At 44.6% G+C, this 230686-nt stretch carries 218 protein-coding genes, 1 tRNA gene, 3 pseudogenes and 2 riboswitches (1 of these 224 cut by a window edge); of the genes and pseudogenes, 90 read left to right on the plus strand and 132 right to left on the minus strand.

The features are described from left to right. Positions 1-60 precede the first annotated feature (60 nt). Positions 61-507: an IS200/IS605 family transposase gene (gene tnpA / locus ACU01J_RS06450; RefSeq protein ID WP_481083863.1), complete on the minus strand. Its 447-nt coding sequence runs from the start codon at positions 505-507 to the stop codon at positions 61-63. Between the two features lie 169 nt (positions 508-676). After that, the gene (locus tag ACU01J_RS06455; protein WP_481084928.1) at positions 677-2278 is read right to left on the minus strand and encodes a Na+/H+ antiporter NhaC family protein; all 1602 of its coding nucleotides are present in this window, start codon (positions 2276-2278) and stop codon (positions 677-679) included. Positions 2279-2392: 114 nt separating this feature from the next. Then, a riboswitch (Lysine riboswitch) is annotated at positions 2393-2574 on the minus strand. A 567-nt stretch (positions 2575-3141) separates the two neighbouring features. On the opposite strand from ACU01J_RS06455, the gene ACU01J_RS06460 reads away from it, so the two are divergent. Then, positions 3142-3549, plus strand: a complete 408-nt coding sequence (locus ACU01J_RS06460) for an H-NS family histone-like protein (RefSeq protein WP_481084929.1) — start codon at positions 3142-3144, stop codon at positions 3547-3549. A gap of 113 nt (positions 3550-3662) precedes the next feature. Here the strand turns inward: ACU01J_RS06460 and ACU01J_RS06465 are convergent, their stop codons facing one another. Continuing rightward, positions 3663-4967: an inosine/guanosine kinase gene (locus tag ACU01J_RS06465; RefSeq protein WP_481084930.1), complete on the minus strand. Its 1305-nt coding sequence runs from the start codon at positions 4965-4967 to the stop codon at positions 3663-3665. A gap of 199 nt (positions 4968-5166) precedes the next feature. Beyond that, positions 5167-5436 carry a hypothetical protein gene (locus tag ACU01J_RS06470; protein WP_134834383.1) on the minus strand — a complete coding sequence of 90 codons (270 nt, stop codon included), beginning with the start codon at positions 5434-5436 and terminating at the stop codon, positions 5167-5169. A 173-nt stretch (positions 5437-5609) separates the two neighbouring features. On the opposite strand from ACU01J_RS06470, the gene mnmA reads away from it, so the two are divergent. The 3 genes from mnmA (at position 5610) to purB (ending at position 8937) form a co-directional block, all read left to right on the plus strand. Continuing rightward, a complete protein-coding gene (mnmA, locus tag ACU01J_RS06475) occupies positions 5610-6746 on the plus strand; it encodes a tRNA 2-thiouridine(34) synthase MnmA (RefSeq protein WP_481084931.1) in 1137 nt (378 codons plus the stop codon). A gap of 30 nt (positions 6747-6776) precedes the next feature. Beyond that, on the plus strand, positions 6777-7394 hold the full coding sequence (gene hflD, locus ACU01J_RS06480; RefSeq protein WP_481084932.1) for a high frequency lysogenization protein HflD: 618 nt from the start codon (positions 6777-6779) through the stop codon (positions 7392-7394). A gap of 172 nt (positions 7395-7566) precedes the next feature. Beyond that, on the plus strand, positions 7567-8937 hold the full coding sequence (gene purB / locus ACU01J_RS06485) for an adenylosuccinate lyase (protein ID WP_481084933.1): 1371 nt from the start codon (positions 7567-7569) through the stop codon (positions 8935-8937). A gap of 331 nt (positions 8938-9268) precedes the next feature. On the opposite strand, the gene ACU01J_RS06490 is transcribed toward purB, so the two are convergent. From ACU01J_RS06490 to htpX, 9 genes are all read right to left on the minus strand, one after another. Continuing rightward, positions 9269-9802, minus strand: coding sequence for a DUF3833 domain-containing protein (locus ACU01J_RS06490; RefSeq protein ID WP_481084934.1), 534 nt, complete (start codon positions 9800-9802; stop codon positions 9269-9271). Then, complete coding sequence (locus ACU01J_RS06495; RefSeq protein ID WP_481084935.1) at positions 9799-10338, minus strand: chalcone isomerase family protein; 540 nt, start codon at positions 10336-10338, stop codon at positions 9799-9801. The genes ACU01J_RS06490 and ACU01J_RS06495 overlap by 4 nt, the downstream gene beginning before the upstream one ends. After that, positions 10289-10813, minus strand: a complete 525-nt coding sequence (locus ACU01J_RS06500; protein ID WP_481084936.1) for a DUF2878 domain-containing protein — start codon at positions 10811-10813, stop codon at positions 10289-10291. The genes ACU01J_RS06495 and ACU01J_RS06500 overlap by 50 nt, the downstream gene beginning before the upstream one ends. Before the next feature lie 26 nt (positions 10814-10839). After that, positions 10840-12087: a class I SAM-dependent methyltransferase gene (locus ACU01J_RS06505; RefSeq protein ID WP_481084937.1), complete on the minus strand. Its 1248-nt coding sequence runs from the start codon at positions 12085-12087 to the stop codon at positions 10840-10842. A 1-nt stretch (position 12088) separates the two neighbouring features. Then, positions 12089-12856, minus strand: a complete 768-nt coding sequence (locus ACU01J_RS06510) for a DUF1365 domain-containing protein (RefSeq protein WP_481084938.1) — start codon at positions 12854-12856, stop codon at positions 12089-12091. Then, positions 12857-14131, minus strand: a complete 1275-nt coding sequence (locus ACU01J_RS06515) for an NAD(P)/FAD-dependent oxidoreductase (RefSeq protein ID WP_481084939.1) — start codon at positions 14129-14131, stop codon at positions 12857-12859. 10 nt (positions 14132-14141) lie between these two features. Continuing rightward, positions 14142-14870, minus strand: a complete 729-nt coding sequence (locus ACU01J_RS06520) for an SDR family NAD(P)-dependent oxidoreductase (protein WP_481084940.1) — start codon at positions 14868-14870, stop codon at positions 14142-14144. Beyond that, positions 14867-15286 carry a nuclear transport factor 2 family protein gene (locus tag ACU01J_RS06525; RefSeq protein WP_481084941.1) on the minus strand — a complete coding sequence of 140 codons (420 nt, stop codon included), beginning with the start codon at positions 15284-15286 and terminating at the stop codon, positions 14867-14869. The genes ACU01J_RS06520 and ACU01J_RS06525 overlap by 4 nt, the downstream gene beginning before the upstream one ends. Positions 15287-15438: 152 nt before the next feature. After that, positions 15439-16302: a protease HtpX gene (gene htpX / locus ACU01J_RS06530; protein WP_481084942.1), complete on the minus strand. Its 864-nt coding sequence runs from the start codon at positions 16300-16302 to the stop codon at positions 15439-15441. Positions 16303-16574: 272 nt separating this feature from the next. Between htpX and ACU01J_RS06535 the strand changes: the two genes are divergently transcribed. After that, positions 16575-16763 (plus strand): hypothetical protein, encoded by a 189-nt coding sequence (locus tag ACU01J_RS06535; protein ID WP_394128315.1) that lies wholly within the window; start codon positions 16575-16577, stop codon positions 16761-16763. A gap of 50 nt (positions 16764-16813) precedes the next feature. Here ACU01J_RS06535 and bioD read toward each other — a convergent pair whose 3' ends face one another. Genes bioD through bioB form a run of 4 tightly spaced genes read right to left on the minus strand, consistent with a single transcriptional unit; the run spans position 16814 to position 20485 of the window. After that, positions 16814-17503: a dethiobiotin synthase gene (bioD, locus tag ACU01J_RS06540; protein WP_481084943.1), complete on the minus strand. Its 690-nt coding sequence runs from the start codon at positions 17501-17503 to the stop codon at positions 16814-16816. Continuing rightward, entirely contained in the window at positions 17500-18303 is an 804-nt protein-coding gene (gene bioC, locus ACU01J_RS06545) for a malonyl-ACP O-methyltransferase BioC (RefSeq protein ID WP_481084944.1), read from the minus strand. The genes bioD and bioC overlap by 4 nt, the downstream gene beginning before the upstream one ends. Beyond that, complete coding sequence (bioF, locus tag ACU01J_RS06550) at positions 18304-19446, minus strand: 8-amino-7-oxononanoate synthase (protein ID WP_481085134.1); 1143 nt, start codon at positions 19444-19446, stop codon at positions 18304-18306. After that, positions 19433-20485 (minus strand): biotin synthase BioB, encoded by a 1053-nt coding sequence (gene bioB / locus ACU01J_RS06555; RefSeq protein ID WP_481084945.1) that lies wholly within the window; start codon positions 20483-20485, stop codon positions 19433-19435. The genes bioF and bioB overlap by 14 nt, the downstream gene beginning before the upstream one ends. 133 nt (positions 20486-20618) lie before the next feature. Between bioB and bioA the strand changes: the two genes are divergently transcribed. Continuing rightward, on the plus strand, positions 20619-21896 hold the full coding sequence (gene bioA / locus ACU01J_RS06560; protein WP_481084946.1) for an adenosylmethionine--8-amino-7-oxononanoate transaminase: 1278 nt from the start codon (positions 20619-20621) through the stop codon (positions 21894-21896). Positions 21897-21954: 58 nt separating this feature from the next. Here bioA and ACU01J_RS06565 read toward each other — a convergent pair whose 3' ends face one another. Both ACU01J_RS06565 and ACU01J_RS06570 read right to left on the minus strand, forming a co-directional pair. Further along, positions 21955-22554, minus strand: coding sequence for a YccT family protein (locus tag ACU01J_RS06565; protein ID WP_481084947.1), 600 nt, complete (start codon positions 22552-22554; stop codon positions 21955-21957). 89 nt (positions 22555-22643) lie between these two features. Next, positions 22644-23594, minus strand: a complete 951-nt coding sequence (locus ACU01J_RS06570) for a porin (RefSeq protein WP_481084948.1) — start codon at positions 23592-23594, stop codon at positions 22644-22646. 515 nt (positions 23595-24109) lie between these two features. Between ACU01J_RS06570 and dinG the strand changes: the two genes are divergently transcribed. Genes dinG through ACU01J_RS06595 form a run of 5 tightly spaced genes read left to right on the plus strand, consistent with a single transcriptional unit; the run spans position 24110 to position 28843 of the window. Continuing rightward, positions 24110-26182: an ATP-dependent DNA helicase DinG gene (gene dinG / locus ACU01J_RS06575; RefSeq protein WP_481084949.1), complete on the plus strand. Its 2073-nt coding sequence runs from the start codon at positions 24110-24112 to the stop codon at positions 26180-26182. 31 nt (positions 26183-26213) lie between these two features. Continuing rightward, positions 26214-26993, plus strand: a complete 780-nt coding sequence (locus tag ACU01J_RS06580; RefSeq protein WP_481084950.1) for a sulfite exporter TauE/SafE family protein — start codon at positions 26214-26216, stop codon at positions 26991-26993. 10 nt (positions 26994-27003) lie between these two features. After that, positions 27004-27552: a primosomal replication protein gene (locus tag ACU01J_RS06585; protein ID WP_481084951.1), complete on the plus strand. Its 549-nt coding sequence runs from the start codon at positions 27004-27006 to the stop codon at positions 27550-27552. Then, positions 27552-27722, plus strand: a complete 171-nt coding sequence (rsmS, locus tag ACU01J_RS06590) for a pleiotropic regulatory protein RsmS (RefSeq protein ID WP_134834404.1) — start codon at positions 27552-27554, stop codon at positions 27720-27722. The genes ACU01J_RS06585 and rsmS overlap by 1 nt, the downstream gene beginning before the upstream one ends. Then, a complete protein-coding gene (locus tag ACU01J_RS06595; protein WP_481084952.1) occupies positions 27710-28843 on the plus strand; it encodes a ribosomal protein uL16 3-hydroxylase in 1134 nt (377 codons plus the stop codon). Before rsmS ends, ACU01J_RS06595 begins: the two co-directional genes overlap by 13 nt. An 80-nt stretch (positions 28844-28923) precedes the next feature. Here the strand turns inward: ACU01J_RS06595 and ACU01J_RS06600 are convergent, their stop codons facing one another. Then, complete coding sequence (locus ACU01J_RS06600; RefSeq protein WP_481084953.1) at positions 28924-31041, minus strand: methyl-accepting chemotaxis protein; 2118 nt, start codon at positions 31039-31041, stop codon at positions 28924-28926. 205 nt (positions 31042-31246) lie between these two features. On the opposite strand from ACU01J_RS06600, the gene xthA reads away from it, so the two are divergent. Continuing rightward, on the plus strand, positions 31247-32053 hold the full coding sequence (xthA, locus tag ACU01J_RS06605; RefSeq protein WP_481084954.1) for an exodeoxyribonuclease III: 807 nt from the start codon (positions 31247-31249) through the stop codon (positions 32051-32053). A 256-nt stretch (positions 32054-32309) separates the two neighbouring features. Here the strand turns inward: xthA and fabV are convergent, their stop codons facing one another. From fabV to psrA, 3 genes are all read right to left on the minus strand, one after another. Continuing rightward, on the minus strand, positions 32310-33512 hold the full coding sequence (gene fabV, locus ACU01J_RS06610) for an enoyl-ACP reductase FabV (protein WP_481084955.1): 1203 nt from the start codon (positions 33510-33512) through the stop codon (positions 32310-32312). A 204-nt stretch (positions 33513-33716) separates the two neighbouring features. Next, complete coding sequence (locus tag ACU01J_RS06615; protein ID WP_481084956.1) at positions 33717-36008, minus strand: acyl-CoA dehydrogenase; 2292 nt, start codon at positions 36006-36008, stop codon at positions 33717-33719. Between the two features lie 67 nt (positions 36009-36075). Next, positions 36076-36702 carry a TetR family transcriptional repressor PsrA gene (gene psrA, locus ACU01J_RS06620; RefSeq protein ID WP_481084957.1) on the minus strand — a complete coding sequence of 209 codons (627 nt, stop codon included), beginning with the start codon at positions 36700-36702 and terminating at the stop codon, positions 36076-36078. Between the two features lie 563 nt (positions 36703-37265). Here psrA and ACU01J_RS06625 point away from each other — a divergent pair. Genes ACU01J_RS06625 through ACU01J_RS06635 form a run of 3 tightly spaced genes read left to right on the plus strand, consistent with a single transcriptional unit; the run spans position 37266 to position 38902 of the window. After that, positions 37266-38162 (plus strand): 1-aminocyclopropane-1-carboxylate deaminase/D-cysteine desulfhydrase, encoded by an 897-nt coding sequence (locus ACU01J_RS06625; protein ID WP_481084958.1) that lies wholly within the window; start codon positions 37266-37268, stop codon positions 38160-38162. A 10-nt stretch (positions 38163-38172) separates the two neighbouring features. Continuing rightward, a complete protein-coding gene (locus ACU01J_RS06630) occupies positions 38173-38487 on the plus strand; it encodes a DUF1496 domain-containing protein (RefSeq protein ID WP_481084959.1) in 315 nt (104 codons plus the stop codon). A 16-nt stretch (positions 38488-38503) separates the two neighbouring features. Next, the gene (locus ACU01J_RS06635; RefSeq protein WP_481084960.1) at positions 38504-38902 is read left to right on the plus strand and encodes a PPC domain-containing DNA-binding protein; all 399 of its coding nucleotides are present in this window, start codon (positions 38504-38506) and stop codon (positions 38900-38902) included. 143 nt (positions 38903-39045) lie between these two features. On the opposite strand, the gene ACU01J_RS06640 is transcribed toward ACU01J_RS06635, so the two are convergent. The 8 genes and pseudogenes from ACU01J_RS06640 to ACU01J_RS06675 form a co-directional block, all read right to left on the minus strand. Beyond that, entirely contained in the window at positions 39046-40926 is a 1881-nt protein-coding gene (locus tag ACU01J_RS06640) for a methyl-accepting chemotaxis protein (protein WP_481084961.1), read from the minus strand. 202 nt (positions 40927-41128) lie between these two features. Continuing rightward, complete coding sequence (locus tag ACU01J_RS06645) at positions 41129-41884, minus strand: Ig-like domain-containing protein (protein ID WP_481084962.1); 756 nt, start codon at positions 41882-41884, stop codon at positions 41129-41131. Positions 41885-42203: 319 nt separating this feature from the next. Beyond that, a pseudogene (locus ACU01J_RS06650) lies at positions 42204-42422 on the minus strand (hypothetical protein); the annotation flags it as partial. A gap of 28 nt (positions 42423-42450) precedes the next feature. After that, a complete protein-coding gene (locus ACU01J_RS06655; protein ID WP_481085135.1) occupies positions 42451-43047 on the minus strand; it encodes a response regulator in 597 nt (198 codons plus the stop codon). Then, positions 43040-44206 (minus strand): EAL domain-containing response regulator, encoded by a 1167-nt coding sequence (locus tag ACU01J_RS06660; protein ID WP_481084963.1) that lies wholly within the window; start codon positions 44204-44206, stop codon positions 43040-43042. The genes ACU01J_RS06655 and ACU01J_RS06660 overlap by 8 nt, the downstream gene beginning before the upstream one ends. Further along, positions 44196-47828 (minus strand): ATP-binding protein, encoded by a 3633-nt coding sequence (locus ACU01J_RS06665; protein ID WP_481084964.1) that lies wholly within the window; start codon positions 47826-47828, stop codon positions 44196-44198. Before ACU01J_RS06665 ends, ACU01J_RS06660 begins: the two co-directional genes overlap by 11 nt. 517 nt (positions 47829-48345) lie before the next feature. Next, positions 48346-50082 (minus strand): methyl-accepting chemotaxis protein, encoded by a 1737-nt coding sequence (locus ACU01J_RS06670; protein ID WP_481084965.1) that lies wholly within the window; start codon positions 50080-50082, stop codon positions 48346-48348. Positions 50083-50155: 73 nt separating this feature from the next. Then, positions 50156-54118 (minus strand): PAS domain-containing hybrid sensor histidine kinase/response regulator, encoded by a 3963-nt coding sequence (locus ACU01J_RS06675; protein WP_481084966.1) that lies wholly within the window; start codon positions 54116-54118, stop codon positions 50156-50158. Positions 54119-54223: 105 nt separating this feature from the next. Between ACU01J_RS06675 and ACU01J_RS06680 the strand changes: the two genes are divergently transcribed. Further along, positions 54224-55318 (plus strand): HD-GYP domain-containing protein, encoded by a 1095-nt coding sequence (locus ACU01J_RS06680; RefSeq protein WP_481084967.1) that lies wholly within the window; start codon positions 54224-54226, stop codon positions 55316-55318. A 94-nt stretch (positions 55319-55412) separates the two neighbouring features. Here ACU01J_RS06680 and ACU01J_RS06685 read toward each other — a convergent pair whose 3' ends face one another. Then, positions 55413-57278, minus strand: coding sequence for a fructose-specific PTS transporter subunit EIIC (locus tag ACU01J_RS06685; RefSeq protein WP_481084968.1), 1866 nt, complete (start codon positions 57276-57278; stop codon positions 55413-55415). A 202-nt stretch (positions 57279-57480) separates the two neighbouring features. On the opposite strand from ACU01J_RS06685, the gene ACU01J_RS06690 reads away from it, so the two are divergent. Both ACU01J_RS06690 and ACU01J_RS06695 read left to right on the plus strand, forming a co-directional pair. After that, positions 57481-57780 carry a PTS fructose transporter subunit IIB gene (locus ACU01J_RS06690; protein WP_053438548.1) on the plus strand — a complete coding sequence of 100 codons (300 nt, stop codon included), beginning with the start codon at positions 57481-57483 and terminating at the stop codon, positions 57778-57780. Between the two features lie 26 nt (positions 57781-57806). After that, positions 57807-58583, plus strand: coding sequence for a PTS sugar transporter subunit IIA (locus tag ACU01J_RS06695; protein WP_481084969.1), 777 nt, complete (start codon positions 57807-57809; stop codon positions 58581-58583). 38 nt (positions 58584-58621) lie between these two features. Here the strand turns inward: ACU01J_RS06695 and ACU01J_RS06700 are convergent, their stop codons facing one another. Continuing rightward, complete coding sequence (locus ACU01J_RS06700; RefSeq protein WP_481084970.1) at positions 58622-59461, minus strand: helix-turn-helix transcriptional regulator; 840 nt, start codon at positions 59459-59461, stop codon at positions 58622-58624. Positions 59462-59855: 394 nt separating this feature from the next. Between ACU01J_RS06700 and ACU01J_RS06705 the strand changes: the two genes are divergently transcribed. The 5 genes from ACU01J_RS06705 (at position 59856) to ACU01J_RS06725 (ending at position 65777) form a co-directional block, all read left to right on the plus strand. After that, a complete protein-coding gene (locus tag ACU01J_RS06705) occupies positions 59856-61760 on the plus strand; it encodes a PTS fructose transporter subunit IIABC (RefSeq protein ID WP_481084971.1) in 1905 nt (634 codons plus the stop codon). Between the two features lie 65 nt (positions 61761-61825). Next, on the plus strand, positions 61826-63043 hold the full coding sequence (gene manA, locus ACU01J_RS06710; protein WP_481084972.1) for a mannose-6-phosphate isomerase, class I: 1218 nt from the start codon (positions 61826-61828) through the stop codon (positions 63041-63043). A gap of 251 nt (positions 63044-63294) precedes the next feature. Beyond that, positions 63295-63735 carry a PTS sugar transporter subunit IIA gene (locus tag ACU01J_RS06715; protein WP_481084973.1) on the plus strand — a complete coding sequence of 147 codons (441 nt, stop codon included), beginning with the start codon at positions 63295-63297 and terminating at the stop codon, positions 63733-63735. A 12-nt stretch (positions 63736-63747) separates the two neighbouring features. Beyond that, positions 63748-65145 (plus strand): PTS fructose transporter subunit IIBC, encoded by a 1398-nt coding sequence (locus ACU01J_RS06720; protein WP_481084974.1) that lies wholly within the window; start codon positions 63748-63750, stop codon positions 65143-65145. A 218-nt stretch (positions 65146-65363) separates the two neighbouring features. Further along, positions 65364-65777, plus strand: a complete 414-nt coding sequence (locus ACU01J_RS06725) for a VF530 family protein (RefSeq protein WP_134834438.1) — start codon at positions 65364-65366, stop codon at positions 65775-65777. 75 nt (positions 65778-65852) lie between these two features. Here the strand turns inward: ACU01J_RS06725 and ACU01J_RS06730 are convergent, their stop codons facing one another. Both ACU01J_RS06730 and ACU01J_RS06735 read right to left on the minus strand, forming a co-directional pair. Then, positions 65853-66980 (minus strand): HNH endonuclease, encoded by a 1128-nt coding sequence (locus ACU01J_RS06730; RefSeq protein ID WP_481084975.1) that lies wholly within the window; start codon positions 66978-66980, stop codon positions 65853-65855. A gap of 3 nt (positions 66981-66983) precedes the next feature. Then, positions 66984-67601: a class I SAM-dependent methyltransferase gene (locus ACU01J_RS06735; RefSeq protein ID WP_481084976.1), complete on the minus strand. Its 618-nt coding sequence runs from the start codon at positions 67599-67601 to the stop codon at positions 66984-66986. Positions 67602-67878: 277 nt separating this feature from the next. On the opposite strand from ACU01J_RS06735, the gene ACU01J_RS06740 reads away from it, so the two are divergent. The 6 genes from ACU01J_RS06740 to ACU01J_RS06765 all read left to right on the plus strand — a co-directional run bounded on the left by ACU01J_RS06740 (position 67879) and on the right by ACU01J_RS06765 (position 73144). Beyond that, positions 67879-69726, plus strand: coding sequence for a 3'-5' exonuclease (locus tag ACU01J_RS06740; protein ID WP_481084977.1), 1848 nt, complete (start codon positions 67879-67881; stop codon positions 69724-69726). 390 nt (positions 69727-70116) lie between these two features. Continuing rightward, positions 70117-70896 carry a Rha family transcriptional regulator gene (locus ACU01J_RS06745; protein WP_481084978.1) on the plus strand — a complete coding sequence of 260 codons (780 nt, stop codon included), beginning with the start codon at positions 70117-70119 and terminating at the stop codon, positions 70894-70896. A gap of 29 nt (positions 70897-70925) precedes the next feature. Beyond that, positions 70926-71594 (plus strand): HNH endonuclease, encoded by a 669-nt coding sequence (locus ACU01J_RS06750; RefSeq protein WP_481084979.1) that lies wholly within the window; start codon positions 70926-70928, stop codon positions 71592-71594. Then, complete coding sequence (locus ACU01J_RS06755) at positions 71591-71890, plus strand: DUF4406 domain-containing protein (protein ID WP_481084980.1); 300 nt, start codon at positions 71591-71593, stop codon at positions 71888-71890. Before ACU01J_RS06750 ends, ACU01J_RS06755 begins: the two co-directional genes overlap by 4 nt. Further along, complete coding sequence (locus ACU01J_RS06760) at positions 71887-72171, plus strand: hypothetical protein (RefSeq protein WP_481084981.1); 285 nt, start codon at positions 71887-71889, stop codon at positions 72169-72171. The genes ACU01J_RS06755 and ACU01J_RS06760 overlap by 4 nt, the downstream gene beginning before the upstream one ends. Next, complete coding sequence (locus ACU01J_RS06765) at positions 72158-73144, plus strand: DUF968 domain-containing protein (RefSeq protein ID WP_481084982.1); 987 nt, start codon at positions 72158-72160, stop codon at positions 73142-73144. Before ACU01J_RS06760 ends, ACU01J_RS06765 begins: the two co-directional genes overlap by 14 nt. A 114-nt stretch (positions 73145-73258) precedes the next feature. On the opposite strand, the gene ACU01J_RS06770 is transcribed toward ACU01J_RS06765, so the two are convergent. The 3 genes from ACU01J_RS06770 to ACU01J_RS06780 all read right to left on the minus strand — a co-directional run bounded on the left by ACU01J_RS06770 (position 73259) and on the right by ACU01J_RS06780 (position 83235). Then, on the minus strand, positions 73259-73396 hold the full coding sequence (locus ACU01J_RS06770; protein WP_481084983.1) for a hypothetical protein: 138 nt from the start codon (positions 73394-73396) through the stop codon (positions 73259-73261). Between the two features lie 395 nt (positions 73397-73791). Further along, positions 73792-74049 carry a sigma factor-like helix-turn-helix DNA-binding protein gene (locus tag ACU01J_RS06775; RefSeq protein ID WP_481084984.1) on the minus strand — a complete coding sequence of 86 codons (258 nt, stop codon included), beginning with the start codon at positions 74047-74049 and terminating at the stop codon, positions 73792-73794. A gap of 138 nt (positions 74050-74187) precedes the next feature. Then, positions 74188-83235 carry a PLxRFG domain-containing protein gene (locus tag ACU01J_RS06780; RefSeq protein WP_481084985.1) on the minus strand — a complete coding sequence of 3016 codons (9048 nt, stop codon included), beginning with the start codon at positions 83233-83235 and terminating at the stop codon, positions 74188-74190. Between the two features lie 193 nt (positions 83236-83428). Here ACU01J_RS06780 and ACU01J_RS06785 point away from each other — a divergent pair, with 193 nt between their 5' ends. Together ACU01J_RS06785 and ACU01J_RS06790 are read left to right on the plus strand one after the other, a co-directional pair. Continuing rightward, a complete protein-coding gene (locus ACU01J_RS06785; RefSeq protein ID WP_481084986.1) occupies positions 83429-83683 on the plus strand; it encodes a hypothetical protein in 255 nt (84 codons plus the stop codon). Positions 83684-83693: 10 nt separating this feature from the next. After that, positions 83694-84581 carry a Rha family transcriptional regulator gene (locus ACU01J_RS06790; RefSeq protein WP_481084987.1) on the plus strand — a complete coding sequence of 296 codons (888 nt, stop codon included), beginning with the start codon at positions 83694-83696 and terminating at the stop codon, positions 84579-84581. A 40-nt stretch (positions 84582-84621) separates the two neighbouring features. Here ACU01J_RS06790 and ACU01J_RS06795 read toward each other — a convergent pair whose 3' ends face one another. The 36 genes from ACU01J_RS06795 to ACU01J_RS06970 all read right to left on the minus strand — a co-directional run bounded on the left by ACU01J_RS06795 (position 84622) and on the right by ACU01J_RS06970 (position 110973). Further along, complete coding sequence (locus ACU01J_RS06795) at positions 84622-85287, minus strand: hypothetical protein (protein ID WP_481084988.1); 666 nt, start codon at positions 85285-85287, stop codon at positions 84622-84624. A gap of 8 nt (positions 85288-85295) precedes the next feature. Beyond that, positions 85296-85502 carry a hypothetical protein gene (locus ACU01J_RS06800; RefSeq protein ID WP_481084989.1) on the minus strand — a complete coding sequence of 69 codons (207 nt, stop codon included), beginning with the start codon at positions 85500-85502 and terminating at the stop codon, positions 85296-85298. Between the two features lie 89 nt (positions 85503-85591). Beyond that, entirely contained in the window at positions 85592-86356 is a 765-nt protein-coding gene (locus ACU01J_RS06805; protein WP_481084990.1) for a hypothetical protein, read from the minus strand. Further along, positions 86356-86790 (minus strand): hypothetical protein, encoded by a 435-nt coding sequence (locus tag ACU01J_RS06810; protein ID WP_481084991.1) that lies wholly within the window; start codon positions 86788-86790, stop codon positions 86356-86358. Before ACU01J_RS06810 ends, ACU01J_RS06805 begins: the two co-directional genes overlap by 1 nt. Beyond that, positions 86790-87944, minus strand: a complete 1155-nt coding sequence (locus ACU01J_RS06815) for a hypothetical protein (protein WP_481084992.1) — start codon at positions 87942-87944, stop codon at positions 86790-86792. The genes ACU01J_RS06810 and ACU01J_RS06815 overlap by 1 nt, the downstream gene beginning before the upstream one ends. Before the next feature lie 2 nt (positions 87945-87946). Further along, complete coding sequence (locus tag ACU01J_RS06820; protein ID WP_481084993.1) at positions 87947-88282, minus strand: hypothetical protein; 336 nt, start codon at positions 88280-88282, stop codon at positions 87947-87949. A gap of 9 nt (positions 88283-88291) precedes the next feature. Beyond that, on the minus strand, positions 88292-88840 hold the full coding sequence (locus ACU01J_RS06825; RefSeq protein ID WP_481084994.1) for a hypothetical protein: 549 nt from the start codon (positions 88838-88840) through the stop codon (positions 88292-88294). Between the two features lie 33 nt (positions 88841-88873). Beyond that, on the minus strand, positions 88874-89296 hold the full coding sequence (locus ACU01J_RS06830; RefSeq protein ID WP_481084995.1) for a hypothetical protein: 423 nt from the start codon (positions 89294-89296) through the stop codon (positions 88874-88876). A 12-nt stretch (positions 89297-89308) separates the two neighbouring features. Beyond that, positions 89309-90118: a hypothetical protein gene (locus ACU01J_RS06835; protein WP_481084996.1), complete on the minus strand. Its 810-nt coding sequence runs from the start codon at positions 90116-90118 to the stop codon at positions 89309-89311. Between the two features lie 10 nt (positions 90119-90128). Beyond that, positions 90129-91829, minus strand: coding sequence for a hypothetical protein (locus ACU01J_RS06840; protein WP_481084997.1), 1701 nt, complete (start codon positions 91827-91829; stop codon positions 90129-90131). Continuing rightward, the gene (locus ACU01J_RS06845) at positions 91822-93840 is read right to left on the minus strand and encodes a hypothetical protein (RefSeq protein ID WP_481084998.1); all 2019 of its coding nucleotides are present in this window, start codon (positions 93838-93840) and stop codon (positions 91822-91824) included. The genes ACU01J_RS06840 and ACU01J_RS06845 overlap by 8 nt, the downstream gene beginning before the upstream one ends. Next, positions 93840-94289, minus strand: coding sequence for a hypothetical protein (locus ACU01J_RS06850; protein WP_481084999.1), 450 nt, complete (start codon positions 94287-94289; stop codon positions 93840-93842). The genes ACU01J_RS06845 and ACU01J_RS06850 overlap by 1 nt, the downstream gene beginning before the upstream one ends. Next, positions 94289-94768 carry a hypothetical protein gene (locus ACU01J_RS06855; protein WP_481085000.1) on the minus strand — a complete coding sequence of 160 codons (480 nt, stop codon included), beginning with the start codon at positions 94766-94768 and terminating at the stop codon, positions 94289-94291. The genes ACU01J_RS06850 and ACU01J_RS06855 overlap by 1 nt, the downstream gene beginning before the upstream one ends. A 57-nt stretch (positions 94769-94825) precedes the next feature. Further along, a complete protein-coding gene (locus tag ACU01J_RS06860; RefSeq protein ID WP_481085001.1) occupies positions 94826-95818 on the minus strand; it encodes a N4-gp56 family major capsid protein in 993 nt (330 codons plus the stop codon). A gap of 20 nt (positions 95819-95838) precedes the next feature. After that, positions 95839-96699 (minus strand): hypothetical protein, encoded by an 861-nt coding sequence (locus ACU01J_RS06865; RefSeq protein ID WP_481085002.1) that lies wholly within the window; start codon positions 96697-96699, stop codon positions 95839-95841. A 106-nt stretch (positions 96700-96805) separates the two neighbouring features. Then, a complete protein-coding gene (locus tag ACU01J_RS06870) occupies positions 96806-96994 on the minus strand; it encodes a hypothetical protein (RefSeq protein WP_481085003.1) in 189 nt (62 codons plus the stop codon). Then, positions 96985-97224 carry a hypothetical protein gene (locus tag ACU01J_RS06875; protein ID WP_481085004.1) on the minus strand — a complete coding sequence of 80 codons (240 nt, stop codon included), beginning with the start codon at positions 97222-97224 and terminating at the stop codon, positions 96985-96987. The genes ACU01J_RS06870 and ACU01J_RS06875 overlap by 10 nt, the downstream gene beginning before the upstream one ends. Continuing rightward, a complete protein-coding gene (locus ACU01J_RS06880) occupies positions 97205-97849 on the minus strand; it encodes a Gp49 family protein (protein ID WP_481085005.1) in 645 nt (214 codons plus the stop codon). The genes ACU01J_RS06875 and ACU01J_RS06880 overlap by 20 nt, the downstream gene beginning before the upstream one ends. 111 nt (positions 97850-97960) lie before the next feature. Continuing rightward, a complete protein-coding gene (locus ACU01J_RS06885) occupies positions 97961-100177 on the minus strand; it encodes a portal protein (RefSeq protein WP_481085006.1) in 2217 nt (738 codons plus the stop codon). Positions 100178-100179: 2 nt separating this feature from the next. Further along, positions 100180-101658: a TerL gene (locus ACU01J_RS06890; RefSeq protein WP_481085007.1), complete on the minus strand. Its 1479-nt coding sequence runs from the start codon at positions 101656-101658 to the stop codon at positions 100180-100182. Positions 101659-101868: 210 nt separating this feature from the next. Beyond that, positions 101869-102198 (minus strand): hypothetical protein, encoded by a 330-nt coding sequence (locus tag ACU01J_RS06895; protein ID WP_481085008.1) that lies wholly within the window; start codon positions 102196-102198, stop codon positions 101869-101871. A 5-nt stretch (positions 102199-102203) separates the two neighbouring features. Beyond that, on the minus strand, positions 102204-102956 hold the full coding sequence (locus ACU01J_RS06900; protein ID WP_481085009.1) for a hypothetical protein: 753 nt from the start codon (positions 102954-102956) through the stop codon (positions 102204-102206). Positions 102957-103183: 227 nt separating this feature from the next. Further along, positions 103184-103363, minus strand: coding sequence for a hypothetical protein (locus ACU01J_RS06905; protein WP_481085010.1), 180 nt, complete (start codon positions 103361-103363; stop codon positions 103184-103186). A gap of 88 nt (positions 103364-103451) precedes the next feature. Further along, positions 103452-103736, minus strand: coding sequence for a hypothetical protein (locus ACU01J_RS06910; protein ID WP_481085142.1), 285 nt, complete (start codon positions 103734-103736; stop codon positions 103452-103454). A 10-nt stretch (positions 103737-103746) separates the two neighbouring features. Further along, positions 103747-104259: a glycoside hydrolase family 108 protein gene (locus tag ACU01J_RS06915; RefSeq protein WP_481085011.1), complete on the minus strand. Its 513-nt coding sequence runs from the start codon at positions 104257-104259 to the stop codon at positions 103747-103749. A 40-nt stretch (positions 104260-104299) separates the two neighbouring features. Next, positions 104300-104557 (minus strand): hypothetical protein, encoded by a 258-nt coding sequence (locus ACU01J_RS06920; protein WP_481085012.1) that lies wholly within the window; start codon positions 104555-104557, stop codon positions 104300-104302. Between the two features lie 84 nt (positions 104558-104641). Next, positions 104642-105385, minus strand: coding sequence for a TIGR02642 family protein (locus tag ACU01J_RS06925; protein WP_481085013.1), 744 nt, complete (start codon positions 105383-105385; stop codon positions 104642-104644). After that, positions 105378-105800 (minus strand): VRR-NUC domain-containing protein, encoded by a 423-nt coding sequence (locus tag ACU01J_RS06930; protein ID WP_481085136.1) that lies wholly within the window; start codon positions 105798-105800, stop codon positions 105378-105380. Before ACU01J_RS06930 ends, ACU01J_RS06925 begins: the two co-directional genes overlap by 8 nt. Before the next feature lie 243 nt (positions 105801-106043). Further along, a complete protein-coding gene (locus ACU01J_RS06935) occupies positions 106044-106898 on the minus strand; it encodes a DHH family phosphoesterase (RefSeq protein WP_481085014.1) in 855 nt (284 codons plus the stop codon). Positions 106899-106925: 27 nt separating this feature from the next. Continuing rightward, complete coding sequence (locus tag ACU01J_RS06940; protein WP_481085015.1) at positions 106926-107252, minus strand: hypothetical protein; 327 nt, start codon at positions 107250-107252, stop codon at positions 106926-106928. After that, entirely contained in the window at positions 107243-107368 is a 126-nt protein-coding gene (locus tag ACU01J_RS06945; RefSeq protein WP_481085016.1) for a hypothetical protein, read from the minus strand. Before ACU01J_RS06945 ends, ACU01J_RS06940 begins: the two co-directional genes overlap by 10 nt. An 85-nt stretch (positions 107369-107453) precedes the next feature. Beyond that, positions 107454-107876: a Ref family recombination enhancement nuclease gene (locus ACU01J_RS06950; protein ID WP_481085017.1), complete on the minus strand. Its 423-nt coding sequence runs from the start codon at positions 107874-107876 to the stop codon at positions 107454-107456. A 458-nt stretch (positions 107877-108334) separates the two neighbouring features. Further along, positions 108335-108532 (minus strand): hypothetical protein, encoded by a 198-nt coding sequence (locus ACU01J_RS06955; protein ID WP_481085018.1) that lies wholly within the window; start codon positions 108530-108532, stop codon positions 108335-108337. 10 nt (positions 108533-108542) lie between these two features. Then, a complete protein-coding gene (locus ACU01J_RS06960) occupies positions 108543-108947 on the minus strand; it encodes a hypothetical protein (protein WP_481085019.1) in 405 nt (134 codons plus the stop codon). Positions 108948-109008: 61 nt separating this feature from the next. Next, on the minus strand, positions 109009-110016 hold the full coding sequence (gene yejK, locus ACU01J_RS06965; RefSeq protein WP_481085020.1) for a nucleoid-associated protein YejK: 1008 nt from the start codon (positions 110014-110016) through the stop codon (positions 109009-109011). Between the two features lie 51 nt (positions 110017-110067). Further along, positions 110068-110973, minus strand: a complete 906-nt coding sequence (locus tag ACU01J_RS06970; protein ID WP_481085021.1) for a hypothetical protein — start codon at positions 110971-110973, stop codon at positions 110068-110070. 717 nt (positions 110974-111690) lie between these two features. On the opposite strand from ACU01J_RS06970, the gene ACU01J_RS06975 reads away from it, so the two are divergent. The 15 genes from ACU01J_RS06975 (at position 111691) to ACU01J_RS07045 (ending at position 120464) form a co-directional block, all read left to right on the plus strand. Continuing rightward, positions 111691-112362 carry a helix-turn-helix domain-containing protein gene (locus tag ACU01J_RS06975; protein ID WP_481085022.1) on the plus strand — a complete coding sequence of 224 codons (672 nt, stop codon included), beginning with the start codon at positions 111691-111693 and terminating at the stop codon, positions 112360-112362. A 356-nt stretch (positions 112363-112718) separates the two neighbouring features. After that, complete coding sequence (locus tag ACU01J_RS06980) at positions 112719-113615, plus strand: recombination-associated protein RdgC (RefSeq protein WP_481085023.1); 897 nt, start codon at positions 112719-112721, stop codon at positions 113613-113615. 42 nt (positions 113616-113657) lie between these two features. Beyond that, positions 113658-114770, plus strand: a complete 1113-nt coding sequence (locus ACU01J_RS06985) for a hypothetical protein (protein WP_481085024.1) — start codon at positions 113658-113660, stop codon at positions 114768-114770. Continuing rightward, positions 114770-115147, plus strand: a complete 378-nt coding sequence (locus tag ACU01J_RS06990) for an Rrf2 family transcriptional regulator (protein WP_481085025.1) — start codon at positions 114770-114772, stop codon at positions 115145-115147. Before ACU01J_RS06985 ends, ACU01J_RS06990 begins: the two co-directional genes overlap by 1 nt. After that, positions 115144-115746 (plus strand): MT-A70 family methyltransferase, encoded by a 603-nt coding sequence (locus ACU01J_RS06995; protein WP_481085026.1) that lies wholly within the window; start codon positions 115144-115146, stop codon positions 115744-115746. The genes ACU01J_RS06990 and ACU01J_RS06995 overlap by 4 nt, the downstream gene beginning before the upstream one ends. 14 nt (positions 115747-115760) lie before the next feature. Continuing rightward, on the plus strand, positions 115761-115979 hold the full coding sequence (locus ACU01J_RS07000; protein ID WP_481085027.1) for a helix-turn-helix transcriptional regulator: 219 nt from the start codon (positions 115761-115763) through the stop codon (positions 115977-115979). Between the two features lie 30 nt (positions 115980-116009). Continuing rightward, on the plus strand, positions 116010-116711 hold the full coding sequence (locus ACU01J_RS07005) for a hypothetical protein (RefSeq protein WP_481085028.1): 702 nt from the start codon (positions 116010-116012) through the stop codon (positions 116709-116711). A 40-nt stretch (positions 116712-116751) separates the two neighbouring features. After that, positions 116752-117276 (plus strand): hypothetical protein, encoded by a 525-nt coding sequence (locus ACU01J_RS07010; RefSeq protein ID WP_481085029.1) that lies wholly within the window; start codon positions 116752-116754, stop codon positions 117274-117276. Next, positions 117269-117469, plus strand: coding sequence for a hypothetical protein (locus ACU01J_RS07015; RefSeq protein WP_481085030.1), 201 nt, complete (start codon positions 117269-117271; stop codon positions 117467-117469). Before ACU01J_RS07010 ends, ACU01J_RS07015 begins: the two co-directional genes overlap by 8 nt. Beyond that, positions 117466-118227: a hypothetical protein gene (locus ACU01J_RS07020; RefSeq protein WP_481085031.1), complete on the plus strand. Its 762-nt coding sequence runs from the start codon at positions 117466-117468 to the stop codon at positions 118225-118227. Before ACU01J_RS07015 ends, ACU01J_RS07020 begins: the two co-directional genes overlap by 4 nt. After that, the gene (locus ACU01J_RS07025) at positions 118224-118664 is read left to right on the plus strand and encodes a hypothetical protein (RefSeq protein WP_481085032.1); all 441 of its coding nucleotides are present in this window, start codon (positions 118224-118226) and stop codon (positions 118662-118664) included. Before ACU01J_RS07020 ends, ACU01J_RS07025 begins: the two co-directional genes overlap by 4 nt. Further along, positions 118655-119302 (plus strand): hypothetical protein, encoded by a 648-nt coding sequence (locus ACU01J_RS07030; protein ID WP_481085033.1) that lies wholly within the window; start codon positions 118655-118657, stop codon positions 119300-119302. The genes ACU01J_RS07025 and ACU01J_RS07030 overlap by 10 nt, the downstream gene beginning before the upstream one ends. Positions 119303-119478: 176 nt before the next feature. Continuing rightward, complete coding sequence (locus ACU01J_RS07035; RefSeq protein ID WP_481085034.1) at positions 119479-119853, plus strand: hypothetical protein; 375 nt, start codon at positions 119479-119481, stop codon at positions 119851-119853. After that, complete coding sequence (locus tag ACU01J_RS07040; RefSeq protein ID WP_481085035.1) at positions 119850-120131, plus strand: Lar family restriction alleviation protein; 282 nt, start codon at positions 119850-119852, stop codon at positions 120129-120131. Before ACU01J_RS07035 ends, ACU01J_RS07040 begins: the two co-directional genes overlap by 4 nt. Positions 120132-120140: 9 nt before the next feature. Then, positions 120141-120464, plus strand: a complete 324-nt coding sequence (locus tag ACU01J_RS07045) for a hypothetical protein (protein ID WP_481085036.1) — start codon at positions 120141-120143, stop codon at positions 120462-120464. A 79-nt stretch (positions 120465-120543) separates the two neighbouring features. On the opposite strand, the gene ACU01J_RS07050 is transcribed toward ACU01J_RS07045, so the two are convergent. From ACU01J_RS07050 to ACU01J_RS07060, 3 genes are all read right to left on the minus strand, one after another. Beyond that, positions 120544-121764 (minus strand): tyrosine-type recombinase/integrase, encoded by a 1221-nt coding sequence (locus ACU01J_RS07050; protein WP_481085037.1) that lies wholly within the window; start codon positions 121762-121764, stop codon positions 120544-120546. A gap of 310 nt (positions 121765-122074) precedes the next feature. Beyond that, positions 122075-122162 (minus strand) — tRNA-Ser (locus tag ACU01J_RS07055). A 173-nt stretch (positions 122163-122335) separates the two neighbouring features. Further along, the gene (locus tag ACU01J_RS07060) at positions 122336-123253 is read right to left on the minus strand and encodes a LysR family transcriptional regulator (protein ID WP_481085038.1); all 918 of its coding nucleotides are present in this window, start codon (positions 123251-123253) and stop codon (positions 122336-122338) included. Positions 123254-123375: 122 nt separating this feature from the next. Between ACU01J_RS07060 and ACU01J_RS07065 the strand changes: the two genes are divergently transcribed. From ACU01J_RS07065 to ACU01J_RS07075, 3 genes are all read left to right on the plus strand, one after another. Further along, on the plus strand, positions 123376-124044 hold the full coding sequence (locus ACU01J_RS07065; RefSeq protein WP_481085039.1) for an SDR family oxidoreductase: 669 nt from the start codon (positions 123376-123378) through the stop codon (positions 124042-124044). Between the two features lie 104 nt (positions 124045-124148). Beyond that, positions 124149-124778: a GrxB family glutaredoxin gene (locus ACU01J_RS07070; protein ID WP_481085040.1), complete on the plus strand. Its 630-nt coding sequence runs from the start codon at positions 124149-124151 to the stop codon at positions 124776-124778. A gap of 10 nt (positions 124779-124788) precedes the next feature. Continuing rightward, a complete protein-coding gene (locus tag ACU01J_RS07075) occupies positions 124789-125889 on the plus strand; it encodes an alkene reductase (RefSeq protein WP_481085041.1) in 1101 nt (366 codons plus the stop codon). A gap of 117 nt (positions 125890-126006) precedes the next feature. On the opposite strand, the gene ACU01J_RS07080 is transcribed toward ACU01J_RS07075, so the two are convergent. Together ACU01J_RS07080 and ACU01J_RS07085 are read right to left on the minus strand one after the other, a co-directional pair. Further along, positions 126007-126456: an L-alanine exporter AlaE gene (locus tag ACU01J_RS07080; protein ID WP_481085042.1), complete on the minus strand. Its 450-nt coding sequence runs from the start codon at positions 126454-126456 to the stop codon at positions 126007-126009. Positions 126457-126679: 223 nt separating this feature from the next. Next, positions 126680-129112 carry a hybrid sensor histidine kinase/response regulator gene (locus tag ACU01J_RS07085; protein WP_481085043.1) on the minus strand — a complete coding sequence of 811 codons (2433 nt, stop codon included), beginning with the start codon at positions 129110-129112 and terminating at the stop codon, positions 126680-126682. Between the two features lie 127 nt (positions 129113-129239). Here ACU01J_RS07085 and ACU01J_RS07090 point away from each other — a divergent pair, with 127 nt between their 5' ends. The 5 genes from ACU01J_RS07090 to ACU01J_RS07110 all read left to right on the plus strand — a co-directional run bounded on the left by ACU01J_RS07090 (position 129240) and on the right by ACU01J_RS07110 (position 134159). Next, positions 129240-129809, plus strand: a complete 570-nt coding sequence (locus ACU01J_RS07090) for a UPF0149 family protein (RefSeq protein WP_481085044.1) — start codon at positions 129240-129242, stop codon at positions 129807-129809. A gap of 427 nt (positions 129810-130236) precedes the next feature. Then, on the plus strand, positions 130237-130905 hold the full coding sequence (locus ACU01J_RS07095) for a helix-turn-helix transcriptional regulator (RefSeq protein ID WP_481085045.1): 669 nt from the start codon (positions 130237-130239) through the stop codon (positions 130903-130905). Between the two features lie 24 nt (positions 130906-130929). Continuing rightward, entirely contained in the window at positions 130930-131313 is a 384-nt protein-coding gene (locus ACU01J_RS07100; RefSeq protein WP_481085046.1) for a RidA family protein, read from the plus strand. A gap of 40 nt (positions 131314-131353) precedes the next feature. Further along, a complete protein-coding gene (locus ACU01J_RS07105; protein WP_481085047.1) occupies positions 131354-132760 on the plus strand; it encodes a cation:dicarboxylate symporter family transporter in 1407 nt (468 codons plus the stop codon). 76 nt (positions 132761-132836) lie between these two features. Continuing rightward, a complete protein-coding gene (locus ACU01J_RS07110) occupies positions 132837-134159 on the plus strand; it encodes a CoA-disulfide reductase (protein ID WP_481085048.1) in 1323 nt (440 codons plus the stop codon). Positions 134160-134206: 47 nt separating this feature from the next. Here the strand turns inward: ACU01J_RS07110 and ACU01J_RS07115 are convergent, their stop codons facing one another. The 17 genes from ACU01J_RS07115 to ACU01J_RS07195 form a co-directional block, all read right to left on the minus strand. Further along, positions 134207-135250, minus strand: a complete 1044-nt coding sequence (locus ACU01J_RS07115; protein WP_481085049.1) for a potassium channel family protein — start codon at positions 135248-135250, stop codon at positions 134207-134209. Positions 135251-135352: 102 nt separating this feature from the next. Beyond that, positions 135353-136414: a quinolinate synthase NadA gene (gene nadA, locus ACU01J_RS07120; RefSeq protein WP_053438524.1), complete on the minus strand. Its 1062-nt coding sequence runs from the start codon at positions 136412-136414 to the stop codon at positions 135353-135355. A gap of 139 nt (positions 136415-136553) precedes the next feature. Next, positions 136554-137324, minus strand: a complete 771-nt coding sequence (ybgF, locus tag ACU01J_RS07125; RefSeq protein WP_481085050.1) for a tol-pal system protein YbgF — start codon at positions 137322-137324, stop codon at positions 136554-136556. A 15-nt stretch (positions 137325-137339) separates the two neighbouring features. Then, positions 137340-137870: a peptidoglycan-associated lipoprotein Pal gene (gene pal, locus ACU01J_RS07130; protein WP_481085051.1), complete on the minus strand. Its 531-nt coding sequence runs from the start codon at positions 137868-137870 to the stop codon at positions 137340-137342. A 33-nt stretch (positions 137871-137903) separates the two neighbouring features. Continuing rightward, positions 137904-139217, minus strand: a complete 1314-nt coding sequence (gene tolB, locus ACU01J_RS07135) for a Tol-Pal system beta propeller repeat protein TolB (protein WP_481085137.1) — start codon at positions 139215-139217, stop codon at positions 137904-137906. 49 nt (positions 139218-139266) lie between these two features. Then, positions 139267-140337 (minus strand): cell envelope integrity protein TolA, encoded by a 1071-nt coding sequence (gene tolA / locus ACU01J_RS07140; RefSeq protein WP_481085052.1) that lies wholly within the window; start codon positions 140335-140337, stop codon positions 139267-139269. 12 nt (positions 140338-140349) lie between these two features. Continuing rightward, the gene (tolR, locus tag ACU01J_RS07145; protein ID WP_481085053.1) at positions 140350-140793 is read right to left on the minus strand and encodes a protein TolR; all 444 of its coding nucleotides are present in this window, start codon (positions 140791-140793) and stop codon (positions 140350-140352) included. A 5-nt stretch (positions 140794-140798) separates the two neighbouring features. Continuing rightward, the gene (gene tolQ, locus ACU01J_RS07150) at positions 140799-141497 is read right to left on the minus strand and encodes a protein TolQ (RefSeq protein ID WP_481085054.1); all 699 of its coding nucleotides are present in this window, start codon (positions 141495-141497) and stop codon (positions 140799-140801) included. Next, positions 141487-141906: a tol-pal system-associated acyl-CoA thioesterase gene (ybgC, locus tag ACU01J_RS07155; protein ID WP_481085055.1), complete on the minus strand. Its 420-nt coding sequence runs from the start codon at positions 141904-141906 to the stop codon at positions 141487-141489. Before ybgC ends, tolQ begins: the two co-directional genes overlap by 11 nt. Positions 141907-142069: 163 nt before the next feature. Continuing rightward, on the minus strand, positions 142070-142372 hold the full coding sequence (ybgE, locus tag ACU01J_RS07160) for a cyd operon protein YbgE (RefSeq protein WP_481085056.1): 303 nt from the start codon (positions 142370-142372) through the stop codon (positions 142070-142072). Then, positions 142365-142472, minus strand: a complete 108-nt coding sequence (cydX, locus tag ACU01J_RS07165; RefSeq protein ID WP_000270284.1) for a cytochrome bd-I oxidase subunit CydX — start codon at positions 142470-142472, stop codon at positions 142365-142367. Before cydX ends, ybgE begins: the two co-directional genes overlap by 8 nt. 12 nt (positions 142473-142484) lie before the next feature. Next, on the minus strand, positions 142485-143621 hold the full coding sequence (gene cydB / locus ACU01J_RS07170; RefSeq protein ID WP_481085057.1) for a cytochrome d ubiquinol oxidase subunit II: 1137 nt from the start codon (positions 143619-143621) through the stop codon (positions 142485-142487). A 13-nt stretch (positions 143622-143634) separates the two neighbouring features. Continuing rightward, positions 143635-145221: a cytochrome ubiquinol oxidase subunit I gene (gene cydA, locus ACU01J_RS07175; RefSeq protein WP_481085058.1), complete on the minus strand. Its 1587-nt coding sequence runs from the start codon at positions 145219-145221 to the stop codon at positions 143635-143637. Between the two features lie 460 nt (positions 145222-145681). After that, positions 145682-146686 carry a Holliday junction branch migration DNA helicase RuvB gene (gene ruvB / locus ACU01J_RS07180; RefSeq protein WP_481085059.1) on the minus strand — a complete coding sequence of 335 codons (1005 nt, stop codon included), beginning with the start codon at positions 146684-146686 and terminating at the stop codon, positions 145682-145684. A 13-nt stretch (positions 146687-146699) separates the two neighbouring features. Beyond that, positions 146700-147317, minus strand: coding sequence for a Holliday junction branch migration protein RuvA (ruvA, locus tag ACU01J_RS07185; protein ID WP_481085060.1), 618 nt, complete (start codon positions 147315-147317; stop codon positions 146700-146702). Between the two features lie 117 nt (positions 147318-147434). Continuing rightward, positions 147435-147956, minus strand: coding sequence for a crossover junction endodeoxyribonuclease RuvC (ruvC, locus tag ACU01J_RS07190; RefSeq protein WP_004413431.1), 522 nt, complete (start codon positions 147954-147956; stop codon positions 147435-147437). Between the two features lie 53 nt (positions 147957-148009). Further along, complete coding sequence (locus tag ACU01J_RS07195) at positions 148010-149749, minus strand: glycoside hydrolase family 36 protein (protein ID WP_481085138.1); 1740 nt, start codon at positions 149747-149749, stop codon at positions 148010-148012. Positions 149750-149971: 222 nt separating this feature from the next. On the opposite strand from ACU01J_RS07195, the gene ACU01J_RS07200 reads away from it, so the two are divergent. Next, positions 149972-150862, plus strand: a complete 891-nt coding sequence (locus ACU01J_RS07200) for a sulfotransferase (protein WP_481085061.1) — start codon at positions 149972-149974, stop codon at positions 150860-150862. Positions 150863-150982: 120 nt separating this feature from the next. Here the strand turns inward: ACU01J_RS07200 and ACU01J_RS07205 are convergent, their stop codons facing one another. Then, a complete protein-coding gene (locus ACU01J_RS07205; protein WP_481085062.1) occupies positions 150983-152008 on the minus strand; it encodes a porin in 1026 nt (341 codons plus the stop codon). Between the two features lie 402 nt (positions 152009-152410). Here ACU01J_RS07205 and ACU01J_RS07210 point away from each other — a divergent pair, with 402 nt between their 5' ends. Then, positions 152411-153124 carry a substrate-binding periplasmic protein gene (locus ACU01J_RS07210; protein ID WP_481085139.1) on the plus strand — a complete coding sequence of 238 codons (714 nt, stop codon included), beginning with the start codon at positions 152411-152413 and terminating at the stop codon, positions 153122-153124. 50 nt (positions 153125-153174) lie between these two features. On the opposite strand, the gene torA is transcribed toward ACU01J_RS07210, so the two are convergent. The 3 genes from torA to torE are packed head-to-tail and all read right to left on the minus strand — an operon-like array spanning position 153175 to position 157077. Continuing rightward, positions 153175-155637 (minus strand): trimethylamine-N-oxide reductase TorA, encoded by a 2463-nt coding sequence (gene torA, locus ACU01J_RS07215; protein ID WP_481085063.1) that lies wholly within the window; start codon positions 155635-155637, stop codon positions 153175-153177. 25 nt (positions 155638-155662) lie between these two features. Beyond that, positions 155663-156847 carry a pentaheme c-type cytochrome TorC gene (gene torC, locus ACU01J_RS07220; RefSeq protein ID WP_481085064.1) on the minus strand — a complete coding sequence of 395 codons (1185 nt, stop codon included), beginning with the start codon at positions 156845-156847 and terminating at the stop codon, positions 155663-155665. A 50-nt stretch (positions 156848-156897) separates the two neighbouring features. Next, the gene (torE, locus tag ACU01J_RS07225; RefSeq protein WP_481085065.1) at positions 156898-157077 is read right to left on the minus strand and encodes a trimethylamine N-oxide reductase system protein TorE; all 180 of its coding nucleotides are present in this window, start codon (positions 157075-157077) and stop codon (positions 156898-156900) included. Between the two features lie 438 nt (positions 157078-157515). On the opposite strand from torE, the gene ACU01J_RS07230 reads away from it, so the two are divergent. After that, positions 157516-158298 (plus strand): ABC transporter permease, encoded by a 783-nt coding sequence (locus tag ACU01J_RS07230; RefSeq protein WP_481085066.1) that lies wholly within the window; start codon positions 157516-157518, stop codon positions 158296-158298. A gap of 404 nt (positions 158299-158702) precedes the next feature. On the opposite strand, the gene focA is transcribed toward ACU01J_RS07230, so the two are convergent. Beyond that, positions 158703-159545, minus strand: coding sequence for a formate transporter FocA (gene focA, locus ACU01J_RS07235; RefSeq protein ID WP_481085140.1), 843 nt, complete (start codon positions 159543-159545; stop codon positions 158703-158705). A 496-nt stretch (positions 159546-160041) separates the two neighbouring features. Here focA and ACU01J_RS07240 point away from each other — a divergent pair, with 496 nt between their 5' ends. Further along, on the plus strand, positions 160042-160275 hold the full coding sequence (locus ACU01J_RS07240) for a TIGR02647 family protein (protein WP_481085067.1): 234 nt from the start codon (positions 160042-160044) through the stop codon (positions 160273-160275). An 83-nt stretch (positions 160276-160358) separates the two neighbouring features. Here the strand turns inward: ACU01J_RS07240 and ACU01J_RS07245 are convergent. Further along, positions 160359-160463, minus strand: a pseudogene (locus ACU01J_RS07245) (PACE efflux transporter); the annotation flags it as partial. 354 nt (positions 160464-160817) lie between these two features. On the opposite strand from ACU01J_RS07245, the gene ACU01J_RS07250 reads away from it, so the two are divergent. Further along, positions 160818-161639, plus strand: coding sequence for an NAD-dependent epimerase/dehydratase family protein (locus tag ACU01J_RS07250; protein ID WP_481085068.1), 822 nt, complete (start codon positions 160818-160820; stop codon positions 161637-161639). Between the two features lie 13 nt (positions 161640-161652). Next, complete coding sequence (locus ACU01J_RS07255) at positions 161653-162294, plus strand: YdcF family protein (protein WP_481085069.1); 642 nt, start codon at positions 161653-161655, stop codon at positions 162292-162294. 64 nt (positions 162295-162358) lie between these two features. On the opposite strand, the gene clpA is transcribed toward ACU01J_RS07255, so the two are convergent. Both clpA and clpS read right to left on the minus strand, forming a co-directional pair. Then, the gene (gene clpA, locus ACU01J_RS07260) at positions 162359-164629 is read right to left on the minus strand and encodes an ATP-dependent Clp protease ATP-binding subunit ClpA (RefSeq protein ID WP_481085070.1); all 2271 of its coding nucleotides are present in this window, start codon (positions 164627-164629) and stop codon (positions 162359-162361) included. Between the two features lie 41 nt (positions 164630-164670). Next, a complete protein-coding gene (gene clpS, locus ACU01J_RS07265; RefSeq protein WP_126574452.1) occupies positions 164671-164991 on the minus strand; it encodes an ATP-dependent Clp protease adapter ClpS in 321 nt (106 codons plus the stop codon). A gap of 462 nt (positions 164992-165453) precedes the next feature. Here clpS and cspD point away from each other — a divergent pair, with 462 nt between their 5' ends. Then, on the plus strand, positions 165454-165675 hold the full coding sequence (gene cspD / locus ACU01J_RS07270; RefSeq protein ID WP_134834476.1) for a cold shock domain-containing protein CspD: 222 nt from the start codon (positions 165454-165456) through the stop codon (positions 165673-165675). A gap of 163 nt (positions 165676-165838) precedes the next feature. Here cspD and ACU01J_RS07275 read toward each other — a convergent pair whose 3' ends face one another. After that, positions 165839-168064, minus strand: a complete 2226-nt coding sequence (locus tag ACU01J_RS07275) for an NADP-dependent isocitrate dehydrogenase (protein WP_481085071.1) — start codon at positions 168062-168064, stop codon at positions 165839-165841. A 289-nt stretch (positions 168065-168353) separates the two neighbouring features. Here ACU01J_RS07275 and ACU01J_RS07280 point away from each other — a divergent pair, with 289 nt between their 5' ends. Next, on the plus strand, positions 168354-169046 hold the full coding sequence (locus ACU01J_RS07280; RefSeq protein ID WP_481085072.1) for a pseudouridine synthase: 693 nt from the start codon (positions 168354-168356) through the stop codon (positions 169044-169046). 123 nt (positions 169047-169169) lie between these two features. Here ACU01J_RS07280 and aspS read toward each other — a convergent pair whose 3' ends face one another. Beyond that, positions 169170-170948 (minus strand): aspartate--tRNA ligase, encoded by a 1779-nt coding sequence (aspS, locus tag ACU01J_RS07285; protein WP_481085073.1) that lies wholly within the window; start codon positions 170946-170948, stop codon positions 169170-169172. Between the two features lie 274 nt (positions 170949-171222). On the opposite strand from aspS, the gene ACU01J_RS07290 reads away from it, so the two are divergent. The 7 genes from ACU01J_RS07290 (at position 171223) to ACU01J_RS07320 (ending at position 178242) form a co-directional block, all read left to right on the plus strand. After that, positions 171223-172104: a DUF72 domain-containing protein gene (locus ACU01J_RS07290; RefSeq protein ID WP_481085074.1), complete on the plus strand. Its 882-nt coding sequence runs from the start codon at positions 171223-171225 to the stop codon at positions 172102-172104. A 113-nt stretch (positions 172105-172217) separates the two neighbouring features. Continuing rightward, the gene (cmoA, locus tag ACU01J_RS07295; protein ID WP_394127263.1) at positions 172218-172955 is read left to right on the plus strand and encodes a carboxy-S-adenosyl-L-methionine synthase CmoA; all 738 of its coding nucleotides are present in this window, start codon (positions 172218-172220) and stop codon (positions 172953-172955) included. A gap of 83 nt (positions 172956-173038) precedes the next feature. Further along, a complete protein-coding gene (gene cmoB / locus ACU01J_RS07300; RefSeq protein WP_481085075.1) occupies positions 173039-174010 on the plus strand; it encodes a tRNA 5-methoxyuridine(34)/uridine 5-oxyacetic acid(34) synthase CmoB in 972 nt (323 codons plus the stop codon). A gap of 241 nt (positions 174011-174251) precedes the next feature. Beyond that, a complete protein-coding gene (locus tag ACU01J_RS07305; protein WP_481085076.1) occupies positions 174252-174995 on the plus strand; it encodes an ATP-dependent zinc protease family protein in 744 nt (247 codons plus the stop codon). 17 nt (positions 174996-175012) lie between these two features. After that, the gene (locus ACU01J_RS07310; protein ID WP_481085077.1) at positions 175013-176518 is read left to right on the plus strand and encodes an inactive transglutaminase family protein; all 1506 of its coding nucleotides are present in this window, start codon (positions 175013-175015) and stop codon (positions 176516-176518) included. Between the two features lie 2 nt (positions 176519-176520). Further along, complete coding sequence (locus ACU01J_RS07315) at positions 176521-177492, plus strand: alpha-L-glutamate ligase-like protein (RefSeq protein WP_481085078.1); 972 nt, start codon at positions 176521-176523, stop codon at positions 177490-177492. 237 nt (positions 177493-177729) lie between these two features. Next, positions 177730-178242, plus strand: a complete 513-nt coding sequence (locus tag ACU01J_RS07320) for an ester cyclase (protein WP_481085079.1) — start codon at positions 177730-177732, stop codon at positions 178240-178242. A gap of 153 nt (positions 178243-178395) precedes the next feature. Here ACU01J_RS07320 and mukB read toward each other — a convergent pair whose 3' ends face one another. Genes mukB through cmoM form a run of 4 tightly spaced genes read right to left on the minus strand, consistent with a single transcriptional unit; the run spans position 178396 to position 185687 of the window. Then, positions 178396-182853 (minus strand): chromosome partition protein MukB, encoded by a 4458-nt coding sequence (gene mukB / locus ACU01J_RS07325; protein ID WP_481085080.1) that lies wholly within the window; start codon positions 182851-182853, stop codon positions 178396-178398. Continuing rightward, on the minus strand, positions 182850-183575 hold the full coding sequence (gene mukE / locus ACU01J_RS07330; protein WP_481085081.1) for a chromosome partition protein MukE: 726 nt from the start codon (positions 183573-183575) through the stop codon (positions 182850-182852). Before mukE ends, mukB begins: the two co-directional genes overlap by 4 nt. Further along, entirely contained in the window at positions 183556-184893 is a 1338-nt protein-coding gene (gene mukF, locus ACU01J_RS07335) for a chromosome partition protein MukF (protein ID WP_481085082.1), read from the minus strand. Before mukF ends, mukE begins: the two co-directional genes overlap by 20 nt. 2 nt (positions 184894-184895) lie before the next feature. Next, positions 184896-185687: a tRNA uridine 5-oxyacetic acid(34) methyltransferase CmoM gene (gene cmoM, locus ACU01J_RS07340; protein ID WP_481085083.1), complete on the minus strand. Its 792-nt coding sequence runs from the start codon at positions 185685-185687 to the stop codon at positions 184896-184898. 114 nt (positions 185688-185801) lie between these two features. On the opposite strand from cmoM, the gene elyC reads away from it, so the two are divergent. Beyond that, a complete protein-coding gene (gene elyC / locus ACU01J_RS07345) occupies positions 185802-186605 on the plus strand; it encodes an envelope biogenesis factor ElyC (protein ID WP_481085084.1) in 804 nt (267 codons plus the stop codon). A 51-nt stretch (positions 186606-186656) separates the two neighbouring features. Here the strand turns inward: elyC and torR are convergent, their stop codons facing one another. Further along, positions 186657-187370, minus strand: coding sequence for a two-component system response regulator TorR (gene torR, locus ACU01J_RS07350; RefSeq protein WP_481085085.1), 714 nt, complete (start codon positions 187368-187370; stop codon positions 186657-186659). Between the two features lie 236 nt (positions 187371-187606). Between torR and torD the strand changes: the two genes are divergently transcribed. The 5 genes from torD to ACU01J_RS07375 all read left to right on the plus strand — a co-directional run bounded on the left by torD (position 187607) and on the right by ACU01J_RS07375 (position 191574). After that, positions 187607-188254: a molecular chaperone TorD gene (gene torD / locus ACU01J_RS07355; protein ID WP_481085086.1), complete on the plus strand. Its 648-nt coding sequence runs from the start codon at positions 187607-187609 to the stop codon at positions 188252-188254. A gap of 211 nt (positions 188255-188465) precedes the next feature. Beyond that, positions 188466-189473, plus strand: coding sequence for an HTH-type transcriptional repressor PurR (gene purR, locus ACU01J_RS07360; RefSeq protein ID WP_481085087.1), 1008 nt, complete (start codon positions 188466-188468; stop codon positions 189471-189473). 144 nt (positions 189474-189617) lie between these two features. Continuing rightward, positions 189618-189705, plus strand: a riboswitch (cyclic di-GMP riboswitch). 134 nt (positions 189706-189839) lie between these two features. Then, the gene (locus tag ACU01J_RS07365) at positions 189840-190433 is read left to right on the plus strand and encodes a TfoX/Sxy family DNA transformation protein (protein WP_481085088.1); all 594 of its coding nucleotides are present in this window, start codon (positions 189840-189842) and stop codon (positions 190431-190433) included. Between the two features lie 143 nt (positions 190434-190576). Continuing rightward, positions 190577-191269 carry a TVP38/TMEM64 family protein gene (locus tag ACU01J_RS07370; RefSeq protein WP_481085089.1) on the plus strand — a complete coding sequence of 231 codons (693 nt, stop codon included), beginning with the start codon at positions 190577-190579 and terminating at the stop codon, positions 191267-191269. Continuing rightward, positions 191269-191574: a putative signal transducing protein gene (locus ACU01J_RS07375; protein ID WP_481085090.1), complete on the plus strand. Its 306-nt coding sequence runs from the start codon at positions 191269-191271 to the stop codon at positions 191572-191574. The genes ACU01J_RS07370 and ACU01J_RS07375 overlap by 1 nt, the downstream gene beginning before the upstream one ends. A gap of 9 nt (positions 191575-191583) precedes the next feature. Here ACU01J_RS07375 and ACU01J_RS07380 read toward each other — a convergent pair whose 3' ends face one another. From ACU01J_RS07380 to topA, 5 genes are all read right to left on the minus strand, one after another. Next, positions 191584-192387 (minus strand): alpha/beta fold hydrolase, encoded by an 804-nt coding sequence (locus ACU01J_RS07380; protein ID WP_481085091.1) that lies wholly within the window; start codon positions 192385-192387, stop codon positions 191584-191586. 150 nt (positions 192388-192537) lie between these two features. Continuing rightward, positions 192538-193998 (minus strand): glycogen synthase GlgA, encoded by a 1461-nt coding sequence (gene glgA / locus ACU01J_RS07385; RefSeq protein ID WP_481085092.1) that lies wholly within the window; start codon positions 193996-193998, stop codon positions 192538-192540. Continuing rightward, positions 193988-195205: a glucose-1-phosphate adenylyltransferase gene (gene glgC / locus ACU01J_RS07390; RefSeq protein ID WP_481085093.1), complete on the minus strand. Its 1218-nt coding sequence runs from the start codon at positions 195203-195205 to the stop codon at positions 193988-193990. Before glgC ends, glgA begins: the two co-directional genes overlap by 11 nt. A gap of 348 nt (positions 195206-195553) precedes the next feature. Next, positions 195554-197248, minus strand: coding sequence for a diguanylate cyclase domain-containing protein (locus ACU01J_RS07395; RefSeq protein WP_481085094.1), 1695 nt, complete (start codon positions 197246-197248; stop codon positions 195554-195556). A gap of 195 nt (positions 197249-197443) precedes the next feature. Next, positions 197444-200080 (minus strand): type I DNA topoisomerase, encoded by a 2637-nt coding sequence (topA, locus tag ACU01J_RS07400; protein WP_481085095.1) that lies wholly within the window; start codon positions 200078-200080, stop codon positions 197444-197446. Positions 200081-200490: 410 nt separating this feature from the next. Between topA and ACU01J_RS07405 the strand changes: the two genes are divergently transcribed. Beyond that, a complete protein-coding gene (locus tag ACU01J_RS07405) occupies positions 200491-200739 on the plus strand; it encodes a YciN family protein (RefSeq protein ID WP_481085096.1) in 249 nt (82 codons plus the stop codon). Between the two features lie 90 nt (positions 200740-200829). Here the strand turns inward: ACU01J_RS07405 and aroA are convergent, their stop codons facing one another. Together aroA and ACU01J_RS07415 are read right to left on the minus strand one after the other, a co-directional pair. Continuing rightward, entirely contained in the window at positions 200830-202110 is a 1281-nt protein-coding gene (gene aroA / locus ACU01J_RS07410; protein ID WP_481085097.1) for a 3-phosphoshikimate 1-carboxyvinyltransferase, read from the minus strand. 146 nt (positions 202111-202256) lie between these two features. Next, on the minus strand, positions 202257-202712 hold the full coding sequence (locus ACU01J_RS07415; RefSeq protein ID WP_134836848.1) for an outer membrane lipoprotein: 456 nt from the start codon (positions 202710-202712) through the stop codon (positions 202257-202259). 20 nt (positions 202713-202732) lie between these two features. On the opposite strand from ACU01J_RS07415, the gene aat reads away from it, so the two are divergent. The 3 genes from aat to infA all read left to right on the plus strand — a co-directional run bounded on the left by aat (position 202733) and on the right by infA (position 204449). Then, entirely contained in the window at positions 202733-203461 is a 729-nt protein-coding gene (aat, locus tag ACU01J_RS07420; protein WP_481085098.1) for a leucyl/phenylalanyl-tRNA--protein transferase, read from the plus strand. After that, positions 203451-204149 (plus strand): arginyltransferase, encoded by a 699-nt coding sequence (locus ACU01J_RS07425; protein WP_481085099.1) that lies wholly within the window; start codon positions 203451-203453, stop codon positions 204147-204149. The genes aat and ACU01J_RS07425 overlap by 11 nt, the downstream gene beginning before the upstream one ends. An 81-nt stretch (positions 204150-204230) precedes the next feature. Further along, positions 204231-204449, plus strand: a complete 219-nt coding sequence (infA, locus tag ACU01J_RS07430) for a translation initiation factor IF-1 (RefSeq protein ID WP_001040192.1) — start codon at positions 204231-204233, stop codon at positions 204447-204449. Between the two features lie 87 nt (positions 204450-204536). On the opposite strand, the gene ACU01J_RS07435 is transcribed toward infA, so the two are convergent. The 3 genes from ACU01J_RS07435 to cysS form a co-directional block, all read right to left on the minus strand. Then, the gene (locus ACU01J_RS07435; protein WP_481085100.1) at positions 204537-204671 is read right to left on the minus strand and encodes a hypothetical protein; all 135 of its coding nucleotides are present in this window, start codon (positions 204669-204671) and stop codon (positions 204537-204539) included. Between the two features lie 127 nt (positions 204672-204798). After that, positions 204799-205377 (minus strand): thymidine kinase, encoded by a 579-nt coding sequence (locus ACU01J_RS07440; RefSeq protein ID WP_481085101.1) that lies wholly within the window; start codon positions 205375-205377, stop codon positions 204799-204801. 82 nt (positions 205378-205459) lie between these two features. Continuing rightward, a complete protein-coding gene (gene cysS / locus ACU01J_RS07445) occupies positions 205460-206842 on the minus strand; it encodes a cysteine--tRNA ligase (protein WP_481085102.1) in 1383 nt (460 codons plus the stop codon). A gap of 202 nt (positions 206843-207044) precedes the next feature. Here cysS and ACU01J_RS07450 point away from each other — a divergent pair, with 202 nt between their 5' ends. The 4 genes from ACU01J_RS07450 (at position 207045) to ACU01J_RS07465 (ending at position 210121) form a co-directional block, all read left to right on the plus strand. Next, entirely contained in the window at positions 207045-207539 is a 495-nt protein-coding gene (locus ACU01J_RS07450) for a peptidylprolyl isomerase (protein ID WP_481085103.1), read from the plus strand. A 48-nt stretch (positions 207540-207587) separates the two neighbouring features. After that, positions 207588-208316, plus strand: a complete 729-nt coding sequence (gene lpxH / locus ACU01J_RS07455) for a UDP-2,3-diacylglucosamine diphosphatase (protein WP_481085104.1) — start codon at positions 207588-207590, stop codon at positions 208314-208316. 79 nt (positions 208317-208395) lie between these two features. Continuing rightward, on the plus strand, positions 208396-209613 hold the full coding sequence (locus ACU01J_RS07460) for an EAL and HDOD domain-containing protein (protein ID WP_481085105.1): 1218 nt from the start codon (positions 208396-208398) through the stop codon (positions 209611-209613). Positions 209614-209623: 10 nt separating this feature from the next. Beyond that, on the plus strand, positions 209624-210121 hold the full coding sequence (locus ACU01J_RS07465; protein ID WP_481085106.1) for a YchJ family protein: 498 nt from the start codon (positions 209624-209626) through the stop codon (positions 210119-210121). A gap of 34 nt (positions 210122-210155) precedes the next feature. Here ACU01J_RS07465 and ACU01J_RS07470 read toward each other — a convergent pair whose 3' ends face one another. Beyond that, positions 210156-210440, minus strand: coding sequence for a YeaC family protein (locus tag ACU01J_RS07470; protein ID WP_394127233.1), 285 nt, complete (start codon positions 210438-210440; stop codon positions 210156-210158). A gap of 106 nt (positions 210441-210546) precedes the next feature. On the opposite strand from ACU01J_RS07470, the gene ACU01J_RS07475 reads away from it, so the two are divergent. After that, entirely contained in the window at positions 210547-211365 is an 819-nt protein-coding gene (locus ACU01J_RS07475; RefSeq protein WP_481085107.1) for a DUF2989 domain-containing protein, read from the plus strand. Positions 211366-211404: 39 nt separating this feature from the next. On the opposite strand, the gene msrB is transcribed toward ACU01J_RS07475, so the two are convergent. Continuing rightward, on the minus strand, positions 211405-211824 hold the full coding sequence (gene msrB, locus ACU01J_RS07480) for a peptide-methionine (R)-S-oxide reductase MsrB (RefSeq protein ID WP_481085108.1): 420 nt from the start codon (positions 211822-211824) through the stop codon (positions 211405-211407). Between the two features lie 336 nt (positions 211825-212160). Between msrB and gap the strand changes: the two genes are divergently transcribed. The 6 genes from gap to ACU01J_RS07510 all read left to right on the plus strand — a co-directional run bounded on the left by gap (position 212161) and on the right by ACU01J_RS07510 (position 218708). Then, positions 212161-213156 (plus strand): type I glyceraldehyde-3-phosphate dehydrogenase, encoded by a 996-nt coding sequence (gene gap, locus ACU01J_RS07485; RefSeq protein WP_481085109.1) that lies wholly within the window; start codon positions 212161-212163, stop codon positions 213154-213156. A gap of 161 nt (positions 213157-213317) precedes the next feature. After that, positions 213318-214202, plus strand: a complete 885-nt coding sequence (locus tag ACU01J_RS07490) for a D-hexose-6-phosphate mutarotase (RefSeq protein ID WP_481085110.1) — start codon at positions 213318-213320, stop codon at positions 214200-214202. Positions 214203-214317: 115 nt separating this feature from the next. Then, positions 214318-215139, plus strand: coding sequence for a 23S rRNA (guanine(745)-N(1))-methyltransferase (rlmA, locus tag ACU01J_RS07495; RefSeq protein ID WP_481085111.1), 822 nt, complete (start codon positions 214318-214320; stop codon positions 215137-215139). A 77-nt stretch (positions 215140-215216) separates the two neighbouring features. Next, positions 215217-216158 carry a ChaN family lipoprotein gene (locus ACU01J_RS07500; protein ID WP_481085112.1) on the plus strand — a complete coding sequence of 314 codons (942 nt, stop codon included), beginning with the start codon at positions 215217-215219 and terminating at the stop codon, positions 216156-216158. 196 nt (positions 216159-216354) lie between these two features. Continuing rightward, positions 216355-216711 (plus strand): hypothetical protein, encoded by a 357-nt coding sequence (locus tag ACU01J_RS07505; RefSeq protein WP_481085113.1) that lies wholly within the window; start codon positions 216355-216357, stop codon positions 216709-216711. 104 nt (positions 216712-216815) lie between these two features. Next, positions 216816-218708 carry a BCCT family transporter gene (locus ACU01J_RS07510; RefSeq protein ID WP_481085114.1) on the plus strand — a complete coding sequence of 631 codons (1893 nt, stop codon included), beginning with the start codon at positions 216816-216818 and terminating at the stop codon, positions 218706-218708. Positions 218709-218800: 92 nt separating this feature from the next. Here the strand turns inward: ACU01J_RS07510 and ACU01J_RS07515 are convergent, their stop codons facing one another. The 9 genes and pseudogenes from ACU01J_RS07515 to tssA form a co-directional block, all read right to left on the minus strand. Continuing rightward, entirely contained in the window at positions 218801-220480 is a 1680-nt protein-coding gene (locus ACU01J_RS07515; protein WP_481085115.1) for a mechanosensitive ion channel family protein, read from the minus strand. A gap of 709 nt (positions 220481-221189) precedes the next feature. Beyond that, the gene (locus ACU01J_RS07520; RefSeq protein WP_481085116.1) at positions 221190-221669 is read right to left on the minus strand and encodes an Hsp20 family protein; all 480 of its coding nucleotides are present in this window, start codon (positions 221667-221669) and stop codon (positions 221190-221192) included. A gap of 250 nt (positions 221670-221919) precedes the next feature. Further along, positions 221920-223506: a chaperonin GroEL gene (groL, locus tag ACU01J_RS07525; RefSeq protein WP_481085117.1), complete on the minus strand. Its 1587-nt coding sequence runs from the start codon at positions 223504-223506 to the stop codon at positions 221920-221922. A 32-nt stretch (positions 223507-223538) separates the two neighbouring features. Next, complete coding sequence (locus tag ACU01J_RS07530) at positions 223539-223829, minus strand: co-chaperone GroES (RefSeq protein ID WP_049537218.1); 291 nt, start codon at positions 223827-223829, stop codon at positions 223539-223541. A gap of 397 nt (positions 223830-224226) precedes the next feature. Next, positions 224227-224605 (minus strand): annotated as a pseudogene (locus tag ACU01J_RS07535) (site-specific integrase); the annotation flags it as partial. 54 nt (positions 224606-224659) lie between these two features. Continuing rightward, positions 224660-225109, minus strand: coding sequence for a YcgN family cysteine cluster protein (locus ACU01J_RS07540; RefSeq protein WP_481085118.1), 450 nt, complete (start codon positions 225107-225109; stop codon positions 224660-224662). A gap of 113 nt (positions 225110-225222) precedes the next feature. After that, positions 225223-226482: a type VI secretion system ImpA family N-terminal domain-containing protein gene (locus tag ACU01J_RS07545; RefSeq protein ID WP_481085119.1), complete on the minus strand. Its 1260-nt coding sequence runs from the start codon at positions 226480-226482 to the stop codon at positions 225223-225225. A gap of 55 nt (positions 226483-226537) precedes the next feature. Next, entirely contained in the window at positions 226538-230080 is a 3543-nt protein-coding gene (tssM, locus tag ACU01J_RS07550) for a type VI secretion system membrane subunit TssM (RefSeq protein WP_481085120.1), read from the minus strand. A gap of 15 nt (positions 230081-230095) precedes the next feature. Further along, a protein-coding gene (tssA, locus tag ACU01J_RS07555) for a type VI secretion system protein TssA (protein ID WP_481085121.1) crosses the window boundary here: on the minus strand, positions 230096-230686 show its end. The gene runs 816 nt beyond the window's last position; 591 of the gene's 1407 nt are visible here — the last part of the coding sequence; its start codon lies off the right edge, out of view — the gene reads right to left on this strand; its stop codon occupies positions 230096-230098.

The following is a 230686-nucleotide window of genomic DNA, read 5'->3' on the forward strand; positions in this document are numbered from 1 at the left end:
AGTAAAAATCCACCTGCATAGCAGGTGGCTTTGAAAGGCCCCCTAAAAGGGGGCTCACTGTTAGTTTTCTAACCCCAAACGCATCTGACGCTCTTCTTCTTCCTTTCCAACACGATCTTGGTGCCGGACATACCTACGTATAATTTCCTCATTCATCCCTACTGAATCAACGAAGTAGCCTCTTTGCCAAAATTTGTTACCCCATAATTTCTTCTTTCTTAAATACGGAAATTTGTTGAACAAGCGAATTGCGGTTCGTCCTTTTACAAAACCCATATATGTCGAAACACTCAAGCTAGGTGGCAATCTCACGACCAGATGCACGTGGTCTACTTGAACATTCAGCTCTACAACCTTACAGTTCTTCATATTACTGTAGATATAGATACTTCGGTAAAGCTCCTTACCCAAATTGCCTTTCAAGATTTTCAGGCGGTATTTTGGCGTCCAGACTATGTGGTACTGACACCTATAATATACGTGTGAGGCGGATTCATATTTGCTCATGTTCTTTATTTCCTTCATTTGCTGGTTACAACCGAGGACATCTTGAACATGAGCGTTCTTCGGGCATAGCCCAAAGGAACGATCACCACCTTCTAAAGAAGGTGGTTTAAGGTTAGAAAATAAAAAGGGAGCCGAAGCTCCCTTTATCATTACTATTTATACGATGTCGTTATGCGTTCTGACAACTAGCCATTTTTGACTTTGACAGTACCGAAAGCAGTACACAAACGGCAATAAATGCAGCCATTGACGCGGCGAATGAAATACCAATTGATGCTGTCATACCCAACGTAATGAAACCGATACAAGAAACAGCAGCAACGGCCAATGCATAAGGCAACTGAGTGGATACGTGATCAATATGGTTACAACGCGCCCCCGTCGAAGACAAGATCGTTGTGTCTGAAATTGGCGAACAGTGATCACCAAATACCGAACCCGCAAGTACCGCACTTAACATAGGCAGCATCAGTGCAAGGTCCGTAGCCCCAGCCATGTCTCCTGCGATTGGTAACATGATGCCGAAAGTCCCCCATGAAGTCCCAGTAGAGAACGCCATAATCCCAGATAGCAAGAACAAAATAACAGGAAGCCAATGTGGGTTGATGTTACCTTGTGCCAGTGTTGATAGGTATTTACCGGTGTTCATGTCACCGATAACAGAGCCAATAGTCCAAGCAAAGACTAAGATCAAAATAGCACCGAGCATTGATTTTGCACCGATCCACAGCGTTCGTGAAATCTCTTTCGCCGCGATTCCCTGTTTAAGCACAGTAAATAGAGCAAAAGCTAAACCCACTAGACCGCCATAAATCAATGATGTACCCACATCGGTATTCTCAAACGCACCCAACATGTTGAATTCGATACCGTCCGCAGCAAGTGCTTGGCCTCCGGTGTACATCATCGAAGCAATGGTCGCAATGATGAGGAAAACGATAGGCAAAATAAGATCAGATACCTTACCGCCTTCGCTTTCTTGAATATCCAGCTCTTCGTTTAGTTCATGTGCTTCTTCTGAATCTTCAGCTTGATCATTAGCAAAACCATGACCACGAGATGCGGCAATTTCATGCTCACGCATTTTGCCAATATCTAAGCCAAACCACGCAACAGCGAACACCATAAGTAGCGCGAAAATTGCGTAGAAGTTCATCGGGATAAGACGAACATAAGCCCCAAGAGCTGAATATTCCGTAATACCATGAGACACTAAGATGCCACCAATAATAGTCATGATGTATGCACCCCAGCTTGACGCAGGCATGATCACACACATAGGTGCAGCAGTAGAATCTAGAATATAAGCCAGCTTAGCACGTGAGACGTAAAAACGGTCAGTAACAGGGCGTGAGATCGCACCTACTGCAAGGCTATTAAAGTAATCGTCAACAAAGATGAACACGCCTAAGAAAGCAGCCAGAAGTTTAGAACCTCGCTTGCTCTTAACTCGTGTTTGAGCCCACTCAGCGAATGCTCGCGTACCACCTGACAATGTTAGCAGTGCGGTCATCATACCAAGTAGTAATAGGAAGCCAACGATACTCATATTCCAAGTGTTGATACCGCCATCTTCAACAAATACGCTAGATACCGTTGAAGCGACGTAGCCAAGCGCACTGCCGAATGAATAGTCATTCAGTAAAATAGCGCCAAGAACAATACCAACACCCAGTGAAACAAGTACACGGCGTGTAATGATAGCAAGACTCAAAGCCACAATAGGCGGCAATAGAGATAAAGGAGATGATGCAAAATCAATTAAATTCATGATCTTCAAAAACCAGTAATAAATGGTTAGAGATCTACTGCAGACTCATTGAAGGAACTCTTTTCCTAACAAATAAGCAAAAAGAAGCGACGGAAAAGCGATTGCTTATCCCAGCCCTACAGTAGCGCTCCATAGTTTTACAAATTATAGACTATGGCAGTGTTATCCCTTTCGAGTATAACCCCAGCGAACGTTTTTGATATGAACATTCACTTCGGCGAAATACCCTTTCCTGTTTACTCATTGGCATCACCCCAGTAAACATTACTTATTTATTCCGCGCCTCTACCGCGAGCGATGGAATTTTAAACCATTGAAAAATCATTTTAACAACAATTTAACCAACACTACGCATTAGGTTCCGCCCATTGTACTTATCTCGGTTACCATTTCAACATATCATTCCATTTTTATTGTTAAAGTTATTGCTAATAGCTAATGCTTAAGGTTGCACTGCCATTGAATAGTCATCCTTGCTTAGAACGAGTGTGTTTCGGTTTAAATTTAATCCATAGAATATCATTCCATATAACAAGTTTCGTACTCCATTGCTCAACTTCTTAGAAACAGATAACGTTCGATTCAACTGACTTTAACAACAATACCCACACAAAGCATATTGTCAGCCATATAAGTTAGAATCATTTGATAAATATTGATCACGATTTATATGAAACTAAAGTAACAATGTACATTGTTACTCCTTACAGTTAGCTCATTAATACAAATTAGATTTAAATTACGGCGTTAAACCAATTAAATAATACAGAAATAGCTATTTAAATCTATTTCTGTGATTGTATTATTTATTTCCACAGTTTATTATTCATATATCGGCAACTTATATATGAAGAGATGAATAAATGTCGGAACTAACAAAGACACTGTTAAACATTCGTAGTCTACGTGCATTTTCACGTGAACTAACTTTAGAGCAACTAGAAGAAGCTTTAGATAAACTGACTATCGTTGTAAGCGAGCGTAAAGAATCTGAAGAAGCTGAGCGCGCTGCTGCTGCAGAGCAAGAAGCGAAACTTGCTGCAATTGCAGAGCAGATCTCTAAAGATGGCATTGATGTTGAAGCTTTGATTTCAGCTTTATCTGGCGAATCAAAAACTAAGACAAAATCTAAGCGCGCTCCTCGCCCAGCTAAATACAAATATGTAGATACAACGGGTGAAGAGAAAACTTGGACAGGCCAAGGTCGTACACCTTCAGCAATCCAAGAGCAATTAGATGCGGGCAAATCTCTAGAAGATTTCCTAATCTAATAGTACTAATCCGTATTAATAAAAAAGCGCCTTTATGGCGCTTTTTTTTTATTACCTTAAAATTCAGAAAAGCCCCACAAAAGTGAGGCTCTATTTATTGATGCGTTATTGAATTAACGTTCCCAATATGCTTCTTCCAAGCTATCTTCACGCTCTGGCAATCCACGAGATAAGCGTGGAGAGTGTTGTACCAACACTTCATAACTTGCTCGATTAGAATATTTACATACCTGAGAGAAAGAAGAATAAGTCAGGTAAGAATGCGCATGTTTACTTGAATTAGGCACGTTCTCTCTATGATATTTATTCGCTGCCATATCGTGTAACAGCGCTGATAGCGCCGCATCACCTGCACCATTGGTGTTTTTAATCTTCTCTGGACCACCCATATAAGGTGCAATATGTGAATAGACTTTAATTGGGTTCTCACACAGCTCTTTCGACGCAGGGCGACTGAATTCGTAACGGTTAAACTCTGCAATGCTACCCGGTAATAGTGGCAGAGAGGTTTCACGTTTCGCAGACTCTTCAGTGTAACCTGCCATGAACAGACCTACAGGGCCGGCTGTACAAAGCACAAGGTCAACCCACTCTAGCGCCTTATCTGAAGCCGCCAATGGCTCTGACTCACCTGTCAGTGCTTCCGCTTCATCTTCATTCATCGCAACAACAGAAACGTGATCGCGCAAGAAATCCTGCCAGAATTTAGGATCGTCTTGAATCACGAATTTTGTACCTAAAGTCAGTACAACTGGTACATCATGTTTTTTTGCGTACTCAATCGCTTTCATTGTTGCTTCCGGCATTGGGTCGCCTTCTTTGCAACGAACCAAATACGCAGTTAGCACCAACGCTGATGCATTTTTGAAGATTTTCTCTGGAATACTTTCTGGCTTCAGTTGGTTCATCTGACCTTCACTGATTGCAAAAGTACGCTCGCCATCTTCAGTAATCAGCGCAAAACAACGACCAATCGCCCCTTCGACACCTTGAAGGTGGTTGAGATCCATACGGCTAGAAGTGTTACATAGGTAGCGGTAGCCATAGCTGCCAATTTTAATGTCTTGGCTCATTACACCGAGCAGTGTTGAGCGATCATCAGCTAGCACGGAGTAGTTATGAAGTGTATTACCAATAGTACCACCAGCGTATTCATTGGTGATCAACGCACTCTCTTTTAATTCGTTGTAAAGCGCTTCAGCTGTTGTGTCGTCAATGACTAGAGAGTGTCCCTTACTCAGATTGTATTTTTCGATCAGTTCACTGCTTACTTTCGCTTCAATATCAACCAGAGTTTGATCAATACCGATAATATGCGTACGTGACATTTTTTTGCTTTCTTGCGACTGGCTTACAAGCGGATCGCGGGCATGAACCGGAAAATAATGCTTAGATTTACGTTGACCAGGAAATTTCATAACTGTTTTTCTGCCGTAAAGGATTCTGAATAAGGGATGAAAAGAAGCCGGATTCTACCTTGCGGATGTGGGTGCGGCAATAAGCGCAAGTATAGCAAACGTTTGCAAAGCTAATAATTTTGCTAGCGATTTAAGGTGTAATAAATAAGAAGAGAAAATATTCGTGAGAGAGTCCAATTGCTCACCCACGAATTAAGGGTTACTCGCCTTCCATAAAGCTAAGGTCTGGTAACGAATCTAAATTTTCAGAATAACGTTTTAAATCAAACTCACTGTCATTTTTCATCACATCAAAGATTTCAATCGCAACTGCGCAAGCCATCATCGCTACTGCATCTTCACGTGGCGTGCCGGTCATCATCAGGCGCATTAGTGTTTCTTTGGTTTTCATTGGATTACCGTCAGCAAGTTGGTTTTCGATCACTTCAACTAACTGCTCTTCACCCATCATCTGATTTTCATCAGTCATATTATTTTCTCGTAGTGACTTGAATTCCGCTTACTATGCCATATATAGGCACTCTATACTTGTAAAACCGCAGATATAGTAAAAATTGCAAGTGTGATTTCCGTCTCGGATCTGTCCCACTGCTACGCTTTCTGATAAAATCTGCGTCCAGTTAATTTAAGTGGTGTTTAGTAATGTCTGACAACTGTACTGATAACAGTCAAAAGAAAGTCATCGTTGGCATGTCCGGCGGTGTTGATTCATCGGTTTCTGCTTACCTTCTCAAACAACAGGGCTACCAAGTAGAAGGCCTGTTCATGAAGAACTGGGAAGAAGATGACAATGAAGAGTACTGTACAGCAGCAGAAGATCTTGCCGATGCGCAAGCCGTGTGTGACAAGCTAGGCATTCATCTCCATACCATTAACTTCGCTGCAGAATACTGGGATAACGTATTTGAGTACTTCCTTGCGGAATACAAAGCAGGCCGTACACCTAACCCCGATATTCTGTGCAACAAAGAGATCAAATTCAAAGCATTCTTAGAGTTTGCCGACGAAGTTCTTGACGCTGACTATATCGCGATGGGCCACTATGTTCGTCGCACCTTCCCTACAGCAGAAGAGCAAGCAGCGGGTGAAAAGCCGAAGATGCTGCGCGGCCTTGATGGCAACAAAGACCAAAGTTACTTCCTGTACACACTAAGCAGTGAGCAGGTGGCACGCAGCCTATTCCCTGTCGGTGAACTGGAGAAGCCTGAAGTACGTCGTATCGCGGAAGAGCAAGATCTCATCACCGCGAAGAAAAAAGACTCTACCGGTATCTGCTTTATCGGTGAGCGCAAATTTACTGACTTCCTAGGTCGTTACCTACCGGCCCAACCTGGTAATATTGAAACGCCAGAAGGCAAAGTGATCGGCCAACACAATGGCCTGATGTACCACACTCTTGGTCAGCGTAAAGGCCTTCACATTGGTGGCCAAAAAGGGGGCGGTGGTAACGAAGACCCATGGTTCGTTGGTGACAAAGATCTTAAGCGCAATGTTTTGATTGCCGTACAAGGTAAAGACCACCCTATGCTTAAGTCTCAGGGGCTTATCGCCTCTCAGTTGCATTGGGTCGATCGTGAAGCGATTAAAGAACCGTTACAATGCACTGTAAAAACTCGCTACCGTCAAACAGATATCCCATGTACTATCATCCCTATTGATGATGAGAACATCAAAGTGATCTTTGACGAACCGCAAGTTGCTGTTACACCTGGACAATCTGCTGTTTTCTATAAAGATGAAGTCTGCCTAGGTGGCGGTATCATCGAAGAACGTATCTAATTTAATCGTAACCATCAGGAGTAGAATTACGTGGCTAACACACTTTACGACCGCACTATTGCATTTGCTGGAATTTGCCAAGCAGTGGCCTTGGTTCAACAAGTCGCTAAAAACGGTCACTGTGACTCTGACGCGTTTGAAACTTCTTTAAAAGCGATCCTAAACACCAACCCGAACAACACGGTGGGGGTTTATGGTCGTGAAATCGATTTAAAGTTAGGCCTAGAATGTTTGGTGAAAGGCATTGATAGCACACCGTCTGGCAGCGAGGTCACTCGTTATATTATCAGTTTGATGGCACTTGAGCGTAAATTGCAGACGCGCAATGACGCTATGTCACAACTTGGTGACCGTATTCAAATGCTGGAGCGTCAGCTTGAGCACTTTGAGCTACTTGACGAGCAAATGCTCAGTAACCTTGCAAGTGTCTACTTAGATGTTATCAGCCCAGTTGGCCCACGTATCCAAGTAACTGGCACACCAGCAGTGCTGCAACAAACATCAAATCAACATAAAGTTCGCGCTCTGCTACTGTCAGGTATCCGCAGCGCCGTATTGTGGCGTCAAGTTGGTGGTAAACGCCGACACCTGATTTTCGGCCGTAAAAAGATGGTCGAACAAGCGCAGATTCTTCTCGCTAGAATGTGATAATCTCTACAAGCTCGCACATGGATGCGAGCTTGTTGTTTATGCCAGTACAACACTTTCCTTACAACAGCATATCAACCACGCAAACGTTTGCGCAATGTTCGTGACAAATGGGTCGGATACTGGTATAAAGCTCTCAAAATTTCGAAACTCAATTTTTCAGGAGAACATCATGGAACTGTCAGCATTGACTGCTGTTTCACCAGTAGACGGTCGTTACGGAAGTAAAACTATTGCACTTCGCAGCATCTTTAGTGAATTTGGCCTACTAAAGTACCGCTCTATCGTTGAAATTCGTTGGTTACAGAAGCTTGCAGCTACAGATGCAATCAAAGAAGTTCCTGCATTCAGCGCAGAAGCAAACGCGTTCCTAGACGAGCTAACAGCAAACTTCTCTGAAGAAGACGCAGCACGCATCAAAGAAATCGAGCGTACCACTAACCACGACGTTAAGGCTGTTGAGTACTTCCTTAAAGAAAAAGTGGCTGGCGTACCAGAGCTAGATGCAGTGAACGAATTCATTCACTTCGCTTGTACTTCAGAAGACATCAACAACACCTCTCACGCTCTCATGCTTAAAGAAGCTCGTGATGAAGTGATTCTTCCTGAAATCAAAAACATCATCGACGCTATCAAAGCACTTGCTGTTGAATACCGCGACATTCCTCTTCTATCTCGTACACACGGTCAGCCTGCTTCTCCATCAACAATGGGTAAAGAGATGGCGAACGTTGCGTACCGTATGGAACGTCAATACAAGCAAATCGCTAACGTTGAGATTCTAGGTAAAATTAACGGCGCAGTAGGTAACTACAACGCTCACCTATCGGCTTACCCTGAGCTAGATTGGCACCAGTTCTCTGAAGAGTTCATCACTGAGTCTCTAGGCGTAACTTGGAACCCATATACAACTCAAATCGAACCACACGATTACATCGCAGAGCTTTTCGATGCAGTTGCACGTTTCAACACAATCCTAATAGACTTCGACCGCGACGTATGGGGCTACATCGCTCTAGGTCACTTTAAACAGAAGACTATTGCAGGTGAAATTGGTTCTTCAACGATGCCACACAAAGTTAACCCAATCGACTTTGAAAACTCTGAAGGTAACCTAGGTCTAGCAAACGCTGTATTTGGCCACCTAGCGCAGAAACTGCCTGTTTCTCGTTGGCAACGTGACCTAACTGACTCGACAGTTCTACGTAACCTAGGTGTTGGTGTTGGCTACGCTATCATCGCTTACACGTCAACGCTAAAAGGTATTAGCAAGCTTGAAGTAAACCGTGAAGCGCTACTAGCTGAACTAGACAAGAACTGGGAGGTACTCGCTGAACCAGTACAAACAGTAATGCGTCGCTACGGTATCGAGAAGCCTTACGAGAAGCTAAAAGAGCTAACTCGTGGCAAGCGTGTTGATGGTGAAGCAATGCGTAACTTCATCGATGGTCTTGAGCTTCCTGAGCACGAGAAAGCACGTCTGAAAGAGATGACGCCAGCAAACTACATCGGTCAAGCAATCGAGCTAACTGACAAGCTGTAAGAGCTACGAGCTACGAGCTACGAGCTACGAGCTACGAGCTACGAGCTACGAGCTACGAGAAACTAAAAGGGTTGATGTGTAAACATCAACCCTTTTTGTATTTCATACCTGATGGTAACTAGATAACTTTTTAAGATTCCCTACCCTTCATGCGTCAGTCTAGGAAATAACGCACCACATGACATCCGTCTTTGTGTCATCCCCGAGAACGAGGAACGAGAGAGTTGGGGATCTCCCAAGGCTCTTCGAATAATTAAAGAGATTACTTACTCGAAACTTCGTTGATCTAAGGAATGACCATAGCCTGTGGGCTGAATATCCCAGTAACGCTCTACTGCTTCTGGAAAAACAGCGTTATTTGCCCGACTTCCACGCCGAATTTCTTAATCTTTGTTAAGTTGAAAAGGTGTGTTTCATCCTGACGATACATCCAATCATCGAATGACACCACGACGCTAGAGTCTTCCATCACAAGCTCAAAATCATACTGCCATTGCAAAGCATTACCTACTTCTTTGCCTTGTGCTGTTCCTATGATGTCTTCCGCTTTACCTATGTATTCACCATTTGCCAATTTATCAATAACCCAAATACGCTGAGTCTCCTCACCGTCATCGAATATAAAGTCCTCTACTAGGGTGATCTGGTTGTCATTGATCGTTCCGACAATCACGACTTCAAATCGGCGAGTTTGCATGTCGGTATAATCTTGCACCATTCCCCATGCATGGGTTTCCCCTTCAAAATAGTCAAATAGGTCAAAACTAGGCCCACTGTTTTTGTAATCATCCAAATCGGCAGAGCAACCCACTAAAAAAACAGTGAGAGTAATAACAGAGAAGAGAGAAAAGAGTCTACGTGTCATTGGTTATTTCCTAGTAAGCCCTGACGTAGCTTCGGATATTCCGTATCAGGTGAAAGCCAAATAGATAAGAACGCATCGTTGAAGTTCTCGTCTTGAATAGAACCAATTAGCTCCGCTGAAAAACTTGAGCCCGAATGAAAAAAATCTCCTCGCGACCCATTCGTGACATAAGTGATGTTGTGACCTTCTTCGATATCAGGAAAAATTATCGCGAGCTTTTCAGACCACTCATTCATCTCATTGCTTGGGAAGCCCAATTTCTGCCATTGCTCAACTGTCGCATCTAACAACTGTTGCTGACTAATATCTCGTTGGTACGTGATCGAAAGCGCCAATGGATGAGGAGTAATGTCGTTGCCAACAATATATTGACCGTTGGGGGTTAGCAGCTTAGATTCGTAGATATCGAAAAATAACATTGATAATTGGGCCGCACCTACCGTATCCCAACTTCTCCATTCCAGGTTATCGCTGTTTGAGGCGTAACTACTGTTGATCGTCAGTGTTAATAGCCCTGCCATTAGAAGTGGTTTCATATCCATATACCTTCAAAATCAATGCAATCAAAATAGACCACTCGGCAAAAAGAATCAGACCACTTACGGAAAGTGACAAACTCAAAGAAACAGCGCCAAGTTTAGCCCCAGCGGCATAGCTCAATGCTCCTGCTGTGCCACCAATCATTGATACGAGAACAACTGGGTATTGGTTCAATATAGGGGAAAGAAAATAGGCGTACCACGCAAAGATAGCCCATAACAACACGAGCCAGATTGGGAAGGTCTGTGGTTCAAATTGAAACCAACCAACCGCCATATGGAAGTAATCTAGCATGACGCCAACAAGCATCACGACAGCCAACTTTAGCCAGGCTACATCTCCCAAAATAGCGGTAACTACATAGGTAGTAATGACTAACAAACCGGTAACGTGAACCCACTCACTATTGCCTATCACAGCCATTAGCCAAATTACCTGAAACCACGTTGAGATAAGCAATAATCTTTTCATCGCATTCATTCTCAGCTTTAGACTAGTTAAGCTCGCTGGAACGTCATGTGTACCGTGCTGATTGATTTTGCTTTGAATCCACCTTCACAGTAGCAGAAGTAGTAATTCCACATGCGTACAAAGCGTTCATCAAACCCCAGCTTGCTCACCTGTTCTAGCTGAGCGTTAAACCTTGTATACCAATGGTTTAGGGTTTGAGCATAGTCCTGACCAATATCAAACAAGTCTCTCAACACGAGATCGCTGTGCTTGGTCGTCACTTGTGTCAGTGCTGTTATCGAAGGGAGAAAGCCTCCAGGAAAGATATACTTCTGGATGAAGTCGACATTGTTGCTATAGTAGTCATAGCGCTGATCGGCAATGGTGATTGCTTGTATCGCCATGAGACCGCCCGATTTGAGCAACGACTGACACTTTTGGATATAAGAAGTTAAATACTGCTTGCCGACGGCTTCAATCATTTCAATAGAGACCAGTTTGTCGTATTCTCCTTCAAGCAATCGATAATCTTGTTTGAGCAAGGTTATTTTATCCGATAATCCTTTCTCTTCGATGCGATGCTTAGCATACTGGTGCTGTTGTTCAGATATTGTTGTCGTGGTGACTTGGCATCCATACTGCTCTGCCATGTAAATCGCCATCGCGCCCCACCCCGTACCAATTTCAATCACATGGTCATTCTCCGTGAGTTTCAGTTGCTGGCACAGTCTTTCCATTTTGTTAATTTGGGCTTGCTCTAAGGTGTCAGTCGGCGATTCAAACAGTGCCGATGAGTAAAGCATGCGATCATCGAGAAAGGTTTGATATAAGCTGTTACTGAGGTCATAGTGCGCTTCAATGTTTTTAGCCGAGTTCGTCACTGTGTTTCGGTTCATCCAGTGACTCACTTGATACGCTATTTTAGAAAGGAAGCTTGAACGGCTTTCAATCGAATCCAGAGCCGAGATGTTAAGAGCCATAAGCTCCATTAACGCCGTCAGATCTGGGCTATCCCACCAACCATCCATATACGCCTCTCCAGCTGCGATGCTGCCGCCCTTAAGCAAACGAGCATAAAATGCTGGATTTTTCACTTCAATCAGTGCACTCGGTTTGTCATCGTGAGGCTGACCAAAAAGCTCTCGAACTTGAGTTGAAGATTCTTCATGAAATGTCTCTACAACCGTTAACGAGCCTACGCTAAGTTTACAAAGGCAAGAAAAGGCGATGCTTCGAGCACTTTTTTGAACGTGTGTCAGTTGGGTCGGTAGCGGCAATGTCTGTGTATTCATCATCTCATCGAGTCCTTGTTATTTTTCTATGTCCGGATTTAGGATCATGGTCGCTATATTTGGGGTGGGGGTAGAAAGGCGCACCTTTAACCCACAATTTCAGCGCATGCCAATAAATACCTGTAGTGACTTTTACTGCCATTACTGGTGTAAAGATCAAATGCTTAACTAATACTTTAGAGCTAAATGGATATTTGTGCATTTTTAAGGTTGCGTCGAACTCTTTCGAGTCACGATGACACTCTAAATGAATGGAGAGTAACCTCTCTAGCGGTTTCAGTTTCCATTGATATTGCTGAGCTATAGGGTTGAAAGGAGAGACATGAAACCCTTTATTGTGCCGCCAAGTCGACTCATCGGTCGCGTCCAAAGCGTAGTAATGACGTTCATTCCACGGTGTATTACTCACCTCAGCTAAAAGATAACGCCATCGCCCCTCTTCATCGTAAACGTAAAAGAAATTCACCGGGCTAAAATAGATACCGAGATAACGCAGATGGACGACCGCTTCTACTCGACCCGATATTTTTTCACCCGTTAGCTCACAGACCTTATCAAACACCGCCTGTTTTAAGTCCCCTTCACCTAAATAGTCCTGACGTTTGAATCGTGCCCAATGCCACCACTTTGACCCAAACCCCCAAACACTTTTTTCGAGCTTGGGAATCTCATCTAAGTCAATGCATGGCATAAATAAGGGGTAGCTCAAACTGTGTTTTACAGGCGTAAAACGTCGGTGCCTAACTACGCCAACCAATAACGCGCTATTCATTTATGCGACACCCTTTGAGCTGTGTTCCAAACTGTCGATCCCTCGAACAACATCCAAAGCACTGCGAACGCCATCTTCGTGAAAGCCGTTGTACCAATAAGCGCCACAAAACCACGTTTTGCTTACTCCATTGATCTCACCACGCCTAGTCTGAGCATTGATTGTTTCCTGATTAAATACGGGGTGATGATAAACAAATCGCTTAAGAACTTGGCCAGGGTCTATCTGAGCACTACTATTGAGCGAAACACAAAATGTACAAGGTGCCTCTATATGCTGAAGGATGTTCATATTATAAGTCAGCGTTGGTGCTCGCGATTGCTCTGAAGAAGAACCATCTAGCCAATAGTTCCAAGAAGCCCAAGCCGCTTTTCGTTTCGGTAGCAATTGCTCATCAGTGTGGAGGATAACCTCATTAGCCTGATAGGCGAGTCCTTTTAAAATGTTACTTTCTGCTGTGCTCGCATCATGCAAAAGCTTTTTCGCTTGGTCACTATGACAAGCAAAAATGACTTGGTCAAAACGCTCAACCTCTCCATTAGCGCGTACGATGACGCCTGCAGAATCGCGATGAACAGACTCAACCGGAGTGCTAAGCCTGATTCGGTCTGAAAAGCCTTTCGTGAGTGCTGGAATATACTCTCTTGATCCGCCTTTAATCACATACCATTGAGGTCTGTTGGTAATGTCCAACAAGCCATGATTAAGGAAGAACCGAGCAAAAAACTGGAGCGGGAAAGCACGCATATCCGCCAGTGTGGAAGACCAAATCGCCGCTCCCATCGGCAAGATGTAGTTATCACAAAAATAGTCGCTGAACTTATGTCGGACTAAGAAATCCCCAAGTGTTGACTTCCCTTGTTTGTCTTCACTCGCTATCTCTTTGACCATTCGGTTAAAACGTAAGATCTCGAGGATAAAAGCGTAAAATTTCGGATTAAACCAATTTCTGCGTTGAGCGAAAAGCGTCGAGATTGTATGACCATTGTATTCGAGTCCGTTACTGTCGTTTCTAACGCTAAAACTCATTTGACTCGGTTGACCTTCTACACCAATTTCATCCATCAATGTGATGAAATTTGGGTAAGTCCTGTCGTTATATACGATAAAGCCAGTATCAACCGCGTAGTTTTTGCCCTCGACTTCAACGTCAACCGTCGCCGTGTGGCCGCCAATATAATCATTGGCTTCGTATAAAGTAATATCGTGTTGACGGTGTAAGTAGTAACCACACGTCAATCCAGAAATCCCGGTACCAATTATTGCTATTTTCATGAAAACTCCTCTAACCCTGAACTAAGAACTTGGATGTGATGGCATTTTGCCAACGATAAGGCAGTAAACCGATGACTCTTAGTAGGGAGGTGAATTTTTTCGGGAAGTAAATATGAGCCTGCTTCTTTGCAAGACCCTGACGAATTTCACGAGACGCGCGCTCTACGGATATCAGCATCGGCATCTCAAAGGTGTTTTTATCTGTAAGTGGCGTTTTGACGAAACCCGGATAAATAACAGACACATCAATATTCTTGGGTTTTAAATCGACCTGTAATGTACGCGCAAGATAACTGACTGCGGCTTTGGAAGCGCCATAAGCCTCCGCTCTAGGCAAAGCTACCTCACTGGCGATAGAACCAACAATGCCAATTTGGTGACCGGCTTGATAATACTCTTGACTCGCTTGAATCACATTGGACAGGCCAATAACATTAATGTCGAATACCCGTTTCATCAAACTGGCATCTACCATACCGTCTTCCATGTACTCACAATCACCGGCGTTGAAAATCCATAATTGTGGGATGAACGGAAGAGAATTAAGCGCATTGTTCGTCTGCTCTAGGTCAGTCAGATCAAAGATAATCGAAGTTAGATTAGGGTAATCCGAAGAAAGTTGTTGAAGAACCGATTGGTTACGACCACACGCTATCACCGCGACACCCGATGACGCATAATCCTTAGCTAATTGGAGACCTATCCCTGATGTGGCACCGGTGATCAAAACGCCATTCATTGGCCTAGCCTCTGCTTGATTGTTTTTATAACCGAGCCAAGCAGCGGTAAGTTCTCATACAACATCTCACCTAAGTCGAAATAATCACGATGGTAAATGACCCTACCTTGGCTGAACTTTAAGTGACTGACCCCATTTACGTAGATGACATTACCCTTAGAAAGTTTCGGGTGTTCTAGGCACATTACCCAAGTCAAAAATCCCGTATCACCCGATTGCTGGTGATCCTGAATTTCAAAGTCGCACCGCTTAACGTTGGCATACAAGGTTTCAAAATAATTTTCTAGTGCAGGCCAACCTTCCAATCTATGCGCCGCATCTTCAAATATTACCTCTTGGTGGTAAACATCTGAAAGAATGTGCAAGTTGGTTTTATTCAGCTGTTGGTATAACTGCCCTACTGTTTGAACATCCATCTATTCTCCCTCAGCGTTAACTTAGCAATAAGCAAGCTCATGCCCATTTCTGTAACTTCCAATTTTTAGATTTTGTACGAAGCTAATAAAAGAATAGATCAAAAAAGGCTTGGTTATAAACCAAGCCTTTTCAATAAAATAGTGAAAATTTGTTACGAATTACGTAGTGCGGTAATACGCTTATCTAACGGTGGGTGGCTCATTAATAGCTCAGTCAGTGACTGCTTGCCATTAATACCAAACGCCATCATTGAACCCTCTAGCTGGGATTCCTGACTCATTTTTAAACGCTCTAACGCGGCAATCATCTTATGCTTACCTACTAGCTGTGCCGCACCAGCATCAGCATGAAACTCGCGATGGCGGCTGTACCACATGGTGATAAAGCTTGCTAGGAAGCCGAACACCAACTCAAGTACCATACTGACACCAAAGTAAACCATCATGTTGCTACCACCTTCTTCCTCGTCACTGTTTGACGAAACGATGTTGGCGATAGAACGCGATAGGAAGATAACAAACGTGTTCACCACACCTTGCATTAATGTCATGGTTACCATGTCACCATTGGCGATATGACTCACTTCATGCGCTAGAACCGCCTCTGCTTCATCACGTGTCATATTGTGTAGTAGACCCGTCGATACAGCGACAAGAGAGTCATTACGCTTAGCACCGGTCGCAAACGCGTTGATATCCGCTGAGTCATAAATAGCAACGGTTGGCATACCAATACCAACTTGCTCTGATTGACGGCGAACCGTCTCTAGTAGCCAATGCTCAGTTTCATTGCGTGGGCTTTCAATAACCATACCGCCCACAGAACGCAGTGCCATCCCCTTTGACATCATCAAAGAGATAAATGAACCACCAAAACCAAACACAGCAGCCATGACTAACAAACCTGACAAGCTACCTGGTTGCATGCCTGTCGTTGCGTAAACAATATTCAGCACAACGCTTAGTACCAGAACAACAGCTAAGTTGGTTGCAAGAAATAACATTACTCGCTTCATTACTTTTCTCCAAAAAACGGAAGCATTTTATTATTGCTAGAGATTTGCTCTCTAGCTTGTTCTTAACCCTATAGATATAGTTTATTCCTTTTAATTACAAGGTTAAGCAGCAAATTGAAACATTTGATTTCTATATTCATTATTTTTATCAAACTAATCAATTCCATTCGCGCAAACTTATTCCAGCCTAACACTCAAAGAGACGGAGTTAGACTTTGGTAGTATTGCCGAACAATTCAGACATGCTAGATTTAGGGTAGATAAGAGAATCCATGGAACAAAGGAAGCGAATCATGGTTGAAACTAACGACTATCAAATGGCTATTGATCTGTTGTGCTGTCACTTAGGGCTTTCTGAAGAAGAAGCGAAAAAGCAGTTAGGTATTTCTTCGGAAGATAAAACGCAAAAGCGAATCATTGAAACGCAATCTGCGCTGATGGGTCTTAACCACGACAAGTAATTTGCACAATTTATTAAAAACGGCTGCCCATTTGGCAGCCGTTTTACTTTTTACTTGTCTCTATTTAGGAGCGGAGAAACGTCTATGTATTTCGCGAGCCCCTGACGCTTCACCGAAGGTACGTAAGGAATCTCGCCAACCTTCGGCGCATCAATTTTCTGCTCAAGCATTTCGATAATCTCTGCGTAATGCTCAGTTCCCGGATTGACTCGGTTTGCGACCCATCCAATCACCTCAAGTCCATCGGCTTTAATTGCATCCAACGTCAACATAGCATGGCTCAGACAGCCCAATTTGATACCAACAACAAGCACCACTGGTAGCTTTTCTTGTTGAACCCAACTTGATAGGCAGTCTGTACTTGAAACAGGTACTCGCCAACCGCCAGCACCTTCCACTAACACAATGTCAGAGTTTTGCTTATGCTGCGCCAGTTTGTCACTCAGGATTGAGTACTCAATTTCGACATTCTCGCGCACTGCGGCAATATGCGGTGACGCTGGCAGCTCTAATGCATATGGATTGACATCGTCATACGCAACGTCGACTGTAGCCGCTTTCTGTAAATAGAGCGCGTCTGAATTTCTAAAACCTTCGACAGTCTTATCACTGCCAGCGGCAACTGGCTTGTAGCCAATTGTCTTTAAACCTTGCTCTGCTAACGCGTTTAATATCGCTTTCGAAGCAACTGTTTTTCCAACATCGGTATCCGTACCCGCAATAAAAAATGCATCAATCATAGATGAATAACCCCTAAACAGACCTGATATGTTGCAGGTAGAAGACCCTGATGATTTCGATAGGCTTGATACTCTTGCTCTACTCGTATTAAAGCTCTTCGACTGGTAAGGCCGTTTGCCCTACCATCGACATGCGTTGCACCAATGCCCTTTAAATCGCGCATCAGAGCAAAAGCAGTGTCGTACCACACCGTAATGGCCGCCAAGTCTAGTTGATGCTCATGGCAATCAGATTGCGCTAACGCAATTTTTACCTGATTGATTGAGATAAACTCATTGACGTGTTGATATGAATCAATTTTGGCCCACGATTGTTTAAGCTCATCGAGTGACCCGTCTAGCAAAGTGGAAAGATAAGCTCGGCCTTGCGATTTAAGCACGCGCTTTATCTCACGCAGTGGCACTGACAAATCCAAACACCACTGAAGTGCCAAACTTGAAAATACATAGTCAACGCTATTGTTCTCAAACGGGAGTTGCTCTGCATCACCCTGTCGATAGGTCACACCATCACTTCCGCAACGCATATGGGCCGCTTCAAGCATCTGCTCAGACAAATCCAAACAGATAACATGCGCGCCGCGTTTTAGTAGTTCTAAAGAAAAATAACCGGTGCCACAGCCCACATCCAGTACAGTTTTACCTGTTAGATTCAGCGGCATTTTGGCTAGTAGGCGCTCACCGACATCACGTTGAAAGGCAGCATGTTTATCGTAACTTGTTGCCGCACGACCAAACGCTTCCGCAATGGCCTCTTTATTAACCTCAGCAGGTGGGTCCATCAATATCGCTTGTTCCATTTACTCACCCTTTACCGCTTGCTTTAGCTGTTCAGCTAACTTATCTATATGGTGAAATTGGTGCTCCGCAGTAAGCGTAATCCTTAGCCTAGCACTACCGTTTGGTACAGTAGGAGGACGAATTGCTGTCAACCAAATGCCTGCTGATTTTAATTGCTCCGCTACTGCAACGGCTTTATCCGCACTGCCAATAATGAAGGGCTTAATAGGTGTATCCGTCGTTTGGTAGCCTTCAATATCGGAAAGTAGATGGTGATAGTACTCACTAAGCTCTGCCAACTTGTCCCTACGCCATTGCTGCGTTTGAATCATTGAAGCCGCGTGAGACAAAGCAACCGCTTGAGAAGGTGGTATTGCAGTCGAGTAAACGTGATGACGGGCAAACTGTGTCAGGTAGTCTCCGACTTGTTCGCTACACATAATGGCGGCGCCAGATAGACCAAACGCCTTACCAAACGTTACCACCAAAATTTCTGGCTGAATGCCAGCGACAGCGCAACTTCCCTGCCCTCGCTTACCCAATACGCCAATACCGTGCGCATCATCCACTGCGAGCCAGCCTTTGCCTTCAGTGACAGAGTTAATATCGGCAAGCGGAGCCAGATCCCCATCCATGCTAAATACGCCTTCAGTCACCACCAAGGCATTGTCAGTCATCAAACTGGCTAAATGATTAACGTCGTTGTGACGGAACCGTTTCATCATTGCTGGAGAGAGCATTCCCGCTTCCATCAGCGAAGCATGATTAAGCTTGTCTTGCAGTAATAGATCGTCTTTTTCAAGCAAAGAAAAAAGCAACGCTTGGTTTGCAGAAAACCCGGAACTAAATAGTATCGCGCGATCGAAGCCAAGCCAGTCACAAAGCGTCTCTTCAAAGTGCTGATGAGCCGATGAGAAGCCGATGACAAGTGGCGAAGCCCCACTGCCATTACCATACTTGTCTAACCCTTTCTGCCATGCGTTGGTCAAAGTCTTATCAGATGCCAACCCAAGATAGTCGTTACTAGAGAAATTGATATATTCAGCGGTGTCGTTTTTCAACTGAGCTGAGTTACCGTCATCAATAATACGAATTGAGCGACTAAGCCCTTGCTCACGTCTTTGGGCAAGGGCTTGCTGGATACGAGTATTAAACGCTGGCATCGTAGAACAGGTCATCTTTCGCTGGTCTTGCTACGACGCGCTCTATTACACGGTCAAGCAGATCATTTTCTTCTATCTCGTCAGGTTTTTGGGAAACTTCTTGGCTGTTGATACCCAACTTATTAAATAACTGCATATCTTTATCTTCAGATGGGTTTGGCGTGGTTAGTAGCTTGCAACCGTAAAAAACCGAGTTTGCACCTGCCATAAAACACAACGCCTGCATCTGCTCATTCATATCTTCACGGCCAGCAGAAAGTCGAACAGCGGACATTGGCATCATGATACGAGCAACGGCGATCAGACGAATGAAGTCGAACGGTTCAACATCATCCACCTCTTCAAGTGGCGTACCTTTCACTTTAACAAGCATATTAATTGGCACACTTTCAGGGTGAGTTGGTAAGTTGGCCAATTCAACAAACAATCCAGCGCGATCATTGGTGCTTTCGCCCATGCCAATGATACCGCCAGAACAGATCTTCATACCTGCGTCTCTAACGTGAGATAAGGTATCTAGTCGGTCTTGGTAAGTACGCGTGGTAATAATGCTGCCATAGAATTCTGGCGACGTATCTAAGTTATGGTTGTAGTAATCCAAACCAGCGTCTGCCAAAGAGCTAGCCTGCTCTGGCGTCAACATGCCGAGTGTCATACATGTTTCCAAGCCCATGTCTTTCACACCTTTGATCATGTCGGTCAGGTGCGGCATATCGCGCTCTTTTGGATTTTTCCACGCGGCGCCCATACAGAAGCGAGTTGAACCTGCGTTTTTGGCCTTTTGTGCCGCATCGAGAACACGCTCGACTTCCATTAAGCGCTCTTTTTCAATGTCGGTGGTGTAACGTGCGCTCTGAGGGCAATATTTACAATCCTCAGGACAAGCACCGGTTTTGATGGAGAGTAACGTACTCACTTGTACATGGTTGTGTTGCTGGTATTGACGATGAACCATTTGCGCTTCGAACAGAAGATCCATAAATGGTTTCTCCATAAGCTCTCGAACTTCGGCAACAGTCCAGTTGTGACGTACTTCCACGTGCTTTCCTTTCATTTATTGTTGGTTTGATTACTTGGCTAGTCTACTGACACAATGTAGACTGTCAACACAACAAAAAATTAAAAGTTTACATATGGTTATTAGTTGACCATTTTAATTTTAGGAATTGAACATGGATCTCGCTTTCGATCGCCGTCATATATGGCATCCTTACACATCGACATTGACACCTCTGACCTGCTATCCAGTAAGCTCTGCTCAGGGAGTAATGCTTGAATTAGAAGATGGCAAACAGCTTGTTGATGGTATGTCCTCATGGTGGTCAGCGATTCATGGCTATAATCACCTGCACCTTAACCAAGCCGCTCACAGCCAAATCGATAAGATGTCTCATGTAATGTTTGGTGGTATTACGCACGAACCTGCGATTAATTTATGCAAAAAGCTGCTATCACTCGCACCAAATAATCTTCAACATGTATTTTTGGCCGATTCAGGCTCGGTCGCTGTAGAAGTAAGTTTAAAGATGGCCTTGCAATACTGGCATGCCAAAGGGCAATCAAGGCCGAAATTTCTTACCTTAAGAGATGGTTACCACGGCGACACCTTTGCGGCGATGTCGGTCACTGATCCTGACAACTCAATGCACTCTTTATACAAAGGTTTTCTTCCCGAGCATATCTTTGCCCAATCACCTAAAACTGGTTACTGGCAAGAGTGGGATGATTCTGATCTTGATGATTTCAAACAAAAGCTAAACCAACATCATCAAGAGATCGCAGCGGTGATCTTAGAGCCTATCGTTCAAGGCGCAGGCGGTATGCGTATCTACCATCCTAGTTTCCTCAAAGGTGTAAGAGATCTGTGTGATCAGTTTGGCGTTCTATTGATCTTAGATGAAATTGCCACCGGATTTGGCCGTACCGGAAAAATGTTTGCCTGCGAACATGCAGACATTCAACCTGATATTCTTTGCGTAGGTAAGGCTCTAACAGGTGGCTATATGACACTATCAGCTACGCTGTCATCAAGCGAAGTCGCGCATACTGTCTGTGGCGGAGAAGCCGGCTGTTTTATGCATGGGCCAACCTTTATGGGCAACCCACTCGCTTGTGCGGTAGCAACTGCAAGTATGGAACTATTAGAAACGAATCAGTGGAAACAGCAAACATCACAGATTGAAGCATTATTTGCAGAATTACTGCCAAAGTTAAAGCTACATGACTTAGTTGAAGATGTTCGCTGGTTAGGTGCCATTGGTGTAGTAGAAGCTAAAACGCCCGTTAATATGGAAGCGATTCAAGCCCGTTTTGTTGAGCAAGGGGTATGGATTCGCCCATTTGGTAAGCTGATTTATATGATGCCACCATTTATTAGCGAATCAGAGCATGTAGAGAAATTAGTGGGCGCTATCGAAATCGCATTACAAGATCCCACTTGCTTCCAATAAGGCACGCAACGAATACAAAAGGCTTCCGTTTGGAAGCCGTATCTCTATTAGAGATATATCAGTCTTGCTGAGCAGACCAACGACGAAATTCATCTCTTTGAGACTTATCTGCTTTGCTGTACCACAACTTTAATTGCTTAACGACTTCTTCATTTCTTACTTTTTCAGCTTTTTTCAGTTTACCTGCTGGCGTATCAATATCTGCTGACAATACAATGCCGTTTACATCATTGTATTCAGAAATAAGTTCTTCTAACTGTAAATAAGGCATGAAACCCTCTTTCCCAGGAAGAAAATTAGACTCATAAACTAAAGGAGTATTATTTTGGGAAATTTGCCACTTTGGATCATGACGAAATTTTTGTTCAGCATCTGAGTAATTCAAAACCTTAGGAGGCTCGATTAGAACATTGCTATTCGTAGTAAATGTGATGATATAAGGCTTAGAAATAAAAAGTTTTCTGTTACTACCATTCGTTATTCGTTTTGACATACGAACGACTAGTTGGTTGAAGCCTTTATTTATTTTGTAAGAATCGCTAGCTTTTACCTTAAGCCCATTTACAGCTAATACTTCAACACCCGATGTAACTTCTAAGTTATTAGCTAATGTTGAAAATGAAACTAACACTGTAACTATAATTAATAAAAACTTCATAATTATACCTTCAAATATTGACACTTTAGATAAAACTAAAAAAAGAGTCGCCTAAAGGCGACTCTTAATATAACTTTATTAACTACTTATTAGAAGTTTACGTTGATACCTAAAGCTAGCATATCTTCGTCACTTGCCTTACCTTCTTTGTCGTAGCTAGCACCTTCAACGAATAGTGTTGTGTTTGCGCCGAATGCGTAAGCTACACCAGCGTAGAAACCATCAGAATCACTCTTAACACCGCTATCATCTTTAGCTGCTACCGCACCGTAACCAGCGTATAGACGGTATGCGTCTAGATTGTATTCACCACCTAAGCGGTATGCATCAGCTGATGACTTATCAAATCTATCTTCAGTAGCGAAGTCAGCGCCGACTTTAGCATCACCAAATGCGTAACTTGCACCAACGTTGTAGCCAGTCGCGTGATCTTTATTGCCAGATTGTTTGTAATCATACAAGCCCGCAGATAAGCCTAGGCCGAAATCAGTATCATAAGATGCAGCAGCAGTAAGACCAGTTACATCTTTACCTTTCTCTGCTTCCTTGAATTGGTAAGATAGAGAAGCTACTAGACCATTTAGGTTAGCTGTTGTTACTTTAACAAGACCATTTGCTCGACCTTTATCTGCTAGATCTTGAGAGTAACCGTAGTATTCATCGAAACCACCGCGGTATGCTAGGTCATCAAAAGAGGTTGCTTGGCGACCGAATGTTACTGTTGCAATATCAGTAAAATCTAGGCCAGCGTAAACATCACGATTTTCTAGAGCAAACTCATTATCTTCTTTAAGTTGGAATTCAAATTTACCAACCGCTGCTACGCCTTCAGTTACTTGATGACGAACATTAAAACCTAGACGAGAATCGTAAGCGTGTACATCTGTATCAGTACCAGTTGCTTCTGTCTTTTTGGTTTCAACGATAGCAAAAGCACGACCTGTCACTTCCAGAGAAGAACCGTCTGTATTGTAAATCTCAGCTGCTTGAGCTGATGTTGCTGCTGCTAAAACTGAAAGAGCTACTAGAGTCTTTTTCATAATAATCCACTGCCTTTTCTATAGAATGGGAAATCCTTATCCGGTTCCCTTTATGTTTTTTGATGATGATTCTTGCCTCTGTGGGCTAGATATCACCGCCACTAAATTTCGAGGTCTAGATTGCAAAAGATTATTCGGCGTGTCAAATTTTCTAAAGAGATTTGGAAAGAAATAACAATATCATTATTTATCAGTATCTTACATTATTTCATGACCAAATTTCGAGCGACTTCATAACATTTTGGCGTCCTTGCTTAAGTTAATCCGAAAACATCAAATCAGAATAAACAACCACAAGTATCGTTAATAAACATAATTATAAGAACTTATAACTACAAGATACCCAATTGTAGCGAGATATATTTTTTGAATTTAGAATTAATTGTAAGTGCTTGAAGGTTCAGTTTTTTTTTGTGAACAAGATCCACATTTTGTGATTAAGGATTCTATTTCGTGAACTGAGTGGTGTTTAGCAAAGTGTGCTATGATGCGTGACTCGCCATATAGGTCACAGTATGATTACCAGTAAAATCCAGCACTCTATCCGCCATAGTTATCAAAACCTCCAATCTCAGCTAGAAAACTTTGTACCTCGTCGAGCACAAAATTATCTCGTTGCGGAAATCGCCAAGACACTTTGTGGCGAATATCACAAATCAAATCGCATGATTGTGGCTGAAGCAGGGACCGGAATTGGTAAATCTCTTTCCTATTTAATGGGTGTCATCCCGGTTGCTGTGCTCAACAATCGCAAAGTGGTTATCTCGACTGCGACGGTTGCTCTGCAGGAACAGTTGGTCAATAAAGATCTCCCTCTATATAGAAGGCTAACGGATCGCGAGTTCTCTTTTATATTAGCAAAAGGACGTCAGCGTTATTGCTGCGCTGAAAAACTTGCCTCTGCGAGCGGTGTTGATGGTGGACAGCTGGCGATGTTTGAAACTAAACCCAAGAAAAAAGACCTTGAGTTACTTGAAACTATGTATAAGTCCCTTGCTCAAGGTAAGTGGGATGGTGACCGCGACTCCTGGCCCAAACCTATCAAAGATGAAATATGGCAACTCATTGTCAGCGACAAACATAGCTGCAATAACAGCATGCCAGCACATCGCGACTGTCCGTTTCAAAAAGCGCGCTCAGAACTAGATAAAACCGACGTCATCATTGCTAACCATAGCCTAGTGATGGCAGACGCTGACCTTGGCGGTGGCGTTATACTGCCAGAGCCAGAGAATACGATTTATGTTTTTGATGAAGCGCATCACCTGCCTCATGTAGCGCGTGACCACTCATCAGCAGCCGCAAGCTTAAAAGGGGCCGCAACTTGGTTAGAGCGACTCAACCAATCTGTAACTAAGTTTGCCAACATGGCAGATGAAAAGCGTGTCTCTCGTTTTCGCAATGAGTTGCAAGACTCAGTACAGCAGTTGATTCCCTCTTTATCTCAATTAGCGACTCGGTTTGACCCAGCTCATTTTGAAGAGAACATCTATCGATTCGAAAACGGTGAACTACCGAGTTGGCTTGAAGAAGAGTCAAAAGAACTCAAGAAGCTGTCACAAAAAGGCGCTCAAGCGGTCGCAAAAGTTGCGGACTTAATAGCAGAACGAGTTAAAGATGGAGAGCTAGCAAACAGGCTGGCTGAACCTGCTTTGGCTGAGCTTGGCTTTTATATCCAACGTATGGATAACCTTGCACAAGTCTGGAATCTAATGGCAGAACCGACGCGAGAGAAAGGCGCCCCTCTAGCACGTTGGCTTGAAGTTAACCCAGAGCGAGAAGGTGACTTTATCGTCAATGTCTCACCACTTGAGGTGGGCTGGCAACTAGACCAACAACTTTGGAGTCGCTGCGTTGGAGCCGTGCTTACTTCGGCAACAATGAGAGCATTAAATTCATTCAGCTTTTTCTGTCGCCAAGCTGGGATCAGTGAAAAGCCCGATGATGGTGTACGCTTCTTAGCGCTCGCTTCCCCATTTGACTATCAAAACCAAGCTGAGCTGCATGTGCCAAAAATGAAGTACGAACCGCAAGCACCGCAGTTTACGGAATATCTTATTGAAAGATTGCCTAACCTAATTGAAGACAAGAAGGCCAACTTAGTTTTATTCTCATCCTATTGGCAGATGAATCAAGTTGCGGAAGCGCTTTCAACAGATTTCGTTAAAAACGGCTGGGCATTACAAGTTCAAGGGCAAGAATCTCGCTCAGAGATCCTAAAAAAACATAAAACCCTTGTTCAGTGCCAGAAAACCAGCATTCTTTTTGGAACGGGTAGCTTTTCTGAAGGACTCGACTTGCCAGGTGAACTGCTTGAGAATCTCATCGTAACCAAAATTCCTTTCGCCGTTCCAACATCGCCGGTTGAGAGAGCTCACGCCGAGTATATCGAAAATCGAGGCGGCAACCCTTTCATGCAGATCACGGTCCCGGAAGCGAGCAAAAAGCTGATTCAGTCGGTGGGGCGTTTGCTGCGTAAAGAACGAGATTCTGGTAAAGTCATCATCCTTGATCGCCGCGTGGTGACCAAGCGCTATGGTAGTGCTCTACTCGACTCACTACCGCCTTTTAAACGAGTAATAGAATAATCTTCGCCCTAGATATAAGAAGAATCATTATATGGAATTTTTAGAGCCAACCATGTTGTTGGTGTTGGCACTTGTCGCCTTTCTTGCTGGATTTATCGATGCGGTAGCAGGAGGTGGCGGAATGCTCACCGTCCCTACCCTATTGTCATTAGGCCTACCGCCGCATATTGCCTTAGGTACAAACAAACTTGCAGCTACCTTTGCCTCATCAACGGCGGCATTCACCTATTATCGCAAGAAATTGTTTAAACCTGAGTGTTGGGGGCGTGCTTTTGTAGCCACTTTAACTGGGGCGATTTTAGGTACCTTGTTTGTCGACTTAATCAGCACTGAGTGGCTAGAAAAGATTTTGCCACTCGTGATTCTCGCTGCCGCTATCTACACCATTTGGCATAAAACGCCGAGTCAGGTAAACAACGAAACACCAGATCCATGTCCGACATTTAAGAAAAAGCAATACGCCCAAGGATTAACCCTTGGCTTTTATGATGGTGTTGCGGGGCCAGGAACCGGCGCATTTTGGACCGTAAGTTCAATGGCACTATACCGACTTAACATCTTGTTAGCATCTGGCCTTGCTAAGGCAATGAACTTTACCAGTAACTTTACTTCTTTAGTTACCTTTGCCATTTTAGGCCACATTGATTGGGTACTAGGCTTAACGATGGGAGTTTGCTTAATGGCTGGGGCATTTGTCGGGGCTCACTCAGCAATCAAGTTTGGCGCTAAGTTCATTCGCCCTGTCTTTGTTACTGTAGTCAGCATTCTCGCGGTCAAACTTGCTTATGAAGCATGGTTTGTAAATTTGTAAGGCGTCGACCATGAGCAAAATACACCAGCTAAAATCAACTCTAGAAGAGCTCGCAGTTCAAGCAGCTAGCCTCGACAGACAGCGAGGCGAGCATCACCTTGCACTTTTTGACGAGAGACTTTTCCAGTGTAAAGCGAAACTGTTGGTCCCATGTGTGAAAGAGACCCAATCGACTCTACAATCGATCATCAGAGAAGAAGAAGCAGGCAAGCTTACAGCCATGCGCGCGGAATATCTCACTGAGCGTCTTTTCGCCCAGGTCAGTGCGATACAACGCGAGCTAGCGACGACCAAGATTCGCAAAAACGAACCTAAGCATAAAAGCTACTTTCAAAAGCCGATTAACGAGCTTTATCAACACTTGTCCCAACACCAAGATTGGGAGCGCCGCTTAATGGAAATGGTTCGCGATAAAGAGTTAGCTCTGCAATACGCTCCGCCATTTCAGCAGCAAGCTGCTCAACAAGATCTTCTTACCACAGAGCAACGTCTCAAGCGCTGCCAAGAAGCCAAGCTTAAAATTGAAAAGCAGATCACCTACCGAGAGAGAAACCAATAATGTCTTCATCTAACTCAGGCTTAGATCAAGCACCTGACGAGATCAAACTCGCCGTTGACCTTATTTATCTATTCGAAAGCAACGAAGTCGATCCTAAAGTCGCGCTTGAAGCATTAAAAATTGTTCAGTCTGATCTAGAGCGCAAGCTGGAGCAGCCATGTACCAACTAAGTTTTGATATGAACGCTTTTCTGGCTGAACATTGGCACAAAAAGCCAACCGTAATCAAAGCTGGATTTACTGACTTTATTGACCCGATTTCACCAGACGAGCTTGCGGGCTTGGCGATGGAAGAAGAGATCGACTCACGCTTTATTTCGAATAAACACAATCAGTGGTCAGCGACTCATGGTCCACTGCCAGAATCTCACTTCGAATCGTTGGACGAATCCCACTGGCAGCTAATTGTCCAAGCCTGTAACCACTGGCATTTAGGCTCTGCTGAATTGGTTGACGCATTTAAACAACTGCCTCAATGGTTATTTGACGATCTAATGGTTTGCTTTTCTGCCCCTGAAGGTGGCGTCGGCCCGCACATCGATCAATATGATGTATTTATTATCCAAGGTAGCGGTAAGCGTCGCTGGCGAGTTGGCGACATCGATAAAGGGCAATACAAAGAGTCCATTCAAGCGGGCGCGTTAAGACAAATTGAAGGCTTTGAGCCTATTATTGATGAGGTACTCGAGCCTGGGGACATTCTTTACATTCCACCAGGTTTTCCTCATGAAGGTAACACGCTAGAACCTAGCATGAGTTACTCAATTGGTTTTCGTTCACCAAAAGAACAAGAATTACTGAGTAACTTTGCCGATTACGTACTGGCTCATGATATTGGTGACGTTCACCTGCATAACCCAGAACAGTCAACACAAACGAACAATGGCGAGTTACTCAATCAAGATCTTACCAAGCTTACCGATATGCTAAAAGCGGCACTGAACTCCGAGAAAGACATTCAAGCGTTTATGGGCGCGATGCTGAGCCAGTCTCGCCACCAGCTTGATATTGTCGAGCCAGAAGAGGAACTGTGCAGCGTTGAAGTGAGCGAATATTTACGTTCAGGTGGGATGCTAAGAAAAGTATCTGGGCTGCGAGCGCTGTATCATCAAGGTCAACTAAGCACTATTTACATTAATGGGGAAACCTTCGATGTCCCAAATGCAAAATTGGCGCAAGCTTTGTGTGACCAAGATGCAGTGGCAATCGACTGTTGCGATAACTCTGAGGTTAGTGAATCTATCGCTCTACTTACTAAGCTTGTCAATAAAGGCTACTGGTATTTCGATTAAGTTGCCTCACTCATTAAAAACAAACAAGGGCTTCGATATTTCGAAGCCCTTGTTGTATTAGGGTAGCTTAACTCACAAAGTTAGACTTTAAACTGCTCTACGAGTGATTGCTGCTTAGAAGAGAGCTCACCAATCTGCGAACTGACCATCTCAGATTCTTCCGCTTGGGTTAAGATCTGAGCACTCAAATCACGAATATTACTCACATTCTGATTAACTTCCGCGGAAACAGATTGCTGCTCTTCTGCGGCTTTCACGATCTGCGAGTTCATATCGTTGATTGACGCAATCGCCTCGAAGATCTGACTTAGCTCTGCCGCGGCATTTTGGACCTGAGCTGCCGAGTCATTGGCCAAGTCATTACCATCTTGTATTGCCTGAACAACATCTCGCGTACCATTTTGCACGTTCTCAATCACTTGACGAATTTCACCCACAGATTCCTGAGTCCGACTGGCTAAGTTACGCACCTCATCAGCAACCACAGCAAATCCACGTCCTTGCTCACCGGCCCTAGCTGCTTCAATCGCCGCATTCAAAGCAAGTAAGTTAGTCTGCTCCGAAATCCCCTCTATGACCGAAAGAATTTCAGTGATATTAGCATTGTTGGACGCCAACTCTTCAACCACTGGTACCGCCGCAGTCATACGATCCACTAGTCGAATCATTTCAGCTTGAGACTGCTCAATCACGCTCTGTCCACTCGCCGCCACTTCATTAGCTTTTTCCGCAGCTCTGACTGCCACTTCCGCGTTTTGCACCACAAGGCTTGCAGTTTGAGTCATCTCTTCAGATGCGGTTGCAACCAAATCGACCTCTTTAAATTGCGCATCGCTACTGCTTCTCGTTTGCTGGGCCGCCACTCTGGATTGCTGAGTCGTTGTACCTATTTGCAGCGTGGTTTCGACAACATCGCTAATGATTGATTGAAGTTTATCTAAGAACTTATTAAAACCTATTGATAGCTGACCGATCTCATCTTGGGATTTAATGTCTAGTCGCTGGGTTAAGTCGCCTTCACCAGATGCAATATCTTCTAAGCGAGCAGCCACTTCACGGATAGGCTTAACCAAGCGAGAAGCCGCAAAGGCAATCGTCGCTAACCCGAACAAAACCAGAGCAACACCAGCAACAAGCTCAGTTTGAACACTTGACTCAACTTGTTGGCTGATAATTGCGTCGAGTTCTTCGGCATCAGATAAAACGCTCGAACGTGGCATATCAAATAGTACACCCCAAGTCTGATTTGCTACCACAATTGGCGCAAAGACACTCAACCACGCATCATCTTCGCTCCATTGAGTTTTCACTTCTTGACCAAAAAGCAGATCCGTCAATTGATCGTTAGAGATGATGTTACTGCTAAAAGGCTGACCAACTTGCTGCGATGTATCGTCACTTGCGATCAGTGTCCCATCTAAGCTGATCAAGTTAATTGCCCCGCTACCCGAAAATAACTCTTTATCAGAATTGGCAACAATGCTCGCTAACGGGTTTAGTCTAAGATCGATACCTAAGAAACCAATCGCTGTCCCTTCGACCATCAGCGGTACAGAAATAGAACTCGTCAGGAAGGTTTCCCCATCGTGAGTAATAACACGTGGCGTTGTCACACACGTATCACCCGACGCAAGTGGGCAATAGAATCGTTCACTGTTGACTGCATCTGATAGGCTTGCTTCTGAGATAACGTTCGAAATGATGTTTTCGCCATTTTCTGCCGTCATCCAATAAGGTGAAAAGCGCCCTTTATCATTCGAGCCTACATACTCTGCATCAACATAGTTGTTGTCTTCACCATCCAGCATATCTGGCTTAAACACTAAATACGCACCTTCGATACTCTCGAAGTCTAATACTGCTCGGCGTACCATTTCATCAAGCGCAATTCGAAGCTCTTCACTGTCGCCAAAATTCTCTTCACTGAGATTCTTTTGGAACATGGCGCTCGATGCCAACATTTCAGCTCGGTATAAAGCTTCATTGAGATACTCGGTCACTTCAGTCGCACTAAGTAACGCGCGAGTTTCAACAATTTGCTCAGACTTATCGATAACCGATGCTGAACTTTGTTGTTTGATTTGTTGCTGATTAGAAATCGCGTTGTAAACCGAGAAACCGATTAACGACAGGGAGGTGATAAGCAGGCATGCGCCCGCAAGGAGTGTGATTTTCCACTGCACAGATAACGTTCGCATATTACATCCTTTTAGCAAACTCGGTGATTTCAGACTTTTAGTCAATAAAAGTGGTTATCAATTACACCACAAATGAGTTAGATATCAATCGAAATATTAAATAATTGTTAACAATAACGATGGACTATTTCTCTTTCGCGACCGCTGAACTTTGATGCTAGTATTGCGCTAATAAAAATAAAGCAATCATAGCTAAGGAACAGAGATGAAAGTAATTTCTTTCAATATAAATGGCCTTCGAGCCCGCCTTCACCAACTTCAAGCTGTCATTGATAAGCATCAGCCAGATGTGATTGGTCTACAAGAAATCAAAGTTCACGACGAAGCCTTCCCACTCGAAGATGTTGAGGCAATGGGTTATAAAGTCTATTTTCATGGTCAGAAAGCGCATTACGGCGTGGCGATGCTATGTAAGAAAGAGCCTATCTCTGTTCAAAAAGGATTCCCTACCGATAACGAAGATCATCAAAAACGTATGATCATGGTGACCCTTGAAGATGATAACGGTGAGAAAGTGACCGTCCTAAATGGCTACTTCCCACAAGGCGATAACATCAGTCATGAAACTAAGTTCCCTTATAAGCGTCAGTTCTATTCAGATCTAATGACCTACCTAAACGATCATCACAGCAACGATGAGCAGTTGATTGTAATGGGGGATATCAACATCAGCCCGATTGATGCCGATATTGGTATCGGTGAACCTAACCGTAAGCGTTGGTTGAAGACAGGTAAGTGTTCTTTCCAACCGGAAGAGCGTGAATGGCTGAAAACGCTGCTGGATTGGGGTTTTGTCGATACCTTCCGTCAAATCCACCCTGATGTGAACAATCGTTTCTCGTGGTTTGACTACCGCTCAAAGGGCTTCCCAGATAACCGAGGTCTACGTATTGACGTAGTACTTGCGACGCCAAAACTGGCAGAGAAGTGTATTGAGTCCGATGTCGATTACGAACTACGCGGTATCGAGAAACCGTCTGACCACGCGCCAATTTGGTCAACGTTTAAGTAATAGATAACGCAAAGCCGATAAAGGCCAGCATTTTTGCTTTTTATATTAAGCATTAGTCATCCTCAAGAGTGAGGGACGAACGAGTTGGGGATCTCTTACAGCGAGTAGAAAACTGATGAAGATTCCCTACTCTCTCCTGCGTCGCTCTATGGAATGACACTTCTATCTCAGACTAAGGTCGCAACATTTCGGTATAGCGTAAACAAAAAATCCGGCGCCTAGGCGCCGGATTTTATTTTAAAATTTATGCTTTCAATTAGATAGCAACGAAGTCTGCTTTATAGTCTGGGTTTACATCAGCGTCGTAATCAACACCTTCAACACCGAAGCCGAATAGCTTCAAGAACTCTTCTTTGTACTCAACGTAGTCAGTTAGCTCTTTTAGGTTTTCAGATGTGATCTGTGGCCATAGGTTGCGACAATGCTCTTGGATGTCGTCACGCAGTTCCCAGTCATCTAGACGTAGACGGTTCTTATCATCCACTTCAGGCGCAGAACCATCTTCTTTGTATAGACGCTGGCTGAACATACGGAAGATCTGTTCCATACAACCTTCGTGAACGCCTTCTTCACGCATCTTCTTAAATACCATTGCAATGTACAGTGGCATTACAGGAATAGCAGAAGAAGCTTGAGTCACAACAGACTTAAGTACCGCTACGTTAGCCGTACCGCCAGTTGCAGAAAGCTTATCGTTAAGAGCAGTCGCTGCGCGATCTAGGTCCATCTTAGCTTTACCTAGCGCACCATCCCAGTAGATTGGCCAAGTAAGCTCAGTGCCGATGTAGCTGTATGCTACCGTCTTACAACCGTCAGCTAGAACACCCGCTTCAGATAGCGCATTGATCCACAGTTCCCAATCTTCACCGCCCATTACAGTAACAGTGTCTTTGATCTCTTCTTCAGTAGCTGGCTCAACGCTTGCTTCAATGATAACGTCTTTGTTTGTGTCTACCGCTGTAGATGTGTACGTATCGCCGATTGGTTTCAGTGAAGAACGAATCACTTCACCTGTTTCTGGCATTTTACGTACTGGAGACGCTAGTGAGTAAACCACCATATCAATCTGACCTAGGTCTTCTTTGATAAGGTCGATAGTTTTCTGTTTCGCTTCGTTAGAGAACGCGTCGCCATTTAGGCTTTTTGCGTATAGACCTTCTGCACGAGCTAGCTTTTCAAATGCGACAGAGTTGTAGAAACCCGCTGTACCTGGTTTTTTCTCTGTGCCTTCTTTTTCGAAGAAAACACCGATGGTTGAAGCACCGCCACCAAATGCCGCAGCGATACGAGATGATAGACCGTAGCCACTTGATGCACCCACAACAAGTACACGCTTAGGTGCGTCTTTGATTGGGCCTTGTGCTTTTGTGTAAGCAATTTGTTCTTTTACGTTAGCTTCACAGCCTACTGGATGCGTAGTAGTACAGATAAATCCGCGAATTCTAGGTTTGATGATCATATTCAACTTCCTTTAAATAACCCCGCTAGAATAAAAGTTTCATCATGAGATCGCATCTAATTTCTGTAAAAATGTCGCTAAAATGCAAGTGGTTGGAGCACTTTAAACCAATACTCGGCCCTCAAATAACAAAAAGGCACTCATTTGAGTGCCTTTCCTATAAAGTGTCTAATTATTGTTCATCGGAAACGTAATCCGCCCACTTTAAGCTACACTGTCCAATTTCGCTTCAGACTTTTTTGAGGTTTCGTGAGTACGAACTTCGCTCATATCATGGCTAAAGTGGTCAACTTGGATGGCTTTGTAGCGTAACTTGTCAGCCGCTACAATCTTATCTACCTCTTCCTGCGTCAGTACGTCAGCTTCTAGCGCTTGCGCAAGTCTATCCATTAATAGACCTTTACGGGCGACTTTACCCTCTTTCGCAGCACGTATCAGTTTACGTTCTAGGCTCTTAATGTCGTACATCGCTAAGAATGCATTTTCCATCAAGCCAACACTGTCGTTCTCGTCTTCACCAACAAAGCATAGATTCGTCAACTTGTCGCGATGTGCGCCCGGAGTCATCAAACTTTCCGCCAACTTCACAGTAAGATCATCACTTGGCTTAGCAAAATGGTTACCCAATGGGAAGATGATCACTTTAAGTAAGCGACCCACCGCCTTTTGAGGATAATTATTGAATGCTTCTTGCAGTGATTTTGCACCGTTGTGTAGACAGTGCTGAACGGCGTAGTGCACGTAATCAAGGTCTTGCTGTTGACGACCTTCATCTTCGTATTTCTTCAGCGCCGCTGACGCCATGTACAAGTACGCTAGGGCATCACCTAAACGCGCAGAGATCATCTCTTTACGTTTTAGATCGCCGCCCAACGTCGCCATCGCGATATCAGCACTCACCGCAAGCGCACGGCTCAAGCGAGTCATGTCTTTGTAGTAACCCTGCGTTGGACCGCTCATGTCTGCTTTAATAAAGCGAGAACCTGTTAGCGCCGCACCAAACGCGCCAAAAGTGTTACCCATCGCATGTTTGATATGTTTGAACAGCAGGTCATCGAACTCTTTAGCGCCTTGCTTTTCATCTGGGTTCGCTGCCGCTTCCATCTCTTTCAGTACGTATGGGTGACAACGCGTCGCACCTTGACCAAAGATCATCAGGTTGCGGGTTAAAATGTTTGCCCCTTCTACCGTGATTGCTACTGGGATACCAAGATAAGGGGCTGCAAGGTAGTTCATTGGGCCATCTTGAATTGCACGACCAGAATGAATATCCATCGAATCATTAAGAATCGTACGCGCCATTTCCGTCATGTGGTACTTAGCAATTGCGGTAACGATGCCCGGCTTTTCTTTTAGATCCAATGAAGTCGTGGTTAGCGTTCGTGTCGCTTCCAATAAGTAAGTTAAACCGCCAATACGGCCCAGTGATTCAGCAACACCTTCAAACTTACCAATCGACATACCAAACTGCTTACGAACGTAAGCGTAAGCACCCGTTGTACGAGCAGTCAGATGCCCCATAGCCGTGCCGAGTGCTGGCAGCGAAATACCACGTCCAGCCGATAAACATTCCACCAGCATACGCCAGCCTTTACCGGCATAGTCTTGACCACCGATGAGCCATTCCATCGGGATGAACACATTTTTACCGCGCGTTGGGCCATTCATGAACGCTAGGCCAAGTGGATCGTGACGCTCGCCAATCTCGACTCCTTTGTGGTCCGCCGGAATCAAAGCACAGGTAATACCAAGCTCTTTCTTGTCACCCATTAAACCGTCTGGATCGTACATCTTAAATGCCAAACCAAGTACCGTCGCAACAGGTGCTAAAGTAATGTAACGTTTATTCCAGTTCAGGCGAATACCCAGCACTTCTTTGCCTTCGTGCTCACCATAACAGACGATACCATCATCAGGAATACCACCCGCATCCGAACCCGCTTCAGGGCCAGTCAATGCAAAACATGGGATATCAGTACCGTCAGCTAGACGTGGCAACCAGTAGTCTTTTTGCTCTTGAGTACCATAGTGAGACAGAAGCTCACCTGGGCCAAGCGAGTTAGGCACCATCACTGAAACCGCAGCACTGATACTGCGAGTTGCGATTTTGGTTACGATGGTCGAGTTCGCCAGTGATGAGAACTGGCGACCGCCATATTCTTTTGAAATGATTAAAGAGAAGAAACGCTCTTTGCGTAGGTACTGCCAAACTTCTTCCGGCAAGTCGCGATCTTCTTTTATGATCTTATGGTCATCCAACATTTCAAGCAGGGTTTGCAGCTCGTTATCCATAAACGATTGCTCTTCTGCTGTAAGCGTTGGTTTAGGGTATTGGTGCAGTTTAGTAAAATCTGGACGACCTGAGAACAGCTCTCCATCCCACCAAACGCTTCCCGCTTCCATTGCTTCTTTTTCAGTGCTTGATAGCGGTGGTAATACTTTCTTAAACATTTTGAAAGCTGGGTCGCTTACCCTTTTTCTTCGTAGAGAGCCCATAATCAGATCCTTTTGTTCACTAGTTTGGTGGTCCAATATTATTGTTTTATATAGGTACAGATTTTCGTTATTCAGCAGCAACTCCGGCTGCTAAAAATGGAATTAGTTGGTCTACGACAGACTTAGCATCCATCGCTTTTCCATAGTCGTTTTCAGCGATTTCCAACAGTGCTTGACTTGAAGCCATTGTGAAAACGCATGTCCCTAAAGTGAAATGCAAACGCCAGAACAACTCTTCTTGAGTCAATTTCGGGTTGGCTTTCATTACCGATTGGGTAAACAACGTTAACGTTTCTGAGTAACGCGTAGTTATGAACCAACGCAAATGACCTTGCACATCGGTATAGCCGCGCCCAATCAATAACATAAAACGGCTGGTTCCATCTGGTCTAACGTCATTAAGATTACGCAGCGGTCCTCTCAATGACTCAAACACATCCGCCATCTCGTAGTGATCATTTAAGTTCAGATTTATCAGTGCATCTTGCACCGCTGGCATAAATGCCTCTAAGTATCGATTGAGTACCGCTCTTACTAAGGTCTTCTTATCACCAAAATGGTAGTTAACCGACGCGAGGTTAACGCCCGCTTTGCTAGTAATTGTACGCAGAGAGGTATCTTTGAAGCCATGTTCTGCAAATAGAGCCTCAGCAACATCAAGGATTTTCTCTTTGGTAGAATTTCTCACTGGCATTTCAATCACTCGTATTAAACAACTGTTTGAAAATATACATTCGAAACACCAAGGCAACAAGTTATTAACATCACACTTTTGCGAATTGGTCCGACCAGAGCGTGTAACTTGTTGAGATGAAGAAAAATTTAATTTTTTTTTAAATTGAAGGGAACTGATTGAAAAAGGCCGAGTCTTACTAAGTGTAGTTAGCAGAGTATTCAGGGTTTGGACAACCCATAAGTTTACAGGCCGTCAAACTTGTTTTCTTACTGAGGCTACTAATTTACGCTGCTTTTTCTTATTAACTCCTATGTTTTTTTGTATCCGCCCAGAGCATACTTGCCCTGGGCTTTTTTTATTCCATCGTCACTTATATGCTTATTGGAACACCCAGAATGCGCTAAACAGGTAGTTACTAACCATCCCTACTAACACGCCTACAATCAACGCTACCAATGACAATTTGATATTCAAAATCATCATTCTAGGGGATGCAAAGCGACAATAAAGTTTGATCCAGTTTGATACTAACGGCTGATAATTAAGTAAGATAAGCGGCCGTTTTCCAATATTTCGAACCCATGAACCTTGCCAACACGCCAGTAACTCAACACCAATTTGATGACATTGCGTTTTTTCTTAAACGTGATGACCAGCTACACAGCCACTTTAGTGGCAATAAAGCGCGCAAGTTTATGGCGCTGTTGGATCAAGAAGCCTCAGCATTTGATACGCTGATCTGCTTTGGTAGTGCGCAAGCAAACAGCCTTTACTCATTGTCAGCACTGGCCGCTATCAAAGGATGGCAACTGGAGTTCTATGTTGATCGCATCCCCAACTGGTTGATGGACAACCCTATTGGTAATTACCGCGGCGCATTAGAGCTAGGCGCAAAGGTAATTCCAGTCGCTGACTCACAGCTACACCCAGCCGATTATATTGAGCAAATACGTAAGCCAGATCAGCGTTGCCTCGTTGTTCCAGAAGGTGGACGAACAACTCTGTCTAAACACGGTATCAACCAACTTGCGAGCGAGCTCCTTTCTTGGAGCCGCTTTGAGCCCAGCCATCAGTTTGTCGTCGCATTGCCTTCAGGTACTGGGACAACCGCGCTTTACCTGCACAAGTACCTCAAACCTCATGGTATAGAAGTGCTCACTTGTCCGTGTGTGGGCGGAAAAGAATATCTTATTGAGCAATTTCAGGAGTTGAACGAGTATGACTTTCCGACCATTCTGGAGCTAAATGCAAAACACCACTTCGGTAAGCTCTATCAACAAGACTACCGAATTTGGCAGCAACTACTCGAACAAACTAATGTTGAATTTGACCTGCTCTATGACCCAATGATGTGGCAATGCCTACAATCATGGTATAAACAACATTCAGATAAGACCATCATCTACGTTCACCAAGGTGGAATACTCGGCAACGAAAGCATGCTGCCCCGTTATGAACGCAAATATGGTGTGAATTAGGAGTATGACCATGACGCGATTCATTCTAGTTACTTTGGCTCTTCTTAGCTTACCGACGATGGCGAACATTATCACCACGCCAGCAAAACCAGTGATTGGTATCAACGCTTCTGAGCTTGCCAAGCGAGTCTGTTACTATCAAGATCAGGCTTATTCAGATGGCGCAATTCTTCAAGTTGGTGCGCATTACATGGTGTGTAAAGAAGCCAATTATTTTGAGACTAATGGCGCGCTTAAATGGGTGCATTTGGATTCTAATTCCACAACTGAGCAGCAAGAGTTTGACCAAACGCCGAAAGCTGGCAAGCGCTACTCTGTTAACTGATATTTAGAGGCCTATTTTGATCACACCTATCGCCGTACGCCTTGTTAAAGGTGACGATCTTAAATTAGCGATTCAACACCTAGTTGAGAAGCACCAGATTCAGGCTGGCAGTATTGCATCATGCGTGGGCTGCTTTACTCAGTTCAGTATTCGATTGGCGGGCGCGACTCAAACTTTGCAGTTGAATGAACCGCTTGAGATTGTTTCGATCATGGGAACGCTAACCCCAGATCACCAACACATTCACCTTTCCGTCGCAAAAGAGAGTGGTGAAGTGGTTGGTGGACACTTAATGGAAGGCTGCTTAGTCGATACCACTGCTGAACTCATCATTCATAGCTATCACAATGTGAGCTTTGAGCGAGAGTTTGACCAAAGTACTGGGTTTACCGAACTGGTCGTCCAGCAACAATAATCTAGATTAGCTTTATACATGACACTGGCCCTTAGTCTTCCAGCCAGAATCAATAACATATGATTTAGTTACTATATAACGAGCTGCCCGAATTACTCAAATAGCACGAATAACATCGGGCAGCCTTATGCGCATATGACTCTCTACAGTTTAAAGAAGCTTAACTCGCATTTTTGTTTTTCTGCCATTTGTAACAGATCAGCAGATGCTTGAAGGGTTTCATCAATACCAATGACATTTTGCTGTACTAAATCAAACGCCTGAGTTGTGTTTTGAGAGATATCTTCCGTCACACAAAATTGTTCTTGAGCAGCCGTTGCAACCAAAGTATTAATTTCCGAGATAGATTCCACCGACCTTGTTATATCTTCAAATGACTCTTGCACATTATGAGAAAGCTCAACTGACTCCTCAATTAGTTCAACATTCTGTTCCATATTTCTCTGGGCCTTTTCTGACTGCTTCTGAAGTTTTTCGATAATGTCTTGAATACTCACGGTGGATTGCTGAGTTTTAGACGCGAGGCTTCGCACTTCGTCTGCTACAACTGCAAATCCCCGACCATGCTCACCTGCCCTTGCGGCTTCAATAGCAGCATTCAGTGCCAACAGATTGGTTTGTTCTGAAATGGAGTTTATAACCTCTGTAACAGACCCTATCTCAAGAGCAAATTGTCTAAGTTCCGCGACTATGACTGCACTCTCATTCACCGATGCGTTAATTGAACTCGTTAAATTTATATTTCTCTCTAACGTTACCTGCCCACTTTCCACATTGTCTTTAGCCGCTCTAGCCTTATCTTCAGCAGAAGCCGCTTGTTGGCTGACCTCCTGAGAGGTCGAAGAAAGCTCATTAATTGCGGTTGCGATCTGCTCAACTTGGCACAACTCTTGTTGAGCATTGGATTTTGTGTCACTCATCACTGCATTTAATTGTTCCGTTCCAGAAGATACTCTTTCTGAAATACCGTGAGAGCTTTTGATCAATTCAGAAAACTGCTTGGATAACTTGGTTAAAGATAGATAAATTCCTGTTTCTTTCCCTGTAACATCAAACTGCTGTGATAGGTCACCTGATGCCATTGACTCCATTAAAAGAGCGATCTCTTTTGGCGAACCACCTACGGGCCGCAAAACAAGTCTATTTAGAAAAGTCAGCATAATTAGTACTGATAAAACCAAACAAGCCCCCCCTATCAAAAGTGAATTAATCAACTGATTATTCGCGCTTTTCTGAATAGCGTTGTGTGTTAAAAAATTGACCGCTTTCCAACCATTAATTTCAAGTTCCCCCCAATACGCAGTAAACGTAGTATTTATATCTCCAACTTTAGCGTTATATGTCAGCTCGGTATTTATCTTGTCAAATTTCTTATAATCGGGACGAACATTGTAGATATTCTTACCAAGTAATTCTGGGTAAGGACTGAACATAATTACCCCCTGCTTTGAGAAGACAAACATGTCCTTCCGTCCAGTGAATGCATCAAAGACTGTTGATGTTTTCACAGTTAAAAGAACTAGCGTGTCTTTATCAAGTTTATAGGCAATAGCTATAACTTCTTTCCCACTATCTGCAGACCTATATGGTTCCGAAACAAAATATGATGCTGTTCCTTCGAAAGTCGCAATATAATAATCCCGTCTAGAAGTTTGAGGGTTGAAATTTATTTTCTCACCAGTTTTATTAAAAACATCACCATTTCGCCTTATTAAATAAACACCATCAACACTAGGCTTATGCATCTCATACAAAGTTGATAATTTTAATAAATCACTTTGTGTTGGCTCTCCATCAAAAAAACTTGAGAATGATTGTTTTAGACCACCTAGACTACCTAAATAATTTTCCAATTTTTCAGATAGTAACATTTGAATGGAGTTATTATTTTCATTAATTATATTTTTAGTTAAAGAAACACTTTCATTTTTAAACGCTAGAAAGTTCACAGTAACCAAAGAAATTATAATTAAAACAATTAGCGCACTTAACGCAACTGTCACTTGCAGTTTAAATTTGTTCATATTAATTTTATCGTTTAGCTCTAAGTCTTTTAAAAAGACCATTTTGAGAAGTTAGAACATTTTTTAAAAAGTCGATGGGGAAAGTTCAGAAAAATATGTATTTCATATCAATTAAAGTTACCTACACCACATATAAAAATAGCGGTCAAACTGACTCAGTGATATCGGAATTACTTAACAAAATAGCTACACGGAATAAACCCTAAGGGTTTGATACACAAGAGGTAAGTCTGGGCCCGTTATCACTTGCTAAGTAGATGTAGATATAACCATTCGTTAGTCCAACAGTATGATAGCCAGCACCATCAGGTGATGCAGACCAGTAGAAATTTCCGACCAACCATCCACGTGCATCAAACATGTTACCAAATTGCCCGTGTAAGTCCTTTAACTCGTATTTTGTTGGCAGTTGCCAATTCACTCGCCCTCCGAGACTTAGCGTATTGTACTTCTCACATAGTGCTCGCGCATTATCCCAAGTGAACTTGTAAAATGCACCGACTGGACCATAACTACCAGTTGAATTACTTGTGCCATCAGTGGCACTACCACCAATGCTATCCAAGTAAGCTACTGATGGAGAGTTAGTAAACAACGTCCCATTCCCTGCATCAACGATATCAATACATGGGCCTGCTAAGTTACATACTTCAACTTTTACTGTGTTACTGGTAATTCCATCTTTTTTGGCAATAACTTCGGTTTTGCCCAAAGCCACACCGGTCACTAAACCCAAATTTGACATTCTTGCGACAGTTGGGTCGCCAACTATTTCCCATGTAACCGAATTGCTCACATCACTCTCAGAATCATCATCGTGTACCCCTATCGCTACCAACTGATGAGATTGGCCTTTTAATATATATATAGACGAATCCGTGACAGCCAAATCTGTTACCACTGGGAGAGTTACGCCAGTAACATCAGTAACATCAGTAACATCTTCTATCACAGGCACTGTTACGTCTCTTGATGTAACATTAGACGCACCGTCTGAACAACCAATTAATACCACAACTGGTGAAATTGCTATAAATATAAGTCTTTCTTTAATTAATTCATATACCATGATAAATTCATCCCCTGTTTTAGGTGAACAGCTAAATATATTTCTTGCATATTAATTTCGCTAATTTCATATATGCATAGATAATATAAATGATTATTAATAATTATTATTGATAACAAAGTAACAAAGACTCTATTAAGAAACAATAAGGCGATATCCTACATCCATGTAGGAATATTCACATTACAGTTGAGCTTTGTTGCTGAATTCAGAGAATGAGACATATCTGAACAATAAGCGGCTTATTATTAAAGGAAATGTGATGTGTGGACATACCATGCCCTGTCAGCTTGTTCATCGTTGTAATCATGGCGTAGGTTACCAAGTTGATCATTGTGGTTTGTTACGCTTAATTCCCACCTAACAGCTGTTTTACTCGATACATTGCTGTTTCTGATATACAGAACTTATGATTATGATAACCATATTACTTATTACACTAGGCTTCGTGGCATTCATATATTTGCCACTTTTGTGAGATCAATGATATTATTTACGCCATATTTATCAAATAGACGTTTTTTGTAAGTACTCACTGTCTTATCACTGATTTTCAATATTTGCGCAATCTCTTTATTGCTCTTACCTTTTAATAGATAACTCATAACGGTAGTTTCACGATTAGAAAGAACAACTTCTTCTCCGGTTATTTGTTTGCAACCTTTGAATTTAAAGAAGTTATACCCGTTTGCAATACCTTCCACAGCATCTCGGAGAATTTCTTGATGCTCAGATTTACAAACGTAACCATCCGCTCCTGCTTTAAATGCCATTTCACTAAATAGTGAACTCTCTTCTGATGAATAAAATAATACCTTCCCCTGATAACCGTGTGACTTTATTCTACGATAAAAGTCATATCCATCTCCGTCAGCCAGGTTAATATCTAAAATAACGAAATTTACATCTTTATTTTTGACCGCATCTAGGGCTTCTCTCAACGAGTAAACGACCGTGATTGAATGAATACAATCCATAAAATTTAACGTCGCCTTAATTGCTACGCCTACTAACGGGTGATCGTCAAAAACTAAACAATTAAATTTATTCATCATTAATTCTCATGATATTTTTTATTTCACCTACAGGTACAGGTTTACTGATATAGTAACCTTGGCAAATATCAACATTCATTTCTTTTAATAGTTGCCAGCAATCAAAGGTTTCAACACCTTCAGCAACCACTTTAATATCAAATTCATTCGCTAGACTGCATATGAACTTAATAATTTGTTGTTTCTTAGAATCGTGTTCACAGTTAAATACAAATGAGCGATCAATCTTTATTTCATTAAAGGGTAAAGAATATAAATTTTCTAATGTCGAGTGCCCTGTCCCGAAGTCATCGATTGAAACATTGATATTGTTTATTCTTAGTTTTGCCAAGTTTTTGAACAACGACATACTCTTTCGGTAAGAGTACTCTTCTGTTATCTCAATGGTCAGCCTTGTTGGATCAATGTTATGCTGGTTACATGTTTCAATCAGAGTGTCAGCAAAGCAGGCATGCTCTAAACTAAACTGATCCACGTTGAGAGAAACGTTCTTTGGCAACAACTCGGCTTGCATATCTCGAATTGCATTACTGGCAACAATATCAAACAACTCGCACGATAAATTGCGACGCTCTACGATTGGTAAGAACACATCAGGAGTGAGAATACCCAATGTCGGATGACGCCATCGAGCAAGCGCTTCTACCCCAACGATCTTACGTGTCTCAACTTCAACTTGAGGCTGGTAGAAATTGCATATATCTCCATTTGCTAAGCCAACCAGAAAGCTTTCTTCACTCACTTGATAGCTTGAGCAAGGAGAATGATCGCGAGGGTTGCGTTTATGGCTGACTAACTCTTGTAATGCGTCGAGTTGAAACGGTTTCGAAATCTCTGCGACAAGGGTAAAGGTAAATCCTTCACACATCGATTTAACTGTTGCAATAATTGGTAAATCCATTGCACTAATAATCGCAACGTCACCTTTGAATCCCTGTTCATTCAACATCAATAGCATGTCAATGCCATCTTTGTTGGGCATACTTAAATCACAGACAATGAGATCGACCGAGTTTGATTTTATATGGGCTAAAGCTTGATCGACGTTGTCATAACAAGACACCGTTTCTGCACCTAGTGACTCTAAACTTCGCTGAAGCAGTTTTAATTGCATAAGATGATCATCAAGCAATACGATATGTTTATTAAACTTCACCAGACATCCTCCACATTTTAGTGGCTTCAATTTCTACAATGAGTTTTTGCATGAAGTCCTCTGCCGTATGAGCCAGCTCTTCATCGCACGCTTTTTCTACTTGCTTACACTGTTGTGCTAACGTCGACATGCCGACTGCCCCTAACGCGCCTTTGATTCGGTGCAACGCTTTACGCTTCGCTCCCAAGTTATCTGAGCTCTTAAGCGCTGCTAGATCTTGTTCCATCGTTTGAATAAAAATATCCGCAAACTCAGGACGTTCTTGCTCTGGGTAAGATGTTAACCAAGTTGGCATTGACGAAACCTCATTCAGATATTCCCTAAGGTATAGACGCAGAATATCGATACTGTATGGCTTACACAGCACCGCATCTTGCCCTGATTCTTTACCGAGTTCCTTAGCGACTCTGGCATCTTCCGCAGTTATACCGATGACAGGCAAATGACCATAAACTTCACTGCTTTTTATTAGACGCGTTAACTCAAAACCATCCAGCACTGGCATATGGAAATCGGTAAGAACAACGGATACATCTTGATTAAGGTTGAGGTAGTCGATCGCTTCTTTGCCGTTGCTAACAATATGATGTTGAACACCAATCTCATCCAACTGCATTCTAATAATGGTTTGATTAATACTATTATCTTCAGCAACCAATACTTTCCCGAACAGTGCATTAGTCTCAATAGGTCGTGACTTAACAGCATCAGATTGAAGAAGTATGTTCTGAATAACACTTGGGTAACGGCACTCTTCAAGTGAGATAGACTCGCACACGTTACTGTTTGCCATTACCTGAACACGATTCTCATCCATTGAAATATTGGCATATTCGTGCTCAGGAGCCGCTGACATTCCCCAAATACGACACCACTGCTTAAGAGCGATAGGTAAGCTGTCAGAGTAAGTAAAACGGGCAAGTTGTCGGTCTTCTTGCTCAACACACTCGAGAGGAATTGTGATACGGAAGACAGAGCCAACGTTGGGGATACTCTCCACAGACATATTGCCCTCCATACAATTCACCAGCTTGTCGACGATGCTCAAGCCCAACCCCGAGCCACCGTACTGCCTTGTGACACCAGCATCAGCCTGAGTAAATGGTTTAAGCACCTTTGCAATCTGTTCAGTGGACATACCAATACCACTATCAGAAATACTCAGTTTGAGTTCACATTGCGTTCCCGACACCTCAATTTTGACAAACCCTGAAGAAGTAAACTTGATTGCGTTAGAAAGTAAATTATTGAGAATTTGCACCAAACGAACTTCATCAATGAGCACATAACGGCACACAATCCGGTTGATATCCACTTGATATAAAAGACCTTTTGAATGAGCAGCCTGTTCAAATGAACGTATTGATTCACATAAAAGCTCAAGTAAATTTACCTTAGTGGGGTTTAGTACGAGCTGCTGAGCATTGAGCTTTGAAAAGTCGAGAACCTCATCAACTAACACATTAAGGTGGCGAGTTGACTTTTGAGCTTGTGCAAGTAAATCTGCAGTTTTTCCATTCTTTTCTCGTAAAGAAGCCAATTCGAGTAACCCTTGAATAGCCGCGATCGGCGTCCTTAACTCATGACTCATCGTTGCTAAAAATTGCTCGCGAGCCGACACAGCTTGCTGAGCCTCTTCACGCGCAGCAATCAGCTCACTTTCACGCTGTTTCTGTTCACTGATATCATCTAACACAGTCAGCACATATTCTGTGTTTGCCGTGACTGAACGAATGGCTTTACGTCGACGTGACACATAATGTAGGTTGTTTTGACAGCCGTTAACTTCATGACAATCCATAATAGATTGTCCACCGAGAACTTGTTTGATTTCCTCTTCATTCTCAACTAGGTATTGGTTTGAGAAATTTTCTTTTACCTTGCAACTTTCGCACTGCTTATTAAGGTAAAGAGAACAGTTACTTAGCAGAAGGTTGTTATGTCTGTCGTGAATAAATACCCAGCTATCAAGCTCTACAATGATCGATTTCAGCCACTCTTTTTCTTTTTCTTCTTGGTTGGCGCTCGACTCTGCGAGCTCAACTTTCAGCTTGAGGTTAGAAATCAAGAAGTAAGCGAACAAGCCCAAAAATATCAAAATAGATAATGCCCCTACCCCCATCTGCCAAAGATTTTTTGACGAAACACCATTAACCAAGTTGATGCTGCGATGGCTGCGCATCACTTTCTTCAACTCGTTCTCATCTATGCTATTGAAAAGGCTGTTCAGTAGAGCATTCAGCTCAGGGTTATTTTTTGTCGCAAGAGCTAGATGTACTTTCAGTGAATCATGCTGCCCCACCTCAAGTTCATTGGTATCGTTTCTCAATAAAATCGTATGTGTAAGTTCTTGTGGAATGTAGGCAACATCGATGCGATGAGCTTTAAGATCGTTCACTATCGACAAAAGAGCCGTATATTGCGAGATTTGGCTATCTCGCCACCCCACTAAATGAACAAGACCCTTTTCATTAACACCGCTTAAAATCCCTACTTTCTCTTGACCTTGCTTTGATTCAAGAACACCTGACTTTGTTACCGCCACATAGTTCACTGACATAAAAGAGTTAGTCAATTGCCAATTAGGAATGGTTGTGACTTCAGTGAAAGCAACCGGGACAATGTCAGCGCTAAAACCAGATAGCTTTCCCTTCACGTCATTGGTCGGTTCAATATACTCAAACTCTAAGCCACTGCGTGACTTTAAAAGCTCAAAAAAATCAAATAAAAAACCATCGAGTGCGCCATCTTCATCGCGAAAAAAGAATGGGTAAGAGTTTGCTGACATACTATAAGTAATCGGTCTGTCATCACCTTGGACAGCAAGATACTTTGCTAAGCGACGTTCAATGGTGTGATAGCGGTTATTTGAAACAATCGTACGTACACTCGCACCCGACTGTTCCAAGTCGATAATCTCATTGAATTCATCAATGAGCCATTGGTTATTCTTTGACGTGATTAGACCTACGTTTTCCTCTTCGACCCACTCGGGTGTGTCGACCATGCCACTAACAATATTGTTGTTATCTAGATAGGTACTCAGTACGACAAAACTAGAGATCAACGCATTACTCTTACCATTGCGCATGCTATCTGTCGCATCATTTAGATCTTCTGCGTAGTAAATTTTACTGACACCAGCTCGCTCAAGCTGATCACAGTATGATGAATCTTTCACACAAGACCAGTTGAGATCAATTGCTGGCTCTTCACTCAGTAGATCATCAGAGTACCACACGGCTACACGGCTTTTGAAAAATGGCTGAGAGAACAAAAAACGTGACTCACGCTTCTTTGTTCGACTGAAGCCAACAGCGCCCAACACTTCATGATGCTCTACCGCCGAAAGTAGCTCATCAATACTTGAGTATGGTTTTAACTCAATTTCGACATTCATCGCCGATGCAATGTTACGTAAATAGTCGTTACTAATTGAAAAAAACGTATTGGTATTTGAGCCGCAGTCGAGTACGCAGTGTCCGGTTGACAAAAAGCCAAATTGGAGTGTGTTTTTGTTAGCTGATGCTACTTGGTTTTGAGCGAAAACGGTGTGCCCAGAAAACATGAATAGCGTAAAGGCTGCTAATGCGGATACAAATGAGCGATAAAGGTGAGGCATATTTCTTTCTCTAACTTATTGGCCAGAAAGAATATGCTTCAAAGAAGAATTGTCAAACATTCAAAAAAAACGAATAAACCTCAAGCTTTTGAATTTATTAAATAAAAAATAATTAGTAGGAATATCGCCACATCAAGTTCAGAAAATACTGAACTGCATTTTCCATTATCAGGCTCCCCTTACACCGATGGTCATTGGAATAATAACCTTCTGCCAGTCACTTACATTAAACGGAGATATAATAACAGAGAACTAATAGTATCAAAAATTCAGTTTATAAGACTTCAGCAATTTCGCTCGCCATTCTTTCGCTTGTTCAATTCAATCAGTTCGATAAGCTAGTCTGACTAGTCCTTCTGATTTTAGTTTTGTCCAAGCAGAAAAAGTTTATGCTCTAAACAGAAAGCGTTGAGTGGTATTGGCGTTGATGCCACAGCTAAGCTACCAATAACTTTGAAATCAATGGCAGCTTATATTGTCCTTATTCACCACAGCATATCGAGTCATCCAGCGACCACTAGGTTTGAATATGGTGTATTGCACCATTGAGATCATCAACATTCTGCTTAAGATCTAGTACGATCGGTTCTAACTGATTAATTGCGTCATTCATATCAGACGAGAGGTTTTTAATGTTAGATAGATTACCGGATATTTCGCCACTAACCATCAACTGCTCTTCGGTCGCCGCTGCAATTGAGGTATTCAATTTATGAATCTCTATCGCGGAGCCCTGAATCGTGCCAAGCGCATCATTTGCGCCCCCCATGTTCTCTCGTGTTGACTGCATTTTTTCTGAACTGCTTTGAATGGTCACCGTCGACTGTTTCGCTTTCTCTTGCAGTGTTTGGATTATCCCTTCAATCTCACCCGTCGAATCTTGCGTTCTTTGCGCCAATGAACGTACTTCGTCTGCAACAACAGCAAATCCACGCCCTTGCTCACCAGCTCGAGCAGCCTCAATCGCAGCATTCAGGGCAAGCAAGTTAGTTTGTTCAGCAATGGCTTTAATAACATCAAGCACATTACCCACATTATTTGATTCTTCGGCCAATTGTTGAATGATTTCAGCGGTATTTAAAAACTCATCTTCAAGCTGACCGAACTCATCTGTCGTTTTGTCAAATACTTGCTTGCTCGTCGAAGCTTCTTTTTCTGCACTACCAGCATACTCTTCCGCCATATTTGTGCTTTGAGCAACATTAGACAGTGCAGCTGTCATCTCTTCCATTGCAGTCGCGGCCATTTCCATCTCTTGGTTTTGCTGATTGGCCATAGAAATATTACGTTGAGTAATCCCCTCTATCGCTTCAGAGATCTTAGAAATCGTTGAATTTACTTGGTTGATTTTGGTGATCGTAGTGGCGTAGCTGACCAGTACTTTGTTAATCGTCGTCCCGATCACACCCAGCTCATTCTGGCTTACATCATCCACTCGCAAGGTCAAATTAGAATCGACATCCACTTGTTTGAGTACTTTCGCCATGTCATCAATCGGCTTCACGACTTTACGGTTCACAATGGCATATCCGATAATGGCAATGACAAACACAGCAACTAGCGAAATATTGCCGATTAACACCGTCGTTCTTACGTCTTGTGCAGCATTATTGAATTGAGAGGAGGTTCGAGATTCCAAAGCCTTAAAAAACTGATCAATTGGAGCCATGATCTTCGCTTTTTCTTGATGATACTGCTTACTATGAAGAAGTTGAGCGGCCATGGTTAAATCTGGTTCACCGCGCTGAGTGTAATTACCTGAGCTATCCGGGTAGAGACCTTTGACGGCATTCATCGCCTTGACTTCCATATTCACCAAAGCATCGGAATTGCTCTGCGCTTCTTTCAATAGACGAAACTCTTGATCCGAGAAACCAAGCTCTTCCATCATCGCTTGCAGAGAAATGCGCTGACCATCTGGCTTGGGTTTTTGCCCATAACTCAAGACTAAGTCCCAGTAAATGGTGTGGTATTCTTGAGGACGAGGCTTATCGCCGTTTCGAATCGCTAAGATGTCCATATACATCTTTTCGTAAGTTTCATCACCTGTCAGAACATAAGTTCTACCTAAACGCGTCAAATCATCCGAGCTTTGGCGCAATTCATCAGCCGCTTGGTAAGATTGATAACGGACTTTCGCCATGTTATCCACTTGCTGTAGTAGGCCATTCAGTTGTAGCACCGTAACGACACTAATGGTGATACCGAGGCCTATTACAAAAAACACCAATTTCATCGTGTTGTTAATGTTCATATTGATTTCCTCTATCCATAAAGAAAGCTATCTGACGTTGCATTTATTCTTGTTTGTTACTTAGTATTCAGCTTCATTCAGGCTGAGGTAACTTATCCAGTAGTTCTTTCGCTTGTTCAAACTCAAAGTTTTCTATCAGTTCGATCAATTTGTTTTTCTCTTCCTCAGTCCACAAATCACAATGCTTCACTTGATTGATAACTTCTAATGCCGCCACATCGTAGTTTTCTACTTTTTCAACTAGGCGTAAGTAAAGCTCTTGAAGTTCATCACATGACACATCTTTAGCAGGCGCTTGCAATGCACGCCAAGCTTGCATCTGTTTTCTTAATTGTTTGACAGTGTTATGCGCTTGTTGGGCGAGTTCAATGGCCCGTTTTTTATCCTTAGCTTGTACTTGCTTTTCAATCTGAACGGATAATTCGGTCAAATCCATAATTCCCAGATTAGCCGATGCTCCTTTTAAGGTATGGGCCACGCGCTCGGCCCCTTCCCAATCCTCTTTGTCAATGATTTCTTGCAAAGAGAAGCTATCGAATTTTTGCGCGTCTAAAAAGCGCTCTAATATTGAAAAGTAAGAGTCAGGATTGCCACCGGTGTCAAAAATAGCCTGCTCAACATCAACGCCAGTTAAGTGCGGATAATCGTCGTTAACTTGTTTGTTAATGACTGAGGAAAGTTGATGTTTGGTGGCAACCGTTTGATCTTCAATCGGTAGATATTGTTGCAAGGTGGAATAAAGGTTAGTGACGTTAATCGGTTTAGCAATATGGCCATTCATACCAGCCTCTAGACACACATCAACATCACTTTGCATCGCATTGGCTGTCATGGCGATGATTGGGAGTGGTTGCCATTGCGGCTGCTTTCTAATCTCTCGAGTTGCGGTGACACCGTCCATCACTGGCATCTGCATATCCATCAACACCAGGTGGACTTCATGTCGTTGGAGCATTTCTATGGCTTGTTGGCCATTATTAGCAACCAATACATCCAAATTTATCCCATCGAGTAAGCCAAGCGCCACTTCTTGGTTAATTTCGTTATCTTCAACCAACAATACCTTTTGATGGGTGAAACGTGGACGTGCATTCTCTGAAACCACGGGCTTACTTGACACATGTTCAATGCCAAAACTGTCCATAATCGCATCGAGTAAGTTGGAAGGATTCACTGGCTTGACAATCAAAGCATCAATTAACTTACTGCTCGCTTCTACCAAAGACAACTCACGTCCATATGCGGTCACTAGAAAGGTTTTACAATCGGGAATGAGTTGCTGATCTTGAGCGTTTTGTAACAGCTCAAGCCCACTCATACCTGGCATACTCCAATCGACAAACAGTAGATCAAAGCTACTGTTTTTTAGCTCATCAAGCGCTTCATAACCATTGCTCACCGCTGATGCATCAAAATGCATGGCATTTAACAACGTCAGTAAAATACTTCGTGCGGAATCATTATCGTCAACAATCAGAGCACGCTTGCCTGACAGTGCACTAATTGGCTCAGAAATATCACGCATTTTGGCTTCTTGAAGTCGACACTGGATGGTAAAACTGAATTCCGAGCCTTGCCCTTCGGTACTATTTACAACCAGCTTACCGCCCATTAACTCAACCAATTGCTTGCTGATGCTCAGCCCTAGCCCTGTACCACCAAACTGACGCGTTATACTGCTGTCAACCTGTGAAAATGCTTGGAATAGATGTGCTATTTTCTCTTTCGCAATGCCAATACCGCTGTCTTTGACCGAGAAACGGATCGTTGCTTGATCGTTGTTTTGTTCCTCAACACACGCTGATACAACGATCTCACCATTTTCGGTAAATTTGACTGCATTTCCACAGAGATTGACTAGCACTTGGCCGATTCTCAGCGGATCCCCTATCAAGCCAATTGGCACTTTCGGATCAATATCTAATAAGAACTCCACCCCTTTTTCATTGGCTTTATAAGAAATCACATTGGTCAAATTATCGAAGACTTCATCCAAATTAAAATCTATCGATTCAACAGAGAGCTTACCCGCCTCAATTTTAGAAAAATCTAGAATGTCATTGATAATCCCAAGTAGGTTTTTCGCTGACTCATTAATCCGAGATAGATATTTTTTCTGTGTCGGATCAAGCTCTGTGTTCAATGCCAAATGCGCCATGCCAAGAATAGCGTTCATTGGTGTACGTATCTCATGACTCATATTGGCCAAGAAATCCCCTTTGGCTTGGCTCATCGCATCAGCTAACTCTTTAGCTTCACGCAGTTCATTCTCAAACTGTTTTCGTTCAGTGAGATCAAGCAAGATACCAACAATGCCAGAGACAACCCCATCACCATTACCAAAAGAGGCTTCATAGACCAGCATCTCTTTGTTTTGCTTATCTGCATCGCACAGAGAAAGCTCATAGTTTCTGCTGCCCCGCGATTGGCTTAACTCTTGATGAACCGTAGTAAACACTTGACCGGTGCTTGCACTAAATACGTCACTAGGCGTCCTACCTACAATCTCCTTCATGGGTAGACCTAGCATCTCGCAAAACTTCGCATTAACGGTCAAGTAATACCCGTCGGGTGACAGACAGTACATAGGGTTGGGGGTTGCATTCAGAACCTCTTGATTAAGCTGAGATTGCTCAAGGACTTTTTGCTCTGCTTTACGCTGCAGCTCCACATTTTGGCTCAATTGAATGCTGACAGACAGATCGTCTAACATCTGCACTAACCACTGATATTGCTGTTGGCTGAGGTGTTCAATTGTGCCTAGTTCAAGCAAAGCGACTGGCTTATTGTTTACGCACAAAGGGAAGTAATAGATTTCATTCAGCTCTAATGATGCGCCATTAACCAGCATTGAATATTTACCCTTGAGATCTCTCATAGTGAAAGGTTTACCTGAGAGCAAGACGCTGATCTCCGTTGATGAGGGGTCTTGAATCGAACTGGTACTGTCATCCCCAAACCCAACGCCCGCGATTCTTTCCAGTTTATCCTCTCGGTAGATATACACAGCGATAATTTGCAGTGGGAACTGATGAAGCAAAAATTGGGTAACTTCTCTTGCTAGCGTTTGAGTCGACTGGCTAGTGCGTAGCACAATATTGAAATCTTTAACTAAGGTATTGTGATTAAGCTGTTCGGAGATGTGATGAAAGACGACGTTTAAGCTATCAATGAACTTTTGTAGCTCGGCATAAGCAGTTTGAGTAATAGTAAATGCGTAATCTTGCTGCTTAACTTGGCCAACAACGGTTCTTAGTAATTGACTCAAAGGGCAGATATACATTCTCCAAAGCAAGGTAAATGAGAGCGAAATGGACAATAATAACACCATCAGAATTCCGCGATTCAATGCTTCATAACGACGAACTTGCCCCTCTGATAGAGAGATTTCACCTTGAATTCTACTTAAAATCGATTGATTTGCTGTAGCAATCGCCTTCATGATTTTCTCTTTCTCGGAAAAGTATCGTTCCCCATATAAAAGAGATTGCGCGGTTTTTAGATCAGCTTGCCCCATATCAATGAGATTACCATTCTCCTCCTGCCGATATCCTTTAATCGCTAGAAAGGCATCACGCTCCAACTGAACTAAAGCATCAGATAGTGCCAACGCATTCTTCAGTTCAAAAAACTCGATCGAACTTATCCCTGACTGCCGAATCCGCTCTAGTAGCGGTGTGCTGCTACCGACAGTAAGCGGGAGTGCATCCAAATCAGAATTTGAAACTACATCCCAATACTCATACTCGTTTCCTTCCGGTATTGGAGCTTGACCTGAGCGAACTTTTAAGACTCTATTAAACAACTTTTCCCAATGCTCATCTCCGGTCACACTGTATGCACGAGCAAATTTGGTTAGGTTATCTGAGCTCTGTTTGAGTTCATGGGACAAGCGATAAAACACAAATAGCTGTTTCTGATGCTCACCACTTTTGACATGTAAGTCAGAAAGTTTCAGTGAAACACCAAACATAGCGAGTGAGCAAAGTCCCATCGCCAAAAACAACACAGTGAAAAGCGTTCGAATTGAGGGCATCGATTTCTTCTAATACGTAATAGTTAAAATGATTTTCGGAATTACTTGTCTATAGTTTAGTTAGTAGTCAACAAACTGCCGGAAAACTTTGGATGAAATCACGCGATGCCGATTGAAAAATTAGATGATTGCACCGTTCTTCTAATCGATGATTCTGCAGATAATCTCGCCTTTATGGCTCAGGGGCTTGCTGGGCGTTATCAAATCAAAGCCGCTAAATCCGGTGAGATGGCACTGCATATTCTCGAACAGTTTGATATTGACTTGATCCTACTGGATGTCGTGATGCCAGAAATGTCTGGATACGATGTGATTCGTTACGTGACCAACAACTCCAAAACACGTCATATTCCTGTTGTCTTTTTAACCGGGAAGGACTCTCAAGAAGACGAAAAATTGGGGTTTGAGCTAGGAGCTGCAGACTACATACACAAGCCCGTCAGTATTCCTTTGCTACGCTCTCGAGTAAAAACACACCTGCAAAACAAACGCTCCAAGGATTTCCTGCGCGACCAAAATGGCTACTTGGAGAAAGAAGTTCTTAAGCGTTCGAGTGAACTGGACCGTATGCAAGATGTCGTTGTTTTTGCGTTGGCAAGCCTAGCTGAAACTCGAGATCCAGAAACCGGCAACCACATTTTGCGTACTCAGCACTACGTAAAGTTGCTGGCGGAGTACCTTGCTAGTAAAGATAAATACAGCGCTGAGCTGACCCCAAAAATGATCGATACCTACTTCAAAGCTGCGCCACTGCACGATATCGGGAAGGTCGGTATTATTGATTCAATCTTACTCAAACCCGGTAAACTGACAGAGGAAGAGTTTGAGATAATGAAATCGCACACTACCTTAGGTTTCCAGGCACTGGAGCGAGCTGAGCAGCTTTCTGGGGCGCACAATGACCTAATTGATGTTGCCAAAGAGATTGCTTACGGTCACCACGAGAAATGGGATGGCTCGGGCTACCCAAATGGTTACTCAGGAGAGCAGATTCCAATTAGTGCACGCTTGATGGCCGTCGCTGATGTTTATGACGCCCTAATCTGTAAGCGCGTATACAAAGACCCAATGAGCCACAACAAAGCCAAACACATCATTTTAGAAGGTAATGGGCAGCATTTTGATCCAGAAGTGATTGAAGCTTTTGTCGCTCAAGAGAAACTGTTTATTAAGATTGCCAGCGAGTTTTCAGACAACTAGCAAAGGGACAAAAAAGCTCCGCCGAATTAGCGGAGCACATAACATTAGTAGTCGGAGGACGATATGACTTAAGGGTTCGGTATTTTATTCAGCGTTAGCGGCGACTATAGAGTAAGCCGCGCGCATTTAATATTGCATCACGGGTCGGAACTTCGACTTTCTTCATTCCTTTAAAACGCTCCGGCTCTTTGATCGCGACATCATGAGCTAAAATCACCATTCGCGCGTTCTTAATATCTTTGTCGGTAATCCGATTATTAATGCCATTGGCTCCTTGGGTTTCGACTTTAATTTTAAGCCCCATGGTATAAGCGGCTTTCTCTAACGACTTGGCGGCTAAGAAAGTATGCGCCACACCAGATGGGCAAGAAGTGACAGCTAAGATCTCGGCCTCACCCTCCCCATCTATAGCATGATATGCGCGAACCAATGCAGCCTCTTCTTCTTCATCGAGAACATTTTTCTTGAGCAAGATAACAATCAGCGCCGTGGTCAATGCGCCTGCTAATGTGCCAACGATATAGCCGAGTTTGCCATCGACGACCGGAAGCACAATCCAGCCGCCCCAAGGCGCATGGTTAAGCACATGGAACGTAAAGCCAATCACGTTGCCGACAATACCGCCAAGCACAATCGCCGGTAATACCCGCGCTGGATCAGCCGCTGCAAATGGGATCGCCCCTTCACTGATACCAATCATGCCCATAATGCCAGCCGCTTTGCCTGCTTCACGCTCGTCACGTTTAAATTTCTTCGGTGATAAGAAAGTCGCTAATGCTAATCCAAGTGGCGGGGTACAAATCGCGATACCCACACCACCCATTAGCCATGGTTGAGTATTAACCTGAGTTTGAGCAAACAGGGTCGCCACTTTGTTGACCGGTCCGCCCATATCAAATGCCGTCATTGCGCCTAACACCGTACCAAGCATCACTTTACTTGCCCCCGCCATGCCAGTAAGCCAATCATTGAGCCCTGCCATCGCGGCCGATATTGGCGAACCAATTAACCACATCACCAAACCGCAAGTGGCAAAAGTCCCGACCAATGGATAGATAAAAATGGAACCGAGTGAAGCCATGCTATCTGGCAATTGGATTTTCTTTAGCATCCGCACCACAAAGCCCGCGAAGAACCCGACCACGATCGCGCCTAAAAATCCGGTGTGATACTGGTCTACCGCAACCCAAGAGCCAATCATACCCGGCGCGAGTCCTGGCTTATCCGCAATCGAATAAGCAATATAGCCACCAAGCACTGCGGTAAATAGGGTTAGGCCAGCAATGCCCATTTTAGCGATATCAGCTAATACACCGCTTTCTGGTACTGCGCCATGGCCAGAAATCATCACAGAAAGGGACAGCAGCACCCCACCAGCAACGATAAAAGGGATCATATGCGAGGTGCCAAACAGTAAGTGTTCTTTGATATGGGCTAATTTTAGCTTCCACGGACTTAATGGTTCTGGCAGAGGCAATGGCTCATCATCCCAGAACTCGTGACTTGGCTGTTGGATATCGGTTAAAAGTTCTCGCGCCTGTTCGACACTTTGCGCCGCTTTTAACTGACTAATGAATTCTTCTTCGATGAGTTTGGTTGAGAGCTGTGCAAGCACTTCAATATGGTGATGATCGCCACCATCCGGCGACGCGAGCATGAAGAACACATCCGACAGTTCGCCATCTTCAGCACCATAATCAATGCCAGTGCGGCTGATACCGACAGCAACAGCAGGCTCTGTGACCGCATCACTTTTCGCATGCGGGATAGCGACTCCGTCTTCGAAGCCAGTGTTGCCGATCTCTTCACGTTTCCACAAATCGGCTAAAAACTGCTCTTTATCGGCTAATTTCCCTGCCGCATCGAGCAATTCAACTAACTCTTTGAGCGCGTCAGCTTTGGTGGTGGCCTTAAGATCCAAACAGATCGTCTCGGGCTCAATTAGATTAGTAATGTCCATTGTATTTACCTTGCAATGTTCACGCTCGAACATAGATTAACCACCGCCCATAGCGTTAGATATAGGACGAAAACACCATTAACTGGATTATTGTAACACCCATACCAAACTGTGATATGTGTCTGTCGAATCATGGTGCCAAATCAAAACCAGCGTTTTATGCTGTGCTAATATCCGAAAAAATAACAAGCCGAGAAACACCTTGAAAATAGTCGCTGTCACCGCCTGCCCTACAGGCATTGCACATACCTATATGGCAGCCGATGCTCTTATCAAAGCTGCGCCGAAATATAAGGTCCAAATCAAAGTCGAAACACAAGGTGCAATGGGTATCGAAAACCTGCTCTCACCGCAAGATATCGCACTGGCAGATAGAGTGCTGATTGTGTCTGACATTGATATTGACCAAGCTGCGCGCTTTGAAGGCTGCAACGCGATTCGTGTTTCTATCGAAGACGTTTTGGTCAATGTTGATAAAGTGTTCCTACTACACTGCCGTTAACGATTCTCTGCCGTAAGCCGTTAACTATGAACGAATATCAGATCACCTTTTTAGTCGAAAGCAGCGAGTCAAATGCTCATGTCGCCCAGCCGCTGCGTCGCTTAGCCAAGAAGTTCAAAAGTACGATTAAGATCATTAACATCACCCGCAATCGAAGCGCTGACTTAACTAAGGCGGTGGCAATGCTGCAAGTGGGTTTGGTTCAAGGTGATCTGTGCCAAATCACGGCAATAGGCATGGATGCAGAGCTGGCCTGTTTTGTCCTCAAAGATGTGATTGCCGACCATTACACCCTAATTGGTTCGCAAATCAACTATGAGTTTTCTAGTGAGCTCGCCAAAAGGCTTCCTCAGCTATGCCCTGAGAGTGAAACCAAATGGCACTATGCCAAGGCCCACACCGAACTAACCAAATTTGAGTGCTTAAAAGGTTTGACTCAACTGATACACCCCGGCCATCCAGATGAACTCCTGCTCGCCTTTATTAAAAGGGAAGAGCGATCTTCCACGTGCGTCACTCCGGGTATCGCCCTACCTCATGTGATGTTTGACGATATCGACCATATAGCCATCGCGGTAATTGCCACTGACACCCCGATTGATTGGGCCTCACAAATGGGCGATGTGCACCTTGCTATAGCACTGGTGATGCCTGCTAAACCGACTCATGAACAGATCATTGCGGCCACTAACCTGACCCGAAATCTACTTTGCGAACAGCTACCTGAACGACTTAAACTCACGCGCAGCAGCGTCGATCTTCAAGCACTGCTGATGTACTCCATGTCTCAGTTATTGTCTTAACCTCGAAGCTGTCTTGCCTAGTTTTTCTTATCTAACCTTTACGCCGAGCCACGATATTCAGTTGGCGTTCTTCCTGTGCGATTTTTAAACACTCGGCAGAAATAGTTAACGTCTTTAAAGCCACAACGCATCGACACTTCATTGAGCTTAAAGTTGTATTTTTTGAGCATGAACTTAGCGCGATCAATACGTACCCAAGTAATGTAGTCAGCCAACGTCATATGCCCTTGCTGACGAAACAATCGAGAAAGATGATTAGATGAGATACTAAAGCGCGTCGCGATGCTGTCACGGGTGATCTGACGATGGAAGTTCTCTTGAATGTAAATACAAATCCCTTGGTAGAGATCCTGAACGCGGCTTTGTGACTTCTCGACTGGTGCATCAAGCATGGTTTTACTGTATTGCAGCAACGCTTGCAGCAATAGCTCATCCATTGGCTTCTTATTGCTTTCTCGCGCCAGTGCGCTCAAGGCCTCTAAAATATTATCAATGGCAAAACCTGAACGAGTTTGAATACTGTGCTTTTGAATGTCATAAAAGCTCGCCTCCCCTTTGCGTTTACTGACCAAGCTTAGCCCTAGCTGCCTACGACCAAACAACATACTCAGCACCGAGCAGTCAGTATCCCAGTCAGGCTTATTCCAGCAGTTAGGCGGAACAAAGATCGCATCGCCCGCTTTGGCAATAATACTGGTCACTTTGCGCTCATGGGTTTCAATTTCATTGATGTATTCCCCATCCAGCACTAGCTCTAAACGCGGAAAGTTAACCTGATAGCTAAACGCCGGAGGCGTATGAAAATCTCCGGCAAACCAGATGTTATGAAAAGGCTCTCGTTCATTCAGTACTGACGAGATTAGGTCATGAAATACCATGTTGAATCATCTCTAACTACAAGCTAAGTCCGCACATTGCAGTGCCAATGACCTAGATATACTCCTTAGTGAAACATAGCGCTATTGAGCAAAATCACAACTCGAGATCTAAGTTACAAAAATCCAGCTTTAGCAATAAAATTCCAGTTACAAATTCACATAAACACCTCATAAAACCAACATACAAAATCGACGTAACCCATATAGATAAAGGGACGAAAAGCGACTCAACTTTGTCAACACCAAGCCAATAAGCACCCTACAGCCGATCAAAGTCACACTCTAAAACGGACGCAACAATCCTCCAGTAAATGCATTTTTTCTTCACTACAGAGCGCTGCTGATAGATTTCAGAATACCCCTAACAAAACAAGAAACGCATTAGGGGTCCACTATGATCACCAACTTGATCAATGAAAATTTAATTAAGCTTGAGCTGCAAGCCACCTCCAAACAAGAGGTATTTGAAGAGCTGATTGAGGTTCTGCACCAACAAGGTCGAATTTCTAACAAGGCAGATTTTTTAGCTGATATCCAAAAGCGCGAAGCAGAAGGTAACACTGGCTTTGAAGATGGTATTGCCATCCCGCACGCAAAAAGTGCCGCGGTAATTGAACCTGCAGTCGTGATTGGTATTCACAAAGCAGGCATCGAATACGGCGCAGATGACGGCCAGCCATCAAAACTGTTTTTTATGATCGCTTCTCCTGATGGCGGCGATAACCACCACATCGAAGTGCTCGCAGAACTCTCTTCTAAACTGATTGAAGATGGCTTTGTGGAAAGCTTTATCAACGCGACTTCCCCTCAGCAAGCACTTGAGTTGCTGCTACAAAAACCACAAGCAGAAGAGCCCCTGCCTTTAGAAAATATGAAAGGCTTCATCATCGGTGTGACTGGTTGCCCTGCTGGCGTTGCTCACACTTACCTAGCCGCTGAAGCGTTAGAGAAAGGCGCACATGCCATGGGCTTTGAGGTCAAAGTCGAAACCAATGGTTCAATCGGTGTGAAAAATAGCCCAACAGAAGAAGAGATCGCTCGCGCTGATGCGATTGTTGTCGCCTGTGATAAACAAGTTGATATGGCCCGCTTTGCCGGTAAACGAGTCATCAAAACCAACGTAAAAGCACCGATTCGTGATGCTGAAGGTTTGATTACACAAGCGCTGAATGCTCCGGCTTACCAAGCTGAAACCACCAGCGCTCCTCAATCTGTCACTGAAAAAGCGTCTCAAGCACGTTCTGATCTTTACCGTTACCTAATGAACGGCGTATCACACATGATTCCATTCGTGGTGACGGGTGGTTTACTTATCGCCCTTGCTCTAGCAGTCGGTGGTGAGCCAACTGAAGCCGGCATGGCGATTCCTGATGGCAGCCTTTGGAACCAAATCTTAGAAGTGGGTGTGGTTGCCTTCACCCTGATGATCCCAATCCTTGCCGGTTACATCGCCTATGCGATTGCTGACCGCCCTGCTCTGACTCCAGGTCTAATCGGTGGCTGGATTGCCAACAACGGTTCATTTTACGGCGCTGACGCAGGTACTGGCTTTATCGGTGCCATCATCGCTGGTCTGTTAGTGGGTTACTTCGTTAAGTGGATCACTTCAATCAACTACCACAAATTTATTCAGCCACTTGTGCCAATCATGATTGCGCCAATCACCGGCTCTTTGTTTATCGCAGGTCTATTCATCTTTGTCATCGGCGCACCTATCGCAAGCCTAATGGACGGCCTAACTGCAATGTTAACCAGCATGAGCACAGGTAACGTAGTTCTACTTGGCATCGTATTGGGTGGCATGGCAGGCTTTGATATGGGCGGTCCATTTAACAAGGTCGCGTTCCTATTCTCTGTCGGCATGATTGCTAGCGGCCAAACTCAATTTATGGGTGCAATGGCATGTGCAATTCCTGTTGCTCCACTAGGTATGGCTCTGGCAACGGTACTTGGCCGCAAGTTTGACCTGTTTGAATCTTCTGAAATTGAAGCAGGTAAAGCTGCGGGCGCAATGGGCTTAGTCGGCATCTCTGAAGGGGCAATTCCATTTGCGGCGCAAGACCCTATGTCGGTGATTCCTGCCAATGTCCTTGGTTCTATGGTTGCAGCGGTTATGGCGTTCTCATTCGGCATCACTAACAGCGTTGCTCACGGTGGCCCGGTTGTCGCTCTACTTGGCGCAATGAACTACCCACTGCTAGCCCTTCTATGTATGGCAGCAGGTGCTGGTGTTACAGCACTAACTTGCATCACCTTAAAGAACCTTCGTAAAGCGAAATACACAGCCGCTGCGGCTTAGTCCTTTCCTGCTGATATTGGCTTGGGCAACACGTCCAAGCCACTTTTCTCTTTATGGTGATGTCAATGTCTGAACTATCTATCAATACTGAATCGCTGCTTGAGCGCGTTTTTTACCCGATGACCAACGTGATTCAAAACTACGCATGGGGCAGCCCATCTTCGTTTACTCAACTGTTTGGCACTGAGAATACGGCAGGTGAACCACAAGCCGAGATCTGGATGGGCGCTCACCCTAACGGTTGTTCCATGGTCGATACTGGCACTGAGCAGACTAAACTCTCAAACCTAATCAGCCAAAACCTTAGCCTGTTCTTAAGTGACAAAATTGCTAGCCGATTTGGTGAGCTACCGTATCTGTTTAAAGTACTTGCGGCTGAAAAAGCGCTCTCTATCCAAGTGCACCCGAATAAACAACAAGCCGAACTTGGTTTTGAACACGAAGAGCAGCAAGGCATTCCGCTGTCGGCAAGTAACCGCAACTACAAAGATGCCAACCATAAGCCAGAGCTGGTCTACGCGTTAACCCAGTATACGGCGATGAATGGCTTTAGGCCGATTAGCGAGATCCTTGCCCACTTCAACTACCTTGATATTCCTGAGCTTAACTCACTGGTGAATGACTTATCGGGCGATCAAACACCAAATGGCCTAGCGAGCTTTTTCGCCGGATTGTTATCACTGCAAGGTGAGCAAAAAGAAGTCGCGCTGATGATGCTGATCATGAAAGCCAAGCTCTCGCCAACTCCGCTGTTTAACCTCATCACAGAGCTAGAAGAACAGTACCCGGGCGACGTTGGCTTGTTTGCCCCATTGATCCTTAACGTGATTGCCTTAAAACCCGGCCAAGCAATGTATTTAGATGCCGAAACGCCTCACGCGTACATCAAAGGCACTGGGCTTGAGATCATGGCGAACTCTGACAACGTACTGCGCGCCGGACTCACGCCAAAATACATGGATGTGAAAGAGCTGGTCTCTTGCACTCGTTTTAATGAAAAACGTATTGATAGCCTGCTGCTAGAGCCTACTCAAGACAATGGCATGCTGGAGTACCCAATTCCGGTCGAAGATTTTAAGTTCGCTATTATTGAACACTCCGAGCAGCGAGAAATTGACACACAAGGCGCTGAAATATTGCTGCCACTCGATGAAGCTATGACCCTCACCCACATTTGTGGCGAACAGTGCGTCATCGAAAAAGGCCAATCGGTGTTTATTCCCGCTTTCGCTCAGCAGTACACCATTGACTGCGCAGGTCGAGTCGCTCGCGCATACAGTTAACAACGTGCTCCTGCCTTCCCCCAAGGTCAGCACTAACACAATGCCCTGCTTATGCAGGGCTTTTTTATTTCTATCTAAGCCGTTGATTTAAATTTATTTTGTGAGCATCCGCACAGGTTAAAAATGACGCTTATCACACTTAAAATTAGCGGATACAAAAGTCTAGTAGTTGGATTTTTTTTACTATTTTCGAGTTTAGCGGCAAGGATTAAATTGACTCCATTGCATAAGCACTAATGAGTCAAAAATAGATGATTACTGAACTAACAAACGTCAATTTAATTACTGGCAACCTTCAAGCACATAATAAAAAAGAAGTGTTTGAAGAGCTTGCTCAGATGCTGCTAGATAACCAGCGCATTAATAATAAATCCGCGTTCTTAGATGATATTGAAACGCGCGAATCCTTAAGCATTACCTCTATGGATGGCATTGCTTACCCACATGCGAAAAGCCAAGCCGTCACCAACCCTGCTATCGCCGTTGGCGTTAAGCGTGAAGGCATCGAATATGGGGATGAAGACGGCATTAAACCCACTATATTTTTTATGATCGCTTCACCAGATAACGGCGCCGATCATCATATTTATGTCCTTCAAGAACTGTTCGGAAAATTCAGCGAAGAGTTTATTGAAGAGATCCAAAACGCGAAAGACGAACAACAAATCCTTAATATTTTAATCAATTCATAAGGCGTAGTAATTATGAGTACCCTAACAGCTCAAGCTACTAACAATAGCGATTTTAAAAAACTACTCGGCACCATGAAAGGACACCTTTTATTCGGTACTTCTCATATGCTTCCATTTATTGTTGCGGGTGGTGTACTTCTGGCACTAGCGGTAATGGCATCAGGTAAAGGTGCGGTTCCTGCGGACGGTTTATTAGCTGATATTTCTAATATCGGAATTAAAGGTCTGGTGTTGTTCCCTATCATTCTTGGCGGCTTCATTGGTTACTCAATTGCTGACAAACCAGCCCTTGCACCAGCGATGATCTCTTCTGGCATCATGGCCGATATGGGCGGTGGCTTCTTAGGCTGTATCGTGGCAGGTTTCATTGCAGGTGGCGTGGTATTCCAACTTAAGAAGATCCCACTTTCAGCCAACATGACGGCACTTGGCGCTTACTTCATCTACCCACTTATCGGTACGCTGGTTTCTGCTGGTATCGTTCTTTGGGGTATCGGTGAACCAATCAAACTGTTCATGGCGTCTATGAACGAGTTCCTAGCTTCAATGGCTGGCGCGTCTAAAGTGGTTCTAGGTGCGATTCTTGGTGGCATGACTGCATTCGATATGGGCGGTCCAATCAACAAAGTGGCAACGCTATTTGCTCAAACTCAAGTTGATACACAACCATGGCTAATGGGTGGTGTTGGTATCGCAATCTGTACGCCTCCTCTAGGTATGGCGCTTGCAACCTTCCTATTCAAGAAGAAGTTCACTAAACAAGAACAAGAAGCAGGTAAAGCAGCAGCAATCATGGGTTCTATCGGTATCTCTGAAGGTGCGATTCCATTTGCTGCAAACGACCCAATGCGCGTACTTCCTTCAATCGTTGCCGGTGGTATCGTGGGCTGTGTATTCGGCTTCCTGACTGACGTTCTACTACATGCTCCATGGGGCGGCCTAATCACGGCGCCTGTATCAAGCAACATCCCAATGTACGTGGTGGGTATTGCGCTAGGCTCGCTAACGACTGCTCTTATCGTAGGCTTCTGGAAACCAGTCGCTGAAGAATCAGAACAAGAAATCGAACAAGCAGCACCTGTACGAGCTCAAGCGGCTCCAGCAGCAGGCGAAGGTGAGTACGACGTAGTAGCCGTAACTTGTTGCCCATCAGGCGTAGCACACACCTTTATGGCAGCGAAAGCACTAGAGAAAGCAGGCGCAGCAGCAGGCATTAAGATTAAGGTAGAAACTCAAGGTCAAAACGGCATTCAGAACCGCATTACCGACCTAGATGTAGCTAACGCGAAACTGGTTATCTTGGCTCACGACATTCAAGTCAAAGATGCCCAGCGCTTTGCCAACGCGAACGTGGTTGAGTGTTCAACCAAAGAAGCGATGAAGAAAGCAGCTGAGTTAATCGAAGCTTAGGCTTAAGTTATTCAAAACTAAGACGCCACCTAAACGGGTGGCGTTTTTTATTGTTCGATATACTTAATACGGAGTATTTTATCAACGGATGATTAGGGAAAAATGACCAACTCTGCTAGTATCCGCCCCCTATTACTGTTCGGGCCAACGACCATCGTTTTATCGAACTCGAAAGCCACCCAACCACCAGCTAGGTAAGTAGAAACCAGGAGCTTATTATGATGACTGATGAAGAAAGAATTGAACTGCAACAGAACAACCCGTTGCACGGTCTTAAGCTAGAAACCATGCTGCAAGAGTTGGTGGATTTCTATGGTTGGGACATTCTTGATACGGCGATGCGCTTTAACTGCTTTAACACTAAGCCGTCAATTGCTAGCAGTGTTAAGTACTTAAAGAAAACCGAATGGGCACGCGAGAAGCTAGAGAACTTTTATCTTTACCGCTTTAAACGTATGCCTCGCGCATCAGCTGAAGAGTATGACTTGCCCCCTCGCGCGCGTACCTTCCCACATGGCCTAAAACCGAAAGAGCCAATGGAGTTGACCGTTGAGTCTATCTTGAAGTCACAAGCGAAAGCGGCCTCAGCGCACAAAGCAAAATCATCACGTGGTCGCAACTTCCGTCGATAGTTAGATGTGCGGATTAGAATTAACAAAAAGCCAGACAGCGATGTCTGGCTTTTTTGTTAGAAGAGCAGAGCTAAGTTAAAACCCTTTAAACAACACCCCACGATGGTAGCCAAGATAAGGCTTGTTCTCTCGTCTGATATTAAACGACATCCCTTCCCGAAGGCCTAGAACATCGGGCGCTTCAAGGTATTTTGAGATCATCACCTTGCCTTCATCATCAAAGGATATAAACCCGAGATCGAACGCCTTATCTAAGTTAGCCACAAGCAACAATCCGTTATACTTATCAAGCCTCTCTTGGTTGTTTGAGTTACGCCAAGGCTTAATGTGCGAAGCAAGCAGAAGTTGTGTATTACGATAGCCCGTCACCGCGCAGCAACCCCACATTTCGATCAGTTTTGAGCGAAATTGGCCCTGCCCCAATCGAGTGTTAATCAAGATCGTCTTTTCAGTTTCTGTCAGCTTTTTATCGCTCATAACACCACGAACATCGGCATTAACATCAACCTGAGACAGATCGGCTAGAAACTGATGGTAGTGATTTAACGCCGCGCTATACATCCCGTTTCCACGCGAGTCCCGAATCTTAAACTCATCCAACTGCCTTACTCGCTCTTCATAACGAATAAACTGCTTATATGATTTAACCTCAGTGAGTGGTTGTTCGAGTTCGCCTATATCTGCGAGCCAATTAGAGATAGAGCCTCTAATCGCTCCCACGTAGTTCTTCGCCGTTTTCTCAGACTTACCAATATCGAGCAGCCATTGGCGGAACAAAGATGGAAGATCGGCCAAGTTCGCCACAAGCGCGTCTTTCAACTCATTTGAAACAATAGAGCTATTCATATAATCAAACAGCTCTTGGTCAAAATAGGCATACTCTATCGCTTTGGCTGAATACCTTTTGGTGTTTGTCTCATCAAAGCCAACGTGATAACTCAGGTGCCAAAAGCCTTCACTTTTAAGATGGTAAAACGGGTTCTCTGGTGTATTACGATCATTACCTTGGGCGAAACTATCAAAGTAATGGCTAAAGCGATCTTTCACTGCTTGATTGAACTCAATTCTGTTCTTCACGATATGACCAGCTTGAATTAAGTCCATGACGGTCAGCAGCATGCACACCTTATGCGGGCTTTTCTTGCCACCAGCACTGTTCATATTCAGGTTCTGAAACTTTTCAACATAGAACTCCAGAGACACGGCTTACTTCCTCTTTTTCTGCACTGATGATGCTTTTTCTAATACTACGGTTTGCCAAGTCAAACCTGTCCGAGATAACCCATCTTCAGTATCTTCAACATGGCAAATCACTAGGTCTAATCGTTGGGCAATCTGTTCTAACTCAGCAAGAGAGACGCCATAGCTTGTACGCCCATCACCGAAGGCACCATGACGTAAGGTAATAACTATTCTGCCCCTTTCGGCTAACCGTTCCACCAAAGAACAAAGTGAATGATAGCGTTTAGGAACTGGAATATGCATCCACACCGCTGAGACAAGAATAAGATCGAATCTATAAGATGAAGTAGCTAAAGAACTAAGGTCTGGGAGCTGGGCATCAACCCAGTGAACTATCGTCGAAGTGCGCTGTTGGCCTAGCTGACGTAAACCTGTCGAAGGTTCAATAGCGACAACCTTGCAGCCATGTGAATCAAACCACTGAGCGTCTCTACCCGAGCCAGCACCGACATCCAACACTCGGCTACCAGACAGGGGCCAGTATGAACGCCAACTGCTATGTACAGACTCAAAATCAACAGAGTCATACTGCTCAGCCAACTGAGCAGCATTTTCGTCGTAAAAATAGAGGTTTACATCCATAGCCAATACCCCAAAGTTTCCCTAAAAGCATAATAACCACCTTGATAGCATATGGCGATAAAGTATTAGGAGGAATGAGGGACTGCGAGGTACATTAAACAACTATTATCAAATGTTCACTCCCTAACTTATCTAAAGCAGCTTGGCCAATGCCTTTCAATATTTAGAGGTTAGTTCGACCAATATGAGATTTAGATCCAACTCTCGAAACATAATCATTTAGTTGCACAGCAAATACAGCGTACATTAACAAAAATTGTACGGCTAATGGGTTTGTATGGCTGAGCTAATTCCTTCATTGAACACTTGTTTATCCAAAATGGAACGGGGCGAGAAACGTTTCGCACGTCGTTTGGAGGCTCTTCTAGAAAGCGATTATCTTTGTTGGTTTGACATACCTGTCGGAAAAAGTCGCCGCTACCCAGACTTTACGGTTTTACATCCGCAACGAGGTCTTCTATTTCTCGAAGTAAAAGACTGGAAGATAGAGAACATAAAGTCGATTAATGCTAAGCATGTCGAGTTGCTAACAAGTAATGGCTTGAAAACCATAGCTAACCCACTTGAGCAAGTACGCCAGTGTGCCTACACCGTTGTGAATAAACTCTCCAAGGATAAGCAGCTCCTGAGTCAAAGCCCTAAATACCATGGTAAGCTCTGTTTCCCTTTTGGTTATGGTGTGGTGCTGCCTTTCATTTCACGTAAGCAACTTAACGAAGCAATTCCGCTGGATGCACAGGAAAGTATCTTACAAAGCCACCTCGTCATTTGCAGTGATGAAATGAGAGAATCAGCTGATCCTGAACACTTTCAAAATCGCTTATGGGAAATGTTCAACTATCAGTTTGATTACAAATTAACACTTCCACAAATAGACCGTATTCGTTGGCATCTATACCCAGAGATTCGAATTAACCATCAACAAAATTCACTGTTTGGCGAAGCTCCAGTGCATAAAGAAAGCCTCTCAGAAACTATCCCAGATATAGTAAAAATAATGGACATTCAGCAAGAGCAATTAGCTCGCAGCTTAGGCGAAGGGCACCGTGTCATTCATGGTGTTGCTGGTTCAGGAAAAACCTTAATACTTGGATATCGATGTTTGCATCTGGCGGATACTCTCAATAAACCTATTTTGGTCCTTTGCTATAACATAACTCTGGCCGCAAAATTACGCACATTTATAGATGAGAAAGGGATTTCAGCAAAAGTTCAGGTTTATCATTTTCACGATTGGTGCGGACAGCAACTCAAAACCTATAACGTAAACCTCATCGAAGATGACGAAAGAAAGCCTTTTGAGCTAAGCGTCGAAACTGTTATTCAAGGAGTCGAATTTGGTCAAATACCGTCAGGGCAATACGGAGCAGTGTTGATTGATGAAGGCCATGATTTTGAACCTGAATGGCTCACTCTAGTCACCAAGATGATTGATCCGGACACTAATTCATTATTACTTCTTTATGATGATGCTCAGTCTATTTATAAGAAAAGCTCAGGGCTAGATTTCTCACTAGCTAGCGTCGGCATTCAAGCGCAGGGACGCACTACCATACTCAAACTTAACTACCGTAATACACGAGAAATCCTTGATTTCTCTTACAAATTTGCCAAAAGGTACTTCGAAGGTTTTAAACATAAAGAGATACCATTAATAGAACCAGAAGGCGCTGGCTGCAATGGCACTACACCCATTGTGAGGCAATTTGACAATATAGTTCAGGAAGCCGAGTTTGTTCTTCGCTGCGTTCATCAATGGATTGCAAAAGGTATGGAGTCAAAAGAAATTGCTATTCTGTACCCTACCCATTCTTCGGGCAAAGCAATGGCTGATGTACTGAAAGGTTCTGACGTACCATTTCAATGGTTAGCAACCTCTACCTTTAAAAAGAAATATAACCCTAGCGCGAATAAGATAAATCTGATCCCTGTCCGTAGCAGCAAAGGGTTAGAGTTTGAAACTGTTGTAATGATTGACGGAAGTTACTTACCAAAAGATAAAGATGATGAAGTGGACGCAGCGCGCGTGATGTATGTCGGCTTTACTAGAGCAACTAAAAACTTACTCACGACTTACCACAGAAAAAACACGTTCAGTGAGCAGCTAACACAAGCTATCTCTTGATACGAACCACTTTACTGTGTGGCTTTACAAACACAAAAAAAAGACGTCCTAGGACGTCTTTCTTCAAGAATGTGGCGGTGAGTGAGGAATCAGGATTAAGCACATAACCTTATGTTTTAAATAAAATACTCGCTCGAGACACCATCTACGTGTTTCATTGTGTGTTACATAATGCACACGACCATATATCCTTATGTCCACATCGTGACAAGTCGACTCCTCAAACTCGTTTTATTGGAGAATTTTAAGCCCCTAAAAGGTCAAAATAATGCAACCACGATCTCATTAAGGAATAAAAGTGACTCGTTCGAGTCTTTGAAATTTGCGAACAAAAAAGCCCCTATGTATTATTAGTCGTGCCAACAGCCAATATACACAGGAGCTTTTCATATGCTTAAGGATAATGCACACCTTCAATTGGTTTCAAGTCAGTCGAATCATAAACCCCTTACGATGTCACATCGTGAGATTGCGACTCTTACTAATACTCGCCCTGATAAAGTTAAGCAATCTATTGAACGGCTCGCAGAGAGAGGCTTAATCACGTTTACCCCAATGGGGGAAACGGTACAAGCCGGGGCTGTAACAAGAGAGGTTACCAATTACCACGTTGGCGAAGAAGCTAGTTATATCGTTGTAGCCCAACTTTCACCAGAGTTCACGGCTAAGTTGGTTAAACGCTGGCGCGAACTTGAAGAAAAACTTTCTTCCCCTGCCCTTCCTAATTTCAATGATCCTGCCGAAGCTGCCAGAGCTTGGGCGGCTGAGTTCGAGCGCAAGCAACTCGAAACCCAAAGAGCGAACGAAGCCGAGTTAGAAGTTAGTCGTCTTCAAGGTGTTTGCAATGCTGTTACGGCTCAGTTCGCAAGCGGAATGACGCCACCAGCATTTTGTAAGCAACTTAATGGCGTCAATATCCAACAGGTAAACAACTACCTGATCAATATCGGCGCCCTTACCAGAACGAAAGCGGGGCTAGAGCCAACGGCATATTACCGCGATCGTTATTTCAAAGTTTCCTTTAATGAGCACGGCGGTAAAAACCGAGCGTCACTCGGCCTGACTCTGAAAGGAGCCAAGTGGCTATACAGCCATTACATCAATAGCAAACTTCCAATGAAGAAAGACTGGGATAACAGAACATCACACATTCTGTTTGCCGACTCTTGATTCAAATTACATTCACAAGGTAAAGACCAATGACCAAAAACAAAAGACAAGAGATCTGGAACAAAACTGAAGGCAAATGCTTTTACTGTGGCTGCGAATTGCCAGAGAAAGGCTGGCATGCCGATCACTTTCACCCAATCGTTAGAGACATTGTTCCTGTATTAAACGAACAAGGTAGAACAACCAGCTTCACCACGGGGAAGAGCTGCGCCTATCCTGAGTTGGATACTATCGACAACCTTGTTCCGTCTTGTGCACCTTGCAACAACTTCAAGCACTCATACTCAATTGAAGGTTACCGTTACATTGTCGCAGAGCAATTTAAAAACACACTCAAAGGCTCTACTGGCTTACGTCAACTGGAACGACTGGGCTTAGTTGATCTCTCTGAGAAGCCAGTAAAATTCTACTTTGAGAAAGTCGGAATCAAGCCTCCATGTGAGTTTGAGTTGTTAGGTATAAGCGATGAGGCAAAAGCGATTGAATGGCATATCGATAAATCTGAGCCTGATTACTTTTACCATTCATTCGATAACTTCCTTTGTTCTTTAAGGCGTATCGGCCCGAAATGGCTTGCGATAGCTATTGGCGCTGACTGGTACGAATTTGGCCGAACTGAGATACCTAATAGCAGAAATTCAAAACTCCAAGCAGCTGAATGGGCTTTGCGAATTGAAAAGGAAGTGAACAGCCAATGAAGATCTACATTGCAGGGCCAATCACTGGCATTGATAACTACAAAGAAAACTTTAATGCCGTAGCTGACAAGCTGACTGGTTTAGGTTTTCGCGTTATGAACCCCGCGATCTTACCAGAAGGTTTCGAGTGGGAAGAGTACATGGCAATTTGCATTCCGATGCTTAGCTGCTGCCACGCCGTAGTCATGCTCGATGGTTGGGAAAACTCTCGAGGTGCGAGGGCTGAGTACGAAAAAGCTGTAGAGCTAGAGATGCGCATTATTGCCGAGAAAGAACTTTTCGAGGAGGCCGCATGAATTGGATAACGATTTCTATCCCATATCCTTCAATTGAGCTCATTACTGGATTTTGGACGTTTTACTTTTGCCTTGGCAGTTGTGTAATGATGATCATCTCTTTTGTAGGCGCTTGGATTTGTGGAGGGAAAACAGATTTCACAGAGTCTTGCTCTTTCAAGGAGCAGTTTTTCACCATTCTTTCGCTATTCTTTTTCTGGCCAATGTTCGCTTGGTTCTTCACTCGTCATTTACAGAAAGAAAAGTCTAGAAAAAAGGCGGCAGGCAATGTTGAAGGTTGATATCGACATTGTTCCAACCCTAAAAGCGGCCATTGTGCCGCTTGAAGGGATCGCCGACAAGCTCAAAGAGTTAATTGTGCAAGGGCAAATCGGCTTGGTGTCACCTGGTGAAAAGCTGTCAGTCGATAAACGCACGTACTTGCAACAAGACGATTCAACACTTGTGTCGTTCTTCGCTGACCGCGATGTTCAGAAGTTAATTGGTCCTACTTCTCGCTATGCGGATTCACTTAATAAATGCCAGCTGGCAGACAACGGGTATTGTGATCACAACCTAAAGACTCGCACCACTGGCGAGGGTGCAATTCGGCTTTGCTGGCATCACGACAACTTAGCCGACACGGACCCTAATGCTTTTCGAATTGCACGGTTGAACTCAGTTCGCCATGGTTTGCAGCGCGTATCACATCAACTGCATGGTAGCGTATTGCCAGTTACGGAGGCTGATCTTTGTTGGTGGGCTGTTCGCAATGGCGTGTTTGAACTGCTTCCCCAGTCAATTCTCGATCGCCAGTTTCCAAGAAAAGCCACCAGCAAACGACTCGGATTAACCGGCAGTATCGACACCGACGCTCGTTACAACCCAGAAACTCAGCAAGACCAACTGGCACGCCTCGCTAAGCCTGCCGTGCTCTTTTCCATTGATAGCGATCCACCAGCTATGTATATGCGCAATCCTAAAGCTCAGCGTTGGCAAAGTAATGAGTACATAGACTTTGTACTCAAGCAACGTTGCTGCGTGTGTGGAGAGCCTGCAGAAGTGGCTCAGCATGTTATTGGTCACGGTGAAATGAAAATGGGCGAGACAGGCATAGACTTCTTTACTTTTCCGCTGTGCAAATCACATGCAAAGGAACTAAGAAACAATCCGCTCAAGTGGGAAGAGAAACACGGTAACCAACTATTTCACATGAAGACGACCCAGAAACAGGCCTTTGACTTGGGGGCAATAATGAAAGGAGATAACCCATGATTGCAGTCGCAGTGTACGCAGGGCTATGCAGTATTGGCTACGTGGCTTACATGGTTGTCGAAAAATATAGACAGCGATAAAAACAAAAGCAGGGATTGTCCCTGCTTTTTCATTTCATTTTTGTTTTAACTTCTCAATCAGTTTGGCCAAACGTTCTACGGTCGCGGCCCTGTAAGCATCCGACAGGTTGTCGCGCTCCAAAGCATAAGTGAGATTGGTTAAGTGCTTGACCAGAATATCTGTATCATCCATGTAGATCCCTTGATGTTGGTATATTTCTCCGACTCATTACCGCCCCTCGTGACAAATAAGATAAAACGCACTTTCCTTATTAGGAAACGCACGTAAAAACCGTGAGGCTAAAGAAATTAGAGTTGTGCAATGAACTGCGTCAGTTACCTGGCAAGACTTTAAGTAGTATCGAAATGGATGGTTATCATTGTTCACCTAGCTTCTGAATATGTATGGTTTTGTTTTCTTTTATTTCTGGTAGCTATGTTATCAATAATGTCAAATCAAGAGAAATTGCAGGATGCAAAAGCGAACCCCTAAAGGGTTCGATTTGCATTTTAGGAATGGATTATTTTTGAGATTTAGCTCTCATTTATTAGAGAAAGCTTATTTTGCCGTTCCAGAACCCGGTCAGCTCAGTGTCCATCCTTGAAATTATCTATCAACCTTCGCAAGAAATAGCTCTCCAAATCATCCCCTTCTCTGCGCCGAAGCGTCACCCTCGCCCTGCGAACGCTGGACTTAACGGTATCAACTGAAACGCCTAACTGACGAGCAGCTTCATCGCGACCAAATATAAAGAAGAATAGAACTGGTAACGCCTGTTTCTTGGTTAAAGTTGGAAATATTCGAACGGCCAGTTTTGAGTATTCTTTCTTTACCAGTTCATCCACAAGCATGATCTCCTCAAACTAAAAAAGGAAACCAACCAACTCACTAATTATAAACAAATCAGTAAAAATGCAAACAAATGAGATTTCAGTTCAAAATTTCACCTGTTTGCGTGGAATGACATCACCCAAAAGAACCAGTTAGAAATAGTCGTACTCCATAATAAGTGAATGATACTTATCACTAATGCGAACGCCTGAGTTTGTTTTCTCAAGGTTTCTTAAGCGAGCCTTGATAGAGCGTTTGATTGAGTCATTGGTGATCGGATTCATACGGCCATACTTGCTTTGGTTCCATTTTTGAATCTTTGCCATGACTTCTTTCATCGCACTTTGATCGCCCAATCGATATGCGGTGTAGTAGCCATTGACCAGCTGAGAGCGGCGCTTGGTTAAGTGAACCTCGTAGTTCTTAATCGCGTTGTTCTCATCGTATTGAATGTTGGCGCGGCCAGACGAGAAACCGAGCGCTTGAGCAGCGAGCTCTGCTGCTGACATATCACCAATAACCTGTGCGCCTGTTCGGGTATAAACGCCCTCTTCATTAATGTATCGCGCCATTTTGAGCATATCCTTCACCACTTTAGGTGACATTTGCTCTGCGCTTCGGATGCCAAAGTCACCGCCAATATCACTTAAGCCTCGAGCAAAGCTAAACCCAATACCACCAAGAACAGGACCAAGCGCCTGCTTGATGTATTCTAGATAGCGCTGATCGGCTTCAATGTCGCGGTCGATTGAACGCACCCAAAGGTCATTAAGGGAAATACGGCCCGAGATAGAAGGTAGAGAACCGTACCAAACCAACGCCGCATTCTCATTACCAACGGCTTCGGCCAGCATGGATTTAAGCTCAACTTCGGCACTCCATGGCTCATCGTCATCACCAAAAGCAGCTTGTGCGGCGTCAATTGGTAAGGTAATCATCCACATAGGCAAGGCGCCTAAACCACCAATACCAAACGTCATAGCTAAAGTAGAGAGCAACTGCTTGCGGGCTTGCGCTTTCACTTCAGGCGTTTCGCCCTTTAACGATTTGGCTAGGTTTGACCACAAGTAATACGTCATATTTTGTGAGTACTGCTTAAACTGCAAGGCAACTGCCATCATATCTGATTGCATGAATCGAGCACGGTTTGTCGAGGTGTAATCAAAATGGCTTTCCCACGTATCCTTAATCGCTTCATCAATGGCTTTCTGGTGATCACCATGCTTTTCCTTGGCCAAGCGATAGGCTGACATAAACGTTACTTCACGGTTGAATACTTCAGCGTTATGGAATGACCAGCCAATCACGTTCATTGCTTTGTTCCAGGTGCCTGAGTATTTCGCGTTGGGGTTTTCGGCTAGGCCGGCTAGGTCAGCCGCTTGAGTGGTATCAATGACACCTTGCTTCACTGCCTGGCGAAACGCTTCCAACTCTTGCCCGCTGAGATAGTTGCCCATGACACCATAACCACGCTTACGCTCACTGCCTGTTAACGCTTTAGATGCTGCTTTCAAAAACTCTTTTGACGTACTGGCCATGACTGCACTGGACTTGGCAAAGCCATGCTTCGAACCAAGTACCGGGATCGCGACTTGCAGGTTTTGGGTTAAGTTCACCAAAGCGGCCGCAGGTGTTAAACCAAGCAACCAAGTAAAGCCAATGGAGGTGAGTTTTTGTGCCCATGCGCTACGCTGGGGATTACGAACCCACTCGTGACGTTTATCTAGCTCCTCTGAAATACGACTGATCTCTGCGTTATCTGGCGCGGTGTCAGCGTACTTCTTAATGGCAACCAAGTGATTGTCGAGAATATCCATGTGATCCAATCTGGCTTGCTGGCGAGACTGCTTGAAACCGTTATCAGCAAGAACGCGAATCGCATCATTACTGAAACCTTCCACCCCTTTACGGTGGATAAAGTGTCTACGCAGCGATCGGCCGGGCAATGTCCGCAAATACATTTGGTACACTTGATCGGAGAGCGTATCGGCGTTGTGTTGGTTCATTTTACTATTGCGGATTAAACTCATTACATCAGCGACAAATGGGAGAGAGACTTGCTGCCCCTCGTTGCCTTGCGCCTTCATGCCTGATCTAACCTCGACTCCCTCGTCACGAAGTCTGTCTCGTAAGTCTTCCATCTCAGCTTTGGATTCAAACATCATGTACTGGCGTTCGCCGTTCTTGTCAGCAAAGTCTAACCAGTAGTCACCAAAGCGAGACAGAGGGAAATACAACCCTTTTGCTCGCACCTCTTGGCGTTGTCTGAGTTTTGCCAGCATTTCTTTGCGGGTCTTCTGATCTTCCACAGCGCGATTGATATTCTCTTCTAGCGCTTTATCAAACCGCTCGCCTTGCTTAATGTAGTAATCGCGCATCTCGCGAAACTTGGCTTGTTGCACTTTGGAGAGTCGGGACCAGACTGGCCTTAGCCTTGCGTGCTCCTTTCGGCGATTGGGCTCTTGCTTGAGTAATTCGCGCATTTCTTTGAGTTCTTCAAAGATTTCTTTTCCTCGCCCAGACGTCGTGTCACTGTACTCCTTTAAGGCACGTTGCAATCGTTCAATCTCACGCTTGAGGTCTTCCGTACGAGATTCAAAAGACTTACTCGGATCTACATCTGCCAAGGTCGCATCATGGGCAAAGTCAAACATTTGATCGGCGGCTTTACGGTTCTTCTTCGCCCACTTTGAAAGATCATCAGATATGGTCGCAGCTTCTTCTGCTAGGGTGTTCTGAGTGGATACCATCGAGTTTACCTCTTGCTGATAACCATCAATCATTTTCCCGAGCTCTTTATCAACAAAGCCGGCCACCTCGCTCATCTGTCTGAGCGTGAGCATTGCGTACTTGTTTCGCCCTAGCGCTTCAATTGGTGCAAAGCCTTGAATTGCAGATTTAATCCGCTTCACCAAGTTGGTTTGCTTTGTGTTTAGAACCTTATCGACATCAGGAAGCCCTTTGCCAGCCTGCTCAGACACCCAACTATAGGTAGGCTTCTTGTTGGCCTTGCCGTTATCCAATGAATAGCTTACACGGCCACGCTTGCCGCTTGGCGGGTTTGTCGGTGGAGGGTTGTTTAGTGAGGTGCGAATGTTAGTCAGCAGCTCGAGAAGGTCTGCTTTTCCGTACTTCGCCAACGATTCAAAACCGTGTCGGCGCAACCAATTTTTCACCTTCATGATCAATCGGTCGAGAGCACTGGCGACACGCTTGCTTTCAGCCACATGCGCAAGCAGCTCATCAAACAAAATGTAATCCGCTTGCTCAGCAGAGATCTCGTTGTTCGCCACCGCCCTGTCGGTGATATTGACGTATGCGCCTAAATCGACATTCATCTTTCGCGCTAGGCTGAGAACGCCGCTCTTTCCACCAATTAGGTTACGAATATTGGCAAGCTCTTTGTTGATATCTTCCCCAAACAGACTGCGCAAGCCGTGGTGACCAACGAGCTCATGGAAGATAAAGCGCTCTGCATGCTCTTTAGTCGGGATCTTAGGTGCCACCAGATAGACTCGCTGGCTATGTGGGTCATACAGGCCATTGACCTTACCCTCTACCCCATCGTTAAGAATTTGGTACCGAACATGGTTTGGCAAATCTTGTTCCGAGCTCACTACCTCAATCAACATTTCAGCGTGCGCTAAGTCTGGCGTCCCTTTAAAGATGCTCTCCACAAAGCCTTTGACTTGCTCTGTTGAAGGATCGTTATCCTGTTGCGTAGCTTGGGACTCATCCAAGCTATACAGGGTGACATTTCCCTTATCGTCAGCTTGCTCGCGGATCGACTTGGCAAAATCTGAATAGGCCGCAGAGATCCCCTGCTCCATCTCTTTTGCAGTCGGGTATGGGTAGTCTTCTTGATTGTTGTGAGGAAGAACATTCGCCAGGTAGTCGTTAGTGATACCGCTATGAGAGTTCTGTTCGATCACCCATGTTTCAAAAGCGCGAGCCACCAGCTCAACATCAGTGTTCCAATAGCCTTTAGTTCGCAGCTCATCGCGTTTTTCAGAGCGGTTTGGTAAATCACTCTCGCGAATGGCTTTCTTAATGTTGTTCCACTTCTCGGCCATTTCCGGGCGAATACTTTCAATCGCTTCCGCACGCTTGCGACCTGATACATTCGTTCCCTCTCCGAAATGATAATCCAGCGCATGAAACCACTCGTGAGCCAGTGAGCCCTTGCCGTGCACCTTAGTCAGATTGATAACAAAGGTACCTGGTTCAAAGTGCGCGGCCGCGCTGCTTCGACCTCCTTTACCACGCGCACCAAAAGCTAGGCCAAGCTTGCCGCCCAGCGAGATCGCTCGAGTTGACACACCCATCAAGCGGGCCAAATCCACCAGCGAGTCATACGCATTGTTTAAATCTTGCTGCCTACGCTTACCTTCCACCCAGTTACCAAACTGAACACCACGGAAGCCAAACGCCTCAGAGAAATCTTCTGGCGTCACATCACCTTCGCGTTCAACAATGCCCTCTCGTGGACGGTTGCTATCTGAACGCACCTGCTCACGCGCCTCTTTGCGTCTTGCGATCACTTCATCTTCAAGCGCTGTTTGGTTTTCAGTCATGTACAGTCTGGCTTGCTTGGTGCTTTCAAAGCCTGATTTAATTTCAACAACACGACTGCCAACCTTAACGCCAATGAATGCGTCACCGGTATAACGCTTAATGTAGACAGCCATATCAACGCGCTTCTTAGGCGTGCTGCCTTTTGAGTCTTGCTCGACACCTTTGAGCAGCTGCAGTGCTTTCGTGCCGAGCTCTTCAATAGAAACCGCTTCTACGGAGTCTCGCCCATACGCTTTCTTGCGTTTAAAGACAAACTTCTTAGCAATGTTGTAATATTCGGCCTCAAAGTTTCCAAGCGTTTCAATTTGCTCAACAGAGAGATCGTCAGCGATTGATGTTAGCAACTGGCCCATAGTGGACTTATGGAAAGGTGATTGCTCTAAACGGCTATCGTTGTCCATTGCGAGCTTTAACATGGTGCGCGTTGCATTAACTCGCTCTACCCAACTGGAAAGTCGGTACGACTTCCGAGGCTTGGAAGGGATGGCACCACGAAGCACGGAGATCATTGCCAAGTTAAAGTTCGAAACCCCTTCGTTTGATAGCTTCTTATAGTTTGGCTTCGGCAAAAGCTTAGATAGAGGCTCGGACTTCATCTCGTCTTGGCTGTAATCTTTATTAAGACTGTCACCAAATGCGCCCCATGTATGCTTGCGAGCACCGTGTAGCACTTCGCCAAAGTCGTCTATCTTCTCGATCTTCTCTGCTTTGCTGTTGGTTTCCTTTGGTGTGTGCTGGTAGCTATCGAGAGTCATGGCCAAGGCTTCGAGCTGATCCGCCACTGTATCCACTTGCTCTTTCACATCGGCATTAGTTTTTACACCAAAAAGCTTCTTCACCTGGCGAGACTGGATTTTCTCTAGCACCATCATTGCAGTGCCCACAGAGTTGCCTTGTTGCTTCAGTACATTGACATACCGCTGGAACTCGCTCGGCGATTCACTCTTGGCAATCATCAAGTCAAACTCTCGCGCATTACCCTCGTTGTATAAGGCTCGCGGTGATTTCCCGACTAGCGGATCACCCTCTTTCCAGTTGAACGCGATGGCGCGCATCTTCTCAGCCATGTATTGAACGTGACCAATAATTCCCGACACTTCGCTGTCATTGAAATGGCTTAGCGCTTCGACTTCGGGCTCTTGTGTGGTTTTAGCTTCTGGCTCAGTACTTGGCTTTGTTCCGCCTTGATTGTTCTCTTTTGGCTGAGTTGGCGTTTTCTCTATCGCCGTATCAGGCAAGTATTCTTTCGCTAAGACAGTGGCCTCGTCACGATCTGACTTGTACTGGCTATCGGCTTTTTGACCAAAGGCATACAAATCATGCGTGGTTGCGCCTGCCGCTTCCATTGCGTCAGAAATGGCTTTACGCGCTGGCTCTAGCTTGTCGATCTTGTAGCGGTATCTTTGGTTAAATTCATATTCCTCCGACGCCTTGGCAAAGGCCGTGATCAACTCGTTCTCTTTTAGCCTTGGTGTCTGCTGATTTTCCAACTCTTCGGGATTACCGTAAGGTTGAGCTGTTCGGTCATCCCGAACATCTGATTTGGTACCGTCATCTATGACGGTACCATCTGGCTTGTTTGATATTTGATCTGCAGATAGGGCCACGTACTGATATGGCTCACTAATTTTTGAGATTACGCCGTCATACCCATTATCAAGTAGGTATTGAGTAAACAAGTTAGAGTAAGCTATGTCAGCATTCTCTAAGTCCTCTAACGTCTCTAAACTTTGTTCTATGTTGGGAATATCTGACTTTTTATTTAAAACTAAAGGATTGTTGAAGAGCAACTCTACCGTTTTAACTTCGCCAGATCCTTTAGCATATCGTCGAGCCTCATCTTTACTCGAAGAAAAATAGATACCAGTACCAAACATGCCACTATCGGTGTTTGATCCCGCCTTTGTTAAGTCAAACTTATCAAACTTGTGAGGCGACCCGTGATAGGCCGTTAATCGAACCGCTTGTACTTTACCTAACGAATCGTTCTTCTCACTCTCTTGACTCGCTTGGTCACCGACATCATCTGGTGATTCTTCTTGCACTGACTCAGGATCAGGCTGAACGTCAGACACTGGTTCATTGTTAACCTCATTCTGTTGCCTGCGAGCGCGAAGACGCTCATTCATGGAAGCCGTTTTACCAATAAATTTGTTAGCAAGTGTCCGAATGCCGTTAGAAAGCTGACGCTTTACTTCTGGCAAACTGACTTCCTGACCATCTATTTCAAGGACAGTACCGTGCGACTCATCCACTATCAGGTTCACTTCATTCATCATTGAAGTGATCAAGTTTTCTTTAAACTGTGCAGCATCAGGGGATTCCATTTTATCCGCGAACAAGGCTTCCGCTGACTGTCGTCTCGCTACATTTTCAGGCTTGTTAGCCTCGATACGCGCTTGGTTCTTCGCTTCCTGTTCATAGGCTTGTAAGCGTTTCTCGTTTTGCTGGAACGATTGAAGCACGGCATTGGTATCAAAGCCCTTTGCTCGCTGGATACGGCGTTTAAGTCGCTTGCTCATCCCTCTTGTTTTTTGTGTCAGTGATGCCAAGTCTTTAATTGGCTTTCTACCTTCTTCACGAAGCTTCATTGATGCAGGGCGATTAGAGAACTTAGATGCTCGCTCAGTTGCTAACCTATTGAGCAAGTCATCATTGAGAGGGTTACCAGATTCAAATGCCTGACTTTGAGCGTTTTCATAGTCGCGACGAGAAACGATACTTTGCTGATTAAGTTCAATATCTTGCTCGGCGATACGCTCTTGAACGGCTTGTGCCTGTTGTGTAGGTCCATCGCTAGGCGTGATAGTAGCCGCTTTAGGCTTAGCATCTAGATAGTTCAATTCATCACGGAGGGCGATACCTTGTTCTTCACGCATGCGTTGGGCTGCTTCAGTCGGCTGATAGTCTTCATCCAATCCATATTGAGCACGGATCTGTGCATCCATCTTGGTCTGCTCACGCTGCGCTCGATCTTGAGGCAACGCTTCAATAGCGGTGATAGCCGACTCTTTATCGGAGACAATCCCCTTATCTTGGTAAATCGATAGGCGCTGGCGAAGTTTCTGCTCTTCCGTTGGAGAAATCCGGTTAGAGGAAACCCGGCGATCAATGCTTGTCTGAAGTGGGTCAATATCCATTCGCTTCGCTTGTTCTGCCATAGAAATTAATTCTTGCTCGAGCTGCTCGGCATAATCAGGATTGTTATCAATATCTGGGTTCGATAACTCTTGAACAATGGCTTGGTAACGGTCGGGGTCAAACGCTTGTGCTAACTCTAAGGTATCTTGCTGTGCATTTCGCTCAGGTAAAACACCACGCTCTTGCAGTGCCAAGCGGCTTGCTTGACGTTTAGCCGCGAGTGCGTTCTCAACTTGGCGCTCTTTAGAACCTTGCAGGGCTTCACTCGCGGCGCTATTAGAATCGTCTAGTCGATTCAGTTCAGTATCAAGAGAGGCATTTCCAGTAATAGGTTCTTCAGCGGCTCGCTGCTCTGGGCTGCGTTGTTCCACTGGGGTTTCTTGAGCTTCGACCTCTTCGTTTACAATATCATCAACAAGAGCGGCCTTGGCGTTCTCGCGGCCCTGCTTATAGCCTTCCACGCCTCCAACAGACGCACCCAATGTGCCACCGATGATCGCTTCATTTAACGCACCAGGCGCCACACCCTGCATAATGTCGTGCTCAGGGTTAACAAAATCGCGATAAATTTCATTCGAAACCAACGCTTCAATGCCGCCCTGCGCTCCTTCTTGTGCGCCTTCTACGGCAAACCCTTTCGCAAACCCGCCTTTTAATGTCTTGCTCGGGTCAATAATATTGCCCATCACGCCAAAACCGCGACCGCCGACTGCACCGGCTAAACCGCCAATGGTATTAACTGCGGTGATTTTAGGGTCGAAATACGCACGGTCTGCCGCTTCTTCTGCCAGCGCCTCACGCGCCGCCATACCTACCTCTTGATCGCTTAGATGTTGGTTGGTTGGGTCTTCACGCATTTTCCAATACATATCGGAAAACGCCGGGCTGTTCTGTAGTTCAGTGAACGACAAGCTTTTGAACTTTTCTCGCTCGTTGTTGGCGATCATACCGTTGCCCACGGTCACACTGATCGCTGCGTTGGCAACAAAATCACGCGCTTTGCCTTTAAAGCCAAGTTTCGCGGCTTCTTTCTTAGCCGTTTCTACAAGCGCTTTTTTACCTGTTGCGGTAGCAAGTAAACGAACGCCACCTTTAGCCACCGCGCCACCAGCGCCACCAGTACCGATAAAGCTGCCAATAGTGCCAATACCCTGACCCAAGTAGTTTAACCAGGTTGCCGCATTCGTCGCGCCCTCGCCAAGCGTAAGGTTGCCGTTTTCATCTTCAGTAAAGATTTCTTGAGTGAGAGCGTTCTGCCCTTCCTCAGACATCTCAGCGATCTGTTTGTCGGCTTGAGTATTTAACCAGTCTCGAATGCCACCACCAAAGCCCGTTAACTGATCGACAGTCTCAAACGTACCAGCCATACCTTGATAGAAACCACGCTGCACGCTATCAACAAAATCACCTACCATGCCTTGTTCATCAACCGATTCGTTAGGCGCTGCGCCAAAGTTTAAGTTGCGTATTGGGCTTCGATACATTTTGGATTCCTCAGAAACAAAAAAAACCGCTCAAATGGCGGGCATAAAAAAACCGACTCGAAAGAGTCGGCTATGTTCATTATTGGGAATTATCGCGCAAATTCGATGAGATGCAAACAATGTCGTTATCGTGACACTTTAAAACCTGTATAGATACACAAATTGACCCGAACAATGATCTTTAGCTATAGTATTGACAAGCAATAAATCAAGGCGCTATCGTTATATGGCAACGGCAAAATCCGTTGCCGGGATTGGTCTCCCGCTATTCGTAAGGCGCAGTGACGCCAGCTTTATGCTGGTTTTTTATTGCGTGATTCAGTGCACCTATGGTGAGCTGGATGAGGGCGCGCAAGCGCACCGTTTCCTTACGAGCGGCAAGACCAACCTTGTTCAGTTCACCACCACTGGATTGGTCTCTGGTTGTGGTGATTACACATCATCGTAAGGAGGCTGCCATGCCAGCACAGATCCAACTGCCGATCGCGCAACACAACCCAGAAGATTTAGTCTTTGTTTCTCAAACAAAAGAGCTAGTAACCGATTCTTTCCTCATTTCCAATTACTTTCGAAAGCAACACAAAGATGTGTTAAGAAAGATCAAAGCCCTAGACTGCTCGCCTGAATTTACAAAGCGTAATTTTACGCTTTGCCATAAAAACAACGAGTTACAGAACAATAAGCTTCAGCCATTCTACCAAATGACCAAAGATGGTTTTCTCTTTTTGGTGATGGGGTTTACAGGAAAGAAAGCAGCACAGATCAAAGAGGCGTACATTAATGCTTTTAACCTAATGGCAGAAAAGCTAAGCAAGCCTAAACCGCTGCCTGCTGAAAACTTGCCGATGTACAAAGACTTGGTTGATCTAAAAAGCCACGTTAACTTTCGGATGCTGGTGGAAATAAAGAGCGGCCAACCAAGTAATACGCAGTTTATTCCAGACGATGCGTTTATTTGCAATAAAGAAAGACTGCTCGAGCTACTTACCTTTCCACGTGTGTTTAGCGATGAGGATGTCAGCAAGGTTTACAAAGCCATTTCAAGCCGACTACCAGACAGTAACCCACCAGCACAGTTGCCTAAACCACCAAAGCCCAAAGCCCTGCCCGCGCCCGTAAAATCGCCAGAACTGCGAAACATAGAAGACTTGCCTAATAAGCACGAGGTGCAGATCATTCGTGTAAAAGAAGTGATGGAAATTACCGGCTTTGCCCGATCGACATTGTATTCCATAGAGAAATACAATCCCGATTTTCCTAAGCGAGTAAGGATTGGTGTTAAAGCCGTAGGTTGGATGAAACACGAGGTGGAAGAATGGGTGCAAAAACGGCCGTATATCGCTTAGCTAGTGCATCGGCATTCGCAAGGTAAAGACCAAAGCCCCGTCAGTTGGCGGGGCAATTTGTAATTTCGATAGTATTGTCTGCTCTATACTCTGGTCCCAACTCAATGTTTTTGACGATCTCACCAATTAAAACTTTCGCGGTATATGAATCTGAGCATTTCTCTGACGTGGTTGTAGCATACGAATAATATACCTTTGCGTCCTTGGCGTTATCTATCAAAAGATCATAAACCCAGACATACATTGTTTTATATTTGGTTGTCCTAGTTGCGGTTCTTAAAGTTTGAGTTTTGTTTGACTTCAGTGTTTGGCCTTCAGTGCATTCTATCTCATCAAAATAGCCAGGCTTGCACTTATACTTCCCATCACCGACCCATTCGTAATCATAGTCAGTATCAATGTAATCATAAGTGTATGTACTTGCTTTAGTGGAAAAATCATAAATGACGAGATAATCAGCTTCGTGGTTTAACAAATCTAGCTCTGATTTTGTATAAGCACTGATGCCGTTAGCTGAAAAGGAAAAAGCCACAGAATCAGCAAGATGCTGAGTGTTCCAGTCACTGTTTGGGTCAGGGGAAACCAATACCTTTTTGGATAAGTCCCAATTTCCATTTGGCGAGCCTATCCTATACATAGACACATCCATAAAGCTGGCACAACCCGGCAGGACTATGGCAGCTACAAGCGTAAAGAGCTTGTGCATAAAAACCTCTAGTGAAACATTAAAATAATGGCAAGCTCTATGTTGTGATACATCTCCACGACAGCCGCCCAGCCACCGCCAGTATCTTGTATAAGAGCTTGATAATAGGGCTTGAGTTGATTACGTATTGCACCAAACCAGAATAGGGCAACAAATACGCCAACACCAAAAATGATAGGATCTTGAATATACTTGTGGAGTAGTTTCCTAAACATGATGTGCATCCTTGATCATAACCTGACATCAAGTTTAGGGTGAAGATAAGTGGTAGGTCTAGTGTGTGGATCAAATAAATCACAAATAGCTAGAAGGGACGGACGTTACCTGATAAACGCAGCTGTTCCATATCAGCCGTTTTCTGTCCTGTTGATGGGCTGACTTTCATCGACTTGAGAATTCCCCCGATCGGTCCCGAGCGTTCTAGGTATTGAGCTTCCGCGCTAGAACGATTACTAACTGAGTTGCTGGCGGTATCGTTCGTTTTCTTTACGGGAATAACAAAGTCTTCTTTCGAATTACCTGCCGTTTGCTCAGGGTTCGGCTCCGGATCTGGTTGCTCAAACTGACTAATGAATCCCTTAGCGCTCGAATGAAAAGAGCTAAATAACGGACTCAGCTCGACCATATCAGGGTTATTTTCTACGAGTTCATCTAGCCGCGCATATAACGGCGCAGCTGCTGCTAACTTTTGTTCTGGCGTCATCATTGAGTCAACTGAGATTTTATCAATCGTCTCTAAGTACTTAGCCCCCTGGCTCTCAAAGCTTTTTACCCTGTTGGCAAGCAAGGTGTTACTTCTAGAGCTATCTTTACTCGCTTGATTTCTAAGCTTGGCCAGTTCCAGATCATGCTCACGGCTCGCCTCTAAATCTGACTGTTGATCAGCACGTACTTTCGCATAGTGAGCATCACGATCGGCCCGCTCATCGGTTAACCGAGCTTGGTACCGTTCTTCTTCTAGTTGTTCCTGACGAAGTCGCTCTTTGTCTTCAATGCTCTGGCGAGCGTTTTCTCGCACGCCTTGGCCACTTCCTCGAAGCATGCCGCCTAAGATTCCACCTAAACCCATTACATGACTCCTTGTTCTGACTGCGGTGCCTCTTGCTGCATGCCTTGATTCACCATCTGCATAAACTGCTCATACTTGGCTCGCTCTTCTGGCGAGATCGTTTCTTGTGCCATGGCCAAAAACGATTCCATCGCAACCGAAAACACTTGAGCCATAAGCGCTTCTAGTTCTTGAGGCTCTAACTCAAACTGACTGAGCGCTTGTTTTACTATATCTACTGCACTTTGGAGTACAATTTGAGGTGGTACTTGTTTACGGTTGGCTTTCGCTTCTTCTAGGGTCGCGATCATTGCGTTCGCAACAATCATCCCCAAACTACCGGGAATGTTTTGCGGGTCGACTTGTGCTCCTGACTTCTGAATGCTCTTTTGCATAATGCCATTGAACACTTGCTGCATTTTGGCCTGACCATCTTGCTTCATTTTATTTAACATTATCGCTTGAACCCCATGTTGTAATTTGAATTAAAGTCGTCACCGTCAACCCAGTCAAAATCAGGAAGTTCTGGTTCTATTGTTGGATTACTAATAGGTTGGTCTGGACCCGGCAACATATTAGCCAGAATACTGGAGGGTCTATTTTCTCGCCCTCCCCCTGTTTCTTGTGGCAAACTAGGCCTATCCAAGAGCCCATGGCTGTCTAAATATTCTTTGTTTCTGCCTTTCCATTTTTCATAGCCAATAATATCATCAGCCACTCCAATGATCCCAGACGCTGCTGGATTAAGAAGAACAGAGGCGGCATCTTGAGCAAAAGAGCTGCCTTTCATTGCGCCAACTGTTGCTGCAGTTTGGGCAGTAGAGCCTATATTTTTGATTAGGTTCCCGCTTTCCATGTCTGCTTTAATCTGATCTTTTATTGCTTTTTCCCAGTCCGTACTATCATCAAGAAGTCCACTTGCCCAACCAACCACTTCTGACACCAACGAACCAACAGGACCAAAAGGCGAAGCCATTAAGTTCCTAGCGGCCTTAAAGCCCTTTTCACCTATAGCGTCACCCGTTAAGCGAGCAATATTTTCCTCGCTTGTATTTTCGTTAATCGCCTCACCAGCATAGGCATTCTCGTTTGTGTAAATATTGCCTTTGGCCTCATTGTACGTTGGTGCTCTAAAGTGAATGGAGCCATACTGAGTTGGGCTTTGGCTGCGCTCGTAAATCTCACGCTCTTCTGGATCGCTGGCACTTCTCATTCCCGCCAGCACACCACGACCGCCAATCGGTGAAATTGAAGAAGCATTTAGACCATAGGAACTCAAACCTCCCATGGGCGAAAAACCGCTGGAACTATTTTTAGCCGCTTCTGCCTCTTCCTCTTGGCGTTTTGCTTCATATCGAGCTCTGCGCTCGGCCTTTTCCCTAGCTTCTCTTTCCGCTTTTTCGCGCTCAGCCTTTTCTCTAGCTTTTTTGGCACGCTCTATCTGCTGTTGACGTTCTCGGGCTTCACGCTCTCGAGTAGAGTAAGAAGATTCGCGTTCTCTACGATCGCGGTCATTTCTATCTCTGTGACGATCTCGCCCAATCGAATTATCGAAGTCGCGTTTACTCTGCCCGTAAGAGGACGCGCCACCCATAGGAGAAAAACCCATAACTAACCTCGCATACGCTGAAGAACGCCATTAGACAACTTACCGCCACCAGCAAGGGAATCACGGTTTGCGCCCATTGAGTAATCAAGAGGGGCTAAGTTGCTCTCGACCCACTGTTTGCGGTCATCCTTTTGTTGCTGCAGGTGATCGTTAAACTCAAGGCGCTGCTTATGGTCTAGTTTCATCTGGTCAATCATATTTTGCTGCTGGCGATCACCCAACTCTGACTTAACCAAATAGTCGCCGGCTGACTCAGCGACCGCACCAACCACTTGCATTCCTTGGTCACTGGTTAGCCAGTCCATGGCTTTACCAAAAGATTCTGAAAAGTTAAACATTGTCACCCCTTACGCATCTAGTAAGTCTGCAAACCCAGACCAATCTTTTTCAGTTGTCGCCAAGCCACCGTATAACTGCTTCATCTGGTTGAGCTGCTGCTGTTGCTTGTTGTAGAGATCTTTAATTGCGTTAGCTTTCTCCGCTGCTGGGATCTCTGCTGATTGAATGTCTTTGTAGGCATCAAAGAAACTGGTTTGCAGTTCTTTTGCTGCATTCAAGTACTCGCCGACCGTATTGGCCCGAACAGAATCTTCCTGCATTTTCACATCGTGACGCTGACTTACATTCTGTTGAGCCATAGGCAATGCTGCATCAACCATCGCACGCTGAGCCGCTTCTGCACCAAGAGTAGAGTTCTGCATTCCACGACTAGCCGCATATTGATTGCCTTTAGCTTTTGCTGAACGCATTGCCAGTGAGTTTTGACTGGTGATATTGGACACTTCATCAGCCACATTAAGAGGATCTGGCGTCTTGTTGGCTTGTGTTTGCACTGGCTGATCGGCAGTGGTTGCCCCACCAGGTATGCCAGAAGACATTGAAGATAAGATAGACATACTTTCCCCTTTATTTAGGCACAAAAAAACCGCTTATAGCGGCTCGGTTGGTAATTCTTCGGTTATTGGACTTGGTGGTAACAAAGGTTGATAGTGATATGGAATACTTGTTACCTGCTTTTCTTCTGGCATCGGCAAGTCTTGTTTAATCTGATTCACCTTGTCTCGCCACTCCGCCAGTTTTTGCTCTATTTCTTCAGCTGGCTTGCCGAGCATTTCATCTGACTTGATGTGTTCTTTTAGCTCATCCGTCTCTGCGGAATATCGCGCCTTGCGCTGCTCTCGAACTTCTGCGACGGTTAACTCTGGCAGCACCCAAAGACCATCAACCGATAACACATGCTCTGACGTTGGGCGCTCTCGATTTTCAAACGTTTTAATCCACCCTTCCGAAAACTTAAGCTTGCGGTCGGTCACTAACATTTCGTTGCTGTTTAGCTTTCCATATACTGGCATTTTGATAGACCTCTAAGCGGTTTGGACGGTGTAGGCTTCGCCTGAGAGTGTGGCGATGACTTGGCAAGGTGCTGAGCCGACGGAACTAGGTAAGCCGCCCCAAGGGTTAGGGTATGACTTGTGAACGAGAAAATTATTTACTGCACCAGTGAAATTAGCACCATAACCTGCCGTTATGACTTCTATGTAAGAATCCGCCCTAATCGCAGTAACGCCCTCACCTTGTATGCTACTGTTATCTGATATATACCTTGAACCAAAGCCGAAAGGCTTGAAGCCTTTATTAATCCCAGTCTGGACGTCTATTTCCGCTAGCAACTCTACATTCTTCTTAATGTTCCCGTTCTCATCCAAGAAGTTAGCAGGTAACGCACTGGCAGGGATTTCATAGCGAGCATTGGTGGTAATGTTGTTACCGCCGTTTACTTGCAGCGTTTCGGTTAGATTGGTCGTGGCGTATTTCTTTTTGCGACCAATAATACCAGCAACAGCTGCGTCACCATTAATATAGGTCAGAGATATATCACCTGTATCTTTGTTAAACACAACCAAGACGCGAAGAATATCAATCATGGTCCCTGTATCAATCGTATCCTTTCCGGCAAGTAAATCACTCTTGCTTATGCTGCTTTTGTAAAGGACTCGATGTGGTTGAGTCTTAAATGTGAATGTCACCTCTAACTCAGTGTAATCTAGTAAGTTTGGTACTGTAGCTAGTGTGCCTGTTGTGTCGTATAGACCATCAGGCAATAACATCACCTCGTTTAGCTCTTCACTCTGCTTACCATCAAAGGCCATACTTAAATCTACTACTTGTGTCATGATGACCTCCTCATAACTTCACGCCATAAACTTTTTGAACAGCATCAGATGCCGCTACCCAACCATTGCCTGTTGATAATGTGCGCACCAGTGGGTCAGCGGTGTTTACCAGCCATCCGATACGGTTATTAGTAGCTCCTGATAACTGTGCCGCTAAGATTGAAATTGGGTCGTCCCAGTTAAAAGTCGTGTGAGTCTGTTTAATTCCGCCTTGTTGGGATTCAACGACGAGGTAATCAAAGTTTGATGCTGGTTGACTTAACGTAACGGCATGACCATCCATGTTCACAGTGCCAGACCATAACTCTACTATCCCACGCTTAACCACTCGCTGACTCTCGCCATTAACAGGACCAAGAGCAATTTTGTTATCCGGCGTGAGTTGAAGCGCTGCGGCTTGGTTACCCCCAAGCGTTAAGTGTGCGCCGGTGGGATATTCTGGCACGTCCCATTCTTGCGCAGGGTCTACAGCAATACGCACAGTGATTGAAGGATCACCATTCCAACCAGTTAATGAAATCGTGCCCCCGAAACCTGGCAACTGGCCCGATGGAAAATTGACAACCTTTGACACTCCATCAGAGACATCAACCAGCAGGTTCTGCCCTTTCTTGAGCGTGTATGGGTATTCGGTCACATCCGGTTTATCTGGTTTGGTTAAGCCGCCACCACCAATACTGCCCCATTCAGTTTGACCAACGATAATGCCTTCAAACTCATCAAGGTCTGTATTGGCTCGAATGTAGGCTTGGTTTGGTGTTAAGTCTGCGGGATCTGGTCTATCAGCGGTTGGTCCTGCAGGTAGGATAGTGGCGCCGGTTAAACTGGTTTTCGAGGTGGTCGTTGTTTCTGATAGGTTCGTAACAACCCAAGTCCCTTGCTCATAAACATAGCTTTTACCGCTAGTACTGTTGTAGTAAGTCGCACCCTCAATAAGCGGGTTACCATCATTATCGGTTGTCGGCGGCGTTGCATGACTGCCTAAATGTCTTTTTTGCAGCAGCGCATAAGTGGCGTTGGCTTCATCTTTCGCTGCAACGGTCGTGTTTTTATCTTGGCTAACTTGTTGCTGCCAGGTATCGACATCACCGTGCATTGAAGACACCGATTGATGCTTGCTTGTTACATCTTGATGTTTTGTGTTGATATCAGAGTGACGGTTAGCGATATCGTTTTGAATGGCAATCAAATCAGCCAGCACCGCATCGGGGACCATGCCCACATCCACCAGCACTTCATCACTGAGCGACAACGAATTGGTAAAGGTGATCGTCTTCGTTACTACATCGTAGTCAAACCCCACGGTTTGGTAGAGCCTAGCTCCATTCTTATGAACATAAGCAAGCGATTGAAACTGGGCAGGTAACACGATTTGTGTTTGTCCCTCTGACGCCACATAGCGAAGCGTTGTAAATCGACCATCGACTGGCCCCAAACCAGTCAGCGCATTCTCGACATTATCTAAGCGACCATCCTGCTCGGTGTTCTTTTCTTTTTCGGCAGTGACTTGCGCGTGGGTCGCCGGCTCACTCGGATTAGTCGGCGTAACAATCGTGAACGCCGTTAGGAATCCTTTCGTTCCGTCTTGGCGAGGTTGTGGCAGCTTTTCAAAAGCACTCTGAACAGCGTCTAACTCGTTGCGCACATCATCAGATCGTGCGGTAGTAAACGGCTCTAACTCGGCTTTACGTTCGTAGTAATCGTTAGACACGGTACTTTCTCCTTGGAATATAAGAGAGCGTGTAACCGTCTAGTTTGAAGTTCTTTTCATAGTCACTTCGACCAGACAGCAGAATAGAAATGTTTTTAGAATGGCCGTTGAGATAGACCGTTGGCGTCACATAGTCGGGGCTAGACCAGAAGAAGTTATCCCAAAGGGCTTCATCCCATCGACCGCCGCCACCAAATACGCCTTGAATTTCACTGCGAGATTGCGCGTGCTCCATCGAGCCGTAATCAAGCGAGTGAATGAACTTGAGATTGAGCGATCCTTCAGACGACATTTGCAGCTCGAATGAATCCCAAGACTTCACCGTATTAGGGCTACCCGTATGCGTGTAGGCTAAGCGCAGCACCCAATAAATCTCGTTGCCTGCAAAAGAACAAATCTTGTCGTTCTGACGGTAAATATGCCCATCATCAAACGCGAGGTAAGTATGCTCTTTGGTATCCCATACGCCCTCTAGCGCTTTGGGGTAAGAGAAGAACGCTGCTCGGTTCTTTCCCTCAGAAAGCAGTTGAACAATAAAGTGACGGGATAACCCGCGCTGATAAAAGCGGATCTGGTTATGCTCTTTCTTGTGAGAGTGAGCAAAGAAATTCGTGTGGCGAGGATGGAATGCATCATCACCCAGTAAAGCATTGGCGTGGATCTCATTGGCAATGAAATCGCCAAACGCTTCGGTTTGGGTTACGTCAATAAAGCCGTTGTTACTATGGGCGATCGGCTTGAAGGTACTGGTTAGCGTACCAGCAGTAATCCCTACCTTTGACAGCTGCGCCGCTACCCAATCTTGACGAGTAGCACCACTGAGTACATGCAGGCTGTTCTCACACCCTATCAGCAGGTAACCACCAGGCATGGATTGCAATGCCGTGATCTCATCGCCTGTACCGAACTGCTCAGCCCCTAAGAGAATTTCCCAGTTTAACGGTTCACCCACGGCGCAATGCCCGTATTGACCACCTTGAAACGCAACAAACAAATGATTGCGATGCACTTCTATCGCGGTAATGGTGCGCGTGTCATAAACAGGAATCGGAATGATCACCCCGTTAGGCCGAACTTCAACCAAGGAATCCCCGTTAGTGCCATAAGCATAACGAGTCGCACTGCCTGCGTAGAAGTTGTGATACTCAAAGGTCCAAACTTTTCCTGCCGAATACGTTGCCTTGATCATCGATCCAGCGGTCGCGGCTTTAACGCCACCATCGATCGAGACATTCACATCAGCATTCGTGGTGACTGGTTGGTCAACGTACATGATGCCCGTTTGACCATCGGCAGCGAAGGTCGCGGCGTACAGGTTCACCACCACCCCACCCACATCAATGCTGGCACCTTCCACGAACGCATCAGGGTCTGTTACGGCTTTAAGCGTGACTTCGTACACATCCGGGACAGCGGTCCAAGTATGGTCGGCATTTCCCATGGAGATCGCGAGCTCGCCGCCGTTATCTCGAAACGCAATCAGTTGGCCAGCGAGATCCACCACGCCACGAAGGACACCATCACCAATGGGTTTGGCGACCTTGCCAAACATCAGTTTGTGCGCGGCTGCAAGGATTTGAGCTTGCTCTTGAGCATTACTACCAAATCCAAACGTAGTGATATAGCTAAGAGGCTGAGTGACAGGGCTACCCATTGGCGGGGTTATTGTGACAACATCGTCTTTCACGCCTGTGAGCTTTACCGCCACGACTTGCAGCGACAAATTAGGCTCATCGATATCAGAAATGGTACCGACTAAGCCATTCAACTCGAGCGTACCGCCTACCCAAGCCGCATCAACGACAGGCAGAATAACGCGATAGTAGATATGATCACTCGGCGCTGGCGCTCCATCGACAGGTTCGTAACCTTCGATACGGCCAAAGCCACCGCCCCACAATGGCTGAACATTGTCAGCAGTAATAGCATGACTTGGCGCTTTCGCGATGGGCGGTGTTACAAGGTCAACAGTACCCTGCAACGCTACGTGTTGCGTTCTTGGTTGTGGCATTACGGCAATGGACTCACAGGCACAGGTTCAGACGGTTTACCCCAATCAGCACCAATGTATCGATTCGCCATTTTCGCCATTATGGTCGCGTAGCCTTCGTCTGCTATAGCGCGCAACTCAGGCGCATTGAGAGACAATGATTGTTTCTTCATAGCCTGGTAAACGATGATCATCTGGTATTGTTCGGGAATGTAGGGGGTATCAAGCTGCTCGGTAAGAACTTGGGGATCGTGACGGTTGTAAAACGTATCTGCGTCAGCGGGATCGGCTTTCGGCTTCATACCAAAAAACTCGCTATCCCAGTTGTCATCTTGGATCTCTATCCAAGCTTCACGAATCGCATTGACGATTTTGCCGTATCGTCCGGTTTGGTTAATGACAGCGGTTAGACCCGTACCGCTGTCATTCATCTCACCGTGCAGTCGATTACACAGCTGAAGGTAGTTCATTAGGCTTCCATCACACCAAAGCAGCGACGAACAATCGGCGAGATAGAACCATCTTTCTCTTGCTTGTAAGTCGTTTGCTTCACGCCTTTGATGTGCTCAATCATTGGCTCTGGCAGGTCGATTTCTTCATCAAACTTCACCAAGATTTTGTACTCGTTGATCTGGAAGTACTCTTGAGGTGAATCCGTCAGCGAGTTTTGCACGATGACCTTACGGCGTGGATAAGCAGAGATAGGCTTGTACACCGGCTCTTTCTCTTCGGTTTGCGCGGGTACGATTGGGTCTTGAGGCTTTAATCGCTCGGGCAGTAGGCTCATCGGGCGCTCATAGCCGTTGTTTTCTTCGAACGCCAAGATAGCGTCTTGCAGGTCGTTAATGGTTGCCGTGTCAGCGGGCTCAATGCCGCAGACGTCTTTTAAGTGCGTAACGAGAGGGTCTTTACGTTTAACGTCCAAGTTAATGTAATCGTAGTTGGCCATAATCAGTTTCTCTTATTCAAAAAAAAAGCCCCTCGCGAGAGGGGCAATTACAAGGAATTACAGCTGAGTCGCTGCAACCTCAATTCGCATGAGCCATGCTTGGTTCAAGATGACGCCAGCAAACCACATAATCCAACCGACCGAACCATTTTGACCTAGCTCGTCGCCATGCTCAGGTTTGCCCGGGTTGCGCACTTTGATTTCGTGCGACTGCTTGCCTTTTAGTGGGCAAACACCATAAGCGTCTTCACCAAACACAACGATCGGGTAAACGTCTGCGTTGGTACCGCTAGTGGAGATCACCGTACCACCCGCTGCGCCGCCCGCATCTTCGATTGGCTCTAGAAGAGGCGTGGTAATAAAGCGCACGTTCTCAACGCTACCAAACTCTTCTGGGACGATCGGGCTACGAGAGCCGTACGCCGCCACTGGCGTAAAGCCTTCAAGGTCGCGAATATCCGCTTCGAGGTCGGTATGACAAACCGCGATGTACGCCGCTTCCACTGGCTTAGTGGCGTAATCTGCCGAACCTGACAGAATACGGGTCTTCTTCTTCGCACGGTTACCAGACAGAGAACGTACTGCTTGGCGAAGTTTGACCAGTGAAATTTTGGTGTTCACCTGGTTACGAGCCGTGCCGTTAGCAAAGACAACCGCCGTACCACCAGACACAACGCCCCAAAGAACAAGCTCGGCTGTTTCAGCGGCCTGTTGGCCACACAGCTGAGTCATCTTCTGAAGGATCGGGTCTTCGTGTGTGTCTTGGATAACATCGGTAATGCCGGTCCAATCACCGTATTGCTTTAGATCCACTTCCACATCTTCGATTGCAAGCTTTTGACCTGCAGGACGAACACCTTCAGCAAGTGGCGTGGTCGCTGGCGGGAATGGGACCGCTCGACGGAACTTAGCCTTTTGGCCTTTGTTCTTTGGCACTGGCTCAGTTTGGCCAAGCTTGGAAAGAACTTGGATTACGTCAGCGTGAACCAAGAATTGCGCCTTTGCGTAGAGGCCTACACGCGGGCTGATATCACCGTATTTGGTAGACATAGAATCACCTCAAGAATGAATTAACTATGTCCGAAGTCCTTTTGGACCTGCTTAGAGATGGATGCCCACATCGCATCTTCATCATCTATATCAGCATTGTCTTTGGGTACTGCAGTGCGGCCAGCTGCCGTATTGAGAGAGCGCTTTTGCTTCTCTCGGCGAGACTGGACCTCACGCCCGGGACTCGGACTGGATTTGAACTGGTTGAGCAGGTAAATGGCGTCTTGTGGGTCATCGGAATCGAATAGCCCTTGCACACCTGCAGGTTGAGATTCGAGCCAAGAGTTAAAACGAGGGTCTTGCAGTACCTGGTAAGCGTCCGGATGCGCTTGTTCAACTGCCGATTCAGCAGCTAACTGCGCTTCTTGTTGGAGGCTTTCCAGTTCCCCGTTAACAATGCTCTGCATTGGATCAAGCGCGGCTTTAATCGACTGATTCGTTCGCTCAGTACTCTTTGCCATGCTCTTTTCAAGCTCTTCCGCAAGCTCTGGAAAGTTCTCGCGAAATTCCTCGTCGAGAAAACCTTGCGGGTTCTCGGCTAGGCTTTGCGTAACTTGTTCAAGCTTTTGTTGAGCTTCTTCCCAACGCTTTTGCGCGGCCTTAGTGCGTCCCTTTTCTGAATTAAGGGAATGCTCCAAACGCGCATTTTTGGCTTTTAGCTTCTCAAGCTCATCAGGCTCCTGTTCGTCCGAACTAGTCGCTTCGTCGTCATCCTCTTGGCCGAGAGGGTCCAACTCGCTTTCATCTGGGTTATCAAGGTCGTCCTGTGGCTCATCCACTTTTTCGCCAGTTAATTCACCCGTCATTTCAGAGACTGCGGTTTTGAAAACGGCATCTTCATCAATGTCTAGGTGATCTTGGTTGTTATCTTCGACTTTCATCGAATGTCTCCTTGCGGCATTTCTGCGGCGTGGGTAAGGCGGCATTGCTGCGGCCAGAAACGAAAAAACCCCGCCGATTGGCAGGGTTTCAGTGTTGGTTTCGCGCTTATTGCTGAAGCGGTTTGTCTAACTTGTCGATGAGCTCTTTGACTTGCTCAAGCTCCAAGTAGCGACCTCTTAGCAGTGCGGTTTGAGTCTCGTCTTGTAGTGGATAAACCAATTGGTTTTTGACTTGCTCCATTCGCTCATCGACATACTTCGAGACTTGATTTCGTGCTAAGGCGTCTAATTGCATACATAAGCCTGTAAGCTCTCAGTGCCTTTGTGCTTTAAGTTGACGCACATAGCAGCGGCCTTTAGTCGGCCATTAAAGAAGGTATCGACGCGCTGGCGCACATCGGAATAATTTTTGAAAGGGTTGCACGCGATCAGCAAAGCGTACTCGCCAAAGCGATCGTAAAGGTCAGCTTGGACCATGGTAGCAACGAGAGTCTGGTTTGGCTCTTTAGGTGATGTTACGTTCATTGAACACCTCTTCGCTGCAGTGATACGTGTCTTCGCTATTGAGGAAAACAACGTAGTCGCCCGCTTTGATCTCATCGAACGGGCAATGGAAAGCAAAGCTAAGCGTAAAGCACTTGTCGATCACTAGGTTTGCTTTCTTCGTCGACTGATTCATCGATAAGTGCTGAACATCTTGTTCAGTCAACTGGTAAGCCAAGCGCTCGGTTGGCTTTCCGGTGAATACCTTAAAATGCTTGTTCACTACCTCAGGAAAGTGAACGTGCTCTGAGCGTTCGATAGATTTAGGTGCGCTTACTACTTCCGCGCCTTGGCTCATTTTACGATAGGCTTCCAGTTTGTAGATCTCGTCAAACGAGTTATCAAAACTAACCTTTCGACCAATCTCATCGCGCCTATTGCTCGGGTCGATACAAGTCGCTGGCTTACCGACAACAACAAACCCGCCTAGCATGCGAATGCCGCAGTACATGAACTTATTGCCCGCGATAGTCACGGTTTCAAACTCGATACATTCAATTCGTTCAACGATATCTTTTGGTTTAACCGAGTCGCCAGTACAACCTAATGACTCCATCATTTTCTGAATGTCTGTGTTTGGTGTGAGGCCTTCCATTTGGTCACGCATTGGTCATTACCTTTCTTTCGGAAACAAAAAAGCCCAACCGGTTAGGGCTGGGCTTAGGGGATACTTTTGCATCATTGGAAATTATCGCGCAACTGCTCTGTAAGTCAATGCTTAGTTAAGCCCGAAATTGCCTTCTTTCCCGAGAGTAAACTTCAGCTCGTACTCAGCGAGAAACTTCTGCATATCGTGATCTTGTGTTGCTCGTAGCTTGCGGAGCTCTGTCACCAGTCGCTCAGTGTTCCACTTGTCATTTTGAGCTAGGCGCATCATTTCCACTTCTTTTTGTTGTGCCAGCTTCATTTGCTCGCTTTGGTAGCGGAACAATGCTTGCTGCCTGCGAATCTCTTGCTCGGCCAGTTTGCCTTCGGCTTTCATGTGCTCAACCTGGCGAGTCGTGTCGGCTTTGAACTGCTCTAGCTGCATCTGGTGCTCATGCTTCATCTGAGTTAGCTGAACATCCATTTGGGCCTTAATCAGTGCTGGGTCTTGCGGCTGGTTCTTCGCATCTTCCTGTTGCTGCTTGATGATCTGATCGTATTCTGCTTTCGGCTTGAGCATGGCCTGTACGCCAAGACTCATCGACTTAACCAATGACTCTAGGCCGTTGTACCAATCAAACGCTGGCGCTAAGTGTGGATGTGCAGAGAAGCGGTCGAACATTTCAATGATCTGCGCGGTTTGCATTTCTTTAACCAGTAGTGCCGAGGTACCGCGAGCCGTACAATTCATATCACCTTTGATGTCGTTGCGTGGGTTGAACTGCATGTTCCAAACATAGAAGCGGGTCACCAGTGGTTTCGTCACGGCATCATCAAACTCTTTCACCTGGCGACGACGAACCGCATTAGCGGCATTCATCAACATACTCATGCCGCCAAGGGTTGGCGTAACCTGCCCTTGTTCGCCTTGGGAGATCATCGGTAGCCCTGACTCCTCATCCATGAACGTTTTGGCTAGAGCGATCACATTCTGGTATTCCGCTTGACGCGATTGCATTGAGAACACACCAAAGGCTTTTTGCGCTTCAAACTGTGCGGTCGCATTATTGCTGTTCTTGGTGTACCAAATCTTTCGTGGAGAGAACTTATACTTACCATCAGCTGGCTCAAGCGCCGCCTTGTTAACCACTATCTGATCGCCAATTGTGGTTACGCCATTGTCGAGCATGGCACGCCAAGCTGAGTTCATTACATCTTGGGTATCTTTGATTAAGTGCGGGATACCGAAACCGAACAGACCAGTCACATCGGGCTCAGCACAGTAAACTGAGTAAGGGTTGTCCTCAGTATCGAATGGGTTGAGGTTCACATCGATGATGACACCGTTACCCGACATTTGGATCACGCCCTGCACTTCGCCGTGTTCGCCTAAATCGTCCTCGTCTTCATCAATCAGCCCCGCTTCAATCAATACGCGATTTGGCACTGGACCGTGATAGGTCCAAATCTCATAGCGGTTATCTTTGTATGTCGGCTGCAATCCGCTCAGTTGTCTGATCTGGTTAACGTAGCCAAGTACATCGCCATTCACTGCATGGGTTTCTTTCGGGTCGGTCTTAATCAGCTTTTTGACACCATCAATGATCTTGTTCTTGTCTTTAAGCATCTTCATCAGAGAACGCTTATTGAGGTACTCACGCTCAAACGTGTGCTGACAGTCTTCAATACAAGTGGCTGACATATCGGGTACAAAGTCCCAAGGGTAGACATTCTTAGCAGCTGGCTTTTCTTCGTGAGAGATCTCTGCAGCCCAAACGCCCTCTTCAACTTCGCTCCAAGTTGAAGACTTTCTCACTTCCATAACAGGCGCACGAACAATGCCGGTGCCTAACACGCCCGCATAATGCAGCATCCAGCGAGCTTCGCCAGCGTAATCACACTCTTCTAGCTGGTCATCAATCTGTGATTCCATGCCACGAGCTCGAGCAATGGCTTCGTCCATTTTTTCCTTGGCCAGCATAGCCGCATCGCTTTGCTGATCAGGATCTTGCTCTAGAATCTTCTCAAGTTGAGGGACCGGAGTTGGTTGAATGCCGTAGTTCTTGTCGTCGGCAGGAAACAACATATCGGTCATTTGCGCTACCCAAGCGTCCGTTTTGCTTCGGGTATAGCCGATAAACACCTGGCTACGTTCTTGCTCTTTGGCGTCCTCGTAGAACTGGTCTTCATACTTACCCATATAGCGGCGCATATCATCAACCCAACGCTGCTCGATAGGACTACGCTCTTGTAGTTCATCGCGTAAAGTGGCCAGTAGCTCTTGCCCGAAGTTTTGAATAGGCGTGAGTACGTCCACATCGTCTTGATGTGTTTCTGGTGTGTCTTGCATTATTAGTACCCTGCGTTAGCGTTGAGAGTTTTGTAGGCTTGAGTAGCTTCGAGAATGATTTCTTCGCGGCGATTCGAAGGCAGCGCACCGAGACAGACGTACTGGAAAGCATCAGACAAGTGCGAGTATTGGTTCTTATCTGGCTTGTCTGAGTACTTCTCTTGCCCCGACACGTTGAGTCGTTTGTATTGGTAGCCCGTTTCCATTGCCTTGATGAGAACTCGACAATGTGGGCTGATAGTAATCGCCGGCTGACCGCGATACAGCTGGTGTAAAAAGTAACGAACCGCCTCGAGTCGGGCGGTTACGTTGTTGGTTGCGGCTGGTTCGGCTTGCAGGCCTTCTTCTTCGAGAATCCCAAAACAGGTCTTCTCATCGTTCTGGTCTTTGGCCACGCCTGCCGGGTCACCAAAGAACTCGATATCACAGCCCTGGTATTTCTGCGCTATGAGTGGGTTTAGCTGCTCTTTGATAAAGCGCCTGATCCCCATCCCTTCCGATATCACCTCATCGATGACGCGAATCTGGCCAATAGGTGAGATCTGAATGAATGCAGCGGAAGGGGTTAAACCGAAGTCGAGGCCAACCAGTGTTGTCCAGCCTTTTACTGGCAACAGTTTGGTTTTGCTTACGTGGAAGTCACGGTTGAACGAATCACCGAATACCGGCTTACCATCGGCAACTACCGCGAACTTGTTACACATCCTTGAACGAATCCAGTTCAGTGTCTGGCCTTGTACTTTCTCAAGCCAATAGCCATGTTTGTTCTTGTGGTTGTCTGCGTTTTCCGCTTCTGGATTGGCAACGAACGTCTTGCCGAGGTAGTCAATCACATTGCCCGCATCAATCATGTTGCGGATCTCAGGTGATAACGCTTCTTTTGGTGTGCCGGTGATTTCTATCAAACCGCCAGGTTGTTCAACAAAGGTCCAGTTGTCCGGGCAAAGTGGCTGCTTTGTCTCTTCATCGACGCCCTTCTCCATTTCGTACCACCAGTGATCATCATCTGGTGAGTTGGTATCCATGATCATGCCGTACCATGTAGGACCACCATCGCGCATAGATGGATAACGACCTGCACGCGATAGCGCTTCGAGTACGACTGAACGGGGAAGAAACTGCGCTTCGTTAATCCATACGCCCGTACATTCCAGCGACATTAGCTTGGATATGTCTTTCGGCTTATCGAGAGACAGGAAGAAGAACTCTGCTTCTATCTTGGTTTTTCCGTCTGGATGTTTCTGTTTCCACATCCCACGGATTGGCGAGTCATAGACGATCGGGCAGATAGACTGCGGTATCCAGTCTTGAAAGGTTTTGATAACCGTACCTTTCAGCTCTGGGTAGGTGTTACGGATACATACCCATCGCGTCTTGCGCACACCATCAGCATTCGGCTCCTGCTCCATGCTGATTTTCTTCATGTGCATCACACAACCTACCGACTTACCCGAGCCGATCGGACCACGTATCGCGGTCACTAAAGGTCGTATCTTGTGTACCACCTTCTTAAAAGACGGTGACGCCTTGTATCGAATGTGCACTTACAGCAACCCCAACCACTGCATTAGCCAAAGCGAACGAGGCTCACCGAGTAGCGCCATGATGTAATTCACGCCAAACGACAACAACGCCGTGAACAAAACGATAACTAGCTTTTCCATGGGCATAAAAAAACCGCCTGGTGGCGGTTAGTAATTTTCCATTCGGCTTGATAGCCCAACTTGATAGGCTTCGATGTTGGTCCAGCTGGGAACATAGATGCGACCGTTCAGCCTCATTATCCTTTTCCAACAAATAAACAAGCAGCGGTCACGCTTTGGTTTGTCTTCATAAATGATGTGCTTGAAGTTCATTGCCATAATTTTGTCTGGCTTGGCGTGGTTAATCCAAACAAACAGATTTTTATACTTTTCGAAATCGTTCGTTAGTAGCTTAAACAGGGTGTAGTTACACACAATGCCAATCGGACCACCATCATTTATGCATCGAGTAATTTGTTCGCGAAGTGCTATGGTCATAACCTTTACCAATCAATCTCGTAAACGACTTTATCGTCATCACCGTTGTTCTTACGCATATCGATGATCACGCCCTTCTCTTCAACTTGTTTTCTGATTAGTTTGATTTGCTCAAGGTCTTTATCTGCTGATGAGTTCAGCTTCTTCATCTTGAGTCTGAGTAAGACACTCTTTTCACTAATGTCGTGGATAGTGTGAGTGAGGGATTCAATACGTTGGATAGCCCAGTCGAGCTTGCCTTCCATCTTTATGTACTGGTCATACAGTTGAACACGCTGATCAATGCTCTCTGCATTCTCAATATCGTTGGCGATTATCTTTAGCGCTTTCATCGAGCGAACGGCCCGAACGCGCATCAATCCAAGTTCAGCATCGAGCTCAACTCTATGACTCTTTTCGAGGACAGCGATATCGTCCTCATCCATAAACTCAGCGTAGAACCCGTGAGTCTTTTGGTTGGTGTTTCCGAGCATGCCGGCAGAGAGTTCCTGCGAAAACTCTCGCGCTTCACGGATCACCTTGTCGCAGTTTGAAACCCCTTGATTCTCATCGGCTTTCTCAACTTCCTGCGTATTTTTAGTGCGACCATCTGCGACACCTTCGGGCGCTGGTGGCCGTTTGATGTAACGCTTCGCACTGTTGGGGTTGATTCCGTTCTTCTCACACCATCTTTTAACTGTGATTCCAGTCTTTAAATGTTCTTTCTGAAAAGCTCGGTTTAGCGCGGGCCAGTTTTTTTCTTGTTTTGGTTTAGCCATAACATCTGACGATCACTCTTTACGCCACTCGCGCCACGCCCAATAAATAGCAGCGATAATCGCGAGTGTAGTAATCATTTCAACAACTCAATGCGTTAAATGATGTGGATATTGCTTGCTAGTAACTTAGCTGCAGCAGCTGCTACGCCCAAAATGACGAACACGTACCAGTAATTAGCTAAGAAAGCGAACAAGAGGAATGAGAGTTTCATCGTAAAGATCTCCAACTAAAGGGCTTCAATATCAGCCCTGAACTCTGCTAAACGACGAGCACTGGTGGCATCTAGACAGATACCACCATCACTCAGCGTGATCACGTTTAGATTTGTTGGCCAAGTCGGAGAAGGATTGCTCACTGTGCTGCACGCTCCCACCATTAGAGATAGTGTTAGCACTATCATCGGCATAAGAACGTTTCTTTTCACGGTTAATAGCATTGGTGATCCCCTCCAACAATCGGCGAACAAATACAACTAAGCCCCAATCCATAAACGGCTACTTAGGGGCGGGCATGTTTTGCGAATGGCGATAGTTACCAGCAGCGAGATTCCAGAACAAACGAATCCACCATGGCCACCGCTTTTTGAACTCTTCACTGATCTGCGCATCCACCTGAGACACAACACCAATCAAACCAGCAGCAACACCAAGGGACTTGTAAACCCAAGCGGGGATCTCTGGGTCTACTGGCGAACCTGTAGCCGCCCATGCGATGACAGGTAATGCAAACAACAATAAACCACCAACCCAGTTAAAGATAAAAGAAATCACTTTCTTCATAGAACACCTCTTAATTGTCTTCAGCTGCAAACTGCAGCACTTGTGAGATACGGCGCATCCAACCACGACCATATTCATTGAACGTAGAAATGCGCGTATAGAAGTCGATACGCTTAGCAATAAAGCGCATCAACAGATCATTGAGTTCTAGATTGCGAGTTGCTTCGAGCGTCTTAGGTCCAATCACACCGTCAGCATTAACACCTACTGCACGCTGGAGCATTCTCGCCGCTCGAGGAAATCCGTGTTGCACAGCAGCATCAAACAATTGGTACTGCATAGCTGGACGAAAGCGGTCCATGCCCAAGGCAATAAACCAATCTTCAAAGTAAATGGCGCGGATTTGCTCTTCTGTAAGATTGCGGATATCTAGATGGGGATATGTCATTGCAGAGATGCCACAGTTAGTGCCTTTTAGTTCACCAACACCAACTTTTCCACTGGTCCAGTTACCTCTGTCTTTGGGATCGCATTGAAACTTACCTTCGTGTAGCACTACACGGTCGAAAGACTTATCAAACATTTTTCTTCTCGCAATAAAAAAGCCGCCTATTGGCGACTTGTTAGTTAAGGTCTAGCTTCTTGAGAATATGACTTTGGTTAGTCGTGTTTTGTACTATCTGCCGGTTAAGGGTTCTTTGTTCTGAAATGAAAGTATCAAACTTCTTCATAAACTCTTCATTCTTCTGCTTCGACTCAAGCTCTATACGAGCGATGTCCTTCGTATTGTCTTCCACTCGGTTATCGAGAGCACCGTAACCAAAAGCTAATGTTCCTAAAATTAGCGCCGCTTGAAGCGCACTTTGAATATTTACCTGCATACTGACCCCAAAACGAAAAAACCCCGCCGTATGGCAGGGTTAGTTATTCTATTATTGGGAATTATCGCACAGCTTCAGTGCTTGTCAATCTGCTCGCTCTCGTCTGGCGCGAGCTTTCATTGCCTGAAGAGCCAAAGCTTTATGTACGTTTAGATCGCTAATCACAGCGTCAATCTTAAGCGCATCATCATTGCTGAGTGATACATTTAAATTAGATAGATGAATCTTCCAGTCTTGACGACTGTTATTGAAATGTCCATCACCATTGCAGGATTTACATGGCCCTTCGCTTCCATGACCAGTTCCACCACAGCGAGGGCAATTACAAGAAAGACGCGAATACTTATCGGCGTACTCATCAAGTGACACTCTTTCTTTCTCTATATCACGCTCATGCTGCTCAATCATTGCCTGGTGACGACCTGTTCGAGAAAGTGACTTGATAGCCCTTTTCCATGAATCGATCAGTCTTCGACTTCTGTTTGCTCTGGGTCCGTAACGTTTTAATAAAGATTTGATCCGAGCTTGGTTCTTTCCAAGTGGTAAAAAACACAATTCTGCATAGGCTACGGATGCCAACGCTTCGGCTTTACTGTCTGAACCAAACGAATCAAATAAGTGACGTTGCAACTTCTCCACATATTGCGACTCGCCAAATTCGGTCGCCATAATAATAGCTAAACCTAATGGACTTTTTTTACCCGCGACACATATTGCCGAATACAGTTCTTGCTTATCAAGTGAGCTTTTAGAGCGATTAAAATTAGAACTCATATTTACTGACTTCGGTTTGCTTAGCTTTTCTAATAGCTCTACAACATTACTCATCTTTCCCTATCCTCAGGTAATCAACAATGACTTGTGTTGCTTCTTCAAATCCATAACAGACAACGGCCAAATAACCTTGCAGATTTAGTCGTTCAATCCATTCCTTTTGCTCTTTAGATACTGACGATGAAAAGCCCTTAGGTGATTTCATTTCAATTCTTAAGCCGTGATACCCACCAGCAGCAATATCAACAATCAGATCGGGATAGCCTTTGCTACCGCCTAGCTTCTTAAAATCACTCTGAGCCTTACCTCCACGCTTACCCTCATTTGGTACGTGTGTAATAAGCTCACCGAGTTTCACTCCTTGATAAGAAACCAGCCAAGACCAATCAATTAAAGCGGCCTGTTCTGCAGACTCAATTTCTCTTGGTTTTTTCTTGGTTGATCTTCTAAGTAAACTCAGCTCTTGCATAATCTTCACAGTTAATGACCTTAAGAACACTTTAAAATTCTCGAACGAGACGAGCACTATAACAAAAAACCCGCACAATGGCGGGCATGGCTAAAACTACTTATTGACTCGTTCGTAGTGGACCAAACACTTTTCACCCTTATAAATGGTTACTGAGTGAAACTTCCCTGTATATTTAGCTAACTCTTGCATGAAAGTCAGTAGACCTAGCTCATTGGCAAACTTAGCTGTTAGGTTTCGCGTTCACTCAGTGGGCGTCAAGTAAACCTCATGTACGCGATCTAAAGGCAGTTTAAAACCAGCTGCATTCTTGTGGCCACCTCCACCAAACATAGCGGCAATCTCAGATACATCAGCGCCATGCTCTTTGTTTGAGCGTAAGCTGTACTTGCGGCTTTCTTGAGTGTCGTAGTAAGTCACAGAGAAAGGCGCATTGAGAGCCATGGTATGACCAGCATCGGAAGCGAACATGTAGTTACAGTTCAGGACTGGAATGTTTTCATGCCCTGCAAATGGATGGTATTGAACTAGGTATTCCACCAGCCCTGCTACATTTTTCTGGTGGGCACGGTCAATTGCTACACCTTCTTTGTAAAGCTCTATTGTTGGCTGCACCATTAGTTCATCCCACACATCGAAGGTCATTGGGTAAGAATAGAGTGCCGCTTGAATTTCTCGCGTACCAGGCATTTCATACTTCCAAAGGTCGCGATCTTGTATGTGCTCAATCAACAACGGGATAGGCTTGTCAGGGTTGAACCATTCCCAAGCCAAAACAGCACCCGATTTGTTCATATCGAATAGACCTTGAATCACTCCCGACTCTAACAGGGGCTTTAACTCTGCTTCGGCGGTCTTATGATGATCAAGCACTAGAATGCTATTTGCCTCTTTTGCCAGCTGTTCCATCACATCACGCTTGTAGCTAAAATCGACAATGATAACGTCCTTGCCCTCTACATCTGGAAGCTCACCTTGATAGGTAGCACTAACAAATTCTATTTCATGCGATATACCTAAAGCATGGTGGACACTCCAAGCGGCGCCCATACCGTCACAACAGTTAGCATGATAAATACACATTAATTTTTTGGTCATAACCTTTTCACTGTTCATTGAGTTTAATTAAGATTGCGCGATCGTCTGCTTGTGTTTAACCCACAGTTCGATCACTTGTTTGGTTGGCTTTAACTGGTGTTTGCCAAAAGGCACTTGGTGCTGCTTTAAAATTTCCAATACGCGATCGACTAGATAATCAGGCAAGCCAAGCTTGTAATAGGTAGACACTTGCTCTTCTGCACGCTCTAAGCGAAGGCACAGCATTTTAAAAGCATCTTCTTGATTTCCACCGATAGCGTATGAAAGCATCTTCACTGATTGCTTAAAGCCAAGCGCAGCGACTTCTCGATACTCTTCTGGATACATTTCTCGGGCGGTTTTATTTAAAGACACGCAACACCTCTCTTAGCACGGTAGACACGTAGAAAGGTATTAGCTAATTGTTCTAGGGTATAACCCCAATGCTTGCGGCGAAGACGCTCAAGCTTTGATTGTTGCGATTTGGTCATTACTGGTCATTCCTTGCGATCCGTACGAGACACAATAAATCTCGTTCGTTACACATGATAGACACTACTAAAAGTCACAACAAGCTTAGTTTTGTGCTTGCCCTCTCATTTCTGCGTCTTTCTTAACCAAGTCTTCAAAGGACCAGATCTCTGTTTTCTCACCAATAGCATCCTGAGTATCAAGAGATAACCGGTCCCAACAGAAACGAGCCATATCTAGATCAGTGCCTACCTTCTCTTGGAAGTGAGTGTAATTACGATGACGAACAGGCTCTTTACCAGGTGGAACATTAACTCCTTGATGGTGACCTGGGCATAACGGTACTGAAAAGAAGTGACAGTACTGATCCTTGCTTCCCTTATCTGGGTTGTGGTGTGTCGACAGATATTGCTCTGGCTCTGGGTAGTCGTTCTCATACCCTAAGATATTACATGCGACACATCCCACTGACTGCATAGCTCCACGAATATAGGCTTCTTCTGCTTTGTTTGGTTTACGTCCGTTCATTTCAGCACCTCAGAAACAAAAAAAGAGAGCCAAAGCTCTCTTTAACTACTCTCACTACTCGCATTAGTGCGCTTGTCAGCGGTCTAATACGGCCAGCGTCACCCTATGCTGACGGTATGGATCACCTCCTTACCACCTCGCGTACAGCGAAGCTTATGAATAGGTGTGGGCCTTACACCCACTCGGGCAAAATGCCTAGTCGGGTACGCTCCGGGGGCTGCACGTTCCACCCATGGCGTGAATATTTTTGAAATGGAAATACTTCTGCCGTTCCAGCTTTCTTTGTGCTGACTGCTGGCGTTTGGTTCGCTCTTTGTGAGATTTAGAGCGCATCTTCATTACCGGTGGGGTACTGCCTCTGCGCTTGTTTAGCCGACCAAAACGTTTTGCCATTTCGAACCCAATAAAAAAGGCGGTGTATAAGAAATATACTACCGCCTCGTTCGAGATTCAATATGTCACAATCGAGAATTTAAGACCTCTTTTATTCGTGCAATTTCCTCTGGGCTTTTGAGGAATGAAATAGCAAGTTGGAAACATTCCTCTTCCTGCCTTTTCTCCATCGCTTCAACTTGTTCGACAACCCATTCCATGAATGCTGGATCGTTATGTGGGCCACGTTTAATGCGCTCACTGAGTTTTGTTGTGTTGGCCATGGTTCAACCCTCAATTAAACAGTGCTAAATGCTTTACGGATTCTTTTAGCTTTTCCGCTTCTTCGTCGGAATAACCCCATATATTCCCTTTTGTTCGACCTATCCCCCTGGGACAGATAGCATCTAGGTTTAACTTCGTGCCAAATGTGATGTGGTCACGCATCGCCTCGATCCAACCTTTCAACGTGCCACCTTCGCTAAATCCGCGCCAATGACACCAACGTCTATGCGTATAAATTCGCTCACCGGTATATCCATCAATAAAATACACTCTTTGCTGAAAACCGATTTCTAACTTAGAAATTCTGCCTGTGTGCTCCTTGTAGTTAAAAAACTTACGTCCATGCGCTGCGATCTGCTCAATGAGGAAATTACATTCCTCTAAGCGTTTTAGTTTTGTTTCTAATGTGGTCATTTGGTCATAATCCTTGTGATGCCTAGCGAACCGAGATCCGCTAGGGCTTTTAACTGGTCTATTAGCTGTTGCGGGTTAATTGATCTCGTAGGTTTGGCGGTGTGCCTTTAATGGTAAGAGTGTCGGTTTCTGGGTCATAGAACACGCGCTCACCGAGTAGCAAGCTATCGAAGCTGATATTGATGCCGCCACCAGCGCCCACATACTTCGTCAGTTTGCGCACCGCAGCGTTATCGCCAGGGAAACTTTCTTCAAGCTCATAACCTTGCTCAATGGTGTAATCAAAAAAGCAGGTCCCGTTCTGATCAGGCGGTAACTCGCCAGATAACTCGCGCACTTGAACTTCTTCGCCAGAATTGATTTGTCCTTTGCAGTAATTGGCGACTTGTTTCTTGTAGCTAAGCGTTTCTTCTCGATCCAACTTCGCATCAGCGCAGAAGTCTTGAACCGCTTGCATTAGCACTTGGTTTTGAACTTTGGTATCCAAACCGACTTCGGCTTGCATGAAATCAAGGAAGAAATCGGCCACACGGCGACCAACACGCCCCTTGATGAAGGACACGTAGCGATTGGATTCTTTATCGGTTTCGAAACTGGTTAAGTCGATACGAGCAGCGATATCCATTTTGCTTATATCAAGATAGTCGGTTGGGACAATATCAAGATCATCGGCAACGGTAATGCTGCACATCGAAGGCACTAGGGCCACGAACAGATATTCGGTTGCTAAAGATTGGTACTCAGCGATCACCAGTACGCCTTCACTTGCGAACGGATACTTGCTGAGCTCGTTCTTGAGGCGTTCGGCACTCTCTGAGGAAAATTGATAGAAGCTCTCTTCGCTATTGTCACAACGACAAACAACGAGGCTATCCATGAAATGGCTATCTGACTTGAAGAAACCAAACCCTTTGCCTGCTTTCGCATTGAAAGAGCGGTGCAACTCAGCAACTAGGTTTTCAGTGTTAACGTTGTTCTCTAGGGCTTCAGCTCGATATTTAACGACGAGCTCGTCCGTTTCTGTTTTTACGAGTTGGTGTAATACTACGGTCTTAAGTTGAATACTCATTGGGTTTTCCTTGTTGGTACTTGGTCATTTACCTTGTGATTAGGGCAAGCCCTACTGTGTTAATTTCTCTTTTTGGCTCTTTAGCTCTGCGAGTTTCTTCTCCATGCTTTGAACGTATGGGCCATGAACGGCCTGATCGAGAGTTCGGCGCATTTTCAAATCGTTCTCGATAGCGTTAATCTCGCTATCCAGCTTTGCGATCTGGTTGCTTTTCGATTTCTCGGGATCGGTTATGGACTGCTTTGGCAGCTGCGGTAAGAACTTTGCCTCAAGCTGAGGGAATTTATCGCGGAGTTTGGTTGGGCTTAGGATGTTTGCCTTCCAGAAGCTATCCTGATTGACGAGTCTGAAAACATTGGTGATGTGCTGGTGGCTTAGACCGTCACGCTCTCGCATCAAGCGAATAACATCAGCCCATTTATCTAGATCGGCTTGAGCTCTTGGTGCGACCATTTGAACTCTTTTCAGCATCCAAGAAGCAAGCTTCATATCATCGTCAGAGAATTTATTCTCGGACAAAGAGTATCTGATATTGGTACCTATGATATTGGTACTATGATCTGTCGGATTTAGATCCGACCCTACCTCGGATCTATCTCCTACCATGCTAGGATTTAAATCCGACCCTACCTCGGATTTATTTCCTACCTTGACTCGCCATTGACGACCAAGGCGAGTGATCTTGACTAGCGATAGTTTTGTAGTGAAATTGCGAACGATTAAGCCTTTCTTTTCAAGCTCAATAAGGTTCCGATGGACGGTGTCAGGTTTGGCAAAAAACAAAGGCAGCTCATCGACTACTTTCTGCTTACTGATCCACTTGTAAGCAAAGTCGTCTTTGACCACATCATCGCCCCACGCCTCTAACTCGTAGATAAACGCCATTAGCGCCGACTGAGCAGGGTTAAGCTCCCACTCCATCGCCTTGAGTTGGTTGACTATTACGGTGTATTGCATATAATTTCTCATGTCATTAAGTGCATTTGCACTGCTACTGAAAGAACCGCCCCGCTAGGCGGTTTTTTTATGCCTGCTCGAAAATATGTTGAGTTGGTTCCACTTCCCTTCTCCAAATCTTGAACAACGGTATTGGTCAGCAATTCCACTGGTATCATTCAAAGCGTTAGCACTTTCGATTGATTTTTTAACGTTTGCGACTCATCAACAGGAAACCAACCTGGCAATGGTCGCAGTGGTCGTCAGTGATCTCTGTACCTGTTCGTTCTTGAATGTGTTTAGGTTGTGGCGGTGCTCCATGAAGCTCGCCAATTGGTCTAGGGATTGGGGACCGGTAGGTGCAAGCTTCCCGCCACACCTAAAAACACTCGTTGTTTACACACCACCAGCGAGTCGATAAGTATCGGAGCTGACTCAACCGTGGTCACGTAAATTCTCGAACAAGTCATTTTATGTGTCAAGCGGATCATTATATTTTTGCAAAGCGCGCATTACTGTATAAATACACAGTATGTCATTATCTTGCCACAACTAGAAATACATATGATACTAATAGGACAATTTCATTTGCTATTGAGACACTAGTAAATACATTTGAAATTAAAATAAAAAATGCAACTATTTACATAATAAAATTAAATTTCGCCAGAATAATAAGAAAAGAAACCAAGGTGCGACCAAAAATGAATCATCGATTCAAAGGAACACGAGGTTAGTATGACCGTACAGCAATCGATCATTTCTCAAAACATTCAAAAACGAATGCAAGATTTGGGAATTAGAAACAAAGTGGATTTATCAGAGAAGAGCGGCGTTTCTAGAACCGTTGTGACCAACATCATCAACATGCCAAATAAAAGCGTTATGATCGACTCTGCGATCAAATTAGCCAAGACTCTAGAATGCCGAGTTGAATGGTTGTGCACTGGCCAAGGGCCAATGAATGACGACTACTTGGAAAAGAAGTTTCGGATCACTGAAGGCGTGCCGTTACTGCACTTAAGTGACATCCAAGACCCACATTTCGAAGAAATACTAGAAGAACTACAAGATGACGAGAAGGTTGAGCGCGTTCCCTGCCCAGCTGGAAACAACAGCAGTAGCTTTGCAGTAAACCTTACGTCTATTAGCTACAGAACAATGCTTGGCAAGTATGAGCAAAGTGGCATGTTGTTTTTCGATTGCAAGGCTAAGCCGTTTAGCGGTCAATGGGTTTTAGCCAAAGTATCAGAAGATGCTACGCCAGAAATTATGGAATTCATTTCAGTTCAAGGGCGCCAGTTTCTAAAATCACTCGAAGTCGACATTCCAGAAGAGTTGCAACGAATTGAAGTCACAGATGAGATCAAAGTCATAGCAACAAAAGTTAGTTACGCAATAAACAAGTAACCTCCTGCCTCGAACAAGACAGCCAGCGACCTATTCGCTGGTTTTTTTGTGCCTATAAAACATGATTCACATCAAAAATATCACTCTCAGCACAATTAAGTGCTTTATTTCCCTTATGTGTATAATGTATTATGTGTCTCGTTCGTTACATTAAGTGATCGGAACGAGGTGATAAAAGAACTCTATCGGGTTTTATTATCCCCAAAAAAGGAAAGCCCCGCACTAGGCGGGGCATTCACAAGGTTATGACCAAGCCGTGATTACTCAAGGCCCGGTGGTGGCAAGGCGACCAAACCTCACTACCGCTTTGAATAATAACATAGATATTAAACGTCACAAGCAGAGGATTTGCACTAATGACGGTATTTCCTAAAAACCTCTTAGTTTACCAGGCTAGAGAAGGCTTTCTTATCACGGAAGCCAGCTTAAAGGACAATCTTTGCGACTTCGCTTTTGTGGAATGTGGGCCCCAAGACAAAGCTAAAATGGGCTGGATCCCTCCTTTCGGAATTGGTGAAGTGTATCACTCGCATGGCGGGCAAAACTTCTTACTGAAGTACTGCAAGCAAGAGCGCAAGATTAACACTAAGGCTTTTCGCAAGCTGTTTAACGATAGCGTCAACGGCATTGAAGTGTCTGAAGGTCGCCCTCTCAACAAAAAAGAGAAGGAAGACATCAAAGACGACCTACTGGCCGATATTCTTCCAACCACACTGCCTCAAGACGAATACATTCACGTATTCATTCTAGAAGGTGGTCAATTCATCGCTATTGATGCGAGCAGCACCAATAAGGCCGAAACTGTCCTTGCGCTGCTACGTAAATCGCTAGGCTCTCTTCCTGTGATCCCTCTTACTGGCGATCGACCTGCTGATATGGTGATCACCGACTGGGTTCGCTCTGGTGAGACACCAAGCGGTATTTGCTTAGGTGACTCTGCGAAACTTCAATCGGTTCTCGATGACGGTCCAAAGATTGGCATCCGACAAGCCGAGCTCACTTCCAATGAAGTCCTAACTCATATCGACCATAACGCCATGGTTAAGGAGGTGGGCATCGACTTTCAAGATCGCATTGCGTTCAGCCTTACAGACGACTTACAGCTCAAAAAGCTCAAATTCTCCGACGAAATCAAAGACCAAAACGATGATATTCCTCGCGAAGACAAACTGGCCCGTTTGGATGCTGATTTGTCTCTGGTGTTTGGCGAGATTAAGTCTGTCATCAAATTTCTAACCCAATCGTTCAAGTAGTTTTGCGCTCCGATAAACGGGGCATTCACAAGGTAATGACCAATGACCACAGATACACTATCCGTTGAAACTGCACTGAATGGCCTGTCGCGTTCAGTCGCCTCTCAACTTGAAAGCATTCAAGCCTTGTTTGCGAAGAATGTTGAAAACGTCAACGAAGCACTCGACCAGGAGGTTGAAGAGCACAACAAGCTAATCGAAACCCTAGAGAAGCTTGAACAGGAAAAAACTCACTTAGAGCTTAAGCTGAACTCTCAGAGCGATGCTCACAAAGAAGAACTGCTCGAGCTGAACAATGAAATTGCTTCACTGAAGAAAACCATTGCTTCGCTCAACCTAAAGCTGGCGAGCTATTCAGAACTCAAAAAAGAGCGTGACGAACTGAAGTCGCTAGACCCTAAAGGAATGAAGTCGCGTATCGCTCGCCTACGCAAAACCTCAGAAAGCCAGCTGGCAGAAAACACCAAACTTCGCAAAGACAACAAGAAGTACCGCGAAGAAAACAGCGTATTACGCGCCACGAACGCAAAACTCGAAGTTGCAGCAACCGAAGTGCACAACCAATTTCAAGAGATCAAATCTCGAATGATTGAGCATGATGGTGATGTAACCCAAAAGGTATTTGCTGGCAAAAATGGCTTGGAATGCTTTATCTACACTTTCGGCTACCCTTTGGCTTTTCGTCCTACAACTGGCTCACTCAATGTGATCAACGACTTCAAGTTTCACATCGAAATTCGCACAAACTGGGCAATTAACCTCATCGTTTCTTGTTCAGTTTGGGGGATCCCGTTTTTACCCTCTTCAACTGATCTCGAAGGTCACATGCCAGAGAACCTTCACGGTGAACTGCAACAAATGTTCACCGACCGAATGGAAGAAAACCATAGCTTCCTGCTCGACCGTGCTGACTGGGCTCGTTCTGAGGCATTGAGCGATGTAGAAGGCATCAGTCAAAAGCACTTGGACCTATTGAACAGTGCTGACTACTACTCAGTGTTTGCCGCTTCACATATCCCAGAAGATCAGTTAGCCGCCAATGTAAAAGGCTTGGGGGCCGCTGGTGTGAAAAAGGTTCGCGAGGCAGTTCGCGCTCACGTTGAAAAGTGGGAGCGTGAAAACTGGGATGAGTCATTGGTAGGGAGATACAACTAATGCGTAGCAAAAAAATGAACATCGGTTTAGCAATCTGTGTCCTTCTTGCTCATAGCAATAGCACGCTCACTACCGCGCAAATCTCAAAGCAGTTGGATATTTCTGTGAGCTACTGCGAGCAAGCCATTGCTTCACTGAACAGCGGCGGTCTGATCAAAGGTAAGAAAGGACCAAAAGGCGGTTACCAGGCAGGTGAACGCCTAACAGAGACTAGCGTTAAATTGGTGATGGAGCTTTTTGACCCTATCAGTAACGCAAGCTCAACAGCGTTTAACTATATCGCCGGAGTCAATGATATGGAAAACCTCGTTTACCTTAACATGACGATCGGCGATCTGGTGAAGTGGCGCATTGAGGACGATAAGGAGGTCGCATGAGCTACCGACTAATCTATGCCGATCCACCATGGCAAACGCGCAACGTCAAAACCGGCGGCTCATTGGTATCTGGTGCAGCGGCTAAGTACACCGTCACTTCAACAGAAGAGCTTTGCGATATGCCAGTAAAAAGCTTACTGGATACCGATTCGCTTTTGGTGATGTGGTACCTGTCATCAATGCCAGAAGATGCTATCCAGTTGGGCCACGCTTGGGGATTTAACAAGTTTCTCAATATCAATGGCCTTATTTGGCACAAGTTGACCAAGAACGGAAAACCGCATTTTGGCATGGGCTGGGGTACTCGAGCGTCAACAGAGTCAGCACTGATCATGTACAGAGGCTCGATCACCAAACTCATTCACAATCGTAGCCAGCGAAACATCTTTGAGGCGCCAATTCCAACAGACGAAAACGGCGAGTACATCCATAGCGCTAAACCTGACAAAGCATATGACATTGTTGAGTCATTAAGTGGTGATGTGCCCCGCTTAGAAATGTTCGCACGATGCGACGAACCACGAGACGGTTGGGATGTCTTCGGCAACCAAGCTGAAGGTTCAATCATCTACCAACCGGCTAAATTCATCATTCCATAAGTCAGAGGCTAACCATGGAACAAAACAACGGGCAAACGTCCACCAGCGAAGAGACACAAATCATTCGCGCAAAAGAAGTTATGAATATGACTGGCCTTTCTAAGAGTGCTCTGTACTCACTGGCCAGAGAAGATGAAACCTTTCCGAAGCGCGTTCAACTAGGTTCGCGAGCGATCGGATGGGTTAAACAAGAAGTCGTCGCCTGGCTTAAAAATAAAATCGACAACCGCTAATTATTGCGTGCATTCACAAGGAAAAGACCAATGAAAGAACTACAGCAAATCGTCAGCAACAAAGTAAACGACATGGTACAGAGCGGCGTTATTGAAACAGCAATCGAGCAAGCTGTTGAAAAATGCGTGACAAAAGTACTTGAGGACCAGTTCCGCTCCTACGGCGAACTAAGTAAACAAATGGAGAAAGTCATTCAAGAAAAGCTATGTATCGCTACTGAAAGCATCTCTATTCCGAGCTATGAAGATCAAATGACCAAGGTGATGAACAATACACTGAACAAGTTCATTACCAGCGAAGCGATGATGCGCTTTGAACAAATGGCAGCGGATAAGTTTGGTACATTGCCAAGCGAAATGCCTTTAGTCGACTTCGTAAACAAGATTGTCGAATACTGGCGAGATAGTGATGACTTCGACAAAGAAGACATGTGCGATGAAGCAGAAGTGTCAGTGGAGCAAAGCCGTCACTCAAGTAATTCATATCGCTTAAAAATCACCTCTGGAAAATTTACTTCTCGATACTCTTCCATCGAACGTGTTTCAGAACAAGTCGAACTTTACGTCATAGATGGAAAGATCCGTTGTAACCATTCATTCGACCCATACAAAACCCGTGACGTTGAGTCATTCGTTTATCGCTGTTATGCACAAGGTGTTGTGATCACTGGTTTTTCCGACTTCGACGATTCAGCTTGCAACCTAATCATTAAAGAAAGCGAGTGGGATTAATTCCCGCTCTATCCTCAATATTCACAAGGTAATGACCAAAATGACCAATGTATTAAAGAATGCGCAAGGCAAAGAGATCCCGCCGCGCCCAACCCTTCGCGATGAAACCATCAAAAAACTGGTTATTCGCAACGCTGTCGATGCACTGTTTAACGATAAATACTGCCCATTTGAAGAGCATGAAAGGCAAGATTTAATCAACTCGCTTGATAGCCACTATCAGCAAGGAATTGATGAGTATGACCTAGCAAAGCGCTTTGAAGATGAGCGTTGGGAGGTAGATCGCGACTTCGTGACCAACCTTGAGGAAGTAACTAGCCACATAGACCGAGCTCTATTTGATAGCGAAAAAGATTGGGCTAAAACCTATCAACCAGTACCTCCGCTTGAGAATGGCACTCGAATCATAATGAAATCGTGGACAGGCACCGAGTTCGGAGTCGTTGATTCACTCTATGAATACTCTCCTGCTACCTACTGCGTACTAATGGATGGAACACCAGAAGATAGTTCGACACGCCGTTTAATTCGCTTCGAAGATGCAGTGGAGGCCACCGATGAATAGTGAACAACTACCCTACGGCCACCCTCGCCTATTCGATCCACGCAAAGCAGCTGGGCGCAACTACGAGAAACCTACATCGAAAGAAGCGAAACGCTGTGAGGCCCGCCGCCGTGTCGAGCGCATCCAGGATGCACTGGAACTTTCTAAAGAGCTTGGTTGCTCACTATCTGAAGTGTTGGAGGGTTTACGATGAAAGCCATTCCAATGCTATTTAAAACTGAATTAGTACGCGCCCTGCTGGAAGGGCGCAAAACAGTGACACGACGCCCGTTAGCTATTGAATCTGGCTGGGAGCTTAAAGACCGCAAGTTAACCAAGATCACTTCATCTCACCCAAAGAAAGGCAAATGGGGTGCTCTTATCCAAAGTGGCTATCAGCAAGATATTGTGCCTGCGCCTTGCTACGTTGGCGATCTCATCTATGTGCGCGAAACATTCATGCCTGACCCAGACGCTGATCATGACTCTTGGGACGACCACGAGCTTAGCTACTTTGAGTGGGCCGGCTGCGACTCTTCTCCGCAGTTCTTACCAGATGCTCTCAAAACAAATGAGCATTGCATCTACAAAGCCAATGGTCCTGTTGATGGTAAATGGATCCCTTCTATCCATATGCCACGATGGGCAAACCGGCTAACTCTCAAAGTCACTGACGTTCGCATTGAGCGAGTGAAGGAAATAACTGAAGTGGATGCGATGCGAGAAGGCTGTAATATCGCGAGCGCTACAGTTGGGGTAGATGAAAAAGGCAGGTGTTTACGCGCGCCAAGATTCTTTTTTGGTAGCTTTAAGTCATCTAACGTCCATCCAAGCGCTAAAGAAGCATTTCGCGACCTATGGCGCAGTATTTACCTCGATTGGTTTATGAACCCTTACGTTTGGGTAATCGAATTCGAAGTGATCCATAAGAACGTTGACCAGGTGATCAGTGAAATGGAGGTAGAAGCGTGAACCCTCGCATTTTCAAGAAACTAACAAAGAAAGCGGCCGAAGTTTTAGAGGCTTCGGGCTATGTCAAAAACCTCATTAAAGTTCAGCAACACATCATGGAAGGTGAATGCCCTGAAATAACCTATGGCTACAAATGGGAGCGCAAAAGTTATTACGGAAAAAGGCACAGTAACCACAAAGAATATTGGAACTTGCTCACTCTAGATGGAACGGTTGGCTTCGGTGAAACTGCTGGATACTACGAGCCTGAGTGGTGGGATAAAGACGCCCTATCAATGCTGCGAGAGTACGTATTCGACTCATTTACTGATTGGGGTACTTGCGATGGTGAAAGTTGGCCAGAAAATCACTGCCCAAAGCTCTTAAAGAAAAGCCCTAGACACGCTCTCGCTTACGCTAAAAAACATTTCATTACACCGGAGGGATTATGGAAATAAACATCGAAACAAAGATTTTCCCTGACCGCATAGAGCTAGAAGAGATCTGGAAAGACCAATCTTTTAGTGTTCAGCAAATGGTAACAAAGCAGATTATTGACCTAAAAGATAATGCTGTACGTGATGCGCTTATCTCGTTGGGTTGGACTCCACCAGCTGAAAGTAGCTCATCAATTGAAGAACACCCTAACTTCGAAGCTTTCATTCGTGCATTCTGGCGTCGAATAGAGCCATATAAGAATGACTACGATAAAGAGCTACCAAAAGAACTACCTGGTGAGTTTATATGGGCAGTTGGTACGGCGGGCATATTGCTTAGAGTTGAAACAGAACAGCAGGCCAAGCGAGAAAGCACCTGGTCAAACGAAAACATAATTCGAAGTGCCCGCATTAGTATCTGCAAATTGCTAGGCCTTCCGTTAGACACTGAATATGCAGCCATTAAAACGGAGATTGAGCGACTAAAGCGTGAGAATGAAACTTACACCGAGATAGATAGGATGCGCACGCAAAACTCTATCGCAATTGCAATGCGTAACATTGAAATGCGCAATTTCGTTGATAACGGAGACGGGACAGTGTCATACAAGCGCCCTGCCCCATACAAAAAGAATGAGGACAGCGGTAATGACAACTAAACCCACTCACCGCCCAAAAGGAAGCATGTGTTTAAACTGCAAAGGCCTTCGTGCACAGTTCGAACACACTTGCCCTTCTAGAGAGCAGTTCAAATCTATGCAGCAAATTGGAAAGGACAGCGATGGGATGATCGTTGTTCGCTGCAAGAGCTTCGAACGAGTTTAAGGAGACTTCTGTGTACTTCAAAAGCGATAGAGAACAGTGGCCACTGCTAGCAAACAAGCTGGAAGAAATGGCCATTAACAAATACTGCACCACCACTGCATTGATGAAGGCTGTAAACGAGATCAGAGCAGAACTAGGGCTATCAAAGCTTGATCGGTACAGCTCATACACTGAAACCATGGAAGAAACAGAGCAAGCCTTAAAGAAATCGAAACCTGGCGATGACGCTTTGGTAGGGGCAAAACTGATCAGCGTCCCCAACTCTCTAGTTCCTCAAGTGCTTGATTTAATCAGTATGCATAAAAGACAAATGCGAGAGTTCCCTGAGATACTGAAGGTAATGGAGCAGGCCTCCAAACACTCGCCATTTAAGGAGAAAGTATGAGTATTCAATTAGAGCCGTGTCCATTCTGCGGGCACGAAGGAAAAGCTTACATTGGTCCGAATCATCTATGGTCAATAAATTGTTCAAATATTTGGGAGTGTGCTGCTAGAACGATTGGCTTTAAACAAAAACTGGAGGCAGTTGAGAAATGGAACCATAGACATCAACCGCCGGTTTATTGCAGCCATTGCAATGCACAACAACCCGCCACCCACAACACTGAGGTAGGCATGCTTTGCGATGAGTGCTACCAAGATGCTGTTAATGGTGGACTGTAGGAATTTACCATGAAGTTAGCTCCAGAACCCAAGTATAAAACCCTTTACTCAGAACTTCGCAAAGAGCACGAGGCTTTGAAGATTGAGTGTGAACTACTCAAGGATAAAGTGTTTCGTCTAAGTGATATGGTTTTATCGGGAAAGGTAGGAAGCGTGGTGGTATCTGAAGGTGAACTCATGCTTGAGGTGCCAAAGCACATCGCTGAATGGATGATTGAATATGATTTGCCTTGGCAAGTATTTAAGTGCGAAACTCATGGCAACTGGATAAATGAATTAGATTCTAGTTTTCCGTACCACATGGAAATGTGCAAATGCGAGAGATGTAAGTAATTAAAATTGTTGAGCGCTAGAGGCCAACAAGTCGAACTGGCCCTTCGACACAACAAAGGGGCGTTAAGCCCCTTTTCTTTTATACCGCCAGTGAAACCTTAACAGCACTGTTTTCAACAATGTGCTTGCTCCACCATTCCATCATAGTCCGTCTTAAATCGAACCAGTCAGAACGGTTATAGGCGCCACGAATGCGGTCGTCATCACCGTGCGCCAAAGCCGCTTCAATAACATCACGGTTAAACTCTGCTTCATTGAGCGTGGTCGACGCCAAAGAACGAAGACCATGCGCACAGGTGCGATTAACAAACCCTGCTCTTCTCAATGCGCGGTTAAGCGTTTCTGAGTCGGTATGTTTTGAAGGTGCCCGGACTGAAGGGAATAAATGCTCGCGGTGACCACTGATAGGCTTCACAGCTTCTAAGATAGAAATCACCTGATCAGTTAACGGTACTCGGTGATCTCGCTCCATCTTCATTCTTTCAGCAGGAATAGTCCAAACCTTATTAACAAGGTCTATCTCATCCCAACGCGCCGCAGCTGCTTCATTTGGTCGCACCATGGTATGCAGTTGGAACTCAAACAAACAACGAGTAGCAAAATACATATTGCTGGTGGACATCTTCTGCATGAGCTCTGGTAGTTCACCTGGTGACAAAGCGGGAAGGTTTTGTGTTTTAGGTTTTTTGAATACTGCAGCAATGCCAGATAGCGGATTATGGTGAATAAGCCCATAGTTAACAGCAAACGTCATTACGGAATTGAGCAAGGCGCAAGTTCGCTTGACGGTTTCTAGTTTACCTTGGCGCTCTGGCTCTCTCAAAGCTGCAATCGCTTGAGGTGCAGTAATCTGAGTAACTGGAATGCTGCCCAATGCCGGGTAGACGTACTTTCTCAGTTTCTGAACGTGACCTTCCAACGTTTTAGGCTTGATAGAGTCGGCTTTGGATTCTAACCACATCTCAGCAATACGCTCGAGCGAACTGTTTTGCTCTTCAGAAAGAATGGCTTTCTCTTGCTCGCGCTGTAACTTCGGATCGATACCTTCCGTCACCTGCCTGCGGAACTTAGCGCAGATCTCTCGCGCTTCTGCCAATGAATAAGTTGGATAAGGGCCAACGCCCAAATTGGTTACCTTGCCTGTTGTCGGCTTGGTGTAGCGAAATACCCAAGACTTAGATCCAGTCTTGCGCACAAACAAATATAAACCGCCACCATCCGACAGCTTATAGTCTTTGTCTTGTATGTCGGCAAGTTGCACTTGTCTTGCTGACAGCTTGTTTAAACTTCTGGGTGCCATAAAGTAACACATCCTACGGGTGGTCATAACTCTTGCGAAATCATGTGTTACTTTTGTTGGTAAGCCTTTTTAAAACATAGGGTTAAGCGAATAAAACTGAGTAAATAAGCTTAATAGTTGGAGCGTTTTCAAAAGGTATCGAGATGCAAGAAGTAACACATGCTCTATCACTGAGTATAATGTGTTACTTTCTGTGTTACTAGTGGGGCAATAACAAGATGCACATAAAGTACAAAATGAACATGACGTTTAATAAAAACCCTTATTTTTCAGAACTCTAGGGACATATTAAACGCCATGCTATTAGATTTGGCGGTGAGTGAGAGATTCGAACTCTCGATACGTTGCCGTATACACACTTTCCAGGCGTGCTCCTTCAGCCACTCGGACAACTCACCGAATCAAATTGTGGTTGGCTATGTTAACCAACGAGGCGCTAATTTAATGATTCTATTGGATTAGGTCAAGCCTATTACCCAAAAAAAGCGCCGTTGTTAGCTTGTTTGTACACTTACTAACTAATTCGAGCATGAATCGGCCAGTTATCTTGCATAAATAACACTTACAGCACTCACGCGTGGTGCTCAAATCGCTCAAGCAAAAAGTCGATAAATAAGCGTAATCGTTTAGGTTGATACTGACGGCTTAGATAAATCACATTTAAATCAGCACCTGACGCGGAAGTTGCAGCATTGAAGTTTTTCATGTGGCCATTTAGCACCGTTACCAAGCGCTGTTGCTTGATATCTTCTTGCACATCTAAAATCGATTTTAAAGCAATACCTGCTCCATCTAACGCCCATTGACGTATCACTTCACCATCATCAGTAAAGCGCTTTGGCACGACAGTAATTACGTTGTGCTGCTCTTCATCTTGAAAATGCCATGTTTTAAGCTCTTCATTACTACGAACCATGGCTAAACAATCATGCTTTGCCAAATCTTGTGGCGTGATCGGTGTGCCTTTCTTTGCCAAATACTGAGGAGAAGCACAAAGCACTCGGCGACTGGACGCCAGTTTGCGAGATATTAGGTTGCTATCAGCTAACTCCCCATACCGGATAACAATATCCAAGCCAGACTCTGCCAAATTAGATAAGTTATCGTTCAAATACAGATAAGGGACCACATCGGGATAGAGCTGACTAAATTCCGATAGTATCGGAGAAATGTATTGCTTACCAATATCACGAGGAGCCGAAATTTTGAGTGTACCGCGTACTTCTTTGGTGCCAGTTTGGAGTAGGTTTTCCGTCTCTTTAACGCTGTCAATGATATCCAAACATGCTTGATGATACATAGCCCCAGAATCGGTCAACGAAATATGCCTTGTACTGCGATTGAGCAACTTAACCCCATAGCGTTCTTCTAGGCCCTGTAATCTTGCGGTAACCGTGGCTGGCGATAAACCTAATTCTCGACCTGCTGCCGCTAAACCTTGGTTCTTAACGATGCTAGCAAACAATGTCATATCAGAAAACTTGTCCACGAACTCTCCTCAAACACCATTGTTTTGTTCAGATGAATAATCAATTTGAATATTAACGAATTATCAAATTTATTCCAATCAATATACTGAATCACATCAAAACAATTTTGGAGCTAAAAATCATGAGTAAAGAGCAAACCGTTTATGTCGTCATCGGTGGCACATCAGGGATTGGTGCGGAACTTTGTAAACAGCTTGAAAACAACGATGCCATTGTCCATGTAGCGAGTCGTAAAACGGGCTTAGATATTACTGATGAGCAATCAATATGCCAGTACTTTGAAAATGTTGGTGCTTTTGATCACCTCATTATCACTGCCGGTTCATATGCACCAGGGGGAAAAGTTGTAGATGTTGAGCTTGCTCAAGCTAAATACGCATTTGATACTAAATTCTGGGGTGCAATTAGCGCGGCTAAACAAGGGGCTCGCTACCTCAAAAAAGGCGGCTCAATCACACTGACCTCTGGAATGCTTTCGAGAAAAGTTGTGGCGGGCACTTATGTTAAAACAGCAATCAATGCCGCCATTGAAGCGACAACAAAAGTGTTAGCCAAAGAGCTTGCTCCTATTCGTGTCAACGCTGTTAGCCCTGGCTTAACCAAAACTGAGGCGTACCAAGGTATGAATGAAGAAGATAGAAATGCGATGTATGAGCGCACCAAAAATAGCTTACCTGTCGGTAAAGTCGGTGATGCTAGTGACGTGGCAAAAGCTTACCTACTCCTTATCGAAAATACCTATATGACAGGTACTGTGATTGATGTCGATGGTGGTGCCCTGCTTGGCTAACAGCAAATAAATACAAGGTGCCAGAGCGATAAAAAGCATGGCACCAAAGTAGATAACAGAGAAATTAAAGGCGACGCCCCAATACAAAACAAAAGGAAAACACGATGAAACTTTACATTTACGAACATTGCCCATTTAGTGCCCGTGTTCGCTACGTTGCTGGCATACTAAATATCCAACTCGACGTCATCAATATTGCTTATGACGACGAAAAAACCACAACAGACCTGATTGGAACTAAGCAAGTACCACTTCTGATCAAGGACAACGGTGAAGCAATGGCCGAAAGCCTAGACATCATCGGTCACTTCCTTGAGTTAGCAACGTCGAATGAGACAAATCAACCATCGCAGCAGGTTCTAGACTGGCAAAAAGCGGCTTTTCTTCCCCTACAAAAAGTGGGATACCCAAGATGGTCAAAGATGAACCTGCCAGAATTTACTACTCCATCGGCACAACAGGCTTGGCGTGCGAAAAAGGAAACGGACGCACTCAATTTTGATGCACTGCTGCAAGACACACCAAACATTGCTAAAGAGGTCGAAGTGATCATCGAGCGTGCGAAAAGCGTGTTGAATCTCGATTCCTACCAGCATGTGAGTTTGGTTGATGAAGCCATCCTATTCTCAATTTTACGCGGCTTCTTTAGCGCACCCGAAATACAATGGGATAGTGCCGTCGAACACTGGATGGAATCAGTAAGCCAAAAAACTCAAGTGCCACTACTTAAATAAGGAACCGATCATGAGTAAGCTATTTGAACCAACAGAACTAAAACAACTGACTCTACAAAACCGCGTAGTTATGGCACCAATGACCCGTGCGCGTACCAGCCAACCGGGTAACATACCAAACCAAATGATGGCGACTTACTACAAGCAGCGCGCAACCGCGGGCTTAATTATCTCTGAAGCCACCCAGATTTCAGACGATTCACAGGGTTACTCGTTCACGCCAGGCGTCTACACTGATGAGCAAGTAGCTGGCTGGAAAACCGTCACTCAAGCAGCAAAAGAGCAAGGCGCTGCTATGTTTTGTCAGTTATGGCATGTTGGTCGTGTATCACACCCGACATTCCAAAAAGGTGAACAGCCTATTGCACCATCAGCACTAAAACCTGTAGAAACCCAAGTGTGGATTTCTGACGAACAGGGCAATGGCAACATGGTCGATTGTGTAGAGCCACGAGCCATGACTCAAGCCGATATTGACCGTGTTGTGAGTGATTTCGCCCATGCAGCGAAACGTGCGATTGAAGCAGGCTTCGATGGCGTCGAAATCCACGGCGGTAATGGTTACCTGATTGACCAGTTCCTACGTACCAATTCAAACCACAGAACCGACAACTATGGCGGTACACGCGAAAACCGACTTCGCTTCTTATTAGAAGTGGTCGATGCGGTGAGCGAAGCCATTGGTGCCAACAAAGTGGGAGTACGACTTGCCCCTTTCATCACTTTCAAAGACATGAACTGCCCAGACATTGTTCCGACTATCCTCGATGCATCGAAACAACTTCAAGCTCGTGATATTGCGTACTTACACCTGTCTGAAGCGGATTGGGACGACGCACCAGTGATTCCAGAAAGCTTCCGCATCGAGCTGCGCGAATACTTCACCAACACGATTATCGTCGCTGGCAGTTACACCCAAGAGCGTGCTGACGAAGTACTTGAGAAAGGTTATGCAGATTTAGTCGCGTTTGGACGCCCATTTGTGTCTAACCCAGATTTGGTGGCGCGCTTACAGCACCAAAAACCTCTGGCAGAGCTAGACGGCTCAACACTATTTGGGGGCAATGAGCATGGCTATACGGATTATCCGACACTTGAGCATTTAGCATAAATCCGGAAGTTAGTTCCAAACGAAAGAAAGACGCCATTGGGCGTCTTTCTTAAATAATGGTTAGCTGAGTAAATTGCTCATCTTGAATTCAGCGTCCTGCCCTTATGCTTCTTGCCTTTAAATTTCTTGGTAGTAGCCCGGAACGCGGAACCACTTGCGGCACATATCTAGGAAGTAGCCGTATAGCACGCCCATACCGCAAGATACCACGGCATTAGAAGTAACTGCGGTAATAATTTGATCGGTTGATGCGCCAACGGTGAACAAAATTGCTGCGTACACAGGTGACTGGAACAACACGTAAGCCACTAGGTCTGAGATATTCTTCATTACGCCAGTGTCTGAGATACGAGCGCCTTGGCGTAAAACGTAGTCTCGGAACAACCCATATGGGAAGGCAATCGCGATGTTAACAGGGATCGAAAGTGTTCGAGACGCTAAAGATTGTTCAAAGGTCATGCCTGAAATAAAGATCTCAATGATCATGCCAGACACAAAGCAGAAAACTACCATCGCAAACGTATCAGCCGCGGCGTTACGGATACAAAAAGGCCCACGAGACTTCATTTCAACTCCAACACAAAAAACTACACTTTTAAATAAACGACAGAATAAACACCCAAAACCAACCTGATAGGCTAGTTAATATCGCCATTAAATCATTAAAATTGCAGTTTTAGATTTCAAAGTTAAAACAATATGGTAAATAAACAACCAAAATCAGTAATAAAATTAGACATATACACTAACAATCAAATCACTGTTCAACAAACAACCAAATCAACGTAATTTAATTACAGAAATCTTTTACTAGTACAGTCAGTACGTCTAACTCATCTTGCGGAGGAAAGTTGCCAGCAACTAAGTGGTGCTCAATGTTGGCAAGGTTCGCTTCCAATGCAGGAGACTGAATCGCTTCTAACTGGTGTTGAATTTGGTTAAAGCTCTCGCGAGCATAAAGAAGATTTTCGTTTTCAATCGCCATAAAGAACATCATTAAAGGTTCTTCTAACTCGATCTCTCCATTATTGAGCGGTGAATTCAATAAGTGGGGTTTAAACTGATACAGCAGCTCAGAATGACTCAGCAGCGCATCATCAAGTTCGGTTTCATCAACTGGCTTAGAGATAATATAATTCACCCCCGAATTTAACATGTTCTGCCAAGTATCTTTGAACACATCAGCAGTACAACCAAGTATTAGTACTTTAGACCTTTCGCCGCTTAAACCGCGAATAACGGCGGTCGCTTCGACCCCATCCATTACTGGCATATGGTTGTCCATCAAAACAAGATCATATTCGCCAGTTCTAATCTCATGTACTGCCAGCTCACCATTTTCAACGCATTCACACGAAAACCCTTTGTTGGTCATAAAGGTATTTAGGATGATCGAGTTAGTGCGGTTATCTTCCACAATGAGTGCTTTTAATCCGTGGTAATCGAGGCTCCTGCGCTCTTGATATTCAGCAAAGATCGCTTCACCAATATCTACCTGAAGCGCGACTTCAAAACTTGAGCCAATCCCTACTTCACTGGTCAATTTGATCTCACCGTCCATCAAATCACAAAGCTGCTTGACGATGGCAAGGCCAAGTCCAGTGCCGCCAAAACGTCGAGTGGTTGAGGACTCCGCTTGTTCAAAGGGTTTGAAGATTTTTTCCTGAACGGCTTTGTCTACCCCTATCCCTGTATCACGTACTTGAATGATTAAAAAGTTACGGTCGTTTCTGTACTCTTCTTTAAAGCTAACTTCTACATAACCACGAGAGGTAAACTTAACCGCGTTATTAAGCAGATTAAACAAGATCTGCCTTAACCTTGCTTTGTCACAGCGATACCAACGACTCTCTGGTACTTCAGAGTAGACTTTGAACTGCAAACCTTTTTCAGAACACAAGGTGTAATACACACTGTTGATACTGCCAATAATGGCTTTTAACGGGAATGGCGCACGCTCTAGCTCTAGATGCCCCTGCTCGACTTTAGAGAAATCTAGGATCTCGTTAAGTAGCGTCATCATATGCTCGCCCGACTCGTACAAAGTCTTCATATGTTTGCGTTGCTCACTGGTTAAATCAGTTTTGAGTAATATCTGAGCGGTACCCAGTACACCATTCATTGGCGTTCTGATCTCATGTGATAACGTGGCTAAGAAGGCACTTTTGGCTTTGGTTGAGGCTTGGGCTTTAACCTTCTCTTCTTCGAGATAGACGGTTTTCTGATTAAAGGAGTCGATCAGGTATTTGATCTCATCGTTGCTGTTGTACGTCAGATCGATACTGCCGCCTTCTTTGGATTCCTGCACACTTCTGGCGACAACCACAACTGGAGAGATAAGAAAGCGGTTAATCAAAAAATAACCAAGCATTACGAACGCTAGCATGAAAGGTACAATCACAGCTTCAACTTTTGAAACCACATCATAAACTTGTTCGGCTACCAGTCGCTTAGCGTTAACAACATCGACGCTCCAGTTAAAGTCGCCAAAGGTGTGCTTACTGATGTAGATGTTTTCCGCGAGCTGAAAGTTGTATTCCGTGACCACATCACCATAACCGTCACGTAAAATCACCCCTAAGTCGTACTCTTCAGCATGCAGACGCACAAACTCGACCAATGATTCAAGGGAGATATCCACCGTCGCCACGCCAGCAAATTCGCCATTATTGTAATAAGGCGACGATGCTGTAATCATTTGCACATGTGTGAACGAGTCAATATAAACTGGCGACCAAGAGACGGTGCCTTGAGGCTTATTCACGACCGAGGTATACCAAGACTCTTTGATATAGCCACCGGATGCCGGGTTGTCCCACGAGTAGATTCTATCCACTTGACCATCACTGGCGCGACTAAAAAAAAGACTGCTAAATTCACTATTTTTATCAATCGAATAAGGAACAGGCCATAACCCACCACTTACCGTTATATCGTCGATCTGAGAGACCAGTTTGTGTAGAAGGTAAGCTTGGTGATCTTGTGATTCGTCAGTACTACCAATACTGACGATGCCCTGCAAAATGCCTAACGATTTATTGAGGGGCTCTTTGATTTGAGTAGAGATGAGTTCTGTGCGTAATTCAAGGTTTCGCTCTAGCTGAGCGCGCGTAGGAGGCTCCACCACCATATAGTTAATCGTACCGATCAAACCAACCGCCACAGCTAAATAAATAGCTAAGGCAATGATACTCTTCCTTTTTAGTGACGAGCGTATATCCATAAATCTTTGAATTTTTGTTGTTTATTAAAAATTATAGCGAATATATCAATGCAGCAACCTTTTTCTCTTATGTGTTGGCTGTTACCATTGCCTCATCACAAGTCCTGACTGTAATAGGGTGTCTATTTTGACTTTACAACAACTGCTGTCATTGCCAGAGCTAGAAGATAAACTAATTAACGAAGCTAAGACCTACGGTTTCGTTACTGCAATGGCCGCTGCGCCTAATATTCTTCCACCTGAAGAGTGGCTACCGTTCCTTTGGGGTGGTGAAGAAGTGGCACCATTTAGCGATGGCGAGCAGCTCGAAACTTACATTGAGCACATCATTGCCCTTTGGAATCAATACCGCCCTGCATTACTTGATAATACCTGGCAGTGGCCTGAAGGCTGTACGCTTGATGAAGAAGATATTGTGACAGCGCAAACTCGTGACTTCTGTGAAGGCCTGCTTCAAGGCTGGCAGCTTTCTAGAGATGATTGGGAAACCATCATGCCAGATGGAACAGAAGACAGCGCACTACTTGGTGGCGTGATTTTGTCTTTGAGCATGCTTTACGATCCAGAAACATCGATTGCGACATTAGCAGAGCAAGGCATTCAAGGCCTAGAGCAGTTTGAAGAAATCTTCAACGCGATGCCAACCATGCTGTGTGGCCTAACGATGCGCGGCGTGACTCTGGCTGAATCAAACTAAGTTCAGCTTGCTAGATTAAATATTAATGGGGCTAACTTCGCCCCATTTCTAATACTTCCTTTCTTCACTCAATACCCCTTTCCCTCATCAAAACCAGCCCTTACATCACGCAAACAAATGAAAACAGTCACACTAATAGCCATTAGTGATCTTTAGCAAACTTGGGAATTTGTTCTAGATCATTAAAATGTTCAAAAATGGAATCTTTGATTTTAAATATTTAAACTTTGATGAAGTTTAAGAAATTAAACCTGACTCATATGTTTTTGGTGATCTTGTTCAACTATTGCGCGTGATTTCGATCAATTCTTCGCTTTTTTCTGGTGTTTTAGGCGTGAATTTATGGTTTACAGAAGTTTACTCTGTATTGCTCAACTAACCCGAAAGAAGTAATTTACAGTCATTGAGTTCAAAAATGTAAACCAAGATGAAGAGTGTAAAGCAAGTTCGATTCACCGATGAAGACAGAGAATGTTTAAGCAACTATTTTCGCTTGGCAGACACAATTGCTGATTTGATTGGCCCTTACTGCGAAGTGGTTATTCATTCATTTGAAAGCTTAGAAAATTCAGTCGTGAAGATTGTTAATGGTCATCATACCGGCCGTGAAATTGGCTCGCCGATCACCGATTTGGGTCTACGTATGTGGAGCACATTCGAGAAAACGGGCGAGGTTTCTCCGAAGAGTTATTTCACCAATGCAGCCGATGGCTCGCTACTGAAATCGACCACGTGCATTTTGGCTGGTCCAGAGAAAAAGCCGATTGGCATGCTGTGCATCAACATGAACTTATCTTTCCCATTCCCAGAAATCGTCAAAACACTGATGCCGCAATGCAATGTATCGCAAACCCTAGTCAGCGAAACGTTCAGCAACAACGCCAATGATGTCATCAAGCAAGCGTTGAGTGCAGCGACGCAAGAAGTGGATCAAGACGAGACGATTTCAGCAAAAGGCCGCAACAAAGCCATTATTCGCTGCCTGTTTGATAACGGCGTATTCGAGCTTAAAGAGACGACCACACAAGTATCAGAGCAACTTGGGATCAGCCGTCAGGCGGTTTACAAGTTTATCCGTGAATTTAAATCAGAATAAAGTTAATAACTTAGGAGTTATATTGTGAAACAGATCATTTCTACTGAGCAAGCCCCAGCCGCTATCGGCCCTTACTCTCAAGGTACAAGTTACGGTGACATGGTTTACACATCAGGCCAACTACCACTGGTTCCAAATACCATGCAGTTTGTTGAAGGCGGCATTAAAGAGCAAGCTCGTCAGTCTCTAGAGAACTTAAAAGCGGTTCTAGAAGCTAGCGGTGCAGGCTTAGACACAGTGTTAAAGACGACATGTTTCCTATCAGATATGGAAAACTTCGCCGCATTTAACGAAGTGTATACAGAGGTATTTGGTACAGAAAACGCACCAGCTCGCTCTTGTGTTGAAGCAGCAAGACTACCAAAAGACGCATTGGTTGAAGTTGAAGCCATTGCATACAAAAAGTAACCGATTTTCGGACATAAATGGGTATCAATAGGAGATTCTCATGAGCGTTTCATTTATTGGATTAAGCATCCTGTTCTTTGGGTTCTATGCATTACTTGCGAACTTCAAAAAACAAAAGAAAAGCTTTAACTTCCGCGTACTGAGTGCGCTTGCTGCTGGCCTGTTATTCGGCGGTGCGATTCAGCTCGTATTCGGTGTAGGCAACGTTGCAACGACAGGTTTTGCTGAACTGATTTCTGTGTTCGGTAAAGGCTACATCAAGCTTCTACAAATGATCGTAATCCCACTAGTATTTGTGGCGATGATCTCTTCGATCATGAACGTAGAAGGCGGCGGTGCACTATCGCGTATCGCACCAAAAATCATCGGTATTCTACTTTTCACTTGTGCTATCTCTGCCGCAGTGGGCATCGCAAGTATTTACCTATTCGGTATCGATGCAAACGCATTAGTCAGCACTATCGGAACTAACAGTGCTATTGAAGCTCGTGGTGACTCTCTGATTGCAACACAAGATGCGATGGCGAGCAGCGGTCTATCAGGTATGGCGTTGTCTATCATCCCAACCAACATATTTGACATGCTAACGGGTTCTCAACGTACTTCGACGCTATCAACGGTATTGTTCGGTATGTTCCTTGGCTACTGTATCCTGCAAGTGAAAAACCGTAAGCCTGAGAAAGTACAAAACTTCGTTGATTTCATCAACTCTGCAAAAGAAGTGGTACTTTCTATGGTACGTGAGATTCTGAAGCTGACGCCTTACGGTGTATTCGCTCTGATGACCACGTTCATGATGACAAACGATTTGTTCGCACTAGCAGAAATGGGTCGCTTCCTACTAGCAAGTTACGTGGCAATCGGTGTAATGTTCGCTATCCACTTCGTGATGGTGTCTATGTTCGGTCTGTCTCCTGCGAAGTTCATGAAGAAAATCTGGCCAGTGCTAGTATTTGGCTTCGGTTCTCGCTCAAGCATGGCGGCAATCCCACTAAACGTTGAAACTCAAACTCAACGTCTAGGTGTGGACGAAGAAACAGCAAACATGTCAGCAACATTCGGTACCAGTATCGGTCAGAACGGTTGTGCAGGTATCTACCCAGCAATGCTAGCTATCATGGCGGCACAAGTAATGGGCATGCCAGTTGACCTAGGCTTCATCCTACAACTGATTGCTGTAATCGCGATTGCTTCATTCGGTATCGCAGGTGTTGGTGGTGGTGCAACGTTTGCAGCAGTGGCTGTACTGACCATCATGGGTCTAGACATCACGGTTGTGGCGATTCTGGTTTCTATCGAAGCTCTTATCGATATGGCACGTACTGCGCTTAACATCTCTGGCTCTATGTTGTCTGGCGTGCTAACCGCGAAGAAGAATGGCTCATTGAACAACGAGCAATACAACGCTGATGTTACTGCAACAGTAACAAAAGAAGCAGCAGTGTAATTTCCAAACTTAATAAAGAGCACCCAACGCGGGTGCTCTCCGTTTTTCCTGAGTTCAGGTTATTTAGGTAATAAATATGAAAGTTGTTGTCGTAGGCGGTAGCGCTGCTGGTATGAGTTTCGCAGCGAAATACAAACGTAATCAGCCATCAGATGAAGTGATTGTGCTTGATAAGCGTGATTACATCTCGTTCGGTGCGTGTGGTTTACCTTACTTTGCTGGTGGCATGTTTGATGACACTGAGCGCATGATCTCTCGTACGCCAGAACAAGCGATTAAATCTGGTTTAGACGTGCGCATTGAAACTGAAATTGTCGCTCTAGACCCCGTTGAAAAGCAGATTAAAGTTCGTCACCAAGGTGAAGAAAGCACTATCGATTACGATATGTTGGTGATTGCCACGGGCGCGCGTCCAATCGTGCCATCGTTTGGCGAGTTCAACCCAGAACACGTATACACGCTAACCAGCATGGAAGATGGTTTGGCGGTCAAGGAAGCGCTTAAGGACAGCAACAAACAACGTGTTTGCGTTATCGGTGGTGGCTTTATCGGCCTTGAAGTGTTCGATGCAGCGCACCTATTAAATAAGCACGTCACCATCATTGAACGTGAGCAACACGTAATGAGCCGCCAGTTCAGCCCTGAAATGATCGAGGTAGTAGAAGGTGCGATTCGTGAATCAGGTGCAGAGCTTAAAACTGGTTGCAGCGTAGCAGCGATTCGCGACGCCGAGCATGGCGGTTACATCGTAGAAACCGACAATGGCAATGTGGAAGCAGATGTCGTGATCATGTCACTTGGCTTTAAACCAAACACAGAAGCATTCGAGTTACCAAAAGCCGCGAACGGTGCATTGCTCGTAGACGAGTTTGGCGCAACAGAAGACGCTAATATTTATGCTGTTGGTGACTGCGCGGTGGTTCACCACATGACGCTAGGCAAGTCAGTGTATGTTCCACTTGCAACCACAGCCAACAAACAAGCGCGCATGATGGCGGATAAACTTGCAGGTAAAGACACTTACATGAGTGGTTTCTTAGGCTCGTCTTGCTTAAAAGTGTTGGACTACGAACTGGCATGTACAGGCGTATCAGAACTTCTAGCTAAAGAACACGGTTTAGAAGTGAAGGTTTCAACCATTTCAGATAAGAATCAAACTGACTACTACCCAGGTCAAGAAGACATTAAAGTGAAGCTGGTTTACCACCCAGAAACCAATGTACTGCTTGGTGGCGAAATCGTAGGTAAGAAAGGTGCTGTCGGCCGAATCAACGCACTCGCTGTTGCCATCACGGCTAAGATGACGACGCAGCAGCTAGGCTATATGGATTTTTGCTACGCACCACCATTCGCACGTACATGGGATGCGCTAAACGTTGCAGGTAACGTGGCAAAGTAGCGTTATCGACCAATATTCAAAGGGGGCTTGCGAGCCCCCTCTTGGTTTTAGTTGACCTTGTTTAATACTGCCCAATCAAACGATTCAATTCGCTCATCAGCAATATAAAACAGTTTGCTCCCCGCAGGGACTTCTCGCTCTAGCTCTGGGTTGAGTTCAATTCCATTGCCGATATCAAGCGCTATTAAGGTGGCCTGATACTCTTTCTTCATATAATGAAACGCGCTGTCGACCGTTATTCCATTTAAATTTGCTGGATATGTAGTTGAATACTGAGTCATACCACGCGTTGATGCCAGTAGCTCTTGGTGCAACGCACTAGAACCTGGGTCGACCGCCGCTTTGGCTAACATTTCTGCCCCTACCGCAGGAATACACTCGGCATTTGGGCAGTGCTGGTTCAGAAGGTTACTCAGCGCTTCGTCTTTGAAGTAAGCCAGCAAGTGGGCCTTAGGGTTAATGTTGGCACTGTATAGCGCAGCAGAAAGCGTAATGTCATCTTCTAGGTTATCCACCACAATGCAGCTCGCTTTATCAATTGCGGCTTTTTCCATCTCTTGAGCATCGGTATAGCTGTTCACTTTAACGAAGCCTATTTGACCAGGTAGCGGATTCTCAATATCTGAGCGGCTACATAACACGATCGGACGTTTGCCCTCTTCTTCGTGTTGTAGCATGCGAATCAGATGCATCGTACGTTGACCGTTCCAACCTAATAGCAATATGTGATTTTCCACACCAACTCTCCGTTTACCTAATATTCCTGCGCGCCAGTACTCGACTGCGCCTGTTGCTAAGCGACCAATCAATGCCGCAAAAAGGGTCAAACCACCTGGGATAACAAACAAGATCACCACCCACTTACCTGCTGCTGTCTCTGGAGAGTGATCCCCATAGCCAACCGTTGAGGCCGTTACCATTAAGAAGTAAACGAAAGTAGATAGGTCATGTGTCAGTGAACGCTCACCACTTAGCGTTAGTAAACCCCAAGAGAGTGCAATATAGGCAAGCACCAAAAAGGCCAGATTGCGATTGCTGAGGTTAAATAGATGGGAGTTCAGCCACTTTTTAAATGATAACCAAAGAGTCATAACACTCCTTAATGAAACACTGTGATTGTATTTAAGCCTAACCACAAACATAAAAAAACCAGCCAAGTGTGGCTGGTTTTAAGAAGTGTGATAGCTCTCTATTTATGCATTGCCTTTGACTTGCATATTGAGCTGTTCTGCGAAATCTAACATTCGGTTCAGCGGGATAAGAGACTTAACACGCAGCGCTTCATCAACAAAGATTTCGTGCTCTGCACCACCTTCACGAAGCGCAGCTTCAATCGCTTTCAGACCGTTCATCGCCATCCAAGGACAGTGTGCACAGCTGCGACAAGTTGCACCTGCACCGGCCGTCGGCGCTTCAATTAGCTCTTTCTCTGGCACTAATTGTTGCATCTTAAAGAAGATGCCTTTATCCGTTGCCACAATCATCTGCTGGTGCGGAAGCTCTTTGGCTGCCTTGATAAGCTGACTTGTTGAGCCCACGGCGTCTGCAAGCTCAACAACGCTCGCTGGTGACTCTGGGTGAACAAGGATAGCCGCGTCTGGGTAGACAGACTTCATCTTGCGTAGAGCGTCAGCGGAGAACTCATCGTGAACGATACACTCGCCTTGCCACAGCAACATGTCTGCGCCAGTTTTATTTGAGATGTAAGAACCTAGGTGACGGTCTGGGCCCCAAATAATAGGTTTATCTTCTGCGTCTAAGTGTTCAACTATCTCAAGAGCGATACTCGATGTTACCACCCAGTCAGCGCGAGCTTTAACCGCTGCTGAAGTATTGGCGTACACAACAACGGTATGGTCAGGGTGCGCGTCGCAGAACTCAGAGAACTTGTCAGCAGGACAACCTAAATCAAGCGAACACTCTGCTTCAAGCGTTGGCATTAAGATGCGTTTCTCAGGCGTTAGGATCTTGGCAGATTCACCCATAAAGCGCACACCACCTATAATCAGGGTGCTTGCTGGGTGACGGTTGCCAAATTTGGCCATTTCAAGAGAATCGCCAACAAAACCGCCTGTCTCTTCAGCCAATGCTTGAATTTCAGGATCGGTATAGTAATGGGCAATCAAAACCGCGTCTTTCTCTTTCAGAAGCTTTTTAATATTAGCGGTATACGCTTGTTTTTCTTCTTCTGATAGCGGAACTGGTTTTGGTGGGAATGGGTAAACTGTCTCGATTGTATCTAATATGTGGCTCATTGCTCTTGCGCTACGCTACTTCCAGTAATCCGAGTATTGTAACCTTAACGACAGAGTAGATGCCAGTTTCGAGTCAAATTAGATATAGAACAAAAAGGAGCATCAAACGCTCCTTTTAGATTTTGAGAAAGTATCTCGATTATAAACGCTCTTGGGCCAGTTTGGCCGATGCGCTATTTGGATACTCATCAACGACTTGTTGATAGTACTTCTTCGCTTGCTCTGCGTTATTGTTACGCTGAGCGATATCGCCAAGCTTAACTAGCGCATCAGCACGTTTATTTGAATCTTTGTAAGCTACTACCGCTGCGAAGCTCTTCACCGCATCTTTATCTTGCTTCTTAGCGAAATAAAGCTGACCTAACCAGTAATGAGAGTTAGGTGTGAAGGTCGAATCTGGGTAGTCCTTTTGGAACTGCTGAAATGAAGCAATCGCACCGGTGTAATCACGCTTTTTCAGAATCAAATCAACCGAGTTTTGGTAAGCAGTTTGTTCATCAACATTAGAGCTGAATGTGCCACCGGTTTGTTTCTCTGGCGTTTTAGTTTCTGTTTGAGCGGCAGGCGTTGATGCTTGGCTGCGTACTTTGTCCAGTTCAATGAACAATTCACGTTGGCGCTTTAGCATTTGCTGCATATCGTAGTTGCTTTTCTCTAGTTGACCACGCAAGTCACTGATATCTAGAGCCATATCGTCTAACTGTTGCTGCATTTGCAACTGTACACGATTACGGTTTTCCAATAGGCGCTCTAAGCGCTGGACATCAGACTCGTTACCACGAACTGACGATGAAGAAGTGGCGGTGTTGCTACCGCTTAGATCGGATACTGGAGCTGGTGCAGCGAGCACATTGCCCGCTGCACTTGCCAGTAACGTAAGCGTAACAACGCGCTTAAGGTTACTGAACATAGGCTAATCCCTTGATTAGTACACTAGAACTGCGCGGCGGTTCTTAGCGTATACATCTTCTGATTGACCTAGAAGAAGTGGTTTCTCTTCACCGTAGCTAACGATAGAGATTTGATCAGCTTGAACACCTAGCGCTTGTAGATATTTAGCAACTGCATTAGCACGGCGCTCACCTAGTGCGATGTTGTACTCAGGAGTACCACGCTCGTCCGCGTGACCTTCGATAGTCACTTTTAGAGCTGGGTTTTTGCTTAGGTATGCAGCGTGTGCAGCTAGCATTTCTTCGTAGTCACCCGCGATAGTCGCGTTGTCGAAAGCGAAGTAGATAGTTTGAGTTTCGCGTAGTTCTTGCTCTTTTAGCTCTTGCTCCGTTAGTTGACTATTTGCATCGATTGGAGATACAGCTGTGTTGTTGTCAACGACTTGAGTTTGGTTAGTTTCAGTTGAACCAGACGCGTTTGCTGCATCATCGCTTGAGCTACATGCTGTAACTGCTAGTACCGGTAGCGCAATTAGAAGCCCTTTAAGAACCTTATTAAGTTGCATTGTTGATTTTTCCTTTATTGTAATTGTTACTCGTTACAAGAACGGCGACCATGCTGGTGCACGAACACGTCCGTTAGTTACGGGTAATCTTGCTTTAAAGCGCCCATCAATGGAAACCATTGAAAGCACGTTAGATTTATTATAAGTAGAGCTATAAATCACCATGCCGCCGTTTGGCGCAATGCTTGGTGATTCATCAAGCAGTGTCTTAGTAAGCGTCTGCATGGCACCTGTTTCCAAATCAAGTTTAGCGAGATTGAAACCAGAGTTGCTGCGGTTGACCATAACTAAGAAACGGCCATCAGGTGTGATTTGACCACCTAAGTTCTGACTACCTTGCCAAGTAAGGCGGTTAGTCGAGCCATTCGCCAAATCTACTTGATAAATTTGCGGTTTTCCACCCCGATCCGATGTAAAGACGAGAGATTTGCCATCGGGATGCCAAAACGGTTCAGTATTGTTCGATCGGCCGCGAGTAATTTGCGTCAGCTTACGAGTCTTTAGGTCCAGAATATAAACCTGCAGGCTACCGGTTTTAGACAGAACCAGTGCCAGCTTACTGCCGTCTGGTGAGAATCTTGGCGCACCATTGTGACGCGGGTATGACGATATCTTTTCACGCTCACCGGTGTAGATGTTCATGATAAAAATTTCCGCCTGACCATTCTGGAAGCTGACATAGGCTAGCTTCTTGCCGTCAGGAGACCACGCTGGTGACATCAGCGGCTGCTTTGAACGCAATACTAGGCGCTCGTTGTGACCATCGTAATCTGATACGCGCAGTTGATAAGGGAACTGATCTTTGTCGCTCACAACCACATAAGCGATACGTGTTAGGAACGCCCCCTTTTCGCCTGTTAACGCTTCATATACCAAGTCAGAGATACGGTGCGCGTACTCTCTTAAACGCTTGCCAGGCACTGTCGCACGTTTGTTAAAGATCACGTGATCTTTTGACAGTACAAGCTGACCATCGTCACTCAGCGCTTTACTTTGACCTTGGGTCAATTGGCCACGTACCACATCAACCAATTGGTAGTTAATGACGTAGTTGCCTTCTGCGTTTTGACTGATAGAGCCCGTCACTAACGCATCAACACCTAAGCCAGTCCATGCACCAAAGTCGACTTCTGATTCGTTGTATGGTGTTTGTGGCATTTTGCTGGTCGCAACAGGGCTAAATTTACCACTGCGCTGAAGGTCTGAGGCAATTACCTTTGACACATCTTCAGGAAGTTTAGTGTTGCCTTCCCACTTAAATGGGACGATAGCTATCGGACGAGCCGAATCGATACCATCCGTAATCACCAGTTCCAACGCCGCATTCGCAGTTTGGAATACACTCATCACAGTGAGCACATATCCTATTATTAGTCGCTTTAACACAAGCAATTCCTTATAAATCAGGTACTACAGTTAGGTTAATATTCTTGACCTTGCTGACCACGTCTGGGTCTTTAGGCAATGGAAAGCTGTTTACTTGTGCGACGGCACGCTTAGTTGCGGCGCACAATCGGCTATCACCATCTAATACCGAAAGACTACCGACAATCGCGTCGGCTCCGGTAGGGATTAGACGCAAATTAACTCGGCAGGACTTTCCCCTAAAGCTGTCCTCCAACAATAAATTTTGCTGGATGAGCTGGGTATAGATCGCGCCATAACGATCCGCTTCACTGCTAACATGACTTGAGCGCGCTGAAGTGTTCGCCTCAGATTCCGACTCTAGACCGGCAAAGATATCGTTCAACGCCGCTTCTTGCTCTTTGCGTTCACGTTCAAGACGCTCTAGACGTTCTTTCTCTTTACGCGCTTTTTCAGCCGCCTCTTTTGCCGCTTTTTCTTTCGCGATGCGTTCTTTTTCCGCCTTTTCTGCTGCTTCACGTTCACGCTTAGCTTTTTCTTGCGCAGCTTTGGCGGCCTTTTCACGTTCAATACGTTCTTGCTCTGCTTTTGCAATCGCCGCTTCTTTCGCTAGACGCTCTTTTTCCGCTTTTTTAACCGCTTGTTCTTTGGCCTTTCGCTCAGCTTCTAATTTCGCTACACGCTCTTTTTCTTTCTTAGTACGCAGTTCTTCGGCCTTGCGTTCTTTCTCTTTGGCTACTCGTTGCTTCTCAGCTTCACGAGCTGCTTTGGCCTCTTTCACTTGCTGCTCTTTCAGCTTGCGAATACGTTCTTCTTCTGCCTTACGATTCTTTTCTAACTGTTCGCTTTCACGACGCAGTTTATCGAGCCTTTCCTGCTCTTTCTTCGCCGCTTGTTCACGCTGACTACGAATTTGCTGCGCTTGTTCGCGCACCATAGCCGGATCAATAACAACCGCTTGTACCAAACGACCAACTGGCTCGGGTTTTGACATGGTGAAGTCAGTTCCCCATATCAGCGCAACAATCAAAAGCGCATGCAAACCTGCCGATATTGCTATCGGCTTTTTGTAATCACTTTTCTTCTTGTTATTTTCTTTCATGAATGACTAACGCTATTCCTTAATGTCAGTCAGCAGCCCTACTTTAGGGATACCGGCACGACTCAGTTCATCAAGAACTAAAACAACTTCAGCGTAAGGTGTAGCGGCATCACCACCCACTGCCACTGGAGAATCGGGCTTAAGCGATAACTCCGCTTTGACACGCACAATAATATCCTGAAGTGAAATGCCACGCGTGACATCCTCATCGTTAACACTCAAACCCAGGTTACCGTCTTTATCGATCTCGACAATGATAAAGCTCGCGTCACTATCACCAGCCAATTCAGAAGCTGGTTTAGCGGTCGCTGTTTTTGGTAGCTCAACATCTACCCCTTGTGTGACAAAGGGAGACGTCACCATGAAGATGATCAGCAGAACCAGCATAACGTCGATATAAGGTACGACGTTAATCTCTGCGGTCATCTTACGCTTTTTACGTTGGTAGCCAGCCATGACGCTTATTCCTTACTTGAAGCGTCTCGACCCGCCATCGCTTGGCGGTGCAAGATACTGTGGAACTCTTCAGAGAAAGTCGCATAGTTGTGCTCAAGTTTACCGACTTTATTACTTAGGCGGTTGTAGGCCATTACTGCCGGGATTGCCGCAAAGAGGCCCATCGCTGTCGCGATGAGTGCTTCGGCGATGCCTGGTGCAACCATAGCTAGCGTTGCCTGCTTCACTTGACCTAACGCGATAAAGGAATGCATGATGCCCCATACCGTACCGAACAGGCCGATGTATGGGCTGATAGAGCCTACCGTTGCAAGGAACGGCAAGCTAGTTTCAAGCTCGTCCACTTCACGGGCAACCGCAACACGCATTGAGCGGCCAGTCCCTTCCATGATGAAGTCTGGTGAATCTGCGTTTGATTTACGAAGACGAGCAAACTCGGTAAAGCCTGAGTAGAAAATCTCTTCTGTGCCAGCAAGGTCGTCTTTACGTTTTTTTGCATTTTGGTACAAGATGGATAGATCCGTTCCTGACCAGAATTTATCTTCAAACGCTTCTGCATCTTTCGATGCTTGGGAAAGCACTTTGCTGCGCTTGATGATCATCGCCCAAGATACGATAGACATACCCAAAAGAATCAGCATAACCATTTTTACCAGCAAGCTTGCTTGTAAGAATAGGCCTAGCATCGAAATATCAGCGTTCACTGTTTGTAAGCTCCATAACGATTGATTGAGGCATAGCTTTTGGCCTCATTTTTATATTATCGATACATGCTACCTTAACCTTTGCCTTACACAATATCGCCTCATCAGGATTAACGATCTCCTGACAGAATATGAGAGAAGCTTTCTTTAGGTCAGAGATAGATGTTTTTACTACAAGGTGATCGTCAAGACATGCACCCTGCAAAAAATCAATATCCATGTGTCGGACTACAAAACCGATGTTTTGTTCCAATAGAGTTTGTTGCGAAACACCAATGGTGCGAAGTAGCTCAGTACGCGCTCGCTCAAAAAACTTAAGATAGTTTGAGTGATAAACGACACCACCAGCGTCGGTATCTTCATAATAGACAGTGACTGGCCACTCAAAAATTGCTGCTTGTTCCTGCACTTGGATGTCCGAATAATTTGTTCAGGCGAATACTATAACGCAACTCGTTACCATTTGTGCAACGCTCATTTAGCTGTTTTCAAAGCTTGAAACAAAAAAAAGCGCGACTCGTGCAAGAGTCGCGCTTTTTTTATACGAAATGAGCAGAGTTTGCCCTAGCATTCTAAAAAAGGCGAAGTACCGTTAGGTAAATCAGAATCGCCAATGAAAAATAAGGACTAAAAAGAACCTGCCAATACCAATTACGAGGCTTAAAACCAACACCAAACACCATGCTTGAGCAAATTGCCCAGATCAGCAACGATGAGATAACCGGATTAAAGCCCCCAATAGAATTTGCGTAGAGCTCAGGATCCCACATCACCATTGCAACATGATAAAAACCGAGCACTAGCGATAAGGCTCTAAACAGAGCCTTATCTGCAGGTGCATGTAGCTTAGCTACCTGCTCAGCGAGTTTACTCACTGTCTTTGTCCATCATTTCTGAATGCTCTAGCCATAGAGCGTTAATGATACCAAATGCGCAAGCTAGCAACACACCCAGAATCCATGCGAAATACCACATATCTAATGCTCCTTAGTAAGCTGAAACGTCATTGTTTTCGATGTGTTTTTTATCTAGGCGACCAAACATTTTGTAGTATGTCCATGTCGTGTAGCCAAGAATCACTGGAACCATTACTGCAGCAACAGCAGTCATTAGGCCCAATGTTAACTCACTCGCCGTTGAATCCCACATCGTTAAGCTATGATTCGGTACTAAGCTCGAAGGCATAACGAATGGGAACATTGCAAAGCCAGCAGTCAAGATAACACCTGCGTTAGCAAGACTTGAGAATAAGAAAGCAAAGCCAGCTCGCTCAAATCGAGAAGCGACAGCGGCTAATAGCGGCATCAATACACCTAATACCGGCGCTGCCCACAATGCTGGATATGTTTCAAAGTTATTCATCCATGCGCCTGTTTGCAGTACTACTTCTTTATTTAACGGATTTGAGTCTGCCAGTGTATCTATAGTACTTGTGATCACAAAACCATCTATAGACTGAACCCAAACGCCACCAATCACAAACAATACGACCGCAATAACAGCAACAATTTGAGCAACCTTACGAGCACGTTCATAAATCACTTCAGTCGTCTTCATTTGTAACCATGTAGCACCTTGCAGTACAAACATCATTAGGCTAAGAACACCACAAAGCAAAGCAAATGGGTTTAGAAGAGCGAAGAAGGTACCTTTGTACTGAGACATTAACAGGTCGTTTAGCTCGAATGGAACGCCCTGCAGTAGGTTACCGAACGCCACACCAAAAATAATAGGTGGCACACTACCACTAAAGCACAACCCTAAATCCCATGCTTTACGCCATTTTGGATCTTCAATCTTTGAACGGTATTCAAGAGCAAGTGGACGAACCCAAAGTGCTGCTAGTGTTATGAACATCGCAAAGTAAAAGCCAGAAAACGATGTTGAATAGACTAGAGGCCATGCCGCAAATAGAGCACCACCCGCCGTAATAAGCCAAACCTGGTTGCCGTCCCAATGCGGAGCAATCGTGTTTAGCATGACACGACGCTCCGTGTCATTTTTTCCGATAACAGATGCAAGCGAAGCAACACCCATATCAAACCCATCTGTAACAGCAAAACCGACCATTAAAATACCGATCAATGCCCACCAGATAAATCGTAAGATTTCGTAATCAAACATAATATTCCCTCACTTATACTTCAACAGAGCGGCCGACTTTGTCTTCAACAGAGTTAGCTTGTTGTTCGAAGTGATAGCGTCCTGTTTTAAGGCTACTTGGACCCTTACGTGCAAATTTCAACATTAGGTAAACTTCGGCAATCAAGAACACTGTGTACAACCCAATGATTGTAAATAGTGAAGCCCAAAGTTGACCAACTGTCAGTGCAGAAGCGGCAACATGTGTCGGTAGAATTTCACCAACAGCCCATGGCTGACGACCGAATTCTGCAACAAACCATCCCGTTTCAACGGCAATCCATGGTAAAGGAATACTAAACAGAGCCGCTTTTAGAATCCAAGGTTTCTGTTCAATCTTCTGACGACAGGTTTGAACAAACGCAGCGCCAAAGACAAACAGCATGATAAAGCCACAGCCCACCATAATGCGGAATGCAGTAAATAGAGGCCATACCGTCGGAATAGAATCATCTGCTGCAGCTTGGATTTGGTCTTCCGTTGCGTCAACTACATTATCCGTATAACGTTTTAGAAGTAACCCATAGCCCAAATCGCCTTTCACTTGGTCAAAAGCTGTCATATTTTCTTCTGACTTATCACCAGCACGCAATTTCTCTAATAACCCATAGGCATACATACCATTACGGATTCGATCGACGTGCTCATCACGCAGGTCACGAAGTCCTGTTACTTGCTCATCAAGTGAACGCGTCGCAATGATACCCATTACGTAAGGAATTTTAATAGCGTAGTCGGTTTCCATTGTCTCTTGGTTTGGTAAACCAAACAGAGTAAATGAGGCTGGAGCGGGTTCAGTATGCCATTCTGCTTCTACAGCGGCTAGTTTCACTTTTTGAACTTCACCCAATTCATAACCCGACTCATCACCAAGTACGATTACGGAAAGAATCGCAGCCATACCGAAAGAGGCAGCAATGGCAAATGAACGACGAGCGAATGCAATGTCACGACCTTTTAATAGGTAGTATGAACTGATGCCTAGAATGAACATTGCGCCTGTCGTGTAGCCTGATGCTACGGTGTGGACGAATTTAACCTGAGCAACTGGGTTTAGTACCACTTCTGCGAAGCTCACCATTTCCATACGCATGGTTTCGAAGTTAAATTCTGCGCCAACTGGGTTTTGCATCCAGCCGTTTGCAACAAGAATCCATAGTGCTGAGAAGTTAGAGCCAAGAGCAACCAACCATGTCACCACTAGGTGCTGACGTTTCGATAGACGATCCCAGCCAAAGAAGAATAGACCTACGAAGGTAGACTCTAAGAAAAAGGCAACAAGGGCTTCAATCGCCAAAGGCGCACCGAAAATGTCACCTACGTAATGCGAATAGTATGACCAGTTAGTACCAAACTGGAATTCCATGGTTAGGCCAGTCGCCACACCAAGTGCAAAGTTAATACCGAAAAGCTTACCCCAGAACTTGGTCATGTCCTTGTAGATTTGCTTGTCCGTCATTACGTACAAAGATTCCATAATGGCAAGTAGGAATGCCATACCTAGAGTCAAAGGTACGAAGAGGAAGTGATACATCGCAGTCAGTGCAAACTGCAACCGCGATAGATCAACAACATCGATCATGATTACTCCTATGTGTCGGCTGAAGACACTTTCTTACATCCATGCCAACATAAACAGTCGTTATTTAATATCTAGATTTGTTATTAAATAACGGCATTCTGTTGCAAAAATGTACCGTAATGGTTAGTTAATTGTTAAGCATCAGCTAATATAGCTGGAGCTAATATTACTGCTAAAAACAGGTTGTTTCAAAAGGTTTATAGGCAGAGTTCGCTTTGATTTGTATCAACTTTCGTGCGGCATTCTTGTTTAGATTTTCATCAACTTGATCTACATCAACCAAAACACACCACTTTTGTTACGTGCGGGTTATACAGAACACACAGCACACTATTTATGCAATACAAGCACTTAACAAGTCACTCAAGCCCTTTACCTATTAAGTGGTAAATAAATATTATCACTGTGATCTGAGTCACTAAATAAAAAAGCCTGCTATTTTAAGCAGGCTTCTGAAAACTTATTTTTCAATTCCGAAATGAAGATAGGCTCGGTCGGTGGCTATTCGCCCTCTTGGCGTACGTTGCAAATAACCTTGCTGGATAAGATAAGGCTCAAGCACATCCTCAATAGTGTCTTTTTCCTCACCAATGGCAGCGGCCATGTTATCAAGGCCGACAGGTCCACCACCAAACTTCTCCATAATTGCTAGTAGCAGCTTTCTATCCATATAGTCGAAGCCTTGTGCATCAACATCAAGCATGTTGAGCGCTTTATCGGCGACCTCAGCACAAATGTGGCCATTACCCTTCACTTCCGCGTAATCACGGACACGGCGCAGTAAACGGTTAGCGATACGTGGCGTACCACGGGCTCGTCTCGCGACTTCTAACGCCCCTTCCGATTCCATTGATAGACCAAGGCAATCAGCACTGCGCTGGACGATGTTTTGCAGATCGGGGATCTTGTAATACTCCAAACGTTGAGTAATACCAAATCGGTCACGCAGCGGAGAAGTCAGTGACCCGGCGCGCGTAGTGGCCCCAATCAGAGTAAAAGGTGGTAAGTCGATTTTGATTGAGCGGGCAGCTGGGCCTTCACCAATCATGATATCCAGTTGATAGTCTTCCATTGCAGGATACAGCACCTCTTCAACCATTGGGCTAAGACGGTGAATTTCGTCAATGAAGAGCACATCGTTTTCTTCAAGGTTGGTGAGCAACGCTGCAAGGTCGCCTGCTTTTTCAAGTACTGGGCCCGACGTAGTACGGATGTTAACGTCCATCTCGTTGGCAACAATATTCGCCAAGGTCGTTTTACCCAGACCAGGAGGACCAAATATCAGCAAGTGATCGAGTGCTTCGTTACGCAACTGAGCCGCTTTGATAAAGATCTCCATCTGACCACGTACATGATCCTGGCCCTTATAGTCTTCAAGCTTTTTAGGACGAATCGCGCGGTCGATAACATCTTCTTCTTTATATACTGTATTGTCTGGCGCAATTAAGCGATCCGCTTCAATCATGACTTATGCCTTTTTATACCATCGACTTTAATGCTTCACGGATAAGCTGCTCACTACTCATATCCGCTTTCTTAACTTGTGAAACGACTTTAGACGCTTGTGTTGGCTTATAGCCTAGTGCAAGTAGTGCACTGATTGCCTCTTCCTCAGCACTTTCTTGTGTCGCTCTTGGCGCTGAATCAATCGGTGCAGCATCAGTAAATGGAGTAAATAGATCGCCTGCACCCCACCCTTTCAATCGGTCTTTCATTTCAACCACAAGGCGTTCAGCAGTCTTCTTGCCAACACCCGGTAGCTTAACCAGCGTCGAAACATCTTCACGCTCAACGCTCGCAACAAATTGACTCGCCGTCATTCCAGAAAGAATCCCTAAGCCCAGTTTAGGACCCACACCATTAGCTTTGATTACTTCTCTAAATAGCGCACGCTCTTTCACAGTATTGAAGCCATATAATAGCTGCGCATCTTCGCGAACCACGAAGTGAGTATAGATAATCGCTTCTTCACCGATGTTTGGTAGCTCGTAAAAACAGCTCATTGGCATCTGTACTTCATAGCCAATACCATTAACTTCAATAAGCAGTTCAGGTGGTTGCTTCTCAATTAGAATGCCGCGTAGACGTCCAATCACGGTAAATACTCTTTTGAAATGAATTTGCGACAGGATAATAAAGAACTGGATAGACATCCAGTCCTTTGTAATTTGAAACGGAGATTTTGAGTGGAATCGTCAAACTGTGAAAGCCGTTTAGCGGTAACGGCCTCTTCGAGCCCCTGTTGCCTTACCGGCAAGTGCGACTAAGGTTTTGTTGGTATTGGCATGACAAATCGCCACACCCAGTGCATCAGCGGCATCCGCTTGCGGCCGAGCCGGTAACTTAAGCATTTGCTGCACCATATGCTGCACCTGTTCTTTGTCTGCCCCGCCGGTTCCAGTTACGGCCTGCTTAATTAATCTAGCCGCGTATTCAGAGACAGGTAAATCCGCATTCACAGCGGCCACAATCGCACTGCCCCTTGCCTGACCCAGCTTTAACGCCGAGTCAGCATTACGTGCCATAAAAACTTGTTCAATCGCAAACACATCAGGTTGAAACTGGGTAATGATCTCTGAAACGCCCGCGTAAATCTGCTTTAAGCGGCCCGGCAGTTCCTTTTCAGAGGTTCGAATACATCCACTGCCTAGATATTGTAAATGACGACCCGTTTGGCGAATCACTCCATAGCCAGTAATCCGAGAGCCCGGATCGATCCCAAGTATAATTGTCATCAGGTTCTTTATTGTCGCTAGTTCCTGAGCGCCATTTTAGTCCACGCTGTGCGCTATGGCGAGGTAATTATCGCTCTGCTGGCTAAACCTGACTCCAGAGCGACCTCATAAACCTGTGTTGGCTCTAATGTCAGCTTTTCTCCACTCCAGTAATCATACCAATAGACAGGGTAATCAGCGGTCAGCGTTACCTCGTGCGTCGATTGGCGATAATTGAACAAGCAGTGCAGGTCATTACGCTCGGTCAGCGGTAGGAACGCATGGTGAAGATTCAACGCAGTAAAGCGCGCCGATTCTTGGTTATGTTTCTGCCTTAGCGCCAATTTTTTCAGTGTTTTTTTCGCAAAAGGCGTCAGCTCTGGTAGCGGATCTCCAGATAAAAGCATTCCTCCACAAGCGAGCAGTACGTCGCGGTGAAATTCATAATGATGTCGATCGGTTGCTTGATTTGGCAGCGAGACAAAAGTGGCGCAATCAGGATCGATCTGCCACAACTTTCGATGTTGCCAGCTACGATAAAAGGTTTCTTTAGCAATCTGCTCAAAACGGCTACCGCAACGCTCAACGTCGTCAGACACACGCATGGCATCAACTAAACCGAGTGACGGCCACATTGGCGCATTGCAACCTAAGATCAACGCATCACCAGCACCTTTGGCGATCGCTTGCATGCCAATTCGATAGGCTTCCACACCGGTCACGCCTGATACGCTTCGAACACCTTTTAAAGCACCCCAGTAGTTTGCATCGAGTTTAAACAGTTCCACTCCCCACTCTTCACGCATGGTTTTCACCACGTGAGTCAAGTGTTCTTGGACGTCAATATTGGTGGTATCTAAAATGTACCAAGGCGTGCAACGCCAACCCGCGTAGGTGATGTCTTCCGCTTTGAGTAAGCGACCATCAGCGTGACGCACAAACCAATCAGGATGCTGCTTAAATATTTCAGATTCAGGTTGCGCAATGAAAGGCGCCATCCAGATAGCCGGCTTTTTACCTCGCGACTTGATTTCAGTCACCACTGACTTGATGCCAGATGGAAATTTATCAGAAGGCGTTAACCAATCACCCATAAAAGCTTGGTAGCCGTCATCAAGCAAGGTGTAATCAAACTGCTTTAAGTTCGCTGCCATATACTCGACGTTCTCTTCGATATTGCGCTCAGTTACCTCTGCGTAATACGCATACCAAGAGCACCAACCTAACGGTGCTGATTGTTTAACACCACGGCGCGCAGAATGCTGAGCTTGAATGTAATCACTAAACTCACTGTAGAGTGCTGATAGAGACTCGCCACGCAGCACGACAATAGATTCTAACTGGCTCGTCGCCCAATCTTGTGGATGAGTATTTTCTCCATCGATATAGGCGTTCACCTGCAACTTTGCATCTCTATCACTGACAGTGAAATAGCCAGCAAAACGGTGACAAGAGGTAAAACCGAACAGCGCGTAGCCAAGGGAGTCTTCAACCACTAGATAGTTGTAATATCGCTTAGTGTCTTGAGATGAGTAGATACGATAACTTGAGTTGTTATCAGGGCAGCGACCGACATCAATTGGTAAATCACAAGTCCCTGTCGTTTGAGCCAACATTTGGAAACCATCGCCTAGTAATGTCGCCTGTCTTTCAAAATCAAATTCAGTTCGAAATAGCAGGTAATGAGCATCGACGGACTCATTAGATAACCCTCGATAAGAAAACGTTACCTCATTTTTAAAAACAGTCACACCTAGATCGCTATTGGGAACCTGCAATCTGCGTTCATTCTCTAACTCAATACTTCTCACAATACAGCACTCAACCACTTGATTATTACTTAATTAGAGCACTGCGCATGGTTATTGTCTATTTGCACAGCACCGCACTTTTTTACCGAGCTCACGTTTTTAAATCAATATGAGAAGCAAAAAGAGAATAGTCACGACAAGTCTGGTAAGTCGATGAAATTTGAGGGATTAAAAACTGGTACATTGATTGCTGTTTCTATCAAAACACCTTAAGAAGGCACTGTGATGAAACGCTTAGAGAAACCCATTATTGTTATTGGTCCAGGACGTTCTGGCTCCACAATTATTTCTGAAATCGTCTTTGCTCATCGTGAGCTCGGCGGACCGACTAACTACTCAGAGTGGCACCCCAAACTCTCTTGGCTTTCAGCCCTAACACGACTCACCAACAATAATTTGTGGTGGATTTCGGGAGAAAAAGCTCAGCAGCAAAAAACCAGATTCTTAAATAACTATGTGCCAAGGCCTGCTGAAGCGTGGAGTTTATGGCAACAAATGACGCGTAACGATATCGATTTTAGTCGCGATTTTTTACTCTACAAACGAGCATCGAAAACAGAGAAACAGTCAATACGCCACACCTTCAATACAATGCTAAAGCTACAAGGTAAACAGCGCCTAGCCTTGAAACTGACTGGACCCGCTCGGCTTGAATACCTGCACAGTCTCTTTCCAGATGCTTACTTCATTAATATTGTCCGAGATCCTACTGCGACCGTGACCTCATTAATGAATACTCAATTCTGGCAACAGCAAGGTTCAAAGCAACTATGGTGGCGTGGTGCTTATTCAAGTAAAGAGCTCAATACCTATCAGGCAATCGCGAGAACCCCTGTTGCAGGAACCGCATTCCAACTCAATAAGATATTGACGACAACGAAGGAGGAACAGGCACGAGTCAATGCCAACATGCTGACCATTCGGTACGAGCAGTTCCTAAGCAACCCCAAATATGCCATTCATTCGATCATGTCCTTTTGTCATTTAAGCAACGATCAGCGAATAGACAATAAACTGGAAAACACCGTATTTTCCAACCGTCAGTTATCTAAGCAGATCGAAACAACTTCCAGAGAGACCATCGAGCGGTGGTGCCCAGCAAAACTCGCCTATTAAAAACGAAAAAGCCCTCCATCTCCGGAGGGCAAAAAAGGCAGTGGATTATTGCGCAAAGCATCCTGCTTTAAAATTAGACGGCCTGCAACACAGGCCGTAATTTACAGAGCCAAAAGGCAATTAGAAATCGTAAGCTAGCTTGAAGAACGCGGCTAGATCATCGCTACCGTTGTCGTCAGTTAGATCAACTTTGAAGTCAACAAGTGCTGATGTCTTTTTAGTGAACTGGTAAGTTGCACCGAAGTTAACCCACTCACTATCTGGCTTCGAAGAATCGTATGCTTCTTGATTCGCGTAACCCGCTGCTAGGTATAGTTTGTCGATTGTGTAGCCGGCAGATGTACTAACAAGTAGAGAGTCTTGTCCAGCGAAGTTTTCGTGTTGAGCAACGTTAGCACCTACAGCGAAATCACCGAAGTAAGCCACACCGTTTACTAGCATGATTTGCTCAACTTCGTCACCACCTTTAGCCGCTGGCTTGTGGTTGTCTTCGTCGTTCTTTTCGTAACCTGCGTTAACTTGGAAGGCGTCATTTTGGAAGCCAACGTAACCGTTGAAGCCTTTTTGACCTGAAGCATCTGCTTCACGGTCACCGTAGTAAGATACAGCGTATTTAAAGCCTTCTTTGATGCCCTCAAACTTAACTACTTGGTTTACGTCTGAAGCGTCTGATGCTGAAGCACCAAATTCAACAGTTAGGTCAGCTGCACCGTCTACTGCGTCTAGAGCAGAGTCGTTAGCGTAACCAATAGAAGCGACACCGAAACCTGTTTTGTAGCCTACCCACGTATCCGTGATATTGAAGGTTGCGTCTTTTGATGAGTAGTTATCCGCTAGGTCGAATTCACCTGCGAATTGGCCTAGTACGTTACCTTTTTGGTAGTTGATGAACAAGTCAAAACCAGTTACACCATCGTTGAAGAATTCTTGCTTTTTAATTGGGTTATTATTCTCGTCTGTCTCGTAACGACCTTCTTGGTAGTAACCACCAACAGCCACTTGACCACCAACAGAGAACTCTTCACCAGAAAGGATAAGGTCAATGATTGATTCACGAGCACGTTCTGAAACGTTTTGGTTTACATCTGCTGCAATTGCAGAACCAGCAACAAGTGAAAGAGCTACTGCTAATACTGTCTTTTTCATTTTTATTTGTTCCTATAAATTTTTATTTATGAGCGCCAGTTCCACCGGCTTGCTCTGGCTGCAGAAATTATTCCCACAACCAATAATTGACAAATAAAACGTTCGAAAAATAGATAAGAAACAAACAACAGAAGAGCGACAAAACTCTAAAAAACACGCAAGACAGAACAAATAGCAACCAGAAACCATCAAATAAAGTGAATGACATCACACCATTTTTGCCAAACTCATAAAAACACCTAAATCTCATCATATTTACAGGTAGTAAAGAAAGTTCATTCATTTTCTTAGTAAATGAGATTTAACTAAAAACCTTTGTCTTCATTACTCTCGTCTACACTTTCTAATAGTGTCTTTATTAAGGAGGATCAGGTGTCTATTCGAAGGTATATCCTCTTTTGTGTGCTGTTTTTTTATGCTTTTTCTATATCCAGTTTCGCTGCCGTCCTTCGGGTCGCGCAAACGGCTTGGCCTCCCTTTATCATGAATTCTTCGCAAGGGAGAGGCATTGCGCACGACCTCGTCATAGAAGGACTAATACAAGCGGGATATCAGGTTGAGTTTGTTGAAAAGCCGTGGGCTAGAATCCTTAAAGAAACATTAAAGGGAAAGAGCGACATCATTGTTGCTATCTGGAAGACACCAAAAAGAGAACAGGAGTACCTATTCACTGAACCATACATGTATAACCAGATGGCGGTGGTTTCTCCTGCCCAGCTTAATTTTGAGTACCACTCCATTGAGGACTTAAAAGAAAAGCGCGTCGCCATGATTAATGGTTATGCCTACGCAGCGGAATTACAGAACTACCCTCATTTATATCGAGTCACCTCTATCGACCTACCAAACAGTATTCGCTTACTGCTCTCTTCACGTGCAGATGTGTTGGTGACCGATGAAATTGTTGGTCGGTGGACAATCAAAGAGATGGGGGTCGAAGCCGATCAGCTCCATTTCAGCCGTAAGTTTTTAGACTCGTCACCAGTGCATGTAGCAGTGAGAAGAACTCACCCCCAAGCACAAGAGATCGTCAACGCGTTAAACCTTTACTTTAAGCAACATGCAGAGGCTCAATTAAAAACGCTAAGGGATAAATATGGGGTGGGTTTTCCGTAGATAAAAAAATACCAGCCAATTGGCTGGTATTCTCACTTAACTGCGTTGGATTAAGCGACTTCGATTGGACCACCGAATGAAGTGACTGGCGGTACTTTACCAGTGAACTTCTCGAAATCTACGATACATGTGTTCGCAGATGTCGCCTGAGCCAGTTCTGAAGAACCGATATCTTGAGTCAACGTATTTGGATCGCCGTAAGTACAGATAGCGCCTTCTTTCTCGTTCAGAGGGCCGTACCATGCACCTTCTTCAATACGGATAACACCACGTGGGTAGCTATCAGTCACAACGGCGCCCGCCAAAAGCTGACCACGGTCGTTGAATACGCGTACTAGGTCACCGTCTTTAATGCCCTTCGCTTTCGCATCAACAGGGTTGATGTATACAGGCTCACGGCCTTGAACAGCGTAAGTTGCACGGAACTCTTCTGATTCACACATCTGAGAGTGCAGACGCTTGTCTGGGTGACAAGATTGCAGCCAGTATGGGTGTTTGTCAGAACCAGGACCACCGTGAGAACGTTCAGATTTCTCGAACCACATTGGGTGCTCTTGACAGTGTTCGTAGCCGTAACGACCGATCTTACGAGAAGTGATCTCGATGAAGCCAGAAGGTGTACCCAGTGGGTTAATTTCTGGATCTTGACGGAAATCAGCGTGACGAACCCAAGGCTTACCTTGACCGAAGTCTAGTACGCTCTTCTCCCAGAACTCATTGAATACTGGCATCTCGAACTTACCTTTATTCGAAGCACGACAATCGTTGTACAGGCTTTCGATCCACTCCATTTCGCTCATGCCACGTGTGTATTCATCACGACGGCCAAAGCGTTGAGTCAGTTCACTCATGATCTGGAAGTCAGGCTTAGATTGGAACAGAGGATCCACTAAGCGGTGCATTGCGATCAAACCTTTGCTTGAGTATGAACCGTAAACATCGATGTCGTTACGTTCCCACTGAGTACATGCAGGAAGAACAATATCAGAGAAACGACATGTTGCAGTCCAAGCAAACTCAATCGTTACCACAGTCTGAAGCTTCTTGAATGCTTTCTTCATGCGATTACGGTCTTGGTGGTGGTGCCAAGGGTTGTTACCCGAGATAACCATCATCTTGAAGTCAGGCAGTTTCACTTTACCGCCGTTGTAGCGGATCTCTTTACCAGGCTCTAGTAGACAGTCGATCCAACGCGCAACAGGGATTGTGCGGCTGTAACCGTTAAAGTCGTTGTTGTCCCATTTTGGCTTCATACCTTGGTCAAGGTTACGTGGGAAGCCACCAGGGCCCGCAAAGCCAGTAGAAGGAACACCGATACTTGAGTAGTGGTGACCGTAAGAGATACCGCCGCCAGGTAGACCAATTTGACCAACCATCGCCGCGATAACCGCTGCTGCCCAGTAAGGCTGCTCACCGTGCTCTTGACGCTGGATACACCAACCCATCAGGATCTGTGTACGACCGTTTACAAGCATACGTGCAAATTCACGAATCTTGTCAGCCTTAACGCCACAGATCTCAGCAGCCCACTCAGGAGTCTTAACCACTTTGTCTTTGGTTTCACCCTGAACGTACTGGATGAACTCATTGAAGCCTAGACAGTAAGTTTCGATGAACTCCTTATCGTATAGGTCTTCGTTGTACAGCACGTGCGCGACAGCAAGCATGAATGCTACGTCTGTCATTGGGTTGATGTACAGGTGATCGTTCTCTAGGTAACGCTGAGTCTTGTTCTTAACTGGGTCAACAGAAAGTACGTTGATCTCGCCTTTTGCTACTTTCTCTTTCAGTTGAGCTAGGTAGTCAAAAGATTCGTGCGTTTCACAGTTCCAACCTACTTGCAGGTTCTTCACTGGGTCGTTTGCCCAAAGAACAATGTTATCTGCGTTTTCTAGGATTTCAGACCAAGAAGTACCTTGTGCGTATACTTCTGTTGAACCTAGAACGTAAGGCAGGATTGTTTGACCAGCACCTGTTGAGTAGTCACCCACTTTAGTGATGAAGTTACCATGCATACCGACTGCACGCTGCATGTGAGCCGTACAGTTGTTGAATGCACCAGTCTGGTTCCAACCTGTTTGACCAGCGTGTAGAGCCCATGGACCGTAATCTTTTTGAACGCGTTCTAATTCACGGTAGAACAGGTCAAGTGCTTCATCCCAAGTTACACGGATAAAACGATTGTCACCGCGTGTATCTGCGCTGTACTTGTGTTTTTTCAGCCAATCTAGACGTACCATTGGATAACGTACGCGTGATGGGCTGTAGATAATGCCTTTAATACCGTTCAACATTTCTGTTGGGTTTTTATCTAGCTCAAGCGCTTTGATTTCTTGAACTTTACCCGCATAGATGTGGGCGCGGAATGCGCCCCAGTGTGAACCTGAAACCTTCCAAGTACCTGTAGACTCAGCTGCACTTGCAGATGCTGATGCCAATAAGCTTGGACCGATTACTGATGCTGCACTTGTCGTCGCAACACCCTTAAGAAAACTTCTTCGTGAAATAGCCATTTAATTTACTCCAATCCGACGCTTATTAGTGGTGGCCTTCAGCATAATCTGAAGAGTGCTTCTGTAGGTACTTCAAGATCAGTGCTTCGCTGTCTGTGTCTAGGTTAACGAATGCAAGCATACCGTCAAACATACCAGGCCATGTGTTCGCATCGAAGTGCGCTTCGTCAGGCTGCGTGTGACATACTGAACAGTTAGTTTTGTATGCTTCAGCTGATTTTTCCCATACAGGCGTAATGTCGTTCAGCATAGATTCTTTCTTGATCCATACAGTCGCCGCCACTTTTTCCCATGGAAGACCAGTTAGCTCATCCACTTTTTTCTCGCCAGTCGTAACAACGTTGCTGTCTGTTGATGCTTCTTTAAGTAGAGAAGCAACCGCAATGTTCTTACCAAAGTCTTCTTGGATTACACGACCAAAGCCTTTGGCTTTACGCCAGCCGTCAATTTCGATTTCAGCGTAATCGCCTTTGTCAGCAATCACTGTTACTGAAGACGCAGGGTTTAGTAGACCAGCTTCAGTCTTACCTTCAGCATCAAAGTAAACAGGTAAGTGACGCACGCTCACTAGCGTTTGACCAACATCGTATTTGGTGTTTGAAGCTAGACCTTCAAGATCGCCAACGATACCGCCGATGCTGTCCATGCCAGCTGGAAGTTTGTGTGCAATTCCTTTGTGACAATCAACACAGCTTTGATCTTTCTCAGCCGCTTGCTTCATTTGAATGCGAGCAGTAGGAGACATTTGCTCGAAATCCATAGATTCGTAGTTGTGACAATTTTTACACTCTAGAGACTTGTTCGCAGAGAAACGGTCCCATTCATGTTTAGCAAGTTCGATACGGCGTTCTTCAAACGCACCTGGTTCATCGTAGTTGCCAAATACTTGAGCGAATACTTCTTTAGAAGCCTGCATCTTACGTGCAATTTTGTCTGTCCAGTTATGAGGAACATGACAGTCAGGACATGTAGCACGTACACCAGAGTGGTTTTTCCAGTGAACGGTTTCTTGTAGTTCAACGTATACGTTGTCACGCATTGTATGACAGCTGATACAGAACTCTTCTGTGTTGGTCGCTTCAAGTGCTGTGTTAAAGCCACCCCAGAAAATAACACCAGCAATAAAGCCGCCCATAGTCAGCACACCAAGGCTGATATGAACTGCAGGACGCGTCATGGTGCGCCACAGCTTGATGATAAATGATTTCATAGTTTGCTCTCTTAAAATCTGTTCAAAAATGTGGAAATGAGCTCACTGGCTTACATGCCGTGCGCACCTGGAGGTCCTAAGAAGAATACTTGCATTGCCCATACAAGGAATCCGTAACCACCAACAAATGCCACACTCAACACAGGGAAGAGAACGACCGCGATGAAGAGGAATGACTTCCACTCCAAAGAGCGTTTTTCACCACTCTCGATTTTATTAACATCACTCATACATTTGCCTATTTTGTATCTAGTGTTATTTGGTTAGCTCTTATGGTTGAGCTAAATTTTTTCTATCTCTAGATGGAAATGTTAGACCATACTATAAGTAGGGTTCAATCAATTCCGACCCATCAGCCGTTGTTATTCAACACTTTTTTGAGCTCATCCAGAGATATGTTTAATTACATTTTTATGTGTAAACAAACCAAATCTTATGAACAATTGTTAACAGAAAAATAGCGACCAAAAACCACCATTCAGCACAACACTAAGTTAACAAATGCAACATCTACCACTTTAGAGGCACAGATATTACGAGCTAATTTTAGTCTATTTGTAACAAAGTTGTTTCTATATTTGAGGGAAAATCACTATTTTTGCAAAACTAAGGCATGGTGACTCGGCAGCAATATTCAGTACAATACTCTGATTGATGTAGGAGGATTTATGGAAAGCGTGGTCGATATACCTTGGCTTACATTAGCTTTATTTTTCAGTTTATTAGCGATTCCGCTCGTCATTAGTCAGCTCTACCAACTAAAAATCAGTAAAGAAATCTTGCTGAGTGTCGTTCGAATGACACTGCAATTGCTGCTAGTTGGGCTCTATCTTGAGTACCTATTTACCCTCAACAGCCCCATGATCAATATCGTCTGGATTGCACTGATGATGTTGATTGGCGCTAGTGCGATCATTTCCAAGGCAAAACTGCCAAGAAAGCCTATGGTCATGTCAGTTGTCATCGGTCTACTGTTAGGGCTGGTACCTGTCTTATCTATAATGACCCTCATCATTCATCCTACACCACTCTATAATGCGCAATACTTAGTGCCATTAGCTGGAATGTTGCTTGGTAACTCGATGAGTGGAAATATCGTCTCATTACAAAGCTTTTTTAGCGCTTTAGAAGAGAGGCAAGGGGAGTATGAAGCAGCGATTTCGCTAGGGGCATCTAAAGAGTACGCCACTTTGCCTTTTGTAAGAGAAGCGATTCAACGATCCCTCGCCCCGACGCTAGCAACAATGACCACCAGCGGTCTTGTCACCCTACCTGGAATGATGACGGGCCAAATCCTTGGCGGCGCAAACCCAATTGTCGCAATTAAATATCAGATAATGATCATGGTGGCGATCTTCGTCATGCTGTCTATTTCTATCACTCTTTCATTACGGATGACGGTACGAAATTGCATAAATAACCAAGGTAAGATCTTGGTTAGACTACTGTAATCTGCCAGTTCTTTTGTTCCATGAACAACGGATTAAAGATCTTATCCACAGATTCTGTGGATAACCGTGGTGATACTTCACAAACAATCTGGCGTACTGACTTGATCACCTAGGTAAAAAAAAAACCTTTGCATTCAGGCGCATATCGATTTATTTGCAAGACGTAATAATTTTGTCATTCTCCCCTTCTATTGTGTTCCCAATGCGAACAAATAGAGGCAATGACCATGTCTAGTAGTGTCGATAACAATGAATTAGGAGTGGTGAAGACAAATTCACCCGAGCTTCATAATTGGTTGATCACCACACCTGCTACACTGACTTCATTCGATGGATTAGAACTTTCTCCACAAACAAAAAAGACCCACCTAAGTGAGTCTTTTGAATCATCTCTTTACGTCTAATTAGTCGCGAAGGTAGATTAGCCAGTACCACATACCAACAAACACGCCACCGCCAATGATATTACCAAGCGTCACTGGGAGCAGGTTGTTGGTGATGAAATCGATCATGTTTAGATCCGCGTAGTCTGCGATGTTCGCGCCTGTCATTTGCCAAAACTCAGCCGGAGCAAAGTTCTTAATACCGATAGCCATCGGAACTTGGAACATGTTTGCAATACAGTGTTCGAAACCTGATGAAACAAACATTGCCACAGGTAGTATCAATACTATAATTTTGTCTGTCAACGTACGGCCACTGAAGGTCATCCACACCGCGATACAAACCAATACGTTACACATTACGCCCAGTGCGACTGCAGATAGGAAAGTGTGATGCATTTTATGCTGAGAGATAGCCATTGCATTTAAGCCGACTTGGCCATGATCAAACATGTATTGTTTGGTCAGCAACATACAAATGACTAGCAATAGTGCACCGACTAAGTTACCACCGTAAACCACAGCCCAGTTTTTGAATAGACATTTCCACGTAATCTTGCCACTCGCTCGAGCAACCAATGTCAAAACCGTACTTGTAAACAGCTCTCCACCTGTTACAACAACCAATATCAAACCCAAACTAAATGCTAAGCCACCAAGCAAGCGTGAGACGCCCCATGACATATCGACAGCACCCGTCGTGACAATGGTGTAGAAAACGAATGCAATACCAATATGGATACCTGCCGATATTGCCAATAGAAAAGACTTCATTGGGTCTTTGGTTGCTTTGCTTACGCCAATTTCCGCTGCTCGCTCTGCCATCTGAGGAGGAAGTAAAGAATCAAACTGGTTTGTGTCAATCATTTAGAAACATTTCGTTACATGTGAATAGTGGGCGCAAATAATTACGTGATTTGTGACCAAATTCAAGCGTTAATTGGTTGCGTTATACAAAATGTTTTTATTATTAAAGAAACTTTCTCTAATTGAATCAAAACACAAAGCTAAAATTAGATAAGTGAACCACATTGAATTAAATATTAGTTATATTATTCATTAACTTATAGATAAACAGGTCTAAATTTCTTTATCCAGCCACCACTTTAGGCCGATTATTCATAATAATTCAGTTTAATATGCAGTTTCGCTATTATAAGTGAATAACCATCCCCAACAGGGTAATTCTGATTAATCTTTGATTTGGGTCTAATCTGTTAGCATTCGATTACTCAGGCACCAAATAGCCTAATTCTTTTCTAGAAAGTAAGGGATGGCTAACACTTCTCAATGGATAAAGTTGCTGATTTCCAACATCCTGATTAAGTTGAGATAAGTACTTTCTACGAAGGAATTAAATATGAAACTTACGCCTGAATATATGTCTGAACTTAACCTTCTGCTTCAATTTGATATCAGCAGTGCTGCAACGGGGATTAAAGTTCACCATGATGCGTCCGAAGAAATGCAGGCGGCAGTGCAACGTCTTTATAAGAAAGGCCTATGCACGTTACCAGATGGCGGCTACCTGACTGATGAAGGTATTGAAATTGCAGAACATACAGACAAAATTCTAAGAGTTCTGTCTAGCTAAACAACTCCGAGTATAGCTAAATCAGAGCTTGGTGTCCTACCAAGCTCTTGTCACCTTTGTCGCGCTCCCCCTATTCTATTCAATTACGACACACTTTGGTTCTGAATCCAACGCTGATAAGGCTGAATACGATCATAGCCCCAGTTAAATGCGGTCGCATAAAAGAAGAAAAACACCAAGAAACCGGCTTATAACAATAAGGTCAGTAATATTGATCAACTAACTTTGCACCGTCAGCTATTAGTCAGGTCAAAAAATAGCAAGACCAGTAGCTTTCAAAAAGCCTATAGCCCTGACATTTGGTATGCTGATAATTACTACATGTTAAGAGAGTTGGTACAAAAAGGATTTGGTTGGGGTGTACTACCAAAACATATCGCCAATTATGGACTTAGAGAGAGTGGCATTGTGCGTCTCCCTGCTGAGTTTGAGAATTTAAGCTGGCACGCGAATGTCGATATTATTCAACACCCAGCGTTTAGCTCTCACCCTATCCATGCGTTCCTACGCTCCGAATTAAGACTACTATTAGGGAAATCGTCGTGAAACAGATAACCATTATCGGTGGCGGTTGGTTAGGACAACCACTCGCACAATGTCTTGATAACCTTGGTCACAAAGTCTTCGTGAGTCGCACTACCGCGCAAGGTGTCAACGAGCTCACAGCAAAACACTTGAGCGGATTTGAGTTCGACTTAAATGGAGAGTTCTCCGAACTGTCAACGTCACTCAACGCGCTGAATCCAGATATAGTGATTGGCTGCTTTCCTCCCGGTTTTAGGAAGGGCAAAGGCGACGAATATGCTCATCACTGGAACAAGCTGACCCAGATATGCCAACAAGTTGGCGTAGGTCGCTTGGTTATTGTCAGCTCGACCACGGTTTATCCTAACATCGCCCAAGAGATGAGCGAAGACCGAGCAACGTTAGCTTTGGCTCAAACGAGTGCAGACTTCAGCGATAACGCCAAAGTGATGCTCCAAGCAGAGCAATATCTGATTGATTCAGGTTTAAGCTACGGTGTTGTTCGCTGTAGTGGTCTTATTGGCCCTGACAGACACCCTGCCCGCTTTGTCTCCAAACTAAAGCAAGTCAGCAATCAGGCTCCAGCTAATATGCTCCATTTGCACGATGCTATTGGTGCAACAAGCTTTGTCGCTTTAAATGCTAGCAATGTCGTTGTCAATGCCACCACACCCAATACCGTCAGCAAAGCAGAGTTTTATCAGGCCGCTCTCGATCAATCTGCCAGTAATGAGCCACTTCCTCCGATTACAGAAACACCTGACAAATGCATCGTGGCCGATCGATTGATACAATTGGGATACCATTTCCATTTCCAGCATACGTTAGAAACGCTTTGAGAAGGAACATCGGATGAGTGACAAGAAGCTCTACCAGCATATCGAACACCTTTGGAACTATATGCAGCTAGATCATCAGTTAGAAAAATCAGACTGCATTTTTGTGCTGGGCAGCAATGATGTACGAGTTGCAGAGCACGCTGCGAATTTGTACTTACAAGGCTGGGCAGACTGGCTAATTTTTTCCGGTGGAGTCGGTCGATTAACGCAAGGGACATTTGAAAGTAGCGAAGCGGAAACTTTTTCCGCTATCGCTCAAACGATGGGGGTCCCCCATCATGCAATTCTCATTGAAAATCAAGCCACTAACACTGGTGAGAACGTTCGATTCACTCACCAACTGCTCAAAGAGCGAAGCATCGAGCTCAATTCATTTATCTTGGTCCAAAAGCCTTATATGGAAAGACGCACTTTAGCCACGTTTGAAAAACAATGGCCGAGTCCGTATCAACTTGTCTGTGTCACCTCACCTAAGCTTTCATTCTGCGATTATTTCAATGATGAGATTGATATTGAAACAACCGTTACAGCGATGTTGGGAGATTTTCAACGTATTAAAGATTACCCGCAGCTTGGATTTCAAACTGAGCAAGTGATACCTCAATCAGTCGAAGATTCCTATAAAGCTGTTAAGCCCTATTTTGAACAGACCTAAAAGGCCCTATACCTGATACAAAAAAGCCAGAGCAGTTGCTCTGGCTTTGTCATATTATTATCTCTTAATGAATCGCTGCTTCTTTCTCACTGAGATATTCGAACTTCAGTTCATCATCTTTCAAATGCACTTTCACCGTACCTCCATCAACTAGCGAGCCAAACAATAGTTCATTCGCCAGCGGCTTCTTGAGCTGCTCTTGAATCGCTCGTCCCATTGGACGGGCTCCCATTGCTTTATCGTAGCCTTTCAGAGCTAGCCAATGGCGAGCATCATCAGAGACTTCAAGCGATACACCACGAGCATCAAGTTGAGCTTGAAGTTCGACAATAAACTTATCCACTACCTGATGAATAACTTGCTCATCCAAGCTGTTGAACCAAATGATATTATCAAGTCGGTTACGGAACTCCGGTGTGAACACTTTCTTGATCACTGACATCGCATCATGGCTGTGATCTTGTTGGATCAGACCGATCGATTTCTTCTCAGTTTCCTGAACACCCGCGTTGGTAGTCATTACAAGGATAACATTGCGGAAGTCTGCTTTTCGACCATTGTTGTCCGTTAACGTACCGTTATCCATCACCTGAAGAAGTAGGTTGAAGATATCTGGGTGCGCTTTCTCAATTTCATCGAGTAGTACAACAGAGTGAGGATGCTTGATGACCGCATCTGTCAGTAGACCGCCTTGATCGTAACCAACGTAACCCGGAGGTGCACCAATCAATCGGCTCACAGAATGACGTTCGCCATACTCAGACATATCAAAACGAAGCAGCTCAATACCCAACAACTTAGAAAGCTGAACGGTCACTTCCGTTTTACCCACACCAGTAGGGCCAGCGAATAGGAATGAACCAACCGGCTTGTGATCAGCGCCTAGGCCCGCACGAGTTAGTTTGATCGCCTCGCTTAGCACGTCAATGGCATCATCTTGACCAAATACCAGCATTTTCATCTTCTCATCAAGATTCTGCAGAATCTCTTTGTCTGAAGAAGAAACGGATTTTTCAGGAATACGCGCCATTTTAGCGACCATCGCTTCAATGTCAGCAACACCGACTGTCTTCTTACGACGACTCGCTGGTGCTAAACGGCTACGAGCACCCGCTTCATCAATCACGTCAATCGCCTTATCTGGCAAGTGACGCTCGTTAATGTACTTCGCTGATAGCTCTACCGCAGCACGCAATGCTTTGTTGGTGTAACGAACCTCGTGGTGCGCTTCGTATTTCGGCTTCAGACCAATCAAGATTTTAGTGGTGTCATCAAGCGATGGCTCAACCACATCAATTTTTTGGAAACGACGAGACAGTGCGCGTTCTTTCTCAAAGATCGTGCTGTACTCTTGGTAAGTCGTTGAACCAATACAACGTAGTTTACCGCTACTTAGCAATGGTTTAATGAGGTTAGCCGCATCAACCTGACCACCCGACGCAGCACCCGCACCGATGATGGTATGAATTTCATCGATGAACAGGATTGCATCGTCTTCTTTCTCTAGCTGTTTCAAGATCGCTTTAAAGCGCTTCTCGAAATCACCACGGTACTTAGTACCTGCCAGTAAAGAACCGATGTCGAGCGAATAAATTACGCTATCAGCGATGATGTCAGGCACTTGTCCTTCAACTATGCGCCACGCTAGACCTTCAGCGATTGCCGTTTTACCGACCCCCGCTTCACCAACAAGTAGTGGGTTGTTTTTACGACGACGACATAGAACTTGAATAGTACGTTCGAGCTCTTTATCACGGCCAATAAGTGGATCGATCTGCCCTTGCTTTGCAATTTGGTTCAAATTGGTGGCAAAGCTCTCTAGGCGATCTTCAGAACTGTTCTCTTCCACAGCTTCACTACCAAATGAATCTGAGGAACCTGCATCTTCATCGGCATTAGACGCTTTAGTTATGCCATGCGAGATAAAGTTCACAATATCTAAACGGCTTATATCGTTTTTCTTTAGCAGGTAAGCAGCATGAGATTCTTGTTCGCTGAATATCGCGACTAATACGTTAGCACCGCTCACTTCGCTACGCCCAGAAGACTGAACATGAAAAACGGCGCGTTGAAGTACACGTTGGAAGCTCAAGGTAGGTTGAGTTTCACGTGTTTCGTCATTTTCGGGAATAAGTGGGGTTGTTTGATCAATGAATATGTCAAGCTCACTGCGCAATGCGTCAATATCCGCTTGGCAGGCTTGCAGGGCTTCTCTAGCAGCATCGTTTTCCAACAATGCTAACAGGAGGTGCTCGACAGTCATAAACTCATGTCGTTTGTCTCTTGCGCGAGCAAATGCGCCATTCAGACTCGACTCTAATTCTTTATTCAGCATAAGTACCTCCTTTAAGAACAACTAAGTTGCTCAAACAAGCGTTAGACTTGTTCCATTGTACAAAGCAAAGGATGCTCATTCTCTTTAGAATACATGGTAACTTGCGCTACCTTAGTCTCAGCAACTTCGGCAGTATACGTGCCACAAATTGCCTTGCCTTCATAATGCACCTGGAGCATCACTTGCGTCGCTTTGTCGATATCCATAGAAAAAAAACGTTCTAGGATTTCAATCACAAAGTCCATTGGGGTGTAGTCATCGTTGTTAAGTACAACGTTATACATGGACGGTGGCTTTACTTTGGTTTTCTCTAACTCCAGTAGATCAGAATCTGGAGTAACCCATTCAAAATGTTTGCTCATGGCTTTTCGATGTTGATGTTGAACTTTATTAATTTTACCACTTCATGAAGCGAAAGTTTTGAATTTAGCTCTTACTATTTAGAACAAAATGCGACAAAAATATTTTGTTCTTACTTAGAGACTAATGCAGCATTTGAGTCGCTGCAAATAAAAGATTTCTATCAAACGACAACATCTATCTAATTGATTAAAAAGAAACCAAAATCCATTCGCCAAATCAATTAATGCCTGTAAAGTAACCATCCATTAGTAACAAAAATGTAAACCTCAAAAGTGAATTGTTTGTAAATATGTAGACCGTAATACCTTTTTCCTATTGACTGCGCCATATCATTAGCTACATTGGTCAAATAGTGACTGAAAATTTGGCAGCGGCTGAATGGAAATTCACTTTCTGTTTACAAGGAAACAACGTAAACGCCTAAACAACGTCAGTAACAAAATGCATGAGGGATGTATAGCATGGCTACAGGTACAGTAAAATGGTTTAACAACGCCAAAGGATTTGGTTTTATCTGTTCAGAAGGAGAAGATGGAGATGTGTTCGCGCACTATTCGACGATCAAAATGGATGGATACCGTACTCTGAAAGCGGGCCAACAAGTTAACTTTGAAGTGGAAGAAGGACCTAAAGGCTACCACGCCAGCTCTGTGGTACCTGTAGAAGCTCAACCAGCAAAATAATCGCTGCCATAATAGATGCCAACCTCAATACGTAAATGATCCTTTCATTCGTAAAAATCACTTACTTATCCAGATTGGTATAACAGACTCTTTTTATCAGTTGTAAAGATCATAAAAAAACCCGCCTTTCGGCGGGTTTGTTTTATCTATCAATCAAGCATGATTAAGCATTGATGATGTCGTTTAGCGTAGCGCTTGGACGCATCAATGGTGCCACTTTTTCAAATACTGGCGCATAGTAACCACCCAGTTCACCGGCAACACCTTGCGCATCATTAAGTTCAGCAACAATCTTCTCTTCGTTTGAAGCAAGTGCTTCAGCAATTGGAGCGAACTCAGCGGCTAGCTCAGCATCTACTGTTTGCGCTGCGAGAGCTTGTGCCCAGTAAGTCGCTAAATAGTAGTGGCTACCACGGTTGTCTAGCTCACCAACACGACGCGATGGCGACTTGTTGTTATCTAGGAAATCACCCGTTGCTTTATCTAGTGCATCAGCAAGTACTTGCGCTTTAGCATTACCTGCAACTGTGCTTAGGTGCTCTAGTGATGCTGCTAGTGCAAGGAATTCACCAAGAGAGTCCCAACGTAAGTGGTTTTCTTTCTCTACCTGTTGAACGTGCTTAGGAGCAGAACCACCAGCACCTGTTTCAAATAGACCGCCACCGTTCATTAGTGGAACGATCGAAAGCATCTTCGCCGATGTACCTAGTTCTAGGATTGGGAACAAGTCCGTTAGGTAGTCACGAAGTACGTTACCTGTTACGGAGATTGTGTCTTGACCGTCTTTGATACGAACTAGCGAGAACTGACAAGCTTCTAGTGGAGCAAGAATCTTGATTTCTAGGCCAGAAGTGTCGTGCTGTGGAAGGTATGCGTTTACTTTCTTGATTAGCTGAGCGTCGTGTGCACGGTTTTCATCTAGCCAGAATACTGCTGGAACACCTGTTGCACGAGCGCGTGTCACTGCAAGCTTAACCCAATCTTGGATTGGCGCATCTTTCACCTGACACATACGGAAGATATCGCCTTCCTCTACTGATTGCTCTAGTAGTACTGTACCTGATGCGTCAACAACACGTACTGTGCCCGCAGCATCTAGGATGAACGTCTTATCGTGTGAACCGTACTCTTCTGCTTTTTGAGCCATTAGGCCAACGTTTGGCACACTACCCATCGTTGTAGGGTTGAATGCACCGTGCTCTTTACAGAAATCGATAACAGCTTGGTAGATACCCGCGTAGCTACGATCAGGTATCATCGCTTTAGTATCTTTCTGCTTACCATCTGGGCCCCACATTTGGCCAGATGAACGTAGCATCGCTGGCATAGATGCATCAACAATGATGTCACTTGGAACGTGTAAGTTCGTGATACCACGATCAGAATCAACCATAGCTAGTGGAGGCTGAGTTTCGTAAACCGCTTGTAGAGCCGCTTCGATTTCTTCTTTTTGAGCCACTGGAAGAGCTTGGATCTTAGCGTACACGTCGCCGATACCGTTGTTTACATCAACACCGAGCTTCTCAAATACGTCACCGTATTTTGCGAATACGTCTTTGTAGTAAACCTTAACCGCATGACCAAAGATCACTGGGTCAGACACTTTCATCATGGTTGCTTTCATGTGAAGTGATAGCAGAACGTCTTGCTCTTTCGCTTCAGCGATTTGCGCTTCAAAGAACTCTACTAGCGCTTTCTTGTTCATTACTGAACAGTCGATGATTTCTTTGTCTTGGAGTGGGAAAGCACCTTTCAGCTCTTTCACTGCGCCGTCAGCAGCAACGAATTCAATCTTAACGTCTGTTTCGCCTTCAACTGTGTGCGATTTTTCACTACCGAAGAAGTCGCTATCAGTCATGCTAGAAACGTGTGATTTAGAGTCTGCAGACCATGCGCCCATTGAGTGTGGGTTCTTCTTCGCATAGTTCTTAACAGACAGCGGTGCACGACGGTCAGAGTTACCTTCACGCAGTACTGGGTTTACTGCACTACCTTTGATTTTGTCGTACGTCGCTTTGATCGCTTCTTCTTCGTACGTGCTTGGCTCTTCGGGGTAGTTTGGTAGGTTGAAACCTTTATCTTGAAGCTCTTTAATGGCTGCTTTTAGCTGAGGAACAGATGCCGAAATGTTTGGCAACTTAATGATATTCGCTTCTGGAGTTTTTGCTAGTTCACCTAGTTCTGCAAGTGCATCACCAATGCGTTGCTCGTCAGTTAGGTGCTCTGGGAAATTAGCAATAATACGCCCAGCTAGAGAGATATCACGAGTGTCAACATTGATGCCTGAAGAAGCAGTAAACGACTGAATAATCGGTAATAGTGAATACGTCGCTAGCGCAGGTGCTTCATCAGTAATAGTGTAAATAATTGTAGGTTTTTCTGTAGGCATGAAATTTCCCTATTGTTCTAACCGGACCGCTTGGTATGTGGTCCTGTGTGTGTGAACGCTAACAAGTTATGAATAATCCCCTCACTTGTTGCGATTTGTCCGTCTCTTTTGTTTTCGTCGTTTAAGTACGACATCCTTGAGAGCGATTAGTTATAATTAAACAAAAACACAATAATAGTCTATTATCTTGTTCAACAATCCTGTTTTTGGGCGCGCAAATGATAGCTCAAATCGGATTCTTTAGATACTTTCATCCACACTTTATTTACATTTTTGCAAGGTAGTTAACATGTCACCACGCTCACGCCGTGACTCATCCTCATCGCCATCCAAAAAGCATCAATCGGGTTTTAAACGTAAAAACAATCAAAATAGCGTCAATAGCTCTTCATCCCGACAACGACGTAAACCTATAAGAAGTAAACCTAAAATCGCGCCGGAAGATCGGAAGGTAGTGGTGTTCAATAAGCCATTTGACACCTTAAGCCAATTTACGGATGGTGAGGGAAGAAAAACACTTGCAGACTACATACCAGTTAAAGATATCTATGCAGCTGGTAGACTGGACAGAGACAGCGAGGGTTTAATGGTGCTAACTAACGATGGCATCCTTCAAGCGCGTTTAACTCAGCCGAACTCTAAATCGCCAAAAACCTATTGGGTGCAAGTGGATGGTGCGCCAAGCAAAGAAGATCTCGATAAGTTACGTAATGGCGTTGAGCTTAAAGATGGAATGACACTGCCCGCAAAAGTTGAAGTGATGGATGAACCTTCCGTGTGGGAGCGCAATCCACCAGTGCGTTTTCGCGCGAACATTCCAACCACATGGTTAGCGATTACGATTATTGAAGGGCGTAACCGTCAAGTACGTCGTATGACGGCCAATATTGGATTCCCTACCCTACGTTTGATTCGCTATTCGATGGGTGATGTGACACTAGGTGACTTGCAGCCTGGTGAGTGGAAAGAGATTGAGTTTTAGAAAGTCGAACATCTTTTGAGATTCCTTACTCCCTAATTCTTCGGTCTTGGAATGACGTATATCCAAATACAAAAAAGCCGCTTCATTTGAAGCGGCTTTTGCTATTCAGTAGGAAAGATAAGATTACTCTTCTTCTTTCTTCTCTGCTGCTTTAACAGCAATCGCTAGTTCTTCAAGCGACGCTGGGTTAGCTAGACTTGGGGCGTCTGTTAGTAGACAAGAAGCGTTCGTTGTTTTCGGGAATGCGATAACGTCACGGATGTTCTCTGTACCACAAAGTAACATTACTAGACGATCAAGGCCGAATGCTAGACCAGCATGCGGTGGGGTACCGAACTTAAGTGCGTCTAATAGGAAACCAAACTTCGCTTGTTGCTCGTCTGCTTCAATACCTAAGATATCAAATACTGCTGATTGCATTTCCGCGTTGTGAATACGAACAGAACCACCGCCCACTTCGTAGCCGTTTAGAACCATGTCGTATGCGTTTGAGTTAGCAGATGCTGGGTTCGCTTTTAGCTGTTCCGCTGTCACACCTAGAGGTGAGGTGAATGGGTGGTGCATAGCGTGTAGGTTGCCTTCGTCATCTTCTTCGAACATTGGGAAGTCAACAACCCATAGTGGTGCCCACGCCGACTCGTTTGTTAGTTCAAGATCGATACCTAGTTTCAGACGAAGTGCACCTAGAGCTTCAGATACTGTGTTTGCTTTATCTGCGCCAAATAGAATGATGTCGCCAGATTCTGCTTGAGTACGGTCTAGAATGCCGTTGATTACGTCTTCGTTTAGGAACTTAGCCACTGGAGACTGGATACCTTCCATGCCTGCAGCACGGTCATTAACCTTCATCCACGCTAGACCTTTCGCGCCGTAGATGCCTACAAACTCGCCGTAGCTGTCGATTTGCTTACGAGTTAGCTTAGCGCCACCCGGTACACGGATAACGGCTACACGGCCTTTCTCATCGTTAGCTGGGCCAGAGAATACTTTGAACTCTACGTCTTTCACTAAGTCAGCAACGTCTACTAGCTCTAGTGGGTTACGTAGATCTGGTTTATCGCTACCGAAACGACGCATCGCTTCAGAGAATGGCATGATTGGGAACTGACCTAAGTCCACGTCTAGTAGCTCTTGCCACATTTCACGAACCATTTTCTCAGTAGTTGCACGAACTTGCTCAGCCGTCATGAATGACGTTTCGATATCGATCTGAGTAAATTCTGGTTGGCGGTCTGCACGCAAGTCTTCGTCACGGAAACACTTAACGATTTGGTAGTAACGGTCAAAGCCAGACATCATTAGCAGCTGTTTAAATAGCTGTGGAGACTGAGGAAGCGCGTAAAAAGAACCTTTGTGGACACGGCTTGGCACTAGGTAGTCACGCGCACCTTCTGGTGTCGCTTTAGTCAATACTGGCGTTTCGATATCTAGGAAACCGTTGTCATCTAGGAAACGACGAACAAAGCTAGACGCTTTAGCACGTAGCTTAATGCGGTCGCTCATTTCAGGACGACGTAGGTCTAGGTAACGGTACTTAAGACGCTGCTCTTCAGAGTTCTTCTGGTTGAAGTCTAGAGGCAGAACGTCTGCACGGTTGATGATCTCAAGACCTTTAGCAATGATCTCTACTTCACCCGTTGCCATGTCTTTGTTTACTTGGCTGTCTGGACGAACGCGTACTTCACCCGTTAACTTGATACAGAATTCATTACGAAGTGTGTTAGCTACTTCGTACGCATCTGCCATATCTGGGTCAACAACTACCTGAACGATACCTTCACGATCTCGCATATCGATGAAAATAAGACCGCCCAAATCACGGCGACGGTTAACCCAACCGCAAAGTTCTACAGTTTGTCCTGCAAGGGACTTGTTCAGGTGACCACAGTAATGGGTACGCATAATGAATTTCCCAATCTCTTAAAATTTGTTGATTACTATCTATCGGTGTACATTTATCGATAGAGCAAAGTTCCATTTATACGCTGAAAGTTAGATGAAATCGACTACCCAGCGTACAATTTATTGCGATTTATTATCTATTGATGCTTTTTAAACCAACAAAGGTGTAAAACTGCACCAATAGCAAAAAAATTGTCGACGATTATAGCCCTATATTGGTTCGTTGAGCAAAACTCTCGCGCAACTCATATTGATGTGAACCGTAATAACAACTATGCACCTTTATCCAATTCGCCTTGGCCTTACGATGTGGTCAAATAATCAGTGGCAACAGAGCTTTTATGGTCGTGGCACTCAGCCAAGCCAAAGGCTGGAAAAGTACGCCAGTGTCTTTCATACGGTTGAAGGCAACACGACATTTTACGCCACACCCAACACGACAACGGTCAGAAACTGGCACGCAGCAACCCACGATGAATTCCGATTTACGTTTAAACTGCCGCAACACATTACTCACCAGCAAATGCTGCAAGGCTGCCAAAGTGAGCTGAAGAGTTTTATGGCGATTATGGAACCACTGCACGAACGAATTGGTCAGTGGACAATCCAATTACCTGCCGCATTTGGTCCACAAAACCTTGAGCAGTTAAAGCGCTTTTGCGCCTTGTTTCCACCCAATTTTCCTATTGGTATCGAGGTCCGCCACCCTGCGTTTTTCGCCAAAGGAGAAGATGAAAAGCAGTTAAACCAATGGTTAGTGGAAAAAGGGTTTGATCGCATCATTATGGACAGTCGCCCGGTGTTTTCAGAGCAACTTACAGCCGCGCATCCTCACTATGAATCCCTGTTAGATGCCCAACAAAAGAAACCAAGAGTGCCAGTTCATGCCATAGCGACCGGAGATAACCCGCTGATTCGCTTTATCGGTCACCCTGAAGAGGCGCTTAACCATTCATTCTTTGCGCCTTGGCTGACAAAATTGCCGCAATGGATTGCAGAAGGGAAACAGCCCTACTTGATGATCCACACTTCAGACAATTTGATTGCTCCTGAACTTGCGGCGAAACTTTACAGTCAATTGCAATTACATGTTGAACTGCCTGACTTAGCTAAGTTTCCTGGTGGTAACGGCAATGCTCAAATACAGATGTTTTAAGCTATTCAGCGACAGAACATGACATGGCGACGAATTTCTCATAAAATACGCGCCTTTTTGTGGCAGATGCATAAGCTATATCGCCATGCTTTGATAGTTATGAGAACTGTGTTATGAACCCTAAGACCAATCCAGATACTATTTTTTCGGCTCCAATCGATAAAATTGGGGATTTCACCTTTGATGAGCGTGTTGCGGAAGTGTTCCCTGACATGATTCAGCGCTCTGTTCCTGGTTATAGCAACATCATTTCTGCTATCGGCATGCTGGCAGAGCGATTTGTAAAGCCACATTCAAATGTTTACGACCTAGGCTGTTCACTGGGTGCGGCAACACTTTCTATGCGCCGCCATATTCAGCAAGAAGGTTGTCAAATCATCGCCGTTGATAACTCATCAGCGATGGTAGAGCGTTGTAAACTGCACGTTAACGCCTACCGTAGTGATACTCCAGTTGATGTGGTTGAAGCTGATATCCGCGATATCGACATTAATAACGCCTCTGTGGTTGTGCTTAACTTTACGCTGCAATTTCTATCGCCAGAAGATCGTTACACGCTCCTAGAAAAGATCTATGCAGGCCTGCGTCCGGGTGGCATTTTGATCCTATCGGAAAAATTCGTGTTTGAAGATCAGGCATCTAACGAGCTATTGATTGACCTTCACCACGACTTTAAACGTGCTAACGGTTACAGCGAGCTAGAAATCAGCCAAAAACGCAGTGCGATTGAGAATGTGATGCGCCCAGATTCAAAGAAAGAACACAAAGAGCGTTTTGCCAAAATTGGCTTCAGCAGTTACGACGTATGGTTCCAGTGTTTTAACTTCGGCTCAATGTTTGCGATAAAATAAGCTTCGCGATTTATCTAGCACTTTCTTCCCTTACTGTAGGGAATGACAATACTAATTTTGAACAACTAATTCAGTGAAAAACTATGTTTAATTTTGCCAATTTTTTCCAACTTATTGCACAAGACACTCGTCTACAGCCTTGGCTAAATGTGCTACCACAGCAACTCACAGATTGGCAAAATGCTGAACATGGTGATTTCGGCCGTTGGCTAAAAGCACTCAATAAAATCCCAGAAGGTCACCCAGATCAGATTAATATCAAAAATTCGGTGATGCTGACCAACGACACTCCGTTCCATACTGGTGAACTGAAAAAGTTAGAGAGCCTACTGCGTACTTTCCACCCTTGGCGTAAAGGTCCATACACAGTGCACGGCATTCATATTGATACAGAATGGCGCAGCGACTGGAAGTGGGATCGAGTACTACCGCATATTTCTCCGCTCAAGAACCGTAGCGTTTTAGATGTGGGTTGCGGCAATGGCTACCACATGTGGCGTATGCTAGGTGAAGGCGCACGTCTAACCGTTGGTATTGACCCATCACACCTATTCCTGATTCAGTTCGAAGCGATCCGCAAACTGATGGGGGGCGATCAGCGTGCTCACTTACTGCCGCTAGGCATTGAGCAGTTACCAAAACTTGAAGCATTCGATACCGTGTTTAGCATGGGTGTTCTATATCACCGTTGTTCACCATTGGATCACCTCATTCAGCTAAAAAACCAGTTGGTCTCAGGCGGTGAGTTAGTCCTAGAGACCTTAGTGATTGAAGGTGACGAAACGTCTGTGCTTGTTCCTGTCGATCGTTACGCACAAATGCGCAATGTTTACTTCTTCCCGTCAGCGCGTGCATTAAAGGTCTGGCTAGAAAATGTTGGCTTTGAAGACGTTCGAATTGTTGATGAAAACGTGACGTCTACCGATGAGCAACGCACAACCGATTGGATGACACATAACTCATTACCGGATTACCTAGACCCGAGAGATCCATCTAAGACAATTGAAGGTCATCCAGCGCCACGACGGGCTGTATTGGTTGCGACCAAGCCTTAGCCTAAAATGTGAGTGAAACAGACAAATTGACAAAGAGTTAACTCAACTTCTGCATCCAATCGTTTCTCTTATGTTTAAACCCCCATACAATGCTGAGGATGCAATGCATCCTTATGTTTTTGCGTATACAACTCGTTCCTCATTTTTTGAGAGTTTAGGCCACACAACCACTTGTTTGCGGCAAATTTTATACGCTAAACTTGTTATTTATCTTCAATTTAAATTACATTCAGGTTTATCAATGTTGAAAAGATTGACCCCAATTATGGCGATGCTAGTACTTTCAGGCTGTACCCTGACTAACAGTACGCAATATCACCAAGAAACCTTAGCGGCAATTCAAGCCTCTGAAGCAAATCTCACCAATCAATATGAAAACCTAAATTTACAGCTAAGCAATCAATCTGATTACATCGAAAGCCTTGAAGATCAGGTTCATAATTTAGAACAACAATTAAATACTTTTAAAAAAGAAGCGCTAGAAGAAGTTCGTAAAAAGCCTAAGCCAGTAGCGGCCCCTGCTCCTGCTCCAGTCGCTCAAACTCCTACTCATGGAATTATCCTTGGTGAAATCGAGTCAGTGACTATCGATTCGATTAAGCAATCTTTTAATGCCCGCGTAGATACCGGCGCGGCCACGTCGTCATTAAATGCTGTAGACATTGAACAGTTTGAGCGCAATGGCAAGAATTGGGTTCGATTCCATCTATCTGATGGCGATAGAAAGCTCGATGACACCAATTGGATTGAAGCACCTATCCTTCGATTCGTAAAAATCCGTCAATCGACCGCCGAAAACTTTGAAAGACGTGCAGTCGTCGAGTTATGGGTTAAACTCGGGGAAATCCATGAAAAAGCACAATTTACATTGGCAGACCGTTCTCAAATGAGCCATCCTGTGCTCTTAGGTCGTGAATTCATTAGAGATATTGCGATGGTTGATGTAAGTAAGAAATACATCCACACGGAAGTCCAAAAAAAATAATAAGGTAGCGTAAGCTTATGATGTCAAAAATCCCGTTTTATATATCAGTCGCTTTGATTATCGCTGCTGGTATTGTCTTAAGTATATTTCGTCATCAGAATTATGGTGTTCCTTGGACTCCAGGTGAAACAAGCCAAGTTTGGGATATAGAAGCTCGCGTAGAGTTCAACGGGCAAGATAAGCCGGTGAAAGCCTCTCTCGCAGCACCACACACACAAAGTGGCTTTACCCTAATAAATGAATCGTCATCTTCTCCGGGTTATGGCGTTTCCTACGTCAATACCGAGTCTGGCCGACGCGCTGAGTGGTCAATCCGCCAAGCAACAGGTGCTCAAACCATTTACTACAAAGTTCAATTCCTAGTTGACCCTCAGGCGAATGTAGACCCTATCCCACCAAGCGGTGAAATCACGCCACCGACCTTCGATGGCCCAACAGAAGCCGCTGCAATCGCCCTTATCGAAAGAGCAAATCAACGTTCAGCTGACGACATCACCTTTACACGTGAACTGATTAAGTCTCTCAACGACAGTGACAGCCAAAATGCCTCTCTACTACTCAACCATATGTCTAAAGTTGACGTGGTTGATAAGATTTTGGCTTATGCGAACATCCCAAGCAAAGTCGTGGGTGTTATTGAGTTAGAAGATGGCCGTCGCCGCCAAACGATTCAGCATATGAACCAAGTGTGGGATGGTAACAACTGGGTACTGTTTAATGCCAACAATCCTAACCAAGTCATCAAAGAAAACATCTTGGTTTGGGATGAATCTAATATTTCCCTACTTGATGTGGTTGGCGGTAATAACAGCCAAGTACACTTCTCGATGATTGCTCAAGATGTTTCTCCTTCTCAAGCAACTCAGCAGAAAGTCGAAGCAGATGGGCTACTAAACTTCTCAATCCATAGCCTACCACTGGAAGAGCAAGCGATGTTTAAGACCATTATGCTAATTCCAATTGGTGCGCTTATTGTTGTTTTCCTACGTGTCATCATCGGTCTTAAGACATCAGGTACATTCATGCCTGTACTGATCGCTGTCGCCTTCGTTCAGACGCAACTGGTGACGGGTATCGTTGGTTTCTTACTTATCGTCGGCACTGGTCTGGTTATCCGTAGCTATCTGTCCAAGCTCAACTTACTGTTGGTTGCACGAATATCGGCGGTGATCATCACGGTAATTATGATCATTTCAGTATTTACCGTTGTCGCCTTTAAAATTGGTTTAACCGAAGGTCTATCTATTACCTTCTTCCCAATGATTATCTTGTCTTGGACAATCGAACGTATGTCGATCCTATGGGAAGAAGAAGGGGCCAAAGAAGTGGTACTTCAAGGGGGTGGTTCCCTGCTTACGGCTGTGCTGGTTTACCTAGCAATGACCAACCCATACATTCAGCACCTAACGTTTAACTTTATTGGCCTACAGCTAATCGTTCTAGGCGGTATTCTACTGCTAGGTACATACACTGGTTACCGTTTGACAGAGCTTCGTCGCTTTAAACCACTTACGGAGGACTAAACATGTTTTCACGTTTTACCTCTAAGTTCACTTCGCCGAGTAAACTGCGCCATAAAGGTATTATGGGCATGAACCAGCGAAACCATAGTTACATTGGGCGTTACAATGATCGCTCAAAGTACCCATTGGTAGACGACAAGTTAAAAACCAAGATCATCGCCCAGCAGCACGGTGCAACAACACCGGAACTGATCGGTAAAATCTGTAATCAGGCAGAAGTAAGAACCATCCACAAAATGGTCGAAAACTGGCCAGGTTTCGTAATTAAGCCCGCTCAAGGTAGTGGCGGTAAGGGCATCTTGGTTATAACTTCACACAAAGATGGCGTGTACACCAAGCCATCGGGTGCCACTATCAACAAAGAAGATGTAGAACGCCACATCAGTAACGCACTAGCAGGACTGTTCTCGCTAGGCGGTAAAAATGACGTAGCCATCGTTGAGAACCTAATCAAGTTCGATGACTGCTTCGAAGGCTTCAGTTATGAAGGTGTCCCTGACGTTCGTATCATTGTGTTTAAGGGCTACCCTGTAATGGCGATGATGCGCTGCTCAACTGCGGCATCTGACGGCAAAGCTAACCTTCACCAAGGTGCGGTTGGTGTAGGGATTGATATCGCAACAGGTAAAGCAATTAGAGCTGTACAATTTAATCAACCGATTACGCACCACCCTGATACTGGAAAAGACCTTTCAACACTGCAAGTACCACACTGGGAACGGTTACTGGTTCTAGCCTCAAGCGCATGGGAAATGACGGGCTTAGGCTATATGGGAACCGACATGGTACTCGATAAAGAAGAAGGCCCCATGGTGTTAGAGTTAAATGCTCGTCCTGGGCTAGCGATTCAAATTGCTAACGGTGCAGGCCTGCTTCCTAGACTTCACCATATTGAAAATTTAGGTACGAGTATCCACACTCCAACACCAGAAGAACGGGTAACCTATTCCGCAAAACAGTTTGGAACCTTATAGCTTTAAGGTTTAAACGAGCGGCTAATCTATCCTTGGTAGCCGCTAATGCCCCTATAAGGCGTAGGGCTTTCCCTACTTAATTACGTTGCTTACTAAACAATCACTCTACCTAACTTGAGCACCCAATAGCATTGATTGTTCAGATTTTCCAAATAGTATTTTTGTTTTAAGCACTATTCTATATTTTTTTCAGCGTAATAAACTGTGCCTATCGAAATTACTCCAATGGATACAGTAATGAAATCAAAACTTACCACACTAACATTAATTGCTATTTCTACAATGGGATTATCTATGACTACTCAAGCAACCGAACTAACACCACAAATTGTCAAAATCCAGCAGTCAGCTAACTCTGCAAAAGTTGAAGAAGCAGCACTGAACTATGCTAAATTTTGGAACACTGGTGAAGAACAGTTTGCTCGCAAAGCACTTGCAAAAGATTTCATCGACATGACACCACCTGAAGGTCGTGTCCCTGGAATTGAAGGTGTATTAGAAGCTTCAAGTGGATTTAGAAAAGCAGTACCAGACCTACATGTTAATGTTGAGCATCTACTGATTACTGGTGACTACGCAACTATCCGCTACCGCTTTAAAGGCCACTTTACAGGCCAAATGGGCGACCAAAAAGGTGAAGGTCAAGTAGTAGACTTCCCTGCGGTAGATATCTATGAAGTTAAAGATGGTCAAATCTACAAAAACTGGCACATGGAAGATTACTACACGTTCTTTAACCAAATTAAATAATTCTTCGCTCTACGCGAGCTGACGTGTTTAATTGCCTGACTCTTACTATTTGAGTCAGGCTTTTTTTTACTACATGACTACCACAGAGAATGAGCAGCAGAAAAAAGCCTCTGAATATACCAGAGGCTAAATGAGTTTCGAGCAATTTGAGCCTTAAACTTGCCCAACTAGTTGCTCAACCTCCATCTTGGTTTTCTTCTCTTGGCCAAAGCCGCGCAGACCGACTACGTGTACGTGTTCGTGGTCTTTAAACACCTTACGTACCAGCTTGTAGGTCGTACCTTTCTCTGGGCTGATGTTCTCTGGCGCCGCGATTAGAAGCTGCATGTCTAGACGGTCACACAGCTCGAATAGAGTCGAGATAGACTTCGCATCGAGACGCGCTGCTTCATCAAGGAACAATAGGCGACAAGGCACAATGTCTTTGCTGCGCAGACGGCGAGACTCTTCTTCCCAGCTTTGTACAACCATCAGTAGTATTGATTGACCAGTACCGATCGCCTCACCCGTTGATAGCGCACCAGACTCAGCTTGTAACCAACCATCAGAGCCACGGTTCACTTCCACACTTAGCTCTAGGTAGTTACGATAATCGAGTAGCTCTTCACCCAGAACTTGCGGTGAACGTTGACCCATGTCGATATGCGGATTCACTCGCTGGAACAATTTCGCCATCGCTTCAGAGAAGGTAAAACGTGAAGATTCGAACAAGTCTTTATGCTGCTCTTGCTGCGTTGAAAGACCGTTAAGCAATACTTCGTGGCTTTCGCGGATCTTCACGTTTAGACGCACCCCCTTAACCTGACCAAACGAGATGTTTGATAGGCCTTGGTTAAGCATACGAATACGGTTTTGCTCACGCTGAATCGTCTTCTTGATGATACTCGCAACTGACTCAGAGCTGATTGCTAAGCGGTTTTCACGCTGCGTTAGCTCTTCTGTTAGACGCGCAAGCTCTACTTCCATTTCTTCAATCGCTTCAACTGGATCGTCAGTGCGAATGATGTCTTGGCGAATACGCTCACGTAGATGCTGATAAACGGCAATGTAGAACAGAACTTTACGCTCAGGACGAGCGTTATCTTCAGATAGACGCAGTGCATCACGCAAGTCTTCATTGTCCGCAACCGCAAGACGTAGAGCACCCAGGGATTTATCTGACATTGAACGCAGTTCATCCGCTGACATGTAAGCCAGTTCACGCTTGTGTAGGCGACGCTCAACATCGTTTTCACGTGCTAAACGCAGTACGCTACACCAGCCTGCTTTCGCGGCAACCACAAAGGTACGCAGTTCAATATACTCTTTCTGAACTTTCTTCAAGCGCTTCGCCAGCGACTTCATTTCCAGCTCAGTTGAGGTGATGGTACGCTCGTACTCACTCTTACGTGAACGAGAAGTATGTAGACGCTCTTGCAGTTCGTCACGACGACGTTGTGCACGCTCTGCTGCGCCTTCATCCGCCGTTACGCCGTATTCTTGTAGTTCTTGCTTGAACTCTTGCACAGTCTCCAGTTTCGCTTGGTGCGAACTCTTAAGTGATGCCAATACTTGGTTGTATTGATTCATCTGGCCTTGCGCTTGTTTTAGTTCGTCACGAGTACGTGTACGCGCTTTTTCTGCTTCTACCAGCTTAGCTTTAAGCTGTTCACTCAGTTCGCTGCTCTGGTTTAATAGGTCAACTGAATCTGAGTAAGCAAAGTAGTGACGGCGTTCTACTAGATCTGCCAGTGCAAAGATTTGTGTCTTCAGCGTTTGCAGTTTCTGATCAGCTGTTTGGTATTCACTCTCTAAAGCATCGAACTGCTCTGGGTCAGCATCCAGCGCTGAGACGATCTTCTCAAGCTCTGATAACGCCTTACCATGGTTAGCAACAAACGCTTTCGCTTCGGTCAGTTTTTCGATGTTCTGCTCAAGCTCTTCAAATTGAGCGGCTAGCGCATCATCTTCAATCAACGCCATATTTGGCGCAATCTTATCCAGTGCCGACAGCGCTTGTTTGCTCACCTGTAATTGGCTGCGTTGCTGCTGCTCTTTCGCATCCAGTTCAGACAGAAGACGCGCAGCTTGGTTACGTTTTTCACGTACACCCACCAGCGCTTGTTCAGGATCGGATTCGAATGCTACCTGAATGTGTTTCGCGACAAAGTTGTTAAACGCTTGGTATAAACGCTGAAGTTTCTGCGAATCAAACGCCACTTTCGCATGTTGCTCGATGACTTCATCACGTTCGTTACGTAGCAGTTCTAAGCGCTGTTCACGTGCCGCACGGCCAAACAGAGGAATCTCAGGTAAACGTGAGTAACGCATCTGGCGATCGTTCATACGAACGCAAACCGCGCCTTCTAGCTCTTCGGCATCGAAAGAACTGTCATCAAACGCGTCAATATCGCCTTCGATGATGTACAAATCTTCTGGGCAGTCATCTAACTCAACAAGCTTCTCTTCGATACCTGATAGGTCAGACACTACAATCGCGTGACGAGCAGGGCCGTACATTGCGCTGAAATATGGCGCATCATCGATAGTGATGTCGTCATAAATTTCAGACAGCAGTACGCCACCTAATGTATCGGCTAAGCCTTTAAGGCGTGGATCGTTTGAACCACCAGGCGATGCTAAACGCTCAATTTCAGTATCTAACTGTGAGCGACGCTCTGCCAGTTTATCTTTTGCCAGTGATTGCTGCTTTTCGTCTTCCAGCACCACTTGCATGTGCGCCATGACCGACTGACTATCTTCTAGCTCTGCGCCACTTTGCTCACGTAAGCTTTCTAGTGCATCGTTCGCGGCAATCCAAGTTGGAGCAATTGCTTCAAGCTTATTGATTTCAGATGCGGCATCTTGCTCAAGGCGGCGCTGTTCACTGCGCTGTTCACGAAGATCTTCTTGAGACATTTCAAGAGATTCAATTTGCATCGCATGTCGTTCACGCTCTTGCTCAAATGCAAGCTCATCAACTAAATCAGCATTATGCTGCTTTTGGTACTCCGCAACCAACTCTTGTGTTTGACGCTGCTTATGCAGGCGACGCTCAACATCACGGTGCTGAGCACGCCATTGTTGTTCATTTTGCGCCAATTGCTGAGCATCACGACCTTGTTGAATCGCTGTTTTCGCTTTAGCTGATGCGTCCTGGCGCTCAACTGAGCCAACAATCGAGCGAACAAGAGTAAGCGCGGCTTCGAACTGCTCGGCCGCTGCTGACGACATATCTAGCTTGTGTTTGGTTGCCAGAAGTTCAGTCGTGCTTTGCGCTTCTTGCGCTTTCAGCTCATTGACTAGAGCTTGCGCGGACTCTGCCGTTAGACCGTCATTACCCAGTAGATGCTTGGCTTTATCCAGCGCTTGCACTGCTTGCTGGTATTGCAATGCGCGAGTCTGTTGAACATCAAGTGCTTGTTGGTAGTCAGCAAGCTGAGTCTTCAAGCTATCCACTTCTTCTTCAGAAACGGTGGCTTGCTCTTCAGCCATCAGAACACGCTCTTGCGCTTCTTCAACGACCATCATCTGCTCTTCAAGACGCTCTTGCAGCTCTTCAAGATCGTCTTGGTAGCGTTCAATTTTCTCTTGCTGACGCAACGCATTCTGCACAAGCTGTAGGTGATCCGACGCCGCTTGGTAATCTTGCTCTAGCGAAGACTCAGATTCAACCAATAGCTCAAGCTCTTGTTGAACGCGGTTAAGCAGGTTATTTTGCTCTAGCAGAGTTTCACGAGAACCAAATAGCTCTGAACGAAGTGATAAGGTCTTATCTAACTTGTTACGACGATCGTTAGCATGACGCATGTAGTCCGCAGCAACATAATTGGTCGACTCGGTAATCAAGTGTTTGAACAAGTCACGGTCTGCTTGGGTAGTTTTGATCGCTTCTAGCGTCATGCGGTTTTCACGCAGCGCTGATTCCATATCTTGGAACGCTTTCTTTACCCCGCCGTTTTGTGGTAATAGGTAATCACGCAATGAACGCGTAATCGCACTTGAAATACCACCATAAAGCGATGCTTCAATCAGACGGTAGAACTTAGAGCGGTCGCTAGAGTTACGCAATTTCTTCGGAATAACACCAAATTCAAACATCTGCGAGTGGTACTCTACTACCGAAGAGAATGCTTTGAATTGCACGCCTTCAAACTCAGCAATCGCCTCTTTCACTTCGTTGATCTGGCGAACACGAGCCTGAGTCGCCGATACGCTTTCAATAAGCACATCGGTTGGTTTTACGTGACTTGGCAGACCTTGAATAACGAACGGTTTGATATCGACTTTCTTGTCACGACCAGCCACTTGCTGAAGCTTAACAGCAAACAATAAACGCTGGTTGCGTGAGTTAACCACATCAAGCGCGGCGTAACATGCACCGGCTTGCAGCTTACCGTAAAGACCTTTGTCACGTGATGACTGGCTGCTACCAGCTTCGGTTGTGTTACGGAAGTGCAGTAACGTTTGGTCAGGGATCAGGGCTGTAATAAATGCCGCCATCGTGGTCGACTTACCCGCACCGTTACCACCAGAAAGTGTGGTTACTAGTCCATCAATATCAAATGTACGTGCAAAGAAGCCGTTCCAGTTGACCATGGTCAGCGATTGATATTTACCTCGTTCAATCATGCTTCACCTTCTTCTATCATTTCTTCGGCTTGTTCTTCTTCGCTTGCTGACTGCTCTAGTAAGCTGCCTTGGCTTGGTTCTTTGGTGTGCACTACCGCTTCACCATCACGGATCAGACGTAGCTGAGCTTCACGCATATCATCGCCAACGCGCACGTCAGCACCAAAGCGGAATACAGATTCACTGATGCTGAATTTACCAGTTTCACCAATATTGATGATCATACCTAGACGGCGTAGACGACGTAGCGAAGTACGCACTTTTTCAAATAGTTTTTCTTTATCTAAGTCAGAGCCTGTCGCACGGTTTGTTACTAGCTTCATCAGCTTGCTTTCATCGGCCAGCGCGAGTAACTCTTCGTACAGCTCTTGGTTAGTGAAGATACCTTCGTGAGCCAAACGCTCTGGGCTTAGGTAAAGGAAACACAGCACCTTACCCACTAGCATGTCGAGCTCTGACAATACGCTGCGGCCAATCAAAGAAGTCGAACGTGGACGCAGGTAGAAGAAACCTTCCGGTGCTTTCACTAACTCAGTGTTGTAGCGTTGATAAAACGATGACAGCTCGATTTCGAAATCTGACAGCAGTGCATGGTTATCAAGGTCTTCGCTTGAAATATGACGCCCAGCACGCAGCATGCTATCTAGCGCTGGGAACAGAGGGTTGGAAATTGCTTTTGCCAGCTTATCTGACATGTATTCATTAATATCGGTCGATGACATTTGCTTGTACCTTTGCACCAAAATCGTTAATCGCTTGCCAATCTGGCTGGATCGCTTGATAGTCGGACTCTGAATAGCCCAGACGCACAGCTTGGTCGATAACAATTCGTGCTAAATCAAAATGATGAGTTTGTGGGTGCTGCGCGAGATAATCACGTAACACTATGCCCAAATCAATTGGTGTGCCTTGTTCTTTATGAACTTTAAGCATGCCACCAACACGCTCTGACAACTCATCGTTGACCTGTTGAAACTCTTCGTATTCCACTTCTAATGGCACTTGGCCGGTCACTTCGTCATCACGGAGAACCAAAGCTTCATCACGAAGGTCTGAGAGACGCTCAGCATCTGCATAAGTCAAATACCAAGGCATATCGAAATAATCTTTCACTGATTGACGTAAACGCGAACTGAATGCTCGGTTCTTATCCATATCAATCGCAGTTCGAATAAACTTGTGTACGTGGCGGTCATAGCCGATCCAAAGGTCAATCGCTTGCTGACCCCAGCTGGTTATGCGGTCCAGTTTCATCTGCAGCCCAAACAAGGTTTCTGCAATGAACTCAAGCTCATCATCACCATACACCAGCTCTTGAATATCTAAGATCTGGGTTTGAAGTTCATCACCAGCCGCTTGCAATGTATCTTGCAGCTCTTTCAGAGTGTTGGACGTTTCAGATAGCAGCGATTCACAGTTGTTGATCGCATCACGCCAATCTTTGTTCAGCAGCTCAGCGATCTGAATCTTCACAGATTGCTGCTGCTCATCCATCACACGCTGGTTAAAATCGATCTGATCAAAGATCTCGCCCACAGAATACTTAAGTACGCCGTAGACGTTTTTGCGCCAGTGACCCGGTGTACCACCTTGACGAGCCGATTCAATCGCTTTCGCCATCTCATCAGCCACCATAGAGAGCTGAATGGATAGTTTTAGCTTAGAGAACTCTCGGTGACGCACGTAGTAATCGGTAATACCAATCGCTAGCGGTGATAGGCGGTAGATACTTGCACCGTCTGTCACTTCGCTGGTAAAGCGGCTCATTAGGCGCTGCTTGACCATCTCATTAATCGCGTTGTTGGCACGAAATGCAGATGCATCCCCCGTCTCTTCGAATAATCGAGTTACGATAGTGAACGCATCGTGGAGTTCGCCCTCTCCTAGTTCTTCATCAAACCTTTCGTTACTGAGAACGGCAATAGCAATCAAAAATGCTAGCCGTTCGGTCGTGAGGTTCAATGAGAAGTCATTCTGCTTAACCCAGCCAACCAATTCATCGATAGGTTGCTCAGCAGCATTTAGAGTCATCTCACTCATTGTTAGTCCTGCTTATCTTTCTTTTGTGCCCATACATGTATGTATCGGCCTAACGAGAGGTATGGCTCTTGTCTACAAAGTTGTTTCTCTAGTGCTAGCACATCTTCATATTCGTAGTCGCCCATGTACTCCATATTACCTATGTAGTCACTGAAACAACGAATACCAGATTTACCACAAATCGTGAAACCAGCGTCTTCTATCCATTGATAGACCTCTTCTGGTTTTAAGCCCTTTTGTGGCTGCAGCTTAAATCGTTTTCGGTGTGGCATACCATCGAGTACATGAGGAATATTGCCACACACTACGTTCTTATATACCAATCCATGATGGTTGTAGAACATAATTGATGCCACCCCACCCGGCTTCACCTGTTCAAGTACATTTCCCAATGCGGGCTTCGGGTCTGCTAACCACTCCATCACTGCGTGGAAAAGCACCACATCAACGTGCTTATCGAGATGTTTCTCAATAGATTGAACAGGAGAATGAATGAAGCGATACTGCTCAAGCAGCCCGTTATTTGCAATATCCTGCTCTGCTAACTGCAGCATTTCAGAAGATAGATCACATAACGCTACATGATGTCCGAGCTTAGCAAGCTTTTGAGACATTTGTGCCAATCCGCCACCTGCATCAAGCACATTAAGTTGTTTATTTGCCCCATCAACAGTATGAAGTATCTGTTGAAGATCTTCCCAAACAATGACTTGGCGTATCTCGCCTTTGTCTGAGCCGTAAATATTTTTTGCAAATTTGTGGGCAATATCGTCGAAATTGCGGTCTTCAGTCACAGCAGCATGAGTTATTATGTCTAATCGTGCTGCTATTCTGTCACAAGAAAGGCAGGAATAAAGAGGCTTTCTCTTAAAATATAATCAATTGATGTTTTTTCGGACTATTTAAGTATGTTTGAGCTGAAAAAAGTTGTGTCTTCTTTACTAATGCCCCTACCAGCGATGTTAATCATTGGTATGTTGGGCCTTATGTTAATCATGTTCACGCGTAAACAGAAGACCGGATGCTTTGTTGTTTTATTCTCATTTATTGGCATTTTCTTAATTGCCTTCCAACCGGTTTCTTCTCGCTTATTGATGCCATTAGAGCGCCAGTACTCTGCATTTTTCCCGGTCGATGAATCTATAGCCTACGTTATGGTGTTAGGAAGTGGTCACGTTGTCGATGACAAGATCCCTCCGACCTCAGAATTAAGTCGTACTGGTTTGATGCGTTTAGCTGAAGGTATACGCATAATGCGCATCTATCCTGGTTCTAAACTGATCTTATCTGGTTATTCTGGCGGCTCAGAAGTGAGTAATGCACGTATGATGGCCAAGGTGGCGTTAGCACTCGGCGTTTCAAAATCTGACATTATCTTGCTTGAAACAGCAAAAGATACTTGGGAAGAAGCAAGACAAGCTGCCGCTTTCGTCACAACGAAAAAGCTGGTTGTTGTTACTTCTGCTAGCCATATGCAACGCGCACTGAACGAGTTTCACTCAGCCGGCATGGATCCTTACCCTGCGCCGACTAACTACTTAGCTCACGATAACATTACCCAAGCATGGGAAAAGTACACGCCAAAAGGCAAATACCTTGAGCAGACAGAACTCTACTGGCATGAAACGCTGGGCCGCATATGGCAATCATTGCGCGACTGGGCATCAGATTTTGAAGAACAAAGTCTCAGCGCAGGCGAAAGCGCGCTTTAACAGATAAAAAAATACCGAGGCATGCCTCGGTATTTTTATGTTTGAGTCTGATTAGTCACCAGCGAACATGTAGCCTTCACCGTGCACTGTGACAAAGATTTGTGGGTTCTTTGGGTCGAACTCCATCTTGGCACGCATACGACGAATAAGCACATCAATCGTACGATCGTTTGGCGCATCAACACGGTGGCTAATCATGTTTAGAATACGCTCACGGCTTAATACTTGGTTCGGGTAGGACGACAGTGCAACAAGCAACTCGTATTCTGCTTTGGTTAACTTAACTGGCTCACCGTTACGGCTCAAAGCGCGACGTTGAACGTCAAACGTCCAATCACCGAAGCGAACCATATTTTCGTTCGCCTTGCCTCCCTCGACGTTTCCTGTAGAGTTACGCGCAGCAGAAATTCGCCACAGCAAATTTTTAACTCGAACCAGTAGCTCGCGCAATTCAAAAGGTTTAGTGACATAATCGTCCGCGCCCATTTCGAGGCCAACAATTTTATCTATGCTATCCGTGCGTCCTGTTACCAGGATAATTCCAATGTCGGACTGACTGCGAAGTTCTCGAGTTAACATTAAACCATCTTCACCAGGTAGGTTAATGTCCAACATCACCAAATCAATCGCATTACTTTGTAGCATGTTGCGCATTTGCTCGCCACTTTCCGCTTCACTGACGTTGTAACCTTCATTTTGAAAGTAACCCACCAGCTTACTGCGAGTAACTGCGTCATCTTCTACAACTAGTACGTGATAACTCATCTACACCACTTAATTTACATTGGGATTTGCTCTTTCTATTATTCTATTCATATATAGTAACATTTCTAGTACTTATCACTTTAAAAGCTAGAAAGGTGATTTTTTATTGATTCAAGACAAAACCTTTCCGTGCATTAATATCTTCGAATATTTGCTTTTATCTTGTCATATAAGTGGTTACCGCTGTTCATTTTTATTGGTTACAATAGCGATAATTATTTGGGGAGTAACACCTAATGCAAGAAATCAAAGCATTCAATGAAAAACGCGCTGAAATCTACTGGTGGCTGTCGAGCCTTTTCGCTAAAGAGCTAACTGAAGAGAACATAACACAATATCATTCGCCAGAGATCCGTTCGTTCCTTACCGGCTTGGGTGAGAACGAACAACTCAAGCCGTCAATCAACCGTATTACTGATGCTCTAAACCGTCTTATGGACCGTGAAGACGCACAACTTGAGCTAGCGGCTGATTTTTGTGACCTTTTCTTAAAGTCAGATAAAGACTCTGCCTTACCATACGCGTCAATGTATATCGGTAAGTCTGGTCTATTAAATGATACACCAGCCAAAGAGATGGAAGAGTTGATGGCTGAGCATAGTGTTGAGGTAGACAAAAACCTGAATGAACCTGCAGATCACATTGCGATTGAACTCGATTTCTTAGGTAACTTGATCATCCGCTCAAATGACGCAGAAGACGAAGCTAAGATTGAAGAAGCTTTTGCTGTTCAGGAACAGTTCATTCGTCAACACCTGCTAAGCTGGACGCCACAGTTCTCAGAAAAGTGTCAGAAGTTTGATGAGTTCGGTTTCTACTCGGCAATCAGCGCATTCGCTACTGCCTTCCTTGCTTTAGATCGCAGCTATCTGTTAGGCGAATAAAGACAACATTGTGACCTCCGGCAGGTTGCTTTCGTGTTTTTTTGTTTGCTCTTAAGAGTTTTGCGGTCTAAAATTGTGACCGCAAACGATAAAAACAAACGAATCAAATACAAACCGCTAAATAGAGCGGTTTTTGTGTTTCTGATACTTTCTGCTTAGGTATTCTAAACTGAATATAATTCCGCGGCAGTCATCGACAGGACAGAACCTTATGGCCACTATAAAAGACGTTGCTCGCCTAGCTGGTGTATCAACGACAACTGTGTCACATGTAATCAATAAAACGCGCTTTGTTGCTGAAGCTACGCAAGAAAAAGTAATGGAAGCAGTAACAGAACTAAACTACGCACCAAGTGCGGTTGCACGTAGCCTAAAGTGTAATACCACGCGCACGATTGGTATGCTGGTGACTCAGTCCACAAACCTTTTCTTCTCTGAGGTCATTGATGGTGTAGAGAGTTACTGTTACCGCCAAGGCTATACGCTGATCTTATGTAATACGGGCGGTATTTATGAGAAGCAACGCGACTACATTCGCATGCTAGCTGAAAAGCGCGTAGACGGTATTTTGGTCATGTGTTCAGACTTAACTGAAGAACTGAGCGAAATGCTAGATCGCCACAAAGACATCCCGAAAGTGGTTATGGATTGGGGGCCAGAGAGCTCTCAAGCCGATAAGATCATCGATAACTCGGAAGAAGGTGGCTATTTAGCAACTAAATACCTAATTGACCGTGGTCATACCGATATTGCCTGCCTAAGCGGACACTTTGAGAAAGCAGCGTGTCAGGAACGTATTCGTGGCTTTAAACGTGCGATGAACGAAGCAAACCTTCCAGTCAAAGAAGATTGGATTTTAGAAGGTAACTTCGAGTGTGATACTGCAGTTCTAGCTGCAGACCAGATCGCAGCAATGGACAATAAGCCAAGCGCAATCTTCTGTTTCAATGACACTATGGCTCTAGGGCTAATGAGTCGCCTACAGCAGAAAGGCATTCGCATTCCAGAAGATATGTCGGTAATTGGTTACGACAATATCGAGCTTGCGGAGTACTTCTCACCACCATTGACCACGGTTCACCAGCCAAAACGCCGTGTAGGTAAAAACGCATTCGAGATTCTACTAGAGCGCATTAAAGACAAAGAGCACGAAAAGCGTATCTTTGAAATGCACCCAGAGATCGTTGAGCGAAATACCGTACAAAATATTAAGAAATAACTTATTTGACATACACTTAGCTGGGTTGCTTTCATTGGCTAAGTGTATGAACCAAACCTATTTACTGAACCAAGATCACACTTATCCCATTCAAATGTGATGCCCAGCCCAAAATCCATTTATCCTTATTGTTGTTCGATTATGCCACGAACAGGGCAAACCATTTCGAAAGGATGGGACGCAAAGCCTCCGGCCTTCAACAAGTTAATTGTTTGGTAGCGGGGTTGCCGATGGTAAATATGCACACATGTCATATTGTAATTGCTAGCAATCGTATGACACTAGACTGACAACAAGCCTGCATAATTTTGCTACTCTCTCGGACCTGAATTGGTGGCGTATACATATACACCGAGAATACACAGCATGGATAAACCAATACTAAAAGACTCAATGCGACTATTTGAGCCGTTAGGCTTAATCAAGTCCCGCTCAATGTTTGGTGGCTTCGGTATTTTTGCCGACGACACTATGTTTGCATTAGTCGTCAATGATAAGTTGCACGTTAGGGCAGACGACGTACTTGCAAAGCAATTTAAATCTCTTAGCTTAGAACCTTACGTTTACAAAAAGCGCGGCTTTCCTGTCGTCACCAAATACTTTGCTCTAAGCGATGATTGGTTTAAGAATAAGGATAATACGCTTGAGATTGCCCAAGCTGCGCTAACTGCAGCGAACAGCGAAAAGAAACAGCAAGCGAAAGCTAAACCGAATCGCCTTAAAGATCTGCCGAACTTAAGGCTGGCTACGGAACGTATGCTGAAGAAAGCCGGTATTGATAGCGTTGAGAATCTCGAAGAAACAGGTGCAGTAAACGCATTTAAAGCGATTCAGTCTTCGCATTCTGCTGAAGTTAACGTCGAATTGCTTTGGGCGCTAGAAGGCGCAATTAACGGCACACATTGGTCAGTGATCCCTCATAGGCGACGTGAAGAGTTACTCAACCAATTAAATCATTAATCGGCAACACATTTTCCTTTCCCTTTTTAAAAAGTCAGCCGTTGTGCTGATTTTTTTTGTTTGTTGAAATTTACTGCTTGCTTTCCCTGTCTAGTCTATTAACACTTTGTATTAATCGGCCATGATTCTTGATGGAGCAGCACATGAATAAAAAAATCATACTTGGCGTTATCTTTGTATCACTTATCATTCTGTTAGGTGTGAACTTTGGCCAGTATCTCACGCTAGAAAACGCAAAAGCACAGCAAGCTGAACTTGCGGCCTTTATCTCAGAGAACTTTGTTGTTGCGGTAGTTACCTATTTCTTAGCCTATGTTGCGATTACCGCATTCTCTATACCAGGAGCGGCTGTCGTCACTTTATTAGGTGGTGCTCTTTTCGGTTTTTCAACCGGGTTACTTATCGTTTCATTTGCTAGTGCGATTGGTGCCACGCTAGCCTTTTTAAGCAGTCGATTTTTACTACGTGATTGGGTGCAGGGTAAGTTTGGCGAAAAGCTCTCTGCTATCAATAACGGTGTTAAAAAAGATGGCGCTTTCTACCTGTTTTCACTGCGCCTAATCCCAGTGTTCCCATTTTTCTTAATCAACTTGTTAATGGGGCTTACCCCAATTTCAACCGCTAGATACTACGTGGTGAGTCAAGTTGGTATGCTACCGGGTACTGCGGTATACATCAACGCAGGCACTCAGCTTGCGCAAATTGACTCGCTCTCTGGTATTGCCTCACCGACTGTTTTAGCGTCGTTTGCTCTGCTCGGCTTATTCCCAGTTGTCGCTAAGTGGATCATGGCTAAAGTAAGAACTGAGCCATCTGCATCTAATGGGAATGTTTGATGAAAGTATTTTCAGCCACCACACCTACCGAAGCTCACATCGTCTGTGAGCTTCTCAAGTATCAATACATTGATTGTGAAGTCCGTGGTGAAGGTATCTTTGGCTTACAAGGGGAAATCCCGTTTGGAGAAAGCAGCGAACCGTACATTTGGCTGTTTGATCAACGAGACAGTGAAAAAGCATCTGAGATCATTAAAGAGTTTCAGTCAGAACAAGGCAAGCAAGACTGGTACTGTGATAAGTGCAGAGAACAAAACGAAGGTCAGTTTGGTGCCTGCTGGCAATGTGGCAGCCTAGCACCGTAATTAAGTAGACTACTTAGTGCCAATTTGCTGTTGGATAAAAGCAATTGAGTGCTGGTTGAACTCATCTGGGCGCTCAACGTTACACACATGACCACAATTTTCAATCTCACGCAGTTGACTATCACTGTGCGCCGCAACCATTTCTTTCACCGGCTGAATGAACATGTAGTCCCTATCCCCCATTAAGTAGAGCGTCGGAATTGGCAACTCTCTGTCTTTGAAGTAACGCATTAACGGATTAACTTCAGCGGTGAGAATAAACCAACGCTTAAACTCTTTCTGGCAGAGCTTCTTGGCTTCACGGATAAACAGGTGTCGAGACTCTTTCTGAGCACGTTGTGGCATGACGATATACGCAAATAAGCGGTATAACCACATGTAAGGGACAATATGCTTGCACATGTTGCCCAACCTTACCAAAACCTGCGAACGGGTATTCAAGCGAGTTACAGCGCCACCTAGCACCATAGACTTAACACGATCTGCAGAAAGCTCAGCAACATTGCGAACAATAATGGTACCAAGCGACATACCGACAAAGTGAGCAGAGCGGATTTTTAAGTGGTCGAGTACTTTAAGAATATCAACGGTCACCGCTTTAAAGGTATAGCGATTAGCGATCAACTCTTTGAGTAGTTGATTCGATTTACCATGTCCACGCAAATCAATCAGCAGCAAGTTAAAGTGCTGCTTATATGCCTTAATTTGTTTAAACCAAATTGACGAGCTGCCCCCAGCACCATGCACGAACACCACCCATTCATCGCTGGCAGGGTGCGCAAAGGTTTTGTGAAACAGTAAAGACTCGCTCATAGTGAATTGAATTGTGCTCTAAATTTAGATTGGTTAGGAGAGTACCATAAACATAGGAGGAAAGAAGTCGGAACACATCATTTCTTGTTTAAGATTGTGTATATATGCTGCAAAAAGAGACAAAAAAGGCGCTGTTGAGCGCCTTTTCTACTAACGGTTAAGAGCGATGTGATAAAGCTCTAGATACTCATCCGCCGCCTTGTTCCAACAGAAGTTTTGCCCCATAGCATGCAACTGCACACGTTTAACCTCATTAGGTTGCTGAGCGTAGAGCAACAATGATCTTTGCAGAACATTTAGCAATGCATTTGGCTCAGGTTTGTCAAAGACAAAACCCGTCGCGTTTTGCGGGTCAGCGTCGTAATCATTCACACTGTCACGTAAACCACCTACTCCACGTACAATCGGCAAAGTACCGTAAGCCATGCTGTAGATTTGATTTAAACCACATGGTTCAAATTCTGACGGCATAATAAAGAAGTCAGCACCAGCTTCCACAAGGTGCGCGAGTTCGTTACTGTACGCTTCGACAAAAGCAAACTTATCACTGTGTTTAGCCGCAATTTCTTTTAGCTGAGAAGCTAAGACGGGATCACCAGTACCTACGATCACGACTTGAACATCATGTTTCAGAAAATCTGAAAGAATCGGTAATAGATAGTGAATACCTTTTTGATTCGTCAGACGACATACCATGCCATAGACCGCAACATCTTCAGTTTGCAACCCAACACGCTGTTGCAGTTCTTTCTTACATGCCTTCTTACCACGCACCATGCTCTGGCGATTGGCTTTGTAATTAGCAGGTAATAGAGAATCCGTTTGCGGGTTCCAAGCAGAATAGTCACAACCGTTGAGTATACCAACAAGATCGTCAGCGCGTTGCTGAAACTCAGCAGCCATACCATGACTACCAAGCTCAGTTTTTAGCTCTTCTGCGTAGGTCGGACTCACAGCATTGATCTTATCGGCGTTAAGCACACCAGCACGCAACATAGTCACATGCGTAGGGCTAACGGCGGCATCTGGTGCGTAACGAGTATGCAATTCAGGAAGTACCTGTAACTCGTCATAGCTAAAGACTCCCTTAAATACCGCATTATGGATAGAGAGAACACTTTTCGTCTCAGAAAAGAATTCATCATTACCATAGCGATACTTGAGCAGATAAGGCACAAATCCCGTATGCCAATCATTAGCATGTACGATCTCAGGCTGAAAACCTAATTTTGGTAACATATCGAGACAAGCAGCGCTAAAAAAAGCAAAACGTTCGCCATTGTCGGCATACGCTTGGTTGTTCTCCGCGTACATCTCTGGTCGATCGTAATATTGCGGACAATCAATCGCGTAAACGGGTACGCCTGCGACCTCAAGCTGCTTAACCGTATACTCCGTATGAGGCCAGTACTCTAAATTTGTTTCTAATAACGTAACTGCTTCATCTAAACCCGCCATCTTTTGGTAAGCAGGTAAGGTAATACGAACATCTTGTTGAAGAGTGCGAAGCGCTTCAGGAAGTGCCTTGGCTACATCAGCCAAGCCACCACTTTTGATCAAGCCTTCAACTTCCGATGCTACAAAGAGAATAGATAAATTCTTAGTAGCCAATTCTAGCTCCTTTAGGAATAACTACGATACCATCGTCCGAAACGTGGTAATGCTTTTTGTCTTCCGTTAGGTTAACACCAATCTGTGTACCTGGGGCAATATCGGCATTTTTATCTACGATTACACGGCGTAATACACAGCCTTCACCAACCTTCACATCGCCTAGCAGAATACTTTCGCTGATGTCACATGCTGATGCGATATTACTGCGGAAACCTAATACTGATTTTTCAATACGCGAACCTCGAACATAGCTGCCGCTACACACGAAACTATCAATGATTTGGACGCGTCCGTTGTCAGAGTCGGTGAACGTGGCCGGTGGTAGTGGCGGATAATACGTATGCAGTGGCCATTTACGGTTGTAGAGAGAGAATGGCGCATCTTTTTTAAGCAAATCCATATGCGCTTGCCAATATGCGTCAATAGTACCTACATCGCGCCAGTACACTTCTTCTTTTTCGCCGGTAATACGGTTGGTACTGAAGTCATACACAAAAACATCACCACGCGGGAACATTTTAGGAATGATGTCTTTGCCAAAATCGTGTGAAGAGTCCGGATTGTCAGCGTCTTCGATGAGCTCAGCAAACAGAGCCTGCGCTTCAAATACATAGTTACCCATTGAAACAAGTGCATGCTCTGGATCACCTGGAATGGATTTAGGGTTAACCGGCTTTTCTTCAAAACCGACCATTCTGCCGTCTTCGTCTACTTCAATAACGCCAAACTGCGATGCTTCAGACAAAGGCATACGTAGCGCTGAAACCGTCAGTGATGCTTCTTTTTCGCTATGGAAGTCCAACATCTGCTTAATGTCCATTTTGTAGATGTGGTCAGAACCAAAAATACAAACTTGATCAGGCTCTGATAACTCCATAAAGCGTAGGTTTTGATAAATCGCGTCTGCGGTACCTTCATACCAGCGTTTGCCTGTACGCATTTGGGCCGGGATTGGGTCGATGAATCGGTCTGTGATTCCGCTGATGTTCCAGCCTTTTTTCATGTGATGAAACAGCGATTGAGACTTAAATTGCGTCAATACGTAAATACGCATTAAATCCGCATTAACGAAGTTATTCAAAGCAAAGTCAATCAAGCGGTAGCTGCCACCAAAAGGTACCGAGGGTTTACTGCGAGATTCCGTTAGTGGACGTAGGCGTGAGCCTTCTCCACCAGCAAGGATCATTCCCAAAACTCCAGCCATGTATTTCTCTCCATTTTATTTTTTATATGTGACGGATCAGGTATTGGGAGATCCATCAAAATTCCTAGTATTCGCACCGCTCCATGCAGGCGTAATACGCAGCGATAGCGACATCACAAACTCTACTGAGTGAGGTAAGCCAACTCAGCCCTTTGTGCAAACAGTTTATTATAACTTATCGTATTTCAAGAAGATTACAATTTAAAATATGCTGTACACTCAAGCTCACACTTATTACTTTTTATCGTCCTGAGACAGCTCACACTATCCCAGTTGAAAGAAACATAGGCTTAACATCTCCCACACATTAATGTGAGCGCCGATAGCTGTTATAAAAGGGCGTGTCAATTAGGCAGATTTCTTTTCTAAGGTGTGAGCGTGGATATAAATGGCCCCTTCTTGCTGAGACTTGGCGATATACAAAGAACTGTCGGTTAAAGCGAGTGCTTGCTGCATAGACATATCAGGATTAATCAGTGTCCCCCCTATCGCTAAGTCACCCACATAACGAGTATCCGTACCCGGAATCATTGGGTGCTCATCGACATACTCTTGAATGCGGCTCGCCACTTGTTGCAGCGTTTCGTATTGGCCGCTTCTAATTAGTAACAAAAATTCGTCATCAGCCCAACGCGCAGCAATATCATACTCACGGATCGCCTGCTGCAGGGCATCTGCGACCATCTGAAGTGACTGACTGTAAGCCTCACTCGTACTGTCATCTTTAATCGCTTTTGAAATCCCTGCATCTATCCAAATTAGTCCAAATTGATAGTGCTCACGGTTAGCTCGAGACAGTTCAAGTCTTAGCTCTCGCTCTAACCCCCGCTTATTGTATAACTGGGTCACGACATCAAACACGGTAAGTTTGTCCAACGCTTTGGTGCGTGAAGCCACCATGCTATCTACACCATGTCGATTTCGGCGCAACTCTTCTTCGAGTTTATCTAGGTATTTATCGAAAGGATTCGATTGATAATCTTGCCTAGAGGGCTGCACTCTGGCGAGAAAAGCAAGTCGCTGCTCGCGGTACTCTGTGGGGACAATCCAATGCTTAACCAAATAGACGTAAGTGATTAAAGCGAATAACCCTGTCAGTAACACCAAAGGGAAATAGAGATAGGTAGATAACCAGTTTGGGACCATTTCATCGATGCTGACAAAGGTGAGCTCGTACCAACCAAGCTCCTCAATATAGTGAATGGCGACAACCGCTCTGCCCAATCCCTGTTGAACCATCAGCACTTCAGACTCTTGACCCATTTTTTGTCTTTTCATCAAGGTTTCGAGCGCTTGGTATTCTTGCTTATCGATGATGACGTCACTCAAACGAGGCTTCAAATTCGTCGAGTCCCTCAACGGGTACCCGACCTCTTCCCCGTCAAAAGAAAGCTGAATGCGACGCCTTGAATCAACAAAAATGGTTCGTAACGCTGAGGAGTGGTGGTTGGTCAATTGCTGAAAAAGTGCAGAGACCTCAATGCCTGTTCCGAGAATACCTAAGAACTGGCCATCTTTAATGATGCTTTGATTTATCCAAACGCGGGTCAAACTTAGATGAGCATCGGTGGCTATATTGACAGATAAGTCGGTGAGGCTCTCCTTTTGTTCAAAATACCAAGTATCGTACACCGCTGCGGGATCAAGGTAATGGCGAAAGAAAGTCTCACTGCGAACGGTTTTTACGTCATTGAAGTGATAGGCAAGATTTTGATCAAGGGCGATAAAAAAGTTTTTCGATTTAAGCTGCCAGCGGTAGTGTTCCAATGTATCTTCTGCCACAGCACGATACACATCATCATCACTATGAAAGCCCCATGAAGTAATATTGGGGTGACTAGAAAGCTGATTGACTAATTCAACTTCTTTAATGATAGGCCTTAGAAGGGTTTCTGCATCATAGCGAGCAGACACCTGCGCATATTTCCACAGCAAGTCCGCAACGATTTCATCGATGACTTGCTTAGAAACAGTGTATGCCGCAGCGACGAATGTCACACTGCTCATCACTATCAACAACAGTAACTTCAGTCTCTGCGTCATGATGCCCTTCCATAGTTCATTTAGATCAATAGAATCCAGACAACACATTGTCAAAACTGATATTAATTATCTTTAAATTAGCGGTGATTAAAATACGATTACTGAGACTAGATCTCATTTGTATGAAAACCGATGATCATTCGGCACATAAAAAAAGCAGCCATATTGGCTGCTTTTTGATTCCGATTTGCTGCTCTATTTCTTCGCTTTCGCAGGCTTCTTACGCTTATCGGTAATTTCCCATTTACCTTCTACATACAAGGCTGTGTAACCTGAAGGTTTACCATCTACTTCTGAGCGCACGTAATTCTCTTTTGATTTACGGCTAAAGCGAACAACCATAGGTAAACCATCTGGGTCTTTAACTGGCGCATCAGCCAGGTAATGGAATTTCGATGAAATACGGTCCTTAAATCGAACCAATTCTTCGACTAGAGGCGCACGAGTTTCACGCGATTTAGGGAAAGTACTTGCCGCCAGGAACAAGCCTGATGCACCATCACGCAAAACAAAATATGCGTCTGAGTTTTCACATGGTAATTCAGGTAAGTGCACAGGATCTTCTTTTGGTGGCGCTACTTCGCCATTTTTAAGGATCTTACGCGTGTTCTTACACTCTTGGCTGGTACAGTCCATGTACTTACCAAAGCGGCCGTTCTTAAGCTCCATATCGCTGCCACACTTGTCACACTCGACAACTGGGCCATCGTAGCCTTTAACCTTAAATTCACCGTGCTCGACAATGTAGCCATCACAGTTCGGGTTATTACCACAAACATGCATTTTACGCTTTTCATCGATTAGGTAAGCGTCCATTGCCGTTTCACAGATCGGGCAACGTTTCTTCGCACGAAGAGCCGCAGTTTCTACGTCTTCTTCTAGAACATTGATGATACCATCTTCATCACCAAGGTTGATTGTTGTTTTACAACGCTCTTTTGGTGGTAACGCGTAACCAGAACAACCAAGGAAAACACCTGTCGAAGCTGTTCGAATACCCATAGGGCGCGAACACGTCGGACATTCGATGTCTGTGTAAACAATATGGTTAGGCTTCATGCCGCCTTCGTCTTCATCCAGCTCAGCTTTCACTAAGTCACCGGTGAAGTCCGAGAAGAAGTCGTCAAGCACACCTTTCCAGTTCGCTTCACCTTCGGCAATTTGGTCAAGCTTTTCTTCCATACGAGAAGTGAACTCGTAGTTCATGAGGTCATCAAAACTGCCATCTAGACGGTCAGTAACGATTTCACCCATTTTCTCAGCGTAGAAACGACGCTGATCTACTTTCACATACCCACGATCTTGAATCGTTGAGATGATTGAAGCATAAGTCGAAGGACGACCAATACCACGCTTTTCAAGCTCTTTAACTAACGCAGCTTCAGTAAAACGTGCAGGCGGCTTAGTGAAGTGCTGCTTAGGATCAAGATTAACTAGGTCAATCGTGTCACCCACTTGAACAGCTGGCAGAATTTGATCTTCGTTTTTACCTAGAGGACGCTGAACACGTGTCCAACCATCAAACTTCAGAATACGGCCTTTGGCTTTCAGCGTGTACTCAGCAGCTTTAACACTGACCGTGGTTGAATCGTATTTGGCTGGCGTCATCTGACATGCGACAAATTGATTCCAAATCAGCGAGTACAGTTTATGCGCGTCCGCTTCCATACCTTTTAGGTCATCGGCTTTAACTGCCACATCTGAAGGACGAATCGCTTCGTGCGCTTCTTGTGCACCTTCTTTGCTACCGTAGACATTTGGCTTAGCAGGAAGGTAAGCATCACCATACTGTTCGCCAATGAAACCGCGAACTGTCTCTACCGCTTCAGAGCTCAAGTTGGTTGAGTCAGTACGCATATAGGTAATGTAGCCCGCTTCATACAAACGTTGAGCAAGCATCATGGTTTTCTTAACGCCGTAACCTAAGCGAGTACTTGCCGCTTGCTGTAGCGTAGACGTAATAAACGGAGCAGAAGGTTTGCTCGACGTTGGTCGGTCTTCACGCTTACAAACTTCGTAGCGAGCATTTTCAAGTACTGCAATCGCCGACTTAGTCTCAGCTTCGTTAACAGGCTTAAATACCACGCCTTCTTTTTGTGACACTTGCAAACGGAAGTCCGTTTTGTCTTGTGTTTTAGTGTCGGCGTGGATATCCCAGAACTCTTCAGGGACAAAAGCTTTGATTTCACGCTCACGCTCAACCAGTAGCTTCACCGCTACCGACTGAACGCGACCAGCAGATAGACCACGTGCCACTTTCTTCCACAGAAGAGGAGACACCATAAAGCCTACCACACGGTCCATAAAACGACGGGCTTGCTGTGCGTTAACACCATCCATATTCAATTCGCCCGGTTTCTCGAACGCCTGCTGGATAGCATTTTTGGTAATTTCGTTGAATACAACGCGTTTGTATCGCTCTTCATCGCCGCCGATGATCTCACGAAGGTGCCAAGCGATAGCCTCTCCCTCGCGATCCAAATCGGTTGCGAGGTAAACGCTATCCGCGTCTTTGGCTAGCTTTTGCAGTTCTGCAACAACTTTTTCCTTACCTGGCAATACTTGGTAATTCGCTTCCCAACCATGATATGGGTCGATACCCATTTTCTTGATCAGCGATTTACGATCTTTTTCTTTTTTAATTCGTGCTTTTTCTTCAGCGCTTAAGCCCTTGGTCGAAACCGCGGCTGCCTTCTGACCAGTGCTTTGGCCAGCAGTCGGCAGATCACGCACGTGACCTACACTGGACTTAACAATAAAGTCCTTACCTAAATACTTATTGATGGTCTTCGCTTTGGCCGGCGACTCCACAATAACCAGTGACTTACCCATAATTGACTCAAGTGTCCTTTATTGAATGCGAATTATCGCACAACATACTTAATACTTTGCTTCTTTTTTTACTATTGAGCGAGATTACAAGAAGATCAATATCTTTTTTTAATTTCTATCGTGACTGCTCGACAAATCAACGATGTCAGCAAATAGTTATCGCCTTTCTCACGCTAATGGTTTACTTGAACAAAATCGAGAGGTCTGGAAAGCGTCACATACTAAACGTCATAAGATTATTGATGCCAACCGAAGACGGTATTTTTTGCCACCAGTCACAAAACAACTTTACTGTTTGCGGTTTACCAGTACCGATTGACTTGATCTATCGCATTTGAAATTTGTTTTGATATCCCTACAATTTTGTCATCACTTATTACAATAGAAGCCAGTCTACAAAGGTATTTTCCATGAGCGAAAAAAAAGTCATTTCACAATCAGAACTGTTAATGATTGCTAACCATATTATCCAAGACCATGACGACTACATAGAAGGTATGCGCACAGACAGCGTCGAAGAGAAAGAAGGCGTTTTAGTCTTTAAAGGCAACTACTTCCTCGATGACAATGGCCTACCAACGCCTAAGACGACCGCGGTATTCAATATGTTTAAATATCTTGCGCACCACTTATCAAAAGAGTTTACATTAGAAAGTTAACTAAGACGAAAAGATAAAAGGTTGGCACAGTAGGCCAACCCTTTTGAGTTTTGAGCGACGATATATTGGACTGTTAACTCTCCCAGTCTGTTACGAGCTCAATCCTTTCAATTTATCGAAGTAATCAGGGAATGTCTTTGAGGTACATTTTGGATCATTAATCGTGACTGGTGTATCACTTAGTGCAACCAGAGAGAAGCACATCGCCATACGGTGGTCATCGTAAGTATCAATCGCAGCATGGATTAGCTTCGTTGGCGGGGTAACTACAATATAGTCTTCACCTTCTTCCACTTGTGCACCCACTTTACGAAGCTCAATAGCCATAGCTGCCAGTCGATCAGTCTCTTTCACTCGCCAGTTGTATACATTGCGAATTGTCGTTGTACCTTCAGCAAAAAGTGCAGTGGTTGCAATCGTCATCGCCGCATCAGGAATATGGTTAAAATCTAAATCAACCGCTTTAAGCTCACCAACACGGGAGATCACATAGTCATCGCCCCATTCAATCTCTGCACCCATTTTCTCTAGAGCATCTGCAAACTGAATATCGCCTTGAATACTGTTTTTACCAATACCGGTAACTTTGATTTCGCCGCCTTTAATCGCAGCAGCAGCCAAGAAGTATGAAGCTGATGACGCATCACCTTCTACCAAGAAATCACCTGGCGCCACATACGACTGGCCTTTACGGATCACAAACTCTTGATAATCATTATTTTCTACTTCAACACCAAATTGAGCCATGATGTGCAATGTAATATCAATGTAAGGTTTAGAAACCAGCTCACCGATAATTTTAATTGTGACGTCATCTTGCGCCAACGGTGCTGACATCAAAAAGGCCGTTAAAAATTGACTAGAGATTGAACCATCAATTTCAACAGTACCGCCTTTCAGGCCTGTTCCGTGGATTTTAAGTGGTGGATAGTTGTCGTTTTCTAAATACTCTACATTTGCGCCAGCTTGACGAAGTGCGTCAACTAAATGACCAATTGGTCGCTCTTTCATGCGTGGCTCACCCGTAAGTACATACTCACCTTGACCGAGACACAATGCAGCAGCAAGTGGACGCATTGCTGTTCCTGCGTTACCTAAAAAGAGCTCAAGAGCTTCTGGGGCATCAAATGGCTTACCTAAGCCTTCGACTTCACAGACAGTTTTATCTTCAGACAAAGAGTAATTGACGCCCAGCTTAGTGAGAGCGTTTAACATGTGACGAATATCATCACTGTCTAAAAGGTTAGTTAAACGTGTTGTACCACTTGCTAATGCCGCAAGCAGCAGCGCTCGGTTTGAGACGCTTTTTGAACCTGGTAAGTTAACCTCACCATTGACTTTATTGATCGGTTGTAACGTAAGGCTTTCCATTAAAATCGTTATTCCTTGCTCACCTCGTCTTCCTAAACGAGACGATGAAAATTCTTCGTACTTGCAGACTATCTAAAAAGCTTCGTTAAAACCAGAGCAAAAGCATGATAAAAACTGAATAATTATGTGGTCAGCTCTGAAGCGCATTAATACTCTTTATCAACCCGCACTCCATCATCAAAATAGAGAATACGAACCTTATCGCCACGTTCGAACAGCATGTTTGAATCGACATCTTGTATCACATCAATCAGCTTGCCATCCTCAGTCTTAATCAAGATCTCAACCAGTTTATATTCAATACGATACTCTTGGTTGGCATGATTTCTCGCAACACCAGCTCCCGCAACCGCACCGACCGCTGTTGCGACCTCTTTACCCGTTCCACCACCAAATTGATTGCCGATGACACCGCCTACGACAGCGCCCAGTAGGGTTTCCCAACCACTGCCTTGTGATTTCACAATATCTTGTTGAGTTATGTAACGTACCGTATCAACACTGCCAAACAACACCTGATTAACCGGCCTTGCGGTATTTCTTTGGTACGCTGCATTGGCAATAAGAGGAAAAACCAATATGATCCACAATAATTTCTTCATTTCTTGTCTCCTACACTTTAATGGCATTGTATCTCACTGAACTCGACTCCGACGAAATTTGGTTCCCTTCCCCGTTCGATGCACTTGTCGATCCAAACGGCTTATTAGCGGTCGGTGGGGACTTAAGTCCAGAGCGACTGCTGTTTGCTTACCAAAACGGCATATTCCCTTGGTACGGACCTGGCGAACCGATTTTATGGTGGAGCCCTTCTCCGAGAGCAACCTTTAATCCTAAGACATTTAAACCGTCAAGAAGTCTCAAAAAGTTTCAGAGAAAGCAGCAATATCGAGTGAGCATCAATCAAGCGACTGATACTGTTATTGACTACTGCGCTTCGACCCGAGCTGCAGAAGAGACCTGGCTCAATGAAGAAATGCGTGTTTCGTATAAAGCCCTAGCAAAACAAGGTCATTGCCATTCTGTTGAAGTTTGGAGCGACAAGACTCTTATTGGTGGTTTATACGGCATTTCAATCGGTCAACTCTTTTGCGGTGAATCGATGTTTAGTCTCGAAACCAACGCATCAAAGATTGCCTTGTGGTACTTTTGCGAACATTTTCAAAAACATGGCGGGCAGCTTATTGATTGCCAAGTAATGAACCCTCACCTAGCCTCTTTGGGTGCAAAGGAGCTTGAACGTGAAGATTTCATACAAAGACTGCTATCCTTTAAGAGTCAGCCATTACAACCTAGCTGTTTTACCAAACAATGGTTAATCCAAACCACAGAGGAGCAGAATGAGTCCTGATCTACAACAAATTCGTATCGGCTTAACTGATTGTCACCCTTGCAGTTATTTAACCGACAGACAGGAGAGAGTTGCTGTAGCGCTCGACCCTGGGATGCATTGTGGGTCAAGCTATGAGGTGCTGCTTGCCAATGGGTTTCGTCGTAGTGGAGACACTATCTATAAACCTCATTGTGACCAGTGCCAGTCCTGCCAGGCATTACGTGTGTCTGTTCCCGATTTCACACAGTCAAAAAGCCAAAAACGTCTGTATAGCAAGGCAAAAGACTATACTTGGCAGCTTAAATCAGAGATGGATGAAAATTGGTTCAAGCTTTATGCGCGTTATATTGAAGCGCGTCACCAAAGTGGCTCCATGTATCCACCTAAGAAAGATGAATTTGCCTCTTTTTCTACTTGCGCATGGCTCAATACTCAATACCTGCACATCTACGACCAAGATAAATTGGTCGCCATCGCGGTCACTGATATTTTGTCTAATAGTGCCAGTGCTTTTTATACCTTTTTTGACCCAGACTATGAGTTATCACTTGGTACTTTGGGGGTTTTGTTCCAATTGGAATATTGTCAGCAACAAGGTAAACAGTGGCTCTATTTAGGCTATCAAATCGATGAATGCCCAGCGATGAACTACAAAGTCCGCTTTCAACGTCATCAAAGGCTAGTAAATCAGCGTTGGCAAGGGTAGAATACGCCCCAACTTTACTTAATTCATTTTTATCGGCATTATTCCCCCGGTAAAGATTGTCCATTTTTAAAAGAGGATTAAATGGCTAAAGAAGACGTAATTGAGATGCAAGGCACTGTCCTTGATACTCTTCCAAACACAATGTTCCGTGTTGAGCTAGAAAACGGTCACGTAGTTACTGCTCACATCTCTGGTAAAATGCGTAAGAACTACATCCGTATTCTTACTGGTGACAAAGTAACTGTAGAGATGACTCCATACGATCTATCTAAAGGTCGCATCGTCTTCCGTGCTCGTTAATCTGTGACTGCCTAGCGCAATCCGAATTAGTCGAATACAACAAAAAAGCGAAGCCTAGTGCTTCGCTTTTTTGTTTTGTCAGCGCTATCAAACATAGTCATCATTAGATATAGCTAACGCTAGCCGCTTCTTTAAGCCCGCATTCGCTGCAGCATTGGTGATATAGGCATGCTGCTTGGCTATATCTAATAATGCCTTCACACTACCTACATTCAGACACATTAGTGAATTCATGGGTTGGTGGTGCGTAACATGCATGCGGATTCATGACGAATCAACCATTAACCACTCAACTCAATTAAGCGGCTTGTAAAACACCACCTGCCCATGAGTTCCAAGAAGTCTTAACTTACTTACCCAACGCTTCCTTGTAGTGCTGACGGCATACTGACACGTAACGGTCGTTGCCACCAATAGCAACTTGGTCACCTTCAGCAATCGCGACGCCGTGCTCATCAGTACGAATCACCATATTCGCTTTACGACCGCAGTGACAAATTGTTTTTAACTCAACCAATTTATCAGCCCAAGAAAGTAAGTATTTACTGCCTTCAAAAAGCTCACCTAGAAAATCCGTGCGCAAACCATAGCAAAGTACTGGGATATGCAGTTTATCTACCACTTCTGTTAATTGGTAAACCTGCTGTTTTGATAAGAACTGGCACTCATCAATCAAGATACAATGACGTTTCTCTACTTCATTTAGAGCAGTGATTTCTTTGTATAGATCGGTTTCGCTATTGAAAAGCTGCGCGTCAGATTGTAAGCCAATACGAGAACTCACTTTACCCACACCGTAGCGATCATCTAGCGCTGCAGTAAAAATCACTGGCGTCATGCCACGTTCTTGATAGTTAAATGAAGATTGAAGAAGAGTGGTTGATTTACCCGCATTCATCGCCGAGTAATAGAAGTACATCTGAGCCACTGATTAATACCTGTATAAAGATTTATAAAATTTTAAAGAAAAGGGCTGAATAAACAGCCCTTAAAGATTCTTAGCTTAACGCTTACTTACGACGCCACGTTGTACCTTCTGGGCCATCTTCTAGTACGATGCCCATTTCGGTTAGTTTGTCGCGCGCCATGTCTGCATTTGCCCAATCCTTCGAAGCGCGGCTATCGTTACGCAACTTGATAAGTGCTTCGATTTCAGCCACTTCGTCGTCGTTGCCTGCATCACCTTTTAGGAACGCTTCAGGATCTTGGTGCAAAATACCAATCACATCCGCTAGCTGACGCATTGTTACACCTAGGCTGCTTGCTGCTGCAACGTCTTCCGCTTTTAGACGGTTGATTTCACGAGCCATATCAAATAGCACTGAGTAAGCTTCAGGGGTATTGAAGTCATCGTTCATCGCGTCATTAAAGCGCGCTATGTACTCTTCACCACCAGCAACTGCCACCGTTAAATCTAAACCGCGTAGCGACGTGTATAGACGCTCAAGAGCAGAACGAGCTTGGTTTAAGTTATCTTCACTGTAGTTTAACTGACTACGGTAGTGACCAGACATCAGGAAGTAGCGCACGGTTTCAGCATCGTAATGACCTAAAACATCACGGATGGTGAAGAAGTTACCTAGAGATTTAGACATCTTCTCACGGTCAACCATTACCATGCCGCTGTGCATCCAAGTATTTACGTACTGAGTGCCATGTGCGCAGCATGATTGTGCGATTTCGTTCTCGTGATGCGGGAACTGAAGATCTGAACCACCACCGTGAATATCGAAGTGGTTACCTAGAATTGATGAGTTCATTGCAGAACACTCAATGTGCCAACCCGGACGGCCAGGACCCCAAGGCGATTCCCAAGTAGGCTCACCTGGCTTAGACATTTTCCATAGAACGAAATCTAGTGAGCTGCGTTTTGCACTTTCAATCTCGACACGCGCGCCTGCTTGAAGTTGTTCTAGGTCTTGACCAGAAAGCTTGCCGTACTCATCATATTTTGCAATTTCAAACATCACGTCACCGTTGTCCGCAACGTAGGCAAAACCGCGCTCGATCAGCGTTTCAACAAGCTCAATGATCTCTTTGATGTATTCAGTCGCACGAGGCTCTACATCAGGACGCTTCATGTTTAGCGCATCAAAGTCTGCATGCATTTCGCCAATTAAGCGCTCTGTTAGAGAGTCGCACGATTCACCGTTTTCGTTCGCACGTTTGATGATCTTGTCATCGATGTCTGTAATGTTGCGAACAAACGTTAGGTCATAGCCTAGGTAACGCAGGTAACGAGAAACCACGTCAAAAGAGACGAAGGTACGGCCGTGACCAATATGACAGAGATCATAGATGGTTACCCCACAGACATACATACCGATCTTTCCGGCAGTGATTGGTTTGAATTCCTCTTTCTGTCTTGTGAGTGTGTTATATATCTTTAACATGATCTCTATCTAATAATTGGGTGAAATAAAATAGTGCATCAGTATACCAACTCACGCCCAGTTTCGTAATCCCTCAAATGCGCAAAAAGGCATCAATAGCACCTCTACTCAGGTCTCAACCCTAACTTTTCACGTATTAATGTCCGAAAAGTTACGATAGAATCTTGAGCTCAAGTCAAAAACCTATGTAAAGGACAAAATCATGATCACCCTTCACACAAATTTTGGTGACATCAAAATTCAACTAAATGATGAAAAAGCACCAGAAACAAGTGCAAACTTCCTACAGTACTGCCGTGATGGTTTCTACGACAACACACTATTCCACCGTGTTATCGATGGTTTCATGATTCAAGGTGGTGGTATGGAGTCAGGCCTTCGTGAAAAGCCAACTCGCGCACCTATCAAAAACGAAGCAAACAACGGTCTGAGCAACAAAATCGGTACTCTTGCTATGGCTCGTACTATGGAGCCTCATTCAGCAAGCTCTCAGTTCTTTATCAACGTAAACAACAACACATTCCTAGACTTCCGTAGCGAAAGCCTAGATGGTTGGGGTTACTGTGTGTTTGGTGAAGTAATCGAAGGTATGGACATTGTTGAGAAGATCAAAGGTGTGAGCACTGGTTCTTACGGCATGCACCAAGATGTACCACTAGAAGACGTACTAATCACAGGTACAACAATCGAAGAATAATCTTGGATGTAGAGAGCGCATTATGATGCGCTCTCTTGTTAAATAACTATGACCACACTATTTATCTCTGATCTACATCTCTCCCCCGCTACACCAGAGATCAATCAGTGCTTTGTCCGTTTCATGCGAGAAGAAGCCATTCATGCTGATGCGCTTTATGTATTAGGCGACCTTTTTGAGTTTTGGGTCGGTGATGATGATCGTTCTGACTTTGCCACTCTCATCAAAAAAGAATTTAATGCGCTGACCGCCCTTGGTATCCCTTGCTATTTTACTCAAGGTAATCGGGACTTTCTGGTTGGTAAACGCTTCGCTAAGCAGACAGGTGTTACCCTTCTAGGAGATGAAACTGTCATCGATTTATACGGGCAGAAAGCGATCATTTTGCATGGCGACACACTTTGTACTGAAGACGTAAAGTACTTGGAATACCGAGCTAAGGTGCACCAACCATGGCTACAGTGGGTATTTAACCGTATTCCAATGTTCATCAAAAAGAAGATCGTCAGCAAAGTTCAATCTGATATAAAGACAGACAAGCAGACAAAATCACTTGAGATTATGGATGTCACTCAGGACGAAGTAGAACGTGTCATGAGCGAGCATAATGTCGATTTGATGATTCACGGCCACACCCATAGACCAAACATTCATCGATTTGATAAAGATGGAAATAACTGTACTAGAATAGTGTTAGGCGACTGGTATACACAGGGGTCAGTGCTGGTGTACGATAAAGATTCTTTCGAATTACAACAACGACCATTTGGTCAATAAAACTTCGTCTTTAGCCTGTTATAGCTGACATTAGGTTAGCTGATATTCGAATAATATTACTCGGAGCGCGGTATATACCTTGAAATACTCTTATATTGCTAGGCAACCTATTCTAGACAAAGATAAACAGACGCTTGGCTATGAGCTGCTGTTTAGAGATGGGCCACAAAATACGTTTCCTGAAATCGACCCTGAACACGCAACTAGCCGTTTATTGTCTGATCATTTCCTCTCAACGCATTATGAGACACTTGGGGACAAACTTGGCTTTGTAAACTTTCCTTACCAAAGCTTAATTAACAAAGTCCCAACGCTTTTCCCATCGGACAATCTTGTCGTTGAAATTTTAGAGGACTGCCCTCCTACAGAAGAACTACTTGCGGTTGTAAAGGAAATGTCGCAATTAGGCTACAAAATTGCCTTAGATGACTTCATTCCAAGTAAACAATGGCGAGCTTTCTTACCTTATGTATCAATCATTAAGTTTGATATCCGTCAAGTGCCGATTGAAAAAGCACGTATATTTATGCTGCGCCTTAGCGGTTCAAAAATTCAGTTCTTAGCTGAAAAGGTTGAAACCTACGAAGAGTTTGAACAAGCCAAAACAGCAGGTTTTGATTACTTCCAGGGTTACTTTTTTAGCAAGCCGGAAATGATCTCTAGAAAATCACTAGAGCCATCCTTTATGACGGTAGTGCAGCTTTTAACCGAGATTTCTAAAGAAAATATCAACTACAGCACAATAGAATCATTGATCAGTAAAGATGTGACCATGTCCTATAAACTGCTGGCCTTCGTCAACTCCTCTTCAATTGTCAAAACGCGCATTCAATCGTTCAAGCAGGCCTTGGTATATTTAGGTGAAGACAAACTTCGCAAATTTATCTCGTTAGTCGCTCTGGCTTCGACACAAGACAGTAAACCCGATTACCTTTATGGATTATCCATTCAGCGCGCAAGATATTGTGAGCTTATCGGCTCGCGTTTGAATGAGAAACTGGAATCAGGACAGGCATTTTTAACTGGTATGTTCTCGTTACTCGATAGCTTGTTAGACAGACCGTTAGAGCAGATCCTCGATGAGATTTCGGTTGATGAATCGATCAAACTCGCTATCACGCAGAGCGAAGGCGTACTTGGTGATATTCTAGTGCTAACCAAAGCATACGAAAAAGCAGAATGGGATAAAGTTCAGCAGCACTGCCAGGCTATTGGCTTAGTTCAAAGCACCTTAAGCGAATGTTACGATGCATCAGTCAAATGGACAGCTGACTTACTTTCTGTGAAAACAAATTAATGGAGCGGTTATGATCTCTTGTCCATGTGGAAACACCTTGGATTACAGCCAATGCTGTGAACCGATACATAATAATCATGCGCTTGCGACGACTCCAGAAAAGTTGATGCGTTCTCGCTACAGTGCGCACGTGCAAGGTTTAGTCGATTATGTGATTAACACCTATCACCCAAGCTGCCATGCCCAAGAGCAACGTGAAGGGATTGCAGAATCCATTGAGAGTGACTGGCGCCGATTAGAAGTAATCAGCGCAGCTAATGGCGACAATGAGAATGAGGGCTTTGTGACCTTTAAAGCTTTCTTTCAAGAAGACGGCAATGAGTATTGCTTGGAAGAGTGCTCTCGCTTTGTGCGCGAAAATGACCTGTGGTACTACATCGACGGAACATTTCCGAACCAAGAAGTAGAAGACCCTAGGTTAAACCAATCGGTACAAAGCCTCAAAGTTGGACGCAACGACCCTTGTATTTGCGGCAGCGGTAAGAAATTCAAAAAGTGCTGCGGCTAGTAATGAAAAAGGCAGGTTAAATCTGCCTTGTTTATTATTCTTTATTTGGGTTGACTCGCACAATGTCATCTTGGCCCTGCTGAAACTGCTTTTTCAGCTCAGCTTTAGACTTGAAGCTAATTTCCCCACCCTGGGCAACTGTCATATGTTGCGCTTCTGAATTATGCTTAGATTGATACAACATCACAGCTTGCATACAAGAATCTCGCTGCTCTTGTGAAAGTAGAGTACCCTCAGGCCACTTTCCGGTTTCTACGGCAAATAGTAGACGCTCATAAGCCTCTGGTGTGATGGCATTGATTAACTGCTCTGCGTCCATGGAAAATCCTAATTCGTCAAAAAAGATAGACGAACATTAACTGGCTAGCAGACTGAGTCAAGATAACAGCAATAATTAAGTGTAATGGATCACAAGCAACGACACTATGAAATCACTAAAAGTACTCACACTGATGAGTGTAAGTTTTGGCCTTGTTGGCTGTTTTGAAAGTAACAAGAATACTGAACAATTATGTAGCGCTAACCCATCACTACAATGTGAACGACTCAACGTAGGTGATGGTCAATGCCGGATACCGAGAACAGATTTGATTTGGCACCGCTTCGAAGTACTCAAAAAACCGACTGATGAAAATAAAATAAAAGAGTACCTCCACCTTGCTGAATACAAAAAGTGTTTAGAGCTCGCAGCGCAAATACAGCCAATTGATCAATCAGGTTTAAAGCAGCGCCGATTCGACGCTTTAGTGAACGCTTCAGAGGATTTGGAGTCTATCGTTGCAACACTCGAAAAATCCAAGTCCCCCGAAGCCTATTACTTTTTATGGAGCCAAATCGGCAGTGACCAAGCAAAACGTAACTTTTTGCAACTCGAAGGCTCACCCGCATTAGAAACAGCCGAAATGCAATACGCACTGGCAACTTTCTATACCAGTCGAGATCAGAATAAAACTCGTGCTTTGTTACTGCGTACCTTAGAGCTAACTAACCGCAACACAATTAATACTGAAGTATTTAAGTCGCTGGCCAGTACCACTTATCGACTAGGTACAAAAAAAGAAGCTTATATCTGGACTATGGTGGCACAAAGGTATGAAGTACCCATCGCGTCAGCCAAAGAACTGCAACTGCTTTATGGATTCGATAAAAGTACTTACCAACAGCTAGATGACATTGCTGAACAATTTGAAGATGCGATAAATAGTGGCACCTTCAACGCCAGTATGGTGCCAAAATTTAAATAGATGTTCGAATGCTGTAAGGATGAAACAAAGAGCGGTGAATTATTCACCGCTTTTTTGTGAATTGTTGAAAATTAACGACACTGAATTAACACAGAATCTTTCACCTGTTGTTTTCGGTCCATCAGAAAAAACGTGACCTAAATGGCTGTCACAAGCTGCACATCTGATCTCTGTTCTAACCATTCCGTGACTGAGATCTTCTAAATAGCGAATAGCCACATCACTAATAGGGGCATCAAAACTTGGCCATCCACACCCTGAGTCATACTTGTTATCAGATGTAAATAGGGGGGCTTTACAGCACGTACAGGCATAGATACCTGTCGCTTTATTATGCAGTAGTTTGCCTTTAAATGGGGCTTCTGTCCCTTGCTCTCTGCATACTCGATACTCTTCATCAGATAAGGTTTCACGCCAGTGTTCATCAGGCTTAACGACCTTTTCTACCTTCTGTTTCACAACACTATTTCTCCGTATTCTCATTTTTTGTTATGACTTTTTTCGCGAAAAACTTGCGAATGACAACCTTTGTAGCACATACTTTGACACCATAACAGGATGGTTAAACTTTCAGCGCAGCTGTCAGCGTCGTCCACCATTTTACGTCAACTGGTTAGGGAAAAAACCAGTAATCCGTTCAAAAGATAACCATTTGCGACTAATTGTGAAAAAAAGCGACGCTTTTTTTTGACTTTAAACAAGTTAAGTCCGATTATCAGTTGCAGATTTTGACTGGATTCTGTAATTTTACTACCAGTTATCTTTAATCAGAAATTAAGTTGTGGAGCAACTATAATGACTATCAAAGTAGGTATTAACGGTTTTGGCCGTATCGGCCGTTTTGTTTTCCGTGCAGCGCAAGAGCGTAACGACATCGAAGTAGTAGGTATTAACGACCTAATCGACGTAGAGTACATGGCATACATGCTTAAGTACGATTCAACTCACGGCCGTTTCAACGGTACTGTTGAAGTTGAAGGTGGTAACCTAATCGTTAACGGTAAGACTGTACGTGTTACTGCTGAGCGTAACCCAGAAGATCTAAAATGGGATGCTATCGACGTTGACGTTGTAGCTGAAGCAACTGGTCTTTTCCTAACTGACGAGACTGCACGTAAGCACATCACTGCTGGCGCGAAGAAAGTTGTTCTAACTGGTCCTTCAAAAGACGCTACTCCAATGTTCGTTAGCGGCGTAAACTTCGACACTTACGCTGGTCAAGACATCGTTTCTAACGCTTCTTGTACTACTAACTGTCTAGCGCCTATCGCTAAAGTTCTTAACGACAAGTTCGGTATCGAATCTGGTCTTATGACTACAGTTCACGCAACTACAGCTACTCAAAAAACTGTAGATGGTCCTTCTGCAAAAGACTGGCGCGGTGGTCGTGGTGCTTCTCAGAACATCATCCCATCTTCAACTGGTGCTGCTAAAGCTGTTGGTGTTGTACTTCCAGAAGTAAACGGTAAACTAACTGGTATGGCTTTCCGCGTACCAACTGCTAACGTTTCTGTAGTTGACCTAACTGTTAACCTAGTAAACGGTGCATCTTACGAAGCTATCTGTGCAGCAATGAAAGAAGCTTCTGAAGGCGAAATGGCTGGTGTTCTAGGTTACACTGAAGATGCAGTTGTTTCTCAAGATTTCATCGGTGAAGTTTGCACTTCTGTATTCGATGCTAAAGCTGGTATCGCACTTAACGACAAGTTCGTTAAAGTTGTATCTTGGTACGACAACGAAATCGGTTATTCAAACAAAGTTCTAGATCTAATCGCACACATCTCTAAGTAATCAGTTACTTTAAGATAAGCGTTTAGCGCAGAATCTTGTAAAAGGCGGCTCTTGAGTCGCCTTTTTAGTATCTGCCATATTTGAATATCGAAATCATATTCTTTGGTTCGCTTGTGTCGAGTGAATATAGGAATGTCATTTCTCTTACTGAGGACAACTAAATGAATTTAGAGCAATTACCTGCATTGACTGTACTGTCTGATAACGTAACTATCGTCGAAAAAGACGATGTAAAGATCGTACGCGTTATTCATGAGAAGGCTTCTGCTGGTATCTGTCTGCACGGCGGCCACGTCGTCTCTTTCCAACCTAAAGGTCAACCGGACCTAATTTGGATGAGTGAACAAGCCATCTTTGACGGCAAAGCAGCACTGCGTGGTGGTATTCCAGTATGCTGGCCGTGGTTTGGCCGAATTGCAGCACCTGCACATGGCTTTGCACGCAATAGCGAATGGACTCTGCTTGAACACCGTGAAAATGAAAATGGGGTAATCGTAGAACTTGGTTTGCTGCCGTCAGAATCAACACTTACTGTTTGGCCTTACCAGTTCCAAGCTCACCTACTGGTTGAGATTGGCGATGAGCTAAAAGTCACGCTAGACGTAACCAATACCGATACTCAAGCTTGGACATTCTCTGGCGCACTGCACACCTACCTAACTGTGGGTGATATAGAGCAAACGACGACGACAGGTATGGGCTCTGAATACATCGATAGCCTAAAAGGTGGAGAGATTTGCCAGGGTGGTGAAACTCTGCAGTTAACTGACACGATAGATCGTGTTTACACTCAACCTAGCGCGCAAATTACGGTTCAAGATCCCGTTCTAAACCGCTCGTTAGTTGTTGAAAACCAAGGTCACAACTCTGCAGTACTTTGGAATCCATGGGCAGAAGGCGCACAAGGTATGGGAGATATGCAAGACGATGGTTACAAGACCTTCCTTTGCGTTGAATCGACTTTGCATGCCCCATCCATTGAACAAGGTAAAACGCTACAGCCAGGTGAGAGCCACCAGCTCATTACCACGCTATCTTCTAAGTAAGTAGTGAACACACCTCTAGCCCTAGCTTCGATTAGGGCTAGACAAAACAATCGCTTTTTCCGCATAGCCGTTCCTGCTAGACTCTGCGCTCTCAAATATCGAATCTGAGCTATTTATGTCTTACACCTGCCCTCTATGTCACCAATCACTCTCATTAACCGAGCGCACCTACCGCTGCGAAAACAACCATGCCTTTGACCTAGCGAAAGAAGGCTACATCAACTTGATGCCGGTTCAACACAAGCGTTCAAAAGACCCAGGTGATAACAAAGAGATGATGCAGGCGCGCCGACGATTCCTCGAAAAAGAACACTACCAACCACTTAAAAAGTACGTGGCTGAGCTTTGTGGTCAGTTGCTCGTCAATACCAAACATAGATTATTAGATATCGGTTGTGGCGAAGGATACTACACCACAGAAGTTGCATCTCAATTAATCCAGCAGTCTGATAATGCCGCTGTGTATGGTTTAGATATTTCTAAGGTCGCAATTCGCTATGCCGCTAAGCGATACTTAAACTGCGCATTCAGCGTGGCATCAAGTCACCGCCTGCCCTTTGAACCTTGCAGCCTAGACGTCGTGTTACGCATTTATGCACCGTGCAAAGCGCAAGAATTACAGCGAGTTGTCGCCGACAATGGTGTGGTAGTGACGGTCACTCCAGCCGGACGCCATCTCTACCAATTGCGCGATGAAATCTACCCAGATGTGCGTTTGCATAGTGAAGAAGCGGAATGCATCGAAGGCTTTCAACTCGAGAAGCAAGAAAAGCTCAGCTATGTGATGCAACTCAGTGATGGAGATGCCTACGATCTTCTGCAGATGACCCCCTTTGCTTGGAAAGCATCAGATGAACTAAGGGAAAAGCTCAAATCAACTACACTCTATGAGTGCGAGGCCGATTTTATGATCCGAGTTTATCGTAAGACTAGATAACAGATAACGATTCTCATTTTTATTGAGTTATTGCAGCGCCTCCATTATTATTGCTACGATCATTAATGGAGGTTTCTATGCCACGGCTTTTTGCCATATTTTTTAGTACATTAGCACTGTCTGCCTGCTCTGTATTCTCAACAAGCCCTACTGTTAGCACTGTAGGTAATTTCTACGACTATCAGCTCTATTCGCCAACCAAGCAGCCTATTTCTCTGCAAGCATTACCTCGTGAAATTCTCAATGCCGATGTCATCCTCATTGGTGAGTGGCATACACACTCTGCTATACATCGCTTCCAAACAGAGTTTTTAGAGCAATTAGCTCAGCATAATGATGTTGCGCTCTCGATGGAACAATTCTCTCGGGATAAACAAGCCACTGTTGATAGCTATTTAACGGGAGAAATCGGCGAACAAACCCTAATCAAGAACAGTAATGCTTGGCCGAATTATGAAAGTGATTACCGCCCTCTCGTCGAGCTAGCCAAGCAATACGAACTCGATATCATTGCCGCCAATGCACCTAAACCCGTGGTGCGTTGTATTGGCCGACAAGGGGTTAGCTATTTAGATAAGTTGGATAGTCAGCAAAGATCCTTGCTCGCCAAAGAGATAGATACCTCGAATAGCCTCTATAAGGATAAATTTATGGCATCAATGCACCACGGTGAGCCAGAGCAAACAGAGAAACAATTTGCCGCTCAGATTGCTTGGGATGAAACCATGGCAGAAAGCATCACTCGTTACCTAGATGCCAATCCATCAACTCAAGTGGTGCACATTGCGGGCAAATTTCACACTGAGCAAGGACTGGGAACGAAAGCATCAATTTTGAAGCGAAACCCAAACCTCAGTGTTGTCGTCATAACTCCATACTCAGATCTTACCGAAGAAAACACTGGCCAAGACTTCATGCTCAACGTGTTAGCGCCTCCAACTCGCTATGTAAAAAAGGAGAATCGAATCGCGGCCTATCAGCACCTCACTAGCCGCAATAATGCCTTGGAGTGTAAATAGGCACTTTGATTGCTAATGATCTCCTTACGACCCAATTTTAATCTGACATCTTGTAGGATAAATCAGATATAACGGACTCATTGTGAAATCGGCACACTTTATGCTTGTATTGTTTTTATACAAATTTTGCATATTTTGCACAAGTTTTTCACCAAACAGTCGATATAGTGTCTGAGGATAATGTAAGGAGATCATTATGACCCCAGTAGGAATGGAGCCAGCTAAGCTATCCCCTACCCAGCAGATAAAGCCTCAAGCTACTGCCGCACCTCAAGAATCAGGACTGGCTCCACTAAAAGTAGAACAAAGTAAAGTGACCCTTTCAGAAGAAGGAAAGGCGCTATTGGCCGCGCTACAACAAATTGAAAAAGATGGGAAAGCAAGCTCTGAATCGGGCAAAACCGTCGGTGAGAAAGTAGAGTCCTTTGCACATGGTGCTCTAGGTATGGACCACCCTGACAAAATTGAAGAAGAGGATGATGGTTCGTATTCCGCGGGGCAATACCTTTCCGCTGCGGCAACCGTTGGTGGCATTCTTTTAGCGATCCTCTAAGCTCCTATTAAGAATATTAGTCATCTCGACAAACAACCTCGTTTGTCGCATTTAGTTCGGTAACTCCATAATCAAATAACGATTCGTTTATGGAAAGTTAACTTGTGAGAAACTCCTTTTCGCTTATTGATAAGCCCACTTTTTTTGGTGCTATTGCCCTTCTGCTGACTATTATTTTCCCCTTAATTTTATTCCCTCAGCAGGGTGCAGACTGGATAGCTGTAGCAAAAACCTTTATGACCGATAAACTCGGTTTCCTTTATCTAGCCCTTGGCGTCAGTGCTTTTTTCTTTATGATTTATGTCGTCTTCAGCGATATGGGCCAAATCAAACTTGGTGATCCTGACGAAAAGCCTGAATTTGCTACCACATCATGGGCTGCAATGCTGTTTTGTGGCGGTATCGGTGCCAGTATCCTTTACTGGGGTTGTATAGAGTGGGCCTACTACTACCAATCACCACCATTTCAACTTGAGCCCGGTAGTGAAGAAGCAGTTCGTTGGGCAGCAACTTACGGCTTATTCCACTGGGGACCCATCGCTTGGTCTATCTACCTAATCCCAGCACTTCCTATTGCCTACTTCTTTTATGTTCGTAAGCAACCTGTACTAAAAGTATCGAGCGCGCTGATGCCAGTTATCGGCGAAGAACGCACGAAAGGTATACCAGGTAAAATCGTTGATATTCTATTTATCTTCGGTCTACTTGGTGGTGCAGCGACAACGCTCGGCCTTGCTGCACCTCTTATAGGTGAAGGTCTTTACTTCCTATTTGGTATAGAGCAAAGCACACTAAGTCAGATCGCTATCCTAATGGTGTGTACGGCTATTTTTGCTTACTCTTCCTATGCAGGTATGGAAAAAGGCATCAAGATCCTAAGTAACATTAACTTCTGGGGTGCGATGGGTCTGCTAGCGTTTGTTCTTATCGTTGGTCCTACCATCTTCATGCTAGAAACGGGTCTAGACTCAATCGGCCGCATGCTATCTAACTTCTTTGTGATGGCAACATGGGCTGAACCATTTGGTGGTTACGGCACATTTGACGATACTCACTTCCCACAAGACTGGACGATTTTCTACTGGGCTTGGTGGCTAGTGTTTGCGCCAAGTATGGGTCTATTCGTTGCGCGTATCTCTCGTGGTCGCACAATTAAACAAATGGTCTCTGGCTCTATCTTCTTCGGTTCCCTTGGCTGTTTCCTATTCTTTATGATCTTAGGTAACTACGGCCTATCTCTGCAGTTATCAGGAGAGCTAGACGTGGTAGGCATCCTAAATACCGAAGGCGCAACCAAAGCGATCTTCTCTATGCTTGATGCCCTGCCAATGAGTACGCTCGTCATTGCGGTATTTACGCTATTGTGTGTAATTTTTACAGCGACGACATTTGACTCCATTTCATACATCCTTGCGTCTGTTGTGCAAAACAATGTGACCGAAGAGCCAATGCGTTGGAACCGAATGTTTTGGGCATTTACACTATCGTTCTTGCCTACGGTGCTGATGTTCCTTGGCGGATTAAGTACATTACAAACAGCCGCTATCGTCGGCGGTTTACCTCTACTTGGTATCTCTGTGATGTTGATGATTTCTGCGGTTAGGGCAACAAGCCTAGACCTGCGCCATCAAGAGGACTACGTAGAACCAACCATCAACATCGAAGATCTACCAGAAATGGACCCATGGTCTTTTGAAGGTATGGCATTAGCGCGCTTTGAAAGAAGCCGTGACGCTGCTCAAGAAGCTGCAGAGCTAGAACGCGAAGCTTTAGCCAAAGTGATTAAAGTGAAAAAGCGTATCCGCGCCTTCGCACTTGAGCATTCAGGAGAAGAAGAGTTCTCAGATCATCACCTACCACAAGAGCTACAAACTGAACTGCAAATCGCTCTTGATGAAGTAGCAAAAGCTCAAGAGCGTAAACAAGAAGCGTCAGAGCAAGCCCAAATAGCTCGCGGAGAGTTCAACCAAGCGGTTGCTAACGCAGCAATAGCCTAACCATTGTTCTTCCTTCCTTAAGTCAAAGCTCACCATTTAGCGTAATGCCAGTCTGCTTAACTGACTGGCATTACGCCATCTGGCGCTCTTTTTTATTCTTGCATAAGGTCATTCTCTTTAACCATATGCAAATGTACATCTTGCTGTGGGAATGGAATTGAGATCCCTTCTCTATCAAAACGTAGCTTAACCTCTTTGGTGACATCCCAGTAAACATCCCAGTAATCGTCTGTTTGAACCCAAGGACGAACAATGAAATCAACTGATGAGGTATTCAAAGTGTGCACCTTAATGTTTGGCTCTGGCGTTTTCAGTACCGCCGGATGCTCATGTACGATATCAGTGAGAATCTTCTCCGCTTTAAGCAAGTCATCAGAATAACCAATACCAAACACCATATCGACACGACGAAGGCGCTCATGCGTTACGTTCTTGATCACATCACCCCAGATCTTACTGTTTGGAATAATAATGATCTGGTTATCAAACGTCTTAATCGTGGTATTCACTAGGCTCATGTGGCTAACCTTACCATCTACACCACCAGCAAAGACAAAGTCACCCACATCAAACGGTCGGTAGATGAGTAGCATCATACCCGCGGCAAAGTTAGACAGTGTGTCTTGCAGCGCAAAACCGATAATCACACCTGCAATACCGAAACCGGTTAACACTGGCGCTAAATTGAGTCCGACTTGAGACAAAGCAACCAAGATGCCAATAACCCAAACAACTTTTCCAGACATTCCGATAAAGAAGTCCTGCATTAATTTGGATAGCTTGAGATTCTTAGAGGCCACAGTCTTACTTACAAGCCTACGAGTTAGATTCGCAAGTAGCTTAGTCGCCACAATTAAAAGTATGAAAATGAACAATTGGAAAAGATACTGAGTAGCATTATTTCCCAACCAATCAATCGCGTTTGTCGACCAGTGACTCACGATAGAGAGGATGACTTTTCCTTCAAACAGGTCCTGAGTAATACTGCCCGTTACTTCAAACATCAAACGTTTGTACTCTGAAGTATCAATCAAAAGCTGATCGCTAACTGGAATAAGATCTCTAAGGCTATCTACTGCGATCTTCATCCGTTGCTTAACCACAAGCTGATGCAGCTGTAAAGACGCCTTTTCTGATTCAGGACTCACTGTAAGTTGCTTACCTACTACGTCAATCTGCTGACTAAAATACTCAACAGAGGCAGATACAAGACGTAATCGCTTAGCCACGACACTACGAAACTGCGCTTTCGCATCAGCGTCTTCTACACCGAGATCAGCTAACCAGTTGATGTCTTGCCAGTGTGATTGAATAGCACTATCTAAATAATGCTGAAGCTCTTGATAATCATTAAGAAGTGATAGACGATCTTCATCAGTTGCCTCATCAATTTTAACGTTTAACGCTTTAATTTTTTCATCAAGATACAGCGTCGCACCTTTCGAATAACTTTGTTGCATCTGGACCTGAGCGATCAACTGCTCCTTTGGTAAAGAGCCTTGTTTTACCGCATTTGAAAGAACCGTTCGCAACTCTTCATTTTTCTGAAATAACTTAAGTTGAAGCGCATCTTTCTCATCACCACTTGATGAAGCCAGAGTATCAGAGAGCTCTTTGAGATCACTGTTGATTTTGTTTAACGCAGTTTGAGTGCTCGATGAACTAACGACAGACGTTTCTTGCGCAGCGATAGAAAACGGACTGAACAATACACTAAGCATTAGGCTGAAGCTGACACACCATCCAATGCTACGGTGAGACAATAAATTCATAATTACCTCAGAAAAGACAAATACAACTATTTGTTTATTATATGAATGAGCCTAGAGTTTACACCACTACGCTCAAACAATTGATATCGCTTCGTCAATATATTGAAGAATAGCGCAAAGGCTAACGAGGTAAAGTAGGTTTGAAACTGGGTATGACGATAAGATGATTAAAAGCGGAGGCTTCAGATAAGCCTCCACGCAGAGAGACTAGCAATACCAATAGGTTCATGGCTTTCTCAACAACAAGCCCTTTATCTAAGCAAAACCTGAGAAAATCATCCCGAAATTCTCAATGCTTGTACTCGTTTGACAAATGAAAAGAACGTTGTTCAGCAATTTGTTATTGCCACGATGTTTGACCATAGCCCTCCCCCCATTTGTTCTTTCACAATTAATGGATTCGCACTCAATTCAATTTAAACATCATTCTCGCCACTGGAAACATCAAGGTTTACTCGATTTGCATTGGGTGATCTATTGCATAGTGGGTTACTGATGAGCAATGCACTTTCTCGGGACGGGTGTTAGGAACTTGGCATCCTTAGTGGCTGCCATATATCATCAACGTTTCCTGGTGTCGTTGGAAAAGCGAACTTTGCTGTGGTGATACTAATGTAGCATCACCAGTACGAGCTTCATAAAACCCCTCCCAATTAGGAAATATTCATAAACAATAATATAGAGGGTGTACAAAACACCCTCTAATTATTTATTTTTTACTAACTTTACAATCATCATTACCGTCAGATTTATGCTCTAAAACCTTACCACCTTGATTAATGGCAATAGATTTAGGTTTCATTTCTTCAGGAATTTCTTTAACCAAAGTAATCGTTAATAAACCATGAGAGAGATCCGCATTGGTAACTTCAACATAATCAGCTAAGTTAAATTTACGCTCAAATGTACGGTTGGCGATACCCTGATATAGATATTTGCTTTCCGATTCAGAGTTCTTATTACCGCGCACAGTTAATACGCCTTTCTCGACTTGAATATCAAGCTCTTCTTGCACAAATCCCGCTACAGCCAAAGTAATGGCGTAACGATTCTCGCTGAGAACTTCTATGTTGTATGGGGGGTAACCGCTAACAGTTGTTTCACTGGTTAATGCATGATCTAACAGAGATGCTAGGCGGTCAAATCCTACACTATTTCGATATAGTGGAGTTAGGTCGATTGAGTTCATGATATATCCTCCATAAGAAGCAATACAAAATAAAAACAATAGAGATAAAAGTTTCTATCCAGACAACTTTTACAATGAATTTATAGTATTTTAAAAATGTCTTTTCAATAATGTATTTATAAAATTTTCTTATAATAGTATGTTTAAAATGCCATTTAATAATAAGAAAGCTTTGAATTGATATTATCTATGCCTGATAATTAAGCGGACTTCCCTGCCCGCTTATTTTTCACTAAATATGCTCCAATGGTTATTTATCTTTTACTTGCTCGGAAATCATAGCTTCAGTTGTAATCATTAACCCGGCTATAGACGCCGCATATTGAAGCGCTGAGCGCGTAACTTTTGTCGGATCAAGAATACCCATTTCAAACATATCGCCGTATTCTCCTGTAGCCGCGTTAAAGCCATGATTCACATCACCTGCTTTGACATTGTTTGCGACGACAGACGCTTCATCACCCGCATTAGTGGCAATTTGACGAAGTGGTTCCTCCATCGCCCGTAATGCTACTCGAATACCGACATTTTGGTCTTCGTTGTCTCCAGTAAGGTCAACCAACTCTTTACCTATCTTAGCAAGAGCGACGCCTCCCCCAGCAACAATGCCCTCTTCCACAGCAGCTCTCGTGGCATGCAATGCATCATCGACACGATCTTTCTTCTCCTTCATTTCAACTTCTGTCGCAGCACCAATTTTAATCACTGCAACACCTCCTGAGAGTTTCGCTATTCGCTGTTGAAGCTTTTCTTTGTCATATTGAGAAGTAGATGATGCGATTTGATTTTCTATCGATTTAACTCGGTCTTTAATAACCTGTTCATTCGTTACACCACCGACAATTGTGGTTGTATCTTTTGTTATTGTGACTTTCTTTGCGCTACCCAATTGCTCTAACGTAGTCTTTTCAAGCTCATGACCGAGGTCTTCGCAAATCAGAGTACCACCAGTTAGGACTGCAATATCTTCCATCATTGCTTTGCGATTATCACCAAACCCTGGGGCTTTGACCGCAGCAGTTCGGACAATACCACGCATATTGTTGACAACGAGTGTAGCTAAAGCTTCACCTTCAATATCTTCGGCCAAAATAAGCAGCGATCTGGACTGTTTGGCGACTTCTTCTAGTACAGGCAGTAACTCACGAATATTGCTTACCTTTTTATCCACCAAAAGCACATAAGGATTATCCAGTTCTACAGAGCCACTCTCCTGATTGGTGATGAAGTACGGAGAAAGATACCCGCGATCAAACTGCATACCCTCAACCACCGCAAGCTCATTGTCTAAGCCCTGACCTTCTTCAACCGTAATGACACCATTGCGACCAACCTTGTCCATCGCTTCCGCTATAATGTCACCAATCGATTTGTCGCTGTTTGCTGAAATGCTGCCAACTTGAGTTATCGACTCTTTGTCACTGCAAGGCTGAGATATCTCACGAAGTTTCTCTACAGCAGTTTCCGTTGCTTTATCTATACCTCGCTTTAAATCCATTGGATTCATGCCCGACGCAACGGCCTTTAATCCCTCATTGATCAAAGATTGCGCCAACACCGTTGCGGTTGTTGTTCCATCACCAGCTTCATCATTCGCTTTCGATGCGACTTGCTTTACCATTTGTGCGCCCATGTTCTCGAACTTATCTTCAAGCTCGATTTCTTTCGCGACAGACACCCCATCTTTTGTGATGGTTGGAGCTCCAAATGACTTATCTAGTACAACATTTCGACCTTTAGGACCTAAAGTAACCTTAACGGCGTCAGCCAGCAGGTTTACCCCATTAAGCATCTTTTGACGCGATTCATCAGCAAATATAACTTCTTTTGCAGTCATGATTATCTCCTCAAAAAATAATGAAAACTCAATTACTCAACGATTGCTAACACATCAGATTCGGAGAGAATAAGGTACTCTGAACCATCGATTTTTTCTGTTTTGACACCATAGCCGTCATTAAAAATGACAATGTCATCGACTTTAACGTCCATAGAAACCCGATCTCCATTTTCCAGTCGTTGACCTAGACCAACAGCGACGACTTTCGCTCGATTTGATTTTTGTACTGACTGAGACGTAAGGACAATTCCTCCTTCAGATAGGGATTCTGCTTCGAGTCTTTCGACTATCAGCCGATCATTTAAAGGACGAATATTCATGAGGTTAGCCTCCTACAATTGTTAAACATAAAAGACATAATGGTGATGGGCAGAGCTATGTAGCACTCTCCCGATTAGGAAAATAGGGACAACGAAAAGTGAGTTCAAGGGACAAAAAGAAAATTTCATATTCCATTTTAAACAAAAATGGATATCTTAATATTCCTTATTGCTATATGTTATTTTATGGCAAGTTGTCTAGCTAGACAGCTTACAATCAATGCATTGCTTTGGTGCAAAGTTGATGATTGTCGCCCTAGAACGAGCATGCCTTTCTTGTTCTGGTCAACTCCAGCCGTCTTTGTAAGTGATTGGTACTTATCACCGACACCCAAATCCATCACAGTTTTTTTAAACACCTCTTTGCCATCCTGAATCATGGTTTCGGGCTTTAAGTGAGGCAGTGCTTATAGAAACCATCGAGATACTGGTAGGTTAACCGTTCTTGCTTGTTGCGAGGAAATGTACTCCATTCTGGACGAGGGTCATCATAGAGAGGGCAAGAACACCATCATCGATTGCTTTCGACAATAAGAACTCATTGACCATACCTAATGGCAGGTAGCTGATTAGGTTGTCTTTGTCGTCATACCCAACAACATGGAGTAAGGGAAGTATCTTAATGGGGATCTTGTTGTCATTAGTACGATAGGTAACCTGAGGCTCACCATTATCATCGAGGGATACCAATGGTTTCTTGTAAACGAAGTTAGGGATAGTTGAAATCTCTACTTCTTTTCGTATTACCTTTTCTTATTTTTATCAAAATCTAACATACTAAACCTCATGCTATGTACATAATGCATACATAGCATTCTCAACTTTAAAAGTTATTTGTGAGGTTTTAGTCTATCAGGTAAGTTTTGAATGTGATCTTCCCAATTTACCACGTCGATTTCATACACCACTTTATTGCGAACACTTTCGCCTGCAGCATGCATTGCTGATTTAGAACCTGTTAGCAATGGGTGCCACTCAGGTAAAGGTTGTTTCTCTGCTAATAGACGGTAAGCGCAGGTATGAGGCAACCAAGTAAAGTCTTCAATATCGTCGCGCGTTAACTTAGTACACTCTTCATCGTAATTAAAACGATTCGGATAGTCTTTGCAAGAACAAGTTTTACTATTGAGTAAGCTACATGCCACATTGGTGTAGTAAATTTCGTCGGTATCTTCATCCATGAGTTTGTGCAAACAGCATTTACCACAACCATCGCAAAGTGACTCCCACTCTTGCTCGGTCATCTGCTCTAAAGCTTTTTGCTGCCAGAAATGCGTCATATTCGCCAACCTCAAATATTCAAATACGTCACGAAAAAAGGAAAGCCGAATTTATATAGATCCTTTGACCAAAGTGCAAGCAATTCGGTCTAAGGCAAGATAATCTTTCGCAATCAATTAACGAGACTTTGGCTTAATTGCGCCACTTTCCAACTGAGGTTGTTCAACCTAACGGTTAATTCTGCCAATTCAGTTTCTGCCTGATGATACTCCTCTTCCTCGATCAAACGTTCGATATAACCGACACGGGCGTAAATTGGCGACAAACTGATGGCGAGCTTCTCCAATGATTTGGTTGCTTGTGTCGCTTGAGACCATTGGCGGTTTTGGACCATTAATGCAATATTCGCCATTTTGGTTCTCGCTTCATTGAACCGCTCGACAAATGATCCGACTTGTTCAAGGGCAATTTGCTGATCTTGCTGGACAGTCTGAGCAATAGCTTCTACTCGCTCATCTTCCGCAAATAGATTTGTCAGCACCTCAAGCTGCCCCATCAGATCCAAATTAGGCTGTTCAACCGATGTCGACAACTGCTCTTCAATGGCTTGCTGATAGAGTCCGACTATCTGTGATTGATACTTATGGCGAGCCTCTGCGGAGGTTTGCGTGACGAACTCAGGCAAGTTTTCTCTGTTTAGCGTTGGGACTTCTTTAGCCGCTTTATATTGCGGCTGATAGCTGGCCAAGATATTCGGTACATACCACCAGCTAGCCGACACCACGAAAATAGAAAGCACACTTGAAAGAAACAGTCCCCATCGATACTTTGTCTTAGGGACATAACCACTCATTTGCTGCTCTGACTTTTCGACCCGTTTAACCGCGGTGTGGTATTGAGTTTCGATCTTATCGATATGCTCAAACAAAACAAAGCCCACACCTTCAAAGTTTACCTCATGCTCTGGCTGACTAGTCGCTAACCAATGATGGGCGTTTTCGCATAAACGTTCACTTCGGTATAAGTCTCTCAATTGCTCATGTGTCAGCTTCATTCCTTTGAGTTCTGGTAAAGCCTTACCATTAACCCAATCAAGCAGCTCTTTCTGCATCTTGGCAAACTTTGCGCTTGGCTCTGGCTGTAGCGTCAGGCAACGATTAATCAGCTCCAGCCCATTAGCGTAGCCTTTGACTCCCTCTAGCTTTAATTTTGCGATAGTCAAATAACAGCTCATCAACAAATCAATGCCGAGGTCAAAAGCAAGCTGCTCACAACCATCATGGACAACTTGCCAGTTGGTCCCCCCTGATAACGGGTTGAAGCGACTGTTAATTTCGTCTCTTACTTTTTGATAGATATCGGTTGTTCTGATCTGTTCAGGCTCAGAAACAATGGTATAGGTCTTTTGATCGAGTATGACAATATGGGACATAACTACTTCGTCCTAAAGCGATAGGGAGTGAACACCGTCACTCCCTAACAAATCGTTAATAGAGGGTCTTAGAAAGCTTAAATGATTTAAACAGACGTTCAGTAAACGGGTTCGCGTCAGATTCAGCATTAATACGATAAATCATCTCACCACCAGCAAAGCCAAACTTGTAGTCAACCGAGGTTGGACTCGCCGCCAGTACATCCCCTTTATCCAGTAGCCTGAAAAATGCCCAAGGCCCTTGAATATTAATACTGCGTGGGGAAGTATTGGTCTTAGTTGGCACCAAGGTAACTTTAGATATAGCGGAATCACGTAATGTATTTGGCCATATCAGCTCAGCTCCCGATCTCGGACCATGGCTATAAGATAAATATTGCCCATCGACATTCAGGACACTGCGGCGTTTATTACTACTTAGCTGAATCGGCTCGACCGAGAAATTCACATCTAAGATGCCCTTACGGTTAAAGAACGCCTGACGAATTCGCTGCGCTTGCTTAATTTGTGCTAACACTTCTGGTCTGATGATAGACTGCATTGAGTCAGAGCTATCAACAGAAATATTCTCATCAATAAAGACTTTAAGTTGGTTCGAGTAGAAGTTATCCAGCGTCCCTTTTGGCGCAAAGAACGTTTCAAAGTCCTCTAAAGCCACGTCTTTAGTGGATTTGTCATTAAACGGGTATCGATTAGCAAGCTTGGCATAATATGGCTGATAAACATCCTCATACCAACGTACTTCTAAGTGCTTAATTGCTTCCTGCTTAACCACGTACCAGCTCTCATCTGCCAGCTTTTCCATCATCATGTCTAAAGGCTTTGGTAAACCTGAAGAGATGCGTTTCAGCGTATAGATTGGATCAGCGCTAACGAGTTTGACTCGTGACTTCGTCGCTTCAAGTGCCGCCATACCTACGTCAGGGGATTCTTGAATGCTTTTTAGGTAAGCTTTTAGCTCATCGACTGAGTTAAGCACCTCATTAATGTAAGGAGGTTGCTCGCCAATGGGCTTCAACATTAAGTTTAATTCAGCGAAAGGAGATTGAATATTCGACGATACTTGATATTTGGCGTTTTTCACTAACTCAGCTTGTGCTTCATCTGAAACATCAAGGCCCGCGATTAGCTGAGTATTACTGTCTAGCGTTCTCAGTAGTCGCTGCAGAGGCTCAACGTTACCCGTGATGTTTTCTAGAACCACTACGGCATCGTTCAGATCGGAGAAATACTTTATATCGATATCATTGAGCGCAGCGCGCCATGTATTGATGTAGTCCGCCACATAAAGATTACGAATCTTCTCACGTAAAACTTGCTTGTCTGCTTCGCTAAATTGCGCCGTTTTCGACTGACCTAATACCCAGCTATCAATAAGGGCAAGCTCAGATACAGACTCAGATCGCGGCATAAAGTAGTTTTCAAATCCTGCCTTGGTTAGCATCTGAGGGATATATAAGCTCTGATTAGATACGCGCTCTTCAAACACCACATCAAAGATTGGCCCAACTAGATTGCGGATACTGATCGATGGACCAAGAACGGTCTGTGCATTAAGCTTCAAGTTACGATAAACACGCTGATCATTTGGCATGGTACTTAGCGCATCTTGCACCTCTGCAATAGTCGACTCATACGGCTTCATCGCGGCTATCGCCAACTCATCTCCCGCTAGCTTTGACGCCTCTAGATCAGTATGACGCATCGCATAGTCTAGGTGGTCAAGCAGTTGGCCTTGAACCGCTTTATCTCCTGCAAAAGCGCGTTGCCAATACTTACTGAAGTAATCAAGTACATAATCTTTATAGCGACCACTTTTATCCACCATCATTCGATAGACTCTCAATGTAGCTAACTTTTCTTCGTCGCTAGAAGCTTGCTTTAAATCCACGACTACGTCTGCCATAAGTAACGGCAAGAAACGGCTTTCGAGCAAATTAAGGTAAGTATCCTCAACCATGGGACCGATTGTATGTCCTTGGTAAAGGCCCATATCAGAGATGTACTTTGGTTTATCCCTAAAGAAGCCAAACTCTAGTGTCGCCTGACGAATCTTATTGAGTGGTTCCAAAATATCCTTCTGAGATGCGATGGATAAATTCGAAGGGAACTGCTTTTTATATTCATTAACTTTGGTCAGCACCGCGTCTGACTGATTGTAGTTTTTTGAATAGTATTGATGCCAAGTACCAATCAATAGTACTGACGCTACAGTACAGGTTGCAAAAGAGAGCCCAATAAGGCGACGCTTCTGCTTAGCGACTCGGAAGTTATCCGAGGCTAGACCCGCTTCTGGATAAATAATGTTGCTAAACAGTTGTTGGGTGAAGTACACCGTAGAGTTTTTAGCATGTTGAGCTTTGTTTATAGCATGTGATAAACCGTAGCGACGAGCCGCAGAATCACTGAATGCGTTACTTGGTACCCCTTGCTGATAAACCGATGTAAAGTAGGCACCACGTACCAGTGCTGAGGTAGAGAATTGATCGCTCGACAACGCATCTTCAAAGAAGCCTTTCAAGATACTTTGCAAACCTGAAATCTGACGTGTAAAGCTGTAGATCGCCGCACGCTCTTCTTGCTCCATCGGCTCAGAAACGGCGTGTGGAAGCAGCTCGTTGATTCGACCAACAAACTTCCCATATTCTTGGGTAAACTCTTCTAACCAGTGATCGACGTTTTCAACCGACTCAAGTGAGAAAGTGAAACCCAACACTTCATCGCGCTGCTCTCTTGAGTAATGCTTGAAGAAGGGGTCAAAACCATGTAAAAGATCCAGCTTAGTCAAGGTGATATAGACAGGTAATCGCGTCGTCAATGTTTCCATTAGTTCACGGATTCTTGCACGCAGCAGATTCGCATAAGCTTTGCGTTCAGAAGCCGTTGAGGTCGCCAAATGAGAAATATCTAAGGCTAAAACAATACCATTCAGTGGTCTGCGGCTACGTGTTTTGTCTAGCCAATGAATAAAGTTGAGCCATAATCGGCGCTCCATCTCGCCGTCATTGTCTTCACTTCGATTGCCTTGAGTCAGCAACTCGCCATCAGGGTCGATCAGTACCGATTCGTCACCAATCCACCAATCAAACGAGTATGGGTTGTCACTCTTTTTACCTGATGCGCGCATAACAGATGAAAGCGCAAAGTTTTGCCCAGAACGATTAATCAAGCTCGTCTTACCGGCATTTTCTAAACCAAGTACCAGATACCAAGGCAGTGCATACAAATAATTTCGGCTATTTAGACTCTGCTTCATTTCCGCCATAACGCCATTTAATTCACTTTCTTGGCGCTGTTCATAAACAGAAATCGGATCTTGTTTCAGTTGCTCTTCTCGCTGCTGCTGACTTTTAAGCGTTCGTAACCGTTTCCACTGCCATAAGCCCCAACCAGAGATGGTAAACAAAGAAAAGATAACCGATGTTAAACCACGGGCCATCACTGTTTCTAGCGGCCGTGTCTCACCCATAACAAGCCAAGGGCCTGCCCACCAGATAGAAACATTAACTAAAATAAATAGAATAAGGAGTAAGACAGGCATTGCTGCTGCCATACCCGGTTTGAATTTAGCTACAAACCCTATAACACTTTTCCACATGGGGATTCCTTTAACTTACACTGACGCTGTATTTTGCTCTAATTGTTCTATGAGCGAAGGTTCCCATTGAGAGACTTGCGCTTGCATAGCTTCTTGTTTTAAATGTTGAAATTGTTCTTTTGCCATTCCATCAAGATGATGATGTTTCAGCAGTTCGGCGCTAAGCAGTCGCCAGTAAAACCTCTCACGTGGCTCACTTGCTTTGACTAAGCCATCATTGATGCGTGACATCGCAACGGCAATTCCGCCTTCTTTAGCAAGATTAAAGACTTCATCCCTTTGCTCTTGCCAACTGTTCATTCGAGGCGCCGACGAATTAAGACCTTCACAGCTCTCCAACCACTGCTTAACTGGATCGGTGATGAACGGTTCCCCATCTTTAAACTTCAAGTTGATGACATGAGGAAAGCGTTCGACAAACGTCTGGGTTTCTTCTCTGATAGCTTGGCACCACTGCTCATAGCCAAGTGCTTTGGCAATATCATGACTGAGCAACTGCCCTTCGAACCAAAATGGTGACATGGTGATGCTTTGCTCCACTTGTCGCCATAGAGCTAAGTTAGGTTGAGAACAACGGTCTCGGTACTCTTTAGCTCGGTCGGTATT

The sequence above is a fragment of the Vibrio sp. 2433-A1 genome (assembly GCF_056726085.1).

Excerpts from the sequence above, each read along its gene's own strand:
- tnpA (WP_481083863.1), bottom strand. The coding sequence starts at position 507 with ATGAGCAAATATGAATCCGCCTCACACGTATATTATAGGTGTCAGTAC.
- ACU01J_RS06455 (WP_481084928.1), bottom strand. The coding sequence starts at position 2,278 with ATGAATTTAATTGATTTTGCATCATCTCCTTTATCTCTATTGCCGCCT.
- ACU01J_RS06460 (WP_481084929.1), top strand. The coding sequence starts at position 3,142 with ATGTCGGAACTAACAAAGACACTGTTAAACATTCGTAGTCTACGTGCA.
- ACU01J_RS06465 (WP_481084930.1), bottom strand. The coding sequence starts at position 4,967 with ATGAAATTTCCTGGTCAACGTAAATCTAAGCATTATTTTCCGGTTCAT.
- ACU01J_RS06470 (WP_134834383.1), bottom strand. The coding sequence starts at position 5,436 with ATGACTGATGAAAATCAGATGATGGGTGAAGAGCAGTTAGTTGAAGTG.
- mnmA (WP_481084931.1), top strand. The coding sequence starts at position 5,610 with ATGTCTGACAACTGTACTGATAACAGTCAAAAGAAAGTCATCGTTGGC.
- purB (WP_481084933.1), top strand. The coding sequence starts at position 7,567 with ATGGAACTGTCAGCATTGACTGCTGTTTCACCAGTAGACGGTCGTTAC.
- ACU01J_RS06490 (WP_481084934.1), bottom strand. The coding sequence starts at position 9,802 with ATGACACGTAGACTCTTTTCTCTCTTCTCTGTTATTACTCTCACTGTT.
- ACU01J_RS06495 (WP_481084935.1), bottom strand. The coding sequence starts at position 10,338 with ATGAAACCACTTCTAATGGCAGGGCTATTAACACTGACGATCAACAGT.
- ACU01J_RS06500 (WP_481084936.1), bottom strand. The coding sequence starts at position 10,813 with ATGAAAAGATTATTGCTTATCTCAACGTGGTTTCAGGTAATTTGGCTA.
- ACU01J_RS06505 (WP_481084937.1), bottom strand. The coding sequence starts at position 12,087 with ATGATGAATACACAGACATTGCCGCTACCGACCCAACTGACACACGTT.
- ACU01J_RS06510 (WP_481084938.1), bottom strand. The coding sequence starts at position 12,856 with ATGAATAGCGCGTTATTGGTTGGCGTAGTTAGGCACCGACGTTTTACG.
- ACU01J_RS06515 (WP_481084939.1), bottom strand. The coding sequence starts at position 14,131 with ATGAAAATAGCAATAATTGGTACCGGGATTTCTGGATTGACGTGTGGT.
- ACU01J_RS06520 (WP_481084940.1), bottom strand. The coding sequence starts at position 14,870 with ATGAATGGCGTTTTGATCACCGGTGCCACATCAGGGATAGGTCTCCAA.
- ACU01J_RS06525 (WP_481084941.1), bottom strand. The coding sequence starts at position 15,286 with ATGGATGTTCAAACAGTAGGGCAGTTATACCAACAGCTGAATAAAACC.
- htpX (WP_481084942.1), bottom strand. The coding sequence starts at position 16,302 with ATGAAGCGAGTAATGTTATTTCTTGCAACCAACTTAGCTGTTGTTCTG.
- ACU01J_RS06535 (WP_394128315.1), top strand. The coding sequence starts at position 16,575 with ATGGAACAAAGGAAGCGAATCATGGTTGAAACTAACGACTATCAAATG.
- bioD (WP_481084943.1), bottom strand. The coding sequence starts at position 17,503 with ATGATTGATGCATTTTTTATTGCGGGTACGGATACCGATGTTGGAAAA.
- bioC (WP_481084944.1), bottom strand. The coding sequence starts at position 18,303 with ATGGAACAAGCGATATTGATGGACCCACCTGCTGAGGTTAATAAAGAG.
- bioF (WP_481085134.1), bottom strand. The coding sequence starts at position 19,446 with ATGCCAGCGTTTAATACTCGTATCCAGCAAGCCCTTGCCCAAAGACGT.
- bioA (WP_481084946.1), top strand. The coding sequence starts at position 20,619 with ATGGATCTCGCTTTCGATCGCCGTCATATATGGCATCCTTACACATCG.
- ACU01J_RS06565 (WP_481084947.1), bottom strand. The coding sequence starts at position 22,554 with ATGAAGTTTTTATTAATTATAGTTACAGTGTTAGTTTCATTTTCAACA.
- ACU01J_RS06570 (WP_481084948.1), bottom strand. The coding sequence starts at position 23,594 with ATGAAAAAGACTCTAGTAGCTCTTTCAGTTTTAGCAGCAGCAACATCA.
- dinG (WP_481084949.1), top strand. The coding sequence starts at position 24,110 with ATGATTACCAGTAAAATCCAGCACTCTATCCGCCATAGTTATCAAAAC.
- ACU01J_RS06580 (WP_481084950.1), top strand. The coding sequence starts at position 26,214 with ATGGAATTTTTAGAGCCAACCATGTTGTTGGTGTTGGCACTTGTCGCC.
- ACU01J_RS06585 (WP_481084951.1), top strand. The coding sequence starts at position 27,004 with ATGAGCAAAATACACCAGCTAAAATCAACTCTAGAAGAGCTCGCAGTT.
- rsmS (WP_134834404.1), top strand. The coding sequence starts at position 27,552 with ATGTCTTCATCTAACTCAGGCTTAGATCAAGCACCTGACGAGATCAAA.
- ACU01J_RS06595 (WP_481084952.1), top strand. The coding sequence starts at position 27,710 with ATGTACCAACTAAGTTTTGATATGAACGCTTTTCTGGCTGAACATTGG.
- ACU01J_RS06600 (WP_481084953.1), bottom strand. The coding sequence starts at position 31,041 with ATGCGAACGTTATCTGTGCAGTGGAAAATCACACTCCTTGCGGGCGCA.
- xthA (WP_481084954.1), top strand. The coding sequence starts at position 31,247 with ATGAAAGTAATTTCTTTCAATATAAATGGCCTTCGAGCCCGCCTTCAC.
- fabV (WP_481084955.1), bottom strand. The coding sequence starts at position 33,512 with ATGATCATCAAACCTAGAATTCGCGGATTTATCTGTACTACTACGCAT.
- ACU01J_RS06615 (WP_481084956.1), bottom strand. The coding sequence starts at position 36,008 with ATGGGCTCTCTACGAAGAAAAAGGGTAAGCGACCCAGCTTTCAAAATG.
- psrA (WP_481084957.1), bottom strand. The coding sequence starts at position 36,702 with ATGCCAGTGAGAAATTCTACCAAAGAGAAAATCCTTGATGTTGCTGAG.
- ACU01J_RS06625 (WP_481084958.1), top strand. The coding sequence starts at position 37,266 with ATGAACCTTGCCAACACGCCAGTAACTCAACACCAATTTGATGACATT.
- ACU01J_RS06630 (WP_481084959.1), top strand. The coding sequence starts at position 38,173 with ATGACGCGATTCATTCTAGTTACTTTGGCTCTTCTTAGCTTACCGACG.
- ACU01J_RS06640 (WP_481084961.1), bottom strand. The coding sequence starts at position 40,926 with ATGAACAAATTTAAACTGCAAGTGACAGTTGCGTTAAGTGCGCTAATT.
- ACU01J_RS06655 (WP_481085135.1), bottom strand. The coding sequence starts at position 43,047 with ATGAATAAATTTAATTGTTTAGTTTTTGACGATCACCCGTTAGTAGGC.
- ACU01J_RS06665 (WP_481084964.1), bottom strand. The coding sequence starts at position 47,828 with ATGCCTCACCTTTATCGCTCATTTGTATCCGCATTAGCAGCCTTTACG.
- ACU01J_RS06670 (WP_481084965.1), bottom strand. The coding sequence starts at position 50,082 with ATGAACATTAACAACACGATGAAATTGGTGTTTTTTGTAATAGGCCTC.
- ACU01J_RS06675 (WP_481084966.1), bottom strand. The coding sequence starts at position 54,118 with ATGCCCTCAATTCGAACGCTTTTCACTGTGTTGTTTTTGGCGATGGGA.
- ACU01J_RS06680 (WP_481084967.1), top strand. The coding sequence starts at position 54,224 with ATGCCGATTGAAAAATTAGATGATTGCACCGTTCTTCTAATCGATGAT.
- ACU01J_RS06685 (WP_481084968.1), bottom strand. The coding sequence starts at position 57,278 with ATGGACATTACTAATCTAATTGAGCCCGAGACGATCTGTTTGGATCTT.
- ACU01J_RS06695 (WP_481084969.1), top strand. The coding sequence starts at position 57,807 with ATGAACGAATATCAGATCACCTTTTTAGTCGAAAGCAGCGAGTCAAAT.
- ACU01J_RS06700 (WP_481084970.1), bottom strand. The coding sequence starts at position 59,461 with ATGGTATTTCATGACCTAATCTCGTCAGTACTGAATGAACGAGAGCCT.
- ACU01J_RS06705 (WP_481084971.1), top strand. The coding sequence starts at position 59,856 with ATGATCACCAACTTGATCAATGAAAATTTAATTAAGCTTGAGCTGCAA.
- manA (WP_481084972.1), top strand. The coding sequence starts at position 61,826 with ATGTCTGAACTATCTATCAATACTGAATCGCTGCTTGAGCGCGTTTTT.
- ACU01J_RS06715 (WP_481084973.1), top strand. The coding sequence starts at position 63,295 with ATGATTACTGAACTAACAAACGTCAATTTAATTACTGGCAACCTTCAA.
- ACU01J_RS06720 (WP_481084974.1), top strand. The coding sequence starts at position 63,748 with ATGAGTACCCTAACAGCTCAAGCTACTAACAATAGCGATTTTAAAAAA.
- ACU01J_RS06725 (WP_134834438.1), top strand. The coding sequence starts at position 65,364 with ATGATGACTGATGAAGAAAGAATTGAACTGCAACAGAACAACCCGTTG.
- ACU01J_RS06735 (WP_481084976.1), bottom strand. The coding sequence starts at position 67,601 with ATGGATGTAAACCTCTATTTTTACGACGAAAATGCTGCTCAGTTGGCT.
- ACU01J_RS06740 (WP_481084977.1), top strand. The coding sequence starts at position 67,879 with ATGGCTGAGCTAATTCCTTCATTGAACACTTGTTTATCCAAAATGGAA.
- ACU01J_RS06745 (WP_481084978.1), top strand. The coding sequence starts at position 70,117 with ATGCTTAAGGATAATGCACACCTTCAATTGGTTTCAAGTCAGTCGAAT.
- ACU01J_RS06750 (WP_481084979.1), top strand. The coding sequence starts at position 70,926 with ATGACCAAAAACAAAAGACAAGAGATCTGGAACAAAACTGAAGGCAAA.
- ACU01J_RS06755 (WP_481084980.1), top strand. The coding sequence starts at position 71,591 with ATGAAGATCTACATTGCAGGGCCAATCACTGGCATTGATAACTACAAA.
- ACU01J_RS06760 (WP_481084981.1), top strand. The coding sequence starts at position 71,887 with ATGAATTGGATAACGATTTCTATCCCATATCCTTCAATTGAGCTCATT.
- ACU01J_RS06765 (WP_481084982.1), top strand. The coding sequence starts at position 72,158 with ATGTTGAAGGTTGATATCGACATTGTTCCAACCCTAAAAGCGGCCATT.
- ACU01J_RS06770 (WP_481084983.1), bottom strand. The coding sequence starts at position 73,396 with ATGGATGATACAGATATTCTGGTCAAGCACTTAACCAATCTCACTTAT.
- ACU01J_RS06780 (WP_481084985.1), bottom strand. The coding sequence starts at position 83,235 with ATGTATCGAAGCCCAATACGCAACTTAAACTTTGGCGCAGCGCCTAAC.
- ACU01J_RS06790 (WP_481084987.1), top strand. The coding sequence starts at position 83,694 with ATGCCAGCACAGATCCAACTGCCGATCGCGCAACACAACCCAGAAGAT.
- ACU01J_RS06795 (WP_481084988.1), bottom strand. The coding sequence starts at position 85,287 with ATGCACAAGCTCTTTACGCTTGTAGCTGCCATAGTCCTGCCGGGTTGT.
- ACU01J_RS06800 (WP_481084989.1), bottom strand. The coding sequence starts at position 85,502 with ATGTTTAGGAAACTACTCCACAAGTATATTCAAGATCCTATCATTTTT.
- ACU01J_RS06805 (WP_481084990.1), bottom strand. The coding sequence starts at position 86,356 with ATGGGTTTAGGTGGAATCTTAGGCGGCATGCTTCGAGGAAGTGGCCAA.
- ACU01J_RS06810 (WP_481084991.1), bottom strand. The coding sequence starts at position 86,790 with ATGTTAAATAAAATGAAGCAAGATGGTCAGGCCAAAATGCAGCAAGTG.
- ACU01J_RS06815 (WP_481084992.1), bottom strand. The coding sequence starts at position 87,944 with ATGGGTTTTTCTCCTATGGGTGGCGCGTCCTCTTACGGGCAGAGTAAA.
- ACU01J_RS06820 (WP_481084993.1), bottom strand. The coding sequence starts at position 88,282 with ATGTTTAACTTTTCAGAATCTTTTGGTAAAGCCATGGACTGGCTAACC.
- ACU01J_RS06825 (WP_481084994.1), bottom strand. The coding sequence starts at position 88,840 with ATGTCTATCTTATCTTCAATGTCTTCTGGCATACCTGGTGGGGCAACC.
- ACU01J_RS06830 (WP_481084995.1), bottom strand. The coding sequence starts at position 89,296 with ATGCCAGTATATGGAAAGCTAAACAGCAACGAAATGTTAGTGACCGAC.
- ACU01J_RS06835 (WP_481084996.1), bottom strand. The coding sequence starts at position 90,118 with ATGACACAAGTAGTAGATTTAAGTATGGCCTTTGATGGTAAGCAGAGT.
- ACU01J_RS06845 (WP_481084998.1), bottom strand. The coding sequence starts at position 93,840 with ATGCCACAACCAAGAACGCAACACGTAGCGTTGCAGGGTACTGTTGAC.
- ACU01J_RS06850 (WP_481084999.1), bottom strand. The coding sequence starts at position 94,289 with ATGAACTACCTTCAGCTGTGTAATCGACTGCACGGTGAGATGAATGAC.
- ACU01J_RS06855 (WP_481085000.1), bottom strand. The coding sequence starts at position 94,768 with ATGGCCAACTACGATTACATTAACTTGGACGTTAAACGTAAAGACCCT.
- ACU01J_RS06860 (WP_481085001.1), bottom strand. The coding sequence starts at position 95,818 with ATGTCTACCAAATACGGTGATATCAGCCCGCGTGTAGGCCTCTACGCA.
- ACU01J_RS06865 (WP_481085002.1), bottom strand. The coding sequence starts at position 96,699 with ATGAAAGTCGAAGATAACAACCAAGATCACCTAGACATTGATGAAGAT.
- ACU01J_RS06870 (WP_481085003.1), bottom strand. The coding sequence starts at position 96,994 with ATGCAATTAGACGCCTTAGCACGAAATCAAGTCTCGAAGTATGTCGAT.
- ACU01J_RS06875 (WP_481085004.1), bottom strand. The coding sequence starts at position 97,224 with ATGAACGTAACATCACCTAAAGAGCCAAACCAGACTCTCGTTGCTACC.
- ACU01J_RS06880 (WP_481085005.1), bottom strand. The coding sequence starts at position 97,849 with ATGCGTGACCAAATGGAAGGCCTCACACCAAACACAGACATTCAGAAA.
- ACU01J_RS06885 (WP_481085006.1), bottom strand. The coding sequence starts at position 100,177 with ATGCAAGACACACCAGAAACACATCAAGACGATGTGGACGTACTCACG.
- ACU01J_RS06895 (WP_481085008.1), bottom strand. The coding sequence starts at position 102,198 with ATGACCATAGCACTTCGCGAACAAATTACTCGATGCATAAATGATGGT.
- ACU01J_RS06900 (WP_481085009.1), bottom strand. The coding sequence starts at position 102,956 with ATGGCTAAACCAAAACAAGAAAAAAACTGGCCCGCGCTAAACCGAGCT.
- ACU01J_RS06905 (WP_481085010.1), bottom strand. The coding sequence starts at position 103,363 with ATGCCGATGATAGTGCTAACACTATCTCTAATGGTGGGAGCGTGCAGC.
- ACU01J_RS06910 (WP_481085142.1), bottom strand. The coding sequence starts at position 103,736 with ATGAAGAAAGTGATTTCTTTTATCTTTAACTGGGTTGGTGGTTTATTG.
- ACU01J_RS06915 (WP_481085011.1), bottom strand. The coding sequence starts at position 104,259 with ATGTTTGATAAGTCTTTCGACCGTGTAGTGCTACACGAAGGTAAGTTT.
- ACU01J_RS06920 (WP_481085012.1), bottom strand. The coding sequence starts at position 104,557 with ATGCAGGTAAATATTCAAAGTGCGCTTCAAGCGGCGCTAATTTTAGGA.
- ACU01J_RS06925 (WP_481085013.1), bottom strand. The coding sequence starts at position 105,385 with ATGAGTAATGTTGTAGAGCTATTAGAAAAGCTAAGCAAACCGAAGTCA.
- ACU01J_RS06930 (WP_481085136.1), bottom strand. The coding sequence starts at position 105,800 with ATGCAAGAGCTGAGTTTACTTAGAAGATCAACCAAGAAAAAACCAAGA.
- ACU01J_RS06935 (WP_481085014.1), bottom strand. The coding sequence starts at position 106,898 with ATGACCAAAAAATTAATGTGTATTTATCATGCTAACTGTTGTGACGGT.
- ACU01J_RS06945 (WP_481085016.1), bottom strand. The coding sequence starts at position 107,368 with ATGACCAAATCGCAACAATCAAAGCTTGAGCGTCTTCGCCGCAAGCAT.
- ACU01J_RS06950 (WP_481085017.1), bottom strand. The coding sequence starts at position 107,876 with ATGAACGGACGTAAACCAAACAAAGCAGAAGAAGCCTATATTCGTGGA.
- ACU01J_RS06955 (WP_481085018.1), bottom strand. The coding sequence starts at position 108,532 with ATGGCCAACACAACAAAACTCAGTGAGCGCATTAAACGTGGCCCACAT.
- ACU01J_RS06960 (WP_481085019.1), bottom strand. The coding sequence starts at position 108,947 with ATGACCACATTAGAAACAAAACTAAAACGCTTAGAGGAATGTAATTTC.
- yejK (WP_481085020.1), bottom strand. The coding sequence starts at position 110,016 with ATGAGTATTCAACTTAAGACCGTAGTATTACACCAACTCGTAAAAACA.
- ACU01J_RS06970 (WP_481085021.1), bottom strand. The coding sequence starts at position 110,973 with ATGCAATACACCGTAATAGTCAACCAACTCAAGGCGATGGAGTGGGAG.
- ACU01J_RS06975 (WP_481085022.1), top strand. The coding sequence starts at position 111,691 with ATGACCGTACAGCAATCGATCATTTCTCAAAACATTCAAAAACGAATG.
- ACU01J_RS06980 (WP_481085023.1), top strand. The coding sequence starts at position 112,719 with ATGACGGTATTTCCTAAAAACCTCTTAGTTTACCAGGCTAGAGAAGGC.
- ACU01J_RS06985 (WP_481085024.1), top strand. The coding sequence starts at position 113,658 with ATGACCACAGATACACTATCCGTTGAAACTGCACTGAATGGCCTGTCG.
- ACU01J_RS06990 (WP_481085025.1), top strand. The coding sequence starts at position 114,770 with ATGCGTAGCAAAAAAATGAACATCGGTTTAGCAATCTGTGTCCTTCTT.
- ACU01J_RS06995 (WP_481085026.1), top strand. The coding sequence starts at position 115,144 with ATGAGCTACCGACTAATCTATGCCGATCCACCATGGCAAACGCGCAAC.
- ACU01J_RS07000 (WP_481085027.1), top strand. The coding sequence starts at position 115,761 with ATGGAACAAAACAACGGGCAAACGTCCACCAGCGAAGAGACACAAATC.
- ACU01J_RS07005 (WP_481085028.1), top strand. The coding sequence starts at position 116,010 with ATGAAAGAACTACAGCAAATCGTCAGCAACAAAGTAAACGACATGGTA.
- ACU01J_RS07010 (WP_481085029.1), top strand. The coding sequence starts at position 116,752 with ATGACCAATGTATTAAAGAATGCGCAAGGCAAAGAGATCCCGCCGCGC.
- ACU01J_RS07015 (WP_481085030.1), top strand. The coding sequence starts at position 117,269 with ATGAATAGTGAACAACTACCCTACGGCCACCCTCGCCTATTCGATCCA.
- ACU01J_RS07020 (WP_481085031.1), top strand. The coding sequence starts at position 117,466 with ATGAAAGCCATTCCAATGCTATTTAAAACTGAATTAGTACGCGCCCTG.
- ACU01J_RS07030 (WP_481085033.1), top strand. The coding sequence starts at position 118,655 with ATGGAAATAAACATCGAAACAAAGATTTTCCCTGACCGCATAGAGCTA.
- ACU01J_RS07040 (WP_481085035.1), top strand. The coding sequence starts at position 119,850 with ATGAGTATTCAATTAGAGCCGTGTCCATTCTGCGGGCACGAAGGAAAA.
- ACU01J_RS07045 (WP_481085036.1), top strand. The coding sequence starts at position 120,141 with ATGAAGTTAGCTCCAGAACCCAAGTATAAAACCCTTTACTCAGAACTT.
- ACU01J_RS07050 (WP_481085037.1), bottom strand. The coding sequence starts at position 121,764 with ATGGCACCCAGAAGTTTAAACAAGCTGTCAGCAAGACAAGTGCAACTT.
- ACU01J_RS07065 (WP_481085039.1), top strand. The coding sequence starts at position 123,376 with ATGAGTAAAGAGCAAACCGTTTATGTCGTCATCGGTGGCACATCAGGG.
- ACU01J_RS07070 (WP_481085040.1), top strand. The coding sequence starts at position 124,149 with ATGAAACTTTACATTTACGAACATTGCCCATTTAGTGCCCGTGTTCGC.
- ACU01J_RS07075 (WP_481085041.1), top strand. The coding sequence starts at position 124,789 with ATGAGTAAGCTATTTGAACCAACAGAACTAAAACAACTGACTCTACAA.
- ACU01J_RS07080 (WP_481085042.1), bottom strand. The coding sequence starts at position 126,456 with ATGAAGTCTCGTGGGCCTTTTTGTATCCGTAACGCCGCGGCTGATACG.
- ACU01J_RS07085 (WP_481085043.1), bottom strand. The coding sequence starts at position 129,112 with ATGGATATACGCTCGTCACTAAAAAGGAAGAGTATCATTGCCTTAGCT.
- ACU01J_RS07095 (WP_481085045.1), top strand. The coding sequence starts at position 130,237 with ATGAAGAGTGTAAAGCAAGTTCGATTCACCGATGAAGACAGAGAATGT.
- ACU01J_RS07105 (WP_481085047.1), top strand. The coding sequence starts at position 131,354 with ATGAGCGTTTCATTTATTGGATTAAGCATCCTGTTCTTTGGGTTCTAT.
- ACU01J_RS07110 (WP_481085048.1), top strand. The coding sequence starts at position 132,837 with ATGAAAGTTGTTGTCGTAGGCGGTAGCGCTGCTGGTATGAGTTTCGCA.
- ACU01J_RS07115 (WP_481085049.1), bottom strand. The coding sequence starts at position 135,250 with ATGACTCTTTGGTTATCATTTAAAAAGTGGCTGAACTCCCATCTATTT.
- nadA (WP_053438524.1), bottom strand. The coding sequence starts at position 136,414 with ATGAGCCACATATTAGATACAATCGAGACAGTTTACCCATTCCCACCA.
- ybgF (WP_481085050.1), bottom strand. The coding sequence starts at position 137,324 with ATGTTCAGTAACCTTAAGCGCGTTGTTACGCTTACGTTACTGGCAAGT.
- pal (WP_481085051.1), bottom strand. The coding sequence starts at position 137,870 with ATGCAACTTAATAAGGTTCTTAAAGGGCTTCTAATTGCGCTACCGGTA.
- tolB (WP_481085137.1), bottom strand. The coding sequence starts at position 139,217 with ATGAGTGTATTCCAAACTGCGAATGCGGCGTTGGAACTGGTGATTACG.
- tolA (WP_481085052.1), bottom strand. The coding sequence starts at position 140,337 with ATGAAAGAAAATAACAAGAAGAAAAGTGATTACAAAAAGCCGATAGCA.
- tolR (WP_481085053.1), bottom strand. The coding sequence starts at position 140,793 with ATGGCTGGCTACCAACGTAAAAAGCGTAAGATGACCGCAGAGATTAAC.
- cydX (WP_000270284.1), bottom strand. The coding sequence starts at position 142,472 with ATGTGGTATTTCGCATGGATTCTGGGTGTGTTGCTAGCTTGCGCATTT.
- cydB (WP_481085057.1), bottom strand. The coding sequence starts at position 143,621 with ATGTTTGATTACGAAATCTTACGATTTATCTGGTGGGCATTGATCGGT.
- cydA (WP_481085058.1), bottom strand. The coding sequence starts at position 145,221 with ATGATCGATGTTGTTGATCTATCGCGGTTGCAGTTTGCACTGACTGCG.
- ruvB (WP_481085059.1), bottom strand. The coding sequence starts at position 146,686 with ATGATTGAAGCGGATCGCTTAATTGCGCCAGACAATACAGTATATAAA.
- ruvC (WP_004413431.1), bottom strand. The coding sequence starts at position 147,956 with ATGACAATTATACTTGGGATCGATCCGGGCTCTCGGATTACTGGCTAT.
- ACU01J_RS07200 (WP_481085061.1), top strand. The coding sequence starts at position 149,972 with ATGAAACGCTTAGAGAAACCCATTATTGTTATTGGTCCAGGACGTTCT.
- ACU01J_RS07205 (WP_481085062.1), bottom strand. The coding sequence starts at position 152,008 with ATGAAAAAGACAGTATTAGCAGTAGCTCTTTCACTTGTTGCTGGTTCT.
- torA (WP_481085063.1), bottom strand. The coding sequence starts at position 155,637 with ATGGCTATTTCACGAAGAAGTTTTCTTAAGGGTGTTGCGACGACAAGT.
- torC (WP_481085064.1), bottom strand. The coding sequence starts at position 156,847 with ATGAAATCATTTATCATCAAGCTGTGGCGCACCATGACGCGTCCTGCA.
- torE (WP_481085065.1), bottom strand. The coding sequence starts at position 157,077 with ATGAGTGATGTTAATAAAATCGAGAGTGGTGAAAAACGCTCTTTGGAG.
- ACU01J_RS07230 (WP_481085066.1), top strand. The coding sequence starts at position 157,516 with ATGGAAAGCGTGGTCGATATACCTTGGCTTACATTAGCTTTATTTTTC.
- ACU01J_RS07240 (WP_481085067.1), top strand. The coding sequence starts at position 160,042 with ATGAAACTTACGCCTGAATATATGTCTGAACTTAACCTTCTGCTTCAA.
- ACU01J_RS07255 (WP_481085069.1), top strand. The coding sequence starts at position 161,653 with ATGAGTGACAAGAAGCTCTACCAGCATATCGAACACCTTTGGAACTAT.
- clpA (WP_481085070.1), bottom strand. The coding sequence starts at position 164,629 with ATGCTGAATAAAGAATTAGAGTCGAGTCTGAATGGCGCATTTGCTCGC.
- clpS (WP_126574452.1), bottom strand. The coding sequence starts at position 164,991 with ATGAGCAAACATTTTGAATGGGTTACTCCAGATTCTGATCTACTGGAG.
- cspD (WP_134834476.1), top strand. The coding sequence starts at position 165,454 with ATGGCTACAGGTACAGTAAAATGGTTTAACAACGCCAAAGGATTTGGT.
- ACU01J_RS07275 (WP_481085071.1), bottom strand. The coding sequence starts at position 168,064 with ATGCCTACAGAAAAACCTACAATTATTTACACTATTACTGATGAAGCA.
- ACU01J_RS07280 (WP_481085072.1), top strand. The coding sequence starts at position 168,354 with ATGTCACCACGCTCACGCCGTGACTCATCCTCATCGCCATCCAAAAAG.
- aspS (WP_481085073.1), bottom strand. The coding sequence starts at position 170,948 with ATGCGTACCCATTACTGTGGTCACCTGAACAAGTCCCTTGCAGGACAA.
- ACU01J_RS07290 (WP_481085074.1), top strand. The coding sequence starts at position 171,223 with ATGCACCTTTATCCAATTCGCCTTGGCCTTACGATGTGGTCAAATAAT.
- cmoA (WP_394127263.1), top strand. The coding sequence starts at position 172,218 with ATGAACCCTAAGACCAATCCAGATACTATTTTTTCGGCTCCAATCGAT.
- cmoB (WP_481085075.1), top strand. The coding sequence starts at position 173,039 with ATGTTTAATTTTGCCAATTTTTTCCAACTTATTGCACAAGACACTCGT.
- ACU01J_RS07305 (WP_481085076.1), top strand. The coding sequence starts at position 174,252 with ATGTTGAAAAGATTGACCCCAATTATGGCGATGCTAGTACTTTCAGGC.
- ACU01J_RS07310 (WP_481085077.1), top strand. The coding sequence starts at position 175,013 with ATGATGTCAAAAATCCCGTTTTATATATCAGTCGCTTTGATTATCGCT.
- ACU01J_RS07315 (WP_481085078.1), top strand. The coding sequence starts at position 176,521 with ATGTTTTCACGTTTTACCTCTAAGTTCACTTCGCCGAGTAAACTGCGC.
- ACU01J_RS07320 (WP_481085079.1), top strand. The coding sequence starts at position 177,730 with ATGAAATCAAAACTTACCACACTAACATTAATTGCTATTTCTACAATG.
- mukB (WP_481085080.1), bottom strand. The coding sequence starts at position 182,853 with ATGATTGAACGAGGTAAATATCAATCGCTGACCATGGTCAACTGGAAC.
- mukE (WP_481085081.1), bottom strand. The coding sequence starts at position 183,575 with ATGTCATCGACCGATATTAATGAATACATGTCAGATAAGCTGGCAAAA.
- mukF (WP_481085082.1), bottom strand. The coding sequence starts at position 184,893 with ATGAGTGAGATGACTCTAAATGCTGCTGAGCAACCTATCGATGAATTG.
- elyC (WP_481085084.1), top strand. The coding sequence starts at position 185,802 with ATGTTTGAGCTGAAAAAAGTTGTGTCTTCTTTACTAATGCCCCTACCA.
- torR (WP_481085085.1), bottom strand. The coding sequence starts at position 187,370 with ATGAGTTATCACGTACTAGTTGTAGAAGATGACGCAGTTACTCGCAGT.
- torD (WP_481085086.1), top strand. The coding sequence starts at position 187,607 with ATGCAAGAAATCAAAGCATTCAATGAAAAACGCGCTGAAATCTACTGG.
- purR (WP_481085087.1), top strand. The coding sequence starts at position 188,466 with ATGGCCACTATAAAAGACGTTGCTCGCCTAGCTGGTGTATCAACGACA.
- ACU01J_RS07365 (WP_481085088.1), top strand. The coding sequence starts at position 189,840 with ATGGATAAACCAATACTAAAAGACTCAATGCGACTATTTGAGCCGTTA.
- ACU01J_RS07370 (WP_481085089.1), top strand. The coding sequence starts at position 190,577 with ATGAATAAAAAAATCATACTTGGCGTTATCTTTGTATCACTTATCATT.
- ACU01J_RS07375 (WP_481085090.1), top strand. The coding sequence starts at position 191,269 with ATGAAAGTATTTTCAGCCACCACACCTACCGAAGCTCACATCGTCTGT.
- ACU01J_RS07380 (WP_481085091.1), bottom strand. The coding sequence starts at position 192,387 with ATGAGCGAGTCTTTACTGTTTCACAAAACCTTTGCGCACCCTGCCAGC.
- glgC (WP_481085093.1), bottom strand. The coding sequence starts at position 195,205 with ATGGCTGGAGTTTTGGGAATGATCCTTGCTGGTGGAGAAGGCTCACGC.
- ACU01J_RS07395 (WP_481085094.1), bottom strand. The coding sequence starts at position 197,248 with ATGACGCAGAGACTGAAGTTACTGTTGTTGATAGTGATGAGCAGTGTG.
- topA (WP_481085095.1), bottom strand. The coding sequence starts at position 200,080 with ATGGGTAAGTCACTGGTTATTGTGGAGTCGCCGGCCAAAGCGAAGACC.
- ACU01J_RS07405 (WP_481085096.1), top strand. The coding sequence starts at position 200,491 with ATGAGCGAAAAAAAAGTCATTTCACAATCAGAACTGTTAATGATTGCT.
- aroA (WP_481085097.1), bottom strand. The coding sequence starts at position 202,110 with ATGGAAAGCCTTACGTTACAACCGATCAATAAAGTCAATGGTGAGGTT.
- ACU01J_RS07415 (WP_134836848.1), bottom strand. The coding sequence starts at position 202,712 with ATGAAGAAATTATTGTGGATCATATTGGTTTTTCCTCTTATTGCCAAT.
- aat (WP_481085098.1), top strand. The coding sequence starts at position 202,733 with ATGGCATTGTATCTCACTGAACTCGACTCCGACGAAATTTGGTTCCCT.
- ACU01J_RS07425 (WP_481085099.1), top strand. The coding sequence starts at position 203,451 with ATGAGTCCTGATCTACAACAAATTCGTATCGGCTTAACTGATTGTCAC.
- infA (WP_001040192.1), top strand. The coding sequence starts at position 204,231 with ATGGCTAAAGAAGACGTAATTGAGATGCAAGGCACTGTCCTTGATACT.
- ACU01J_RS07435 (WP_481085100.1), bottom strand. The coding sequence starts at position 204,671 with ATGTGTCTGAATGTAGGTAGTGTGAAGGCATTATTAGATATAGCCAAG.
- cysS (WP_481085102.1), bottom strand. The coding sequence starts at position 206,842 with ATGTTAAAGATATATAACACACTCACAAGACAGAAAGAGGAATTCAAA.
- ACU01J_RS07450 (WP_481085103.1), top strand. The coding sequence starts at position 207,045 with ATGATCACCCTTCACACAAATTTTGGTGACATCAAAATTCAACTAAAT.
- lpxH (WP_481085104.1), top strand. The coding sequence starts at position 207,588 with ATGACCACACTATTTATCTCTGATCTACATCTCTCCCCCGCTACACCA.
- ACU01J_RS07465 (WP_481085106.1), top strand. The coding sequence starts at position 209,624 with ATGATCTCTTGTCCATGTGGAAACACCTTGGATTACAGCCAATGCTGT.
- ACU01J_RS07470 (WP_394127233.1), bottom strand. The coding sequence starts at position 210,440 with ATGGACGCAGAGCAGTTAATCAATGCCATCACACCAGAGGCTTATGAG.
- ACU01J_RS07475 (WP_481085107.1), top strand. The coding sequence starts at position 210,547 with ATGAAATCACTAAAAGTACTCACACTGATGAGTGTAAGTTTTGGCCTT.
- gap (WP_481085109.1), top strand. The coding sequence starts at position 212,161 with ATGACTATCAAAGTAGGTATTAACGGTTTTGGCCGTATCGGCCGTTTT.
- ACU01J_RS07490 (WP_481085110.1), top strand. The coding sequence starts at position 213,318 with ATGAATTTAGAGCAATTACCTGCATTGACTGTACTGTCTGATAACGTA.
- rlmA (WP_481085111.1), top strand. The coding sequence starts at position 214,318 with ATGTCTTACACCTGCCCTCTATGTCACCAATCACTCTCATTAACCGAG.
- ACU01J_RS07500 (WP_481085112.1), top strand. The coding sequence starts at position 215,217 with ATGCCACGGCTTTTTGCCATATTTTTTAGTACATTAGCACTGTCTGCC.
- ACU01J_RS07505 (WP_481085113.1), top strand. The coding sequence starts at position 216,355 with ATGACCCCAGTAGGAATGGAGCCAGCTAAGCTATCCCCTACCCAGCAG.
- ACU01J_RS07515 (WP_481085115.1), bottom strand. The coding sequence starts at position 220,480 with ATGAATTTATTGTCTCACCGTAGCATTGGATGGTGTGTCAGCTTCAGC.
- ACU01J_RS07520 (WP_481085116.1), bottom strand. The coding sequence starts at position 221,669 with ATGAACTCAATCGACCTAACTCCACTATATCGAAATAGTGTAGGATTT.
- groL (WP_481085117.1), bottom strand. The coding sequence starts at position 223,506 with ATGACTGCAAAAGAAGTTATATTTGCTGATGAATCGCGTCAAAAGATG.
- ACU01J_RS07530 (WP_049537218.1), bottom strand. The coding sequence starts at position 223,829 with ATGAATATTCGTCCTTTAAATGATCGGCTGATAGTCGAAAGACTCGAA.
- ACU01J_RS07540 (WP_481085118.1), bottom strand. The coding sequence starts at position 225,109 with ATGACGCATTTCTGGCAGCAAAAAGCTTTAGAGCAGATGACCGAGCAA.
- ACU01J_RS07545 (WP_481085119.1), bottom strand. The coding sequence starts at position 226,482 with ATGTCCCATATTGTCATACTCGATCAAAAGACCTATACCATTGTTTCT.
- tssM (WP_481085120.1), bottom strand. The coding sequence starts at position 230,080 with ATGTGGAAAAGTGTTATAGGGTTTGTAGCTAAATTCAAACCGGGTATG.